The sequence below is a fragment of the Amnibacterium soli genome, from assembly GCF_039544415.1.
In the GTDB taxonomy this organism is placed as follows: Bacteria; Actinomycetota; Actinomycetes; order Actinomycetales; family Microbacteriaceae; genus Amnibacterium; species Amnibacterium soli.
Window position 1 is genome coordinate 1 of sequence record NZ_BAABLP010000006.1, and the last position, 226,138, is coordinate 226,138.

A 226,138-nucleotide genomic window follows, 5' to 3' on the forward strand; every position below is an offset into this window, starting at 1 on the left:
GGATTTGAACCCGCGTTACCGCCGTGAGAGGGCGACGTCCTAGGCCGCTAAACGATGGGACCGCGTGCTGCGCACCAGCGCAACGGTCGACAAGTATGCCACACCGCCGGGCCCCGATCGAACAGAGGCGGTCAGCGGCGGCGCAGCAGGTCCGCCGCGCGGGCTCGGAAGCGCCGAACGGTGCCGGCGTCCACGACCGCGCGGCGCACCGTCGTGGATCGCAGGAGCGGGGCGGCCGCATCGCGCTCGAGGTCGAGCTGGCCGAGCACGTGGTCCACGGAGGCGAGCACGGAGCCCTGCAGCATCCACAGGTCCGGGCGCTGCCGCGGGTCGAGGTCGAGCAGGGTGAGCTCGGTCAGCACGGCGCGCGCCTCCCGCACCGCGTCGAGCGTGCGCTCGCGGGCCGCGGTGCGCTCGGGTTCCGTGCCGTCGTACTCGGCGCCGACCAGGTCGCCGAACGCGCGCAGCCCGGTCGCGAGGTCGTCCAGCGCGACCGCGAAGGCGCGGCGCAGCTCAGTCGCGGCCGGGTCGTCGTCGCGCTCCCGGTCGGGCGCCTCCTTCGCGAGCACGACGAGCAGCGCCCGCTCGGCCGCGAGCGCGCGGTCGAGCCGGTCGAGCGCCGCCCGCAGCACGGGGTGCACGGTCGCCGTGGTGAGGGCGAGCGGGTTGAGCTTCCGCGTGCGCTCCACGGTCACGACGGCGTCGGAGGCGGCCGCCGTGTCCGACGTCAGGTGGTCGGTCCAGTCCAGCCAGGCCGCGACCTCCTCCGCCTCCGGCGGGCGGGAGCCGAGGGTCGCGGCGATCTCGGCGAGCAGCGCCGCCTGCGAGCGGGCGACGCGGCGCACCGCCTCCCCCGCCTCGGTGTTCGGGATCGTGACGGGCACGAGCAGCGAGAAGAGGATCCCCACGACGGTGCCGATGAGGGTGTTCACGATTCGCACCTCGGCGCCCGTGCCCGGCGACGACGCGGCGAGGATGAGCATCGCGCTGATCGGCGTCTCGAGGGACTGCTCCCCCAGGCGCAGCACCTTCGCGAGCACCAGCGACGCGGCGATGACCAGGGCGAGGCTCCACCACGACAGCCCGATCCACGTCGTGACCCCGACGGCCACGAGTACGCCGGTCAGCACCGCGCCGACGCGGACGAGCCCCATGACCAGCGTGCCGACGGTCGACGCCTGCACCACGAGCAGCGCCGTGAGCGGTGCGGTCAGGTCGTGGATGCCGGGCGACACCGCGTTGGCGACCAGGTACGCGACGACCGCGGCGACGGTCAGCCGCGAGATCTGCGTGCCGGCGGGTCGCAGCCTGGCCGGCACCTCCGACCAGGACGACGGCAGCGCCGGCCAGATCCAGTCGAGCACGCGTCGGCCCCGGAGCCGCGCCCGCAGGCGCCGCCCCTCGCTCCGCTGCGTCGTCGACCGAGCCGTCAGGCGCCCCCTCCCCGGATCCGGACGCGGCCCCCGCGCAGCGCACGCTCGGCGCGGCGGTGGTTGGCTCTCGCCATGCGCATCACCAAGCTCGAGCATGCCGCGCTGATCCTGGAGGAGGCGGGGCGTCGCCTCGTCGTCGATCCCGGCGGCCTCACCAACCCGATCCTCGGCCTGCAGGACGTCGACGCCGTCGTCATCACCCACGAGCACGCCGACCACTGGACCGGCGACCAGCTGCAGCGGATCCTCAGCTCCTCCCCGAAGGCCGTGGTGCTGGCGCCGTCCGGCGTCGCCCGCGCGGCGGAGGGGCTCGACGTCCGCGTCGTCGCGCCGGGCGAGACCGTCGAGGTCGGCCCGTGGAAGCTGCGCTTCTTCGGCGGCAACCACGCGGTCATCCACCCGACGCTGCCCGTCGTCGAGAACGTCGGCGTGCTGGTCGACGACCGCTTCTACTACCCGGGCGACTCCTTCTACATCCCGCTCGGCGTGCAGGTGGACGTGCTCGCCGCGCCCGCCGGCGCTCCGTGGCTGAAGATCAGCGAGGCGATGGACTTCGTGAGCATGGTCGCGCCCAAGCGCGCGTTCGGCACCCACGACGGCGTGCTGTCCGCCGCGGGGCAGGGCATCGTGCACGACCGCCTCAAGGCGGTCACGGAGGCCGCCGGCGGCGAGTACTTCGCGCTGAAGGCGGGCGACGTCCTGCAGGCCTGATCGCTCGGGCCCGGGACCTCCGGATCCGGGCCCCGCTCAGGACTGCTCGGCCAGCAGGCGGGTGACGATCGGCGCCGCAGGGTCCCGCCGCAGCGCCTCGAGCGAGCCGCGCTGCACCACGCGGCCCGCGTCGAGCACGACCACCTCGTCCGCGAGCGCCTCGGCGTCGCGGACGTCGTGCGTCACGAGCAGCGCGGAGCCCGCGAAGCCGACGAGCTGCGCGCGCACCGCGTCGCGCAGGGCGGGCCGCAGCTCCGCGTCGATCGCGGCGAGCGGCTCGTCGAGCAGCACGAGCGCGGGCTCCCGCGCGAGCGTACGGACGAGGGCGACCCGCGCCGCCTGACCGCCCGACAGCGCCGACGGCCGACGATCTGCGAACGCGGCGAGACCCGCTTCGGCGAGCAGGGCGTCGGCCCGCTCCCGCGCCGCCCTCCCCCGCATCCCGCGCGTGCGCAGCCCGAACGCGACGTTCGCGCGCACGTCGAGGTGCGGGAACAGCGCCGCCTGCTGCTGCACGACACCGACGGGCCTCCGCTCGGGCGGCACGGAGGCGCGCGCCGCCACGTCCTCCAGCACGGCGCCGTCGAGCACGACGCGACCGGCGTCCAGCGGCACGAGGCCCGCGACCGCCGCGACGGCCGTCGTCTTCCCCGCGCCGTTGCGGCCCATCAGCGCGACGACGGACCCGGGCGCCACGGCGAGCGCGGCGTCGAGCGCGAAGGCGCCCCGGTCGACGCGCAGCACCGCCTCCAGCGCCCCGCTCACCGCGCGAGCCCCTGCAGCCAGCGGTCGCGCAGCGCGACGAGCACGACCAGCGCGATCACCATCAGCACGACGGAGATCGCGATCGCCGCGTCCGGATCGCTGTTCAGTGCGAGGTAGGCGGCGACCGGGAGGGTCTGGGTCACCCCGGGGAGGCTGCCGGCGAAGGTCACCGTCGCGCCGAACTCGCCGATCGCACGGGCGAAGGCCAGCACGGCGCCCGCCGCGACACCCGGTGCGGCGAGCGGCAGCACGACCCGCGTGAAGCGGGTCCACGGTCCCGCGCCGAGCGTCGTCGCGGCGATCACGAACCGCCGGTCGACCCCCCGTAGCGCTCCCTCCACGCCGAGCACGAGGAACGGCAGCCCTACGAACGTCTGCGCGACGACCACGGCCGCCGTGGTGAACGGGATCTGCACCCCGAACGCCTGGAACAGCGGACCGCCGAGCAGGCCGACGCGGCCGAGCAGGAGCAGCAGCGCGACACCGCCGACGACGGGCGGCAGGACGAGCGGCGTGGTGACGAGCGCGCGCACGAGACGGCGCAGCGGCGCGGGCCAGGCGTCCGCGCCGGCGAGCACGACGGCGAGCGGCACCCCGAGCAGCACGCAGCACCCGGTCGACGCCGCAGCCGTGCCGAGGGACAGGCCGAGCGCCGGCAGCACCGTGCCGGCGAGCAGCGCGGGCAGCTGCGCCCACGGCGCGCGGACCAGCAGGGCGACGAGCGGTCCGACGAGCAGCAGGAACGCGATCGCGGCCGGGACCAGCACGGCGCGCGGGATGCGGGCCAGCGGGTCCCGCCTACTGCGGGGCAAGGAACCCGGCCGACCGCAGCTCGCGCTCGTGCGCCCGCACCCAGGCGACCCACGCCGCTGCGAGCGCCGCGTGCTCCGAGCCCTTCAGCGCGGCGATCGGGTAGTCGGTGATCGCCTGCTCCGCCTCCGGGAACGGGATCCCCTCGACCTTCGCGCCGGCCGCCCGCACATCGGTGACGTACACGAGGCCGGCGTCGGCGTCGTTCCCCGCCACCTTCGTGAGGACGCTCGTCACGTCGGGCTCGTAGCTGTCGGGCTTCGCCGTGACCCCTGCGAGCGCGAAGACCTGCTGCGCGGCGGCCCCGCACGGCACGGTCCTGTCGCAGACGACGATCGTCCTCCCGGCGTCGGCGAAGTCGCGGAGGCCGCTCACCTTTCCCGGGTTGCCCGGCGGCACCGCGATCTCGAGCCGGTTCCGCGCGATGACGACCGGAGCGCCCGCGGTCAGGTCGGCGGTCTGCACCGTGCGCATCGTCGTGGTGCTCGCCGCCGCGAAGACGTCGACCGGCGCACCCGAGACGATGGAGGCGGCGAGCGCCGAGCTGCCGCCGAAGTTGAAGGTCACCGTCGCCCCGGGGTGCCGCCGCTCGAACGACCGCGCCAGCGCGGGGAATACCTTGTCGAGGCTCGCCGCCGCGTCGACGGTGATGGCGCCCATGAGCCCGGACGAGGCGGAAGGGGTCGCGGCCGGTGCGCCCTGCGCGCACCCCGCGAGCGCTCCGGTCACGAGCACGGCCGCAGCGACCGCGAGCGGCAGGCGCCGCCTCATCGGGCGTCCCGCCGCAGGTCGGCGTGCTCGATCACCACGGTCGTCGCCTTCACCGAGGCGGTCGCGATCGCGCCGGGCTCGAGCCGCAGCTCGTCCGCCGCCTCGCGGCTCATCAGCGACACGAAGCGGAAGGGCCCGGCCTGCAGCTCGACCTGCGCCATCACGGTGTCCCGGACCACGCGGGTGACGATGCCCGTCACGCGGTTCCGCGCGGAGGAGGTGCCCTCCGCCGGCAGCAGGCGGGCGAGCGGCGACTCGGCGGCGATCTGCGCGGCGAGCGAGGCGAGCTCGGCGCCGTCGACGGTCGCCGGTCCGCGGCCGCGGTCCACGTCGATGCGACCGGCGTCGGCCCAGCGGCGCAGGGTGTCGTCGCTCACCCCGAGCAGGGCGGCCGCGTCCGCGAGCCTGATCCGATCGACCACGAACGCCTCCTCCACCGCATCCGCGGTACTGCTGCAGCTTATCGACCGCATCCGCGGCTCTCCGTCGCCGGTGGTTGGATCGGTCGGTGCCCGATCCGCGTTTCGCCAGGCAGGCCCTCCTCCCCGGGTTCGGGGCGCCGGGACAGCAGCGGCTGGAGGACGCCAGGGTCGCCGTGGTCGGCGCCGGCGGCCTCGGCTGCGCGGTCCTGCCGGTCCTTGCCGCGTCGGGCGTGGGCGAGGTGGTCGTGGTCGACGACGACGTCGTCGAGATCACGAACCTCCACCGGCAGACGCTCTACGGCCCCGGCGACGTCGGGTCCTCCAAGGCGGAGGTCGCTGCCGCGAGGCTGACCGCCCTCGGCGGCCGCGCGACAGCGGTCGTGCGGCGGATCACGGCGGCGGACGCGGGCGACCTCGTCGTCGGCGCGACCCTCGTCGTCGACGCCACGGACGACCTCGACGCGCGGTACGCGCTCGACGACGCGACCGAGGCGGCCGGGATCCCGCTGGTGTGGGGGTCCGCGATCGGGTTCACCGGCCAGGTCGGCGTCTCCTCCCCCGACGGCCCGCGCTGGCGCGACCTGTTCCCGGTGCGGCCCGCGGCGGACTCGGTCGCGACGTGCGAGATGGTCGGCGTGCTGCCCAGCCTCTGCACCACGGTCGGCGGAGCGATGGCCACGGAGGCGCTCAAGCTGCTCACGGGCGCCGGACGGCCGCTCGTGGGCCGGGTGCTCGTGTTCGACGCAGCAGCGGCGACCGTCCGAGCGATCGCGTACGGTGCAGCCGACGACCACCCCGCCGACCAGGATCAGGTGAAGATGCCGGACATCGAGGAGATCTCGCCCAGCGAGACCGAGCAGCTGCTGCAGTCGGGTGCCGACGTCACCCTGCTCGACGTGCGGGAGCCGTGGGAGGCGGAGATCGCGGCCCTGCCCGGCGCCGTGCTGATCCCCCTGGGCGAGCTGCCCGACCGCGTCGGCGAGCTCGACCCCGGCCGCGAGGTCGTCGCCTACTGCCACGGCGGGGTCCGCAGCCTCCGCGCTGCGGGCGTGCTGCAGGCCGCCGGTCTCCGCGTCCGCTCCATGGCGGGCGGCATCGACGGCTGGAGCCGCACCGTCGACCCCGACGTCCCGCGGTACTGAGCCGTGGCTCGCCGCCGGACCGTCGACGAGCACGCGGCGCGCATCGCCGCGCTCGTCGGCCCGACGCTCGCCCGCCGCGAGAGCGAGCAGGTCCCGCTCGCGGCGGCGCTCGGCCGGGTCGCCTCCGAGCCGGTCGTGACGAGCGGGCCGCTGCCCCCGTTCCGCAACGCGCAGATGGACGGCTACGCGGCCCGCGCGGACGACGTGCGCCGTGCGCCGGTCGTGCTGCCGGTCGACGGTGTCGTGCCGGCGGCGGCGTCGGAGGGGACCGTGCTGCAGCCGGGGCACCTGCTCAAGGTGATGACCGGCGCACCGGTGCCGGACGGCGCGGACTGCATCGTGCCCGTGGAGCAGACGGCGGAGGAGGACGGCGGCGTCCGCGTGCTGCGCACCGTCGAGCGCGGCGCGTTCGTCCGCGACGCGGGCAGCGACGCGCTGCCCGGCACCGTCGTCGTCCCGGCCCACACCCGCCTCGCACCGCGGCACCTCGCGGCCGCCGCGGCAGCGGGCGTCGCCGAGGTCGCGGTGCGCCGCCGACCGCGCGTCGCCGTGCTGGCCACCGGCGCGGAGGTCGTGCCACCCGGTGCCCCGCTCGCGCTCGGGCAGATCCACGACGTGAACGGCGTCGCGCTGTCGTCGCTCGCGGTGGAGGCGGGAGCGGAGGCGGTGCTCGTCGACCTCACGCCCGACGACCCGGCGGCGTTCGAGCAGGCGCTGCAGCGCGCCGTCGCCGTCGCGGACCTCGTGGTCACGGCGGGCGGCGTCTCGAAGGGCGACTTCGAGGTCGTCCGCCAGGTGCTCGAGCCGCTCGGCGCCGACGTCACCGAGATCGCGATGCAGCCCGGCGGCCCGCAGGGCACCGCCTCCGTGCGCGGCGTGCCGGTCGTCTGCCTGCCCGGCAACCCCGTCTCCGCGGCGGTGTCGTTCACCGTCTTCCTCCGCCCGCTGCTGCGCGCGGCCGTCGGTCTGCCGCCGGTCCTGCCGCAGTCGATGCCGCTGGCGGCGGCGCTGCACTCGCCGAAGGGCAAGCGCCAGTGGCTGCGGGGCGTCGTGAAGGACGGCACCGTGCACCCGGTCGGCGGACCCGGCTCGCACCTGATCGTCGCGATGGCCGGCGCGGACGCGCTCATCGACGTGCCCGAGGAGGTCGACTTCGTCGCCACCGGCGACACCGTCTCCGTCCTGCCTCTCTGACTCGGGCGGGGAGAATGGCCGCATGGCCGGCTCTCTGACGCACCTCGACGCCGAGGGGCGCGCCCGCATGATCGACGTCGGTGCGAAACCGGAGACCCGGCGGGAGGCGCTTGCCCGCGGGCGGATGGTGACGACGGCCGAGGTCGTGCGCCTGCTGCAGGCCGACGGGCTGCCGAAGGCGGACGCCCTCGCGACCGCGCGGATCGCGGGCATCGCGGGCGCCAAGCGCACGAGCGACCTGGTGCCGCTGTGCCACCCGCTGCCGATCGACGCGGTCACGGTCGACCTCCGCCCCGACGGGCACTCGGTCGTGATCGAGGCGCGGGTGTCGACGACGGGACGCACCGGCGTGGAGATGGAGGCGCTGACCGCGGTGACCATCGCCGGGCTGACGCTGCACGACATGGTGAAGGCGGTCGATCCGGCCGCCACGTTGACCGACGTGCAGCTGATCGAGAAGACCGGCGGCAAGCACGGTCGCTGGACCCGCGACCAGGTGCGCGCGGAGCCGGAGGCGGTGCGGACGGGAGGCGGGCGGGTCCTCGTCGTCTCCACGGGCGCCGCGGCGGGCACCCGCACGGACACGACCGGGTCGCGCATCGCCTCCTGGCTCCGCGAGCAGGGCCTCGAGACCCCCGAGCCGATGGTCGTCGCCGACGCGGACGTGGCGGCAGGCCTCCGCGCCGTGCTGCTCGACGGCCCCGACGTGCTCATCACCACCGGCGGCACCGGGCCCAGCCCCACCGACCGGACGCCCGAGGCGACGGCCGCGGTGCTCGATCGCCCGTTCCCCGGCATCGCGGAGGCGCTGCGCGTGCGGGCGGGCACGCCGACCGCGGCCCTCGGCCGCGGCGTCGCGGGCCTCGCGAACGGCACGGTCGTCGTCAACCTCCCCGGCTCGACCGGCGGCGTCGACGACGGGCTGACCGTGCTCGCGGACCTGCTGCCGCACCTCCGCCACCAGGTCCGCGGCGAGGCGGACCACGAGCACGGCGCCCACCAGTCGACGCCGCACCCCGCCTCATGAGCGTCGCGATCGCCGTCGTCACCGACGCGCCCATCGACGCCGACGAGGTCGAGGCCGCGGTGCTCACCCGGGCGGACGGCGCCCTCGTGACGTTCCGCGGGGTCATCCGCGACCACGACTCCGGGCACGCCGTGACCCGGCTCGAGTACTCCGCGCATCCGGACGCCGAGGCGTTCCTTCTTGCCGCCTGCGAGCGCGTGGCCGCGTCGACGGGACTCGTCGTCGGTGCCGTGCACCGCATCGGCCCACTGGGCATCGGCGACGTCGCGCTCGTCGCCGCCGTCGCGGCGCCGCACCGCGCGGAGGCGTTCGCCGCCTGCAGCGAGCTGGTCGACGTGATCAAGGCCGGGGTGCCGATCTGGAAGCGCCAGCACTCCCCCGACGGCACCACGGAGTGGGTCGGGCTGTAGTCCATGGTCTTCGATCCACGAGCGGATCGAAGCCTGTGCTGCTTCCTCGGCCGTGGACCGGCCTCGGGCGCGCAGCCTCGCGTCGTGCAGGAGGATCAGCGGCCGCAGCTCCTGCAGCAGGAGAAGGAGTCAGCCGCCGGCGAAGGGCGGGAGGACGTCGACCGCCGCCCGGAGGGGGCGGGCGGGGTCGCGGGTGACCGTGCCGTCGACGAGCAGCGAGCCCGCGTCGAGCACGCGCTGCATCGCCGGGCCGTAGCGGTCGGCGAGCCAGGTGCGCAGCGCACCGGCGGTCGCCTCGACGGTGACCTGCTCCTCGTCGCGGCCCGCCACCTCCGCCGCAGCCGCGAAGTAGCGCACCAGCACCGTCGCCTCAGCCACCGATGGCCCCCATCGATCGGATCGGCCGCTGGAACGACGCGCGGTCCATCCCGTGCCCGGCCTGCTTGCCCCACATCGCCGCGCGCCACAGGTCCGCGATCGCCTCGTCGTCCGCGCCGCCGCGCAGCAGCGGTGCGAGCGGGGTCTCCTCGTCGCCGAACAGGCACGACGCCACGGCGCCCTCGGCGGTCAGCCGGGTGCGGTCGCACTCGCGGCAGAACGAGCGGGTGACGGAGGCGATGATCCCGACGGTCGCGTCGGTGCCGACGACGCGCCACAGCTCCGCGGGCGCCGAGGGGTCGTCTCGGCCGATCGGCTCGAGCTCGAACCGCGTGCCGAGCGCCGCGAGCAGCTCCTCGGCGTCGATCAGCGCCTCCCGCGACCACACGCCGTCGGCGTCGAGCGGCATCTGCTCGATGAAGCGCAGGTGCACGCCCGCGTCGACGGACCAGGCGAGCAGGTCCGCGGCGCCGTCGAGCGTCTCGCGCATCAGCACGGCGTTCACCTTCACGGGGTCGAGCCCCGCCTCGCGCGCCGCGGCGATGCCGGCGAGCACCGCGGGCAGGCGGTCACGGCGGGTCAGGCGCGCGAAGTGCTCGCGGTCGACCGTGTCGAGCGAGATGTTCACGCGGCTGAGCCCTGCTGCGATCAGCGCGGGCAGCCGCTTGTCGAGGCCGATGCCGTTCGTGGTGAGCGCCATGGGCAGCCCGGGCGCCGCGGCCTGCGTGGCAGCGAGGATCTCCGCGAGATCGTGCCGCATCAGCGGCTCGCCGCCGGTGAACCGCACCTCGTGGACGCCGAGGTCGCGCGCGGCGATGCCGACGAGGCGCCCGATCTCGGCGGGCGTCAGCAGCGCGTGCCGCGGGATGGCGGGCAGCCCCTCCTCCGGCATGCAGTAGGTGCAGCGGAGGGAGCACTTCTCGGTGACCGAGACCCGCAGGTCGTGCGCGGTGCGGCCGTACCGGTCCAGCAGCCCCGCCACGGCCGGGCGGTCGCTCGTGTCCGGCGCCGCGGGAACGGCCCGGGGGATGCCGATGTTCACCGCGGTCACCGGTCCAATCTCGCACAACGCGGAGGGGCGTCCGCGTGGAAGCATGGTGCCGACAGGAAGGACACCGCTCATGGCGATCTTCTCCCCCGGCTTCCGAGGCCGCCGGCGCGACACCAACCCGGCGCTGCCGCCCGGTCAGTACGAGGAGCACGGCTTCCCGGTGCTGACCGCGGGCCCGACCCAGCGCGTCAAGACGGCCGACTGGTCGTTCACGCTGACCACCGAGTCCGGGGCGACGAAGTCCTGGTCCTGGGACGAGCTGATGGCGCTCGGCCCCGAGACGATCGCCACGGACATCCACTGCGTGACGAGCTGGTCGAAGTTCGGCACCTCCTGGCGCGGCGTCTCGGTCGACAAGCTGCTCGACGGCGTCGACACGTCGGCCGGCTTCGTGATGGCCGGCAGCTACGGCGGCTACACGACGAACCTGCCGATGGCGGACCTCGCCGGCGGCAAGGCCTGGATCGCGTTCGAGTTCGACGGCAAGCCGCTCGCGCCCGAGCACGGCGGCCCCGCCCGCCTGCTCGTGCCGCACCTGTACTTCTGGAAGAGCGCGAAGTGGGTGAACTCCCTCACGCTGATGGAGCGCGACAAGGCCGGGTTCTGGGAGAGCCTCGGCTACAGCATGCACGGGGACCCGTGGCTGGAGGAGCGCTATTCCTGACCCGAACCGCTGGGTGACGGCGACGGTCGTCGGCGAGCAGCGCGAGACCCCGACCGCCCGCAGCCTGCGGCTCTCCGCGACGGACCTCCGCCCGCCGCTCGCCGGGCAGCACATCGACGTCCGCCTGACGGCGGAGGACGGCTACACCGCGCAGCGCTCCTACTCGCTGTCGTCGGCGGCGGGCGCGGACCCGCTCGAGGTGACCGTCGAGCGGTTCGACGACGGCGAGGTCTCGCCGTACCTCGTCGACGGCATCGAGGTCGGCGACGCACTGGAGGTGCGGGGCCCCATCGGCGGCTGGCTGGTGTGGCGGCCGGAGTCGGGCGACCGACCGGTGCAGCTGATCGCCGGCGGCTCGGGCGTCGCGCCCCTGATGTCCATGCTGCGCACGCGGGAGGCGACCCGGTCGGCGACCCCGTTCCGCCTGCTCTACGGCGCGACCGACCCGGACCGCGTCTACTACCGGGACGAGCTGGCGCGGATCGCCGCCGACGGCGTGCAGGTCGACCTCCGCTACTCCCGCCGCGTGCCGAACGGCAGCGACCTGGTCCCCGGCCGCATCGGCCGGGCCGAGCTGGAGGCGTCGACCCTGCCGCCGGCGGACGAGCCGTCGATCTTCGTCTGCGGGCCGACGGGATTCGTGGAGGCCGTGTCCGACGGACTCCTCGCGATCGGGCACGCGGAGGAGCGCATCCGGACGGAGCGGTTCGGCCCGACCCGCTGAGAACTCCCTGAACTGGGGGTCCCCGCGATCCGTGCAGCTGCGCGTGTCCGGCCCGCGATCCGCCTGGTCGCCCCTCACTCTGGGGGCCGATCCCGCGGCTGGGACTGTGCTTATGGTCGCGCCGTCCACATCGCTCTGGGGGAACGACATGCGACCCGTCCACTCGTCCACGCGCCGAGGCGCGCACCGCCGCCGGATCAGAGCCGTGCTCGCAGCGCTGTCGCTCGGGGCCGTCGTCGCGGCGGGCGCCGTCGCGGTCGCACCGGCCGACGCCGCGCCGTCGGCACCCGCCGTGAAGGTCGTCGCCGGGAACCGCGCCATCACCGCGGCCTGGTCCGCGGTGTCCGGCGCGACGACGTACACGGTGCGGCTGTCGAAGAAGCGGTCGCTCAGCCACGCGCGCGTGATCACGACGACCAGCCGCACGGTCAAGCTCGGGAAGCTGAAGAACGGCACGCAATACTTCGTCGACGTCACCGCGGACGGGCCGCGGAGCGTCCGCAGCGCCGTCGTGAAGTCGGCCGCCGCGAGCGGCGTGCCCTTCGCCACGAAGAAGGTCACCGTCTCCGCCGGGCCGGCCGCGAACCAGGTGAAGGTCTCCTGGAGCGGCGGGGGCCGCGCGCTGAAGGTCGCGGTCGTCGCGGGCTCCAACGTGACGACCGACGTCCGCTCGTTCCACTCCGCCTGGTACCCGGCCACCACGCGCTCGATCGTGCTCACCGTGCCGGCGAAGTACCGCTCCACCCTCGGCGCGGGCAGCGGCAACCCCGTGTTCGTCAAGGTCGTGCAGTCGAACAGCTCCTCCGCGTCGTTCGGCCCGTCCTACTCGTACGCGCGCAAGTACCGGCCGTCGCCGGCCGGCTCGTGGGCGTTCGCGAAGGCCGTCGTCGCCTCCGCACTCGTCACGAGGCTGCGGGTCGCCGAGCTGAACGTCCAGAGCGTGGGCGCCACCGCCGGGTACTCGACGACGAACCGCTGGGCCGCGCGCGCGCAGCGGGCCGCCGACTACATCGACGAGGCCCACCCGGACCTGCTGATGACGGCGGAGCTGGCGACCAACAAGCTCGGCAGCTGCCGGAACCACCCGTACCTCGGCCAGCCCTACGCCTGCCGGAACACGACGCAGGTCGCCGACCTCGCGAAGCGCCTCACGCACCTGAAGGTCGCCGACGTCGACGCCTACGACCGGGTGCTCGACCAGATGAACTCGTCGAAGACGTGGAACGGCAACGTGACGAACGGCTCGCACGTGTTCTACGACCCGGCGAAGCTCACAGTGCTCGACTGGGGCTACATCTCCCCCGGGCTCGCGCCGGGGGTGCACTTCGGCAAAGTCACCGGCCTCGGCGTGCCGGGCTGGACGAACCCGGCCATCAAGGGCGACCGCTGGTTCACCTGGGCCAAGCTGCGGACGAACAGCAGCGGCCGTGAGTTCTTCGCGGTCGCCGGGCACCTGCCCGTCGGCAACGCCGCCGCGGTCGTCAAGGTGCGGTACGCGGAGAGCAAGCTGCTCGTCACCGTGCTCGACCGGCTGGCCGGGAACCTGCCGATGGTGCTCGGCGCCGACATGAACGGCGATGCGACCAGGGACCCGAAGCCGGCGCAGGTCTCCTTCATCGCGGACGGCTGGTTCGACGCGGCCGCGGTGCCGGCGAAGAAGCTCCGCTCGAACATGAAGGTCAGCACGGCCAACGGCTCCGGGAAGCAGATCGGCGCGAAGGACCCGGGCTACGGCTCGAAGCCCGTCCGCCACCCCTACGAGACCAGCCGCATCGACTACATCCTGCTGCGCAACAGCCCCCACACCTTCGGCTACGCGAACGTGCTGCACCTGCACCGGAACGGGACGTTCATCAAGTCCCTGCAGGGCACGGACCACAACATGCAGCTCGCCACGATCGGCATCGGCGACCCGGTCGGCTGATCCGGAGCGGTGGCAGGAGGGGGTCCGGACGAGCGTCCGGGCCCCCTCCTGCCGTCGCGTCGGGCTCCGCTCCCCCTCGCTCTGGGGGCCGGACGGATCTCCTCGGCGCTCGGCGTGGCGCCTAGCCTGGCGGTTCGCATCCGCTCTGGGGGGAACGTCTTGCGCTCGACCGCTCCGACCGCGCTGCCGCGCGCGTCCGCTCACCGCCTGCACCGCAGGCTCCGCACCGCGCTGACCGCGGTCGTCCTCGGCGCCGTCGCCGTCGGCGGCGCGGCCGTCGCGCCGGCGGAGGCCGCCACGGTCGCGCCGAAGGTGAAGCTCGTCGCCGGCGACGGCGCGATCACCGCGGCCTGGTCGGGCGTGCCCGGCGCGAAGACGTACAGCGTGCGCATCTCGACGAAGCGCTCCCTCAGCCACGCGCGCGTCCTGACGACGTCGAAGCGGGCGCTCAAGATCACGAAGCTCAGGAACGGGTCGGCCTACTACGTCGGCGTGACCGCCAACCGGCCCGTCGTCACGCCCGCCGCCGTGCGCAGCTCGGTCGTCAGCGCCAAGGCGTCGAAGGGGGTGCCCTACCCGGTCTCCTCCGTGTCGGTGGCGTCCGGCCCCGGCGTGAACCAGGTGACCGTGTCCTGGACGGGCGGCGGCCGCGCGCTCAAGGTCGGCGTGCTCGCCGGCTCCGACGTGACGACGGTGCAGCGCACCTTCCACTCGGCCTGGTACCCGGCGACCACCCGCTCGATCACCGTCGACGTGCCCGCGGCCTACCGGCAGTACATCGGCGCGGGCACCGGCAACCCGGTCTGGGTCAAGGTCGTCCAGTCGAACGGCTCGTCGACCGCCTTCGGCACGGGCTACGACTACGCCCGCAAGTACCGGCCGTCGCCGATCGGCACGTGGGCCTTCGCGAAGCAGGACGTGCCCGCCGCCGCCGTCGACCGGTTGACCGTCGCGGAGCTCAACACGCAGAGCGTCGGCGCGACGAAGTCCTACAGCCGGACGAACCAGTGGGACCAGCGCGTCGACCGCCTCGCGAAGCTGATCGACACGACCTCACCGCATCCCGACGTGCTGATGACCGCGGAGCTCGCGACGAACGTCACGGACGACTGCCGCAACACGTGGAAGCAGCCGTACCTCTGCGCCTCCCACACCCAGGTCGCCGACCTCGCGAAGCGGCTCGACGGCCTGAAGCTCGCCGACACGGACACCTACGCCCGCGCGCTCGACCGCATGGACGTGCCGGCCTGGGACGGCAAGGTCACGAACGGCGCCCACGTCTTCTACGACCCGGCGAAGCTGTCGCTGCTCGACCACGGCTACTACGCGCCGGCGATGAGCCCCTCCGACCGCTCCGTGCCGGGCGTCGAGGGCCTCGGCGTCTCGCCGTGGGACCAGAACGGCGCCGTCGGCGCCGACCGGTGGATCACCTGGGCGAAGCTGCAGGTGAAGACGAGCGGACGCCAGTTCTACGCGGTCGCCGCCCACTTCCCCGTCGGCGACGCGACCTCGGTCGTGAACGCCCGCGCGGAGGAGGTCACGAGGCTCCTCGCCGCGATCGACCGCCGCGCAGGCGGGACGCCCGTCGTCTTCGGCGGCGACCTGAACTCCGACGCGACGCGCAGCCCGAAGGCCGTGCAGCCGGCCTTCATCGCGGACGGCTGGTCCGACGCGGCCGCGGTCGCGAAGAAGTCGCTCCGCACCGGCATGAAGGTCAGCACCGCGAACAGCTCGGGCCCGCAGGACGGCGCCGACTCGGGCTACGGCTCGCGCCCGAACCTGCACCCGTACGAGACGAGCCGGATCGACTACATCCTGCTGAAGAACTCGCCGTACACGTTCCAGTACGCCAACGTGCTGCGCCTGAACGGCGACGGCTCCTTCGACAAGTCGGTGCAGGGCACGGACCACAACATGCAGCTGGCGACGATCGGCATCGGCGACCCCCGCTGATCCGCAGACCGACGCCCGGTCCGCAGGCCCTCGTGGACCCGCGGACCGGGCGCCGCCGCATCAGTCCTCGGACGTCGCCGACGCCATCCCGACGCGGATCGTGTCCATCACGGTGGTGTCCGCGAGCGTGGTGACGTCACCGACCGCGCGGTCCTCCGCGACGTCGCGCAGCAGGCGGCGCATGATCTTGCCGGAGCGCGTCTTCGGCAGCTCGGCGACCACCAGGATCTGGCGGGGCCGCGCGATCTTGCCGATCTGCTTCGCGACCCAGTCGCGCAGCTCCCGCGCGATCTCGGGTCCGCCGTCGCCGGCCTCGCCACGCAGGATCACGAAGGCGACCACGGCCTGGCCGGTGGTCTCGTCGGTGGCGCCCACCACGGCCGCCTCCGCCACCTTCGGGTTCGCGACGAGCGCGGACTCGATCTCGGTGGTGGACAGCCGGTGGCCGGCGACGTTCATCACGTCGTCGACGCGGCCGAGCAGCCACAGGTCGCCGTCCGCGTCCTTCTTGGCACCGTCGCCCGCGAAGTACTTGCCGGGGAAGCGCGACCAGTACGTCTCGCGGTAGCGCTCGTCGTCGCCCCAGATCCCCCGCAGCATGCTCGGCCACGGCTCGGTGAGCACCAGGTAGCCGCCGGAGCCGTCGGGCACCGGGTTCCCCGCGTCGTCCACGACGTCGGCTCCGATGCCGGGCAGCGCCCGCATGGCCGCACCCGGCTTGCCCGCGGTGACGCCCGGCAGCGGGCTGATCATCAGCGACCCGGTCTCGGTCTGCCACCAGGTGTCGACCACGGGGGTGCGCCCGCCGCCGATGTGCTCGCGGTACCAGACGTAGGCCTCCGGGTTGATCGGCTCCCCCACGGAGCCGATCAGCCGCAGCGACGACAGGTCGTACTTCGCCGGGATCTCCGCGCCCCACTTCATGAAGGTGCGGATCGCGGTAGGCGCGCAGTAGAGGATCGACACCTTGTAGCGCTCGACGATCTCCCACCAGCGACCGCGGTGCGGCGCGTCGGGCGCGCCCTCGTAGATCACGGAGGTGGTGGCGTTCGCGAGCGGGCCGTAGACGACGTAGCTGTGGCCCGTGACCCACCCGATGTCGGCGGCGGTCCAGTAGACGTCGGTCTCGGGCTTGAGGTCGAAGACCTCCCACTGCGACCAGGCGGCGCCGAGCAGGTAGCCGGCGGAGGTGTGCAGGATGCCCTTCGGCTTGCCGGTGGTGCCCGAGGTGTACATCACGTACAGCGGGTGCTCCGCGTCGAACGCCTGCGCCTCGTGCGTGCGCTCGGCGGCGTCGACGGTGTCGTGCCACCAGAGGTCGCGACCCTCGGTCATCGTCACGGCCGAGCCGGTGCGGCGCACGACGACCGTGCTCCGCACGTCGGGGCACTGCTCCAGGGCCTCGTCGACGACGGACTTCAGCGGGACCTCGGCGCCCTTGCGCCACCCGCCGTCGGCCGTGAGCACGACGCGGGCGTCGCAGTCGAGGATGCGGGTCGCGAGCGCGTCGGCGGAGAAGCCGCCGAACACGACCGTGTGCGGAGCCCCGATGCGCGCGCACGCGAGCATCGCTACGACCGTCTCGGGGACCATCGGCATGTAGATCGCGACCCGGTCGCCGGCGCGCACGCCGAGACCCTCGAGCACGTTCGCCGCCTGGCAGACCCGCTCGGTGAGCTCGCGGTAGGTGATCGAGCTGCGCTCCCCCTCCGGCTCGCCCTCGAAGTAGTAGGCGACGCGATCGCCCAGGCCCGCCTCCACGTGCCGGTCGAGGCAGTTCACCGCGACGTTGAGCTTCCCGCCGACGAACCACTTCGCGAAGGGCGCGTCCGACCAGTCGAGCACCTGCTCGAACGGCTCGGCCCAGGTCAGCCGGCGCGCGCGCTCGCCCCAGAACGCGACGCGGTCTGCATCCGCCTCCGCGTAGATGGAGGCGTCGACGTTCGCCTGCGCGGCGAACTCCGCGCTGGGCGGGAACGTGCGGTCCTCGGAGGCGAGGTTGGCCAGTGCGGAGGTCACGGTGTCGGTCACTGCGGCGGCGTCCTTCCGGGCGGCATCCACGGCGCCCGGAGCGAATCTACGCGTGCCGACGGCTCCGCGTCTCCGGCCCCCTTCCGCCTCGGAACGGCGGAGCCGACGACGCGAGGGGCGTCGGGGTGGCCGGCGACGGTGCGCCACCGGCCGCACGACGTGGACCGCACGATCGGCCAGGACCTCCGGAACACCCCGTCCCGGAACAACGTTGTTCCTGATGGCACCGCGAAAGCTGCGATGCCGGGACCGCTCGAGGAGGACGGGATGAAGGGTGATCGGGTCGAGGTCGTCGTCGATGTCGGCGACGGGACGAAGACGTACGAGGTGGCGGCGACGCGAGCGGGGCGCCGCGTCGACGTGCGGACCGGGCGGGGCCTGGTCGAGGTGGTGGAGGTGACCCGCGGCGGCACGCCGGTGCGCACGGCGCGCTTCATGGCGCAGCGCGTGGTCGCGATGGTGGAGCACCCGGCGTCGCCGGACGCCGGCTCGGAGGAGGTCGTGACGCTGCGTCGCGCGGCCTGACCCTCAGCTCGCCGCCGCGGCCGTCGTCCCGGCGGGCCGGCAACGCGGCAGGCCCGCTGCTCCGGAAGGAGGCGGGCCTGGGTGCGCTACTGCTGGGGTACCTGGACTCGAACCAAGAACAACTGAACCAGAATCAGCCGTGTTGCCAATTACACCATACCCCAAGGCGGTTCCCAGGAAGGGAACTCGCGGGCGACCCTCTTGGAGGGCCGGTCGAAGAGTCTAGCGGACGTCTGGAGTGCTCGCCTCCTCCGGCGCGCGGGCGCTCCCCCGCACCCGCCCGCTACCGCGCGGTCGGCGCGCGAGGCGCCTTCGGCGGACGGTGCAGGACGGTGCCCGTCAGCCCCGCGACGCGCCGGACCACCGCGGGCCGCAGCGCGAGCACCAGGGCGGCGGTGAGCACCAGGGACGCCACGAACACCGCGACGCCCGCCCAGCTCTGGTCGTCGCGCACCGCGTACATGTGGTTCAGGTTCCGGACCGCGCCGGTCGCCAGCACGAGGAACACGTGCACGGCGGTGAAGGCGACGAAGAACCACATGGTCCACCAGTGGATCGTCTTCACCGTGCGCAGGGGGAAGACGCGGTCGAGGAACCGGAGGCGGGCGGCGAACCCCGGTGCGGCGCGCAGACCGGTGAGCAGCGCGACCGGCCCGGCGATGTAGACGACGGCGAAGTAGCTCAGCTGCTGCAGAGCGTTGTAGTCGATCCACCCGTTCTCGGTGGGCCAGGCGAGGGACGCGTACTGCAGCGCAGCGGAGGCGGCCTGCGGCACCACGGCCCAGTCGGTGGGCACGATGCGCACCCAGTGGCCGCTCACCGCCGCGAGCACGACGAACAGCGCGCCGTTCAGCGCCCACAGCGTGTCCGCCACGAAGTGCGACCAGAGGTCGATCGCGATCCGCACTGGCGGGTTCGCGGTGCGGATGCGGCCGTCGTTGCGGCGGGTCCAGAACGTCGAGGGCCGCCCGGCGCGGTGGATCCGCCAGCCGGAGCGCACCGTGAACAGGAGGAAGAGCGCGTTGAGCCCGTGCTGCCAGGCGGTCCAGGCCGCGAAGCCGGGTCGGGTGCCGACCGGCTGCGGCGCGGCGCCGGACCAGGCGACGACGAACGCCTCCCCCGCCGCCGAGAACCGCAGCAGCCGGGCGACGACCACGACGAGGACGACCAGCACGACGGCGCTGGCGACGAGCCACGGCAGCCGCCGGCGGCCGGTCGCGGCCGGGGCCGCCCCTGCGCTCACGCCGAGGTGGCCAGCGTGCGGCGCAGCGTCCGGATCCGCGCGAGCGTCTCCTCCCGCCCGAGGATCGCCAGGGACTCGAACAGCGGCGGGGACACGCGGCGTCCGCTCGTCGCGACGCGGACCGGGCCGAAGGCGACGCGCGGCTTGAGGCCGAGCGAGTCGATCAGCGCGCCCTCGAGGGCCTGCTTCACGCTCGCGACGTCCCACTCCGCGCCGTCGACGGCCTCGAGGGCGGTCTCCGCCGCCTCGAGCACCTCGACCGCGTTCTTCGGCAGGCCCGACACCGCCCCGTCGTCGTACGAGACGCGGTCCGCCGTGGTGAAGAACGAGCCGAGCAGGTCGGGCGCCTGGCCGAGCAGCTGCATCCGCTCCTGGACCAGCGGCGTCAGCTGCCGCAGCAGCGCGAGCTGCTTCGCCGACGGCTCCGTCGGCAGCACGTCCTGCGCCTGCAGGTACGGCACCATGCGCGCTGTCAGGTCGTCGGGGTCGAGCAGCCGGATGTGGTCGCCGTTGATCGACTCGGCCTTCTTCAGGTCGAAGCGCGCGGGGTTCGGGTTGACGGCGGTCACGTCGAAGGCGGCCGTCATCTCCTCGCGCGAGAACACGTCGCGGTCGGGACCGATGGACCAGCCGAGCAGCGCGAGGTAGTTCAGCAGGCCCTCGGGGATGAACCCGCGGTCGCGGTGCAGGAACAGGTTCGACTCGGGGTCGCGCTTCGACAGCTTGCGGTTGCCCTCGCCCAGCACGAGCGGCAGGTGGCCGAAGCGGGGCACGTACCCGGTGATCCCGATGTCGATCAGCGCGTGGTACAGCGCGATTTGCCGCGGGGTGGAGGGCAGCAGGTCCTCGCCGCGCAGCACGTGCGTGATGCGCATCAGCGCGTCGTCGACGGGGTTGGTCAGCGTGTACAGCGGCTGACCGCCCGGGCGCACGAGCACGAAGTCGGGGAACGACCCGGCCGGGAAGGTGATGGGACCGCGCACGAGGTCGTCGAAGGACAGGTCCTCGTCGGGCACGCGGAGGCGCAGGGCGGGCTCGCGGCCCTCGGCGCGGTAGCGCTCCCGCTCCGCCTCCGGCAGGTCGCGCTCCCAGTTGCCGTAGCCGAGCTGCACGGCGCGGCCCTCGGCCCGGTTGCGCGCCTCGATCTCCTCGCCGGTCAGGAACGACTCGTACAGGTGGCCGGACGCGGTGAGGCGCGCGATGACGTCCTGGTAGACCGCGCTGCGCTGCGACTGGCGGTACGGGCCGTCGGGACCGCCGACGTCGATCCCCTCGTCCCAGTCGATGCCGAGCCACCGCAGCGCCTCGAGGATCTGGGCGTAGGACTGCTCGTTGTCCCGGGCGGCGTCGGTGTCCTCGATGCGGAACACGAAGGTGCCGCCGGTGTGCCGGGCCTGCGCCCAGTTGAAGAGGGCGGTGCGGACCAGGCCGACGTGCGGCAGTCCGGTGGGCGACGGGCAGAAGCGCACGCGGACGTCGGAGCCCGTGGCGTTCGTGAACGGATGGGCTGTCGACATGGCGATCGAGGAGTCTACCGAGGGCGGCCGACCGCGGGCAGGCGCGCCGCCGCCGGATCGCGCGGGTCAGGCCAGCACGACCGCGAAGGACACGACCGCGATGAGGGCCCAGGCGCCCAGCCCCGCGGCGGCCGTCGCGAGCCCGGTGCCCGCGAGGCGGCGGAAGCGGATGCCGCTGCCGAGGCCGAACAGGGCCATGCCGAGCAGGATCGTCTGCAGCAGCTGGGCGACGTCGAGCACGGGCTGCGGGATCGGGACGGCGCTGCGCAGCAGCACGGCGACGACGAACCCGGCGACGAACAGGGGCAGGATCGGCGCGCGGGTCCCCTCCTCCGCGCCCCGCAGCCGCAGCACGAGGCCGGCGCCGGCGACGAGCGGCGCCAGCAGCAGCACGCGCAGCAGCTTCACGACGATCGCGACGGCGAGCCCCGCCGCGCCCCACTGCTGCGCGGTGGCCACGACCTGGCCGACGTCGTGCACGCTCGCGCCGGTCCAGCGGCCGAACTGGTCGGTCGTCAGGTGCAGCGCGGTCGCGACGAGCGGCACCACGACGATCGCGAGCGTGCCGCACAGGGTCACGAGCGCGACGGGGCGCGACTGCTCCTCCGGCTCGCTGCGGGTGACCGCCGCCATCGCACCCACGGCGGAGGCGCCGCAGATCGAGAACCCGGCGGCGAGCAGCAGCGGCTCGCGCCCGGGGAGGCGCGCGGCGCGCGCGATCCCGTACGTGCCGGCGAAGGCGATCGCGGTCACGCCGAGGACGGCGAGCACGGTCGGCCAGCCGAGCCGCACCACGTCCGCGAGCGACAGCTGCAGCCCGAGCAGCACCACGCCGATGCGCAGGCAGCGCCGCGCAGCCGTCGCGATCCCCGGCCGCAGCGGCCCGTCGAGCAGCCGCACCGCCGCGGGCACCTGTCCCGCGATCACGCCGAGCACGACGCACACCGTCAGCTGGGGCACCCCCGGCAGCAGGAGGTGGACCAGGAAGCCCGCGGCGACCGCGAGCAGCGAGACCGCGAGGCCCGGGATCACCCGCGGTTGCGGACGGGGTTGACGAGCCGGCCGATGGTGCCGATCTCGACCTCCACGCGCTGCCCGTCCTCGATCTCGAGCCGCCCGAGGGGGCTGCCCGTCAGGATCAGGTCGCCCGGCAGCAGGGTCCACACGTCCGAGACGCGCGCGATGATCTCGGGGATCGACAGGATCAGGTCGCGGGTGTGGCCGGAGGAGCGCTCCTCGCCGTCGACGACGGTCCGGATCGGCACGCCGCGCGGGTCCAGGTCCGTCTCGATGAAGGGGCCGATCGGGCAGAAGGTGTCGTAGCCCTTGGCGCGGGCCCACTGGCCGTCGTCGAGCATCTGGTCGATCGCGGTCACGTCGTTCGCGATCGTGTAGCCGAAGACGACGTCGTCCGCGTCCTCCTCCCGCACCCGCTTCGCGACGGAGCCGATCACGATGGCCAGCTCGCCCTCGTGGAGCACCCGGCCCGGCACCGGCGGCAGCTGGATCGCGTCGCCGGGGCCGACGACGGACGTGTTCGGCTTGAGGAAGATGACCGGATCGGTCTTCGACCCGGCGGGCAGCAGCGCCTCGACGCCCGGGTAGTTCAGGCCGATGCCGACGACCTTCGAGCGCGGGATCACCGGGGCGAGCAGCTTCGCCTCCGCGAGCGGGACCCGCTCCCCCGTCGTCTCGAAGCCCTGGAACATCGGGTCGCCGGCGACGACGACCAGGTCCTCGTCGTCCACGATCCCGAACTGCGGGTCGCTGCCCCCTGAGGTGAACCGTGCGATCTTCACCCGCCGAGCCTACCGACGGGCGTCTCCCCGCCGCCGGGGTGCCGCCGGCGCCGTCCACTCCCGACCGGACGGCGCCCGGCGCTCCGATCCGGAGCGCACGAACAGCCTGATCGGAGCAGAATCAGCGCATGCCCGAGATGCCGGAGGTCCACGCCCTCGCCGACGACCTCGCCGACCGGCTCGCCGGTCGCACGATCGCCCGGTTCGAGATCGCGACCTTCTCGGCGCTCAAGACCTTCGACCCGCCCGCGACGGACGTGGTCGGGCACGAGGTCCAGGACGTGACCCACCACGGCAAGTTCCTCGACCTCGACCTCGGCGACCTCCACCTCGTGATGCACCTCGCGAAGGCGGGCTGGATCCGCTGGTACGACGTGCTGCCGACCGCGCGGAACCGCACGATCGCCGCGCGGGTCGGGCTCGACGACGGCCCCGGCATCTCCGTGACGGAGGCGGGGACGAAGAAGTCGCTCGCGATCTGGGTGGTCCGCGACCCCCTCGACGTCCCTCGCCTGGCGACCCTCGGGCCGGACCCGCTGTCGGACGCGTTCACGGAGGAGCGCTTCGCCGAGGTCCTCGCGGCCGCCGGCCGTGCGCAGATCAAGGGCGTGCTGCGCGACCAGGCGCGCATCGCCGGGATCGGCAACGCCTACTCCGACGAGATCCTGCACGCGGCGAAGATGTCGCCGTTCAAACCGGCCGCGATGCCGGAGGAGGACGTGCACCACCTCTATGAGGCGACGCGCTCCGTGCTCGCCGACGCGATCCGCCGGTCCGAGGGCCTACACATGGCCGACCTGAAGGGCGAGAAGAAGGCGGGCATGCGCGTGCACGGCCGCACCGGCGAGGCGTGCCCGGTCTGCGGCGACACGATCCGCCAGGTGCGGTTCGCCGACAACTCGCTGCAGTACTGCCCGACCTGCCAGACGGGCGGCAAGCCGCTCGCGGACCGCGCCCTGAGCCGCCTCGGCATCACCACCTGACCCCGCTCGCGCGTCGTGGCAAGCGCTGCGGCGGCACGACGCGTGAGCGAGTCGCTCCGGACTCCTGCCGCGTCGAGCACCGTGCAGCGGCACGCCTGCGGAGTGCGTTCCGCTGCTGACCCGGACCCGCACCTTGCTCACGCTTCTTGCCGCAGGACCAGCGTCGACGCGGCACGAAGCGTGAGCGAAGAGCCCGTGGCTCAGGCCAGGCGGCGCATCCAGCCGTGGTGATCCTCGACGCGGCCGTACTGGATGCCCGTGAGCTCGTCGCGGAGGCTCATGGTCAGCGCGCCGGGCTCGGCGTCGGGCGCCCCGATCTCGAAGTCGCGCGCCTTGAGGCGGCCGATCGGCGTGATGACCGCCGCGGTACCGCAGGCGAACGCCTCCACGATCTCGCCGGACTCGACGCCCTCGCGCCACTCGGCGATCGAGAAGCGCCGCTCCTCCACCCCGTGGCCGCGCTGCTCCGCGAGCCGGATGACCGACGACCGGGTGATGCCCTCGAGGATCGTGCCGAGCGCGGGGGTGACGATGCGGCCGTCGCGGTACACGAAGAACACGTTCATGCCGCCGAGCTCCTCGACCCAGGTGCGCTCCTCCGAGTCGAGGAACAGCACCTGCTGGCAGCCCTGCTCGTACGCCTCCGCCTGGGGCAGCAGGCTGGCGGCGTAGTTGCCGCCGGTCTTCGCGGCGCCCATGCCGCCGCGGCCGGCCCGCGACCAGTCCTCCGACAGCCAGATCGACACCGGCTCGATCCCGCCCGGGAAGTACGCGCCCGCGGGGGACGCGATGACGTGGAAGTCCACGCCCTGCGCGGGCCGGACGCCGAGGAACGCCTCCGACGCGATCATGAACGGACGGAGGTAGAGGCTCGTCTCGGGGGCGGTCGGCACCCACTCCTGATCGATCTTCACGAGGTGCTCGATCGCGGAGAGGAAGTCGGCCTCCGGCAGCTCGGGCAGCGACAGGCGGCGGGCCGAGCGCTGCAGCCGCTCCGCGTTCGCCTCCGGCCGGAAGGCCCACACGGAGCCGTCCGCCCAGCGGTACGCCTTCAGCCCCTCGAAGATCTCCTGCGCGTAGTGCAGCACGGAGGCGGCGGGGTCGAGCTGTAGCGGCCCGTAGGGCTTCACGACCGCGTCGTGCCAGCCCTGCTGCGCGGACCAGGGGATCGTGACCATGTGGTCGGTGAAGTGCTTGCCGAACCCGGGGTCGGCGAGGATCGCCTCCCGCTCGGCCTCGGCGCGGCGAGCGCTCGACGGCGTGGTGTCGAAGGCGAGGGGGAAGGCGGTCGTGGTGCTCATGAGGCTCCCTGCGGAACGGGCAGTGCGGCGCGGACGGCGGCACCGGTCTCGGCGGTGGTGCGCGGAGCGCCCGACCTGGCGGCGAGGTCGGCGGTCACGGCGGCCGTGACCCTGCCTGCCGCCTCGGGCAGGCCGAGGTGGTCGAGCAGCAGCGCGGTGGAGAGGATGGCCGCCGTCGGATCGGCCTTCCCGGTGCCGGCGATGTCCGGCGCCGAGCCGTGGACCGGCTCGAACATCGAGGGGAAGGCGCCGCTCGGGTTGATGTTCCCCGAGGCCGCGAGACCGATGCCGCCGCTGATCGCGCCGGCCAGATCGGTGAGGATGTCGCCGAAGAGGTTGTCCGTGACGACGACGTCGAACCTAGCAGGGTCGGTCACGAGGAAGATCGTCGCCGCGTCCACGTGGAGGTAGTCGACCGCGACGTCGGGGAACTCCGCCGCGACCGCGTCGACGGTGCGCTTCCAGAGCGATCCGGCGAAGGTGAGCACGTTCGTCTTGTGCACGAGGGTCAGCCGGTTGCGGCGCTCCCCCGCCTTCGCGAACGCGTAGCGGACGACGCGCTCGACGCCGTAGGCGGTGTTGACGCTCACCTCGGTCGCGATCTCCGCCGGGGTGCCGACGCGCAGCGCGCCGCCGTTGCCGACGTACGGCCCCTCGGTGCCCTCGCGGACGACCACGAAGTCGACGTCGCCCGGGTCCCGCAGCGGGCTCTCGACACCCGGCCACAGCACGGTCGGGCGCAGGTTGACGTAGTGGTCGAGCGCGAACCGCAGCTTCAGCAGCAGGCCGCGCTCGATGTTCGCGTCCTTCAGCCGCGGGTCGCCCGGGGTGCCGCCGACCGCGCCGAGCAGGATCGCGTCGTGCTGCGCGATCGCCGCGAGCTCGTCGTCGGGCAGCACGTCGCCGGTGGCGAGGTACCGGGCGGCGCCGAGCGAGAACGCCGTGGTCTCGATCGAGGCCTCGTCGCCGACCGCCGCGGTGAGCACGGACAGCGCCTCCGCGACGACCTCGGGTCCGATGCCGTCGCCGCCGATGACCGCCAGTCGGATGGTTCGCGTCACGGACGACTCCCTCTCGTGCTCGGACTCGTCAGGCTACCCGGGCGGTCGGCCCCGATCCCCCCGCGGGCGTCGCGCGGCCGTGCCCCGCCGGGCGCGGCCGCGCGGTCGCCGTCAGTCGAGGACGCGGTTCGGGTCGCGGATCACGTCGCCGTCGCGGAACGCCATGCGCGGGATGACCCGCCCGCGGAAGAAGGCGCTGCCGCGGCGCCACCAGAGCGCGATGAGCACGAAGCCGACGAGCAGGCCGAGCACGCCGACGACGGCGGTGGCGCCGAGTCCGAAGATCGTGACGGGCTTCCCGGCGTCGTCCGTCAGCCACTCCGGGGTCGCGTACTGCACCAGGCCGTACCCGAGGATCACGAAGAGGAACACGCCGCCGACGAAGGGGAACAGCCCGCGGAACACGAAGTTGCGGGCGCTGGAGCGCAGCGTGCGCCGGTAGAACCAGGCGCACGCGAGGCCGGTGAGCCCGTAGTAGAAGGCGATCATCACGCCGAGCGACTCGACGAGCGCGTTCAGCAGCAGCGGGCTGATCAGCGTGAACAGCAGGAAGAACACGACGGAGGCGATCCCCATCCCGATCGTCGACCACGTCGGCGTCATGAAGCGCGGGTGCATCCGCGCGAACTGCTCGGGCACCGCCTTGTGGACCGCCATCGAGAGGGTGGTGCGGGCCGTCGGCAGGATCGTGGTCTGCGTGCTCGCGGCCGCGGACGTGAGGATGGTGAGCGCGAACAGCACCTGCAGGACCTGCCCGACCGGGCCGCCGCCGAACACCGCGGGCGCCATCGCGCTGAAGACGTCCCCGGCGTTGTCGAGGTTGCCGAGCCCGAGCCCCTTCTCCCCGACGCCCGCGAAGGACACGGTCGCGATGGTGACGAGCAGGTAGGTGACCAGCAGGAGCACGGTCGAGAGCACGGCCGCGCGGCCCGGCGTCTTCTGCGGGTCCCGGGTCTCCTCGTTCACCGCGACCGCGCTGTCCCAGCCCCAGTAGATGAAGATCGCGACGAGCAGGGCGGGCGCGAGCGCCTGGCTGAAGTCGACCGTGAACGGGTTGAACCAGCTCCACGAGAACGGCACGGACGTCGCGACGCCGTCGCCGGTCGCCACGCGGGTCAGGGCGATGCCCGCGAACACGAAGAGCAGCACCATCTCGAACCCGAGCAGCGCGTACTGCAGGCGGGCCGAGATCTCGATGCCGCGGTAGCAGATCCAGGTCATCAGGGCGATCCAGAGCACCCCGAGGATCGTCGACGCCCAGATGTTGTCGCCCAGGGACGCCATGACCTCGGAGAAGCCGGGGATGTGGAAGCCCGCGAAGAAGACGAACGTGTACTGCCCGGCGATGTAGGCGAGGTTCGCCATCACGATGACGTCCGCGACGACGATCGCCCAGCCGCCCATCCAGCCCGCGATGGGCCCGAAGGCCCGGGTGGCCCAGGTGAAGGTCGTGCCGCAGTCCGGGTCGGTCGCGTTCAGCTCCTTGTACGCCTGCGCGATGAGGTACATCGGGATGAAGGCCAGCAGGATCACGCCGGGCGCCTGGGTGCCGACGAACGCGGTGCCGCCGACGACCACGAAGCCCAGGGTCGCAGCCAGGCTGTATGCCGGGGCGGTGGAGGCCGTGGCGACGACGACGCTGCCGAGGAGGCCGATCGCCCCCTTCTTCAGGCCCTTGTCGTTCGCGGCGGCATCCCGCGCGACGGTGGTGATGAGGGGTTCGGACACAGCGCCTCCATCCGGTTCCCGGGCGCGACGTCGAGCCCGGGTTCGATCTGGCGCGAGCCTAGTGCGGCGATGGTTTCCGCACGTTCACGACCTGCGACCGACGAGATCGTCGGTCGCAGACCTCATTCGGCGACGAGATCGATCGCGACGAGGCGCGAGGCGTCGATGCTCGCGCGGATGTCGTCGAGCACCTCCTCCGGCGCCTCCGAGTCGATCGTCAGCACGCTGAGCGCCGTGCCGCCCGCGACGTCGCGCGCGATCTGCATGGCGGCGATGTTCACGCCCGCCTCGCCGAAGGCGGCGCCGTACTGCGCGACGATTCCGGGCCGGTCCGTGTAGGTGAAGACGACGTGGTGGTCCGCCAGCGGCACCTCGACGTCGTAGCCCTCGACCTCGGTGAGCTTCGCGATCTGCTTCGGGCCAGTGAGCGTGCCCGACACGGAGTGGGTCGCGCCGGTGGTCGTCGTGCCCTTCAGGGTGATGACGTTGCGGAAGTCCGCGCTCACCGGGTCCGTGATGAGGCGCACCTGGATGCCCCGCTCCTCCGCGAACAGCGGCGCGTTCACGTAGGAGACGTTCTCGGTGAGCGTGCGCACGAAGAGGCCCTTGAGCGCCGCGAGCTTCAGCACGCTCACGTCGTACTCGGTGAGGTCGCCGCGGACCTCGACGTCGAGCGTCGCGATCGGTCCGGCGGCGAGGGCGGCGAACACCTGGCCGAGGCGCTCCACGAGCGGGATGCCCGGGCGCACGTACGGGTCGATGACGCCGCCGGCGACGTTCACCGCGTCGGGCACCAGCTCGCCGTCGAGGGCGAGGCGCACGCTGCGAGCAACCGCGACGCCGGCCTTCTCCTGCGCCTCGTCGGTGGAGGCGCCGAGGTGCGGCGTGACCTGCAGGTTCGGCTGCGCGATCAGCGCCGGGTTCCTCGGCGGCTCGGCCGTGAACACGTCGAGCGCGGCTCCGGCGATGAGGCCCGCCGCGAGCGCGCGGTCGAGCGCGTCCTCGTCGATGATGCCGCCGCGGCTGGCGTTGACGATCCGCAGCTCCGGCTTCGCGATCGCGAACTCCGGATCCCCGATCAGCCCGGTGGTCTCCGGCGTCTTCGGGATGTGCACCGTGATGAAGTCGGCGGCGCGCATCAGCTCGTCGAGGCTGAGCAGCTGCACGCCGAGCTGCTGGGCGCGGGCGGGCGTCACGTAGGGGTCGTAGGCGACGAGCGTCACGCCGAACGGCGCGAGGCGCTGTGCGACCAGGGTCCCGATGCGCCCCAGGCCGACGATGCCGACCGTCTTCTCGTACAGCTCGACGCCGGTGAAGCGCGACCGCTTCCACTCCCCCGCCTTCAGCGACGCGTGCGCCTCGGGCAGGTGCCGGGCGAGGCCCAGGAGGTGGGCGATCGCGAGCTCGGCGGCGGAGACGATGTTCGACGTCGGGGCGTTGACGACCATGACGCCGGCCTTGGTCGCGGTCGGGATGTCGACGTTGTCGAGGCCGACCCCGGCCCGCGCGACGACCTTCAGCCGGGACGCCGCGGCGATGGCCTCGGCGTCGACCTGCGTCGCGGAGCGCACGAGCAGCGCATCGGCCTCGGCGAGCGCCGCCAGCAGCGCCGCCCGATCGGTGCCGTCGACCTCGCGGACGTCGAAGTCGGGCCCGAGGGCGGCGACGGTGGCGGGCGAGAGCTGCTCGGCGATCAGGACGACGGGCTTGGTCACGGGACGGATCCTCCGGAGTTCATGGCTGCTCCGCCGCCGCTGCGGCGCAGCGGTGCGCTTCGCGGCCCTGAACGGACCGCGCTCCGCGCGCTGGCGCGGGGGCGGACAGCACCCAGGAGCCTATCCATGGGTGTGGACCGGGCGTCCTCGGCGCCGTCACACGGCGCCACGCGGGTCAGGAGGCGGACGCCGCGCGGAAGAGCGGGAGGAGGTCGGCGAACAGCGGGTGGTTCGGCTCGATGCCGGTGACGACCGTCACCGCGCCGTCCGGCTCCTCCTCGCGGAGGATGCGCTGCAGCTCGACGCTCTCCTGGTCCTCCGGCACGTCGAACCGCAGGGCGTCGGCGATGCTGCGCAGCAGGGCGTCGCGCGGCATGCCCCGCTCGGCGAGCTGTGCGGCCGGGCCGATGAAGCGCTCGTCGCGGCTGAGCTTGCGCAGCGGGCCGCGGCCCACGCGCTCGACGGTGTCGGGCAGCTCGGGGTTCGAGAGCCGCGTCACGATCTTCCGGCCGTACGCCGCCTGCTCGGCCTCGTCGAGTCCGAACTTCGCGACGAGCAGCGAGCGGGTCTCGCCGATCGCCGCCTCGACCTCGGCCCGGATGCCCGGGTCCGTGATCGCGTCGGTGATCGAGTGGATGCCCTTCGCGAAGCCGTGGTACGCCGCGGTCGCGTGCCCCGTGTTCACGGTGAAGAGCTTCCGCTCGATGAAGGGGGCGAGGTCGTCGACCCAGTGCACGCCCGTGATCGCGGGCGGCTCCTCGCCGAACGGCGTGCGGTCGATGACCCACTCGAAGAACGGCTCGAGCACGACGTCGAGGCCGGCGTCGGCCGCCTGCGCGGGCACGATGCGGTCGATGGCCGTGTTCGCGAAGGCCGCGACGGCGTCGAGGCGGTCCGCGTCGGCCTCCGGCAGCGCGGCGCGCACCTCCGCCTCGAGCAGGCTGGTCGCGTTGATCGCGTTCTCGCAGGCGAAGACCGCGATGCGGCCTCCGTCGATCGCGTCCTGCCCGATCTCGATGCGGCGCTCGATGCCGCGGGCGATCACCGGCGCGACGAAGGGCAGGATGCGCGGGCCGACCGCGGTGGTCACGACGTCCGCGGTCGAGATCTCGTCGACGAGGCGGGACTCGTCCGTGCGGCTGTTGATCGCACGGAAGTCGGTGACGACGGTGGTCTTCCCGCCCTCGCCGATCTCGGTCACGCGGTAGGAGTCCGCTGCGTCGAGCGCGTCGATCAGGGCGTCCGCCACGTCGGCGAACACCACCTCGTACCCGCTCTCGTGGAGCAGCTCCCCCACGAAGCCGCGACCGATGTTCCCCGCGCCGAAGTGCACCGCTTTCATGGCGCAGACGCTATCGCCTGCGCCGGGGAGAGCCTCGGGTCAGAGCGCGCCGACGACGGAGAGGAAGAAGGCGAGCTGGCTGAGCGACAGCGCCTGGGAGGCGCAGAGCGCGAGCAGCAGCACGAGCGCCAGCACCCCGGGCCGCCTGCGACGCCCGAGGAACACGCCGGCCGCGTACGCGACGACGGGGATCGCGATGCCGATGACCAGCACGATCCAGGCGGTCGCCGTCAGCTGGCGGCCGAGCGAGCCGGCGAACCCCAGCCACACGACGAGGTTGGACACCGCGCCGTAGACCTGCCAGAGGAAGGCGAGCAGGAAGGCGGCGGCGATCGCGATCCGCGCGCCGAGGCGACCGCGGCCCGGGACGACGGCGGCGGTCATGCGACCGCCAGGATCGCGGGCCACGGCACGAGCAGCAGCGCGCCGAGCACCAGGAGGGCGAGCCGGCGGGAGGGCACGCGGACCCGCCAGGCGACGACGGCGTACCAGACGAGGGGCGCGAGCACCGCGAGCACGCGACCGGCGAGGTTCAGCGCGAACGCGACCAGCTCGAGCGGGGTCCCCGCGCCGGTGGTGAGGGAGGCGGCGATCTGCAGCTCGAACGCGCTGCGGATCCAGAACGCCGTCTCGATCACGGCGACGCCGCCGAGCACCCCGAGCACGACGAGGGCGAACCCGCCGCCCGAGGCGCGACCGCCCTCGGTCCGCGCGCCGTCGTCGATCAGCGGCGCCGGCCGCTTCGGCGCCGCCAGGGCGGCGTCGCCGTCCCAGGACAGGGCGTCGTCGTCGCTCGTGTCGGTCATGGCGGACAAGATCCTGCCGTACCGGACGGCCCGCGGTGCGCGGGCTCAGGCGACGGCCGCTGCACGGCGGCCTCGGAGGCGCAGCCCGAGCGCGAAGACGCCGAGCCCGAGCAGCGCGGCCGCCGCCCCGGCGAGCGGCACCGCGGAGGAGCCGGCCGCGAGCGCGGCCCCGCCGACGACCGGTGCCAGGCCGATGCCGATGTACATGGCGGTCGAGTACCAGGACAGCACGATGCCGGCCGCCTCCGGATCGATCGCGACGAGGCGCGCCTGCACCGGCACGACCACGGCGAAGGCGGTCACGCCCCACAGGGCGAACACGGGCAGGTCCAGCAGGTAGGAGGCGGCGCCCGCGGCGAGCAGGAGGAGCACGACGACCTGGCCGACGAGCGCGCCGACGGCGACCGGCGTGCTGCCGCGGCGGTCGGTGAGGCGTCCCGCGAGGGTCGTGCCGACGATCCCGGCGAGCCCGTACACGAGCAGGAGACCGGCGAGCAGCACGCCGCTGCCGCCCGTCGCCGTCGCGGTGACCGCCGAGCTGTAGATGTAGACGATGTTGAAGCTCGCGGTCGCGAGGACCATCGCGATCAGCGCCAGCACGACGCGGCCGTCCGCCAGCGGTGCGAAGCGGGCGACGAGGCCGATCCGCGGCGGCTCGGGCAGGCCGCGCACGACGAGCGCGACGGCGGCGCCGAGCAGGATCGCCAGCGCGGCGAGCACCCCGAGCGCGAGCCGCCAGCCGCCGAGCGAGGCGAGCAGGGTGCCGAGCGGCGAGCCGACCGCGCTGGCCAGCGTGAAGCCGAGCCCGGCGATCGCGAGGGCGCGGCCGCGGAACGCGGTCGGCAGCACCGAGGGCGCGGCGGCGGTCGCGGCGGGGACGAGCACCGCTCCCCCGATGCCGGACACGACGCGGCCGAGCAGGAACGGGCCGAACGAGCCGGCCGTGACGGCGAGCACCGTGCCGAGCCCGACGAGGACGATGCCGCCGGTCAGCACCGCGACCCGCGGCGCCCGGGCCAGCACGATCGAGGCGGCGGGCGCCACGACGGCGACGACCACGGCGTAGGCGCTGATCGAGCCGCCCACGGTCTGCGGCGTGACGCCGAGGTCACGGGCCACCTCCGGCAGCAGCCCGGCGATCACGAAGCCGTTGGTCGCGACGACGAACAGGCAGGCGGCGAGCAGACCGAGCCGGAGGCGCAGGACGCCTGGGATGACGTATCGTTCGATTCCGGTCATACGAAGAGTATGAGGAACGGTTCGATCAATGTCAAACAATCAGCCGGAGTACCCGATCCCGGACCTCGCCGTGATCGAGCTCGTCGACGTGCTCCGCGCGCTCGCCGACCCCATCCGCCTCCAGATCCTCCGGGCGCTGGCCGACGGCGAGCCGCATCCGAAGAGCATGACCGAGTGGGGCTTCGACGTGCAGAAGTCCACGATGTCGCACCACTTCAAGACGATGCGGGAGGCGGGGCTGACGGAGACCCTCGTCGACGGCCGCACCCACGCCATCCGCCTGCGCCGCGCGGCGCTCGACGCGCGCTTCCCGGGCCTCATCGACTCGCTGCTCGCCGCCTGACACGGTCTCAGGATCCGGCGCTCAGGCGTCGGTGATCCGCAGGACGACCTCGCCCGGGCCGTCCTCGCCCCCGACCAGCCGCTCGATCGCCCGGTAGGCGCGGAACTGCAGGCCGTACTTGCGCCGGTGGCCCGCCAGCAGGCGCTCCTGCTCCTCCGGGTCGGTCACCAGCTCGGCGCGGGCGTGGACGACGGGTGCGCCGGGACGGACGCGCCCGCGCACCGAGCACTCGCGCAGCTCGAGCCGCGGGTCGTTCCGGAGCCGCTTCGCCTTGCCGGTCGCGGCGCCGGTGACCACCACCAGCGCGTCGCCGACCGGGGCGACCCACACCGCGGTCGACACCGGCACGCCGGTGCGGCGGAACGTGGTGAGGGAGACGTAGCGGCGGCGACCCGCCGCGAGCAGCCCGGGGCTCATCCCCACACGCTACGCGCGGGCCGCTGCGGTTGGCTGGTGCCGTGATGCAGCCGACCACCGCCGTCCGCGCCGTGATGGCGACCGCCCTCGCCGGGATGGGCGGCCTGCACTTCGTGCCCTCCGCCGGGCGCGGCATGGCGGCGATCGTGCCGCCCGCGATGCGCGACCGGCCGCTCTCGGCGCGACAGCTCGTCCTGCTCACCGGCGCGTGCGAGCTGGCCGGCGCGGCCGGTCTGCTCGTCCCGGCCACGCGCCGCGCGGCCGGGACCGCGCTGCTGGCGTTCTACGTCGCGGTGTTCCCCGCCAACGCGTACGCCGCCCGGCACCCCGACCGCTTCGGCCCGATCGCCGTGCCCTTCTGGCCGAGGCTCGCGGGCCAGGTCGGCATCGCCGCGCTCACCGCGTACGCGGCGTTCGGCGGTCGCGTCAGCCGGTGAAGCGGGCGACGACGGGCGCGAGGTCGCCGGTGCGGATCGCGATCTCCCGCACGTTCCGACCGGGCATCGGAGCCTCGATCATGTTGCCGCCGCCGGAGTAGATGGCCACGTGGTAGTGGTCGCCGCTGCCGTAGAAGAGGAGGTCGCCGGGCTTCGCGTCGCTGCGCGGCAGGAGCAGACCCTTGCGCTGGGCGAGCTGGTACTGCACGTTCACGCCGTGGCCGCCGATGTTCCGGCCGACCGACTGGAACGCGCCCATGGTGAGGCCCGAGCAGTCCCACGAGCTCGGACCGGCGGCGCCGAAGACGTAGGGCTCGCCGATCTGCGCGCGGGCGAAGGCGAGCACTCGAGCGGCGACGGAGGCGTCGGACGGGAGGTCCTCGTACGCCTGCACGTTCGTCGCGTTCGAGCCGGGCGACTGCTTCTCCTCCGCCTTGGCGACGAGCATGCGCGCGGCGTCGGAGGTCTTCTTCGCCTTCTCGTACAGGCGCTTGGCGTCCTGCGCCTCGCTCGCGACGCGGTCGGCGGCGAGCTTCGCCTGCTGCCGCAGGTCGTCGGCCTGGTCCTGGTCGCGCTTCGCGTCGTTCGCCAGCTGGCTGGTGTCCGAGGTGAGCTCGCTCATGCGGCTCAGGTGGTACAGGGTCTCGCTGGCGCCGTTGCCCGAGAGCAGCACGTCCGCGGTCTGGCCGACGGAGCCGCCGGTGCGGGCGAGGTGCGCGGCGACGACCGCGGCGCGGGTCCGCGAGCGGACGGCGATGACGGCGGCGCGATCGGCGGCCGAGTCGACCTCCTCGTACGCCTTCTCGGCCTGCTCGCTCTCGCGCTTCGCCTTCAGGTAGGCCTCATCCGCCTTCTCCGCGGTGCGGCCGGCGTCGTCCGCCTGGACGCGGAGGGTGTGCAGGCACGAGGTGAGGTGCTTGCCGGTCAGGCTGCTGATGTCGCGGCACGAGGCCGCCGACGCGGTCGACGTCGTCAAGCCGGAGGCGGCGACGACGCCGGCGACGGCGGCCGTGAGCGCGATTCCTGCGATGTTCCGGGCTCGAATGGGCACGGGTGCTCCTCCTGGTTCCGCATCGCGCTCACCGTGGGTACGGCGCCTGGACCCGACGGAGCGCACGGAGGACGGAGCCGACGGCGTGCGCAGCGGGAGGCGACGGGGTGGTCGCGATGTCGTGGCCGGCGGGGTGGGGTGGCCGACCGCGGGCGAAGGTAGCAGCGGACGGAACGGGTCGCACACCCTGGGCGTTATCGGAACGTGACGTGCACGCGGCGTGTCGGTCCGGAAAGCACGGGTCCGGATGGGGTAATGCCCAGGAAACCCCGGTCACGACGCGGATTCGAGGGATCCGTGCCGGCCGTGGAAACGGTTCGCGGACGAACCGTTCTCCTTCCGTCGATCGGAAGGGTGGTCAGCCGAAGTGCGCGACCCGTGACACGAGGTCGCCGGTGCGGATCGGCGCCTGGCGGACCGTCGAGCCCGGGTACGGCGCCTCGAGCATGTAGCCGTCGCCCGCGTAGATCGTGACGTGGTACATGTCGCCGCCGCCGTCCGTGTAGAACAGCAGGTCGCCGGGCTTCGCGTCCTTCAGCGGCACCAGGTCGCCCTGACGCGCGGCGAGGTTGTACTGCGCCGTCGCGGAGTGGATGCCGATCGAGACGCCCGCGGAGGCGTACGCGGCGAGCGTCAGCCCCGAGCAGTCGTAGGCGTTCGGCCCCGCGGCGGCGAACACGTACGGCTTGCCGATCTGCGACTGCGCGAAGCGGACCACCTCGGCGCCGACGGACCTGCCTGCGGGGCCGGGATCGGCGTCGGGCAGGCAGGCGGCGACGGGCGAGCTGCCCACGTCGCCGCAGACGCCTGCGGCGCCGCCGGTGCCGTCGCCACCGCCGCCGAGGAGGCCGCGCTGCTCGTCGAGCGCGGCCGTGACCGCCTTCTTGGCGGAGGCGGCCTCCTTCTTGGCCGCGGCGTACGCCTTCTTCGCCGCCTTCGCCTTGTCGGCGGCGTCGGCGGCGCGCGTGGTCGCGACGCCCTGCAGGCGCTCGGCCTCGAGCTGGTCGGCGCGCGCGGCGTCGAACAGCAGCTGGGACTGCACGGACAGCTGCCCCGTCGTCGAGAGGCCGCCGAGCACGCCCTGCGCCGAGCGGCCGTTGAGCAGCAGGTCGAGCGGGAGGGTGCCCATGTTCGTGCGGGCGAGCTGCGCGGCGACCGCGGAGGCGCGGGCGCGGGACGCCTCGGCCTTCTCCTCGGCGTCGTCGGCCGCGGTGCGCGCGTCCTCGAGCTGCTGGTCGGCCGTCTCGGACGCCGCCTGGGCGTCGTTCGACTTCTCGCCGGCCTTCTGGGCCTTCTCGCCCGCGCGCTCCGCGGTGCGCTGCAGCGCGACGATGCGGATCGCGAGGTCCCGCAGGATCTGCGCGGCCGCAGGATCGGTCGGCGTCGCGGTGGGACTCGGGGTGACGGCGGGCTCGTCCGCGAACGCCGCCGGGGACGCTCCTGCGATCAGGGCAGCGGCCAGGATCGCGGCGACCACGCCGCCTGCTCGGGTCCGTGCAGCCATCGCCGGCTCTCCCGCGGGCGCGCTCGGCAGGAGGGATCTGCTCGAGCCTTCGGGGAGCCCGCGTGTTCTCGTCGTCCGGCGGTCGGGTGGCCGCCGGTGCGGCGACCGTAGCAACCGCACCTGGAAACCGCGACACCCCGGGGTACATCCCGGCCCCCGGGGGCGCATCCGCTAGGCGCACCCGTACCCCGGTGCGCGCACACGGGCCCTGGAACGCCGGAAGGCAGGCTCCCCGGTCGGGGAGCCTGCCTTCCGCAGGGGTGGTGCCGGGTCAGCGGGCGACGTCGCCCTCGACGCGGACGGCGCCCGCGCCGGACGCCATCAGCACCGCGTCGTCGGAGACGACTGCGCCGAGGGCCCCGGTGCCGGGTCAGCGGGCGACGTTGCCCTCGGTGTAGTCGTCGTCGCTCTTGCGCCAGGCGAAGAGGGCGCGCAGCTCGCGGCCGGTCTCCTCGATCGGGTGCTGCTCGCCCTTCTTGCGGAGCGCGAGGAACTCCTCGCCGCCGTTGTCCTGGTCGTCGATGAACCGCTTGGCGAAGGCGCCGTTCTGGATGTCGGCGAGGACCGCCTTCATGTTGTCCTTCACGTGCGGGTCGATCACGCGCGGGCCGGAGACGTAGTCGCCGTACTCGGCCGTGTCGCTGACGCTCCAGCGCTGCTTGGCGATGCCGCCCTCCCACATGAGGTCGACGATGAGCTTCAGCTCGTGCAGCACCTCGAAGTAGGCGATCTGCGGCTGGTAGCCGGCCTCGACGAGGGTCTCGAAGCCGTACTGGACGAGCTGCGAGGTGCCGCCGCAGAGCACGGCCTGCTCGCCGAACAGGTCGGTCTCGGTCTCCTCCGTGAAGGTCGTCTTGATGCCGCCGGCGCGGAGGCCGCCGATCGCGCGGGCGTAGGACCAGGCGAGGTCCCAGGCCTTCCCGGTCGCGTCCTGCTCGACGGCGACGATCACGGGCACGCCGCGGCCGGCCTCGAACTCGCGGCGCACGGTGTGGCCCGGGCCCTTCGGGGCGACCATGACGACGTCGACGCCCTTCGGCGCGGTGATGTAGCCGAAGCGGATGTTGAAGCCGTGGCCGAAGAGGATCGCGTCGCCGTCCTGGAGGTTAGGCGCGATGTCGTCGGCGTAGAGGTGGCGCTGCACCTGGTCGGGCGCGAGGATCACGATCAGGTCGGCCCACTTGGCGGCGTCGGCCGGCGTGTGCACGCGGAAGCCCGCGTCCTCCGCCTTCTGGCGGCTCTTCGAGCCCTCCTTGAGGCCGATGACGACCTCGACGCCGGAGTCGCGGAGGTTCAGCGCGTGCGCGTGGCCCTGGCTGCCGTACCCGATGACGGCGACCTTCTTGCCCTGGACGATCGAGAGGTCGGCGTCGGTGTCGTAGACGATGTCGGTCATTGCTGTCTCCTTCTTGGGTGCGCTCAGGAGCGCGGGATGCGTTCGGTGATGGACTTCGGCCCGCGGCCCATGGCGAGCAGACCGGACTGGGCGAGCTCGCGGATGCCGTACTGCTCGAGCATCTTCAGCAGCCCGGCGGTGCGCTGCACGCCCGCGACGAGCTCGATGACGAGCGCCTCCGGGGTGACGTCGACGACCTGGGCGCGGAACAGCTCGACGATCTCGAGCACCTGCGGCCGGGTCGCGGCGTCGACCTTGACCTTCACGAGCACGTGCTCGTGCAGCACGGACTGCTCAGGCTCGAGCTCGACGATCTTGATCACGTTGATCAGCTTGTTGAGCTGCTTCGTGACCTGCTCGAGCGGCAGCTCCTCCACGTCGACGACCACCGTGATGCGGGACAGGCCCTGCACCTCGCTGGAGCCCACGGCGAGCGACTCGATGTTGAAGCCGCGGCGGGCGAACAGCCCGGCGACACGGGTGAGCAGTCCCGGCTTGTCTTCGACGAGCAGGGACAGGACGTGGCGGCTCACCGCTCCTCGGCCCCCGCGATCGCGTCGGCCTCGGACACCGGCTCCACGCCGCCCTCCGGGGCGGGCATCACGAAATCGGGGTCGACGCCGCTGTCCGGCGCCTCGTCGTCCCAGCTCGGCGCGTGGTCGCGGGCGTACTGGACGCCCGAGTTGCTGACGCCCTGCGGCACCATCGGCCACACCATCGCGTCGGCGGACACGACGAAGTCGATGACGACCGGGCGGTCGTTCGTCGCGAGCGCGAGCTCGATCGCCGCGTCGACCTCGTCCTCGCGCTCGACCCGGATGCCGAGGGCGCCGTACGCGTCCGCCAGCTTCACGAAGTCGGGCACGCGAGCGCTGCCGTGGCCGGTGTTCAGGTGCGTGTTCGAGTAGCGGCCGTCGTAGAACAGGGTCTGCCACTGGCGCACCATGCCGAGCGACGAGTTGTTGATCACCGCGACCTTGATCGGGATGTCGTTGATGACGCAGGTCGCGAGCTCCTGGTTCGTCATCTGGAAGCAGCCGTCGCCGTCGATCGCCCAGACCACGCGGTCGGGCTGCGACACCTTCGCGCCCATGGCCGCCGGCACCGCGTACCCCATCGTCCCGGCGCCGCCGGAGTTCAGCCAGGAGCCGGGTCGCTCGTACTTGATGAACTGCGCGGCCCACATCTGGTGCTGGCCGACGCCGGACGCGTAGACCGCCTCCGGACCGGAGATCTCGCCGATGCGCGTGATCACGTGCTGCGGCGAGAGCAGGCCGTCCTTCGTCGGCGTGTAGCCGAGCGGGTACTGCTGCTGGAGGCCGCGGAGCCGCTCCCACCACACCGCGTAGGGCTGAGCCGGCCGGGGGCCGGCGTCGCGGACGGCCGCGGCGAGGTCGGTCAGGACCTCCTTGGCGTCGCCGACGATCGGCACCTCGGCGGTGCGGATCTTGCCGATCTCCGCGGGGTCGATGTCGATGTGCACGACCTTGGCGTCGGGCGCGAACAGCGAGGCCTTGCCCGTGACGCGGTCGTCGAAGCGGGCGCCGACGGAGACGAGCAGGTCGGACTCCTGCAGCGCGAGCACCGCCGGCACCGTGCCGTGCATGCCCGGCATGCCGAGGTTCGACGGGTGGCTGTCGGGGAACGCGCCGCGGGCCATGAGCGTGGTCACGACGGGTGCGCCGGTCAGATCCGCGACGGCCAGCAGCTCGGCGCTCGCGCCGGAGCGCACGACGCCGCCGCCGACGTAGAGCACGGGGCGCTTCGCGGCCGCGAGCAGCTGTGCGGCGGCCTGCACCTGCTTGCCGTGCACCTTCGCGATCGGCCGGTAGCCGGGCAGGTCGAGCTTGACCGGCCAGACGAACGGCGCGGTCTCCTGCTGCGCGTCCTTCGTGATGTCGACGAGCACCGGGCCGGGGCGGCCGGTGGAGGCGATGTGGTACGCCGACGCGATGGCCGTCGGGATGTCCGCCGCCTGCTTCACGAGGAAGGAGTGCTTCGTGATCGGCATGGTGATGCCGACGATGTCCGCCTCCTGGAACGCGTCCGTGCCCATCAGCGTCGAGAACACCTGTCCGGTGATCGCGAGCATCGGCACGGAGTCCATGTAGGCGTCCGCGATCGCGGTCACGAGGTTCGTCGCACCGGGACCGGAGGTCGCGATCGCGACGCCGACCCGGCCGGACGCCGCGGCGTAGCCCTCGGCCGCGTGGCCGGCGCCCTGCTCGTGGCGGACCAGGATGTGGCGCAGCTTCTCGGCCGAGAGCAGGGGGTCGTAGACCGGCAGGATCGCGCCGCCCGGCAGGCCGAAGACGTCGGTGACGCCGAGCAGCTCGAGCGTGCGGACGACCGCCTCGGCGCCCGTGATCAGCTCGGGCTCAGGACCGCGGGTCGGGTGCTGGTCGCCGCCTGCGGCGCGTGCGGGCGGCCGCACGGCCGACGGCAGCGGGGTGGTCGGTGAGGACATCGGGTTCCCTTGACGAGAGTCGGTTCAGCCCGTGCGGCGCTCAGCCGGTGACGGCACCGACGGCGGCGGACTGCACGAGCTTCGAGTACTTGGCGAGCACGCCCCTGGTGTACCGGGGAGGCAGCGGCGCCCAGCCGGCTCGGCGGGCTTCGAGTTCTGCCGGATCGACGAGTACGTCGAGCGTGCGGGCCGCGATGTCGACCCGTATCGGGTCGCCGTCGCGCAGGAAGGCGATCGGACCTGCGTCCACCGCTTCCGGAGCGATGTGGCCGATGCACAGGCCGGTTGTGCCGCCCGAGAATCTGCCGTCGGTGAGCAACAGTACATCCTTGCCGAGCCCGGCCCCCTTGATGGCGGCGGTGATGGCCAGCATCTCGCGCATGCCGGGGCCGCCCTTGGGGCCCTCGTAGCGGATCACGACGACGTCGCCGGCGTGGATCTCCCCGTTCGTCAGCGCGTCCATGGCGCCGCGCTCGCGCTCGAACACGCGCGCGGGGCCCTCGAAGACGGCGGCGTCGAAGCCGGCCGTCTTGACGACCGCGCCCTCCGGGGCGAGCGAGCCCTGGAGGATCGTGAGGCCGCCGGTCTCGTGGATCGGGTTGTCCAGCGTGCGCAGCACGGTGCCGTCGAGCGGCGCGATGTCCATCTCGGCGAGGTTCTCCGCGACGGTCTTCCCGGTCACCGTCAACACGTCGCCGTGCAGCAGCCCCGCCTCGAGCAGCGCCTTCATCACGACGGGCACGCCGCCGACGCGGTCGACGTCGTTCATCACGAAGCGGCCGAACGGCTTGAGGTCGCCGATGTGCGGCACGCGCGAGCCGATGCGGTTGAAGTCGTCGAGGGAGAGCTCGACCTCCGCCTCGTGCGCGATCGCGAGCAGGTGCAGGACGACGTTCGTGGAGCCGCCGAACGCCATCGCGACGGCGATCGCGTTCTCGAACGCCTCCTTGGTCAGGATGTCTCGGGCCGTGATGCCGAGCCGGAGCAGATTCACGACGGCCTCGCCCGACCGGTGGGCGAGGTAGTCGCGGCGGCGGTCCGCGCTGGGCGGGGCGGCCGAGCCGGGCAGCGCCATGCCGAGCGCCTCGGCGACGGACGCCATCGTGTTCGCGGTGTACATGCCGCCGCAGGAGCCCTCGCCGGGCGCGAAGGCGCACTCGATGCGCTTCGCGTCGGCCTCGGACATCTTCCCGGCCTTGACCGCACCGACCGCCTCGAAGGAGTCGATGATCGTGATGTCCTTCTCCGTGCCGTCGGAGAGCTTCACCCAGCCCGGGGCGATCGAGCCGGAGTAGACGAAGACGCTGGCGAGGTCGAGTCGCGCGGCGGCCATGAGCATGCCGGGCAGCGACTTGTCGCAGCCGGCGAGCAGCACGGAGCCGTCGAGGCGCTCGGCCTGCATGACGGTCTCGACGCTGTCGGCGATGACCTCGCGGCTGACGAGGGAGAAGTGCATGCCCTCGTGGCCCATGGAGATGCCGTCCGAGACGCTGACCGTGCCGAACTGCAGCGGGTAGCCGCCGCCGGAGTGCACCCCCTCCTTCGCCGCCTGCGCGAGGCGGTCGAGGGACAGGTTGCAGGGCGTGATCTCGTTCCAGGACGAGGCGATGCCGATCTGCGGCTTGTGCCAGTCGGCGTCGCCCATGCCGACGGCGCGGAGCATGCCGCGCGAGGTCATGGCCTCGATGCCGTCGGTGACGACCCGCGAGCGAGGCTTCACGTCGATGTCGGCACCGGTTCCGGGCGTTTCCAGCATGGCTGAAGTTTATGGCCCGGGATCGGATCCTCCGCGGCCAGGAGGATCGACGCCGGTGCGGCCCGTCCAGGGCCGCACCGCATCACCGCTGCGCCGCAGAAGCGGCCGCGGAGCCGTCAGCGCTGCAGGTCGGCGCCGAAGTGGTTGGTCAGGTGGGCGCCGGTGCCGATCAGCTGCTCGCGGAGGGTGCCGGTCGAGGGCTCCTCCGGCAGGCGGCCGCGGCGTCGCAGCTCGGGGACGACCCAGCGGGCGAAGTCCTCGAGGTCCGTCGGGGCGAAGATCGGTTCGAGCAGGAAGCCGTCGAGGTCCGTCTCGTCCATCAGGTGCTCGAGCTCGTCGGCCACCTCGGCGACCGAGCCGGTGACCTGGAACCCGCGCGTGCCGCGGCCCTTCAGCTGATCGAGGATCTCGCGCACCGTCGGGGCGGGCGAGCCGTCCTTCGGCAGGAACCGGTCGATGTTGCTCTGGCCGAGCTGGCCGACCTTCCCGTCGTCGGCGAGCTGCTCGAGCGAGCGGTCCGGGTCGAGCGACAGCAGGTCGATGCCCGTGTTGCCGGAGTAGAGGACGTTCACGACCTCGTCGGTCTGCAGCGCGTCGAACTCCGCGCGCTGCGCGACCGCGGCCTCGTGCGTCTCCCCCACCGTGACGGTGACGCCGACCATGATGCGGATCGAGTCGGGGTCGCGGCCCTCCGCGGCGGCCCGCGCTCGGATGTCCGCCACGTTGGCCTTCGTCGCGGCGACGGTCGTGCCCTGCACGAACACGCACTCCGCGTTGTGCGCCGCGTACGCGCGGCCTCGGGCCGAGGTGCCGGCCTGGAACAGCACCGGGGTGCGCTGCGGGGAGGGGGTCGTGGCGTACCAGCCGCCGGACCGGTAGTACTCCCCCGAGTACTCGATCTCGTGGACCTTGTCCGGGTCCGCGTACCGGACCGCCTCGCGGTCCTCCTCCACGGCGTCCGCGTCCCACGCCGTCTGCCAGAAGCGGAGCGCGAGCTCGAGGTACTCGTCGGCCTGGTCGTAGCGGTCGTCGTGCTTGCGCATCTCGTCGTGGCCGAAGAGCCGCGCGATGGTGTCCTGCGACGAGCCGGTGACGATGTTCCAGCCGATGCGACCGCCGGTCAGGTGGTCGAGCGTCGAGAAGGTGCGGGCCGTCTGCACCGGGTGGTCGAGCCCGGTGCCCGAGGTGAAGACGAACCCGAGGCGCTTCGTCTCGTACGCGAGCACGGGGATGAGGTAGCTCGGGTCGATGCCCGGGAAGTTGATGCCGCCCGTGACCGACAGCGGGTGCAGCCTGCCCTGCACCGTCGGGTAGCCGTACCCGCCCGCGAAGAACAGGAAGTCGAACCCCGCGTCGTCGAGCAGCTTCGCCACCTCGACCCAGTACTTCGGGTCCCGGTACTCGATCGACCGGCTGCGCGGGTGCGGCCAGCTGAGCGTGCCGCCCACCTGCACGGCCGCCACCTCGAACACCCCGAGTCGCATGCGCTTCGTCATCGTTCCTCCTTCTCGTCGCGTCGCCGGTGCGCGGGGCATCGCCCGGTCCGCGGGCGGACCGGACGACGCCGTCGCTACCGGGCGACGTGGTCCTGGTGCTCGCCGAGCCCACGGGCGATGCGGTCGGCCAGCGCGGCTCGGGCGGCCTCGACGTCCACCCCGACCGCGATGCGCACGGCGCCCGCCCCGTCGACCCGGCGGACGGCGCCCTCCGGGCCGTCGGAGCCGTCCGACACCCGCACGGCGACCGGCGCCTCGAAGGCGAACAGGTCCGGCTCGAGCAGCGCGAGCGCCGTCAGCGGGTCGTGCGGCACCTCGAAGTCCTCGTCCCAGCGCCGCATCCAGGCGCGCATCTCCGTCGCGAGCACCGCGCCGAGGGCGCCGCACGCGGCGAACCGCGGGATCTCCGCCTCCCCGAACCGCACCTGCCGCGTCACGTCGACGCCGACCGCGGTGACCGGCAGCCCGGACTCGAGCACGCGCTTCGCCGCGACGGCGTCCGATGCGAGGTTGTGCTCCGCCGTCGTCGAATCCGTCCAGTCCCCGCCCATGAGCGTGATGCCGTCGAACCGGGCGCCGGCGTCGAGCGCCCCGGCGACCGAGGTGAGCGGACCGATCGCCAGCAGGTGGGCGCCCGCCGCGCGCTCGACGAGCAGCCGCACGCCGGGCGACGGCGCCTCCTCCTCCACCGTGCTCGGAAGGATCGGGAGGCGGTCGTAGGCGGCGCCCTCGATACCCGCCCACCACACGTCCCTGCCCGACGCGGTCTCCTGCTCGCCGGGCGCGACCTCGACCGCCCGGCCGGTCAGCTCCGCCATCCGCAGCACGATCCGCGCGCGCAGCGCCGTGTCGCCGTAGGTGGTGCAGACCCCGCGGAGCTCCACCTCCGGCGAGCCCCACAGCAGGGCGAGCGCGAGCTCGTCGTCGACGTCCGAACCGAGGTCGCTGTCGAGCAGGAGCGGCAGGGACACGGGGATGCGGATCAGCGCCCGACGGCCTTGCCGGCGTCGGGGCCCCACTCCGACAGCACGGCGGCCTCGATGATCGCGGTGATCGTGTAGAGCACCACCGAGACGATCGTGACGAACACCGTCGACGCCCAGATGAGCTGGTAGTCGAAGGCCGCCTTCGCCGCGGGCACCGCGGCGCCGAGGCCCGTCGTGGTGAAGAGGTACTCGTAGAGCATCGCGCCGGTGATCGCGCCCGGTACGGCGATGCGCATGGAGGCGAAGAAGTGGGGCAGGGCGGTCGGCACGGCGACCTTGCGCAGCACGGTGAAGCGGCTGCCGCCGTAGACGCGGACCAGGTCGACCGACTGCTGCGACACCGAGCGCAGCCCCACCGTCACGTTGACGAGCAGCGGGAAGAACACGACGACCGTGCCGATGAGCGCCGCGGTGATCGCCCCGTTGCCGAAGATGATGTAGATCACCGGCGCCATCGCGAGCAGCGGCACCGTGCGCAGCAGCATCGCGACCGGCATGAACATGAACTCGACGGGCCGGAACATCGTGAAGGCGACCGACACGAGCACCGACAGGGGCACGCCGACGAGGAAGCCGATGGACGCGTCCTGCAGCGTGACGCCGAGCAGCTTGAAGAGCGTCGCGCGGTGGGCCGCCGAGGTGCCGCCGTCGCCGTCCTGCGTGAAGTAGCGCCAGACGTCGGCCGGGCCCTTCGCGATGAAGGACGGGATCTGCGTCGTGCTGATGGCGAGCTGCCACAGGGCGAGCAGCACGACCAGCGACAGCAGGATCGTGCCGATCGTCACGCCCGTGCGGCGCGCGGTGTACGCGACGGCGGAGCGCGCGGAGGCGGAGACGACGGGGCCGCGGACGGCGGTGGCGGTCGCGGTCATCAGAAGGAGGCCTTCCCGGTCCGGTCGCCCGCGGACCACGGGGTCAGCAGCCGGCCGATGCGGTCGATGAGGAAGTAGGCGAGGCCGGCGACGGCCCCGGAGGTGAGCGCGAGCACCCAGACGCGGGTCGCGTCGTTGTAGAACTGCGCGTTCAGCAGCAGGATCCCGATGCCGGAGTCGACGCCGACGAGGAAGTACTCGCCGAGCACCGCGCCGAGGAACGCGGCGGGCGCGGCGATCTTCAGCGCCGCGAGCAGGCTCGGCAGCGCGGCGATGAGCCGCACCTTGCGGATCTGCGTGAAGCGGCTGCCGCCGTAGGCGCTGATCACGTCGAGCTGGGTGCGGTTGGCGGACTTCAGGCCGAGGATCGCGCCGATCACGGTGGTGAACACGACGCTGAGCGCCGCGAGGAACACGCTCGTGACACGGGTGCCGGCCTGCGACATGATCGCGACGAGCGGGCCGATCGCGGTCAGCGGCAGGCACGAGGTGACGACCGCGAGCTGCGTGGCGAATCCCTCCGTCCGCGGCAGCAGCAGCACGATCAGCGCGAGCACGATCGCGATCCCGTTGCCGATCAGGTAGCCCTCGCCGGCGGCGAGGCTGGTCGCGCCGATCGCCTGCCAGTAGGAGGAGTCGCCGAACGCCTTGCCGAACAGCTGCACGACCGCGAGCGGCGTCGGGATGGAGCCGTTGCGGCCGAACGGCGTCACGGCGATCAGGGCCCATGCGGCGACGATCAGCACGACGCCGAGCACGCCGCCCACCCAGGGCGGCATGTTCGAGAGCGACCGACCGCTCGAGCGGGACGGCCGGGCGCCGGCGGGCGTCCCGAGCACGACGCTCGGGGCGACCTCCGTGAGGGGCTCAGTCATCCGCGTCGCCCTTGCCGCCGAACAGGATCTCGGACAGGCGGTCGACGTACTCGTGGAACTCGGGCGTGCGCATCAGCTCCGGCACGCGCGGGCGCGGCAGGTCGATCTGCACGACCTCCGCGATGCGGCCCGGGCGGGCGCTCATCACGGCGACGACGTCGGAGAGGAAGACGGCCTCGCTGATGCCGTGGGTGACCATCAGCGTGGTCGCGGGGCGCTCGGTCCAGATGCGCAGCAGCTCGACGTTCATGCGCTGCCGGGTCATGTCGTCGAGCGCGCCGAACGGCTCGTCGAGCAGCATGATGCTCGGCTGCACCACGAGGCAGCGGGCGATGGAGACGCGCTGCCGCATGCCGCCGGAGAGCTGCGCCGGCTTGGCGTGCTCGAACCCGCGCAGGCCGACCAGGTCGATGAGGCCGTCGACGAGCGCGTCGTCGGCCTTCAGCCCGGCCACCTCGAGCGGCAGGCGGATGTTCTTCTCGACGGTGCGCCAGGGCAGCAGCGCCGAGTCCTGGAACGCGATGCCGATCGAGTGGTCGCGCTGGATCTCCGCAGCCGTGCGGCCGTTGACCCCGACCGTGCCGGTCGTCGGCGTCTCGAGCCCGGCGAGGATGCGCAGGATCGTCGACTTGCCGCAGCCGGACGGCCCGAGCAGCGAGAGGAACGAGTCCTTCTTCGTGCCCAGGTCGACCTGCGACAGCGCCTGCACGGACTTCCGCCCGAGGGAGAAGGTCTTCGTCAGCCCCTGGATGTTGATCCCGGAGGCCAGCTCCGGGTTCGCGACCGGGTCCGACGTCGCGACCGCGGTGCTCGTCACGATGTCCGTCATGGGACCTTCTCCCTCGTGCGTCGTTCTCGGTGGTGCGCCCGGCTCAGCTCGCGCTGGTCGGGATGGTGAAGGAGGTCTTGAGGTCCGGGTTCTCCTTGTAGACCTCCTCGAGCAGGCTCAGGTCGAACAGCTTGTCGGCGGTGATGTCGTAGCCCATCGCCTTCAGCGACTTGATGTTCTCGTCGATGAGGTCCTGCGTCATCGTGAACAGGCCGTTGGCGTTGACGTCCGCGGTGAGGATGAGCTCGTTCTGCGCCGTCGCCTCCTTCTCCTGCTCCCCGGTGTCGAGGTCCTTGCCGAAGTTCGCGCCCTTGCCGTACTTGTTCGCGGCCAGCTCGGCGGACTTCTTCGGGTCCTTGACCGCGTCGGTCCAGCCCTGGATCTCGGCCTTCAGGAACGCCTTGAGCAGGTCGCGCTTGCTCTCGATCGTGTCCTGCATGACCGTGAAGGTCTCCGCGACGAAAGGCAGGCCGTTGTCGGCGAAGCCGAGGACGACGGGCTTCTTGCCCTCCGCCTCCGCGAGGATCGGCTCGTTCGTGATGTAGGACATGTGCGCGTCGTACTTGCCCGAGATCAGCGGCGCGATGTCGAAGCCGGTGGTGACGATCGTCACGTCGCTCTTCGAGATCCCGTTGGCCTTCAGGAAGCCGTCGATGATCGTCTGGTTGGCGCCGGACTGCACGCCGAGCTTCTTGCCCTTGAGGTCGGCGACCGTGCGGATCGGCTTGCCGTCCTCGAGCGACATGAGGCAGAACGGGTTCTTCTGGTAGGTCGTGCCGATGATCTTCAGCGGCGCGCCCTTGATGATCGAGGGGGCGGTGGCGATCGGCGCCGACAGGCCGATGAGGGCCTTGCCCGAGATGATGATCTCCTCGGCGGTGGTGCTGCCGGAGCCGCCCGCGAGCAGCGTCACCTCGCTGAAGCCGGCGTCCGTGTAGTAGCCGTTCTCGGTCGCGAAGAACTCGCCCGCGAACTCGATGTTCTTGATCCAGGACAGCTGGAGGGCGATCTTCCCGAAGTCGGCCTTCGCGCCGCTGGAGCCGCTGCTGGACGAGCCGGGCGTCGTGCTGGACGAGTTGCCCGAGCACGCGGCGAGCAGCAGGCCGCCGCCGATCAGGCCGGCGCCGACACCGCCCGCGCGGAGGAAGGACCGACGGTCGAAGGCGGAGGGGATGAGCGAATCGGGCATGCGGGTCCTCGGATCTGCAGGGGACGGGTGCTGTGTCGCCGGGAACGGTACCCACGGCGCGTTTCCCCCACGTTTCGGGGCGGTCACGATCGCAGGCTGCCCGCTCGGGGCCTGCCGGCGCGCGCTGCGCTGCTCACAGCTCGAGCGCCACGGCGGTCTCGAGGGCCGCCTCGATGCTCGCCGCCCAGCCGGCCTGCAGCGCGTCCTTCGTGCCCGAGTAGAGGCTCGCGCCGTCGACCAGGTTGCTCGAGCAGGCGCACACCATGCCGGCGCGCACGCCGCGCAGCCGCGCGACGACGTAGAGGGCGCTCGACTCCATCTCGATGTTGAGGATCCCCTCCCGCCGCAGCCGCTCGATCCACTCCGGACCCTCGGCGTAGAAGGCGTCGTCGCTCGCGTTGAGGCCGTTCAGCGACGCGACCCCCTCCCGCGACGCGATGCGCGCCGCCTGCCGCTCGAGCTCCATCGTGATCGGCAGGTCGGGCACCGCCGGGTAGCCCGGGTGCACGTAGGCCGCGGTCGTGCCGTCGTTGCGCAGCGTGCCCTCGCTGACGAGCAGGTCGCCCGGGCGCACGCCCGGCTGCACCGCCGCCGAGCTGCCGACGCGGATCAGGCTGGTCACGCCCACGCGGATCAGCTCCTCCGCCGCGATCGCGGTCGACGGGCAGCCCATGCCCGTCGAGGTCGCCGTGATGCGGCGGCCCTTGTAGGTGCCGACCATCGTGCGGTGCTCGCGCTGGTGCGCGACCTCCTGCACGTCGGTCAGGAACTCCGCCACCAGCGGCACCCGGAACGGGTCGCCGGGCAGCAGCGCGACCGTGCTCACCTCGCCGGGCGCGACCCCGATGTGGTACTGCCGCTCCCCCACGCCCGCCACGCTCTTGTCCACCGTGCGCATCGCCGCTCCTCCGTCCGTGCCCTGAGGCCCGGGTAGCGTACGAACGGTGCGTTCCGGTCGTGTTTCGGGGGTGCGACGGATCGTCGTGCTCGACTTCGACGGCACCGTCGCGGTCGGCGACGAGCCCGTGCTCGCGTACTTCCGGGGCGTCGCGGGCCCCGAGGCGGACGACGTGCTCGCCCGGTGGGTGGTGACCGGCGGCGCCGGCTACCGGGACGGGTACGGGCTCGTCGCCGACTGGGCCGCCGCGCACGAGGTCGCGGAGGAGGTGCGCTCGGCCGCGTACGCCGCCAGCCGCGCCGCGCTGCACGACGGGACCGCGGCGGTGCGGGCTCCGGAGGGGCTGGCCGACCTGCTGCGCCGGCGCCCGGACGACGTGCGGTGCGTGCTCGTGACGAACGCGCCCGTCCAGGGCATCGAACCCGTGCTCGCCCGCCTCGGCCTCGATGGCCTGCTGGACGAGGTCGTCGGCGACGCGCGCAAGCCCGACGGGATGCCGGCGGTGCTCGAGCGGCTGCTCGGCGAGGCGGCGCTGCCCGCCGACGCTCTTCTCTCGGTCGGCGACGTGTGGCGCAACGACCTCGAGCCCGCCGCGGCGATCGGCGCCGCGACCGCCTTCATCGACCGCTTCGGCGCGGACGAGGGCGCCCCGACGTTCCGCGGCCGCACGCTCGAGGAGCTGCTGCCCGACCTCGAGCGCTGGTGGACCGCGTGACCCTGCTCGTCATCGGCGGGGTCGTGCTCGGCATCGCCCTCGCGACCTTCGTCGCGACCCGCATCGCCCGCCTGATCGCCTTCCTCCGCGGCTCCCGCCGCTGATCCGCGCCGGCGCGCTGCGATTGCGCGTCGCAGTCCCAGTCGCGCGCGAGCGCTCGCGCGCAACTGGGACAGGAGCGCGCAGCTGCGGAGGCGTCGAGCGGCGCGAGCCCCTTCGGATCCGGTCCTCCCCAGGCGCCGGGCGCACGGAGGCGGCCGGCGCACGTGATCATCCCCGCATGAGCGGCTGGGACCTGGGGCTGATCGTCGTGCGCGACGGCTCCCACTCGAGCGGGGAGCGCAGCGCGCTCAACCGGGACGTGGAACGCGGCGTCTCCGTGCGCCTGCGACGCGGCGTCTACGCCGACCGCCCCGGCTGGGATGCGCTGTCGCCCGAGCAGCGGCACATCGCGATGATCCGGGCGGTCGACGAGGTGTCCGACGGACCCCTGCTGTTCTCGCACGCGTCGGCGGCGGTGCTCCACGGGCTCCCCGTGCTGCGGAGGCATCTGACGCGCGTGCACACCACGGCGCCTCGGGCGTCGGAGCGCGGGCACGGCGACGTCGCAGGGCACCTCTTCGCGGTGCGGGACGAGGAGGTCGTCCGCATCGGCCCCGTGCGCGTCACCGCGATCGCTCGCACGGTCGTCGACATCGCAGGTGCCACGCCCTTCGGCGAGGGACTGATGGCCGCGGACGCCGCGCTGCTCGCGGGCGTGCCGCGCGTCGTGCTCGAGCAGGCGATGGACCTCGCGGGCCCGCGGCAGGCCGCCCGGCGCATCGCGGACGTCGTGGCGGTGGCGCACCCGGGCGCCGAATCGGCCGCGGAGTCGATGACGCGCTCGAACCTGATCCGGCTCGGCTACGAGCCGCCCGAGCTGCAGCACGCCCTCTGGGACGAGTGGGGCCTGGTCGCGTTCCTCGACTTCTTCTTCCGACGGTTCCGCGTCGGCGGCGAGGCGGACGGGCTGATGAAGTACCTCGATCCCGCGCTGGCTCCGAGCGGCGCCGGGCGAGCGGTGGTGCATGAGAAGCTCCGCGAGGACCGGGTGCTCCCGCTCGTGCACGGGCTGGCCCGCTGGGGCTGGCGGGAGGCGACGAACGCGACGCTGCTGCGCCAGAAGCTCGCCCGGTCCGGCGTCCACCCCGCCTCGCCGCGGGCCAGGATCGCCGACTACGCCGCCGCAGCACGCGACGCGCAGCCCCGGCGCCTCGTCAGCCCCCGCTAGTTGCGCGTCCCGGTCGCAGTTGCGACCGAGCGCTCGCGCGCAACTGGGACCAGGGCGCGCAAATGCGCGCCGGTCAGCGCGGGCGGGTCAGTTGGTCCCCGGGGCGTCGTGGGTCGCGGACTCGCGGAGGGCGGCCAGGAGGGTGAGCACCGCGGCCACCTCCGCCGGTCCGCCGACGCGGTGGTCGGCGGCCGTGGGGCCGTCGCCGCTCTTCAGGCCGAGGTCGTCGGCGGTCAGCGCGACGAAGGCGTCCTCGTCGGTGACGTCGTCGCCCGCGTAGAACACCGCGCTCGCCCGGGTGTAGCGGCGCAGGTGCTCGACCGCCTCCCCCTTGGTCGTCGAGCGCACGGAGAACTCGATCACGTTCTTGCCGAGCCGCACCTTCGCGTCCGGCGCCTCGGCCTTCAGCTCGTTCACCGCGACCAGGTGCGCGAAGCGGCTGTGGCGCTCGGTGGCGAGGCGGGTGTGCAGCGCGAAGCCCGCGGGCTTCTCCTCGATCCAGACGGAGTCGAGCGAGTCCGCGATCTGGTCGAGCACCTGGCCGAGCACGTCGAGCTGCTCGCGCTCGCTGTCGTCGAGGTCGAGCACGTCGTCCGGCTCGTCGAGGCGCAGCTCGATGCCGTGCGAACCGATGAGCAGCACCCGGTCGTCGAACGAGGCGACCTGCTCGAGGTCGCCGAGCGAGCGACCGGACACGAGCGCGACCCGCGTGCGCGGCAGCTCGATCAGCCGCTCGACGGCGGTACGCGCCTCCGGGGTCGCCCGCGCCTTCTCGGGATCGTCGACCTCGGGCGCGAGCGTGCCGTCGAAGTCGAGCGCGACCAGGAGGCGCGGGGTCGCGGCGAGCGTGCCGAGCGCGTCGCGGAGCCCGCGCCGCAGCCCGCTGCCGGAGGCGCCGAGGCGGTCGTCGAGCGCCATCACTCGACCGCCGCCGCGGCGCGGGCGGACGGCGTCGGCCGCAGGTCGGCGAGCGCGTCGAGGAAGTCCTTCGACCAGCGCTCCACGTCGTGGGTGAGCACGCGGTGCCGCAGCGAGCGCATCCGCGTGCGGCGCTCGGCGCGAGACATGTGCACCGCGCTGAGGATCGCCCGCTTCAGCCCCTCGATGTCGTGGGGGTTCACGAGCAGCGCCTGCTTCAGCTCGTCGGCGGCGCCGGCGAACTCGCTGAGCACGAGCACCCCGTCCTCGTCGGCACGGGTCGCGACGTACTCCTTCGCGACGAGGTTCATGCCGTCGCGCAGCGCGGTGACGAGCATCACGTCGGCGGCGAGGAACAGCGCCACCATCTCCTCCCGGGGGTACCCGTGGTGGAGGTAGTTGATCGCCGAGTGGGCGATGCTGCCGAACTCCCCGTTCACGCGCCCGACGGTCAGCTCGATGTCGTCGCGGAGCGCCTTGTAGGTCTCCACGCGCTCGCGGCTCGGGCTGGCGATCTGCACGAGGACGGTGTCGTCGACGTCGAGCTTGCCCTCCGCGAGCAGCTCGGCGTAGGCGGCGAAGCGGTGCTGGATGCCCTTCGTGTAGTCGAGCCGGTCGACGCCGAGCATGATCGTCGACGGGTTGCCGAGGTCGCTGCGGATCTGCGCGGCCCGCGCCCGCACCTCCGGGTCCTCGACCAGGTCGACGTAGGCCTTCGCGTCGATCGAGATCGGGAAGTGGCGCGCCACGACCGTGCGGGGCTGGTCCGAGGAGGAGTTCGGCCAGCTGCCCTCCCCCGCCGCCGGCAGCTCGATGCGCCCCTTGCCGGTCTGCACGTGGAAGATCCGGCGGATCGCCCGGAGGAAGTTGCCCGCGTCCGCGCGGCGCTGGAAGCCGATGAGGTCCGCGCCGAGCAGCCCCTCCGCGATCTCCCGCCGCCACGGCAGCTGCGAGAAGAGCCCGTACGCGGGGAACGGGATGTGGTTGAAGAAGCCGATCACGAGGTCCGGGCGCAGCTCGCGCAGCATCTTCGGCACGAGCTGCAGCTGGTAGTCCTGCACCCAGACCGTGCCGCCCTCGGCCGCGACGTCGGCCGCGGCCTCCGCGAACTGCTGGTTCACGGCGACGTACGCCTCCCAGAACCGGCGGCTGTAGGTGGGCTGCGCGATCACGTCGTGGTACAGCGGCCAGATGGTGTCGTTCGAGAAGCCCTCGTAGTAGAGCTCGACCGCGGTCGCCGACAGCCGCACCGGCACCAGGTGCAGGCCGTCCGCCTCGAACGGCCCCTGCTCGTCGTCGGCGACGCCGGTCCAGCCGACCCACGCGCCGTCGTTCGCCCGCATGACGGGTTCGAGCGCGGTCACGAGGCCGCCGGGCGACGGCTTCCAGGAGGGGCTGCCGTCGTGCGCGGTGACGCGGTCGACCGGCAGCCGGTTCGAGACGACCACGAAGTCGAACCGCTCTGCGGAGGTGTCGTCCTCGATGTCGTCCCCCTGTGCTCGTGTCGGGTCAGGCTACCCGGCGGCCCCTGCGGGCAGGTCGAGGACGCTCCTCGCCGCCGCGACGAGCGGCGCGGCGTAGGAGGGGCCGTGGCTCGCGGCGTGCACCGCGAGCGGGTGCAGCTGGTGCAGCCCGAGCCGGTCCTGCCACCCGGGTCGGAGGGGGTGGGCGGCGTCGTAGGCGGCGTAGACCTCGGCGAGGAACGGGCAGCCGAAGAGCGCGAGCATCGCGAGGTCCGTCTCGCGGTGCCCTCCGGAGGCGGCGGGGTCGATGAGCACCGCACCGCCGTCGGTCCACTGCAGGTTGCCGTTCCACAGATCGCCGTGGAGGCGGGCGGGCGGCTCGCCGTCGTCGAGGTCGCCGCCCGCGAGGCGCGCGCACGCCTCCTGCACGACCCGCAGGTCGGAACCGCCGATGGAGCCGCGCCGGGCCGCGCGCTCGGCGTACGGGAGCACCCGCTCGGCGGCGTAGAAGGCGCCCCACGCGGGCCAGCCCTCGGGCCGGGTGGACAGCGGCTGCTGCCCGATGAATGTCGGGCCGGTCCACTCCCCGGGCGGGACGCCGAAGGCGGCCGCTCCCGCGTCGTGCGTGGCGGCGAGCGCCGCGCCGAACCCGCGGGCGTGGGCGGCGGACGGGCGGCCGATGTCGAGCGCCTCCAGGTCGATGCGGCCGGGCTCGACCGCGAGGACGGCGACGACGGCCGCGCCGTCCGCCTCCGCGAGCCAGCGCAGCCCGGCCGCCTCCGCCTCGAAGAATCCGGGCGGGGCGTCCGGGCGGCGCTTGGTGTGCACGCGGGTCACGGGCGACGACGCTAGGTCGCGCGCCCTCGGATGAGGTGGGCGCCGATCAGGTGAGGGCGGGCGTCGCGCTGAACAGGTCGGTGGAGGTGCGCCGCCGCGCGACGACCGCGGTCGTGAGCACGAACGCGAGCACCGCCCACAGCAGGAGCGACAGCAGCGCGGTGCCGATCGCGCCGCCGGAGGCGCCGGTCAGCACCGCGGTGGTCGCGTTCACGGCCGCGGTCATCGGGAGGAACGGGCTGATCACCTGGAACGGCGAGGACACCAGCTCGATCGGGTAGATGCCGCCGACCGCCACGAGCTGCACGCCGAGCAGCACGATCGACAGCACCGTGCCGGCCCGCCCGAAGACGGCCTGCAGCAGCTGGTGGATCGCGAGGAACGCGATGCCGGCCACGACCGCGACGAGGAACAGCAGCGGCAGCGCCGACCACCCGACCCCGAGCGTGGAGGCGAGCAGCACCACGATCAGCACGGCCTGCGCGACCGCGACGACGACCCCGCGCAGCAGCGCGCTGCCGACGAGGCGGCCCGTGCCGACGCCGGTGGCGAGGAGGCGGCGGGAGACCGCGCCGAACAGCAGGACGAGCGCCGCGGCGCCGATCCAGAGCCCGACCGGCACGATCAGCGTGGAGACGATCTGGCCCGGGCCCGACAGGGAATTCTGCCGGGTCGCGCTGGCGTTCACCGGCGACGCGATGACCTTGCCCGCCTGCTTCTGCTGCGCCTTGGTCAGGTTCGGCACCTGCTGGGCACCGCTGGAGAGGCCCGACCCGATCTTGTTCGCACCCGACGCGAGCTGGTCCGCTCCGTCGGCGCTCTTGCGCACGCCGTCCGTCAGCTGCGACGCCCCGGTGGCGAGGCCGTCCGCGCCGGTGCCCAGCTGCGAGGCGCCGGAGGCGAGCTTGTCCGCCCCCGCTGCCGCCGAGCGGATGCCGCCCGGCAGCTTCGCGAGGCCGTTCGCGAGGCTCCGGGCGCCCGAGTCGAGCGAGGTGCCGCCCGACGCGAGCTGCGTGCCCGCGCCGCGGAGCTTCGCGATGCCGGGGTCGCCGGCGAGCTGCCGCGATCCCGCGGCGAGCTGCGACTGGCCGCCGGCGACGGTGTCGAGCTGCCCGGCGATCGCCGTGAGCGCGCCGCGCGTCTGCGCCGACAGGGTCGGGTCCGAGGCGACGACGCCGCGCACGCCGGCTGCGAGCTGCGCCGTGCCGCCCGCGAGCTTCGCCTGCGCCGCGGCCGACTTCTGCGACCCGGCGACGATGCCGCCGAGCGCCGAGTTCACGCCCTTCGTGTACGAGCTGACGCCGTCGGTGTACCGGTCGACGCCGCCCGAGAGCTTCTTCGCGCCTCCGGCCGCGCTCGCGGCGCCGTCCGCCGCGGTGTCGAGCCCGTTCCCGAGCGACGACGCGCCGCTCGACAGCTGCCGGGCGCCGTTCCCGAGGGAGCTCGCGCCGGTCGACAGCTGGGCGCCGCCGTCCGCCGCCTTGTCGAGCCCGTTCGAGAGCTTCGTGGCGCCGCCGCCGAGGCTCGTCGCCCCGTCCGCGGCCTTCAGCAGGGAGGTGCGCACCGAGGCGTAGCCGCCGTAGAGGCCGGAGACGACGCTCGTCGTGATCTGGCCGCCGACGGTCGAGGCGATGGTGTCGCCGACGATGCCGCCGACCTGGCTGACGATCGTGCCGTGCGCGTCGTCGGTGGTGATGCGGATGTCGGCCTGCTTCGGCGAGGTCGAGGAGACGGAGGCGATCGACTTCGAGAAGGTCTTCGGATCGTGACGATCGCGTAGACGTCGCCGTCGTCGAGCAGCTTCTGGGCGGCCTTCGTGTTCGTGAGGGTCCAGTCGATGCTCGCGCCGGAGCCGCTGCCGGCGGGCTTGGTCAGCCCGGTGACGACGAGGCGGCCCGCGGCGACCGTGGTCTTCGTGCCGTCGTCGTTCTTCTGCTGCACGAGCTGGTCGTCGTTCACGAGCGCCGCGGGAATCCTCGCGTCGCCGGAGTCGGCGGCGGCGAGGGCGGCGACGAACACGCCGAGGACCACGGCGGGGACGAGCGCGACGATGAGCAGCCGCACGAGCGGTGCCCTGAGGATGCGGCCGATCATGCGGTCACCTTTCTGCGGGTCGGGGCTGCGCCGAGACGGGTGGCGGCGCGGTCGAGCGGGGAGGTGACGATCACGGCGGTGCGTTCACCGTCGGCCACCAGGTCGAGGAGGGCCGCGAGGCGGTCGAGCGCCTCCGGCCCGAGGTCGCCGGCGTCGACGACGACGGCCACGGTGCCGCCGGCGGCGGCGGCGAGGGCGAGCACCGCGAGGCGCTCCTCCGGAGCGAGCAGCGCGATCGGGCGGTCGCGGACGACCGACTCCGGCAGCACCTGCAGCCAGGTGCGCACCGAGCCGGTGCGCCGCGAGCGCGGGGCGAAGCGGAGGCGCTCGGCGACGAGAGCGGCCGGCGTCGCGTCGGCTGCGGAGCCGTCGTCGATCACGGGTGCGGCGACCTGCCGCAGCTCGCGGGCGCCGCTCGGCGCCACGGCGCCGGCGACCTGCACGCGACCGGACACGGGCTCGAGGTGTCCCGTGAGCGTCGCCACGACGCCGCGGCGCGCGAGGGCGGGCACGGACACCGTGGTGGTCGTGCCCTGCTCGGCGTGCACCGTGAGCGGATCGGTGCGGAACGGCGCAGGAGGCACGAGGTCGGTGGAGGACAGCGCCCAGCGGGCCTCCCCCTGCGCCCAGGCGACGTCCTCCGCGTGCCGCACGATGCCCTCGCCCTCGATGTCCACGGTGGGCAGCAGCCGGTCGAGCCACGTCGGCAGGTACCAGGCGGCCCGGCGGAACAGGAACATCACCGCGGGCACGAGCGTCATGCGGATCAGGAACGCGTCGAGCAGGATGCCGACCGCCAGGGTGAACGCGATCGGCTTGATCGTGCCCGACCCCTCCGGGATGAAGGACGCGAAGACGAAGATCATGATCAGCGCGGCCGCGGTGACGACGCGGACGCCGCCCGCGAACCCGCGGCGCACGGCCTGGCGGTAGTCGCCCGTGTGCGCCCAGGTCTCGCGCATGCCCGAGACGATGAAGACCTCGTAGTCCATCGAGAGCCCGAACAGGATCGCGACGCCGAGGATCGGCAGGAAGCTCAGCAGCGGCCCCGGCTCGACGTGCAGCAGCGACGCGCCCCAGCCCCACTGGAACACGGCGACGGTCGCGCCGATGCTCGCCGCGAGCGACAGCAGGAACCCGACGGCGGCCTTCAGCGGCACGACGAGGGAGCGGAACACCGCCATGAGCAGGATCACCGAGAGCCCGACGACGACGAGCACGAACGGGATCAGCGCGTTGCCGAGCCGGGACGAGATGTCGATCTGCACGGCCGTCGAGCCGGTCACCGAGATCGGCATGTCGTACTGCCGGTCGAGACTCGCGGACAGGTCGCGGATGCGGTTCACCAGGGCGATCGTCTTGTCGGACGTGGGGCCGGAGGCGGGGATCACCTGCATGATCGCGGTGTCGAGCGTCTCGTTCGGCGTCGGCTTGCCCACGGCCTTCACGTCGGTCAGCGCCGCGATGCGGTCGCGCACCTCGTCGAGATCGTTGATGAAGTCGTTGTTCTGCGTGACGTCGATCAGCAGCACGAGCGGGCCGTTGCGCCCCTCGCCGAAGTACTTCGAGGTGAGGTCGTAGGCGACGCGGGGGCCGGAGCCCGGCGCCTCCGTGCCGTTCGTCGGCAGGCTCAGCTGCATCGAGCCGGCGGGGATCGCCAGCACGCCGAGGATCGCGACGACCACGACGAGGAAGAGGGCGGGCACCTTCTCGATGAGCGCGCCCCAGCGAGCGCCGACCGTGTGCGGGCGCCCCTCCGCCGCGGCGAGGGCGCGGGCGCGCACCCTCGAGCCGGTCTTCGGGACCAGCCGGTCGCCGGCGAGCGCGAGCACGGCCGGCAGCAGGGTCGTCGAGCCGCAGACGGCGAGGAACACGGCGAAGGCCGCGCCGACGCCCATCACGCTGAGGAACGGGATCTGCACGATCAGCAGGCCGACGAGGGCGATGATCACGGTCGTGCCGGCGAACACCACGGCGGTGCCGGCGGTGGCGACCGCCTTCGGCAGCGCGTCCTCGATCGGCACGTCGAGCGCCAGCTGCTCCCGGTAGCGGGAGATCACGAAGAGGCCGTAGTCGATGCCGACCGCGAGGCCGAGCATCAGCGCGAGCGTGAGGCTCGCGCTCGCGACGTCGGTGAAGTTCGCCGCGAACATGAGGCCCGCGACGGACAGCAGCACGCCGATGATCGCGCTGATCAGCGGCATCCCTGCGGCGAGCAGCGAGCCGAACGTGACGATCAGCACGATCGCGGCGAACGCGAGCCCGAACACCTCCGTGATGGAGGGGCCGAACGCCGTGTCCTGGAAGACCTGGCCGGTGAACGCGACCCGCATCCCGGCGTCCTCGCCGATCGAGGCCGTCTTCTGCAGCTCGGCGAGCGTCGTCTTCTTGACGCCGCCCTCGCCGCCGGAGAACTGGATGGACACGATCGCGGCGCGGTGGTCGGCGGACACGGCGTTCACCGCGTACTCGCTGAAGGGGCTCGACACCGTCTCGATGCCGTCGATCCTCTCGATCGCGTCGATCGTGTCGGTGATCGCGGTCCTGGTGCCGCCCTGGTCGACCCTGCTGCCCGCGGGGGCGACCATCACGGCCTGCGCGCTCGCCCCCGCGGCCTGCGGGAACACGGCGTCGAGGCGGTCGAGCGCGGTCTGCGACTCGGTGCCCGGGATCGTGAAGCCCTCGCTGAGCTTGCCGCCGAAGCCGAACCCGGCGCCCGCGACGGCCAGGATGATGACGAACCAGGCCGCGAGGACGCGCCACGGGTGGGCGTGGCTCAGGCGGCCGAGCCGGAACAGGAACGCGGTCATGGGTGCCGTCCTCGATGAATGGGTTCGGTGCGACGGCGGTGTCGCGCGGGTGGGTCGGGTCAGGCGGGCTGCGGCGGGGTGCGGTCGAGGACGAGCTGGCCGAGCACGTCCACGAGGGTCGCGCGCAGCTGCTCCTCCGGCACGTGGGACGGCGCCCAGCGGTCGGAGGCGACGAGCATGAACGCCGCCCCCGCGAGCGCGACGCCGAACCGGACGGTGCCGGGGTCGGCGGAGTCGGAGCCGCCGAGGCACTCCGACAGGCGGCGGACGAGCGCGTCGGCCTCGTCGACCACGGCGTGGCCCGCGAGGCCCTGGCCGTGGCTGATGAGGACCGCGATCGCGAGCCGGTGCTCGAAGAGGTAGTCGACGAACTCCGCGATGAACTCGGGCCGCGCGTCGTCCCGGTCGTGGTCGGCGAGGTGGGCGACGAGGACGGTCAGGTCCTCGACGGCGGGCCGCAGGGCGGCGTCCAGCAGCGCCTCCTTGCTGGCGAAGTGGTAGAGCACGCTCGATTTGGACAGGCCGGCGTCCGACGCGATCCGCTGGAGGGATGCGCCCTCGAATCCGACTGCGGCGAACTGGCGCAGTGCCGACTGCAGCAGCGGCGCGGAGCCGCGCAGTTCCCGGGTCCTGTCCTGCACGATCGGTCAGCGTACTGCACGATCGGTCAGTCGGCGTTTCCCGATCCGAGGATCTGCGGGCGGACCTTCAGCGGACGCACGCGGGAGGCCCAGTACGCTCCCGGACCCATGGGCACCCTGCGCAAGTACCTCATGAACGGCGCCATCATCTCCTCCGTCCTTTCGGGCGTCGCCGCGCTGCGGCAGGGCCGGAAGGCGCCGACGGACTGGCGCACCTACCTGACCTGGATCGCGTGGACGCTGACGTTCATCGTGGCGCTCGGCACCGTGCGCATGGACTCGGTCGACCCCGAGGCCCGCGGTCGCGCCGTCGGCCCGAAGCTCGGCAACCCGCGCAACGTGAAGGCCAAGAAGAACAAGAAGGCGAAGAAGGCCGCCGAGAAGGACTGACCTCGCGACCGGCCTTCTGACCGGATCCCGGTCCTCCGACCGGGATCCGGTCCGGACCCGCTTCGGCTCAGCGGGGGCGCTGGGTGCGGACGGGGCCCGTGAAGTCCTTGCTGCGCGCCTCCGCCTCCTTCGAGCCGCCGAACAGCTCGCGGTCGTCCCGGTCCGACCGGCGCACCGGATCCGGACCGCGTCCGAGGGTCGGCTCCACGAGCTGCACGCGGGTGCGCGGCAGGGCCTCCGGCTGGCGCTCGTGCAGCCAGCGGATCATCTCCTCGCGCACGAAGCAGCGCAGGTCGAACAGGGTCGGGGCGTCGACGGCGGTCACGAGGATCCGCACGTGGATCATGCCGCCGACCGCGTCCGTCACCTGCAGCACCGACACGCGCCCGTCCCACAGGTCGGTGCGGGCGAGGATCCGGTGCATCTCGTCCCGCATCGCGCCGGGGTCGACCCGCCAGTCGAGGTCGAAGTCCACCGACTGCATCAGCTGGCTGGAGGTGCGGGTCCAGTTCTCGAACGGCGTCGTCGTGAAGTAGGTGGAGGGCAGCACCATCCGTCGGTCGTCCCACACGTGCACGACGACGTAGGTGAGCGTGATCTCCTCGATGCGGCCCCACTCGTCGTTCGCGATCACGACGTCGTCCACGCGGATGGCGCCGGAGAACGCGAGCTGCATGCCGGCGATCACGTTGCCGAGGGTCGACTGCGCGGCGAGCCCCGCGATGATCGACACGACTCCGGCGGAGGCGAGCAGTGAGGCGCCCGCGGCCCGCGCCTCCGGGAACACGAGCAGCGACGACGCGAGCGCGACCACCACGATCGCCGCGACGGCGACGCGGCGGATGACGAGCACCTGCGTGCGGATGCGGCGGGCGGCGCGGTTGTCCGCGACGTCCGTGCGGTAGCGGACCAGCGCGACGTCGACGAGCAGCGAGACCACGGTCGCGACGAACCACGCCGCGAGCGCGATCACCGCGATGTTCAGGACCTGGTCGACGGGGGTCTTGTAGTCGAGGAGGTCGGAGCCGACGCCAGCGAACGACGCCTTCGCCGCGATCCACACGCCGATCGTCACGAGCAGCCAGCGGAACGGCCACCGGAGCCGGTCGACGGATCGCGCGGGCCAGCCGCGCCGGCGCGCGACCGCACGGAACACGAGGCCGGCCACGCCCGCCGCGACGACGCCGATCGCCGCGGCGATCAGCACGAACGCCAGCAGGCGCGTCCAGAACACGGCCACGACGTCGGCCCACACGGCAGCGAGGTCCACGGCTGCTCCTCCCTTTCCGGGAAGCGCCGATCGCACCCGGTCCGTCGGCGCTCCGTTGCGACCGACCATCGTGCCGGAGCCTCCTCGTCCCGCGCGAGGCGCAGCCCGGGATCGGGCACACGCTCAGGTTCGTGCGGCGGGAGCAGCCGCCGCTGACGCGCCGTCCATGCGACGTGCGGAATGCGCGGGCCAGGATGACGCCATGCCCCTGCCGATCGAGGACTACGCGATGATCAGCGACTGCCAGTCGGCGGCCCTCGTGGGCAGGAACGGCAGCATGGACTGGCTGTGCTTCCCGCGGTACGACTCCCCCAGCATGTTCGGCGCCCTGCTCGGCGACGAGTCGCACGGCTGCTGGCGGCTGGCCCCCGAGGACGAGGCCGCCACCTCCACGCGCGCCTACATCGAGAACACCTTCATGCTCGTCACCCGCTGGTCGACCTCCACCGGCGAGGTCGAGGTGACCGACTTCATGCCGCACGGCAACCGGTCGGCCGACATCGTGCGGCGGGTCCGCGGCGTCCGCGGCACGGTCACGATGCGGCAGAAGGTGGCGGTGCGCTTCGACTACGCCCGGGCGGTGCCGTGGGTGCGCCAGGTGCAGGGCGAGCCGGGGCACGGCATCATCGCGACCGCCGGCCCCGACGCGGTGATCATCCGCGGGCCCCGCCTCCGCGCGCGCGGCGAGGCGCACGAGGGCGTGTTCGACGTGCACGAGGGCGAGACGGTGGACGCCGTCCTCAACTGGTACCCCTCCTACCGCGACGCCCCGCCGGCGCTGGACGTGGACGCCCTCGCGGCGTCCACGCAGGCGTGGTGGGACGAGTGGACGAGCGGCATCTCGCACCAGGGCGCGTACCACGACCACGTCGTCCGGTCCCTCATCGTGCTGCGCGCGCTGACCCACGAGGACACCGGCGGCATCGCGGCCGCCGCCACCACGAGCCTGCCCGAGCAGTTCGGCGGCGAGCGCAACTGGGACTACCGCTACACGTGGCTGCGCGACGCCTCGCTGACCCTGTCGGTGCTGATCAACCACGGGTACCTGGAGGAGGCGACCGGCTGGCGCAGCTGGCTGCTCCGCGCCATCGCGGGCGACCCCGCGGACGTGCAGATCATGTACGGCCTCGCCGGCGAGCGCGACCTCATGGAGCGCGAGCTGCCGAACTTCCCCGGCTACGAGGGCTCCTCCCCCGTCCGGATCGGCAACGGCGCCGTCGACCAGTACCAGGCCGACGTGATCGGCGAGGTCATGGTGGCGCTGCAGGAGGCGCGCGAGAAGGGCATCCGCGACCAGCAGCACGCCTGGCCGGTGCAGCGGGCGCTCATGGCGTTCACCGAGCAGCACTGGCAGCGCAAGGACAGCGGCATCTGGGAGATGCGCGGCGCCGAGCGGTACTTCACGCACTCCCGCGTCATGGTCTGGGCCGCGTTCGACCGGGCGATCAAGGCGCACGAGCGCTTCGGCCTCGACGGCCCGGTGAAGCGCTGGCAGGAGCTGCGCAGCCGGATCGAGGAGGAGATCGAGGAGCAGGGCTTCGACGAGGAGCGCGGCACCTACGTGCAGGCGTACGGCTCGAAGGAGGTCGACGCCTCGCTGCTGATCCTGCCCCAGGTCGGCTACGTGAAGGCGACCGATCCGCGCATGCTCGGCACCGTGGCCGCGATCGAGCAGGACCTGATGCCCGACGGCCTGGTCATGCGGTACCGCACGGGGCAGAGCGACGACGGGCTGACCCCCGGCGAGTACCCGTTCCTCGCCTGCAGCTTCTGGCTCGTGGAGCAGTACGCGTCGAGCGGCAGGCACGAGGACGCCCGGCGGCTGATGGACCGTCTCGTCGGCCTGTCGAACGACGTCGGCCTGCTGTCGGAGGAGTACGACATCAAGGGCGGGAGGCAGGCGGGCAACACCCCTCAGGCGCTGTCCCACCTCGCGCTCGTCCGCGCCGCGGACGCGATCGAGTCCGGGCGCGACACGCGGCACCGCTGACGCCCCCGTCGTCTGGACGGCGCACCGCGGGCGCACAGAGCACTCCCGGACTGCACTCAGACCACATCCATACTCTGCGAGCCATGGCACAGATCATCGAGACCGTCGACGTCGATGTCCCCGTCGACAAGGCGTACAACCAGTGGACGCAGTTCGAGACGTTCCCAGTTCCTCAGCTTCGTGGAGTCGATCGACCAGATCGACGACACGCACAACCACTGGAAGGTCAAGATCGGCGGCGTCGAGCGCGAGTTCGACGCGGAGATCACCGAGCAGCACCCGGACGAGCGCGTCGCCTGGAAGAGCGTCGACGGCACGAGCCACGCCGGCGTCGTGACCTTCCACAAGCTCTCCGACACCTCGTCCCGCGTCGCCGTGCAGATCGACTGGGCCCCCGAGGGCCTCATCGAGAAGGCGGGCGACCTCCTGAACTTCGACCAGCGCAGCGTCAAGAAGGACCTCGCGCACTTCAAGGAGTTCATCGAGAGCCGGCCCAGCGAGACCGGCGCCTGGCGCGGCGACGTCCCGCGCGACTGAACCTCCCGCGATCGCGAGCCGATGAGCCCGCGTCGCTGATCGATCGCCCCGGTGCCCCTCGGCGCCGGGGCGATCGTCGTGTCCGGCCCCGGGCGCACGGTTCGGCGACACGCCGGTCGCGGTTCACCCCCCCGTTCGCCGCGCCTGCCTAGCGTCGCAGCGAGATGGATCCGCACCAGAGCGCCGCCCGGGCGGACGAGCAGCTGCGCCAGGCGCTGGCCGCGTTCGAGCAGTCGGTGCTGATCGCGCCGGACCGCCCCGCGCCCGCCCTGCGCGCCTTCGTCGGGCTGCTGCGCGCGGTCGGCGACCTGACCCGCTTCGCGGTCGGCCTGGCCCTCGACGGCGAGCGCGGCGACCCGATCCACCTGCAGCCGCGGATCCTGCGCGCGTCCTAGCCCGCCCCTCCGCCCACCAGCGGCGGCGTGCGCGGCGGCGCGTGCCGCTCGGTGACGCCCTCGCGCTCCATCGCCGCCGCGATGCGCAGCAGCCGGACGTCGTCGTACCCGCGACCGGCGATCGTCAGCCCGATCGGCATCCCGATGTCGGCCATCAGCCCCATCGGCACCGTGACGGTCGGGATGCCGAGGTGGCGGATCACCAGGTTGCCGTTGGCGACCCAGGTGCCGTCGCGCCACGCGAGGTCCGCGGAGGCGGGGTCCCGGTCCGCGTCCGCGGGCCCGACGTCCGCCACGGCGGGGAACACCACCGCGTCGAGCGCGAGCGCGTCGAGCTGCGACTCGAAGTCGCGCCGCCGGGCCTCCTCCAGCCCGCGCACCCCCGCCGGGATCGACGGGATGTCCAGCAGCCCGGGCACGCCGCGCCGCGCCCGCTCGACGTACTCGGCCAGGTCGACGTCGAGTTCTCCGTACCGGTCGGGCAGCGCGCCCTCGGGGCGCGGGAAGATCCGCGGGCCGTCGACGTCCGCGAGGCGATGCAGCGCGGGGTCCCCGTTGTCCGCGAGGAACCGGTCCCACGCCCAGATCGACAGGTCCCACAGCTCGCGGTCGAGGTAGTCCGGCGGTACCAGCCCGCGGTCGACGAGGCCCTGCTGGCCGCCGCGGACCCCCTGCTCGTACGCCGTCACCACGGGGAAAGGGATCTCCACGACCGCCGCGCCCCGCGCCTCCAGCCGCTGCCGGGTGATGCGCCAGCGGTCGAGCACCGCAGGGCGGACCGGGATGCGCGGCTCCTCGCCGAGGTACGTCCGCGGCACCCCGAGGCGGAGGCCGTGGAGCGTCGCGTCCTCGGCGAGCGCCGGGTAGGAGGCGGGCCGCAGCTCGTCGACGGGCGGGATCGGCACCCACGGCTGCAGGCGCCAGAAGTCGCCGGAGGCCTCCGGATCGGGTGCGACGACGACGTCGAGCACCTCGAGCAGATCCGCCACGGAACGCGTGTGCGGCACGACGACGTCCATCGTCGGCACCAGCGGCCAGTTGCCGCGCACCGAGATCACGCCGCGGGAGGGGGTGTAGGCGACGAGCCCGTTGTTGGAGGCCGGCGCGCGGCCGGACGACCACGTCTCCTCCCCCAGCCCGAAGGCGGCGAAGCTCGCGGCGGTCGCGGTGCCGGAGCCGTTCGAGGACCCGGAGGCGAACGCGGCCGTCAGGTACTCGCCGTTGTACGGGCTCTCGGCACGGCCGTAGAGCCCGCGCTGCATGCCGCCGTTGGCCATCGGCGGCATGTTCGTCAGCCCGAGGCAGATCGCGCCGCCGTCGCGGAGGCGGCCGATCGTGAAGGCGTCGCGCCGGGCGACGAGGTACTCGAACGCGGGCGACCCGGCCGCGACCGTGAGGCCGCGCACCGCGTAGCTGTCCTTCGCGGTGTACGGCACGCCGTCGAGCGGACCGAGCAGGCGGCCTGCGGCGCGGCGCTCGTCGCTCGCCCGCGCCTCCTCGAGCGCGTCGGGGTTCGGCACCGGCACGGCGTTCAGCCGCGGTCCGTGTCGGTCGTAGGCGTCGATGCGCGCGAGGAAGTGCCCCACGAGCCCCTCCGCCGTGACCTCGCCCCGCTCGAGCGCGTCCCGCAGTCGCGCGATCGCCGCCTCCACCACCTCGAACCCCGCCACCGCTCGATCCTGGCAGCACGCGGCTAGCCTGGGCACGGCGATGGAGCTCGCCTCGGCTGCGGCCGGAACCGCGTCGACGCTGATGGCCCCTGCCGTCCCCGTCCCGCCGCCGCCAGGAGCTGCTGTGACCGTCCCCGATCCCGTGCGCGCGGTGCACCTGCGCCCCGCGATGCTCGCCGTCGTCGCGGTCGGCGGCGCCGTGGGCACCGCCGCGCGGGAGGCGCTCGCCCTCGTCGTGCCGACGGTCGGCGGCCTGCCGCTCGCGATCCTGCTGATCAACCTGTCCGGCGCGTTCGCGCTCGGCCTGCTGCTCGAGGCGCTGCTGCGGCTCGGCCCCGACACGGGCGGGCGCCGGCTCGCCCGGCTCACGCTCGGCACGGGGTTCTGCGGCGGCTTCACCACCTACAGCACCCTGACGGTCGGGACCGCGGGGCTGCTGCAGGACGGATCGACCGGGCTCGGCATCGGCTACGCCGTCGGATCGGTGCTGCTCGGCGCCGTCGCCGCGTGGGCCGGGGTCCTGGTCGGCGCGCGCGGAGCCCGGCGGTGAACCCCGGGCTGTTCGTGCTGCTCGCGGTCGCGGGCGGGTTGGGCGCCGTGCTGCGCTTCGCGCTCGACGGCGCGGTGCGGCAGGCGGTCGGCAGCCGGTGGCCGTGGGGCACCGCCCTGATCAACGTGTCGGGGTCGTTCCTGCTCGGGCTGCTGACCGCGCTGGCGGGCCACGGGCTGCCGCCCGGACTGCTGCCCGTGCTCGGCACCGGCCTGCTCGGCGGCTACACGACGTTCAGCACCGCGAGCGTCGAGACCGTGCGGCTGATCCAGCAGGGCCGCGCCGCCGCGTCGCTGGTCTACGGCCTCGGCGTGCTCGTCGCCTCGGTCGCGGCCGCCCTGCTGGGCCTCGCGCTGGGCGCCTAGAGGGAGCGGAGCGCCGCCTCCGCGGCGACCCAGGCGAGCATCGCGCACTTCACGCGCGCGGTGTAGCGGGAGACGCCGCCGAGCACGACGGCGTCGCCGAGCAGGTCCTCGTCCGGCTCGATGCGCCCCTTCGAGCGCATCGCGGTGCGGAACGCGTCGATGCGGACCTGCAGGTCCTCGAGGCCGAGCCCGGGCGCGAGATCCGCCAGGATCGACGCGGACGACTGCGAGATCGCGCAGCCGTCGCCGTCCCAGCGGACGCGGTCGATCCGCCCGTCCGCGACGTGCAGCTGCAGGGTCACCTCGTCGCCGCAGGTCGGGTTGACCTGGTGCGACGACGCGGCCGCGCCGTCCTCGAGCCCCTTGGCGTGCGGGTGCCGGGCGAGGTCGAGGATGACCTCCTGGTACAGGCCGCCGAGCCCGCCGCTCGTGCCGCTCATGCCGCTACCCCGAAGAAGCGGACGGCGTCGCGGACCCCCTCGAGCAGGACGTCCACCTCCTGCCGCGTCGTGTACAGGGCGGTGCTGGCCCGCGTGGAGGCGGTCACGCCCAGCCGGCGGTGCAGCGGCTGCGCGCAGTGGTGGCCGACGCGCACGGCGATGCCGCGGTCGTCGAGGAACTGGCCCACGTCGTGCGCGTGCACCCCGGCGACGACGAAGCTCGCGAGCCCGACCCGAGGCGCGCCGGCAGCGGGACCGAGCAGCCGCACGCCGTCGATCGCCGCGAGGCCTTCGGCGAGGCGGGCGCCCAGCTCCGCCTCGTGCGCCGCGATCCGGTCCATGCCCACCGCGTCGAGGTACCGGGCGGCAGCGGCGAGTCCGATGGCCTGCGCGACCGGCTGCGTGCCGGCCTCGAAGCGCTGCGGGGCCGGCAGGTACTCCGCCGCCTCCATCGTCACCGTCGTGATCATCGAGCCGCCGGTGAGGAACGGCGGCAGCGCGTTCAGCAGCTCGCGGCGCCCGTAGAGCACCCCGATGCCCGTCGGACCGAGCATCTTGTGCCCCGAGAACGCGGCGAGGTCGACGCCGAGCGCTCGCACGTCGACGGGCAGGTGCGGCACGGACTGGCAGGCGTCGAGCACGGTCAGCGCGCCGACCCGCTGCGCGAGCCCGACCAGCTCGGCCACGGGCAGGGCGCCGCCGAGCACGTTCGAGACGTGGCTGAACGCGACGATGCGCGTCGCGGAGCCGATGACGCGCTCCGCCTCCTCCATCCGCAGGGCGCCGTCGTCGTCGATCGGCACGAAGCGGAGGGTCGCGCCGGTGCGCGCGGCGAGCTCCTGCCACGGGATCAGGTTCGCGTGGTGCTCCAGCTCGGTGACGACGATCTCGTCGCCGGCGCGCAGCCGGAAGCGGTCCGCCTCCGCGCCGCCGCGGCCCGCGGAGGCGTGCCCGATCGCTCCGGCGACCGTGTTCAGCGCAGCGGTCGCGTTGAGCGTCCAGGACACCTCGTCCTCGTCGGCACCGATGAACTCGGCGACCGTCGCGCGGGCGTCCTCGAACCGCTCGGTCGCCTCCGCGGCGAGGGTGTGCGCACCGCGGTGCACGGCCGCGTTCTCGTGCTCGAGGTAGGCGCGCTCCGCGTCGAGCACGGCACGCGGCTTCTGGCTGGTCGCGCCGGAGTCGAGGTAGACGAGCCGCTCGTCCGCGAGGATCGGGAAGTCGGCGCGCAGCGCTCGCACCTCGTCGTCCGACAGCGCGGTCTCGGCGGGGCGGGGGCGCGTCCCCTGTGCGACGGGCATCGCACCAGCGTACGGAGCCTGCGCCCGGACGCTGCGCATGCGTCAGGCGCAGCGGCCGGCGTCGCTCCTCGCGACGAGCAGCTGCTGCGTCGCCGTGCTCGTGCGGCCCAGCGCGTCGACGAGGGTGACGGTCGCCGTGTAGGCGCCCGGTGCGAAGCGGCCGGCGACGGTGCCGCGCCAGGGCGCCGAGAACAGCAGGCGCCGCTGCGCCGACGGCAGCGCGATCGTCGCGACCCGCTTCGCGCCGCGCCTGATGACCACGGCGCCGCGGGTGCGCAGCGGCTGGTCGAGCGAGTCGGTGATGACCGAGGGCCGCACGCTGCGGACGTACGCCGGGAAGGTGTCCGAGGCGGGCGTCCAGGCCGGGTAGCTGATCGGGCGACCGTTCAGCCGCACGACCTGCCAGGCCACCCTGGTGCGCTTGGGCGTGACGACGCCGCAGCCGAAGCCGCGCAGCTCCACGGTCGGCGGCACGTCCGCGATGCCGACCACGGAGCCGCGGAGGGTCCTGCCGCCCGCGCGCAGCACGGCGGTCGCCGTCGCGGATCCGCCAGCCAGCGCCGTCGTCGGCACCTCGATCTCCTCCTGCCCCGTGGCGCCGTTGACGGGCACCGTGGTGCTCGTGCGGCCGACGGACACGGTCACCCGCCCGGTGAACGGCGTCGCGAAGCCGTCTGCGTCGACGGCCGCGACCTGCAGCCGGATCGGGTCCGTCGACAGGGGGTCCGTGCGCTGCAGCCACACGCCGGCCGGGGCGGCCTCGGCGACGGGCGCCGGCAGTGCTGCCACGGCCGCGAGGACGAGCGCGGTCACCACCGCGCGCTGCCGCACCCCTGCTCGACCGCCGCGCATTCCGTCCTCCTCCGTCGCCGAGCATCGTGCGACGACGGAGCGCTCCGCACGACGAGCCGGAGCGCGGTGTGCACGGATCGTCGGCACCCCCGGTCCTGGGGACGCGGCGCGGGCCGCCTACCCGATCCCGCCGCTGGAACGTCCTCGGCGGCGTCACACGGCGTCGCACGGTGTCACGTTTCGTCGCCGACTTGGCCCGCTCGGGCGCCTCCCTCAGGCTCGAAGGACGCCGCCGGTCGCACGCCGTGCGGCGCAGCACCGGAAGCACGCCGAGCACCGAGAGCAGAGGCACACCATGAGCGCGACCCCTCCCGACGCCCCTCGACTGCCGCAGCGCGAGCGGCGCCGCGGTCCGATCATCACCACGATCGTGGTGGCGGCGGTCGTGGTGATCGCCGTGATCGCGACGCTGGTCCTCGTCAACCGCCCGAGCACCGGCGGCAGCCCGGCCGCGGCCGGCAGCAGCGCCGCGAGCGGCCGCACCGTGACGATCGGCATCGCGGACATCTCGCAGCCCTACTGGAAGACGTTCGCCGACCTGGCGCAGCAGCAGCTCGGCGTCACCGTGAAGTAGGTCAACTTCACCGACTACAGCCAGCCCAACCCGGCGCTGCGGCAGAAGCAGCTCGACCTCAACGAGTTCCAGCACCTGCAGTACCTCGCCAACTACAACGTGACGAGCGGCGACGACCTGCAGCCCATCGGTGCGACCGCGATCTACCCGCTGCCGCTCTACTCCGCGAAGTACGACGATCCGTCGAAGCTGCCCGCGAAGGCGAAGGTCGCGATCCCGAACGACGCCGTGAACGAGGCGCGGGGCCTGCTGGTGCTGCAGAGCGCGGGCCTGGTCACGCTGAAGAACGGCGGCACCGCCTTCTCGACCACGAAGGACATCGTGTCCGCGAAGATCGAGGTCCAGCCGGTCGACGCGTCGCAGACCGCGACCGCGGTGAAGAACGGCTCCGTCGCCGCCGCGATCGTGAACAAGAACTACGCGGTCGACGCGAAGCTGCCGAAGGACCAGATCATCGCCCAGGACGACCCGTCGTCCGCCGGCGCGGAGCCCTACGTGAACGCGTTCGTCGCCCGCAGGGCCGACGCGAAGGACCCGCTGCTGCTGAAGCTCGCGGCGCTGTACCACACCGCCGCCATCACGGACGAGGTCCAGCGGGAGAACGGCGGCTCGGCGGTCTTCGAGACCTGGAGCCCCGCCAAGCTGCAGCAGATCCTCGCGAAGGTCGAGACCGACGCGAAGGCCGCGGAGTAGCGCTCGAGCACTCGAGGTGGCCCGCCCCGCGATGGGCGGGCCACCCGCATGGAAGGAGGACCGGTGGTCGCCTCGGTCCGCATCGAATCGGTCTCGAAGACCTACGGCGCCGTCCGCGCCGTCGACGACGTGTCCCTGACGGTCGAGCGCGGCTCGATCGTCGGCGTCATCGGCTACTCGGGCGCCGGCAAGAGCACGCTCGTCCGCCTGATCAACGGGCTCGAGCGCCCCTCCGCCGGGCGCGTCTTCGTCGGCGACGACGAGATCACGGCGCTCACCGAGCGGCAGCTGCTGGCCGTGCGCCGCGGCGTCGGCATGATCTTCCAGCAGTTCAACCTGTTCCGATCCCGCACCGTCGCGGGCAACGTCGCCTACCCCCTCCGCGTCGCGGGCGTCGCGAAGTCCGAGCGGGACGCCCGGGTGGCGCGGCTGCTCGACTTCGTGGGCCTGCTCGACAAGGCGCACGCCTACCCGGAGCAGCTGTCCGGCGGCCAGAAGCAGCGGGTCGGCATCGCCCGCGCGCTCGCCACCGACCCGCACCTGCTGCTCGCCGACGAGGCCACGAGCGCCCTCGACCCGGAGACGACGGCCGACGTGCTCGCGCTGCTGCGCCGGGTCAACCAGGAGCTCGGGGTGACGATCGTGCTCATCACGCACGAGATGGAGGCGGTGCGCGCGATCGCCGACCGCGTGGTCGTGATGGACGGCGGCCGGGTCGTCGAGCAGGGACCGCTGTACGACGTGTTCGCGGCGCCCTCCTCCCCCGCCGCAGCGCGCTTCGTGCGCGGCGTGCTGCACGACCGGCCGAGCGCCGCGGTGCTGCAGCGCATCCGCGCGGCGCACGACGGCCGCATCATCACCGTGGCGGTGACCGACCGCCCGGGGCTCGTCGCCGCGGTCGCCCGCGCCCTCACCGGCAACGGCGTCGAGGCGGAGCTCGTGCACGGCGGCATCGGCGAGCTCGGCGGCCGCTCCATCGGTGCGCTCACCTACGCGCTCGCGGGCCCGGACGCGGCCGTCGACGCGGCGCTGACCGCCCTGCGCGACGCCGACCTCGCGTTCCAGGAGGAGGACTGAGACATGGACGGCTTCCTCGGCGACATCCCCGCCTACCTGACCGCGATCGGGCAGACCCTCTACATCGTCGTGATCTCGATGGTCGTCGCGGGCGTCCTCGGGCTGGTCCTCGGCGTCGCCCTCGCGGTCACGCGCCGAGGCGGTCTGCTCTCCAGCCCGACCGTCTACACGGTGCTGAACGTCGTCGTGAACATCGTGCGCCCGGTGCCGTTCGTGATCTTCGTGCTGGCGATCGCGCCGCTGACGATCGCGGTGCTCGGCACCTACCTCGGGCCGACCGGTGCGACCTTCGCGCTCTCGCTGTCGGCGGCGTTCGCCGTGTCGCGCATCGTGGAGCAGAACCTCGTCGCCGTGGAGCCGGGCGTGCTCGAGGCCGCCCGCGCGGCCGGCGCCTCCTCCCTCCGGATCATCGTCACGGTGCTGATCCCGGAGGGGCTCGGGCCGCTGATCCTCGGCTACACGTTCCTCTTCGTCGGCATCGTCGACATGTCGGCGCAGGTCGGCCTGATCGGCGGCGGCGGGCTCGGCGACTTCGCGATCACCTACGGGTCGCAGCGCTACGACTGGCCGGTCGTCTACATCACGGTCGCGACGATCATCGTCATCGTGCAGGTCGGCCAGTTCGCGGGGAACCGGCTCGCCCGGGTCGCGCTGCGCCGCTGACCTCGGATCAGGCGCCGAGCAGCAGGGACAGTCCGAGCGCGATCATGACGACGGCGATCAGGCCGTCGAGGACCCGCCAGGCGGCGGGGCGGGCGAGCAGCGGCGCGAGCAGGCGCCCGCCGAACCCGATGGCGGAGAACCAGAGGCAGCTCGCGGCGACCGCGCCGGCGACCCACCACCACCGCACGTCCGCCGGCTGCTGGGTGCCGACGGAGCCCAGGAACACGAGCGTGTCGAGGTACACGTGGGGGTTCGCCCACGTGAACACGGCGATCGTCAGCAGTGCGCGGACCGGGCGGACGGCGGTGCGCGGGCTCCGCTCGAGCACGCGGGTGCCGCCGGCTGCGAGCGACGGCGGCTCGCCCTCCTCCGCCTCCGCTCCCAGGCCGGCGCCGGTCGGCCGCAGCACGCGACGGACGGCGAACACGCCGTAGGTGAGCAGGAAGGCGGCGCCGGCCAGCCGCGCGATCAGCAGCGCGACCGGCACGTGCTGCACCACGACCCCGACGCCGAGCACGCCCGCGACGATGAGCACCGCGTCGGAGCCGGCGCAGACGAGCACCGCCGCGGCCGTCGTGCGGCGCGACGCCGTGGCGCTGAGCCGCAGGAGGTAGGCGTTCTGCGCACCGATCGCGACGATCAGGCCGAGCCCGGTCCCGAGACCGGCGAGGAGGGCGAGCAGCGGAGGCACGGCTCGACGGTACGGACGGTGCGTCCTGCAGTCGAGCTACAGCTTCTGAAGCTCCGTAAGCTGCGCTGATGCCGCGCTTCACATCGGACCACCTGGAGACGCTGCTCGCGGCGGTCGACACCGGCTCCTTCGACGGCGCCGCGAGGGCCCTGTCGATCACGCCGTCCGCGGTGTCGCAGCGCGTGAAGGCGATGGAGCAGCTGGCCGGCCGCGTGCTGCTGCAGCGCAGCGCGCCGATCCGCCCGACGGCCGCCGGCGAGACGGTGCTGCGGCTGGCGCGGCAGGTGCGCCTGCTCGACGACGAGGCGGCGCGGGAGCTCGACGGCGACGCCGCGACGGCCGTGCCCGTGCTCGCGCTCGCCGTGAACGCCGACTCGCTCGGCACCTGGTTCCTCGACGCCCTCGTCGCCGTCACGCAGCGGACGGAGGTGGTCTTCGACCTGCACCGCGAGGACCAGGACCGCACCGCGGTGCTGCTGCGCGACGGCACCGTGGTCGCGGCGGTGACGGCGGAGCGGAAGCCGGTGCAGGGCTGCCTCGCCGTGCCGCTCGGCGTCGACCGCTACCTCGCCGTCGCCTCCCCGGCGTTCGTGGCAGCCCGCCTGCCCGGCACCCGCTCCGACCGGGAGACCGTCGACCGCCTCGACCGCGTGCCGCTCGTCGACTTCGACCGCGCGGACGACCTGCAGCAGGGCTTCCTGCGGCGGGTGCTGGGCCACGCGCCGCGGTCCCCGCGCCACTTCGTGCCGTCGTCCGCGGACTTCGCACGGGCGGTCGAGCTCGGTCTCGGCTGGGGCCTGCTGCCGGAGGCCCAGGCGCTGCCCGCCCTGGCGGACGGGCGGCTCGTGGAGCTGACCCCGGGACGCCACGCGGACGTGACCCTGTGGTGGCAGCACTGGAACCTGGCGTCGCCGCTGCTGCAGACGGTCACGGCGGCGGTGCGCCGCACGGCCGGCGAGCGGCTGCGCCCCGTGCCCGGGACCTGAATCGCGTCGTTCCGCACCGTCGGCGCGTCGCTTCGCGCTGCGAGTCCGCAGGGTGTAGTGGCGTTCGCGAACCGATGTCGGTGGCATCGAACAGAATGACGAACATGCTCACCCACGCAGACATCCAGCTGCTCGAGTTCGAGGACACCCACCCTCGCCGGACCGGGCTCAAGAACGACGCGATCATCCACCGGCTCGGCATGAGCCCCGCCCGCTACTACCAGCGCCTCGAGCAGCTGGCCCGGCAGCAGACCGTCCAGGACCGCTGGCCGAGGCTCGCCGACCGGGTCGCCCGCACCGCGGACCGCAGGCGGCAGGAGCGCGCGCAGCTGCAGCGCTGGCTCTGATCGGCCCCGAAGCGACTCAGGTGCCGGTCGCCTCGACGGCCGTCCGCGGCCGGTCCACCGACTCGGGCAGCACGCGGCCCAGCACGAGCGCGCCCAGTGCTGCGACGACCATGCCGGCGGTCACGACGACGACCCAGAGCGTCGGCGTGCCGGTGCCGAGCAGCAGGCCCGCCATCGGCGGGCCGACGAAGCCGGCGACGGACCACGTCGCGGACCCGAGGGCGTTGTAGCGGGCGCGCAGGTCCTCGCTCGCGAGGTCGTTCGGCAGGCCGCCGGCCACCGGCGAGAACAGCGTCTCCCCCAGGCCGAACACCCCGAGCGACACCGCGAGGGCGACCGCCGCAGGCAGACCGCGCAGCGCCGGCGATGCGGCCAGCGCGGTGACGAGCCACGCGCAGGCCCAGAGCGCGGCAGCGGTGAGCAGCAGCCGGCTGCGCCGCCAGCGCCCCGTGAGCCGCACGACGCCGAGCTGGCACAGGACGATCGTCGCGGTGTTCACCGCGAAGGCGATGCCGACGGCCCGCGGCTCGGCCCCGGCGCTCGCGGTGGCGAACGCCGCCCAGGGCCCGTCGAGCTGCGCGTAGCCGAACAACGAGAACAGGAACGAGCAGAGCAGGAACCCGACGAAGGGCCGGTTCGCGAGCACGGTGCGGTACCCGCGCGACGGCGCGGGCGCCTCCCCCTCCGCTGCGGGCCGGCCGCGCACGCCGCGGAAGCCGGGGCTGTGCCGCATGCCGATGCCGACGAGCGCCGCGAACAGCAGGGTCGAGACCGCGTCCGCCAGGTAGACGAGCTGGAAGCTCGCGGGGTGCTGCAGCGACACGACCGAGCCCGACACGAGACCGCCGATCCCGATGCCCGCGTTCAGCACGCCGAACCGGAGGGCGTAGGCGCGCGTCCTGGCGACGGGCGGCAGCTGCGCCGCGACCAGGCCGTTCAGGGCGGGGAAGACGAGCGAGTTGCCGGCGGCCGTGCACGCGACGGCGACGAACGCCGCACCGGCACCGGCCGGCACGGCCAGCAGTGCCGTGCCGACGCCCTGCACCACGAGCCCGGTGACGAGCAGGCGGCCGAGGCCGACGCGGTCGCCGAACGCGCCGCTCAGCGGCGAGAGCGCGAACGCGGCCACCGCGCCGACCGCGACGACCGCGCCGGCGAGCGGCAGCGAGAGGTCTCGGACGCCGTGCAGGTAGACGAACAGGAAGGGCAGCGTCAGCCCGGTGCCGAGGGACGACACGAGCGTGCCGACCAGTGTCAGGCGCCAGGCGCGCCGCCCTGCCGCGAGGCGCGCGGGCTCCCACGTCTCGGTCACCACGGGAGGGTAGTCGGCCCGTCGGACGTGGATCCCGAGGCCGTCAGCCCCCCGCGTCCGCGGCGTCGAGCGGAGCGGGCGCCCGCCCGTCCTCGGCGAGCACCGCGTACTCCGCGATCGTCACGCCGAACCGCGCCTTGAACGACCGCGTCAGCTGGTCGCGGCTGGCGAACCCGAAGGTCTCCGCGAGGGCCCCGATGCGCGGCAGCCGGCGGCGCTCCCGCAGCTGCTCCGCGACGAGGTCCAGCCGGCGGTGCCGGATGTGCCGCGCGACCGAGGCGCCGTCGACGTCGAACACCGCGTGCACCCAGCGCAGGCTCACGCCGAACTCGGCGGCGATGGACCGGGGGCCGAGGTCCGGGTCGCTGATGCGCTGCTCGATGTGCTCGACCATGCGCCCGCGGAGGTCTTGCTCCGGCGTCGTCGGCACCGCCTCCTCGATCGCGGCGACGGCGAGCGGCCGGATCGCCGCGGCCGCTGCGGAGGTGGCGCCGCCCACCTCGGGGTCGAGGACCTGGTCGACGAGCGCGGTCAGCCCGACGGTGATGCGGTTCGGCGTCATCGGCCCGAACGCCGACGACGTCGCGTGCCGCACGTCCGCAGGCAGCAGTCCCGCCGGCACCACGACGCGGACGATCCGGGACGGTTCGGGCACGGAGAACCGGACCCCCTCCGCCGCGCTCATCAGGTGGATGGACCCGCACGGCGCGTCGATGACGGCGCCGCCGCTCCAGTACCGGGCCGAGCCCGATGCGACCCGCACCAGCACGACCGCGGGCGCGTCGTGCGCCGCGGGCTGCGCGCCGGAGATCGGGGACGTCGACCACTCCCCGAGCTGCACCCCGTCCACCGTGGTGTGCCGCCACGTGGCGGTGAACGCCGCTGCGTCGGGCACCGCGAACCGGCCTCCGCGGCTCAACCGCTGCAGCCCGGTCGCACCGTCCATCTGGACGACCGGCACCCTCGAATCCGTACTCGCGTCCATCGTCTCCCAGCTCCTGCGCCGACGACGCGTGGCGCCAAGCATGGCGGAGCGGAGGTTGCATCCGATGACGCGGTCGCGAAGCGGCCAGGATCGGCGCGCGGATCCGCCACCCGGAGTCGCGGTGGAGCGGGAGGGACGGAGCGGCTCCGCCGCGCCCCTCCCGCCCGGTCGACTACTTCGCGCCGGCCTTCGACAGATCGGCGAGGGCGACGGCCGCGGCGAAGTACTTGTTCTTGCCGAGGTCGCCGACGGTCTTGATGTTGAACGCGGACTTCAGCGCCTCCGCGTCGCTGTCGCTGACGCCGGCGAGCGCGGCCACCGGCGCGTCCAGGATCTCCTGCAGCGAGGACGACTCGTAGGCCTTGTCGAGCAGCGAGTCGAGGTTCACGGATACGGCCATGTGCGGCTTCCTTTCGTCGGACGTCACGCCTGTGACGCTGCCACCGTGGCCGCGGGCGATGGACGGCGACTGTGAGCGCGCCGACGACGATCGTCCGTCCCGGCCGCGGACTCCGGGAGGAACGACGAAGGGCCAGGGGAAGCCCCTGGCCCTTCGCACTGCGGTACACCCCCCGGGACTTGAACCCGGAACCCACTGATTAAGAGTCAGTTGCTCTGCCAATTGAGCTAGAGGTGCGCACGGCCGCTCAGCGACCGGAGACCAAGATTAGCAGACACGAGAGGATGCATCTCATGACGGACACGACAGCCCGCCTCGCCCCCGGCGACCAGGCACCCGACTTCACCCTTCCGGACTCCACCGGCGCCGCGACCTCCCTCGCGGACTACCGCGGCCGCAAGGTGGTCCTGTACTTCTACCCGGCCGCCATGACCCCGGGCTGCACCACCGAGGCGTGCGACTTCCGCGACAGCCTCAACTCGCTCGAGGGCGCCGGCTACCAGGTGCTCGGCATCTCCAAGGACCAGCCGGCGGAGAACGCCCGGTTCGCGGAGCAGGAGGCGCTGAACTTCCCGCTCCTGTCCGACCCGACGCTCGAGGTGCACCGCGCCTTCGCCGCGTTCGGCGAGAAGTCGCTCTACGGCAAGACGGTCGAGGGCACGATCCGCTCGACCTTCGTCATCGACGAGCAGGGCCGGGTCAGCCTGCCCCTCTACAACGTGAAGGCGACCGGCCACGTCGCGAGCCTCCGCAAGAAGCTCCACATCGACTGACCGGTCAGCGCCGGTTCGTCGCCTCGCGGACGGAGCGGGACAGCAGCAGCACGATGGCGAGCGCGGCCGGGACGATCGCGATGAAGGCGAGTCCCGGCTGCGCCCCGTCGCCCTGCAGCGCGTAGAGCCCGACCAGCAGCTGCACGACCTGCCACACGAGCCCCGACGTGCGCGACCACGGCCGGGCGCGGTACGTGCCCACCGCGACGAGCGCCAGCAGCGCCGCCGCGAGCAGCAGCGTCCCGGCCACGCCGTACGCCGTCTGGGGGTAGGCGCTGCCGGGTCCGGCCGCTGCGCCGAGGACCGCGAGGACCAGCAGGCCGAGCGCTTCGAGCCCCTCGACCACCGCCACGACGAGGAGGCCGACGGGACGGACGGGTGCGGACGGACCGGAAGTGCTCACAGACACATCAAACCGCGACACCCTTGATCCCGGTTCGGTGCTGTGTCACCATGTTTCCGGTTCGTTTCGATGCCCCCGAAGTCGTGGGCATACGGTGAGGCGGACAGGAGGAACGGGCGACCGTTCCTCTTGTGCTGTCCGGGGCTGTTCCAGCCTAGGCCTCCCTCCACCCGGAGAACATCGAGCGAACGCCGTCTGCCCGGCGCCGTCTGCTGCCACCGGGACAACTGAACCCATGAAGGAGCGCCCCGCGCATGGACTGGCGTGACCGATCTGCTTGCCTGACCGCCGACCCCGAGCTCTTCTTCCCGGTGGGGAACACCGGCCCCGCCGTGGACCAGATCGAGCGCGCGAAGTCGGTGTGCGGCCGCTGCACCGTGACCGAGTCGTGCCTGCAGTACGCGCTCGAGACCAGCCAGGACTCCGGCGTCTGGGGCGGCCTCTCCGAGGACGAGCGCCGTGCGCTGAAGCGCCGCGCCGCCCGCGCCCGCCGCTCCGCCTGACCCACCTCCGCAGCGTTCAGGGGGCCGGCGCACGGCTCGTGTCGGTTCCCTGAACGACGGGCGTCCCGCCGACGATCACTCGGTGAAGTTGAACGGGACCGCGATCGTCACCTCGGTGCCGCGACCGGACATCGTGTGCCAGTCGATCAGGCCGCCGAGCTCGCCCTCGATCAGCGTCCGCACGATCTGCGTGCCGAGGCCGGTGCCGACCTTGCCCTCCGGCAGACCGACCCCGTTGTCCCGCACCGAGACCGTGAGGCCCTCCTCCGCGCGGTGCGCGGTGATCACGACGTTGCCCTCGCGGCCGTCGAGCCCGTGCTCCACCGCGTTCGTCACGAGCTCGGTCAGCGCGAGCGCCAGCGGCGTCGCGTAGTCGCTCGGCAGCACCCCGAACGCCCCGCGCTTGATCGGGTGCACCCGCGTGTGGTGCGTCGAGGCGACCTCGGTGATCAGCATCAGCACCCGGTCGAACACGGCGTCGAAGTCGACCGTCTGGGCGAGGCCCTGGCTGAGGGTGTCGTGCACGACCGCGATCGCCGACACGCGCCGCGTCGCCTGCGCGAGCGACTCCCGCGCCTCCTCGGAGTTCGAGCGCCGCGCCTGGATGCGCAGCAGCGACGCCACCGTCTGCAGGTTGTTCTTCACCCGGTGGTGGATCTCGCGGATGGTCGCGTCCTTGGTGATGAGCTCCTGCTCCTGGTGACGCAGCTCGGTCACCTCGCGGCACAGCACGATCGCGCCGACGCGCTCGTCGTCGTGGCGCACGGGGATCGCGCGGATCGACAGCGTCGAGCCGCGGGCCTCGACCTCGGTGCGCCACGGCGCCTTGCCCGTGACGACGACCGGCAGCGTCTCGTCGACGCCGAAGCGGTCGGGCAGCAGCTCGGTGACGACCTCCGCGAGGTTCTGCCCCTCCAGCTCGCCGGAGAAGCCGATGCGGTTGAAGGCGGACAGCGCGTTCGGCTCGCGAACAGCACGGTGCCGTCGACGTCGAGGCGGATCAGGCCGTCGGAGGCGCGGGGCGCGCCGCGGCGGGGCGCGGTCGGCGACGCGAGGGTCGGGAAGTCGCCCGTCGCGATCATGCCGAACAGGTCGTTCGCGCAGTCGCCGAAGGTGAGCTCCTGCCGGCTCGGCATCCGCGCCTCGGAGAGGTTCGTGTGCCGCGACAGCACCGCGATCGGGCCGATCGTCTGCTGCGGGCCGGCCGACGGCGAGGTGCGCCGCAGCACCGGGACCGCCCGCACGCGCGTCGGCGTCTCCTCGAACCAGTCGGGCGCGGACGAGTCGAGGATCGTGCCGCGCTCGAAGGCGTCGGTGACGAGCCGCTTCCAGTCCGGCTTGATGACCTGGCCGACGAAGTCGCGGTAGAAGAGCGTCGCGGCGGACGACGGCCGGGCGTGCGCGACGGCGACGAACTCCCCCTCCGCCGACGGGGTCCACAGCACGATGTCCGCGAACGCGAGGTCCGCGAGCAGCTGCAGGTCGCCGAGCAGGGCGTGCAGCCAGTTGAGGTCGTCCTCGCTGGACCGGCCGTGCGCGCTGACCAGCTCGCTCATCGTGGGCATCGCTGGATTCTACGGACGCCGCTCCCCCGCTGCTCGCCCTCGCGGACGCGGCGGCCGAGGGCTCAGCGGGTGCGGCGCAGGCGGTACACGCCGTCGGCGTCCTCGACCTCGCCCGCGTTGACGAGCCGGGCGACGACCGCGCCGAACGGGTCCGGCTCCCCCATCGACGGCAGCGCCTTCCGGTCCAGGTCCTCGGCGGGCAGCGCGGCTCGCAGGTCCGCGAGCGTCGCCGGCCCGCGGGCGAGCCGGGCGCGGATCCGCTCCGCGACGTCCTCGTCCGCCACCGTCAGTCCCGGCGGGCGAGCAGGTGGGCGTTGAGCGCGGCGGTGAACTCGGCGTCGATCGCGCGCTCGACCCCGTCGATCGCGCGGATCGGCGCCGCGTTGCGCACGCTCGAGAGCAGCCAGAGCGCCTCGGCGGACTCGAGGGCGTCCTTCGGCAGCACCTCGTAGGAGGTGGTCATCCCCCGGCTGCGCGCGAACCGGAAGGCCTCCGCCTGCGTGGTGCCGGCCAGGATGCCGAGGCTGGTGGAGGGGGTGATCAGGCGGTCGCCCTGCTTGATCAGCAGGTTCGAGGTCGGTCCCTCGAGCAGGAAGCCGTCGGAGCTGACGAACAGCGCGTCGTCGGCGCCGCGGCGCTTCGCCTCCCGCAGCGCGGCCATGTTCACCGCGTAGGACAGCGTCTTCGCGCCCTGCAGCAGCCACGGCAGCTCGCCGACGCCGTCGTGCGGCAGCCCCCGGTCGAGCACCACGACGCGCACGCCGTTCGCGCGGGGGCCCGAGTTGTCCGGCGAGGGCGCGCCGAGCACCCACCCCGTCGGGTGATCCGTCCCCTCGACGCCGCGCGTGTAGACGAGCTTGACGAAGGCCTCGCGGTGCTCGGCGAGCCGCTCGGCCACGGCGACGACGGCAGCGCGCCAGGCGCTCCCGTCCGGCTCGGGCATGTCGAGCATCGCGGCCGACCGGGCGAGCCGCGCGAGGTGCGGGTCGAGCGCCTGCGCCCGGCCGGAGCCGACGCCGATCGTCTCGAAGACCCCGTCGCCGCGGGTCGCGCCGAGGTCGAGCACGTTCAGCAGCGGAGCGGCCGGGTCGGCGAAGCGGAACGGCTCCGCCGCCTCCCCACCGGTCTCGGGCGCGGTCAGGACGGCGAGCACTCTGTCGGGCACGGCTCCATTCTGGTCAGGGTGCGGCCGGACGGAGTCTGCGCAGCACGGCCGGCGTGCGTCGCGGGACCCGAGCCGGGCGGTCGATGAGGTGGTCCGCGGCGAACCGGCGCAGCGCGGCGGTGGCCGCGGAGCGGGGTGCCGCGTCGGGCAGCGTGCGGGCGGTGAGGAGCGCGGCGTCGCAGGCGGCCGCGTCGGCGGGCACCAGCGTCACCTCGTCGATGCCGCCGAACCGCTGCAGGCTCGCGCGGATCTGCCCGCCCGCGCCGAGCCCGACCGCGCTCTGCCGCACCTTGCCGATCACCGCGTGCACCCGGTGCGGGTCGACGAACTCGACCAGGTCGCCGAACGCGCGCACGTAGCGGGCCAGCCCGACGGGGTCGCCCGCGCCCACCGCCACCACGGTGTCCGCAGCCCGGACCGCCGCGATGGTGGCCGCGTTGCGACGCGGTGCGAAGAGGTCGCTGACGATCTCCTCGTCCGCCTCCAGGTTGAACCCGGTGTCGACCACCGTGTGATCGGCCCACGAGCGGCACTGCTCGAGGACCTTCGTGACGCGGTCCGCGGACAGCTCCGGCCAGCGGGCGGGACGGCCGATGCCGGTGAGCACGAGCAGCTCCCCGCGCGTGCACCGGTACCGCTGCGCGACGCGATCGAGCTCGGCCCCGGTGAGGGCGCCGGCCGCGGCGAGCCGGCAGGCGGCCGCGAGCCCGGGGGCCTCGTCGAGCAGCCCGAGGGACGGGGCGACCGCCGCACCGACCGTGTCGGCGTCCACCAGCGCGACCCGCAGCCCCGCGGCGGCGAGCTCGCTCGCGAGCGCGATCGCGGTCGTCGTCCTGCCCGGCGCGCCGGCCGGACCCCAGACCGCGGTCACCCTGCCGGGCGCCCGTGCGGCGTCCGGCGTCTCCTCCGGGGGCTGCGGCGCGGGCAGGCCCTGCTCGATCCGGGCGCGGATGTCGCCCGCGTCCACTGTCGCGTCGAGGGGCTCCCGCACGCCGAGGGAGGCGGCGTGCCGGCGGCCGCGCTCCCCCTCCGCGAGCACGACGACCGCGGCACCGGCGCCGGCGGCAGCGAGCAGCAGCGGGCTGTCGAGGTGCCGCGGCTCGGCGCTCGCGATGAGCACCGCCGGTCGGAGCCGGGTGAGCGCCTCCGCCGCGTCGCCCGCTGCGGGCGGCCGGGCCACGACCAGCAGTCCGGCGGCGCCGAGCTGCGGCAGGAGGCGGTCCTCGACGTGAGGTGCGAGGGACAGGACCGCGGGTTCCGCGGTCACGGCGCCTCCCCGCCGATCTCGACCGCGGCCAGCCGGGCGCCGCCGGCCTGCGCGGCGAGCACGGCGGCGACCTCGTCCCGCGGCACCTGCAGCTCGACCGAGTCCTCCTTCGCCCCGGCGATGAGGCCCGTCGGCGACACGACACGGGCGACCACGGCGTCGTCGACGAGCACGACGGGCGGGGCGTAGCGGTTCTCGTTCGGATCGCTCTTCGCCGCCGACCAGAGATCCACGGTCGAACCGACCGCGACGCCGGCCGCCAGCGGCGACGCGAGGTCGACGACCACGGTCGCCGATCGCACGGCGGTCGCCGTGCCCACGGCCGAGCGCGGCACCATCTCGCCGGCTGCGACCGCCCGGGTCGCCACGAGCCCGCCCTGCGGCAGCGCTCCCGAGAGGTAGAGCGCGGCCGCGTCGCCGAGTCGGACCGTGGCCGGTGCGAGACGCGCGGCGGTCACCTGCTCCCCCGCCAGGATCGGTCCCTCCGCCCGGTAGACGACGACGGTGCGGGTCAGCGCGCCGACGAGCGCGGTCGTGCCCAGCGCGGACGCGACGATCAGCGCGACGCCGATGAGCACGCGCCGATCGAGTGCGCGACGGCGGCGTGCAGCGAGTGGAAGGGCGACCATGGGAGCTCCTCGGCGGGTGTGGACGCGCCATGCTCGCGCGTCCAACGATGGCGCGTCCGCACTTATCCACAGCCCGCGATCGACCTCCTCCGGGGCCCGGACCCGGTGCCAGGATTGCCGACCATGACCGCAGCCGAGCCCTCCGACCTGGTCGGGCGCTTCCTCACCGTCGCCGAGACGGCGGAGGTGCTGCGCGTGTCCGCCACCCAGGCGTACGCGCTCGTCCGCTCGGGCGAGCTGCCGGCGATCCGGGTCGGCGCCGCGCGCATGTGGCGCGTGGAGCGCAGCGAGCTGGAGGCGTACATCCAGGCCCGCTACGAGGAGGAGCGGCGCGTGGCGAACTGGCGGCAGTCCGAGTTCGCCATCGTCCCCGAGCTGCGGCAGGGCCCGCTGCTCTGAGGCGCACGCGTCAGTCGACGCGGACGAGCAGGACCTGCGTCAGCGCGAGCACCTCGATGCGCGCGACGGCCGACGCCCGGCGCCAGCCGTCCGCCGGATGCACCGCGAGGTCGAGGTGGTCCCTGCCCACCCGGTCGATCGTCCCGGACAGCGCGCCGCCCGGGACCGTGAGCTGCACGGTGCGCCGGCGGCGGGCCAGGTCGCGCAGCACGAACGCGAGCCCGATGCGGTCGGTCACGGCACCGAGCGCGACGGGTTCGAGGCTGCGAGCGACCTGCGCGGCCGTCGGCAGCAGCGCGGCGACCGCGGACACGGGCAGCACGACCTGCGCCGCCGAGCCGACGAGGTCGCCCGACGCCCAGTCGCGGCCGACGGTCCGGGGCACGAGCTCGAGCGCGCTGCCGTCGAGCAGCCGCACCCGCAGCGCCTCGCCGGCGGCGGCGACCGCGGCGATGCGATCCCGGAGCGAGGTGCGGCCGACGCGCAGGCGCTCCTCCTCGAGCTCCGCCTCCCGCTCCTCCGCGCCGAGCCCGTGCTCGAGCTGACCTTCGAGGTCCGCGAACAGCTCGTCCCAGCGCATCGCCGGACCGTACCCGGAACCCAGGGCAGCAGCGGCGCACTTATCCACAGATCCGCGGGAGCGCTGGACGCGATGCGAAACGGTGCGCTTGGGTATGGCCACCGCCTGCCCCGGGCGGCCCCGCGAAGTCCCCGCTCGCATCGGAGTTCCCATGAGCGCCGTCCCACCGCCGACGTCCCCGTCCGGTCGTCGCCACCTGTCGGTCGTCCGCACCGACGAGTACTTCGACCGGCAGCGCACGCCGCGGTCGGAGCTGCCCGACCCGTCGATGCTCGTCGAGAACCTCGCCACGGGCGTCGTGGAGGTGCTGGGCGGCGTGCGGGACCTGGAGCAGCTCGGCCGATGGCTGTCGGAGGGCGTCTACCGCCACCTCCTCCGCCGTTCGATCATCGCGGCGCGCGGTCGTGCGGTGCGCGGGCAGATGCCGGCCCGCCCGGTGGCGGCGGTCGCCGCGAAGCGCATCACGTTCCCCGCCGACGACGTGGTCGAGGCCACGGTGCTGCTGCACGGCGCCGCCCGCACCCGAGCGGTCGCCATCCGCCTCGAGGGCATGGACCAGCGCTGGCGCGCAACGGCCCTCGCCGTCCTGTAGCCGAGCGCAGTCGCGCGCTGGTCCCGGTGCCCGCATGCGCGACTCCCGGTTCGGGAGCTGCCGCGCTCGCCCCCGCAGCTGTGCGCGCTGGTCCCAGATGCGCGCGAGCGCTCGGTCGCAACCGGGACTGCGGTGCGCAGCCGCGCGAGGACGCCGCGCGCGGAGATCCGGCGGGGCCGGATCTCCGCGTCAGGGGCTACTGGCCGCGCTCGGCGGCGCGGCGCTGCTGGCGGTTCTGCTGGCCGCCGTCGGACTGCTGCTGCTGACCGAAGGCACCGCGCGAGCCGCCCGGGCGCTGCGGCGCCGGACGCTGCGGGCCGCCGCGCTGGGGACCCCGCGGCGCCTGGGGCTGCTGCTCGATCTCCGGCAGCTCGCCGCCGAACTGCGTCGCCTGCTGCGCCGCCGCGAGCTGCGCCTTCGCCGTGGCCGCCCGCTCGAGCAGGCCACGCTGGTTGCGCACCTCGACGCCACCGTCGTCGGACGGGGCGGTGAACCGCAGCGTCTCCTGCGGCGCCGACGCCGCCTCCAGGCCGCGGGCCGCGACGCCGCCCGGCTGCACCTCGACCTCGAGGTTGAACAGGAACCCGACCGACTCCTCGCGGATCGCGCCCATCATCGTCTGGAACATGCTGTAGCCCTCGCGCTGGTACTCGACCAGCGGGTCGCGCTGCGCCATCGCCCGCAGGCCGATGCCGTCCTTCAGGTAGTCCATCTCGTACAGGTGGTCGCGCCACCGGCGGTCGATCACCGACAGCACGACGCGGCGCTCGAGCTCGCGCATCGCGTCGAAGCCGAGCTCGTCCTCGCGCTGCTGGTACGCGATGCGCGCGTCGGAGAGCACCTCGCGCTTCACGAACTCGCGGTTCACGCGGCCCTTGCTGCCGGCCTCCGCGAGCACCTCCTCGATCGTGATCGAGATCGGGTACAGCGTCTTCAGCTCGGCCCAGAGCGCGTCGAAGTCCCAGTCGTCGCCGGAGCCGTCGCCCGTGTGGGAGTCGATGACGTCGCCGATGACCGCCTCGAGGAAGGTCTGCACCCGCACGTGGATGTCGTCGCCCTCGAGGATGTGGTGCCGGTCGCCGTAGATCGCCTCGCGCTGGCGGTTCAGCACGTCGTCGTACTTCAGGACGTTCTTCCGGATCTCCGCGTTGCGCGCCTCGACCTGCGACTGCGCGGAACGGATCGCGCGGGACACGACCTTCGACTCGATCGCCAGGTCGTCCGGCACCCCGGAGCGGCCCATGAGCGCCTCCGCGGCGCCCGCGTTGAACAGGCGCATCAGGTCGTCGGTGAGCGACAGGTAGAAGCGGGACTCCCCCGGGTCGCCCTGGCGGCCGGAGCGGCCGCGAAGCTGGTTGTCGATGCGGCGCGACTCGTGACGCTCGGTGCCGAGCACGTAGAGGCCGCCGACCTCGACGACGCGCTGCGCCTCCTGCTCGACCTCGGCCTTCACGGCGCTGAACACGCCGTCCCACTGCGCCTCGTACTCGTCGGGCGTCTCGGAGGGGGACAGCCCGCGGGCGGTCATGGCGGACACCGCGAGGAACTCCGCATTGCCGCCGAGCATGATGTCGGTGCCGCGGCCGGCCATGTTCGTGGCGACGGTGACGGAGCCGAACCGGCCCGCCTGCGCGACGATCGCGGCCTCGCGGGCGTGGTTCTTCGCGTTCAGCACCTCGTGCTTGACGCCCTTGCGGGCCAGCAGCTTGGAGAGGTACTCGCTCTTCTCGACGCTCGTCGTGCCGACGAGGACCGGCTGGCCCTTGCGGCTGCGCTCGGCGATGTCCTCGACGACCTGCGCGAACTTCGACTGCTCGTTCTTGTAGATCAGGTCGGACTGGTCGATGCGCCGCATCGGCCGGTTCGTCGGGATCGGGACGACGCCGAGCTTGTACGTCGCCATGAACTCGGCGGCCTCGGTCTCGGCCGTGCCGGTCATGCCGGACAGCTTCTTGTAGAGGCGGAAGTAGTTCTGCAGCGTGACCGTGGCGTAGGTCTGGTTCTCCGCCTTGACCTGGACGTTCTCCTTGGCCTCGATCGCCTGGTGGATGCCCTCGTTGTAGCGACGGCCGACCAGGATGCGGCCGGTGTGCTCGTCGACGATCAGCACCTCGCCGTTCATCACGACGTAGTCCTTGTCGCGCTTGAACAGGGCCTTCGCCTTGATCGCGTTGTTCAGGAAGGAGATGAGCGGCGTGTTCGCCGACTCGTACAGGTTGTCGATGCCGAGGTAGTCCTCGACCTTCTCGATGCCGGGCTCGAGCACGCCGACCGTGCGCTTCTTCTCGTCGACCTCGAAGTCGGCGCCGGGCTTCAGCTGCTTCGCGAGCTGCGCGAACTCGGCGAACCACCGGTTCGCCTCGCCGCTCGCGGCGCCGGAGATGATCAGCGGGGTGCGGGCCTCGTCGATGAGGATCGAGTCGACCTCGTCGACGATCGCGAAGTAGTGGCCGCGCTGCACGAGCTCGGCGGGCTGCCACGCCATGTTGTCGCGCAGGTAGTCGAAGCCGAACTCGTTGTTCGTGCCGTAGGTGATGTCGGCCTGGTACTGCTCGCGGCGCTCCGCGGGCTCCTGGCCGGACAGGATCACGCCGGTCGTCATGCCCAGGGCGCGGAAGACGCGGCCCATGAGCTCCGACTGGTAGGACGCGAGGTAGTCGTTCACCGTGACGACGTGCACGCCGCGCGACGCGATCGCGTTCAGGTACGCGGGCATCGTGGCGACGAGCGTCTTGCCCTCGCCGGTCTTCATCTCCGCGATGTTGCCGAGGTGCAGCGCCGCGCCGCCCATGACCTGGACGTCGAAGGGGCGGAGGCCGATCGTGCGGCTGGCTGCCTCCCGCACCGCGGCGAACGCCTCGGGCAGCAGGTCGTCGAGGCTCTCGCCGTTGGCGTAGCGCTCGCGCAGCTCCGCGGTCTCGTTCCGCAGCTCGTCGTCGGAGAGGTGGCGGAAGTCCTCCTCCAGGTGGTTCACCTGGTCGACGATGCGCTGGAGCTTCCGGAGCACGCGCCCCTCGCCCATCCGCAGGGCTCGCTCGAGCACGTTCGCCATGTGGGATCTCCCTCCGGCCCGGCTGCCGCTGCCGGGATGGCGCTGCCGGATCGTCAGCCAGAAAGGTTACCAGCGGCCCCCCAAGCGGGGGCGCGACCCCGGACCTTCGGCGCGGCTCGCCGTTCGAGGGGCGCCCCCGATGCGTCGGAGGACGCTGGATCGGCCCGATTCTCCAGCGCCCGCGTGTCTGGATGGGCCGTCACAGAACGGAGGGTCCCCCGTGCCCGTCACCCGCCGCACCCTGCTCGCGACCGCAGGCGCCGCATCGCTCACCACGCTCCTCGCCTCCTGCGCCGGCTTCTCGGGCCAGCCCTCCGGAGGCTCCTCGAAGGGCTCGGGCACCCTCACCTTCACGACGTGGGCCTCCGACACGGAGAAGACCGCCTACACGAAGCTCATCAAGTCGTTCGAGGCGTCGCACAAGGGCATCACGGTGAAGCCGAACTTCGTCCCGTACGCCCAGATGTTCACGAACATCGACGCGCAGCTGTCCGCGGGCAACGCGCCCGACGTGTTCCGCGCCGGCTACGGCCAGATCGGCGGCTACGCGAAGCAGGGCCAGCTGCTCGACCTCACCCCCTCGCTGGGCAGCGAGAAGAGCCGCTTCATCCCGGCCTTCTGGGAGGCCGTCAGCTACGACGGCAAGCCGTACGGGGTGCCGCAGCAGACGGACACCTCCGCGATCGTCTACAACAAGTCGCTCATGGCGGAGGCGGGCTACACCTCCTTCCCCGACTCCCTCACCTCCGCGTGGTCCTTCGAGGAGTTCGCGGCGGTGATGACGAAGCTGCGCGCGAAGCTGCCCGCGTCGAAGTACCCGTTCGCCGACAACTGGCAGCTCGCCGGGTCGCCCCGGTGGCTCTCGTGGCTGTTCGCCGCCGGCGGACGCCTGCTGACCGAGGACCTGACGAAGGCCGCCGTCCCCTCCGCCGCCGGCACGAAGGCGCTCGACTACACGAAGGCCTTCTTCGAGAAGAAGTGGGTGCCGCAGAACTCGAGCACGAAGTCGAACACCTACGCGGACACGACGTGGCTCGCCGGCTCGACGGCGATGGTCTCCGCGGGCAACTTCCTGCTGCCGGAGTTCACGGGCGCGAAGTTCGACTGGGGCGTCACCTACCTGCCGAAGGACCAGCGCGGCGCCGACGACCTGGGCGGCAACGCGCTCGTCGCGACGAAGGGCGGCAACACCGAGCTCGCGACCGAGTTCCTGAAGTACATGGTCAGCGACGAGGCGATGAGCACCTTCTGCGGCGAGGCGCTCGAGCTGCCGACGCTCACGAGCCTCGTCGGCAAGGACCTGAGCTGGGACGCGCCGAAGGGCGTCATGCCCGTGTTCGTCGACCAGGCCACCACGATCACCGCGGCCGACGTCGCCCAGCTCACCGTGCCCGCGTCGGCCGGGATCACCACCGTGCTGACCGACCAGCTCGAGGCCGCGTTCCGGCAGGGCCAGTCGACCGCGACCACGCTGCAGAACATCGCGGCGGGCGTCGAGAAGGCCATCGCGTGATCCCCCTCCGGAGGAGGACCCGCCGGTGACGGGAGTCGCCGCCGGCGGTGCCGTCGCCGCCGCGACCGCCCGTCCGCCGCAGTCGCGGCGCTCGGGCCGCCGTCGTGCGCGCTGGCGGGAGACGCTGCTCGGGTACTCCTTCGCGGGGCCGAACCTGCTGCTGCTCGGGCTGTTCCTGCTCTACCCGCTCGGCCTCGCCGCGGTGCTGTCCTTCACCCGGTACACCGGCTTCGGCGCACCCGCGTGGATCGGCATCGGCAACTACGCGGACCTGCTCTCCGACGCCGTGTTCTGGCGGGCGCTGGCGAACACGACCGTCTTCACGGTCGCGACGCTCGCGCTCTCGCTCGGGCTCGGTCTTGCGATCGCCGTCCTGTTGAACAGGGCGCTGCCCGGCCGCGCGCTGTTCCGCACGATCGTCTACGCGCCGATGGTCGTGTCCGGCGTCGCCTCGGGCCTGATCGGCGTGCTGATGTTCGACGAGAACACCGGCGTCGTCGACAAGGCCCTGATCGCCGCCGGCCTGCCGCCGATCCCATGGCAGTCGAACGGCACGGCGGCGCTGATCGCGGTCATCCTCATGACCGTGTGGGGCCGGACCGGGTTCAACATGGTCATCTACCTCGCCGGCCTGCAGGGCATCGGGCAGGAGCTCTACGAGGCGGCCGAGCTGGAGGGGGCGAGCGCCTGGCAGCGCTTCCGCTCCATCACCGTGCCGCTGCTCGGGCCGTCGACGTTCTTCCTCCTGATCATGAACGTCATCTACTCGTTCCAGGTGTTCGACCTGGTGTTCGTGCTCACCGGCGGCGGACCCGGCAACGCGACGACCATGCTCACGACCTACGCGTACGCGAACGCCTTCACGACTCGTGCGCAGGGCTACGCGGCCGCGATCGGGATGGTGCTGCTGGTCCTGATGCTCGCCTTCGCGGCTGCGCAGTGGCGGCTGAACCGCGGACGGGACGTGACCGAGTGACCGCCGCGACCCAGCAGCGCGTCCGTGCGGGCAGCGGCGGCATCGCGACGACCCGCTCGGGCCACCTCCGGTCCCGCAAGCGCCGCGATCGCACCACGACGATCGTGCGGTTCGTGATCGCCCTGATCATCTGCGCGGTGATGGCCTTCCCCTTCTACTGGATGGTCGTCGTCGCGCTGTCCCCCAAGGACGACCTCTTCTCGAGCGTGTTCAAGCTGTGGCCCTCGCGGCTCACGCTCGACAACTTCACGGGCGTCTTCGCGTCGTACGACATCGTCACGTGGCTCGGGAACTCGCTGGTCATCACCGTGTTCGTGACGGTGCTCGGCGTCGTCGTGAACCTGCTCGCCGGGTACGCCTTCGCGAAGCTGCGGTTCCTCGGGCGCAACGCGATGTTCTTCGCGGCGCTCGCCACGCTCGTGCTGCCGGTGCAGGTCACGATGGTCGCCCAGTTCCGCCTCGTCACCGACCTCGGGTTCTACGGCACCTACTGGGCGGTGATCCTCCCCTCCGCCGCGACGGCGACCGGCGTGTTCCTGGCGCGCCAGTTCATCCTCGGGATCCCCGACGAGCTGCTGGAGGCGGCGAAGATCGACGGCGCCGGATCCTTCCGACTGTTCCGCTCGATCGTGCTGCCGCTGTGCCGCCCGCTGATCGCCGTGCTCGTGGTGCTGATCGCGATGGCCACCTGGAACGACTTCGCCTGGCCGCTGATCGCGCTGAAGCAGGACTACCTGTTCACGCTGCCGATCGGCCTGCTGTTCCTGCAGGGGCAGACGACGCCCGACTTCACGCAGGTGATGGCGCTGTCGCTGGTGACGGTGGTGCCGATGATCGTGCTGTTCCTCGCCACCCAGCGGTACTTCGTGCAGGGCATCGCCCGCAGCGGCATCCGCTGAGCGCCTCGCTCACGCTTCTCGCCGCGCGACGCGTGTCGGCGCGGCGAGAAGCGTGAGCGAGGTCCGGGTCAGACCGCGGCGCCCGCCGTCGCGAGGATCTGGTCGCTGACCTCGCGCTGGCCGTCGAGCGCGATGACGCCGTAGCTCCAGCCGACACGGCGGTAGACGACGCTCGGCTCCCCCGTGGACACGTCGATGAAGAGGAAGAAGTCGTGGCCGACCAGTTCCATGCGGTCGACCGCGTCCTCGACGGTGAGCGCCTCCGCCGGGAACTCCTTGCGGCGGATCACGACGGGGCTCTGCGACTCCTCCTGCTCGTCCCCGCCGAGCGACGCCTCCTGCGCGCCGCCCTCGGCGACCGGCCGCAGCAGGTCCGCGTCGGCCGGGACCACGCCGTGCGCGGCGAACTCCTGCGTGCTCGCATCGCGCAGGCTCTCGAGCCGGTTGCCGTGCCCGCGGTGCAGCTTCCTGCGGTCCTTGGCGCGGCGGATGCGCTCCATCAGCTTGTTGAGGGCTACGTCGAACGCCGCGAACTTGTCGGCGCCGGAGGCCTCGGCGCGCACGACCGGCCCCGGTCCGATGAGGGTCATCTCCACGCGATCGTCGCCCGCGGTGCCGTTCGTCTCGTGGTGCCGGCAGAGCCGCACCTCGAGCGCGAGCGCCCGATCAGCGAGGTGCTCGACCCGTTCCGACTTCTCCTCCACGTAGGAGCGGAAGCGGTCGGTGATCCCCACGTTGCGGCCGATGAGCGTGATGTCCATCAGGACCTCCCTCTGTCGCGGCGCGCCGCCCTGATCGGACCTCCTGGTCGCCTGACGGCGGCCCGCGGAGGGCCGGGCGGTCTTCTTCGACGCCGTTACCGAACGCTAGACCCGCTGCCCTGCGCGCGTCATCACCCCCGTCGGGACCCCCATCGGTCTCATGGCGCGCACGCCGGGGACTCACCGGAGGGGCGTGCTCGCGACCGTGGCCGCGCCGACCGGCGCACCGCCCGCTGCGCGCACCGCCCTGGCCGCCTCCGTCAGGGTCGCGCCGGTCGTGACGACGTCGTCGACGAGCAGCACTCGCCGCCCGTCGAGCCGCATCCGCGCCGCGGTGCCCCGCTCGACGTTGGCGAACCGCGCGTCCCGGCCCAGCCGGACCTGGTCGCCGGGACGGCGGACGAGCCGCAGCGCGTCCACGTGCGGCAGCCGCGCGCGGCACAGCAGGAGGCGGACCGGGTCGTAGCCCCGCTCGACCGCGGAGCGCCGCGTGCGGGGCATGGGCACGAGCAGCAGGCCGTCCCCGTCGACGCCTGCGACCGCCGCCTCGACGGCGGCCCGCAGCGCTTCGGCGAGCGGTGGAGCCAGGCCCGTGCGGCCCTCGTTCTTGAACGCCACGAGCACGGGCTGCACGACGCCGCGGTACGCGAGCGCGCTCGTGACCGGCAGCCGGTCGACCGTGCGCAGGGTCACCCGGGGTGCGAGCCGCGCGCGGCAGTCCCGGCAGAGCGCGGGCCCTGCGGCGCCGCAGCCGGCGCAGTCGACGGGCAGCACCAGCTCCTGCAGGAACCCCGCCAGCCGGGCCGCCGTCCGCTCCATCCGAGCAGCATGCGCGCGCCGGGAAGGCGCCGATGTGGGGAGGAGCGGCTCGGAGGGGGGTCTCAGCGCTGGACGGCGAGGACCGAGACGTCGACGGTGTTCGGGAACAGGTTCTGCCAGACGGTGACGCTGGCGCTCGGCTCGAGCACGTTCCCGGTGTTGTCCCGGGCTCGCAGGTCGCTCTTCGAGCTCGTGCCGACGATCGACTCGGCATTCGAGAGCCGCCCGGCGGGCGTCGTCAGACCGCCGAGCTGCTGGGTCGTGACCGAGTCCGTGCCGTCAGCGGCCCTCGCCAGGATCGCGACGTCCGCGTCGTCGACCCAGGTCGCGTCGATGGCGGTGCCGCTCGGCACGCCCAGCGGGTAGACGTCCGTCGTCAGCCCGGTGGGCGCGCCCCTGCCGTCGCGCACGATCCCCGCGACGTACGCCGTCTGGTCCCCGTTGGCCCGCTGGCCGAGCACGAGCATCCGCGTGCCGTCCGGCGACGCCTCGATGGCGGTCACCCGCGTCCCTCCGAGATCCGTCGTCGCCCCGAGGTCCACGATCTGCCGGGTCGGCGAGACCGAGATGGCGATGAGCCCGTTCGGATCCTCGGTCGGGACCGAATAGGTCCAGCCCCGCTGGTCCAGCGTCGGCGCCGACAGACCCGTGCGCGGGTCGAGCACTCGCGCCGACCCGGGCGTCACGACCGCCACCTGCCCCGCGCGCGTCCGCACCGCGGCGAGGCGCTGACGGGCGGACACGGTCACGGCCGTCGGCTTCTGCGACGCGACGCCCTTGCCCAGCACCGAGTCCTCCGAGACGGAGCCCGTGGACTGCGCGGTGCCGAACCGGCCGTCCGCGTAGACGACCGGGGCCTGCACGGCCCCCTGCACCTGCAGCAGGGGTGCGGTCGGCGCCACCTCGCCGTTCACGAGGAGGCGCAGCGAGCCGACGGTCTGCAGCTGCAGGGAGCGCAGCAGCTGCTGCTGCATGCGGTCCGTGACCTGCTTGGACGGCTGCCTCCCGGGCACGGTGACGGCGATCGTGACCGTGCCGTCGCTCGCCGTCCCGGCGCTCTCGAGCTTCGTCCCGTCCGGGAAGGCGGACGCGACGATCCCACCGGTCAGCGGACCCGCGGGCCCGGCGAGCAGCGCGCGGGCGACGGTCCGCGCGCTGTTCGCCCGGATCGCGAACCAGCGCACGTCGGGCACCAGCCGCCGGAACGCCGGGTCGAAGAAGTCCAGCGCCTGCGGCTTGTAGGTCCGCTCGAAGACGGTCTGCGCGAGCACGATGCCGGGCGGCGCGTCCGAGATGCGCCACTGTCCGCTCACCTGCTGCAGGCGGAAGCCCAGCGTCTGCGCCACGGCGGACGGCGTGTAGGCGCCGTTCGACTTCACGGTGGCCACGGTCGGCACGTCGACCTGCACGTCCTGCGCACCCTGCTGCACGACCTTCAGCGGCTTGTCGTGCACGATCACGCCGGCACCCGGGTTCCAGTCGGCCGCGAAGTCCTTCGTCAGGTACTGCCTCGCCACGGAGAAGTCGCTGCCGGCGCCCGCCTGCAGGAAGCCGCTGACGATGTCGGCGGGCTTCGCTCCGTTGGCGGGAGGGTTGGGGAGGAAGACGATCGCCGGTTCGTCCGGCACCTGCGTCGCCCCGTCGCGCACGGGGCCCGAGGTCGGGATCTCGGAGCACCCCGCGAGCAGCAGGAGGGCCGTGCCGGCTGCGAGCAGCGCCCCGCGCCACCTCACGAGCCGACCTCCACGCGCGTCTCCTGGTGACGCGGCTCCACGGCCCGCTCGGGAACGGCATCGACCGGTCGGAGCGGGACCGGCCGGTCGAGCTCGGTCGAGCCGCTGCGCCGGGGCAGCGTCAGCACGAAGTTCGTGCCGTCCGAGCCGCTCGTCCAGACCTCCAGGGCGCCGCCGTGCAGCTGCGCGTCCTCGAGGCTGATCGCGAGGCCGAGCCCGGTGCCGCCGATGCGGCGCTGCCGCGAGGGGTCGGCGCGCCAGAACCGGTCGAAGACGCGCTCGGCGTCCTGCTGCGACATGCCGATGCCGTGATCGCGCACACCGACCGCGACCGCGCGCTCGGAGCTGTCGACCGTGACGTCGACGGGCCGGCCCTCGCCGTGCTCCAGGGCGTTCGCGAGCAGGTTGCGCACGATGCGGGCGATGCGCCGGTTGTCGACGTCGACGAAGGCGTGTCCCCCCGGGGTGTGCACCCGGATCGTCGTGCCCGTCTCCTCCGCGAGGCCGCCGAGCGCATCGACGCCCTCGCGGACGAGGTCGACGAGGTTCGTCGGCTCGCCCGCGACCTCCGCCGCCCGAGCGTCCATCCGGCTGATCTCGAGCAGGTCCGCGAGCAGCGTCTCGAACCGTTCGACCTGCGTCTTCAGCAGCTCCGCCGACCGCGCGGTCGGCGCGTCGTAGCGCTCGCGCGCGTTGAAGAGCACGTCGGACGCGAGGCGGATGGTCGTGAGGGGCGTGCGCAGCTCGTGCGAGACGTCGGACACGAAGCGCTGCTGCACCTTCGACAGGTTGGCGAGCTGGGTGATCTGCCGCTGCAGGCTCTCCGCCATGCGGTTGAAGGATCGCGCGAGCGTGGCGACGACGTCCTCGCCGTGCTCGGGGATCCGCTCCTCCAGGTGTCCGGCGGCGAGCCGCTCGCTGACCGCCGCCGCCTGCCGCAGCGGCGCGACGACGAGGGTGACGACGGCGGTCGTCACCATGGCGATCAGGAGGAGCAGGGCGGCGCCGCCGATGAGCAGGCTGCGCTGCACGACGGTCAACGTGCCCTGCACGTCCGCGACGTCGTAGACGAGGTAGAGCTCGACGGTGCCGTCGCCGAACTGGATCGTGTTCGCGACGACGATGCCCGGCTTCACCTGCCCCTCGGCCACGGGGATGGAGACGGACTGCCAGTGCTGCAGCCCGTCCTTCTCGAGCGCGCGCCGCAGCTGCGTCGAGACCAGGTTCTTCACGTTCTCGGGCAGCTCGACGTCGCCGATCTGGGCGGCGCCGGCCGAGCTGTCGCTCCGCGCCCAGTACAGGCCGTAGGGCCGGGCCGCGGTCTGCACGCTGTCGAGCGCCGCGAATCTCGCGTTCTGCAGCGAGGTCGAGTCGGTCGCGTACCCGACGGCGACGTTCTGCGCAGCGCTCGTGGCGCGCGCGGACTCCGCCAGCACCTGCTCCAGCCGGTTGCCGAACAGCCCCTGCGCGATCGTGTACGACACGACCGTGCCCACCGCGAAGATCGCGACGGTCGCGAGCACCAGCGTGATCGCGACCGTGCGGACGCGCAGGGACCGTCGCAGCAGCCGGGCCGGCGCGAACACGGCCCGCCGCGCCTGCCTGGCCGTCACCGCGGCGCGCAGCGACGCGGGCGTGCGCGCCTGCTCCGCGGTCATGGGTCAGACGGCCGCGCCGGCGCGGTAGCCCACGCCGCGCACCGTGGTGACGATGCGGGGGTTCTCCGGGTCGACCTCGACCTTGGCCCGCAGCCGCTGCACGTGGACGTTCACCAGGCGGGTGTCCGCCTTGTAGTGGTAGCCCCACACCTGCTCGAGCAGCATCTCGCGGGTGAAGACCTGGTGCGGCTTCGAGGCGAGCGTGTGCAGCAGGTCGAACTCGAGCGGGGTGAGCGGGATCGCCGCGCCGGCCCGCAGCACCTCGTGTCCCGCGGCGTCGACGGTGAGGTCGCCGATCCGGAGGCGGTTGCCCAGCACGCTCGCGCTCGGCCGCAGCCGCGTCCGGATGCGGGCGACGAGCTCCTTCGGGTCGAACGGCTTGACGATGTAGTCGTCGGCACCCGACTCGAGGCCGTCGACCACGTCGGAGGTGTCCGACTTCGCGGTCAGCATGATGATCGGCACGCCGCTCTCGGTGCGGATCGCGCGGCACACCTCGATGCCGTCGAGGCCCGGCAGCATCAGGTCGAGCAGCACCAGATCGGGGCCCGTGGCACGGAACCGGCCCAACGCCTCCGCCCCGTCCGCGCAGAACACCGGCTCCCAGCCCTCGCTGGACAGGACGATGCCGATCATCTCCGCCAGGGCGGTGTCGTCGTCCACGACCAGGATCCGACCGCTCATGCCGCCTTCCGCACGCGTTGGAGCCCGTCGGCGACGACGGGCGAACCGGGTGGTGGTCAGCGTAATCGACGACGGCCCTGGGCGGGGCGCGGCCCTGCCGCCCGCGCAGCACCTGCGGATCGCCGCGCCGGCCGCGCGTCGCGCGCCAGGCGCGGCGGGAACCGCCGCCGTCGTGGAACCATGGCGGCATGGCTGATCAGAGCGACGACTGGACCTCCCCCGGAGGCGGTCCGCGTCGCGACGCGGACCCGCCCCGGTACGGCGAGCGGATCCCCGGCTGGACCGAGCCCGCGCAGGCGCCGGTCGCACCGGTCGCGCCCCAGGCGTACGCGCCGCCGCCCAAGCCCGGGCTGATCCCCCTCCACCCGCTGTCCTTCGGGCAGCTGCTCGGCGGCGCGTTCCAGGTGATCCGCTACAACCCGCGGGCGACCGTGGCGCCCGCGCTGATCATCAGCTTCATCCAGAACCTGCTCACCGTCGGGCTCACGTACGGCATCGGGCTCACGACGATCGACCGGGTGCAGCGCGCGACGAACGACGCCGACCGGGCGACGATCGCGCTGGGCGGGGCGTTCACCGGCGGCGCCGCGGCGCTCGGCGTTATCATCGCCTCCGTCGTCGGCACCGCGCTGCTGCAGGGCATACTCACCCGCGTCGTCGCCGACGGCGCGCTCGGGAAGCGGCCGACGGCCGGGGAGGCCCTCCGCGCGGCGGGCCGCCGGTTCTGGCCGCTCGTCGGCTTCTCCCTGCTGCTCGGCGTGCTCCAGCTCGTGCTGATCCTGGTGCTCGCGGCCGCGGTCGCCGGCTTGATCGTCGCCTTCTCCGGTGTCGCGAACTCGATCGGCGTGCTCTACGCCGTGCTGATCGCGCTGCCGATCGGGCTCGCGCTGGCGGTGGTCTACGGGTTCTTCGCGATCAAGCTCGCGCTCGCGCCGTCCGTCATCGTGCTCGAGCGCAGCCGCGTCTTCCCCGCCATCCGCCGCTCGTGGGGGCTGACCCGCCGTGCGTTCTGGCGCACCTTCGGCCTGATCGCGCTCGTCACCGTGATGGTGTCCCTCGCCGGCCAGATCGTGGCGCTGCCGTTCAGCATCCTCGGCAGCGCGCTGGGCGGCCTGCTCTTCCCGAACTCCGGCAACGACCTGCAGGCCAGCATCGTGCCGATCTTCGTGTCGACGATCCCCTCCCTGCTCGTCACGGTGATCGTGGCGGGCATCGGGCAGATCGCGCAGGTCGGCGCCCTCGTGCTCGTCTACCTCGACCGGCGCATGCGCACCGAGGGCCTCGACCTCGAGCTGCGGCGCTCGATCGAGCAGGGCGGCACCGACCCGTACGAGCCCGTCGGATGATCGTGCTGCCGGCCGCCGTGCCGGTCGAGCCCGACGCGGGCACCGCGCGCCGGTGGCTGCTCGACGAGCTCGCGAAGCCGGCCTACGCCGCCGCCGAGCCGACACCGTTCGACCGTGCGGTGCAGGCCTTCCTCACCTGGTTCAGCGGCCTGTTCGACGTGCGCGGCGCGAGCACGCCGCCGGTGCTGCTCGCCATCGCCATCGCACTGGTCGTCGCCGTGCTCGTGGTCGCCCTGCTGCTGTTCGGCCTGCCGCGGATCAACCGCCGCAGCGGCGTCGGCGCGCTGTTCGGCGACGACGACCGGCGGACCGCGGACGAGATGCGCCGCGCGGCGGAGGCGGCGCTCGCGCAGGGCGACTTCTCCCTCGCGGTGCTCGAGCGGTTCCGGGCGCTCGCGCGCGGACTCGACGAGCGGACGCTTGTCGCCGTCTTCCCCGGCACGACCGCCTCCGCCTTCGCCGCCGGCGCCGCACGTGCCTTCCCCGCGGAGCACGGCGAGCTGCGGGCCGCCGCGGAGCTGTTCGACGGTGTCCGGTACGCCGACGAGGCCGCCACCCGAGAGGACGCGCTGTCGGTGTTCGCGCTCGACGACCGGCTCGCGGCCGCCCGGCCGCAGGCGCTGGAGACCGTGTGAGCACCGCCGCCCGGCAGGAGGCCGTCACCCCGACCGCCGGCCGGCTGCTGCGCCGCGGCCGCTTCTGGATCCTGGCCGCCGTCGTCATCGTCGTCCTCGCGCTGGGCAGCGCGATCCTCAACGCCCGGACGGACCTCGGCGGCACCTTCGACCCCGCCAACCCCGGCCCCGAGGGCGCGCGGGCGCTTCGGTCGGTGCTGGAGCAGCAGGGCGTACGCGTCACCGAGACCACCACGGTGGACAGCACCGCCGCGACGCCCGGCACCCTGCTGGTGGACGACGCGGAGGCGACGATCACCGCGGACGGATGGGCGAAGCTGCTCGCCGGTCGCTCGCGCGTGGTCGTCCTCTCCCCCGGCCGCGCGGCGCTCGACGCCGTCCTCCCGATCGCGACCGCGGGCGGCACCCCCGGCGCGACGACGGCGAGCGCCGCGTGCGACGTGCCGCTCGCCCGCCGCGCCGGCACGATGTCGCTCACGGGCGTGAAGCTCAGCCTGCGCGCGACCTCCGCGACGGTCTGCTTCCCGAACGCCTCCGGCGCCGGTCAGCTCGTGTCCGGGTCCCGCGACGGCGCACGCGTCCTGCTGCTCGCGGACCGCACCGCCTTCACGAACGAGCACATCACGAGCGCCGGCAACGCCGCCGTCGCCCTCGGCGCCCTCGGCAGCGGGGCGGACCTCGTCTGGTTCCGGCAGTCGCCGCTCGACACCTCCGCCGCCGGGCGCCGCAGCCTGCAGGACCTCACGCCGCCGTGGGTCACGCCGCTGGTCGCGCTGCTGCTGCTGTCCGGCCTCGCCGCGGCGTTCTGGAAGGGGCGCCGGCTCGGCCCGCTCGTGGTCGAGGCGCTGCCCGTGGTCGTCCGCTCCCGGGAGACCGTGGAGGGGCGTGCACGCCTCTACAACCGCGGCCGCTCCCGCCTGCACGCGGTCGACGGCCTGCGCATCGGCGCCATCCGACGCATGGCGCCGAACCTCGGGCTTTCGCGCTCGGCCTCGGTCGACGAGGTCGTCGAAGCGGCCGTCCGGCTGACCGGGCGCTCGCGGGAGGCCGTCGCCGGCGTGCTGCTGACCGCGGAACCGACCGACGACCGCGCCTTCGTGCGGCTCTCCGACGACCTCGCCCGGCTGGAGGCGGCCGTGCGCGCCGCCGCCGTGCCCGGCGCCGCCTCCCCCACGACTGGAGCCTGATGACCGACGACCTCCGAGACCGACTCGCCGCCGTCCGCGCGGAGGTGGGCAAGGCCGTGGTGGGCCAGGAGGCCGCCGTCAGCGGCCTGATCGTGGCGCTGCTCGCGCGCGGCCACGTGCTGCTGGAGGGCGTGCCCGGCGTCGCCAAGACGCTGCTGGTGCGCTCGCTGTCCGCGTCCCTCGCCCTCGAGACGACCCGCGTGCAGTTCACGCCCGACCTGATGCCCGGCGACGTCACCGGCTCGACCGTGTTCGACGCGGGCACCGGCCGGTTCGACTTCCGGGCGGGCCCGGTGTTCACGAACCTGCTGCTCGCCGACGAGATCAACCGCACGCCGCCGAAGACGCAGAGCGCGCTGCTCGAGGCGATGGAGGAGCGGCAGGTGACGGTCGACGGGGTGTCGCGGCCGCTGCCCGACCCGTTCCTCGTCGCCGCGACGCAGAACCCCGTCGAGTACGAGGGCACGTACACGCTGCCCGAGGCGCAGCTCGACCGGTTCCTGATGAAGATCGTGCTCGACCTGCCGCCGCGCGACCAGGAGGTGGAGGTGCTCGTGCGCCACGCCGCCGGGTTCGACCCCCGCGACCTGCAGGCCGCCGGGCTGCGACCCGTGCTCACGCCCGAGCAGCTGCGGCAGGCGCGCGCGGAGGTGCAGCAGGTGCGGGTCAGCCCCGACGTGCTCGGCTACGCGGTCGACCTGGTCCGCGGCACCCGCTCCGCCCCCTCCGTGCAGCTCGGCGTCTCCCCGCGCGGCGCCACGGCGCTGCTCGCCGCCTCCCGCGCCTGGGCGTGGCTGCGGGGCGCGCCCGCGCTGACGCCCGATCACGTGCAGGACATGGCGCTGCCGGTGCTGCGGCACCGGATCCGCCTGCGCCCGGAGGCGGAGCTCGAGGGCGTCTCGGTCGACGCGGTGCTGCGCAGCATCATCGCGACCGTCCAGGTCCCCCTGTGATCCGGATCCGCTCCTCGGCGGAGGCGTTCCGGTGACGATCACGGGGCGGGTGCCGATTCTGCTGCTCATCGGCGTCGTCCCCGTCGTGCTGCTCGGCGCGTTCGGCACCGGCTGGGCGCTCGGCACGCTGGCCGCGTGGATCGGCGTGGTGGTGCTGCTGATCGTGCTCGACCTGGTCGCCGCTGCGAGCCCGCGGGAGGTCCGCATCGAGCGCGAGCTGCCGAACGCCGTGCGGCTCGGCGAGCCGACGAGCGCGTCGGTGCTGCTCACGAACACCGGTCAGCGGCGGATCCGGGGGGTCGTGCGCGACGCCTGGCAGCCGTCCGCGGGCGCGACGCCGAACCGCTGGCCGCTCGACCTGCCCGGTGGTGAGCGCCGAGCGTTCCGCTCGACGCTCGTGCCGGTGCGCCGCGGCGAGCGCCGGACCGAGCAGGTCACCGTGCGGTCCCTCGGTCCGCTGCGTCTCGCCGCCCGGCAGGTGACGCTGCGGGCGGAGGGCGCGGTCCGCGTGCTGCCGCCGTTCCGCTCGCGCCGGCACCTGCCGAGCCGCCTGGCCCGCCTCCGCGAGCTCGACGGGCGGACGCTGCTGCAGGTGCGCGGCCAGGGCACGGAGTTCGACTCCATCCGCGACTACGTGCGCGGCGACGACGTGCGCTCCATCGACTGGCGCGCGACCGCGCGCAACCCGGCGCTGCCGGGCGCGGGGCAGCACTTGATGGTGCGCACCTGGCGCCCGGAGCGCGACCGGCGCGTCGTGGTGGTGGTCGACTCCGGCCGCACGGCCGCCGCCCGCATCGCCGACGAGCCGCGCCTCGACACCGCGTTCGAGTCGACGCTGCTGCTGACCGCCCTCGCGACGCGCGCCGGCGACCGCGTCGACCTGCTCGTCTGGGACCGCCGCGTGCGGGCCCGCGTGCACGCCGCCGCGCCCGCCGAGGTGCTGCACCGGATGGTCGACGCGATGGCGCCCGTCGAGCCCGAGCTGCTCGAGACCGACTGGGCCGGCGTCCCCGCGCAGGTGCGGGCGCTGACGTCGCAGCGAGCGCTCGTCGTGCTCGTGACCTCGCTCGAGGGCGCCGGTACCGCGCGGGCCCTGCTGACGATGCTGCCGCAGCTCACGAGCCGGCACGTCGTGGTGATCGCCTCCGTGACCGACCCGGCGATCCTGCAGATGACCACGCAGCGCAGCGACCTCGACGAGACCTACCTGGCGGCGGCCGCCGAGCGCACGCTGCTCGACACCGACCGCATCGCCGCAGCGGCGCAGCGGCTCGGTGCGCAGGTCGTGACGGCGCCGCCCGCCGACCTGCCTCCCGCGCTCGCGGACCGCTACCTCGCGCTCAAGGCGGCGGGCCGCCTCTAGCACCAGCAGGCACCTGCACGGAAGCCTTTGACCGCGGGCTCAGGTCGTGCCTACGACCTGCCCAGGCTGATTGGTCACCATGGGACCTCGAACGGCTGGGGGCCCCATGATCACGACTGACGCCATCGATCGCATGATCGGCGCGGACGCGCTGGACACGCAGGACGACCGCATCGGTGAGGTCAGTCAGGTGTACGTGGACGAGCAGACGGAGCGCCCGACCTGGGCGAGCGTCCGGCTCGGCCTGCTGAGCGGGGCCGAGGTGCTGGTGCCCCTTCGCGACGCCGAGTGGGACGACCGCTCGCTGCACGTCACCGTCGACCGCCGCACCGCCCGTGACGCGCCCCGCAAGGAGATGGACGAGCCGCTGACCGTCGGCGAGGAGGAGCGGCTCTACACGCACTACGGCATCCCGACCGTGCGCCACTGCCGTTCCGAGCTCGGCCTGATGGAGGTCGCGCCGGAGGACGTCTGCTACAGCGTCCACGACGACGGCTTCGACGCGGTGAACGACGGAGCGACCGTGGACCGTCTCGTCCCGACGGCCGACAGCATGTACGCCGACCTGCAGGTCAAGCAGGCGTCGTGAGCGCCGTGCGCTCCACAACGACGAGCACCCGTTCGGGCGGAGCCGTGCCGCTGACCGCGCCCGCCACCCTGATCCAGCGCCCGCCGGCAACCCGGTACTGCGCGGAGTAGACGACCGTCACCCGCGCCTGCACATCACCTCGCGTCCAGTAGACGTGGCTCGTGGGGGTACCGGTGAGCTCCTCCTGGCCGAGCGCCGCCCATGAAGCACCCGCAGTCGCCGAGGTCTTCGAAGACCCATCGCCGTAGTCGAAGCGGTAGGCCTGCGGGGTGAACCGCACCTCCGCCGCCCGGTCGAGCAGCTCGCCCGCCACGGTCGCCGGCGATGCCTCCGCCCAGAAGTTGGCGGGCACTCCGACGACCGCCCATCCGTTCGGCTCGGCGTGCAGCGCGGCGGTGGCGGGGAGGAAACGCGCCAGGTCGTCGATCGTGACGACCGGCGCGGCGTCGTCCCCCTCCTCGGGTTCGGCTGCAGGCTGCGCCGGGATCAGCGGGTTGAGCGCCACCGATTCGCGGACGCCGCAGGCCCCGTCCCCGAAGCACACCGCGTCGAGCAGCGCCGCGAGCTCCGCGTCGGTCAGCGGGCGCGCCGGACCGCTGCTGCCAGCACCACTGCCACCCCTTCCAGCGCTCCCGTCCTGGCCGGGGCGGGTCGTGGTGCCGCGAACATCGACGCCCGTGCCGTCCGTCGAACCAGATGTGCAAAGGCCAGCGAGACGCCGGGTGAAGTCGCAAGCGGCAGAATCCGCGGCCGCAAGCGGGACACTTCCGGCCAGCACTAGGAGCAGTACAGCACTCGTCAACAGATAGATTCGCCGGACCATACGCCGTCCTTTGAAAGAACCAGCCGCCCGTTCTCCAGAACGAAGATCGGAACGGACGTCTGTCGATCTGGCCTGGAGACTGGCGTAACGTCCTTGCCCGAACTGGTCTTCACTCGAACGCGACTGAAGTCAACACAGGCGTAGGCGGACAGACCACCACTCGAAGCCTCTCTGGACTGAGCCTCAAAAGCGATCAACTCGGGGTCCCCGACTGTGCGAATATTCCGCTTCGCGACCGAGTCGACGGACGCCCGCTGCCGCTGGAAAGCATCCGCCGTCAGGTATGGCTTCAGCCGTTCGACACCACGACCGCTGTCTTGAGAAATCTTGCTGCTGACGTGGATGTAAGAGACATAGACCTTGCGAGCCGCGGCTAGTAGCGACGCGGAACTATCTACAGATTGCGACGAGGACGAACTTGCCCTGGTCGGCTGCACTGACTCTGATTGAGCCGAACAACTGCTCAATGTGGCGCAAAGCGCAACCCCAAGCACAGCCGCTATTGCAGTCGCCACGCTCCCCCGAATCACACGGTCACCGTAGAACAGGAGGCACTCGCGCGGGGAGGGTTCTCCACAGCCCGCGGTTCGACGTCAGTCGGCGATGATGCGCCGCGCGCCCGCGGCGAAGGGGTCGAGCTCGCCCGTCTCCCCCGCGCGGACCGCTCGGCCGCCGATGACGATCATGTAGAAGAGGAACGCCGCGAGCGCGAGGGCGCCGAGGCCGATCTTCACCGGCCAGGGCAGGTTCGACGGGGTGACGAACCCCTCGAGGATGCCGGAGACGAACAAGGAGATCGTCAGCCCGACGGCGATGATGAACATGGCGCGACCGTCCTCGGCGAGCGCCTGCCCCCGGGTGCGCGCGCCGGGCGAGATCCACGCCCAGAAGACGCGCATCCCGGCTGCTCCGGCGACGAAGACGCTCGTGAGCTCGAGCAGCCCGTGCGGCGCGATGTAGAGGAAGAACGTGTCGGCGCGTCCGTAGCCGATGAGGATGCCGCCGGTGAGGCCGACGTTCATCGCGTTCTGCAGCAGCACGTACGGCACGTAGAAGCCGAGGATGCCGAAGGCGATGCACTGCGCGGCGATGAAGGCGTTGTTGGTCCACACCTGGCTGGTGAACGACGCCGCGGGGTTCTCGCTGTAGTAACCGGTGAAGTCCCTGTCGACCAGCTGCTTCAGGTCGTTGCTGTTGCCGAGCGCCGCCTGCACCGCCGGGTCGTTCGCGGACCACGCCCCGTAGGCGGTCGCGACGACGGCGCTGCCGAGGGCGATCCAGAACGTCCACCACCGCACGCGGTACAGCGCGGCGGGCAGCTGCAGCAGGAAGAAGCCGGGCAGCTGGCTGACCACGTTGCGGCCGGTGCCGGTGAACCGCATCCGCGCGCGGGACAGCGACACGGAGAGGCGGTCGCCGAGCGGCACGGCTCCCGCGGTCGTCGTGATCGTCGACAGGTCCGCCGCGCCGTCCTGGTAGCGCAGGATCAGCTCGTCGCTGCCGCGGCCGTCCAGTCGGCGGTCTGCCGCGAGGGCGTCGAGCCGCTGCCACTCCTCCTCGCGAGCGGAGCGCAGGGCGTCGAGGTCCACGGCGCGAGCCTACGGGCTGGGCTGCGGACGACCGGGCAGCCGTGCGGCCCGCGAAGACGGGAGGCGGACCGCCGCGCCTGCCGGACCCGCGCGGGTAGGTTCGGGGCGTGGCTGATGCGGCACTCGACGACCTCGGCATCGTCACCGGCGAAGCGGTCGCCCTCGACGTGCGGCCGACGAGCTGGCCGCTGCGCGCGCTCGGTGCCCTGATCGACTGGCTGTGCGAGCTCGGGCTGTTCCTCGCCCTGATGTTCGGCGTGCTCGCCTTCGGGATCGTGTCCGGCGACGGCGCGATGTCGCGGGCGCTGCTGATCATCGACCTGGTGCTGTCCTTCGTCATCGTGCCCACCGTGCTCGAGACCGCGACCCGCGGCAGGTCGGTCGGCCGGTTCGCCATCGGGTCCCGCATCGTGCGCGACGACGGCGGCGCCATCGCCATGCGGCACGCGTTCATCCGGGCGCTGAGCGGCGTCGTCGAGATCGTCTTCACGCTCGGCGGCCTCGCGGCCGTCGTGGGTCTGCTGAACCGCCGCTCGAAGCGGGTCGGCGATCTGCTGGCGGGCACGGTCAGCCAGCACGAGCGCGTGCCGAGGCCGCCGTCGAACGCGATCGCCGTGCCGGAGTCGCTGACCGACTGGGCGGCGATCGCCGACGTCGGCCGGCTGCCCGACCCGCTGGCCCGACGCATCGCGGCGTTCCTCGCGCAGGCGCCGCGCATGGTGCCCGCCAGCCGGCAGCGGCTCGCGACCGCCCTCGCCGCGGAGGCGGCCCCCTACGTCGCCCCGCTCGTCGAGGCGCCGCCCGAGGAGCTGCTCGCCGCCGTCGCCGCCATCCGCCGCGACCGCGAGCTCACCGCGCTGATGCTCGAGCGGGAGCGGTTCCAGGACCTCGCCGCGACGCTGAACGCCACGCCGCACGGGTTCCCCGACCGCTAGGGCAGCGGCAGCTCCGCCTGCTGCTCGCCGCCGGCCGCGAGCCAGGTGACGTGCACGGACACCTTCCGGCCCTCGACCCGCAGGACCGAGAACGCGAGCGACTCCCCCGGCTGCACCGGCTTCGCGCGCGTCTCGACCGGCCGGACGAGGTGCCGGTCCTCGCCCGCGCCCTCGACGGCGGCCTGCTCGGCGGTCGCGCCGCCGACGTTGACCGCCTCGTACCGCTGGCGCCCGACCGCACGGACCTCGAACCGGGCCGTCTCCGGCTCCTTCCGCCTCGACTTCTCCGGCGCCGCATAGGTGCCGCGGGACCGCGACGGCAGCGGGATCGCGCCGGTCCGCAGCGCCTCCGCCCAGTCCATCGGCGGCGCCTCCTGCGTGCCGGCCGTCACCTGCCCGGTCGCCGACCGGACGGAGGCGGGCGGTTCGGGCGCCTCGACGGGAGGCTCGGGCTGCGACGGCTTCGGAGTCGCGGGCTCGTCCGCCGGAGCGGGCTCGGCGGCGGCCTCCGCAGCGGGCTGCAACCCGGGCTCGGGCTCCGGCTCCGGCTCCGGCTCCGGCTGAGCAACCGGCTCGGGCTCCGGCTCCAATTGAGCATCTGGCTCGGGCTCCGCCTCGGACTCGGGCTCCGCCTCGTGCTCGGTGGCGGGCTCCGCCTCCTGCTCGCGCCCGTGATCCCGCCCGGGTTCGGCGTCCTGCTCCGGCGGCTCCCGCACAGTCTCGGACTCCGGCAGCACCGGAGGAATCGGCTCGACGTCGGGCTCAGGCACGGCCGGCGGCTGCTCCTGTGCGGCAGCGGCGGAAGCGGGCGACAGCGACGAGAACGGCACGGGAGGGGCGTCGACCGTCGGCACAGACGGAACCGGCATCCGCGACGGCAGCATGAGCGGCCCGGTGGGCAGATCGGCGACGTCGCCGATGGAGCGCACCTGCAGGGCGTTCAGGCGGTCGAGCACGTTCTGCGCGGCCCGCGCCGCCTGCTCCGCCTGCGTCCTGGCCTGGAGCGCCGCCTCCTCGGCGGCCGACGCCCGCTGACGGATCAGCGTCGCGCGCCGGAGCGCGGCGGTGCCCTGCACGTACCCGATCACACCGCCGACCAGGCCGAGCACGCCGAGCACCACGGCGACGATCGACGCGATGAGCGCCGCCGACGCCGTCTGATCCACGGAGCAACGCTACCGAGCGGACGCGGGCGCTCGCAGTCCCCGCGGTCGGACGGGATGCTCCGGACCTGGACGCCAGCGGCGCCAGGTCCGGAGCGAGCCAGCGCTCAGTACCGGTAGGTGTCCGGCTTGAAGGGACCGTCCCGGTCGACGCCGAGGTAGGCGGCCTGCTTCTTCGACAGCCGGGTCAGCTTGGCGCCGAGGGCGTCGAGGTGCAGGCGGGCGACCTCCTCGTCGAGCGCGCGCGGCAGGGTCGCGACGGCGACGGGGTACGCCTCCGGGGTGGACCACAGCTCGATCTGCGCGAGCACCTGGTTGGTGAAGCTCATCGACATGACGAACGAGGGGTGCCCGGTCGCGTTGCCGAGGTTCATCAGGCGCCCCTCGGACAGCACGATGATGCTGCGGCCGGTGGGCAGCTCCCACTCGTCGACCTGCGGCTTGATGCGCACGCGGTTCGCGTCCTCGAGCGCCTCCAGGCCGGCGATGTCGATCTCGGTGTCGAAGTGCCCGACGTTCGCCACGATCGCGAGGTGCTTCAGCGACAGCAGGTCCTCGACCGTCACGACCTTGTCGTTGCCCGTCGCGGTGACGACGATGTCGACCTGGTCGGCGACGTCCTTGAGCGGCGCCACCTGGAACCCCTCCATCGCCGCCTGCAGCGCGAGGATGGGGTCGATCTCGCCGACGATGACGCGCGCGCCCTGGCCCTTCAAGGCCGCGGTCGCGCCCTTGCCCACGTCGCCGTAGCCGACGACGTAGGCCGTCTTGCCGCCGATCAGCACGTCGGTCCCGCGGTTCAGGCCGTCGACCAGCGAGTGGCGGATGCCGTAGATGTTGTCGAACTTGCTCTTGGTGACGGAGTCGTTCACCGAGATGGCCGGGAAGAGCAGGTCGCCCTCGCGGTCCCACTCGAGCAGGCGGTGCACGCCGGTGGTCGTCTCCTCCGAGACGCCTCGGATGTCGGAGGCGATGCGCTGCCAGCGCTCGGGGTCGCGGTCCAGCGACCGGCGCAGCACGTCGAGCAGCGCGCGCAGCTCGACCCCGGCGCCGTCCTTCGTCTCCGGCACCCTGCCGGCGCGCTCGTACTGCACGCCGCGGTGCACGAGGAGGGAGGCGTCACCGCCGTCGTCGAGGATCATCGTCGGGCCGATGTAGTCGCCGCCCTCGGCGACGGCCTCGTCGGACCAGTCGAAGATGCGGTCCGTGCAGTCCCAGTACTCCTCGACCGTCTCGCCCTTCCAGGCGAACACGGGCACGCCGCGCGGGTCCTGCACGGTGCCCTGCGGGCCGACGACGACCGCGGCGGCCGCCTCGTCCTGTGTGGAGAAGATGTTGCAGCTCGCCCAGCGGATCTGCGCACCCAGTGCGACCAGGGTCTCGATCAGCACCGCGGTCTGCACGGTCATGTGCAGCGACCCGGCGATGCGGGCTCCCGTGAGGGGCTTCGTCTCGGCGTACCGCTCGCGCAGGGCCATCAGGCCCGGCATCTCCTGCTCGGCGAGGCGGATCTGATGCCGACCCGCCTCCGCGAGGTCGAGATCGGCGACCTTGTACTCGAGGGTCGGACTGGGGGGCTCCGAATCGCGGGACGTGTCCAGAAGACTCATCCGAGCATCATCCCAGAGTCGGCGGGCCGCATGCGCGTCCGCTGCTCGGAGGCTCTGCGGATCCGCGAGCCTCAGGCGTGCAGCTGCTCGTCGGGCGCGCTGATGCGCAGCACCGACCAGCCCTGCGGGGCCGACAGCCGGTCGGCGTGGTGCTCGCACAGGTCGTAGCTGTGCGGCTCGGGCGAGCCGGACAGCGGACCGAGCACCGCCATCGAGTCGGCGTAGACGTAGGTGAGCGTCGCGATCGCCGGCTCGCGACAGGTCTGACGCGAGCAGGGGCGGATCGTCGGCACGGCCGCATGGTAGGCACACCCCTCGCCCGCGTTCTCGTCATGCCGCGGCGCGGCGCGTACCATCGCTCGGCATGGCCCGCTCCCGTCGCGTGTCCCACGCGCCGTCTCCACGAGGCGGGTTCCGGAACCGGCACGGCCGGGGCCTGCGCTCCTCGGTGACCGGGCCGCACCTGCCGGTGCTCCGCACGCGGGCCGAGACGTTCGAGGGCACGGTCGCCGAAACCGCCGACTACCTGCGCGGACTGTGGCCGGAGGACCTGGCGGACGTCTCGTTCGAGATCGCGGGCATCCCCCGTGTGGTCGGTCCGACCGGGCTCGACCGCTGGTGGGTCGACCAGCACGCCCGCCGCGTCGTGCTCTACCGCCTCCCGATCGAGCGCCTGTCGCACCTGCACGTCGACGACGACGCGCACCAGCGGATGTACGTGGAGAGCTGCGTGTTCCGAGCGGTCGCCGAGCTGCTCGGGCGCGACCCGTGGGACCTCGCACCGGACCGGTTCCGCCACTTCTGACGCCGCCCGGAAGCTGACGGTCGGCTGGGAATCGGCGATCGGAGGCCCTCCGAGCCGGATCCTGCTGCGGACTCCCGTCATCCCGCCGGGCCACCCACCCGGCGTCTGCGCCTCCCGATCGGAGCAGCCCGTGCCGACCTCCCGCCTCCGCGCCGCGTTCCTCGTCGTCGCGACCGCCGCCCTGGCCCTGGTGGTCGCGCCCGCGGCGCCGGCCCTCGCCGCGCCGTCCTCGACGGGGTGGGTGCGCGTCGCTCACCTCTCCCCCGACACCAAGTCCGTCGACGTGCGCCTCGTCGCGCTGTCGGGCGGCAGCAAGGTGCTGCGCATCGACGACGTCGCCTACGGCGCCGTCTCGAAGTACTGGTCCCTGCCGACCGGCAGCTACGCCGTCGCGATGCGTCCCGCGGGCGCCTCGCCGGACAGCACCCCCGTGGTGCAGACGTCCGTCGACGTGAAGGCCGGAGGCGCGTCCACGGTCGCGGTGTTCGGCCGGAACGCGGACCTGCGCACCCGCATCGTCCGCGACGCCCTGACCCTGCCGAAGTCCGGCGCCGCTCGCGTGCGCGTCGTCCAGGCCTCGACCGCGTCGACCCCGGTCTCGGTGACGACCGGCGGCTCGGCGATCGTCTCCGACGCCGCGACCACGACGGTGTCGCCGTACAAGGAGGTGCGCGCCGGCCGCTGGACCCTCGACGCCTCGCGCGGCTCGGACCGCACCACCAGCACGATCGACCTGAAGGCGGGGCAGATCGCGAGCGTCTTCGTGCTCGACGACGCCCAGGGCGGCATCGTGCTGCGCCGCGTCCTCGACTCCGCGAGCGTCGGCGGCGTGCCCTCCGGCTTCCTGGCGACCGGCGGCGGCTACCTGGCGCACGAGACGCAGCAGCAGGACGACCTGCTGCTGACGGCGGGCGCCGGTGGCGTGCTCGTCGCCGCGGCGGCCGGCACCGCCCTCGCGCTGCGGCGACGGACCCGTGCGCGCGCCTGAGCGCCGCGCGCTGCTCGCCGGCGCCGTCCTCGCCCTGACGGCGGCGCTCGCGGGCTGCGCGGCACCGTCACCCGCGGCTGCTCCCGCCGCGCGGCCCACGGCGTCCGCCTCCGCCCGACCCGACACGGCGAAGGCGGCCGCGTTCCAGGACCCCGCCGCCGACCCGCAGCAGGCTCGGAGCACGGCGCACCCGGTGCGGATCGTGATCCCGTCGATAAAGGTGGACGCGGGCCTCGTGGACCTGGCCCGGGGCGCCGACGGCGTGCTGGCGGCGCCGCCGTCGAACGAGCTCGACAAGGCCGGCTGGTACGCCAAGGGCACAGTGCCCGGGGACACGGGCCCCGCCGTGATCGCCGGTCACGTCGACTGGGTGGACCGCGTCGCCGTGTTCCACCGCCTCGACGAGCTGCGGGCCGGCGACGCCGTGCTGGTGCGGATGAGCGACGGCTCCACGGTCCGCTTCGCCGTCGACGGCGTCCGCACCGTCTCGAAGTTCCATTTCCCGACCGCATCGGTCTACGGGCCCACGCCCGATGCGCAGCTGCGAGTGATCACCTGCGGCGGCCCGTGGGACGACGCGCGCGACATCTACAGCGAGAACGTGATCGTCTCCGCCTCCGAAGTGGGGTGACCGCGCCCCCGCAGCGGGGGTCGGGGGCGTCCGCTGACGGGGATCCAGGACGTGGCAGGATGCCCAGCGTCATGGGAGAAGCACTGGTGGTCGTGCCCACGTACGACGAGCGGGAGAACCTGCCGATCGTGGTGGCGCGGACGCTCGCGGCGACGGATGACGGCGTGCACCTGCTCGTCGTCGACGACGCCTCGCCCGACGGCACCGGCGAGCTCGCGGACGCGTTGGCGGCGGAACATCCGCGGGTTCACGTGCTGCACCGGACGGGCAAGGAGGGGCTCGGTCCCGCCTACCTCGCCGGGTTCGGCTGGGGCCTCGAGCGCGGGTACGACGCGATCGTCGAGATGGACGCGGACGGCTCCCACCACCCCGAGGACCTGCCGCGCCTGCTCGCGCAGCTCGCGCACCATGACCTCGCACTCGGTTCCCGCTGGGTCCCGGGCGGCCGCGTCGAGAACTGGCCCCGCCGGCGCCTCCTCCTCAGCCGCGGCGGCAACTGGTACACGCGCATCGCCCTCGGCATCGACATCGCGGACGCGACCGGCGGCTTCCGCGCCTTCCGCGCGGACGCGCTGCGGCGGATCCACCTCGACGACGTCGCGTCGCACGGCTACTGCTTCCAGGTCGACCTCGTCTGGCGCGCCCTGCAGGCCGGGCTGCGCGTCATCGAGGTGCCGATCGTCTTCACCGAGCGCGTGCACGGCGTCTCGAAGATGGACGGAGCGATCGTGTCGGAGTCCCTGCGCCTCGTCGCTTGGTGGGGTCTGCGCCGCCGCGTGCAGGCGGCCTTCGAGCTGCTGGTGCACCACCGCCGGCTCCGCTCGGTGCGGGCGAACAGCTCGCGTGCCGACGCGGTCTGACCGCTCCGGATCAGGCTGCGCGGGAGGAGCGGATGTAGCGCTCGACCGCTCGGCTCGCCCCGCGCTTCGCCGAGCGCGCCACCTTGTGCAGCGGCTTCTCGACGAAGCGGAAGAACGCCCAGCCGGTGAGCAGCGCGAGCGGCAGCCCGACCGCGGCGACGATCGGCCAGTTCCAGTCGCCGAGCGCGAAGGCGAGCGTCGCGATCACCGGCAGGTGCACCAGGTAGAGGCTGAAGGAGATCCGGCCGAGGAACTGCGGCACCCGGTGCTCGAGGAACCGGCGCAGCCCGGTCGCGGCGCCCGCGCAGACGACGATCCCGGCCGCCCCGAGCGCCTCCAGGCCGATCAGCGCGTGGCTGCCGTCCGTGCCCATGCGCACGACGGGAGCGAGCAGGAACTCGCCGATCAGCACCAGCAGGCTCACGACGAGGACCACGACCAGCACGCGCTTGGCCCCGCGGGACTCGCTCCACCGCTCGATGGCCTGCAGCCGCACCGCGATCAGGGTGCCGAGGAAGAAGACGGGCAGGTACTCGAGCGGCTGGATGTGCCCGACCGTGCCCGCGACGCCGAGGCCGACCGCGAGCAGGCCGGTCGGCAGCCACCAGCGCCGCAGCACGACGGCGACGACGAGGAAGCCCGGCAGCAGGAGCGAGAAGAGGAACTCCCACTTCAGCGTCCAGAGCACGTTGTCGTACGGGACCACCTGCCCCATCAGGGAGAGCTGCACGACGAGCCGCGGCCAGCTCCAGTCGCTCTGCACCTGTCTCGCCAGCCAGCTGCCGCCCGTGACCTGTGCGGGCAGGCGCGGCACGATCACGAGCAGGATCGTCGCGAACGCGATCGCGGCCCAGGCGGGCAGCAGCAGACGGACGACGCGGCTGGCCACGAGTCCGGGCCAGGAGAAGTCGATGCGCCGCAGCGCCGGCAGCACGACGACCGCGCCGGACAGCACGAAGAACACGAGCACGGCCTCGTGGCCCGCGGTGAGCAGCTTCAGCGGCGTGCGCTCGAGCCACCACCAGACGCTCCAGAGCGCGGGCTCCCCCGACGGCTGGGCCACGGGCTGCGCGACGAGCAGCAGGTGGTGCAGCACGACGATGAAGGCGGCCACGCCGCGCAGCCCGTCGAGGGCGTGGAGCCGCTCGCGGTTCCGGCGCCGGGGCACGACCGGTGTCGCGGCGACCGCTTCGGGATCGCGTTCCGGACCCTGGGTCGACTCCTGCCGCAGCTCGACCGTCATCCGCGGCCGGTCGCCGCGGAGCAGGGGTGCGACGGCATGGGCGAACGGTACCCGACGGGCCCGGCGCGGCGGCCGTGGAGGCGCCGGGCGTCGCCGATGGGCGGTCGCTCCCGTGCAGCGGTCAGCGGGTGATCCGGACCGGCATCGCCTGCTGGTCCGACGCGGCGACCGGGTAGCCGGCGAGCGCGTCGGCGCCCGCATAGCCGACCGCGGCACGGATCCCCTCCGCGTTCCGCAGGACCACCACGCCGCGCTGCACGGGCACCGCGATCGAGCCCTTCGCCGGCACCTGCACGCTCGCGCTCGTGGCTCCGGACAGCCGGACGGTCCGCTTCTCACCGGTGCTCGCGAGCGTCAGCACCGGGGAGGGCGCGTCGACGACCGCGACGGCCACGGTGTCGGAGAGCTCGGGCGCCGCGGCGAACCAGGCGAAGTCGATGCCGCGGGCGGTGGAGGTGGCGGCGGTGCCCGACGGGCTCGAGGACGTGTCCGTCGAAGTGTCGGTCGGCCCATCGCCGCCGACGAGGCCGGCGTCGGTCCCGCCCGCCGAGCCGGCGTCGGAGGCGTCGCCCGAACCGTCGCTCGCGGCCGAGTCGTCCGGCGTCGTCGGCGCGTCCGCGTCGCCGACGACCGCGGTGCGCACGCCCGTGACGACGGGGCGCTCCGCCGCGACCCGGACCGTGTAGGTGCCGTCGGTGAGGCCGGAGACCGGGAAGTCCGTGACCACCCCGCCCGCGACGCGGCGGCCCAGGGTGACGGGACGGCCGCCGCTGTCGGACGTCGCCGTGATCGAGACCTCGGTCGCCTCCGACCCCGGGACGAGCACGCGCACCACGGTCTGCAGGTCGGCGTAGTCGTCGGCGCGCTGCGCCGCCGCGACCGCGGCGGCACCGGCGACCCGCACGCCCGGCACGACCTGCTCGAGCGCGGGCCCGGTCGTCGGTCCAGTCATGTCGAGGCCGCCGGATTCGAGGCCGCGGACGGTGCGCTGCTCGAGCGCGGCGCCGACCCGGCCGCCGGTCGAGGTGACGCGGACCACGGTGCCGCCGGCGGAGGTGGCGACCCCGGCGAGCGAGACGGCCTTGCGCCCCTTCGCCGGCACGACGAGGTCGCTGAAGGAGGCGGTGTCGACGGGCCCGTTCTCGCTCCACACCTTCACGCCGACCTGCGCGGCCACGGGCGACGGGTTCGCGAGCGTGAGCACGGTGGTGCGGCCGGTCGTCGTCGCGCCGGCGGCGAGCCAGAGGTCGCTCTGCGGCACGGTGCAGGAGGTCGCCACGAGTCCTGCGGCGTCGCCCGCGGTCACCTGCTCGACCTGCGCCGCGGCGAGGGCGCCCGCGGAGGTCGCGGCGGGAGCGGTCAGCGCGCGCGGCGCGGCGCCCCCCTCCACCTCGCCGCGGCCGAGGGAGGTCCCCTTCGCCTTGGTGCCGCCGACGGTGCCGCTGATGCGCGTCGGGGCGCCGGTCGCCGTGAGCGCGGCCGCGTCCGACGGGTCGGCGCCGACGGCGACGGCGGGACCCGGGCACACGAGGGACTGCGGCGCGGAGGAGGGCGTGACGACCTGCGCGCGGTCCGCGACGCCGAACGCGGGCAGCTGGCCCACGATCGCCGCGGCGAACACCCCGGCGGTCACGAGGGTCGTGGCACCGATGATGCGACGGTTCACCGCCATGAGCCCACCTCCTCCGGCTGCCGTGTGCCGACGGCCTGCAGCTCGCGGGCCATGGCCTGCTCCGGGGTGCGCACGACCGGCTCGACGCGGGGCTCGATCGAGCGCACGTCCACCCGGGGCGCTCGGACGGCCGCGACGGGGCGGAAGCGCTCGGTGATGCGGGAGGTGGGCAGCGCGAGCAGCCCGGTCACGAGGAACACCGCGGCCTGGATCAGCAGCACGGCGACGCCGAGCGGGCTGCCGGTGTTCGAGGGGCCCTGCAGCATCCGGACGGCACCGGTGGTCGTGAGCGCGCCGAAGCGGTAGAGCGTGCCGTCCGCCGTGGTCGAGACCACGGACAGGAGGGGGTTCGCGCCGAGCGCGCCCCGCGCCTCCGCGAGCGCCGCCGGGGCGCGCCCGCCGGAGCCGGGCTGCAGCAGCACGTACCCGATCCGGTAGGCGTTCAGGCTCGCCCGCAGGTCGTCGCCGGTGGGCTGCACGAGCCCAGCGGACAGGCGCGCGAGCCCGGCCGTCTCCCCGAAGCCCGCGGTGCTCTGCAGGGTGCTGAGCGTCTCGAGCGTCGCGCCCTCGCCGCGCGTGAGGCGGCTGCGGTAGCCGCCGTCCCGCTGCGGCGTGAGCGTGAGCATGCCCAGGTCGGGCGTCTCGTGGCCCTCGGCGGCGACGAGTGCGGGCACGGTCGCCGTGCTGCCGGCCCGCACGTCGGTGGAGCCGAGGAGCACGCCGATCAGGACGGGCGAGACCGCGGCGAGCATCGCGGCGACAGCGGTGAAGCCGACGAGCGCGGAGCCGCCGGCCCGCGCTCGGGCGACGGTGTGGCCCGAGCCTCGGACGGGCAGCCGGGCGGCGGCGGCGAGGCGGTCGAGCCCGGACACGGCGGCCTCGAGCGCGGCGAGCCAGGCGAGGCTGAGCCCCGCGCCCGACCAGGCGGCGACGGGCGTCGAGCCGTCGCTGACGACCTGCAGACGCGTCGCGAGGACGGCCATCAGCAGGCCGCCGACGCCGAAGACCCCGACGCGGACGGGCATGCTGCGCTTCGCCCAGAAGAGCCCGATCAGCGCGAGCAGCAGCAGGGGGCAGCCGAGCGCCCACACGAACGCGGCGGCGGCGCCCGAGCCGAGCCCGAGCGGCGCGGTGAGCGCCTCCCAGGCGTCGATCGCCCACGACGGCCAGCCCGCGGCGAGCTGCAGGGCGGTCGCGACGCCGTCGGGCAGCGCGGACAGGTGCGCCTGGGCAGCGGGAGCGGCGACGGGGCCGGGGTCCGCGAGCACGCCGAGGAGGCGGCCGTGCGTCGCCTGCTCGGCGACCAGAGGCAGGAACAGCACCAGGGTCGGCAGGGGCAGCGGCAGGAGGCGGACGATCCGGCTGCGCTCCCCCCTGCGCACGGCCAGGCCGAGCGCGACGGCGGCGACCCATGACGCGAACAGCAGCGGCAGCAGGCTCGGCGAGCAGGCCGCGATCAGCGCGCCGAGCAGGCCGAGCCACGCGGACGCGGTCCAGGAGGTGCGGACGCGGAAGGCGGCGAGCAGCACGAACGGCGCCGCGAGGTGGACGAGCACCCCGCCGATCCGGCCGGTGTCGAGCGCGACGACGAGCGTCGGCGCCGCGGCCCAGAGCAGTCCGCCGACGACGCGCAGGGGGCGACGGCGCGTGAAGCGGGCGGTCGCGAGCCAGCCGCCGGCGGCGGCGATCGGCAGCGCGAGCAGCCAGAGTCCCACCACGGCGGCCGACGGGTGCCAGAACGTGAGGGAGCCGAGCACGGCGAGCACGGCGGCGAACGGGTCCGCGGGGCCGACGAAGCCGCCGCCGAGCGGGTGGATGCCCCAGCCGACGTTCCGCCACAGCGAGTCGAAGCTCCCGAGCGGCAGCAGCTGCCCGCCGGTCAGCGCATCCGCACCGACGAGCGGCTGGAAGAGCACGGCCGAGAGCGCGAGCATCGCGAGCACCGTCGCCATCCCGCCGCTCGTGAAGAAGTGGAGGGACTCCTCCCGGTTCGCAGGGCGCCCGTTGTCCCGGGCGAGCGCGCGGCGGTGCCGCACCTCCCGCCAGGTCTGGCGGAGCGGCGCGATCGAGCTCCAGCCCGCCCGCCGGTCGCGTGCGATCCGGGCTCGCGAGCGCGCGATGGCGGCGAAACGGGTGCCGAACACGACGACGGCCGCGAGCAGCTCGGCCGGTGCGGAGCCGGGCGCCTTGCGCAGGATCTGGCCGACGGCCCGGACGACGCCGAGCGGCAGGATCGACAGCCAGTGCAGCGGGACGAGGGGCAGCGCGGCGTAGACGAGTCGACGGTGCAGCTGCGCCTCGCGCCGCAGGAGCACGCGCCGGGCCTCCGTCGTGGACGCGCCGAGCAGCCGGGTGCCGGGCGCGTCGGCGCCCGCGGACAGCACGCGGGCGTTGGGGACGAGCTGCACGCGGTGGCCGGCGAGGCGGACGCGGACGCAGAAGTCGAGCGCGTCGTCGATCGCCGGCAGCGCGCGGTCGAACCCGCCGAGCTGCTTCCAGACGTCGGAGCGCACGAGCATGCCGCCCGCCGCGACGGCGAGCACGTCGCTGTGCCGGTCGTACTGCGCCTGGTCGAGCTCGGGCTCCGCCATCTCGACCGCGGTGCCCCAGGGGGTCATCGTCTCGCCGAAGGCGTGGAGGTAGTCGGGCGCGTCCCACTGCATCTGCTTGGGACCGGCGACCGCCACGGAGGGGGCCGCCTCGACGGCGTGGAGCAGGCGCTCGAGCGCGGACGGCTCGGGGGCGTTGTCGCCGGCGAGCAGCCAGAGCCACTCCTGCTCGGACGGCTCGATGCCGGCGGACTTCACGCCGGTCTCGGCCGCGTGGCCGAAGGCGGCGCGCACCGCGACGCGGGCGTGCACGGTCGGCTCGACGCCGTCGATGATCGTGCTCGTGACCGGGCTGTTCCCGAGCTGCACGACGACGAGGCGGTCGGGCAGCCGCGTCTGCATCGTGATCGCATCGAGGGTGTCACGCAGATGGTCGGCCCCGTCCGCCGCGATGAGGATCGCGGTGACAGATCTCGGCACCGCATCACGCTAGGCGCCTGCCCACCTACCCCCGCTCCGCCGCGCCGTGCGCCCTGCCTATGAATAGGACTCTGCGGCGACGCCCCCTGCGCTGTCGGCCCGATCGCACCGGTCCGGCTGAAGCGGCGCGGCATCCTTATTCGCCTCTCGCGCCCGCCGGAGGCGCGAACCGCGGTCCGTTCAGGACCGCGAAGCGCCAGAGCTGCGCCGCAGCGGCGGCGGCGCAGCAATGAACACAGGCGCGGCCCGTTCAGGGTCGCGAAGCGTCACAGCCGCGCCGCAGCGGCGGCGGCGCGGCAATGAACAGCAGAGGCCACGGACCGTCATGGTCCGTGGCCTCCGCCGATGCGTGTGGGTGCCGCTCAGGCGATCTTGCGCAGCTTGCGGCGCTCGCGCTCCGACATGCCGCCCCAGATGCCGAAGCGCTCGTCGTTCTGCAGCGCGTACTCGAGGCACTGGTTCTTGACCTCGCAGGAGGAGCAGATCTTCTTCGCTTCGCGCGTCGATCCGCCCTTCTCCGGGAAGAACGCCTCAGGATCGGTCTGCGCGCACAGCGAGTCGGCCTGCCAGCTCAGCTGGTCGCTCTCGTCCTCGACGATGCGACGGACCTTCGGAACGCCGAGCTCGACCGGGTCGACGAACCAGTCGGTCGGAACGGAAGCCTGGAAGGGGGAAACGGTCATGAAAGATCGTCCTCTCGTTGCTTCCAGGGCCCCGCGCCCCGAAAGCGTGGGAGTAATTACACACAGGTCATTCGGAACGATGCAAGACCGAATGCGTGCATCGTCAAGGCCGGCTTGCACGCTGTGCTGAACCTGTGAGCGCCCCCGCCAACGGGGTGCGCCCGGCCCACGGAAGGCTTGGGATCACCTGGAACCCACCGCGCTGATCAGGTATTTCTGCCGAATGCGGTCCGTGGAACCTCGACTTCGGCACCAACCCTCAAGGCGGGCTCGAATGCTGGCGACACGCCGATAACGACAGTCGGCTTGTAACATGACCGTTACAAACGAGCATCGGCGAGTCGCACCGTGTTCGAATACGGATTCGATGGATGCCGAATGCGGAACCTTCGGGACCCCCCCGAACAGGGGGGATGAATCCCTTATCGGCGCGATATCACAGCCGAATAACGGGTGTCGAATCCGACACGCCGGTCAGGCGCCGCGGCGGGCTTCCCAGGCTGACGACACCATGTCGCGCAGCGAGTGCCGCATCGACCAGTCGAGGTCGCGCGCCGCGAGCTCGCCCGACGCGACGATGCGCGCGGGGTCCCCCGGCCGCCTCGCCGCCACCTCCGGCTCGAAGTCGATGCCCGTGACCTCGGCGACGGTGCGCATGATGTCGCCGACGCTGACGCCGTCCCCGGAGCCCAGGTTGTAGACCGGCTCGACCGGCTCGTCCGCCGCGAGTCGTCGTGCCGCCGCCACGTGCGAGAGCGCCAGGTCCGCGACGTGGATGTAGTCGCGCACGCAGGTGCCGTCGGGCGTCGGGTAGTCGTTCCCGTTGATCCTCGGCGTGCGGCCGTCCAGCAGCGCGTCGAACACGAGGGGGAAGAGGTTGTGGGGGCTGGTGTCGCGGATCTCTTCCGTCCCCGAGCCCACCACGTTGAAGTAGCGGAGGGACGTGTGCCGGAGCCCTGCCGCGCGGCCCTGATCGGCGAGCAGCCATTCGCCGATGAGCTTCGACTCGCCGTAGGGCGATTCGGGGTGCTTCGGCGTCGCCTCGGTGACGAGGTCGACGTCGGGGGTGCCGTAGACCGCGGCGGAGGAGGAGAACACGATCCGGCCGACGCCGGCGTCCGCCATCGCGGCCAGCAGCGTCGCGGTCGCGGTGACGTTCTGCGCGTAGGTGTGGAGCGGACGCTGCACGGAGACGCCCGCGTACTTGAAGCCGGCGACGTGGATGACGCCGTCCACGTCGTGCTCGGCGAAGGTCCGCTCGAGCAGCTCGCCGTCGAGGACGGAGCCGCGCACGAAGGTCACGCCCTCCGGCACGAACGCCCGGTGACCGCTGGACAGGTCGTCCACCACCACCGGCGTGATGTCGGCGTCGCGCAGGGCCCGCACGACGTGCGCTCCGATGTATCCGGCGCCTCCGGTGACCAACCACGTCATGTCGGCGACCCTAGCCTCGGCGCCCGCCCGAGCAGCGGGAGCCATGCCGTGCTCAGAGCAGGAGGGTCGACCAGACCCACGCACCGGCAGCCGCACCCGCGGCCAGCATCGACACGAGGACGAGCGCGGACGCGTCGAGCACCGAGCCGCGTGCCTCCGCCGGCCGGGCGCCGGGGCTCGCCACGGCGGCCTGCGCCTCCGCGAACGTGCGGAAGACGCCGATGGGCTCGCTGTCCGCGCCGGCGGCGAGCCAGCGCCGTCCGCGCTGGACGGTGCCGAGGTGGCGGCCCTCGCGTCGGGCCGCCCACAGATCGGCGCTGAGCGCCCGCCAGGACACGTCACCCCCGGCGGCGGGGTCGGAACGGGACGAGGACGTCTGCAGGGCGGGGACCTGCGTCGCGGTGATCGTCATGCGGCTCCTTCCACCTCCAGCACGCTATTGCGCACCTCCGACAGGGTGGATGAACAGGGGATGAAGGGAGGATCGGGAGCGTGTGCGGACGCTATGTCGTGACGAAGGCCGTGACGGACCTGCTGCCCGAGCTGCTGCACGGGCTCGGCGGGCTGCCCGACGACTACAACGTCGCGCCAACGACGATGGTCCCGGTCGTGCGAGACCGGCACGGCGACCGCGAGCTGCCCGCGGTGAGGTGGGGCTTCCTCCCCCCCTATGCGAAGGACGCGAAGCAGCGCCCGCAGCCCATCAACGCGCGGATCGAGACGGTCGCCACGTCCGGGATGTTCAAGCGCGCGTTCGCGCGCCAGCGCTGCATCGTGCCCGCCCTCGGCTACTACGAGTGGGTCGTGACGCCGACCGGCAAGCAGCCGCACTACATCCACGCCCCCGAGGCGGGCCTCGCCATGGCCGGCGTGCTGAGCGCGTGGGCCGACCGCAGCCGGTCCGAGGACGACCCGGACCGCTGGCTGATCTCGATGGCGCTCATCACCCGCGACGCCCACGTGGCGCCGGGCGAGGTGCACGACCGGATGCCGGCGTGCCTGTCGCCCGCGGGGTACGAGGCGTGGCTCAGCGAGGACGCCTCCTCCGCGGACCTGCTGGACCTGCTCGAGGACGAGTCCCTGGCGGTCGCGCGGACCCTGCAGCACCACGAGGTCAGCCGCGACGCCAACAGCGTGCGCAACAACGGCCCGGGCCTCATCCACCCGCTGCCGCCCGCCGCGTAGCGAGCGGGAGACGGGCAGGGCTCAGCGTGCGGTGATCGCCGCGATGACGTCGACCGTGTCCTCCCAGCCCTCCACCGCGATCGTGGGGACGCCGAGCGCCTTCACCGGGTAGTCGTTGCCGTCCGGGTCGAGGCGGTCGCCGACGAACAGCGTCTCCTCGAACGGGACGCCCGTCAGCTCCGCCAGGCGCCGCATGCCGTACGCCTTGTCGATCCCCCGCCGGGTGATGTCGACGGAGGTGGACCCGCCGCTCCGCACCTCCAGGTCGGGCAGCCGGTCCTGCACCGCCGCGCGGATGCGGTTCTTCTTCTCCCCGGTGGGGTCCCACGCCTTCTTGGCGTCGAGCGGCGCGCGCTGCCCGAGCGCGGAGTAGGTGATCTGCGACCCGCGGTCCTCGAGCGCGGGCCCCCAGGTCTCCTCGGCCCAGAGCCCGAGCCGCTTCGTCTCCTCCTCGACCGCGGCCGTGGCGCGCTGCTTCTCGTCGTCGGTGAGGTCCTCCGCGTACACGCAGGTGAGGCCGTCGGAGGTGACGCGCCAGTACTGGGTGCCGCAGGTCGGCATGAGGTGCAGGCGCACGGCGAGCTCGTCGGGCAGCTCCCCGAGCCGCTCGACGACCTGCGTCCGGAACTGCTCGATCTGCCCGCCGGAGATGACGCAGACGTCGGACACCGCGAGCAGGGTCAGCAGCGCCTCGCGCACGGGGTCGGGCAGCGGCGCCTTGGACGGCGCGAGCGTGTCGTCCAGGTCGAAGGCCGTCATCCTGGGGCGCGCGGGTACGGGATCCACCATGCGGCCACGGTAGGGCACGGGGTCCCGGACCTGACGGAACTGGGGACTGCCGTTTATCACGGCGATCGTGTAAGCGCCCCACCTCGAGGTCACGAATACGTAACGGCGCGCTGTAGGGTGACCCTGCGTAGTTGCGGTGGCCCCTCTTCGGGGGAAACCATGAGCACGTCCTGAGCCCACGGTAATGACGCCCGAGCTCACCGCCTTCGCCACGCCGCTCTCCCAGGCGGCCTCATGTGACAGAGGATTCATGGAATCAGGAGCCCTTGGCGACGCCGTGCCCGATGGCCGGTTGACCCTCACGCGACCGAGCGCCTTCGGCGCCTCCGCGTTCGCCACGCCGGACCTCACGGTGCCCGTGCAGCGCATCGGATGGCGCCGGGCCTACCGTCTCTCCCTCGCAGGGACCGACCTCGCTGCGATCGTCGCGTCTCTGCTCATCGCGCAGACGGTGAACGACCTGCGCATCCAGCCTCAGACGCAGTACACCGTCTGGGGCATCGCACTCGGGATCGTGTGGCTCGTGATGCTGGCGGCGATCCGATCTCGAGAGGTGCGCGTCCTCGGCGCCGGTACGACGGAGTACCAGCGGGTCGCGAAGGCCACCGGCATCGCTTTCAGCGCGTTCGCAGTGATCATGGTGCTGTTCAAGCTCGACGTCGGACGGGGCTATCTCCTCGTCGCCCTCCCCGTCGGCCTGGCGCTGCTGCTCGCCGAGCGGTTCCTCTGGCGGTCTTGGCTGATCGCGCGCCGCCGCGAAGGGCTCTGCCTGATCGGCGCGGTCGTCGTCGGCAACCACCAGGACGCGACCCGGATCACGAACGAGATGATCAAGCACCATCACGCCGGGTACCGACCGGTCGGGGTGGCCTACACCGATGGCACAGGGGGCAGCGAGTTCGCGGCGTTGGACGGCAGGAACCTGCCTCTCGTCGACTACGGCACCCTTTCGGACACCGTCCGCGCGACCCACACCCGCGCGGTCGTGGTGGCGGGCGAGCTGCCCGGTGGCCGTGAGGCGATTCAGGACCTCGGATGGAGGCTGGAGAACTCGAAGACGGAGCTGATCCTCACCTCCCAGCTGACGGATGTCGCCGGTCCGCGCATCCACATGCGCCCGGTCGACGGCCTGCCGATGCTGCACGTCGACCTGCCGCAGTACGCGGGGCTGAATCACACCGTCAAGCGGGGCATCGACCTGCTGCTCGCCGGGATCGCCGTCGTCCTGCTCTCCCCGGTCCTCGCGATCGTCGCGCTCGTCGTCTTCCTCGAGGACCGCGGGCCGGTGCTGTTCCGGCAGGAGCGCATCGGGATCGCCGGCGAGCGGTTCACGATGTTCAAGTTCCGCAGCATGGTGGTGGACGCGGAGGCGCGTCTCGCGCTGCTCGCGAAGCAGAACCAGGGCGCCGGTGTGCTGTTCAAGATGAAGGACGACCCGCGCGTCACCCGCGTCGGCGCGTTCATCCGGCGCTACTCGCTCGACGAGCTGCCGCAGCTGTTCAACGTGCTGAACGGCACCATGAGCCTGATCGGTCCCCGTCCGCCGCTGCCGCGCGAGGTCGCGGCCTACGAGGGCCGCGTGAACCGGCGCCTGCTCATCAAGCCGGGCATCACCGGGCTGTGGCAGGTCAGCGGACGTTCCAACCTCTCGTGGGAGGAGAGCGTGAAGCTCGACCTCTACTACGTGGAGAACTGGTCCGTCACGACCGACTTCATGATCCTGCTCAAGACCGTCCGAGCGGTCTTCGGCAGCGACGGCGCGTACTGAGGGCTGCCTCCGGATGAACCCTGCTGCCGTCTCAGAACGGCGGCAGGGCGGCGCTCGCGCGCGAAGACCCCATTGGCGGACGTCCTCGGCCGACGGGTCAGTACCAGCGCCCGGCCCCCGTCGATCCGACGAACCGCGAGGCACGACGTCGTCACGCCCGCCCGTGGCCGTCTGAGGCGCGAAGCCGGGAGACCCGGAGCGAGCCGACGGGTCGAGCGACCACCGTCGGTCGCGAACCATTTCGACGCCGCCGCCGAGCCGCGCCCTGGACACCGTCGACGCGCCCGCTACGCTGCTGGCCTAAGCCCCGCCACGGGCACTGGAAGACGGAGGCGAACCGAACGATGCCCTCGCCCGCGATCGCTCCCCTCCGCGTCGGTCTCGTCGACGACCACGAGGTCATCGCCGCCGCCGTGCACGCCGCGCTCCGACAGACCAGGGAGCTCGAGCTCGTCGCCTCCGCGCCGACCGTCGACGGCCTCTTCGCCCGCGCGGCCGGCCGCCTGCACCTCGTGGTGCTGGACCTCCGGCTCGCCGACGGCTCCTCCCCCGCGAACAACGTCGAGCGCCTCATCGGCGCCGGCTGCAACGTCATCGCCTTCACGAGCGGGGAGAGCCCGTACCTGCTGCGCGCCGTCGCCCGCACGCCGGTGCTCGGCATCGTGCGGAAGAGCGAGCCGCTGCACGCGCTGACGAACGCGCTCATGCGCGCCGCCTACGGGCAGCCCGTGGTCACCGCCGAGTGGGCCTCCACCCTCGAGAACGACCCCCTGATCACCGACGCCCGCCTGTCGCGCCAGGAGCAGCGGATGCTCGCGCTCTTCGCCGACGGCAACACCGCGCAGACGGTCGCCGACGAGGCGGGCATCGCCGTGTCCACGATCGAGGACTACGTCCGACGGATCCGGGCGAAGTACGCACGCGCCGGGCGCCCAGCGGTCACGAAGGTCGACCTCTACAAGCGCGCCGTCGAGGACGGATTCCTCCCCGCTCCGAACGAGCAGTGAACGCCGCGGCCGAGCCGCGCCTCCCGCGGACGACCCCGCCGGATCTGCCCGCGCCGACCACGCCCTCCCTCGTCCGGCGCATCGCCGGTGAGCGCGCGCAGGAGCGGGTGTACCGCTCGCTGTCCTTCGCCTTCCTGCCGGGCGGCGTGCTCTTCGGGGCGCTCGCCGCCCCCGGCGCGATGGATCAGCACGCGCTCTGGCCCCTCTGGTGGACGATCTCCGCCCTGGTCATCGGGCTGGTCCCGTCGCTCGCGATGGGCATCGGCGCCTTCCTCGTGCCGCTCAGGACGCTGCGCCTCCTCGCCCGCATCAACCTCGTCGGCACGCTCGCGGTGCTCGCGTCCATCCCGTTCGTGATCATGCCCGTGCACAGCCTCACCGTGCCCATCTGGTTCGCGGACATCTCCGGGCTGGGCCTGATCTCCGCGGCGCTCGCCGCCGAGCCGTGGATGGCGGTGCTCGGCGCCGCGGCGGGCGCCGTGCTCACCGTCGTCGACCGGCTCGCCCTCGACGGGCTGCCCGGGCTCGGGTCCGGACTGCAGACCGGGCTGTACGTGCTGCTGATCACGCTGACCTTCGTCGCCCTGGGCGTCTCCAGCCTCGCCGCGGCGCGCGCGGCCGACGTGGCGGAGGCGGCCGCGGAGGAGGCGACGGCGTCGGCCGCGTCGGACGCGGCTCGCGAGCGGGAGCGGTCCCGCATCAACGAGCTCGTGCACGACCGCGTGCTCGCCACGCTGCTGACCGCCGCCCGCGAAATCCCGGACAGCGGCGGCTTGGAGCGCCAGGACGCGCAGCGGGCGCTGGAGGGGCTGCAGGCGCTGCTCCGCGACGACCGCGAGCCCGCCGACATCTCCGGCGAGGACCTCCTCTGGAAGGCGCAGGCGGCGACGACGGCGCTGCTGCCCGAGGCGCTGTTCAACTACGAGCTCGACGACGACGCGGAGGACCTGCCCGGCGCCGTCGCCGACGCGCTCGTGGACGCGGCCGAGGAGGCCATGCGCAACTCCCGCCGCCACGCGGGCGAGGCCAATCGGACGGTGCACGTGCGCATCGGTCGCCGGTCGGCCGACATCGACGTGCTCGACGACGGCCGTGGCTTCGACCGGGTGACGGTGCCCCCGGGGCGCCTCGGGCTGAACGACAGCATCGAGGGGCGGATGCGGGCGCTGCCGGGCGGCTCGGCGGTCATCGTCTCGCAGCTGGGCGTCGGCACGCGGGTGTCCGTGCGGTGGGCTGCGCCGTGAGCGGCACCGACGTCGTGAGCGGCCGGGAGCGCGTCCTGCAGTCGCTGCTCGGCGGCGGCACGGCCTACTTCGCCCTCTTCGTGACCGTGCACGTCGTGCTCGCGCTCACGTCGAACGGCACCGACGCGTGGGACGTCGTCGCGCTGGCCCTGGTCGTCACGCCGCAGTGGATGCTGATCCGCCGCAGCACGTTGGCGCTGTCGCGCGGCCTCTCCGTCGGCATCGCCGTCCTCGCCTTCGGCGCGTCGATCGCGGGCCTGCTGTCGATCGCGACGATCGCGCGCCCCGACGGGTACGACGCCTGGTTCCTCGGCGGGGTCGCCTTCGACCTGCTGGGGCTGACGGTCGTCGGCCGCTTCGGCACCGCCTGGATCACCATGGCGGCGGTCGTCCTCGCCTGCGTCGGCTGGGCGGTGCTCGGCGACCGCCCCGTCGACGTGGGCGTCGCGCTGATCGTGCGGCACATCGCGACGCTCGCGGTCGGCACGGCGCTCGCCGTCAGCCTGCGCCGGTCGAACGCCGCCTCGATCGCGTTCCGAGCCGTGCAGCGGCGGCGGCGGATGGAGGAGGACGTCGCACGAGCCCGCGCTGGAGCCCGGCGCAGCGCGGTGGAGCAGGTGCTCGAGCAGGCGGGTCCGACCCTCCGCGCCATCGCGGGCGGGCGCCGGTTCACCTCGGAGGACCGCCGGCAGATGCTCGTGCTCGAGGGCGCCCTGCGGGACCAGATCCGCACGCCCCGCCTCAACGCCTCCGAGCTCCGCAGCGTCACGGACGCCGCGCGCCGTCGCGGCGTGAACGTGCTGCTGCTCGACGAGGCGGACCGGGCGAGCACCGCGTCGCGCGCCCGGGCCGTGCTGTGGCTGGCGGCCCGGCTCGAGCAGACGGCCGAGGGCAGATTCGTCGGCCGTCTCCGTGATCACGAGGACGGCGGGGTGCGCGTCAGCGCGGTCTGCGACGAGGCCGGGGAGGCCGCGGTCTTCGACTGACCGGCTGCCTGAGGCGTCAGCGGCGGACGCGCACCGGAGCCGTCGCGGCGGGCGCCGTCACCCGCTGCATCCCGAACCCGCCGTACGGCGCGTCCTCGTGGTCGCGGGCGTGGATGACGCCGCCCGCGAGGAACGCGACGGCGACCGCGGCGAGGGCCCAGACGGCGGCGATGCCGAGGACGACGAGTGCGACGAGTGCGACGGTGAACACGTGTGCTAGTCAGGCACGCCTGCCTGAACGACTCCTTCGCACACGGTGCGACTAGTGGGAGAAGAGGTGCAGCACGATCGGGCCCACGTCCGTGGTGGCGCCGTCGCTGAGGCTGAAGCTGCCGGTCGGCGGCGCGAAGTACCAGGGGCCGTCCAGCGCGGGCGCGGTGCCGCGGAAGGAGTCCGCGTCGTACTCGTAGGTGCCGGGCCGGAGGCCGTCGATCTCGACCCTGCCGCCCGACGTCCTCGGACCGAAGCGCACCTCGTCCCCCTCCGCGTCGACCGCGCTGCCGGTGATGGCGGGCACCCCTGCGCCGCTCGAGATGAACCAGCCCTTGAACACGGCGGGCCGAGGTCCGGGCTGGAGGTCGAGCAGCGGCTGGTCGGCGCTCACGACGACCCCGACCGGGGAGGACGCGGTCCGGTCGGTCGCACCGACCACCACCGGGTAGGCGCCCGGCACCAGCCCCTGCACGGCGTAGGCGCCGGAGGAGTCGATGCTGCCGGAGCGCTGCAGCAGCGCCGAGTCGCCGACCGTCACGCGGCCGCCGCTCGCGCCGGAGACCGTGCCGCTCAGCGTCAGGGCCGGCTCGTCGACCGCGACGTCGGCGACCGCGGCGGTCGTCTGCGCCGTCGCCGTCGTGCTGCCCATCTCGGCGAGCGTGGCGTCGTCGGGCTGCGTGACCGCCCAGATCCGGTAGCGGGTGCCGGGGACGAGCCCCGCGACGTCGTAGCGGCCGTCGGCGCCGGCGCTCGCGGTGCGGACGACGCGGCCCGTCGCCGCCTCCTCGACCACCACCCGGACCGGTGCCGCATCCGTGCCGGTGATGGGCGACGGGCGGGAGACGACGCCGGTGATGCGGCCCGCCTCCTGCACCTCGGTGGAGACGCTGACCTCGCCGAGCACCTGCGGCACGGTCGCCGTGAAGGTCTGCGGCAGCACCGAGTCCGCGGTGCGCTCGACCGGTTCGAGCGCGACCCCTGCCGGCGTCGAGGGGGTCGCGGAGGCGGTCGCGGTCGGGGTCGTCGGACCCGGGGTCGGCGTGCTGGTCGCCCCGGGGATCGGCACCTCCACGGCCGAGGCGGATGCGGAGCCGGCGTCGGGCAGGTCGAAGCGGCCGACCTCGACCGAGTAGTCCCCCGCGGCCACGCCTGCGAAGGACCAGTCCCCGCTCGCCGAGGTCCGGGTGGAGGCGAGGACCTCGCCCTGCCGCTCGAGCAGCACGGGCACGCCCTCGCCGACGGCGCCCGACGTCGCACGAGCCGTGCCGAGCACCGTGGCCCCCGGCTCCGGCGTCGGCAGGGTCACCGTCGTCGTCGCCCCGCCGCGCACGACCGCGTCGGCGACCGTGGGCAGGCCGGGCGACCTCGGCACGAGCACGACGCCGTACTGCCCCGGCGTGAGGAGCCGGGAGCGGAAGCGCGACCGGGAGTCGAGCCGCAGGGTCTCGACCACGGAGTTGTCGGCGCGCCGGATCTGGACGGCCCGCAGGCGGTCGGCCTTCACCGGGCTCGTCCCGCCGATGCGGCCCGCCCGCTGCAGCCGGAAGTGGACCTGCTCCGCGCCGTTCGCGAGGCTGCGTCCGGTCGCGGTGGGCCGCCCCTGGTACAGCGGCGACGCCGGCGAGCCGGCGGGCTCCGAGCTGACGATGCCGCGGACCACGTGCTCGCCGTCGATGTCGAGGATCGTGTGCTGCGAGTCGGGCGTCGTGCCGGCGTAGGCGTAGCCGTCGACGGTCGCGGGCACGTCGAAGGTGAAGCCGCCGTTCGCGTCGGTCCGGGTCGGGTTGACGGGCTTCCCGGCGGTGGTCCAGAACCCGACGGGGAAGAACGGGAGGGGCTTGCCGTTCAGCGTGACGTCGCCGCGCACGGTGACGGTCTCGCCGGAGTTCGCCGTGACGGCGGGCAGCAGGGCGGCCGCGACGATGACGACGCCGATCGCGAGCATGGCGAGCAGGTCGAAGCCCCGACCGCGCCGTGGTCGCGCGACGCGTGCCGCGACCTCGCTCATCGTGCCCCCGTCCGCCGCGCCGCCCCCGGAGCGCGTCGGGAAGCAGTCAAGCAGCCCGCGAGGCGGCCGTCGCGTGCCGGCCCGGCGATGGGCGGCAGGACCCCGGGTCGCGAGGAGACGATCGCGGTCCGCGGCCGCGTGGGCATCGCCGGTCCGTCGCTCGACGCGGGCGCCACGACGGGAGCGCCGAGGCGGACACGCCGACCGGGCGGACACGCGGTCGTGTCGCACCCCCGGACGGGGGCCCCGCTCCGATACACATGGAGCATGTGGATCGCGCTCGTCGTCGGCATCGTGGCCGGCTGGGCCCTGCTCGCCGTGCTCGTCGCGCTGGCCATGGGCCGCGCCGTCCGCGTCGCCGAGCAGCGGCGCCCCAGGGCCCGGCGCCCCGCGAGGACGGTGCTCGGCCGCACCGTGCAGCTGATGACCGGGCAGATCCCCGTGATGGGCGCCCGCACGCTGAAGGCCGTGACCGGCGCCGTCCCGATCATCCGGCCGCGCAACGGCTGACCGCTCACGCGGGGTCGACCGTCAGCCGCAGGCGCACCCCGCGCCCGAGCTCCACGCTGGCGCCGCCGGCGATCGGCGCCGGTGCCTCGAGCGGTGCGCCGTCGAGCAGCGTCCCGCCCGGTGAGGTGCCCGGCACCGCCCACCAGCCGTCGGCCCGCGCCTCGATCACGAGGTGGTCGCGGCCGACGCCCGGGCGGTCGAGCACCAGGTCGTTGTGCCGACCGCGGCCGATCCGGAGCACGCCCTCCGCTGGCGTGACCGCGCGCACGTCGGTGCCGTGCACGACGACCAGGTCGCCGAGCAGACCGGTTGCCGGGTAGACCGCCGTCGTCGACGCGTCCGCGTCGGCGAGCATCGCACGCGGCAGCACGTCCGTGACGGCCTCGTCGGGGCGCTCCGCCGCGGGCGGGCGGACCGGTGCAGGGCGGGTCGGCGCGCGTGGCGGCTCGGCCGTCACCGGGGCACGGGTGGTCGAGCGCACGAAGACCTGCCGAGGGCGCAGGCTGATGTCGCGCTCGATGCGCACCTGCGGGTCGGCGCCGACGATCCAGCCGCCGCGGCCGGTGAGGTCGCGGTAGTACTCCGCGAGGTCGCGCTCGGCGACGTCGATGCCGAGGGCGGCCCCGATCGCGTCGTGGTCCTCCGGGCTCACGTGCACCGTGAGCGCCTCGGCGGCGACCCGGCGCCCGGAGGCGGTGCGCTGCGACACGCGCTGCAGCCGGCGGGCGAGCGCGCGCTGGGCGTCGACCCCCTCCCGCCGTCTCCCGGGCGTCAGTCCGTCGACGACGAGCCGGCCCGCGCTGCGGAGGCCGGATCCCGTGATCCCGCCGACGGCGCGCAGGACCAGCGCGACGGCGCCCGCGCCCACGAGCAGGCCGAGCGCCAGGCCGAGCCAGAGCCACCCCATGGCCGCAGAGTATGCAGCGCCCGCTTATGCGCGCATCGGCCGAGCGGCGGAGATGCGGCCCTGAGCCGACGGACCCGATCCGCTACCGTCGCGGAGCGGGCGCCGATCCGGCCGCCGCACACGGGAGCGATCGAGGACGCCATGGCGAAGCTGACGATGCGGCTCCTCGACGGGCCGCTCGCGGACGGCGCGAAGGTCGTCACCTCGATGGACTCGAGGATCCGCCCGGTGCTCGCCGGCGGCGGCCGCACGACGCTGCGATGCGGCTCGTGCGCCTTCCCCGTCGCGCGGCGCATCGATCCCGAGTCGGTCCGCGGGCTCGTGCTGCGCTGCCCGCGCTGCCACCGCGACAACGCGCTGCCGGACTGACCCGGCCCCCTCGTCCCGCCGCCCCCCTGAGGGACGGCGGCCCTCGGCGTACCCGCCGATCCGCACGAAGAAATCAGTAACTTCGTAATCCCGATGTCATCTACGTATGCGAAGGTGGTGTCACCCGTTCGGAGGGGACCGAGCGGGGCCGACGGTCCGGTCATCCGGCCTCCGTCGGGTTCGGGGGAAGCCGGGAGGCGGGGACATGACGAACGGATCGACTGGCGAGGGCGCGGACCGGGTGGCCATCGGGGACATCTGCTGCGACGCCGTGGACTACCGCGGCGCCGTGCAGCAGATCGACGACTTCGTGCGATCGGGGCGGCCGCACCTGGTGCTGACCCCGAACATCGCGCAGGTCCGGCAGGCGAGCAGGCTGCCGGAGGTCGCGGAGGCGTACCGCTCCGCGAGCATGTCCACCCCGGACGGCTGGCCGATCGCCGCGGCGCTGCGCGTGCTCGCGCATCGGCGCCGCCAGGGCCGCGTGACGGGGTCCGACCTCACGCCGCTGCTCTGCCTCGGCGAGTACCGCGTCGGGCTGATCGGCGGTCGGGACGACTCCGCGGAGCGCGCGGCCGCGCGGCTGCAGCAGCGCAACGCCGACCTCGACGTCGGGCTGATCGAGCCGGCGGAGCCGGGCGAGCTGTCCGACCCCGCACGACGGGCCGACCTGATCCGCCGGATCGTGGCGGCGGACCTCGACCTCGTCTTCCTCGGCGTCGGCGTGCCGAAGCAGGAGCGCCTGGCGCTCGAGCTGCTGCAGGAGCTCGACCACGGCGTGGTCCTCTGCGTCGGCGCGACGATCGACTTCCTCGCCGGCGCGGTGCAGCGCAGCCCCGCCTGGGTGCAGCGCGCGGGGCTGGAGTGGGCCTACCGCATCGCGGTCGAGCCGAAGCGGATGTTCGGCCGGTACGCGTCAGCGCTGCCCTTCTTCGTCTGGCAGTTCGGGCGCGCCCTGCTGCACAGCCGCGTCGCGCGGCCGGCGCAGGTCGTCGCCCGATGAGCCGGGGCCTCCCCCGCTCCGCGTCAGCGGCGGGTGCCGAGGACGCGCGCGGGGTTGCCGCCGACGACGCTCCACGGCGGCACGTCCCGGGTGACGACCGAGCCGGCGCCCACGATGCTGCCGGTGCCGATCACCCGGCCGGGCAGCACGGTGACGTTCGCGCCGACCCAGACGTCGTCCTCGATCACGACGGCGCGGTCGGGCAGGAAGCCCTGCTGGTTCATCGGCACGTCCGTGCGGCCGGTCGCGTGACGGCTGGCGAGGATCGTGCAGCGCGGGCCCATCATGACGTCGCGCCCCACGCGCAGCGGGCCGATGACCAGGCAGTCCATGCCGAGGTCCGATCGGTCGCCGAGCTCGATGCCGCGACCCGAGCCGAACCAGGCGCCGTGCTCGACGTTCACACCGGCGCCGCACGCGTCGAGCATCCGGGCCGCGAGCGCCGCGCGGATGCGACGGGCCAGCGCGCCGCCCGGCCGCGGCGACCACGGCAGGTGGCGCGCGACGCCCCAGTAGAGCGCCGCCGCGACGTACCTGGTCGTCCCCCGACTCGTTCGAACCATCGCAGGCCCCCTTCGAACTGTGGTGCGGTCAGTAGCGACCGTAATGCACTACGTAATGCGCGCCCCTCGTTCGAGGGACGCGTCGCCGAAGCCGCATCCGCTCACCGGAAGGACCCCAGGGCATGACCGAGCTCGACGTCACCGTGGTGATCCCCGTGCACGACCGGGAGGCCGCGCTGCACGACGCCCTGCGCTCGGTGCTCGCGCAGACCCGCCCGCCGGCGCGCATCGTCGTGGTGGACGACGGCTCGTCCGACGGCAGCGCGGCCGTGGCGGAGGAGTACCCCGTCACGCTGGTGCGGCACGAGCGGGCCCGCGGCTCCGGCGCGGCCAGGAACAGCGGCATCGCCGAGGCGGACACGACGTGGATCGCCTTCCTCGACTCGGACGACGTGTGGCTGCCGGAGCACCTGGAGACCGTGGCGCCGGCGCTCGGCGACCACGCGTTCGTCACCACGCCGATGGTCGACTCGTTCGGGCGCGGACGCGGCAACGTGTCGGGGCGACCGCAGTCCGTGACGCCGTCGACCCTGTTCTTCCCGGAGAACATCGTCTGCACCAGCACGGTCGTCGCCCGCCGCAGCGCGATCGACGCGGTCGGCGGGTTCGGCGACCTGCCGCGCGCGCAGGACCTCGACCTCTTCCTGAAGCTGCTCGAGGCGGGCACGGCGCTCGCCCTGCCGGTCCCGACCGCGGTCTACACCGTGCCGGACGCGTACCAGGAGGCGGGGTTGCGCGCGCGCAGCACCGCGGGCGCCGACCAGGTGCGGGCCCGCTACGCCGACCGCCCCTGGATGACGCCGTCGCTCGTGCGCAGCATCGAGACGCAGCGCGCCTGGGACGACCTGCGCCACGCCCAGCACCGCGGCGACGCCCGGGCGGTCCTCCAGGGGCTCGGTCGGCTGGGCATGGGCCCGCGCACCGCCGCCGTGCTGCAGCAGACGCTGGTGCACCGGCGCCGCGCCCGCCGCTTCATCGCCCCGGACGCCGCGTGAGCCGCGGGCTCGACGGCGGACCGATCCGCGTCCTCGCCTCCCCCGGCGGCGGCACGGACGGCAACCCCTACATCGATCTGCTGCACCAGGGGCTGGCCGCCCTCGGGGTGGAGGTGACGCCGTTCGACCGCCGGCGCCTGCTCGACGCCCGCGGCGTGGTGCACGTGCACTGGCCGGCGGCGCTGGTGCGCTGGGACTCCGGCCCCCGTGCGGTGGCCGACGTCGTCAAGGTGCTCGCGGGGCTGGCGATCGCGCGCAGCCGCGGCGCTCGGCTGGTGTGGACCGGCCACGACCTGGAGCCGCACGAGCTGCGCCGCCCCCTCCTGCACCGGCTGTACTTCGCGGCGTTCAGCCGCATGGTCGACCTGTGGATCTCGCTGACGCCCGCCGGTGCCGCGGCGCTGCAGCAGCGGTACCCGGTGCTCGCGCGACGGCCGATGCGCGTCGTCCCGCACGGCTCCTACCGCGACGCCTACCGCGCCTCCGTCGAGCAGCAGGGCGACCGGCGGGCCGCCGACCGGGCGCTCGACCTGCCGCCCGCGCGCCGCTCGTACCTGCTGCTCGGCCAGATCCGGCCGTACAAGCACGTCCCCGCGCTGCTCCGCGCCTTCGCCGCCGACGCCGACCCGGACGCGCGGCTGCTCGTCGTCGGCGAGGTCCGGGGCGACCAGCACCTGGCGGACGCCGCGCGGGCGGCCGCGCCGAGCGGTGCGGTGCTGCGGCTCGAGCGCGTGCCCGGCGCGCAGATCCCGCTGTGGCACGCGGCGGCGGACGTCGTCGTGCTGCCCTACGACACCCGCAGCGCCCTGAACTCGGGTGCGCTGCTGCTCGCGCTGTCGCTCGACACCCCGGTGGTGGTCGCGGACTCCCCCATCAACCGGGAGCTGCGGCGGCAGGTCGGCGCCGACTGGGTGCACCTCTTCGACGGCGACCCCGCCGAGGCGCTCGCCGTGGCGAAGCGCGTGGCGCACGCGCGGCGAGCCGGCCGGCCCGACCTCGACGCGTTCGCGTGGCCGGCGATCGCCGAGGCGACCGTGCAGGCCTACCGCGACGTGCTCGGCCTCGTCCCCAGCCCCGACCACCAGGAGCAGCCCGCATGACCCGGTTCCCCCGAACGGCCTCCGGCGCGCTCGCCGTGCTGGTCGTGGCGCTCTGCGCCGCCTGCACCGCGCAGGGACCCGCGCCCTCCGCCTCCTCCGCGCCCGCGGCGCCGACCGCCGCTCCGGCGACGAGCGCGCCGCTGCAGGGGGCGACCGCCGACGCGAACCCCTTCGGCGCCGGCAGCTTCTGGCGCGCGAGCATCGCCTCGGCGCCGACCGCGCCCACGTCGCGGGCGATGGTCGACTACCTCGTCTCGACGATCACCGACCGCTACAACGGCATCGCCGCGTTCAACGCGCACAGCTACAACAGCCACCTCTACGTGGCGACCGCGTCGACGCCGAGACTCGACGTCGGGTTCACCAACTGCCAGGGCAAGAAGGCGACGCCCTCCGGCCTCAGCGGCGACGGCGGGCAGTTCGACGACGTGCCGATCCCGGTCGGCGCGGTCGCGGCCGTCGGCACGGACCAGGAGCTGTCCGTCTACTCCCCCGCGACCGACCAGCTCTGGGAGTTCTGGAAGGCGGTCCGCACCGCCGACGGCGGCTGGGCCGCCTGCTGGGGCGGACGGATGGACGGCGTCTCGACCAGCCCCGGCTACTTCCTCGGCGGCTTCGGCGCCACGGCGACCGGGCTGCCGAACGCCGGCGGTGCGGTCCGGCTCGCGGAGGTCCAGGCCGGTCGCATCGACCATGCGATCTCCATCGCGATCCCCGCACCGGCGGTGGACACGGTCTTCAGCTGGCCCGCGCAGCGCAGCGACGGGTTCGACGCCAACCCCGCGGCGCTGCCGGAGGGGTCGCGCCTGCGGCTGCCCGCCGGGCTCGACCTGACCGCCCTGAAGCTGACGCCCGCCGGGCTCGCGATCGCGAAGGCGGCGCAGCAGTACGGCTTCGTGGTCGTCGACAAGGCCGGCTCGGTCTCCGTCGTCGCCGAGGCGGTCGACAAGGTGGACGGCGTCGACCCGTGGAAGACCGCGCTGAACGGCGTGCCCGACTACGCGGTGCTGAAGAACTTCCCGTGGACGAGCCTGCAGGTGATCCAGCGTGACTACGGGAAGCCGGCGCAGTGAGCGGCGGTGGACCCGTCGCGGCGGAGCGCGTCGGCACCGTCGCGGTGCGCGGCGGGCTGGTCACCGTCGGAGGTCAGGCCGGGCGTGTGCTCGTGCAGCTCGTCTCCGTCGTCGTGCTGTCCCGGCTGCTCAGCCCCGGCGACTTCGGGCTGGTCGCGATGGTGACCGCGCTGGTCGGCCTGGCCGCGCTGCTCGGCGACTTCGGGCTGTCGCTCGCCGCGATCCAGGCGACGGAGGCGACCCACCAGCAGCGCACCAACCTGTTCTGGCTGAACGCGGCCATCGGCGCCGCGACCTCCCTGGTCGTGCTCGCGGTCTCGCCGCTCATCCAGGCGTTCTACGGCGTGGAGGAGGTGGGCGGCATCGCCCGCGCCCTCGCCGTCACCTTCCTCCTCAGCGCCCTGTCCGCGCAGTTCCGCGCCGAGGCCACCCGGCGGCTGCGGTTCACCGCGCTCGCGGTCGTCGACCTCGTCGCGCCCGCGCTCGGCCTGGTGGCCGCGGTCGTGCTGGCGCTCGCCGGCGCGGGCTTCGAGGCCCTGGTCGCGCAGCAGATCGCGGTGGTCGCGGCCCAGCTCGTGCTGCTCGTCGTGCTCGCCTCCTGGTCGCCCGGGCTGCCGCGGCGCACCCCGGGCATGGCCGGCTTCCTCCGCTTCGGCCGCGACAACCTGCTGCTGCAGGTGCTCACCTACGCCAGCTCGAACGTCGACGCGGTCGTCGTCGGCGTCGCGAACGGGCCCGCGGTGCTCGGCACCTACAACCGCGCCGTGCAGCTGTTCCGGCTGCCGGTGCAGCAGCTCGCGGCGCCGCTGACCCGGGTCGCGCTGCCGATGCTCGCCCGAGTGACCGACCACGACACCTACGTGCGCTACCTCAACCACGCCCAGCGCTACCTCGTCTACACGCTCGGCACCGCGTTCGCGCTGACGGCGGGGCTCGCGGCGCCGGTCGTGGCCCTGCTGCTCGGGCCGCAGTGGCGCGACGCGGCGCCGATCCTCACGGCGCTGGCCGTCGGCGGGATCTTCCAGGCGCTCAGCTACGCCTACTACTGGCACTTCCTCGCGAGCGCGCAGACCGCGCTGCAGCTGCGGTTCTCCGTCGTGTCGCGGGTGCTGACGGTCGTGCTGATCCTCGCCGCGAGCGGGGCTGGCCCCGTCGCGATCGCGTGGGCGTCGAGCCTCGGCCTGCTCGTGAACTGCGTGCTGCTCACCTGCCTCGCCCTGCCCAGGAGCGGCGTCGCCGTGCGCGAGGTCGCGGGCACCGCCCTGCGCGCGAGCATCGCGGTGCTCGCCGTCGCCGCCCTCTCCTGGCTCGGCGCGACGCTCGGCGATCGCATCGACGTCGCCGTCGGGCTGCTGCTCGGCCTGGGCGGGGCCGCGGTGGCGGCGGCCGCCTCCGCCGCGGCCCGACCGGTGCGGCGCGACCTCGCGCTGCTGCTGACCCTGACCAGGAAGGTGCGCTCCGCATGATCGACGAGCTCGTGGACGCGGAGGTGCCCGGCCCCGTCGCCGTGCTGCACTGGAACCCGCACCGCCCGCGCTTCCGCGGCCGCGTCGGGCGACGGCTGCCCCTCACCGCACCGGTCGGCAACTTCGGCGACCTGCTCGGGCCGGAGATCGTGCGGCGCATGCGCGTGCTCCACGGCGGCGCCGACGCGCCCGCCCGCCCGCAGGCGGCCCGTCTCCTGTCGGTCGGCTCGATCCTCCACTTCGCGCGCGACGGCGACGTGGTGTGGGGATCCGGCGTGAACGGCCGGATCCCGCTCGACCAGTACGAGGACGTGCGCCTCGACGTCCGCGCCGTCCGCGGCCCGCGCACGGCGGCGTTCCTCGCCGAGCGCGGCGCCGCGGTGCCGTCGGTGTTCGGGGACCCGGCCCTGCTCGTGCCGCGCCTGATGCCCGAGCTGGCGCCCGGTCCGGCGGCCGCACGCGACGACTACGTGATCGTGCCGAACCTGCACGACCACGCCGCCGTGGCGCGCGACCGGCGCACGATCGACCCGCGCTCGCCCTGGCGGCAGGTCGTCGGCCGCATCGCCCGGGCGCGCGCCGTCTACGCCTCCTCGCTGCACGGGCTCGTGATCGCGGAGGCGTTCGGGGTGCCGGCGGTGCGCATCGCCGCACGGCTCGAGCAGGACCTCAAGTACGAGGACTACGCGCTCGGCTCCGGCGGCGACCTGCTGCCGGTGTTCCCCGACCTGCCGACCGCCTTCGCGCACCCCCGCGCCGGGCGACGGGACTTCGCCCCCGACCTGGAGAAGCTGATGGAGGCGTTCCCGCATGACCTCTGGTGACCCGCGCGCCAGCATCATCATCCCCGCGCACGACGAGGGCACGATCCTCGGCCGCCTGCTCGACGGGATCGCCCCGCTCGCCGACGACCACGACGTGCTCGTGGTCGCGAACGGCTGCACCGACGACACCGCCGACGTCGCGCGCGCCCGGCCCTGGTGCCGGCTGATCGAGGTCGAGGAGGCCTCGAAGATCGCCGCGCTCAACGCCGGGGACGCTGCGGCGCGCACCTTCCCGCGCATCTACCTCGACGCCGACGTGACCGTCGGCGCCGACACGGTGCGGCGGCTGGTCGCCGCGCTCGAGGGGCCGGAGCCGCTCGTCGCGAGCCCGGCCGTCCGCATCGACGCGACCGGCGCCTCCGCGTTCGCCCGCGCGTACCAGCGCGTGTGGGCCCTCACCGACTACCGGCTCGAGAACCACACGGGCTCCGGGATCTACGGGCTGTCGGAGGCGGGCCGCCGCCGGTTCGGCGCGTTCCCCGACATCATCTCGGACGACCTCTACGTGCGGCTGCTGTTCGCGCCGCACGAGCGGAGGGTCTCCCCCGGCGCCCCTTTCACGGTCTACGCCCCGCGCACCGCCCGCGCGCAGGTGCGCCGGCTCAGCCGCGCGATGGCGGGCGAGCTGCAGCTCGCGAAGCGGTTCCCGGAGCTGCGGGAGGGCGCCCGATGAGCGGCGCGCAACGACGGCTGCTCGGCCGCGTCGCCCGGCGCCCCGCGCTCTGGCCGGACTTCGTCGTCTACGCCGCCGTGTACGCGGCGGGCCGGGTGTCGGCGCGCATCAAGCTCGCCCGCGGGCGCACCCACGTGTGGGAGCGCGACGAGTCGACCCGCTGAGACGGGCTCAGTCCGCGAGCACCAGCCGGCGCAGGCGCTGCGCGTTGTCGGCGGCGGCGTGCTGCTCCAGCACCGCGGTCCGGCCGCGCCGGCCGAGCGCGAGCCGCAGGTCCGGATCGGCGGCCAGCTCCTGCAGCGCGTCCGCCACGGCCACGGCGTCGCCCGGCTGCACGAGCACGCCGCTGTCCGGGTGCACGAGCTCGGGGATGCCGGCGATCGCCGTCGTGACCACGGGCAGCTCGGTGAGCATCGCCTCCATCAGCACGACGGGGATGCCCTCCGCGAAGCTCGGGAGGCAGAACACGTCGGCCGCCAGGTAGCGCGCGGGCAGGTCGTGCTGCCCGACCGGTCCGGCGATCTCGACGAGGTCGCCGAGCCCCTCGGCGGCCACCCTCGCCTCCAGCGCCGGGCGCAGCGGGCCGTCGCCGGCGATCACGGCGCGCACGGGCACGCCCCGCTCGCGCAGCAGGCGGACGGCGTCGAGCACCAGGCCGGGCGCCTTCTCCGGCACGAGCCGGCCGACGAACAGGACGGCGAGCGGACCGGCGGCGCGTGCACGGCGCTGCTCGCCGGCCGGCGCGTAGGCGGTCGCGGGCGCGCTCATCCGCACGATCCCGAAGCGGCCGGGATCGGCCGCGGGGGCCAGGTCGAGCGCGGTGCGGGTCGCGTACTCGCTGATGCAGGCGACCGCGTCGGCCGCCGCGAGCTTCGCGGGCAGGTCGTGGCCCGCGGGATCCAGGAACTCGGTCGGCCCGTGCATCGCGAGCGACCAGTGCCAGCGGGGCCCGCGGGGGTGCGCGCGGTCCCCCATCACGATCGTCAGCCGGGCGATGTCGGCAGCGTTGTTCGCGTGGTGCACGTGCACCCGGGTGAGGCCGTCGCGCTCGAGCAGCCGCAGCAGGTGGACCGCCTCGACGAGGTAGAGCAGCTGCCAGACCCGGCCCCTCGGGGTCCGCGGGCCGGAGCGGAGCGCGAGCCGCAGCCCGGCGGCGAGCGCGCGCGGCGACCGCACGGCGACGGTCGCGAGGTCCGCCAGGTATCGGGTCGCCGGTCGTCCCTGCAGCACCTCGGTGCCCGCGACCTCCGCTCGCGTTGCAGCAGGGAACGGTGCGGACGGGTCGGGGGGCCGCACGGAGTAGGTGCGCACGTGCACGCCGAGGTCCCGCAGCGCGGCGACCTCCCGCTCGACGAACGTGTGCGAGAGCGCGGGGTACTGGCTCACGAGGTAGGCGATGCGGTCAGCCACGGTGTGCTCCTCGGAGCGATCGGTGCGGCGAGGGCCGCCAGTCGTGCGCGGGCAGCCGGACGGCGGCGCCGGACGCGGTGATCCCGCCGACGAGGGCGAGCAGGTAGGCGGGCTGCGAGTAGTTGACGGGCCCGAAGTTCGCGACCACGACCCAGCAGACGGTGCAGGCGAGCAGCGCGACGCGCCACGGCGCGAAGCCGGGCCGCCCCCGGCGCAGCACCGGCACGACGTACGCCGCGATCGTGGCGGCGATCCAGAGGGAGCCGCCGAGGATCCCGAGCTCGGCGAAGCGTCCCAGGAAGACGTTGTGCGGGATCAGGGTCGCGGAGGCGGCGGTCACCGGGTAGTCGCCGCCGAGGCGGACGAACTCGCTCATCCGCTCGCCCGCCTGGTTCCAGCCGACGCCGAGCAGCGGGTCGTGCACGACCATGCGGGCCGCTGCGGCGTTCACGTTCAGGCGGTCCCAGATGGGCGACTCGTCGCCGCCGCGGGTGGTCGCGGCCTCCCCGAAGCCGGGGAACACGAGGGGGAACAGCGCCGCGACCGCGACGAGGCCGACGAGCACGACGGGAGCGCGGCGGCGCAGCGCGGGCGTGAGGAGCACGCCGACGAGCAGCGCCGCGGCGCCGCCGAACCAGATCGCGCGGGTGAGGGTCAGCGCGCAGCCCACGGCGGTGAGCAGCGTCGCCGCGATGCCGACGACGCGCCACGCTCGGCGCTCGGCGAGCGCCGCGGTCACGCCGCCGAGCGCGCCGCTGAAGACGAGCATGATCCCGTTGTTCACCGCCTCCGCGTAGGGACCGCGAGCGCGGTCGGCGTGGATGCCGACGGACGGATCGAGGATGTAGGCGGGGAAGACGAGCGCCGGCAGCGGCAGCGTCTGGGTGATGGCCGTCAGCCCGAGGTAGCAGCCGAACACGGCGAACGTCGCGGCGAAGGCGGATCGGCGCCGGGCGGTGTCGAGCACGAGCGGGGCGCTGAGGAAGAGCACGGCCGGGAGCACCGCGAGGTCGACCAGGAAGAAGAGGCCGTCCGAGGCGCGCACCGGGCTGCCGAGGAACGAGATCGCGGTCCACACGGCGAACGCCAGCAGCAGGACGGCCGCGGTGCCGAGCGGCGCCCGTCGCCCGTCGCGCCGCGCCCTGCCCCACTCGAGCGCGAGCCCGGCGAGCAGCAGCGCCCGGTCGATCGGCACCGGCACGTGGAGTGACGACCAGTGGCCGGCGAAGCAGTTCGCGAGCAGCCCGGCGACGAACAGCCAGAACCCGACGTCGTCGAACCGCGGGCGCACGCGGACCGCCTGCGGCCGTGCCTCCTCGAGCAGCGTCACCGCGCGCTGCGGGCGCGCCGCGGCCGCGAGCGCAGGAACGCGGCGACGGACCAGACGACGATCCCGGCGACGAGCCCGAGGGCTCCCCAGAGCTGGAAGCGCTGGGTGGAGGTGGAGGAGGTGACGTGCGCGGAGGTGAGGCGGCGCACGCCGTTCGACTGCACGCTGTTGCCGACCTGGTCGCTGAGCAGCTGGCGAGCGGCGCTCACCGTCGCCTGCGCGGCGCCGAGCCGGGCGGTCGCGGTCTCGTAGTCCCGCGAGGTGCGGGGCTCGTCGTTCTTGTCGAGCTGGTCGATCGCAGCCTGGGCCTGCGCCTGCTCCACGTAGGCGGCGCGCAGCGAGTCGCCCGACTTCACGATCGACGTCGAGTTGTCGAGCAGCGTCGAGACGGTGCTCGACAGCGCGTCGATGCCGGTGTCCGCCGCCCGCAGCGCCGCCTCGCGGGACGGCGCGGTGGACTCGATCAGGATCACGCTCGAGCTGGCGAGCGGCGACGCGGTCGCCGTGTCCTCGGCGCGGTCGAAGCCGCCCGCGACGAGCTTCTTCTGCACCTCGTCGCCGCTGAACACGCGGCTGTAGGTCTGCGCGAGCGCCTGCCCCGCCTGGGTGAACGACGGCACCGCGGCCGCGTTCACGCTGGTCGCGCCGGCGATCATCTGGCCCTGCGCCGTGTAGGTCACGGGCGACAGCGCCCCGGCGCCGAGCCCGGCGGCGGTGAACAGCAGCACGCAGAGGGCGAACGAGCGCCGGTGCCGGCTCACCAGTCCGAGGTAGGTGACGGGCGCGGTGTCGATCGGCGCGGTGTGCACGGGCACGGTGCGCTCGCCTGTGTGGTCGACGGAGGTGGTGATGATGTCCTCGGTTCCGGTGGGTCGCGGGCGGAAGTCAGGGGTCCTGCGGAGTGCGGAGGGCCGGCTACGAAGTCACCGGCGCCCTCCGCCTCCGGTCGGTCAGGGTCGTCCCATGCCGAGGTAGGTCCAGCCGGCGGCGCGCCACCGGTCGGGGTCGAGGATGTTGCGGCCGTCGATGATCAGCGGCGTGCGCACCAGCTCCTTGAGCGCGACGGGGTCGAGCTCGCGGTACTCCTGCCACTCGGTGACCAGCACCACGCAGTCCGATCCGTGTAACGCGTCGGCCGTGTCCGTAGCGAAGCCGAGCTGCGGCTGGAGGCGGATGGAGTTCGGGATCGCCTCCGGATCCGTGGCGATCACGTGCGCACCACGACCGTTCAGCTGCACCGCCACATCCAGCGCCGGGCTGTCGCGGACGTCGTCGGAATCGGGCTTGAACGCCAGGCCGAGGACGGTGACCTTCTTCTGGAACACCTGCCCACCGAGCGCCTCCACGACCATGTCCACCATCCGCTGGCGGCGACGCATGTTGATCGCATCGACCTCCTTCAGGAACGCCACGCTCTCGCCGCGGCCGAGCTCCTCCGCCCGAGCGGAGAACGCACGGATGTCCTTCGGCAGGCACCCCCCGCCGAACCCGATGCCCGCGTTCAGGAACCGGCGCCCGATCCTCGCGTCGTACCCGATCGCGTCCGCCAGCTTCGTCACATCCGCGTCCGCGACCTCCGCGATCTCGGCCATCGCGTTGATGAAGCTGATCTTCGTCGCCAGGAACGCGTTCGCCGCCACCTTCACCAGCTCCGCCGTCTGGTAGTCCGCCGTCACCAGCGGAGTCCCGTTCGACAGCGCCGTCGCGTACACCTCGTCCAGCAGCGCCTTCGCCGCCGCGGCGTCGTCGTCCTGCTCAGGCAGCCCGTACACGAGCCGATCCGGAGCGACGGTGTCCTTCACCGCGTACCCCTCGCGCAGGAACTCCGGGTTCCACGCCAGCAGCGCTCCGGAACCGGAGTCCTTCACCTTCTGCGCCAACCGCATCGCGGTCCCCACCGGCACGGTCGACTTCCCCACGATCAGGTCGCCGTCCGCCAGGTGCGGGATCAGCGCGTCCACCGCCGCGTCCACGTAGGTCAGGTCCGCGGAGTTGGACCCGCGCGACTGCGGGGTCCCCACCGCGATGAAGTGCACCCGAGCACCCCGCACCTGCGGCATCGCCGTCGTGAACGACAGCCGCCCCGTCGCACCGGCGGACTTCAGGATCTCCGGCAGCCCCGGCTCGAAGAACGGCGCCTCCCCCGCCGACAGCGCGCTCACCTTGGCCGGATCGACGTCCACGCCGACCACCTCGTGGCCCAGCTCCGCCATCGACGCCGCATGCACGGCCCCGAGGTAGCCGCACCCGATCACCGAGATCCTCATCGGTCCTCCTCCGTCGTCGTCATGCGCTCGCGCGCAGGGGGGCGTGCTGCGGCCCGGCGGCCGGCAGGCCGTCGAGGGCCGCGCGGGCGAGCGGGACCAGCTCGGGCAGGGCGTGCCGCACGGCCGCGGCCGCGTCGTCGGCGTCGAGCACCTGGTCGAGCAGTCGTCCGACGGCCGGCGCGAACCCCGGCCGGGGCTGCACGCAGCGCTCCGGATCGCCCGTGAGGCGCAGCACGCCGGCCACGGCGCGGTCCGCGGAGAGGCCCACGACCGGCACCGCGCACGTGGAGGCGAGCACGGCCACGGCGGCTCGACCGGTCACGACCACGCTCGCCCGGTCGGCGAGCGCCCGCAGCTCGGACGGGCGCAGCGCGCGACCCACGACCTGCACGCCGGTGCCGCCGAGCAGCTGGGCGACCCGCTCGCAGAGCGCCGGGTCGCCGCTCTCCTTCCGCAGGTCCTGGGGCAGCAGCAGCACGTGGATGCCGCGGCGCTGCAGATGGGCGACGACGCCCATCACGTCCGCGGTCGGGTCGACCCCGCCCAGGCCGCGGGCGCAGGCGTCGACGAGCGCGACGGGCCCGTCGCCGATCCCGAGGGCCGCGAGCACGCCGTCGTCGAGGCCGAAGCCCGCGAAGCGCAGGTCGACCGCCCGCCGCAGCCCGTCGACGCCGTCGTTCATGGCGCGGATCCGGTCCAGGTCGTCGTAGACGAAGAAGGTCGCGCCCGCCCGGGTGGCGGAGCGGAGGGCCCGCACGGCGCGCTGCCCGGCGGCGAGCGGCCAGGAGAAGCCGATGATGCGCGTGTCCAGTCCCCGCTCCGCGGCGGTGCGGGCGAGCACGGCGACCTCCCCCGGCGCGGCGCTCGACTCCTCCGACGCCAGCACCGTGCAGTGGGCGTTGCGCTCGAGCAGCCCGAGGAACGACGCCACCGCCGCGCGCCGGGGCCGCCCCTGCTCGCCGAGCAGCGCCGGCAGCGGGTGCACGGCGACCCGGCTCGCACGGTCGACGAGGGCGGGCCCCTCCGCTGCTCCCGTCACCAGGGCCACCGGGCCGGCCGTGAGCCCGAGGTAGCTGTCGAGCGCCGCCTGGTCGCCGACGCCCCAGGTGCGCGACGGCGCCAGCACCAGGTGGCTGTCCGCGCGCGGCACCGCCCGCGGCCCCACCGGCCCCCGCCGGCGCAGCGCATCGGACCTCGGCGGTCGTGGCGCCCGCTCCGCACGCGCGCTCATCGCCGCTCCCCCCGGGGCGCCCCGCACCCCTCCGTCGTCCTCCACCGCGGCCGATCCCCCATGGCGACTCCCCCTCCGTCTCCCCGCGCCGCACCCGGCCCGCTGCACCGTAGGCAGCCCCCGCGACCGGGTGCCAGCGCGTCGATCGAGCGTTAACACGATCTTCATACGTAAGCAGGATCGTAACTACGCAATATGACGCCTGTTCTGTGCGACCATGGAGGAGGTCGCCCAGGGGTGGGCGGCCGATCGGGAATGCGCATCGTGCGGAGACGGAGCAGAACGCCGTGGGGACGGCGTCCGCCTCCCGATGCGCGCAGTGGACGCGGGACCGCCTCGGGTGGCGGTCCCGCGCCCTTCGTCTCGCATCGGACGGACCGCGAAGCCGCGGCTACGTACTCCGCGGCACCCATCCGGAATCGACTTGGCACCGAACCATCGGAGATGCCACGCTCGGTCAGCACGTCCTCGCCGTCCTCCCCGCTCCCCCTCAGGTGATCCCCCGAATGCCTCCTACCGCGTTCTCGCCTGCCCGCACGCCGCACGTCACGGGCACGCCCGAGGGCCTCGTGCCCTTCATCGGCCGGCGGGCGCTGCTGCGCGCCGCGGGCCTCCGCGTCGACGCCGGCCGCGGCACGGTGCTGACCGGCCCGGCAGGCATCGGCAAGAGCCGCACGCTGCAGGCCATCGCCGACTCCGCCGAGCGCGGCGGTCTCCGGGTCGCGAAGCTGCTCGCCTCGCGCTCGAGCGCCGCCGTGCCGTTCGGCGCCTTCCTGGGGCTGCTGCCCGCGGAGGCGCTCGAGCGCGCCCACCGCGAGGAGCCGCTCGGCCGCGCCGCCGTCGTGCGGTCCGCGGTGCAGGGCCTCGGGCTCGAGGTCGTCGCGGTCGACGACGCGCACCTGCTCGACGATCACTCCGCCGCGCTGCTGCACGACCTCGCGCGCGCCGGGACGACCGTCGCCCTGGTGCTCGACCCCGCCTCGCCCGCGCCCGACGCGCTGCTGTCCGTGCCGGAGGCAGGGCGCGCGGAGGCGGTCGACCTGCCGCCGTTCTCGCAGGACGAGTCGGCGGAGTTCGCGGAGGCGGTGCTGCAGGGATCGGTCGACGGCGGCAGCGCGCTCGCGCTGCACGTCGCGTCGGGCGGCGTGCCGCTCGTGCTGCGGGAGCTGCTGGAGAACCAGGTGCGCGTCGGGGGCATCGACCGCAGCGGCGACGTGCTGTCGATGCGCGGGCCCGTGCGCGCCCCGACACCGGTCGACCTGCGCGTGCGCGAGGACCTGCAGTCCCTCGACGAGGCGGCCCGCAGCTGGGTGGAGCTCGTCGCGCTCGCCGACCGGGTGCCGCTCGACCTCGCCGTCGCGCTCGTCGACGACGGCGCGGCCGACCGTGCCGAGTCCGCCGGCTGGGTCCGCGTGAACGACGCGGGGCAGTACCGCATCGCGCAGCCCCTGCACCGCCAGCCGATCCTCGACGCGACCGGCTCGCGCGCGCGCAAGCGGGGGCTGGAGGCGCTCGTGGCCGCCGCGAGCGCGGCGACCCGGCCGCGCTCGGACTGCGAGGCGGTGCTGCTCGGCCGGTGGCGCCTCGACATCGGCGACACGCTCGACCGCGACGAGGCGCTGGAGCTGGCCGCCTCCACCTCCCCCTCGGAGCCCGAGCTCGCGGAGCGCTTCCTGCGCATGGCGGCCGCCGGCGGCGACGCCACCGCCCTGACGGCCCTGGCGCAGCACCTCGTGGCGAGCGGCCGCCTCGAGGAGGCGGAGGAGCTGCTCTGGCGCGCCGAGGCCGCCGGCGGCGCCGAGACCCGCGTCGCCGGGCTGCTCGCCCTCGCGACCGGGCTCGGCGCACGGCGGAGCGCGGAGGCGCTCGCGGACCTCGACCGCGCGCTCGCCGAGCACCCCGACTCCCTCGACCTGCTCGGCCCGCAGATCGCCCTGCTGCAGGCGGAGGCCCGCAGCAGCGAGGCCGCGGCGCTCGCGGAGCGCATCGCATCGATGCCCGAGCCCAGCGCCGGCACCGTGCTCGGGGAGGTCTACGGCGCCGTCGCGATGGCTGCCCGCGGCGACCGCGAGGCCGCGACCCGCATGGCGGAGGAGCTGCGGCCACTCGCGGAGCGCTCCGTGCGCCTGCTGCCCGAGGGCCCGATGCTGCAGGCGTGGCTCGAGGCCGCGGTGCCGTGGGTCACGACGCGCGACCCGGGCGCCGTCACCTCCATCGCCCAGGCCGGGTACGACTCGACGCTGCGCGAGGGGCTGCGCCCGGATCGAGCCCGCTTCGCGCACCTGCTCGCGGCGGCCCGCCTGCTCCAGGGTGACGCGCTGCTCGCGGTCCGGCTGCTGCGGGAGGCGGAGGCGGTGCCCTGCTTCTGGCGGGACAGCCAGCGGCCCGACATCGTGGCGAACCTCGTCGAGGCGCTGGTGCTGAGCGGCGACGTCGACGAGGCGGAGCGCACGCTCGCGCGGCTCGACGGCATGCGCCGGACGCCGGACCAGGAGGGCGCCCACCAGCTCGCGACCGCCGCCGTGCAGATGGCCCGCGGCGACCTCACCGGCGCTGCGCAGCGCACGCTCGACGCCGGGGACGCGGCCGCCGCCCGCGGCGACCGCTCCGCCGCCTCCGACGGGTGGACGGCGGCGCTGCGCTACGGCAGCACGGCCGCTGCGGAGCGCCTCATCGCTCAGGACGACGTGCGCGAGGGCTCGGTCCGCGCGCTCGTGCTCGCGCACGGCCGTGCCGTGCTGGCCCACGACCCGGCCGCCCTCGCCGAGGTCGCCGACGCCTACTGGCGCGCCGACGCCCGGCTGCTCGCGGTCGAGGCGGCCGCGCAGGCCGCCCGCTGGTGCGTGGAGGCGGAGGACACCGTCGCCGCCACCGCCGCGACCGAGCGCCTCCTCCGCTGGTCGGTCGCGACCCCGGGGCTCGTGGACCCGCTCGCCGACGCGCTGCCGCTCGCCGGCCTGACGGCGCGCGAGCAGGAGATCGTGCGGCTCGCAGCCGCGGGGCTGTCGGACAAGGAGGTCGCGGCGGAGCTGTCGATCTCCGTCCGCACCGCGCAGACGCACCTCGGCCGTGCGTTCAACAAGCTCGGCATCCACCGCCGGCAGCAGCTGAGCCGGCTGCTGCCCGCGGGCCAGGGCGGGTCATCGACCTCGTCCCGCTGACTCGGCGGAACCCTCCGGACGTGGGGCACGGCCGTTGCGCTTCCGTGCACGTCGGAGGGAGGGAGCCGGACCGCGTCCGGCTAGCCTGATCCGGTCGGGCGTGCTGCTGCGCATCGCGTCCGAAGCCGGTCGACGCCCGCACCCATGTGCGGAGGGCGGCGGATGCGAGCGCGACGGATCGTGCGCCGGACGGGCCTGGCGGCCCTCGGCGGCCTGGTCGTCTGGGCCCTGGTCGGCCTGCCGTTCTTCGTGTTCCCCGCGACCGATCCCGTGCCCGCGCACGCGGACGTGGTGCTCGTGCTCGGCCCGCCCGTGCAGGAGCGCGTCGCGGTCGCCGAGCGCCTGCTCGCCGAGCACCGCGTCGGCACCGCGCTCGTCTCCGTGCCCGGTCCGGAGACGCAGTGGGGCGTGACGGCGCTCTGCGCCCGGTCCGACGTGATCTGCTTCCGGCCGGATCCGAGCACGACCCGCGGGGAGGCGCGCGAGCTGCGGGCACAGGCGGCGGCGCACGGCTGGCGGAGCGCCGTGGTGACGTCGATGCCCGCGCACCTGGCCCGAGCGCGCTCGATCGTCGGCCGGTGCTTCAGCACGCTGTCGATGGTCCCCGACGCCGAGGGCCCGTTCCGCGGCTGGCCGTACCAGTACGCGTACCAGACCGCGGCGACCGTGAAGTCCTGGTTCCTCCCCGGCTGCTGACTCGGCCCGCGTTCGGGAAGGACTACTGCAGGAGGCGGCGCTTCGCGCCCTCGAACTCCGCGGGGGTCAGGGCGCCGGCGTCGCGGAGGCGGACCAGACGTTCGAGCTCGTCGGTGATCGACGCGTCGGCCGGCCGCTCTCCCACGGGCAGCGACTCCGCCAGGGTCTGCAGGTCCCTCGCCTTGCCCGTGAACCGCTCCGGCTCCCCCAGCACGCGCAGCACGAGCCCCGACTCGGTCGTCCGCACGTCGGAGAGGACGCCGAGCGGCCACGCCTCCTGGGACTGGGACACGAAGCCGAGCCCGCTGAACAGCAGCCGCCGGTCGGTCAGCAGCAGGGCGCCGGCGTGCGCCTGCGCGGCCCGCTCGGCGCAGATCCACAGACGTTCCGACTCCCCCGCCTGCAGCGAGGAGCGCAGGACCGCGAGATGCCGCTGGACCGAGACCACGGGTCAAGCATGGCGCGATCGTCACTCGCGCGCGCTGGGCGACTCCGATCCGGTGTCCCGCTGCACCGACCGCTGGATCCTGCGGGCGACTCGCCGCCCACCGAGTACCGCGGTTCCGAGTGCGCTCATCGGAACCAGCATCGGCTGTATCGGATGATCGATGCTCGGGAGCCGCTGCTTGTACTCCTGATCACCGGGCAGCAAGCGGAGCGCGCTCATGCCGTCCGCGATCGAGGCCTCCACGGTGTGGAACAGCATCTCGATGCCGACCTGGTGTTCACGCAGCTCGGGATCGGCGGCGCTCATGAAGGCGAACTCGGTGGTACCGACCCTGAAGCTCAACTGGGCCGCCGCCGCGCGGCCGTCCAACTCCAGGAACCGGAGGTACAGCCGATTCCGCGCGAAGGTCGCGGCAGCCAGACTCTGCAGGAGCGCCCGCCTCTCGGGAGTGAGGATGAGCACCTCATCACCCCACCGCTTCCAGTGCAGCTGCAGGAGGAGGTCGACGTCGTTCTCCAGCTGGTCCGCTCGCTCGGTCCGGCGGAAGCCGACCGCGAAGCTCTCACGCAGACGTCTCGACCGGCGCAGGAATGCGCGGCGGGAGTTCCGCCCGCTCGCGCTCAGCAGCTCGTCCCAGGTGCGACCGTCGTACTGGATCGACCGGTCGGAGATGGCGACACCGCGGTCTCCTCGCCATGCGTCGAATTGAGGCGCCTGGCTCGCCGGAACGACGAGTCGCAGCATGTCCACGCCTCTCCGCGCTTGCACTTGCCGGACGAGGTCCTCGGTGATCCAGCCTCGGTCCTCCTCTTTGCAGACGATCGAGGGAGCAGCAGCCGGCCAGGGCCCGAGCGGTCCGAGGACTCGGGGCACCGAACGCTCGACGGCGAGCGCGAGCACTCCTGCGACCGAGCCGTCACCTCGCCGCGACACGAGCACCTCCACGGGCCCGAGCCCCGGCTCGTGAAGCAGCCAGGTCGCGAACCACTCGCGGGTCGCGAAGATCGATCCGACGTCGAGGGCGAAATCAGTCCACTCCCGCTCGCTCAGCTCGTCGAGGCCACGGGGGGCAGCGTGCTGTTTCATCCGACTCCGCGGTGAGGTTCGACGGTCGTGCGCGAGATCCGAACCGTCACGTTACGCCTCGGCCACGATGGTGCAGAGATGCGACGGACGGATCGTCGCACCGAGGAGCCCCGCCCGGGTCGCCTCCGTCGGACGTCGTGCGTACGGTGGCGGTCCCCGGCACGAGGAGCGCCCATGCACTGCACCCTGGTCCCGCCCTACATCCTGCAGGCGCTCGCGCGGCAGGACGATCCCGTGGTCCGCGACGCCGCGATCGCGACGCTCGGCTACGACAAGACGTTCGCGGTCAGCCGGGTCATCCAGGACGCCGCACGCCGCCGATCCCCGCGCACGGCCGCGCCGATCGCACCGCGCCTGCAGCGTCTGATCCACGACGCCGAGCACGGGGAGGACCTGCCGGGAAGGCTCGTCCGTGCGGAGGGCGCGCCCGTGAGCACCGACGTCGCGGTGAACGAGGCGTACGACGGCCTCGGCGACACGTGGACGCTCTACGAGGACGTCTACGGCCGCAACTCGATCGACGACGCCGGCCTGGCGCTGTCGGGCACCGTCCACTTCTCCGAGCAGTACGACAACGCGTACTGGGACGGCGAGCAGATGGTCTTCGGCGACGGGGACGGCGTGCTGTTCAACCGCTTCACGATCTCCGTCGACGTGATCGGGCACGAGCTCACGCACGGCGTCACCGGCGCGACCGCGGACCTCGCGTACAAGAACCAGTCGGGCGCGCTCAACGAGTCGATCTCCGACGTGTTCGGGTCGCTGGTGAAGCAGTACGCGCTCAAGCAGAGCGCGGCGGAGGCGGATTGGCTGATCGGCGCCGGACTGCTCGCGGAGGGGGTGCAGGGCGTCGCGCTGCGCTCGATGAAGGCGCCCGGCACCGCCTACGACGACCCGCGGCTCGGCGGCAAGGACCCGCAGCCCGCCCACCTCCGCGACTACCTGCGCACCACGAGCGACAACGGCGGCGTGCACACCAACTCGGGCATCCCCAACCACGCCTTCTACCTGGCCGCCGTCGCGCTCGGCGGCAACGCCTGGGAGCAGGCGGGCCACGTCTGGTACGAGACGGTGACGGGCGGCGCCCTGCACGCCGACGCGACGTTCCCGCAGTTCGCCCAGCTGACCGTCGCCACGGCCGACCGCCTCTACGGCGCCGCGGCCCGGACGGCGGTCGCCGAGGCGTGGGTCGGGGTCGGGCTGGTGACCTCATGAGCGTGCAGCGGGTGGTGGTGACCCGCAGCGGCGGGTTCGCCGGCATCACGATCACCACCGAGGTCGACGACCCCGACGAGGCCGAGCGCCTGACGGAGGCGATCCGGGCGGCCGTGGACCACCCCTCCGGCAGCGCCCGGGACGACTTCGTCTACGAGTTCACGATCGTCACGTCGTCGACGACGGACCGCATCGAGATGACGGGCGCGCAGCTGCCGCCCGGTCTCCGCCCCGAGCTGCGCTCGCTGTTCCAGCGCCGGACGTGACCTTGCTCACGCTTCGTGCCGCCCATCAGGAGGTCGGGCGGCACGAAGCGTGAGCAGAAGGCCTCGCAGCCGTTCCCTTTCCGCGGCCGCAGGTCCACCATCGGAGCACCGCACGACTCAGCCGAGCGGACCGTGCGACGGAGCGCGGGAGGAGGACCGCATGTTCGAGACCGCGATCGAGGCGGGCGCGCGCGCCGCCGCGACCTGGACCCCCGAGCGCCCGGAGCCCGGAGCCGGCGGGTGCTGCCGCCTGTGCTTCGGCCGCTACCGGATGCTCGTGCTCGACGGGCCGCTGCTGGACCTCCCCCACGCCGTCGCGCACGCCGTCGTGCAGGGCGTCGACGAACGCATCCGTGCCCGGGTGCGCACCTCCTCCTCGCTCCGACAGGGCGACGCGGAGCGGGCACGACATGCGGAGGCGATGGGCGGGCTGCTCCTGGTGGCGCTCGAGGAGCTCGGCGATGCCGAGACGCGGCTGGCCGAGGTGCGGCGCCGCTGCACGGAGCCGGCGCTGGAGCGCTGGCTGAGGTCGCATCCCGTGGACGAGGTCCCGGACGCCTGGACCTGAGCCCCGGCGCCCGCGTCATGGTGCACTAACGGCGTGTCGCACGATTCTTCGCGCGCCACGCCGTGTCGGTTCCGGGCTGATACCACGTTCGGGTTCATCCTGAGGTCCAGACCCCCTCGTCCGGGGGCCGGGGAATCACCGGGAGAGACCGATGGGCACTGTGCTGATCGTCGATGGCAGCGACGTCTGCCGCGCTCCGATCATGGAGTTCGCGCTGCAGAAGCAGTTCGCCGGCGAGGGACCGCTCGCCGAGCAGACCGTGATCAGCCGCGGGCTCGAGACGCCGGGGCAGAACCTGATCTGCGACCTCGCCGCGGGTCGCCTCGGCGCCTCCATGCGCGCCGCGACCTTCTCGGTCAGCCACCGCAGCCGAAGCCTGACCGTCGAGGACGCCGAGCAGGCCGACCTGATCCTCACCGCCGAGCGCGTGCACCGCTCCGCCGTCGTCCGCACGTCCCCGATCGCCCGCGGTCGCACCTTCACGCTGAAGGAGGCGCTCGTGCTCACCTCCGTCCTGACCGACGAGGTCCGCACCGGCCGCTCGCCGCGCCCCACGAGCCTGGTCGAGACGGTCGCGCTGCTCGACGAGGTGCGCGGCTCCATTCCGCTGATCGAGCCGCCGATGCACACGAGCGTCTTCCACCGCGACCGCGCCCTCCCGTCGGCAGACCCGCTCGCGCTGGTCGACGGCCACGAGGACGCCGCCCTGCACCGCCACGCGACGGACGAGGCCTACCAGGTCGCGCTCACGCTCGGCTCGCGCCTGGTGGACCTCACCGAGGACCACGTCGCCCGCATCGGCTCGACGCCGAACGACTGGTGGTGGCGCCAGCACGCCTGAGCGCCTGTGAATTCCTCCGCTGGAGCTCCTGCAGCCTTCATGAACCTGCAGCGACGCGGTCCGTGGCGGGCGCGTCCGCCTGCTTGACTGGGCGAGCCGCACTGCCGAGGGGAGACGGCCATGCCCACCACCCGACGGGCGCGCCGCACGGCGATCGTGCTGGTGGCGGTCGCCGCCCTCGTGGCGCTCGCGTTCGGTGTCGCGTCCGCGGTTCCGCGCTCGATGCAGACCCGCGACCTGCGCACCTCCGACGCGGACTTCCCCAATCCGGAGCGGGGCTGGTTCGACAACGTCGACCTGCTCGATCCGGGATCGATCAGCTCCGCGGAGCACGACGGCATCACGACCGTGCACTCGTACCTGCGACTCGACGCCTACCGCGACAGCCGGCTGCCCGCGTCGTTCCTCCGATCGTTGAACACGGGCTTCGGCGCCCTGCGCACCGCGCACCTCAAGGTCGTGCTGCGGATCGCCTACAACTTCGATGGTGCCGGCCCGGACGCACCGCTCGACCGCGTGCAGGAGCACGCCGCGCAGCTCAAGCCGGTGCTGGCACGCAATGCCGACGTGGTCTTCGCCTTCGAAGCGGGCTTCATCGGGGCGTGGGGAGAGTGGCACGACTCGACCAACGGGCTCGACACCACCGGCGCGAAGGCGGCGGTTCTCGACGCCGTGCTCACCGCGTTCCCCCGGTCCCGTGATGTGGCGCTGCGCTACCCCGCCGACATCCGGGCGCTGCTGCCGCAGCAGGTCACGGCGGACACGGCGTACGACGGCTCCCCCGCCGCCCGGATCGGCAACCACGAGGACTGCTTCCTCAGCAGCGTGCCCGACGACCGCGGCACCTGGGGGCAGGCCGGCGGGTCGGTGGAGGCGGACAAGGCGCTGGTGGCGTCGCTCGGTCGCTACACGGTCGTCGGCGGCGAGACGTGCGGCGTCTCGGACCGGACGACGTGCCCGACGGCGCTGGGCGAGCTCGCCCGCCTCCACTTCTCCTACTTGAACCGCCAGTTCGACACCGCGGCCCTGGACCGGCTGAAGCAGGGCGGCTGCTCGGACGAGATCGGCCGACGGCTCGGCTACCGCCTGGCGGTGACGCATCTGGGGTGGACCGAGGACGTGCAGCCGGGAGGCGGCCTGGGACTCGAACTCGAGGTCCGCAACTTTGGATTCGCCCACGTGGTGAACGCCCGACCGGTCTACGTGGTGCTCACCAAGGGCGCCCACTCGGTCGCCCTGCCCCTCAAGACCGACATCCGCACCTGGGCCCCCGGCACGACGACGAAGATCGAGGAGGACCTCCGCCTCCCCGCCTCCGTCACGCCCGGCAGCTGGGCGCTGCACCTGTGGATGCCCGACGCCGCCAGCGATCTCCGATCGGTGCCCGCATATGCGATCCGCCTGGCGAACGAGGGCGCATGGGAAGCCGGCAGCGGCCGCAACGTCCTGTCCGCGCGGGTGCAGGTGGGCTGAGCACGTTCTTGGCTGCGCACAGCGGAACGGGGCCCGGCCGCGTGACGACCGGACCCCGTTCCGCTGCGGCCGCCTAAGCCGCGCGCCGCGTCGGGCCGTCCGGCGCGGAAGCGGGCTCCGCGGAGGGCGTGCGCACCGCCGGCAGCGGCTGCCCGCTGAGGGGCAGCGGCACGGGCAGGGTCTCGAGGAACTCGGCCTCGGGCACCGAGCCGAAGCGGCGGTAGACGGCCCGGTACAGGGCCATCGCCGTGTCGATGTGGAAGTAGTGGTCCACGCGGGCGCGGGCGTTCTCGCTCAGCCGATCGAACAGGAACTCGTCGGCCATGAGTCGCTTGATCGCCTGCGCCATGCCGTCCACATCGTGCGCATGCACCAGCAGCCCGCACGAGTCGACGACGCCGGTCGGCGCCGCGTGCGCGTCCTCGACCACGATCGGGTCCTCGACCAGCTGCTTCATGCCGCCGACGTAGGTGCCGATCGTCGGCAGGCCGATGGTCATCGCCTCGAGCACCACGATCGGCTGGCCCTCGTTGTGGCTCGGCAGCACGAGCGCGTCGTAGTTGCCGAACCGCTCCCGCAGGTTCACGCTGCCGAAGAACTTCACGTACCCGTCGAGGCCGAGCTCGTGGCAGGCCGAGCGGCACAGCGCCGCATACTCGGGCATCTCCTCGTCGGGCCCCATGACGTCGAGCTCCCAGTTCGTGACGCCCTCCGACACGAGCTGGGCGAGCGCAGTCAGCAGGTCGAGCAGCCCCTTGATCGGCACCACCCGCGCCGCGTAGGCGAGGCGCCAGATGCGGTCCTCCCCCGCCCCTCGGGTCTGCACGCGGCGCGCGTCGAACACCGCGCGGGCGTCGTCGAAGTCGGAGGGAGTCACCCCGTTCGCGAGCACGACCGACTTGTCGGGTGCACCGCCGAGGCCGACCGCCTCCTCGATGGCGTCCGGGTAGAGGTAGGTGATCAGGTCCGCGGAGCGGTAGGCGACGAGTCCGGTCTGCGCCCACCAGGCCATCCAGGCGCGCTGGCGCGGCGTCACCCGCGCGTCCTCGGGCACCATGGCGGAGGTGCGGTAGTGGTCGAGGGTCCGCCACTCGTCACGCGTCACCGGCGTGTCCATGCTCCGCTCGAGCAGGTGGTTGATCGTGTCCCGGGCGTAGAGGTTGTGCTCGGTGAGCAGGAAGTGCGTCCCGTGCTGCCTGGCCGCCGTGGCTGCGAGCAGCGCTGCGGCGCCCGTGGTGTGCGCGTGGTAGACCGTCGCCTTCGGCAGCACCAGATCGGTGACGGCGAACGCGAGCGAGAAGAACTCCCGCAGCTCCCAGAACATCGCGGTGAACGACAGCCCCGCCCGCGCGAAGTAGCCCCGCGCCCGCGTCATGAACGCCGCGGAGCTGATGACGGGCCAGAGGCGGAAGGAACGGGTCAGCGGGTTGATGCCGTCGTCGTACAGCGACCACAGCCCCGCGTCGTCGCCCGCGAGGTGCGCGTCGAGGGCGTCGAACAGCCGCTCCACGACCGCCGCAGTCGCCTTCCTGCCGAGGCGCGCGTCGCGCGGCCGCAGGTCGAGGAAGTCGCGGCGGTGCTCGCGCATGCTCTGGTACACGGGCATCACCCAGGCCACCTGCGGCGGCACGTCGTACTTCTCCACCATCGGCGAATCGCTGTCCCACGCGATGTGGATGATGCCGATGCGGCGGTTCGGGTTCGCCTCCGCGATCTGGTGCACCACGGCGGAGAGCCCGCCGGTGAGGTACGGGTACGTCGACTCGCAGACGATGGCGACGTCCACCGGCTCGTACGAGGCGCGGGCCGGGCGGGAGCGCTTCGGCCGCTTCGCCTCGCGGGCGTGGGCCGGGCTGCCGTAGGTCATCGGCTGGTCCTCCAGACGTTGAGGGGACGGTCGGCGTCCGTGGTGACGGTGTCGATCAGGCCGGCGAGCTCGGTCTGCACTCGCCGGTCGGCGGCGGTCCCGCCGGGACGCGGCTGGTCGGCGTACGACAGGGCGTGCACCCGCACGCCGCGTGCACGGACGCCGCGGACTGCAGCGAGCACCTCGTCCATCCAGCGCGACTCGTCGACGGATCGGAAGCCGACGACATCGGGGGCGAGGTCCTCGAGCAGCACGGCGTCCAGGGCCTCCACGAGGGGCCAGAGCGCGAAACCGCGGTTGAGGAACCAGCGCGGTTCGACGGGCGTCGCCTCCCCCACGCGGGCGAGGTACTCGATGGCGAGCTCGGGCCGCTCGGGCAGCAGCCGGTCGAGGTCGTCGACGAAGAGCCCGGTGCTGCGGCCCCCGTCGGCGGCGAAGGCGGCGACGGCCTGCTCGATCGCCCAGTCGAGCGCCTCGGGCCGATCGAGGTCGAGTCTCGGCAGGTCCCAGCGCTCGTCCCGCCCGGTGATCGGCGGCGGGTCGGTCATGCGGTCGTACAGCCAGGGGTCCACCGTCGTCGGGTTCACATAGACGTAGCGCCGGCAGTCCGGGAACACGTCGGCGAACCCGCCGTCGCGGACGAGCGGGTGGAACGGCTCGAGCACGACGTCGCCCCGATCGATGCGGGCGAGTACGGGCTCCCCCGGGTGCTCGACGCCGAAGTAGATGGAGACGCCGCTCACTGGGTCAGCGCCGATCGCCAGAACAGCGAATACTCCGGCAGACGCCATGCGCGTCGGTTGAGCACGTCGATGAGCACCGCGACCGCCAGGTAGGTGCTGCCGATCGTGAGCAGCATCTGCGCGGGGGTCAGCTGGATGGCCTCGCCGATCACGATCGCCGGCAGCAGCACGAGTCCGCTGACCGCGATCGGCACGTCGGGGCGCAGCATGCCGTACGTGTAGACCTGCGCCAGCATGATGACGCCGATTCCGGAGACGGCGAGCACGCCGAGGAACAGGGGCACCCCGTCCCATTTCGCAGCACCGACCAGCAGCACCGTCACCCCGGCGAGCAGTGCGGTGATGACCGTGACGCGGCGCAGCCCCCGGTGCGCGGCGTCGCCCATCTCGCGCAGGTCGCGCTCGAGGGCCGAGTAGGGCATCACGCCCATCGCTCGACGGAGGCGGTCGATTCGCCGCCACATCGGCTCCGCGCTCGTCTCGAAGAAGACGTGGTAGCTGACGAGGGCGGGCAGCATGCCCGCGAAGACCGGCCCGGCGAGGAACCGGGAGGGATCGGCGGCGAGCACCGCGAGCGGGATGGACCACAGGGGCAGCACGTCCGCCACGCCCCGGGTCACGGAGGTCGCGAGCACTCCTGCCGGCACCGGGCCGATCGGCTGCGGACGGACCCGGACGGCCGCGATGACGAGGATGGTGCCCTGCACGGCGATGGCCGCGGTCGCCGGGACCCAGACGGCGGTGGGCGCCGCGAGCAGCGCGGCGGCGTAGCTGCTCCACGTGAGCAGCAGCGACACCTTGCCTCCCGTGGCGTAGGACGCGACGAGCAGCGCGGAGAGCAGCAGGTGCAGCTCGACGACGCCCGCGAGGGCCGCGGTGGCCTCCGCGCGCCATGAGAGCGCGTGCGCGATCAGTAGGGAGGCGAGCAACGCGATCGGCACGCCGATGAGCAGCGCTCGAGGGATCGCACGGAGGCTCTGCGCGCCGACGCGCCAGCGGTCCTCCCGCTCGATGCCGTCGATCAGCCGGTAGACCGGCGCCGACACGGTCTGCGCGAGCAGCGGCGCGAGCGTCGCCGCGGTGACCATCACGGACGCGATCGTCTGCCCGCCGATCTGGAACCGGTGCAGCTCGACGGCGACAAGGGGGTACACGAGCGCCAGCGCGACGAGGGGGAACACCTGCACGGCGAGCAGCGCGACGAGGCGGGTGACCCGCACCCCCAACGTGCGCTCAGCAGAGATCGAATCGTTGGTCATGAGTTCCCTTGGAGCAGGGCACGACATCGGGCCGAAGAGCGGAGCAGGGCCCACGGTACGAACCCCCCTGAACTGGGCACAACCCGGGAAACATGATTGCGTATTATGTTTACCAGGTACGTATTTGCCTTCCGATGGACGCGCTACTCCTGCCGACTCGCCCGCTCATCAGGTATTCTTCGATTCCGTATCGGGAGTCTTGAGGTGAGGCGCGGCCGGAGCCATCGCCGAGTGGCCGAGGAGATGCTCAGGTTCGCGGTGGGAGCTCAGCCGGCCTCGAGCGCTTCGCGCGACTCGAACGCCTCACTCCTCCGAATCGTGACCCCGGCGTGATCCGCCGTTCGCAATGCTGTGGGCACCCCGTTCGTGGGGCCGCAACGGCGCGGCTCCACGGACCCCGGGGGCGTCTCGGGGGAGGTCGCGTGGGGTCGCTGGTCGTCGTCGACGGATCGGGCGTCTGCCGCGCGCCGATCGTGGCGTTCACGCTGCAGGAGCGGTTCCGGACGGCGGGATGGCTGTCCCGGGTACCGGTGCTGACCCGCGGACTGTTCGCGGCCGAGGGCCGGACCACGTGCGAGGCGGCGTCATCGCGCCTCGGGTTCAACGGTCCTGCCCTCGGGTTCTACGGCGCGCATCGCTCGGCACCCCTGATGGTGGCGGACATCGTGGAGGCGGACCTCGTGCTGACGGCGGAGCGCGCGCAGCGCTCCTCCGTGGTCCGCATGCTGCCGGGCACCCAGGAGGCGGTCTTCACGTGGAAGGAGGCGCTCGTGCTGTCGAGCGTCCTGGTGGAGCGCCGGCGGACGGGCGCCCCCGCAGCGCCGGCCGACCTGCCATCCCTTGCTCGCGCGCTGCACGGCGTCCGCGGCACCGTGCCCGTGGTGGAGCCCGTCGTGCGCACGGGGGGTGTTCCACTGGCGACGAGGCGACGAGGTCGATCCGCTGTCGATCGAGAGCGGGCACGTCGGCGCAGTGGAGCATCGCCGCGTCACCCAGGAGTCGGCGGACGTCGCCTCGGCGCTGAGCGCCCGGCTGGACCTCCTGGCGCACGATGTCGTGCAGGACGCCACGCTCGGGCTGCAGCCCGTTCGGAGCCGGCGCCTCCGTCGCACCGCTCGATGACGAGCGCGGCGCGGGAGCAGCGCCGGAGTTCGGACCTCAGTCCGCGAGCACCCGCACCCGCGACCGGACCGGTATCGCGAAGAGGCCGCGCGTCGCAGGCAGAGGCCGAGTGGACCCGGCGAAGAGCAGACGGGTGATGCGGTTGCGGCGCACGAGCGCGTAGAAGGCGAGCGCGCAGACGACGGCGCTGAGCAGCGTGATGGCGTACTCCAGCAGCAGCGGCAGACCCGTCGGCGCCAGCACGAGCTCGGTGACCACGATGACCGGCTGGTGGATCAGGTAGATCACGAGTGCGGCGCCGACCACCACCCGGATCCGGGCGCTCTCGCTGCTGGCGAAGCGTCGAGCCAGGGCGAGCAGCGCCAGCAGCATCATGCAGCTGAGCGCGATGCGGAAGAACGCGGTCACCGGGCGGATCTCGGCGTCGATCGACGAGGTGGTGAGGAGCCCGTAGGTGCCGGCGAGCGCCACCACACTGCCGAGCACAGGGACCAGCGGAGCGTGGGACAGCCGCTCGATGCCGTTGGACTTCAGCGCGACCACCGAGCCGAACAGGTAGAAGGCGGCGTACGCGCCGGCGTTGCCGAAGACGTCCTGCCGGGAGAATGTGGTCGGGACCGTGTCCCATGCTGCCGCCAGCACGAGCACGCACACGACCGCCGCGACCAGGATGCCGGCGTACAGCGCCGGCCGCACGCCGGAGGCGGCCTTGAACATCGTGCGCTTCCCGCGGACGAGCCCGGAGTGCACGGTGCCGACCACGGTGCGCCGCACGACTGCGCGGATGAGCACGTGCGCAGCCGAGAAGACGAGGAGCACGATCAGGAACCAGAGGTGCTGCACCAGGGGCGCCAGCGCGACGCCGTTCGCAAAGGTCGCGCCGGCGTCGAGGTAGGGCGAGTGGTCCGCCAGCCCGAGCAGCAGCGCCGTCGGCACGTTGATGAGCAACACGCCGGCCACGAGGGGCAGGCCCAGCCGCACCACCCGGAGGCGGAACCATGCCAGGGAACCGCGCCGTGCGAGCACCCAGGTGGCGAACAGGCCGGCGACGAAGAAGAAGCTCGGCATGCGCCAGAGGTGCAGGAACTCAGCGAACCACCAGAAGGGCGTCGCGGTCTGCGGCATGTTCATCACCCAGTGCGTGGGGCTGAACGCCAGGCTCGCGTGGAACGGGATGCCCAGGAGGATCAGCAGCGCTCGGAGCGCATCGAGGTGATGAAGTCGTGACGTGCTCGAACCTGGACTCATGGCTCCTGTGCTGTCGACGCTGGAGCCGAGGAAGGAACCGGTCCGGTGAGGAGCTGGAATCGTATCCCACCGCGCGAACAGCAGCCGAGGTCCTGGTGGCGCGGGCAGATCAGGCGTGAGCGCCTTCTGCTGCGGCGGAGTTCATCCCGTCACGAGACGCGTCCGTCTCGTGACGGGCGCGGTCCTGCCCGACCCTGTCAGCCGGACCCGCGAGACTCCTACCGTGGCGGACCGCATCTACGTGCTCATCGACGGCGAGAACCTCGATGTGACGCTCGGCACGTCGATCCTGCAGCGGGCCCCGCGGCCGGCCGACAGGCCGCGGTGGGAGCGGGTGCTCGAGTTCGCGCGTGATCTGCGCGGCAAGGAGGCCGTGGGGCTGTTCTTCATCAACGCGACCTCAGGGAACACCCCCTGGCCGTTCGTCGCGGCGCTGCAGAACGTGGGCTTCCGCGCGGTGCTGCTCAGCGGATCGTCCTCCGAGAAGGTGGTCGACCTCGGCATCCAGAGGACGCTCGAAGCGCTGCTCGAACGCGACGGCGACGTGCTCGTCGGATCCCACGATCGTGACTTCGCACCGCAGATCGAACGGCTGATCGACACGGGTCGGGACGTCGCCATGATCGGCTTCCCCGAGCTGATGAGCGGCGTCTACAGCGAGTTGGGCGTGCAGATCCACGACCTCGAGTTCGACGTGAAGGCGTTCAATCAGCGTCTCCCCCGGATCCGCGTCATCCCCATCGGAGACTTCGATCCCGCCGATTTCCTCGACTGACGGCTGGATCGCATCCCGAGCGAGCAGGATCCGCTGGGGTGCGACCCCGCTGCCACCCGGCCGTGCACGAATCGCTCGCCTCACGAGTGTCGCGCGGAGACCCGCGAGCACTTCCGCACCGACTGAGTGCCCGAAGAGGCTCTCTCAGTCGTGCGGCGCGCTGTGCACGGGATCGGATCCGCCGAGGCCCGACCGCTCCGCCTCCACGCGCTGTCCGTGGGTCCGGGAGAGGAAAGGCCGCTCTCCGATGAACCAGAAGCCCCAGGCCGCAAGCACGGAGAGCACGCCGGCGCTCGGCAGGAGGAGGGCCAGTCCAGCCGGCTGCTCGAGACGGAACCCCGTCGGGGAGAGCGCGTACTGCCAGACCGCCTGCACCACCAGCGCGTGGATCAGGTAGAGGCTGAACGAGATCGTGCCGAGCCAGACGAGTGGCCGGGATCCCAGGAGGCGTCGGAGCAGGACGAGCCGGTCGTTCTCCATCGCGACGAGCGCAGCAGCCGTCGCGAGCCCCACTGCGACCACCGCGAGCGTCGTGTTCTGCAGGACGATCAGCAGGATCCCCGCCGCGAGCAGCAGGCCGAAGGCGGCCATGCTCGACGTCCGGCCTGCGGATGCTCGCATCGCGAAGCGCGCATCCACCGTTCGACTCAGGGCGCCGACGGCGAACAGACCCAGGAAATCCAGGTACTGCAGCACCGGCACGTGGACGCCTTCTCGCCCAGCCACTCCCGAGATCCCGGTGGTGAGCACCAGAAGCCCCAGCGTCAGCCCGACGCGGCCGACCCGACTCCACACCCGGAGGAGCACAGGGAACACGAAGTAGATGTGCCACTCCAGCGCCACGCTCCAGAAGACGTGGTTGATGGACGCGCTGTACCACACGTCCTGAAGCACGAGGAGGTGAGCGAAGAAGGCCGGCCAGGTGACGGGGAGCGCGGCGTCCCAATGCGTCCCGGTCCTCGTCCCCAGCAGCGTGAGGGCGAGTACCAGTGACACGGCGAGTGCGATCCAGTAGGGCAGCACGATGCGGCGGAACCGACGGCGGATGAAGGACCAGTACGACTCACCCAGCCCGCCCTGACGAGCCGGGCGGATCATCAGGGAGTAGCCGGACAGCACGATGAAGACCGCCACTCCGAAGTTGCCGTAGCGCAGCCACGAGAATGCCGCGGCGGCTGCTCCGACGGGGTCGTCGTGCGGATAGACGGTCAAGTAGGCGTGATGCAGGACGACGTAGGACGCCGCGACCGCGCGGATGCCGTCCAGGTGTTCGAGCCGCGTCCGAGGGCGAGCCGAGCTCATTCCTCGGAAGGTAATACGACTCGAGAATTCCTCGAGGCGAGCTGCGTATCGCCCTGAGCCGTCGGCCGGAGCGAGTGCGCGGGCTCGCCACACGGCTGCAGCCCCGTCGTCGAGGCGGCTGCACGGACGCCTCCGTGTCGGCCGACACGGATGCGTCCGGTCACGACATGTCGGCGCTCCGTCCCGCGAGGAACGCGCGCAGCGACCGGCGCAGCTGCCGGTCGACCTGTCGTTGCTGACGGATCCTGAGTCTGACGGAGCGCGCATCCGTCGTCCGGAGGGGCAGGTGCAGGGTGAGGGCCATGGGCGGGTCCTTCGGATCGAACGCCTTGCGTCGTTGCAGGGCGACATCACCTCGTCGTGATCCGACAAGTAAACACCCACGGGGCGGGACGGTCCCGTCCCCCGAACGGGTTCCACCTCGGTCGGGGACGACGCGGGATCGAGCGCCTCGGGGGCGGGCGGCGATCAGTCGGCGGGCAGCGCCTGCGCGACGACCGTGCCGAAGCGGGCGGCCAGCACCTGCTGGTCGGCGGCGTTCAGCCGCGTACCCGAGGAGGGCGTGCTGTTCAGCCACGCCTGCTGCACCGGGTCGACGAAGCGGACCTGGAACGCGCCGGCGACGTTCTGCAGGTTCGTCCGCAGGCCGGCGACGGTGAGCGCGTCGGTCCCGCCGCTCAGTACCGGCCCGACGAGGACGATCACGGCCCGCGGCGCACGGGCCTGCACCGCCGACAGCGTCTGGCTCGCGGCACGGGAGACGCGCAGCGAGGAAGCGGTCGCGTCCCGGGCGCCGCCGAAGACGATGACCACCGCTGCGTTCGTCGGCACCCGTGCCGCCTGGGCTGCGAGCGTGCGCCCGTCCGCACCCTTCACCAGGAAGCTGGCGCCGGCCGAGGCGAAGGTCTGCACGTCGACGTCCTGCGTGGAGGCGACCCGCGAGGTCCAGCGCTGCGCCTGGGTCACGCCCGGTGCGGCGGCGCTGGTGCTGTCGTCACCGACCACGGCGACGATCGGTCGGGCCGCGGGCGTCGGATCGGTGAGCGCCGGCGGGGTGTACTGCGCGGCTGAGCGCTGCGCGGAACGGGCGTCCTCCCGGGTCTTCACGACCGCACCGGCGGCTGCCGCCACGGCGATGATGACGACGAGCGCCACGAGCAGGACGCGGGCGACACGTCGCCCGCTGCTGCGCACTCCTCCCCCGGCCATTCGAGTGAGCATAAGGGCGACGACCGCTCCGCCTCGCTGCCGCGCCACCGCTTCCACACCCTCGACCCGATCTGGGGGCGTGCTCTCCGTTGCCTCCGACCGCTCCGGCGACCGATACTCGGAACGCCGCACCCGACGGCAGCAGTGCACTCCCCCCGTTCCGCGCGTGACGACCCCACGCGCACCATCGAAGGAGTACGCATGGCTGAGTCGCACCGGGGTGCATCGGCGAAGCGGACGGCGTGGACGCCGGCGGGAGGCCCTCGCCCGTCCTACCGTGCCGCCGTGCCGCGCACCCGACTCTCGACCCGCCTCCTGGCCGGGTTGACCGTGGCCCTGACTCTCGCCGCCGCTCCGGTGTGGAGCGGCGTCGCGAGCGCCGCGCCGGGTACCGCAGCCGGCTACACCTGGCACGACCCGCGCCCCTACGGGCGCTTCGGGCGCCCGCTCGCCCTCGACCAGCACAACACCGCGATCCAGCAGCTGCAGGCCGCGGGCACGACGATGAGCCCCGCCGTCCGGTCCGCGGTGCAGCAGATCGCGAAGCGCCCCTCCGCCAACTGGATCGGTGGCCAGAGCCCCGCCGAGGCGCAGGATCTCGTGTCCCGCCTCATGGCGAGCGCCGCGTCCCAGGGCGGGCTCGCGCAGCTCGTCATGTTCAACCTGCCGAACCGCACGTGCGACCGCGACGACCACTTCGCCGTCACCACCGCGACCAGCTATCGCGCCTGGGTGCGGGGTTTCGTCCGAGGGCTCGGGAAGCAGCGCGCGATCGTGGTCGTCGAGCCCGACGCCGTCGCGATGGCCTCCTGCCTGCCGGCCGCCCAGCAGCGGGAGCGCTACGCCCTCGTGAAGTACGCCGTGAACCAGGTGCGGGCACAGGGCTCGTGGGCGTACATCGACATCGGCCACAGCAACTGGCTCAGCGTGAAGACCGCGGTCAACCGCCTCAAGGCGTCCGGCATCTCCCGCGCGTCCGGGTTCAGCCTGAACGTCTCGAACTTCCGTCCGAACGCGGAGCTGCTGAAGTACGGCACCGCGATCACCGCCAAGGTCCACCGGAACTTCGTGATCGACACCTCCCGCAACGGGAAGGCGCCGACGAACTCGCAGTGGTGCAACCCGATGAACAGAGGGCTGGGGCATGCGCCGACCCCGCGCACCGGCGTCAAGCACCTCGACGCGTATCTCTGGATCAAGAACCCGGGCGGCTCGGACGGCGCCTGCAACGGCGGCCCCGAGCCCGGGCACTGGTACCAGCAGTACGCGCTGATGCTCGTGCGGAACGCCCGACTGAAGTGACGCCCTGACCGCCGCGCACGGCCGCGGTACGCAGGGCCGGTCGGAGCCGTTCACGGGCTCCGGCGAGGATGGCCCCGTGGACCACGACCAGATCAGCGCTGCTGCGCCGGGGAAGGACGGTGCGCCGTGCCGGTGACCGCGACCCGCCGATTCGTGCTCGGCACCGCGCTGGCACTGGCCGGCGCGGCCAAGGTGAGCACGCTGGTCCCCTCCTCCGAGGCCGATCCCTACGCAGGCGCGACCGTGACGGGAGGGGCCGTGACCAGGACGGTCCTCGACGTCACCGATCCCGCCTACGGAGCGATGGGGGACGGCGTCCTGCTCGGGGACCTCGTCGTGCAGGCCGGGTCGCCCGTGGTCGACTCCGCCACCGGGCCCTTCACCTCCACGGAGAAGGACCGCGGGAAGACCGTGGTCTGGCGCACCGCGGCCGACGGCGTCGGTACGGGCGTGATCGCGACCGTCAGCTCCCGGACCCGGGCCGTGCTGCAGGCGCCCGCCTCCGCCGCCTCGCGATCGGACGGCGGTCCGAACACGAACGGCGCCGTCGGCACCGACAACACGAAGGCCCTGAACGCCGCGTTCGCCGCCGCGCAGGCCGCCGCGGCGGCCGTGGCGCCCGAACGGCGGCAGCAGGTGACGACCGTGCAGGTGCACGTGCCGCGGGGCGCGTTCCTGTTCACGACCCTGCAGCCCTTCACGCAGGCAGGGGTGTCGGTCACCGGCGAGGGGCGGTTCTCGTCGCTGCTCGTGTCCGCTGCGACCGGGCCGTGGCTGCAGCTCGCCGCGTTCCAGGCCGGGACGGACCTCTACGGCGGCACCGCCACGGACTGGACGTTCGAGGACCTGCACTTCATCAACCCCGCCTACCGGAACGGCTCCTCCGAGGGGCACCGCACCGGGCGGGCGATCCAGGACAACGGCAGCGGCGGGGTCCGCATCAGCGGCTGCACCTTCACCGGACTGGAGGCGGGGTTCTGCGGGGCGTACGGCTCCGACTTCACGACCATCCGCGACTCGTACTTCTACCTCTGCGACACCGGGTACTACCTCGGGCCCGGCAGCCAGCAGCTCGAGATCTCGAAGACCGACGCGTCGCAGTGCCGCGAGGGCGCCGTGTTCGAGGGCGCCCCGCAGTGGCACATCGGCGGCGCCTCGTCCTTCGAGGACCCGTCCGTCTCGGCCGTCACGATCGTGGGCCCGACCAGCGGGACGACGCGCTACGGCTTGCCGGTGGACGCACCCGGCGCCTTCTACTCGGGCACCTTCGTGATCGACGGCGGCACGTGGTTCGAGACGAACTCGGGCGGCAACGGGCGGCTCACGCCACGCCTGATGTGGATGCACGGCGACGGCCCGTTCGGCGTGCCGACCCAGGGGCTCGTCGTCCGCGACGCCTACGTGGTCGCCGGCGGCCAGCAGCAGCCGGACGGGCGCGCGACCTTCATCGAGTACGCCTCCGCCCGCACCTCCCCCGAGCCCGTGGTGGTCGACGGGCTCACCATCGGCGGCACCTTCCTGAACTCGGTGTTCCGGATGTCGGGCGAGGCCAGCACCTCCACCCCCCGCCTGATGGGCGTGCGACGGCCCGACGAGGTGGCGCTCACGCAGGGCCCCGCCGGCGGCGCCAAGGTGCTCGAGCCCGACGGCTCGACCGTGTGGCCCGCGAGGATCACCGCGCCGAGCCCCGAGGTGAGCGCGCTGCGGCTCATCCCCTCCCGCGGCTCCGGCACGCGCGCCCCGCTGCTCGCGGTGGGGCCGGGCACTGACGCGCGGTCGGGCATCGCCGCCGACGGCGCACTGCTGGAGGCGTTCGCGCAGGCCGATCCGGTGAACGGCGTCGTGACCGTCGACGCCGCGGCGTGCAACCACTGCACCAGTACGCTCTCGGGCGGCGACGTCGCGATCCGCATCACGAACCCGCCCTCGACCTCGAGCCAGCGCCTCACGGTCGAGCTCGTCGCGCCGGGCGGCGCACGGACCGTGCGGTGGCCCTCCGACTGCCGCTTCGCCGGCGGCACCGCGCCCCGTACGGTGGCCGGGAGCTCCCGGACCGCCGTCACCTTCGGCTGGAACCCGCGCGAGCGGCTGTGGATCGAGACCGCGCGGTCCGAAGCCGTCGGCATCTGAGACGTCGAGGAAGTGCACCAGTGATCCGTACCCGGGACGTCGTCGTCAACCGGCTGCTCGAAGCGCCGCGCGCGCGCCTCCGCCTCCGCCGTGCGGGCGTGGAGGTGGGCCCCGCGCCCGTCCTGCTCGGGGTGCCGCTCGTGTCCCGGGCGCCCGACTCGCGGATCGTGCTCGAGCGGGGCGTGACCCTGGTCTCATCGAGCCGCTGGACCGCGCTCGGCGTCTCCCGGCCCACCATCCTCCGCACGCTGCTGCCGGGCGCCGAGCTGGTCATCGGCGAGGAGAGCGGCCTGTCAGGTGGTGTGATCTGTGCCGCGCACTCCGTGCGGATCGGCGCCCGCGTCCTGTTCGGCGCCGACGTGATCGTCACCGACACGGACTTCCACCCGATCGACTCGATCCCCCGCCACCGGGCTCCGGTCCCGGAGCCGCGACCGCGCGACGCGGTCGTGATCGAGGACGACGTCTTCGTCGGCGCCCGCTCGATCGTGCTGAAGGGCGTCACGATCGGCGCCGGCAGCGTGGTCGGCGCCGGTAGCGTCGTCACCCGGTCCGTGCCGCCCGGCTCCGTGGTGGCCGGGAACCCGGCCCGAGTCCTCCGCCCGACCCGACCCGCAGAGGCCCCTGCCCCATGACCTCCTCCCCCGCCGCGCGCACCCGCCCGCAGTCCCTCCGCGTCGCGCTCGTGCACAAGATGCCGACGCCGTACCGCGTGCCCGTGTTCGACCTGATCGCCCGGCACCCGGGTGTCGCGCTGACCGTCGTCTACTCGAGCCGGCGCGAGCCGAACCGCAAGTGGGACGTCCCGGTGGGCACCGCCCGCTCCGTGTTCCTCAAGGAGCGGGTGCTGGACCTCGGCGAGAACAAGTACGTGCACGTCAACTGGGGCGTCGGTCGGGCGCTCGCCCGCATCCGGCCGCACGTCGTGGTCACGAACGGCTACAACGTCACCGACCTGCTCGTGCTCCTGTACGCCAAGCGCACCGGTGCGCGGGTCGTGTGCCAGATCGACGGCACGGTCGAGTCGGAGCGGGCGCTGACCGTCGTGCACCGGCTCGTCAGGCGCCTCGCGGACCGCTGGACGGACGCCTACGTCGGGCCCAGCGACTCATCGCTGCAGCTGTTCGAGACGTTCGGCGCGTCGAAGGACGAGGTGTTCTGGTCGCCGCTCGCGGTCGACAACGCCGCGTTCCAGGGCGGCGACCTCGAGTCCCGCCCCTACGACCTGCTGTTCTCCGGTCGGCTGACGGAGGTCAAGAACCCGTTGTTCGCAATCCGGGTCGCGGCCGGCGTCGCGGCCCGGCTCGGCCGGCGGGTGCGGCTGCTCGTCGTCGGCTCCGGCGACCTCGAGCAGGCGATGCGCGACGAGGCCGGACGGCACCCGCAGCTCGACGTCGAGTTCCGCGGCTTCGTGCAGCAGGCCGGTCTGCCGGCCCTGTACGCCTCGGCGAAGCTGTTCCTCTTCCCGACGCTCTGGGACCCGTGGGGCCTCGTCGCCAACGAGGCCGCGGCGTCCGGCACACCGACGGTCGTGTCGCCCCACGCCGGTGCCGCCGGCGACCTGATCCGCGACGGCCGGGAGGGCCTCGTGGTACCGCTCGACGAGGACCGCTGGGTCGGCGCCGTCGCGGGTCTGCTCGACGACGCGACCACCTGGCAGCGGCTGTCCGAGGGCGCCGTGCAGCGCGTGCAGCGGTACTCGTGGCAGGCCGCCGCCGACGGCTACGTCCACGGCATCGAACGGGCCGCGCAGGCCGCGACGGAGGCTTCGTGATCACCGCACTGCTCGCCTGCTACAACCGGCGGGAGCTCACCGAGCGCGCGCTGCGATCCCTGCTCGAAGCAGGCGCGGAAGCGGGCGTCGAGATCGACGTCGTCCTGTTCGACGACGGCTCCACGGACGGCACCGCCGACGCCGCGAGGGCGATCGTGCCGGAAGGGCGACTGGAGGTGCTGCAGGGCACCGGCGACGCCTTCTGGGCGCGGAGCATGGCGACCGCGGAGGCGCGAGCCCTGGCGAAGGCGTCCGACGGGGACCACGTGCTGTGGCTCAACGACGACGTCGCGCTCGCTCCGGGCGCGCTGCGGATGCTCGTCGACGTGCTCGGCGATCGCACCGACCGGCTCGTGGTCGGTGCGACGACCGACCCGGAGACCGGGCTCATCAACTACGGCGGGTACGTCCGCTCGGGCGTGCACCCCCTCCGCTTCCGCCACCTGCAGCCGAACGGCACCGCGCAGCCGATCGCGACGCTGAACGGCAACTGCGTGCTCGTACCCGTCGAGGCGGCGCGGCGCATCGGCGGCATCCAGGGCTCCTACTCGCACGGACTCGCCGACATCGACTACGGCCTCCGAGCGAACCGCGCCGGCGTCGTGCCGCTGCTGGCGCCCGCTCCGATCGGCACCTGCCCGTCCCACCCGCCGGAGGTCCGCAGGCCGCTCCGCGAGGAGTGGGCCCGCTTCCGCTCGGTCAAGGGCGGCGGCCACCCCGCCTCCATGCGCCGCGTGCTGCGCGAGGTCCGTCCGCGGACGTGGCCGGTGTTCTTCGCGTCGAGCTACGCGACCTGGTGGCTGCGCGCGCTGCGGAACGCCGCGCGGCGCAGCCCGACCGCCTAGCGGTCGGGCGCGTACCAGGCGGCGAGCAGGCCCGGCAGCCGGCCGGCGCTGAACCGGTCGGACGCGCCCGGGATCGGGTGCTCCAGCGCTTCGACGACGCCTGCGGCGAGCGCCGCGGCCTCGTCGGGGCCCTCCGGTGCGACGACGCCGCCGTTGTCGCACAGCCGCACGGTCGCCTCCGCACCGCTGCCGGGCATCACGACGGCGGCGAGGCCGCACGCGGCCGCTTCGCCGACCACCCACGGCGAGCCCTCGCGGGACGACGGGTGGACCAGCAGCCGAGCGCCGGACATCACCTCGAGCGCGGTGCTGCGGTCGACGGCACCGTGGAAGCGGACGCGGTCCGCGACGCCCTCCGTGACCGCGAGCCGCTCGAGCATCGGACGCAGCGGTCCGTCGCCGAGCACGGCAAGGCGGTGCTCGGCGAGGCGCGGGTCCCGCAGGGCGCTGATGGCGAGCCAGGGCCGCTTCCGCTCCACCAGGTGGCCGGCGAGGACGAGCAGCCGCTCGTCCCGGTCTGCCGACCCCGGCTGCCGCTCGACCACGATGTTCGGCTCGACGGCGACCGCGCGCCCGTGCTCCTCCGCGAAGGCGAGGGTGTGGTCGTTGTTCACGACCAGGAGGTCCGCGACCCGGAGGTTCCGCGCCGCGACCGCGGAGGCGATGCCCACCGCGGTCCGTCCGAGCAGGGCCACACGTCCCGCGCCGCCGGACGCGGATGCCGGGACGGAGAGCGGGCCCCAGACGATGCGGTCGGCGACGCCCCGACTCATCGCCGGAGGCAGCACTCCCGACGCGAAGGTCACCTGGTGCGCGACCGTCAGGCGCTCGGCTCGGCCGATGGCGCGGAGACGACGGCGGGCGCCCGGCAACCAGGCGAGGTAGCTCTGCCTCGTCCGGCGGTCGCCGTAGCGCCGCAGCACAGGAGCGGGCACGGGCACCGCGTGGACGACCACCCGCTCGGCGCCGGGCAGCCGCTCGAGCCCGAGGCGGACGGCCTGCTCGTCGCGCGCGTCGAACACGAGGTGCACGGTCGCGCTCGGCTGCAGCTCGAGAGCGGCCGTGAGGAAGGCCCATCCGACGCCCGCCTCGCTTCCGGCGGTGGGGTGGATGGTGAACGAGACCAGGGCGAGGGCAGGCATGCGCCTCGTATCCTGCCGTCCGGAGACACGTTCACGCATCCCGTCCGGGGCATGCACCCCCCGGACTGGCGGGGCCCCGTTGCGCATTCGATACGGCCGGACGACCCGCCGACGCGCTCCGGAAGCTGTATTCGCGGACGCCCATGCCGTTCCGCCGCCCAGCGGACGAGCCCGGTTCGAGGCGCCCGAACGCCCCGCGATCACGGAGGAACACCTTTTGGACCTGCACGAGTTCCTCCGCACCGTTCGACGGAGCTGGGCGGTGATCGTGAGCGTGCTCGCGCTGTTCATCATCGTCGGGGCGGCCTACACGATCGTCCAGAAGCCCTCGTACTCCGCGTCGTCGACGGCCTACGTCTCCGTCGCGACGAACTCGTCGGTCAACGACCTGTCGCAGGGCGCGGACTTCGTGCAGCAGGCCGTGAAGAGCTACGCCGGGGTGGCCACGAGCGCCTACGTGCTCGACCGGGTCGCGGACCGTCTGAACGTGCAGGGCGGCGTCGGCGCGCTGAAGCAGCAGGTCTCCGCATCGGCTCCGGTCGACACGACCCTGCTCGAGGTCACCGCGACGGCGTCCTCGCCGAGCGAGGCCGCGGAGATCGCGAACGCCGTCACCGCCGAGCTCTCCGACGCCGTCGACCGCCTGACCCCCGAGGCGCGGTCGTCCTCCTCCGCGGTCGCGCTCACGCGCATCGACCCCGCCACGGCGCCCTCCGGGCCCTCCAGCCCGAACGTGCCCCTGAACCTCGGCATCGCGGCGATCCTCGGCCTGGTCGTCGGGCTCGGCATCGCCGTGCTGCGCGAGCGCCTCGACACCCGCATCCGCGACCGGGACGAGGCGGGCGCCCTCGTGGGCGCTCCGGTGCTCGGCGAGATCCTCGACGACCCGCGCGCGGCGTCCCGCCCGATCATCGCGGTGGGCGGCGACGACAGCCGCGGCGCGGAGGCCTACCGCACCCTTCGGACGAACCTCGAGTTCCTCGACTTCGACGACAGCCCCCGCTCGATCGTCGTCACGTCGTCCGTGCCGCAGGAGGGGAAGACCCTCTCTGTCGTCAACCTCGCGGCCGTCACGGCCGAGACGGGCCGCAGCGTCGTCGTCGTCGATGCGGACCTCCGCCGCCCGCAGGTCGGCCGCTACTTCGGTCTCGAGGACCGGGTCGGCCTGACCGACGTCCTCCTCGGCACGGTCCGCCTGGACGACGCGCTGCAGCGCTGGGGCGGCCCGCAGGGGCCGATCGTGCTGCCCGCGGGTCGCATCCCCCCGAACCCGAGCGAGCTGCTGCAGTCGGAGGCGATGCGCGACCTCATCGAGCAGCTCGAGCGACGTTTCGACATGGTGCTGATCGACACGCCTCCCCTGATCCCGGTCTCGGACGCCGCGATCCTCACCCGCCGCACCGGCGGCGCCCTGCTGCTCGCCGCGTCGCGTCGCACTCGGAAGGCCGAGCTGCGCCGCGCCGCCGCGAACCTGCAGCAGGTCGACGGCCACGTGCTCGGACTCGTGCTCACCATGGTCGCCGGCCGCGACTCCTCCGCCTACAGCTACGAGCGCGCCCAGCGCCCCGAGGCGCAGGTGGCGCAGGAGCAGGCCGACACCAGGCGGGACCGCCCGCAGGCCCGGTCCCGGTCGTGATCCTGCTCGCCGCGGGCGCAGGCGTCGCGTTCGTGGTCTGGGCGCTCATCGCAGCGCCCGTGTGGGTCAGGCGGTGCCGCGAGACCGGCGGCCACTGGGCGCTCTCGGGCATCGTCTACCTGAGCGGGCCGATCAACGCCGTCATCCAGCTCACCTACCCGGGCGGGACGCCGGGCGGGTTCAGCCTGCTGCTGGCCCGCGGCAACACCATCGCCGCCTGGACGCTCGGCATCGTCGCGCTGCTCTCGGCGCTGCGGAACCCGCGGCGCGGTCCCGGCCTGGTCCTGCTGGTCGTCGCCGTCCTCGCGTTCTACGGCGCGCTGCTGCTCTCGAGCGTCGTCGGCTACCAGCCGGCGACACCGCCCGAGGAGTACTTCATCACGCCCGTGCTGGTGCTGCCGTTCCTGCTGCACGGCGGGTACGAGTGGCGATGGCTCGTGGTGGTCCTCCGCCGCGCGCTCCGCGCGATCGTGGTCCTCAGCCTCGTCTCCGTGCCGCTGCTTCCGGGGATCGCCTACGACCAGGAGTGCTGCCGCGAGCTGTTCGGCATCGAGCGGATCCAGGGCATCACCGGCCACCCGAACACCCTCGCGATCCTCGCCTGCTTCGCCGTGATCCTCGAGCTGCGCGGCGGCCGCCTGCGCTGGCTGGTCCCCGAGCTCGCCGCGATGCTCGTCGCGCAGTCCACGACCAGCTGGGTCGCCCTCGCGATCGGCCTGCTCGTCATCGCCGGCCGGCTCGGCCGCACGACCCGGATCGTCGCGATCACGGTCGGACTGTGCGCGATCGTCTTCGCTCTCACCGACCGGCAGCTCGTGAACGACTTCTTCCCGCCCGAGTTCTGGACGTTCACGGGCCGCACGACGATCTGGCAGGCGGCCCTCGCCGGCTTCTTCCTGTCGCCGTTCACCGGCTACGGCCCGAACCTGCTCGACGCGCAGTACCGGGCCCAGTACCTGGGCGTGTTCGACGCCGCAGGACAGGCGCACAACCAGATCGTCCAGACGCTCGGCGGCACAGGACTCATCGGCTTGGTGTGCCTCGTCGCGGTGCTGCTCGGGCTCGTCCGGGTCGCCTCCCGCGCTGCGGGCACGACCGCAGGGCTGTCCGTCGCCCTGGTGGTCGCGTTCGGCGCGCGCCTGCTGTCCGAGACGCCGCTCAATCCGCAGGGCAGCACCGCCACCCTGCTGCTGCTCGTCGCGGTGTTCGGGGTCGCGAGCTCCGGCGCCGCGCCGCGCACCGAGCCGCGTCCAGACCCGGAGACGTCCGCTGCCCCTCCGAAGGCCGTGGAGGTGCTGTCGTGACGCCGCCGCGCCGCGTGCTGTGGGTGCCCAACGAGATCGGCACCGCACTGCAGTCCGGGTACCGGCGCGCGTTCGCCGACCTGCTGGCGACTGGTGCCCTCGACGAGGTCGAGGTGTTCAGCCTCGAGCAGCGGATGCGGGCGGGAGGCGATGCCGCCGCGCACCGCGCCGACCTGCTCGCGGTCGCGGAGCGCTTCCGCCCCGACCTCGTGTTCATGCAGCACACCGGATTCACCGGCCTGACCGGCGGCGACGTCGACCGGATCCTGCGGCACGGGGCCCGGCTGCTCTACCAGGAGGCGGACCCGTACACGCGCTGGCTGCACCCCCTCCCCGCGTCGGCCCGCGCCGTCGGGCGGCGCGCGGACGTGGTGCACACCTGCGGCGCGGGCGTGTTCAGCGACAACTTCCGGCGAGCCGGCGCGCGCCGGGTCGAGTGGATGCCGCACGTCTTCGACCCGGCGAGGATCGACACCGCGCCGAAGCGCGCGGAACGCGAGCTCGACGTCGTCGTGGTGGGCAACCGCAGTCGGGCGCGCTTCCGCCCCCTGCCCTCCGCGGCCGACCGCCGGCGTTTCGTGGACCTGCTGCAGCAGCGACACGGGACCGCGCTCGGGCTCTACGGGAACGGCTGGAGCGGTCCCGCCGCTCGCGGCCCCATCCCCTACTCGCAGCAGTCCGAGGTCGTCCGCGGCGCGTGGCTCAGCGCGAACTGGGACCACTTCGCCGACGAGGCCTGCTACTTCAGCGACCGCCTGCCGATCGCGCTCGCATCGGGCTCCCTGCACGCCACGACCCTCCACCCCGGGTACTCGGCGGTCTTCCCGCCGGAGACCGCGCGGTTCCTCGTGACCGGCTCGACGCCTCAGGACCTGGTGGAGCGGATCGGCCGGTTCCTCGAGACGACGAGCGTCGATCAGCGCCTCGAGGCCGAGGAGGCGGCCAAGGAGTTCGCCTGGCGCCACTTCCGGCAGGACGACCAGCTGGTGACGATGCTGAACTCGGTCGGCACCGGCATCGACCCCGCAGCCGCCTCCGCGGCGTGGGACCTCACGACACCGCCCCTCACCGCCGGATGACCCGCTCCTCCCACCGATCGGAGCCGCCGTGCACATCGCGCTGACGGGTCCGATGACGCTCTCGATGCTCGAGCCGGAGCTCGGCGCCCCCGTGCCCTCGGAGGGCTTCCCCTTCCCGGGCACGGCGCAGCTGGTGCTCGACTACCTGCGTGCGGGGCACCGCGTGACAGCGATCACCACGGGCTTCGACGTCGCAGCCCCCGTGCGCCGTTCGTCCGGCGACCTCGACGTCGTGGTGCTGCCGTCCCGCGCCCGCGGCCGCGGCCGCGCGTTCGACTTCTTCCGGGAGGAGCGGCACGCCATCACGGCGGAGCTGGACGCCGCCGCGCCGGACGTGATCCACGCCCACTGGACGTACGAGTTCGGGCTCGCCGCCCGTGCGGCGTCAGCGGCCGCGCTGGTGAGCGTGCACGACTGGGCCCCCGCGATCGCGCGCTTGAACCGGCATCCGTACTGGTACTTCCGCTGGGTCATGCAGATCGCCTGCCTGCTGCGCCGCGGGGCGCTCGTGGCGCCGTCCTCGTACATCGCCGACCGCGTGCGGCGCTGGTACCGGCAGCCGTGCGCCGTGATCCCGAACGGCGTCGAGCTGTCCGCCTTCACCCCGGTCCGCCCGTCGGAGCAGCCCGTGGTCGCGATGCTCAACGTCGGGTTCACGGACCGCAAGAACGTGGGGACCGCGCTGCGCGCGTGGCCCGCCGTCCGCCGCGCGCACCCGGAGGCCGTGCTCACCCTGGCTGGCCCGGACTTCGAGCCGGGCGGCGTCGCGGAGGCGTGGGCCCGCGAGCACGACCTCACGTCCGGGGTGCGGTTCCTCGGCCCCCTCGAACCGGACGCCGTGCCGGCCTTCCTCGGCGGGGCCGCGCTCTTCCTGCACACCAGCCGCGAGGAGTCGTTCGGCATCGTGCTGGTCGAGGCGATGGCCGCGGGCCTGCCCGTGATCGTCGGCGCCGACTCGGGAGCCGCTCCTGATGTGGTGCGCCCCGCGGGCCTCGCCATCGACGTGGGCGACGTCGACGCCGTGGCACGGGCGGTCGACCAGCTGCTGTCGGATCCGGCCCGGCACGCCCGGATGTCCCGATCCGGCAGGGACGTCGCCGCCGAGTACACCGTGGAGCGCTCCTCGGCCGCGCATCTCGAACTCCTCCAGGAGCTGGCCGGCGCTCCGCGAACCAGGACGAAGGACGAGGCATGACGACCGGAAGCGAGGAGCCGCGCGTGGAGATCGGCGTCGGCACGTCCACCCTGCGATCGCTCGGCCGGCGAGCCCCGCTCGCCGCCGTCGTCCGCCTGCTCGAGACCGCCGACCGTGCCGGCGTCCGGTACATCGACACCGCGGACACCTACGGCGCCGGATCCGCCGAACGCGCCATCTCGGCGGCGGTGCGGCGCTCCCCCGCACTGCGCGCCTCCGCGACGCCGTTCCGCGTGATCACGAAGATCGGCTACCGCACCCCGGACCTCCCCGGTCCGCTGCGCGTGCTGAACCAGCCCGCGAAGAAACTCGTCCAACGCGGCGAGGAGCACCAGGCGTTCGACGCGAGGTCGCTGACCGCCGCGTGGGCCGGTTCGCAGCGTCGGCTCTCGCCCCTGCAGGTGCACGCCTGCTGCCTCCACAACCCGTCCCAGGAGGTCCTGGAGGGGGGCGAGGCCCTCGGGACGCTGCGCCGCCTGCAGACGCAGGGCGGGTTCGCGCTCGTCGGCGTCTCCATCGACGACGTCGACACCGTCGACCTCGTATCCCGGCTGGAGGGCGTGGGCCTGGTGGAGCTGCCCGCGGAGGCGTGGACCGGCATCGCTCCCGAGGTGCGCGACCGGTTCCTGGAACGCGGCACGGAGGTCGTCGTCAACCGCGTGACCGCGCTGGACCGCAACCCGGTGGCCGCGCTGCGCGGCCTCGCGCGGAGTCCCCACCCGCCCGCGGTCGCCGTGGTCGGCACGCGGGATCCCGACCACCTGGTCGCCGACGCCGAGGCGGTGCGCGCATGACCGATCCGACGACGCCGGACGCCGGCACCCCGACCGACGCGGTGGTCGTGCTCGGCACCGGTCCGGCCGGCATCGCGGTCGCGGAGGGGCTGCTCAAGCGCGGCCGCTCGGTGGTGCTGGTCGACGGCGGTGCGGCTCGGGAGCGCGACACCGACCGCGAGCTCAACGCGGGCGATGAGGCGCGCGGCGTCTGGGGCCACGAGCCTCTGCACGAGAACCGCCGCCGCGTGCTCGGCGGCACGAGCACGGCCTGGGGCGGGCGCTGCATCCCGCTCGACCCGGTGGACTTCGAGCAGCGCGACTGGATCCCCGACAGCGGGTGGCCGATCCCGTACGCGGAGTTCGCCCGCTGGCTCCCGGAGGCCGCGCGGCTGCTGGAGATCCCCGACACCCCGTTCCGCCGCTCCTCCCCGGACCCGATCTTCGCGACGGGCGAGGAGATCGACGGCGCCCCCATCGAGCTGTGGAGCCCGCCGACGGACGTGTCCCGGCTTCTCGCGCACCTGCAGAGCACCGAGCCCCGCCTGACCGTGCTCACCGACCACCACGTGACCGGTCTGGTGCTCGACGCCGACCAGCGGCTCGTGGCGCTGCGCGCCGTCACCGAGCGCGGCGAGGTCCTGCTGCGCGGCGAGCGGTTCGTGCTGGCCGCGGGCGCCCTCGAGAACGCGCGCCTGCTCCTCACCTCCGCCCTGGCGCAGCGCCTGCCCGCGCTCGGTCGGTACTACATGAGCCACGTCTTCGCGACGTACGTCGCGTACTCGGGGAAGCCGCTCCCCCGCGCCACCGGCTTCTTCCGCATCGGCCGGACCTACGCCCGCCACCGCTGGCAGCTGACCGCGGCGGCCCAGCGGGCCGCCCGGGTCGGCAACGTCATCGGCTTCATCGCGCGGCCGCCGGTGCAGCGCATGTCCGTGCACCTCGACCCGCTGTCGGCGACGATCGCAGCCGTCAAACTCGTGCGACGGCATCTCCGGTCGCCGCAGGAGCTGTGGCGGCAGCGCCGCCAGCTGGCCGTCTACGGTCGGGTCATCGCCGCCGCGCCGCCGTCGTTCTGGCCGCACGTCGTGGCCCAGTCCCTCCAGCGCGGGCGCCGGAACCGCCTGCCAATGCTGCTGCCGCCGCGGGAGGCGAGGACGCACCACCTGACGGTGCAGGCCGAGCACCTCCCGCACCGGGACAGCCGGGTCGCGCTGTCCGACCGGGTGGACCGCTACGGCGTGCCCCTGCTCGTGCCGGAGATCGACTTCCACCGCGCCGACTTCGAATCCGTGGAGGTGTTCCACCAGGCGATGGAGCGCTTCCTCGGCGGCCTCGGCTACCGACCGGACCAGGACCCCGCGACTGCGACCCGGTCCCTCGCGCGCGACATGTTCGGCGGGTTCAACTCGAACGCGCACCACATCGGCACGACGCGGATGGGCGCGGATCCCGCGACCAGCGTGGTGGACGCCGACTGCCGGGTCCACGGGGTGCAGAACCTCTTCGTCGCGGGAGCGTCGGTGTTCCCGACCAGCGGGCACGCGAACCCGACCCTGTCGATCGTCGCGCTGGCCTGCCGGCTCGCCGACCGCCTGGGGTCCGCATGAGCGGCGACCGGTCGCCGTCCGACGCGCCCGTGTCGGCACGCCGCCTCGCCAGCGGAGCGGCGTGGACCTACGGCAGCCAGCTCATCGGTGTCGTCGCGCAGTTCGGCTACGCGGCCGTCACCAGCCGGCTGGTGGGACCCGAGCAGTTCGGCATCTACGCGATCACGCTCGCGATCACCGCGCTCGTCACCCTCATCGCGACCGGTGGCCTCGGCCAGACGATCGGTCGCCTGCAGGAGGTGCTGCCCTCCACCGTGCACGCCCTCTGCACGCTGGCGCTGCTGCTCGGCCTCGTCTCGGCTGCCGTGCTCGGCCTCGCCGCGCCGCTGTGGGCCGGCCTCTGGTCCACGCCGGAGGCGACCCCGGCGGTCGCGGTCATGGCGATCAGCGCCTTCACCGCACCGTTCTACGGCCTCGTCACCGGTCTGGTCCGCCGCCTCGGCCACTTCCGCCTGCTGGCCGGACAGCAGCTGCTCGGCACCCTGCTCGGCATGGCCGCCGGCGTCGGCGCGGTGCTCATCAGCAGGACCGACATCAGCCTGCTCGTCTCGCCGATCGTCGCGCAGCTGCTGACGACGATCTTCTGCGCCTGGACGTCGCGACGCCACCTCGGCCTCGGCCGCCTCGGCGGGGCGATGGCCGAGCTCTCGTTCAGCGCGAAGCTGACGGTCGCGAGCGTGCTCTCCTACGGCGTCGGCAACGTGACGCGCATCGTCGCGACGGGCGCGCTGGGACCGTCCGCGATCGGGTACTGGAACCGCGCGGAGGTCATCTCGATCATCCCCTTCCAGCAGGTGCAGACCGCGCTGATCCAGACCATCTACCCCGAGTTCCGGCACGACCGGGAGGGGACGGAGCGGGCGCGCCGCGTCTGGACGGACCTGCTCGTCATCACGGGCTGGGGCCTCATGGTCGTGGCGGCGCTCGGCGCCCTCACGGTGCCGGCGCTCGTGACCGTGCTGCTCGGACCGCAGTGGTCGGCCGCGCGGGTGCTGGTGCCGATCCTGATGTTCGCGGGGGCGGTGCAGGCGGTCGGGACGATCCTCGCGGCCGCGATCGAGGCGATCGGGCGGTTCCGCTGGGTGTGGAGCACGCAGATCGCGCTGCTCGTGCTGCAGGGCGTGCTCGCCGCAGCGATCGTGATCACGCACTCGCTCGTCGTAGCGGTGTCCGCGATCCTGGTCACCAGCATCGTGCGCCAGGTGTGGCAGGGGGTGCTCTGCAGCCGCAAGGGCTACCTCGACGGCCGTCGGCTCCTCGCGAGCTCGCTGGCCGCCGCAGCCGTCTGCGTCGGCGGGTACGCCGTGCTCGCGCTGATCCTGCAGTGGGTCGGGACGACGCTGCTCAGCACGGCGATCATGCTGGTCGTGGTGCTCGGCATCGCAGTCCTGCTGCGCCGGCGGATCCTGCGTCTTCCCGTCGTCGCGCTGATGGGCGACTACGGCCTGGTCCCGGGCTCCCGATCGCGTAGAGCCGCAGACTGATCCGCAGGTCGGCGCGATCTCAGGCGGCCGACCAGTGCTGCACCGCTGCGCGCAGGAACCGGGCGTTCCCGAACACGTAGCGGCGCCACAGGCGACGCGGCTCGACGGCGAAGCGGAACGCCCACTCCAGCCCGACCTTGCTCATCCAGACGGGCGCCTCCTTGAGCGTCCCGGCCGCGTAGTCGAAGGCGGCGCCGACTGCGACCGCGGTCACGGGCAGCGACGCGGCGAGCCGCGCCACCTCGCGATCCTGCTTCGGCGTCCCGAGTCCGACCCAGACGATGTCGGCGCCGCTCGCACTGATGCGGGCGTCCCGCTCGACCAGCTCCGCGTCGGACGGCGTGCGGAACGGCGGCGAGTCGACGCCGACGATCTCGATGCCGGGGTAGCGCTGCTCCAGCGAGCGGCGCAGCGCCTCCAGCACCGACGGAGTCGCTCCGAGCAGGTAGTGCCGCACGCCGACCGCGACGCCCTGCTCGCAGACGTCGAGCATGAACTGCGGACCGCGGATCTGCCGCAGCGCGGGCCGATCACCTCGGATCCGGGAGACCCACGACACCGGGCGCCCGTCGGGCAGGTTCCAGCCGTCGCCGACGAACGCCTCGGCCGCGAGGTCCGGCTGCCGGTCGGCGAGCGCGATCGAGTACGCGTTCAGCAGGTGGACGTGCTCCCCGCGGTCGCTCTCGCGGGCGGCCTCCGCGAGGTCGCGCGCCGCTCGTCGAGGACTGGAGACGACGAAGGGCACGCCGCCGATCTGGCGCCGGTCCTGCCAGCGCGACGCCAGGCCACCGACGTGGGTCGCGGGCGCAGCGCGACTCGGTCGCGCACGTCCGTCCCTCGTCCCCGCGGGCCCGTGCCGGCCCGCGCTGCTGCCCTGCGGGGGCAGGGGCGCTCGGTCCGCCTGATCCATCACCATCTCGCTTCTTGACGTCGTCGTCGCGGAGACCGGACGAGGGCTGTGCAGCCCTGTCCGTGCTCCGCGCCGTTGCTGAGTGTTCCGCTTCTGTTCGGAACCGCGGGCGGTCTTCTGCCGACTCGTTGCCGAATCGAAAGCGACCTCGGAGCGCCCTCCCAGGCGCGATGCGCAAATGCTCGCGCGGGATCAGCCCCGGAGGGCGCCGGCGTGCTGCCGGTACCAGGCGACCGTCGACTCGAGGCCCTCGCGCAGCCCGATCCGCGACGTCCAGCCCGCTGCCGCGAGCTTCGTGACGTCGAGCAGCTTCTGCGGGGTGCCGTCCGGCTTGGTGGTGTCCCACTCGGTCCCGCCGTGGAAGCCCACGACCTCGGCGATCGTCTCCGCGATCTCGCGGATGGTCACGTCCGAACCGGTGCCGACGTTCACCTGGGCCGGGCCGTCGTAGTGCTCGAGCAGGTGGAGGCAGGCGTCCGCCATGTCGTCCACGTGCAGGAACTCGCGTCGAGGAGTGCCGGTCCCCCAGTTCGTCACCGAGGACGCACCGGCCGCCGCGGCCTCGTCGTACCGACGGATCAGCGCCGGCAGCACGTGGCTGCCCTTCGGCGAGAAGTTGTCGTTCGGCCCGTACAGGTTGGTCGGCATCGCGCTGATCCAGGGCAGCCCGTACTGGCGGCGCACCGCCTGCACGCCGAGGATGCCCGCGATCTTGGCGATCGCATAGGCGTCGTTCGTCTCCTCCAGGTGCCCGGTCAGGAGGGTGTCCTCCTGGATGGGCTGCGGCGCGAACTTCGGGTAGATGCACGAGGATCCGAGGAACAGGAGCCGCTCGACGCGCTGCTCGAGCGCCGCGTCCATCACGTTCGTCTGGATGCGCAGGTTGTCGGAGAGGAAGTCGACCGGGTAGGTGGAGTTCGCGAGGATCCCGCCGACCTTCGCCGCAGCCAGGACCACGACCTTCGGCTGCACCTCGCGGAAGGACGCGAAGACCGCATCACGGTCCTTCAGGTCCAGCTCCGCCGAGGTGCGCCCGACGACGTCGGTGAACCCCTCCGCCTCGAGCTTGCGCACGATCGCCGAGCCGACGAGGCCGCGATGACCGGCGACGTAGACGCGCGCCTCGCGGTCGAGGGCCTGCGGAGTGAAGGGCGTGCCGCCCTTGAGATCGGTGGCGGCGTCGGTCACTGCTGGACCTGCAGCGCCGCGTTCTTGCGGTTCGCCCAGGAGCCGAGCTGCACGCTGTCGATCCAGGGGCTGCCCTCGTGGGACAGCGCCTCGACGTCGGCCTCGACCATCAGCTTCGCCAGCTGCACGCCGTCGATCGTGGGCGTCCAGCCCAGCTCCGTCCGGGCCTTGGTGGCGTCGCCGATCAGCGCGTCGACCTCGGTGGGGCGGAGGTAGCGCTCATCGAACCGCACGTGGTCCTGCCAGTTCAGCCCGACGTGCGAGAACGACGCTTCGAGGAAGTCCTTGACCGTGTAGCCGACGTTCGTGGCGAGCACGTAGTCGTCGGGCTGGTCGGCCTGCAGCATCCGCCACATGCCCTCGACGTACTCCGCCGCGTAGCCCCAGTCGCGCACCGCGTCGAGGTTGCCCATGAACAGCTCGTGCTGCTTACCGGCCTTGATCCGCGCGACGGCGCGGGTGATCTTGCGGGTGACGAACGTCTCGCCGCGGCGCGGGGACTCGTGGTTGAAGAGGATGCCGTTCACCGCGTACATCCCGTAGCCCTCGCGGTAGTTCTTGGTGACCCAGTAGGCGTAGAGCTTCGCGGCGCCGTAGGGGCTGCGCGGGTAGAACGGGGTGTTCTCGTCCTGGGGTGGCGGCGTCGCGCCGAACATCTCGGAGGACGACGCCTGGTAGAACCGGCAGTGCAGGCCGGCGAGCCGCACGGCCTCCAGCAGCCGCATCGCGCCGACACCGGTGGTATCGCCCGTGTGCTCCGGCTCGTCGAACGACACCCGCACGTGCGACTGCGCGCCGAGGTTGTAGACCTCCTGCGGCTTGATCTCGCTCAGCAGGGTGACCAGACGCGCACCGTCGGACAGGTCGCCGTAGTGCAGGAACAGCCGGGCATCCGGGTTGTGCGGGTCCATGTAGAGGTGGTCGATCCGCGCCGTGTTGAAGGTGGACGCGCGACGGATCAGACCGTGGACCTCGTAGCCCTTCGAGAGCAGGAGCTCTGCGAGGTACGAGCCGTCCTGACCGGTGATACCGGTGATGAAGGCGACTTTCTGGAACGGCAAGGGGTACTCCGCAGGGGTGATCGGGGATGGGTGCATCCGAGCGCGGGCGGCACTCGGACCCTTCACTCTGCCACCGGATGCACGGTCGCGCATGTCCCTCATCCGAGGGACAACGGCCGCCGCGGAAGCCGCCATGCGGGCTCCACCACGGAGATCGACGGGGTCATGAGCCACGCCGCACGTCCGGTCGACCCGGACCGCATGCGCGGCTGATGTCCCGCCTCTCGGGAGCCGCGGGGAGTCGTGCGCAGGCAGCGACGGCACGGCGAGCTGCGCGATCGCTGGAGTCCCCCCGCCGATAGGCTCCGGAACTCGTCCGCACCCCCCTCGGCCGCGGACAGCGCCGTGCCCGACCGGACGACGGCGCGGAGCGAGGTCCGGACCGGTGTCGATGCCCCAGCCCTCGAGACGCAGAACGCACCGATCCCGGCTCCGCACGATCGGGATCGTCGCAGCGGCGACACCGGTGCTCTGGGTGGCAGCGAGTCTGCACTACTTCGTCCTTCCACCCGTCGACGACCTCCCTGCGCACGCCGATGTGATCTTCGAGCTCGGACCGCCGATCGCGGCACGCTCCGAGCTCGTGCGCCGGCTGCTGGCCGACGGCCGGGTCGACGCCGCACTCGTCTCCGTCCCCGAGTACGCGCGGACGCAGAACCCGGAGCTCGTCGACGAGCTCTGCTCCACCTCGAAGGTGACGTGCGCCGCGCCGGAACCGAGCACCACCCGCGGTGAGGCACGGCTGCTCGCCCGCTACGCCACACGCGAGCACTGGACGAGCGCGGTCGTCGTCACTCAGACCGCGCACGTCAGCAGGGCCCGCATGCTGATGCGGCGCTGCTTCACCGGCCGGCTCGCCGTGGTGGCCTCGGGCGAGGCCCCCGCCGACGGCTGGCTCTACCAAGCCGTCTACCAGACGGGGTCGACGATCAAAGCCTGGTCACTGCCTGGTTGCTGAGCGCCAGCGGTCAGCGGCCGAGCCCGGCTGCTTCCAGCGCGGCCTCGTACGCATCGAGCACCGCAGGCAGCCGGTACGGCCGCAGGTGCGCGTCGCGTCGCCCCTCCGGGTCCGGCCCGTCGTCGAGCGTGACACTGATCGCCGTCGCGAGCGCGGCGACGTCATCGACGGGGACGGTCCGCCCGCATGGACCGATCGCCTCTGGAAGTCCTCCCTCCGCCGTGCCGACGACCCGGCATCCGCAAGCGATCGCTTCGATCGCGACCAGACCGAACGCCTCGGGAGGAGTCGGCCGCGACGGGACCACGAGGACCCGGTGGCGGCGCATCGCATCCGCGACCTGCTCCGGCGGCAGCGCTCCGAGGAAGGCGACGTCCAGACCGGCGCTCCGGACCCGATCCTCGAGCTCCGTCCGCTGCTCCCCGTCGCCGACGACGGTGAGCGGCAGAGGACGGCCCTCGCTCGCGAGCCGTGACAGGGCGTCGATGAGCACGTCGACGCCCTTCGCAGGCGTCAGCCGCCCCACGAAGAGGAGCGGACGATCGCCCGTGCGCCCGTCCGTCCGGAAGACGTGGTGGTCGTACGGGTTGGGCATCACGCGCGCAGCCGGGGTGTCGAGGGCGCGCAGGAACTCGGAGACCGCGTAGGTGCTGCGCTTGGGCAGGCTCCCGACCTTGAGCAGATCGCGGCGCCTTCGCCGTCGGGTGGCCGGGTCGGCGATGGGGGTGTGGTTCACGACGATCCATGGTCGCCGGACGAGCCGGAGGGCGAGCGGCCAGGCGAGGCCGAGACTGACGTTCGACTGGACGACCGCATCGGCACCTCGGAGGGCGCGGATGAGCCGCCACGGCGATGGCCTCCGCAGGATGGTCGGATCGGCTCGCTGAGCCGCCGTGCTCGTGACGACCCGGACGTCCCAACCCCGCTCCCGGAACCCCTCCACGAGGAGCCCGCTCACCCGCTCGATGCCGCCGAGGCCGGGTGCGTACGCGTAGGAGAGCACGAGCAGGCGCTTCGCAGACACGGCCGGAGTGTAACCAGAGGCGGAAGCGGTGCCGGAGGCCGAAGGGCGCGCCGGGGCTCGTCCGGCACCACTTGTGGGTCTTCTGGGAAGCGACGACCACCGGTTAGATTCCTCCGGCCACTCGAGCACCTCTTCCCGACACCCGGCCCCGCGGAGCGCGACGGCCTAGGAGCACCATGACCTCCCTCATGAGCGCCGCAGACGCGGAGAGGGCGCTGAACGACTACTTCGAGAAGCGCGGCGGACACGGTCACGATGCGGTGAGGACCGCCGCGAGGCACCCGATCGACGCGATCCGAGCGCTGCGGTTCATCGCGCGTCTGAGCGTCATCGATGCGGAGCTGCGCACCGACGGCGATGCCGCCCTCGTGCGACGGGGACTCGAGCGCACCAACCCGTTGGCGCGTCGCCTGATCCGGGGCACGACCGCGGTGCTCGTGGTGCCCGACACCGTCGAGGAGTTCCTGGCAGGCTCCAGCGAGAGCAAGCGCAGCCTCCGCACCCGCTTCAACCGAGCCACCCGCCGCGGCTACCACGTGCACCGGACCGACGGCCACGAGGAGCGCAGAGCAGTGCTCGCGCTCGCGGACCGGTACGAGCGATCCCACCCGGACGAGCTCTACCGCAACCAGGCTCCGGACAACGACTACCTGCTCGGCGTCGGCACCTGGCTCGTCGCCCATGACGTCGACTGCAGACCCCTGATCCTCGCGGTACCGGCGATCTCCGGCGAGTGGGCCGTGCTGCAGCACTTCAAGACGCTCGAGTCCTCGGACGACGCACGGCTGGCCCGCTACTGGATGAGCGTGGAGCTCGTGCGCGAGCTCCACGCCCAAGGAGTCCGCTACCTCGCGGACGTGCTCAGCCCCATCGGGCTGCCGAACGGGCTGCGCGACTTCCAGCGCCGCCTCGGCTACCGCTTGCACCGCGTCCGGATCCGCCCGTGAGCGACGGGCGTCCGCGCGTCGCGATCGTGGGCGCCGGCGTCTCCGGCCTCGTGACCGCCCGGACGCTCCGAGCCGTCGGCTGCGCGGTCACCGTGTTCGAGAAGACGGCGGACCTCGGCGGGGTGTGGAGCGCCGAACGGGCCTATCCCGGCATATCCACGCAGGACGACCGGACCTCCTACGCCTTCTCCGACCACCCGATGCCGCCGGGCGTCGCCGACCATCCCACCGGCGCAGAAGTGCGCCGCTACCTCGAGGGATACGCGCTCGAGCACGATCTCGGCCCCGACATCCGCCTGTCCACCGAGGTGGTCCGCGCCTCTCTCTCCCCCGACGACGGCTGGCAGGTCGAGGCCGTCGGTGCGGACGGCCGCACGACCGGCCGATACGACTGGCTGGTCGCCGCGAACGGCGTCTTCTGCGCTGCGCACGTGCCGGCATGGCCCGGCCTGGATGCCTTCGAACGCGGAGGTGGTCGACTGCTCGGTCCCGCCGACGTCGGGATCGGCGAGCAGCTCCACGGGCGGCGGGTCGCTGTGATCGGGTGGGGTAAGACCGCCTGCGATCTCGCCGTCGCTGCAGCAGAACGGAGCGAGCACACCGACGTCGTGGTCCGCACGCTGACGTGGAAGTACCCGAGGCGGATCGGTGATCGCGGGCTCACCTTCCACCACATGGTCCTGACGCGCGCGGGGGAACGCATCCTGGGCACGCCCTACCGCAGCCGCGCCGGTCGCATCCTGCTCCGCAGGATCCCGGAACGCCTGCCTCGGCTGCTCATCGATCGCGTGCTCGCCGGCGTCGTCGACCGAGGGCTCGGGCTCAGCGCGCTCGGTCTGCGCCCGTCGGTGGAGTTCCGCGCGTCAACCAGCCTCGTGACCGACGGGTTCTTCGAGGCGGTCCGCACCGGCCGGATCCGGGTCCATCGCGACCGGACCGTCGCCGAGCTCGGCGCCGATCTGCAGGGTCCCCTCGTCCGTCTGTCCGACGGCACCGTCCTGCGCGACGACGTCGTGATCGCCGCCACGGGCTACGACCGCGACCTCGCCTTCCTCGATCCGAGCGCGCTCAGCGTCGCCACCGCCGACGACGGCTCGCTGCTGCTGCACCGCAACGTGCTCTCCGCGACGGTCCCGGGGCTCGCGTTCATCGGCTGGTTGCAGAACTACCGCAGCCCACTGACGTCCGAGCTGCTGGCGCTCTGGCTCGCGGGTGTGATCGTCGGCCGGGTCCGCCTGCCCGACGAGGTCACCCGCCGCAGCGCCGCGAGCAGGATCCACCTCGATCGGGACGCAGCGCGACGGAGCGCCGGCACTCCGCTGCCGAGCCTGACCCTCCGGCAGCTCGACCAGCTGCTCGGCGAGATCGGGCTGCGCCTCCCGCGCCGCGTCCGGCTGCGGCAGATGTGGCGCCCTCTCGACCCCGCGGACTACGCCGGACTGCTCGACGCGCTGCTCGACGTCCGTCCGTCAGGGGAACGGTCGCTCGACCGCACGTGACCGCGGGCATCGCTCGCGTCGTCCTACGCTCCTGACATGGCCGACGAAGCGCACCGAGTCCCCGTCATCGACCTCTCGAAGGCGCCCGGTGCCGGTGAGGCGTGGGATCGTCCCGCACCGGTCATCGCGTTGTGGATGCTGGCCGAGGCGCTCCTCGTGACCAACCCGCTGCAGGTCTCGTCGAGCGTCCGAGTCCAGGTGCTCCGCGCCTTCGGCGCGCGGATCGGCCGGGGCACCATCGTCCGGCCGCGCGTGCGGGTGAAATTCCCGTGGAAGCTCGAGATCGGCGACCGGTCCTGGATCGGCGAGGGGGTCTGGTTCCACAACCAGGACCGCATCGTCGTGGGCGCGGACGTCGTCATCAGTCAGGAGACCTTCCTCACGACGGGCAGTCACCGGGTCCGCCGCGACATGGGGCTGGTCACCCGGCCGATCCGCATCGAGGACGGGGCGTGGTTGACCTCTCGATGCATGGTTCTGGGCGGCAGCCGCATCGGCCGGTCCGCAGTGGCCCGTCCCATGACCGTGGTGCAGGGCGAGGTGGGCGCGAACGACGTCGTCTCGGGGCCGGACTGCACCGTCGTCGGCGTGCGCTTCACCGCGAGCCCGGAAGGACGAGGGAGGGCCTGAGTCGGTCACAAGCCCTCCCTCGTCAGCTGGTCATCGCACGACCTGCACCGGCTCCACGACGATCTCCCGAGCCGCAACCGCATCGATCGAGGCGGAGACGGACGCGGGGACCGGCAGCCGCTCGGCCGCCACGGGCAGGGCTGCGAGAACCCGCTCGAAGGAGCGCGCTGCGCCGTCGAGCGTGAGCGAGGAGCGGTAGTAGCGCCCCCCGGAGGCACCGAGCTCGCTCATCAGGTCCAGGTCGCGGACCAGGGCTCGGACGGCCGCGAGCAGCGAGCTCGGCACGCCGGCGTCGACCTGCACGCCGGCCATCGACCGCCGGATCTCGCCGGCCGTCGCGCTCTGGGCGTTCGTGGCCGCGACGATCGGCCGACCGCTCGTGAAGTAGCTGGTGAGCTTGCTCGGGAGGGCCATCCCCCGCAGTCCGGGGTGCTCGTTCACGAGCAGCACGTCGGCCGCCTGGAGCATCCTGTGGTACCGGTCGCTCGGAGCCGGCGGGAGCACCTCCAGGCGGGAGACCCCCTCGGCGAGCTGCTCGATGTGCTTGCGGTCCATCCCGTCGCCCATCAGCACGAAACGGACCGGTGCGGTCGCAGCGTCCGCCAGCCGAGCCGCCTCCACGACGTTGCCGAGGTCCTGCTTGGTCCCCATCGCGCCGGTGTGGAGGACGACGGTCTCGTCCTCACCCCAGCCGAGCGCGGCCCGGTAGCCCGCTCGGTCCGCGAGCGGCGTCGAGTCGATGTGCGTCCAGTTGCGAACGACGGAGATCCGATCCGGGTGGACGCCGAGCGACTGCGTGACCTGAGCCATGCCGTCGGAGATCACGACGACCTGATCCGCCCGCCGCAGCAGCCAGCTCTCGATGCGGCTCACGGACCTCGCGAGGCGCCCGTCGCCGCTCGTCTCCCGGATGCCGAGCCCGTAGAGGTCCTGCACCCACACCACGAACGGCGTGCGGGTCAGGAGGAGCCGCGGTGCGACGACGAGGCAGGCGAAGAGCGCCGGAGAGACCAGGACCACCGCGTCCGGGCGGCCCCATCGCGCCGTGAGCGCCCGCAGACCGAAGCTCAGCTCCGAGATCAGTCGCGACGCGGACGAGCCGCCGCGGGGCAGCCGGTGACGAAGGCGCCGCACGCGGACGCCGCGGACGACGAGTGAGGTCGACCGGGGCGGAGCGGCTTCGAATCGCCACTCCGGGTAGTGCGGGAACGCGGTCAGAACACGCACGTCCTCGCCGTCGGCGATGAGGCGCTCGGCCATCCCGGCCGTGTAGGGCGCGATCCCGGTGCGTTCGGGGGCGTAGTTGACGCCGATGATGAGGGTGACGATGACGTGCTCCTGGGGAGGGGATGCGACGCCGCGAGCCCGGAGGCTTCGGAGATCGGGTAGAGGGGGATGGGAGAACGCTGGGTGACGTTCGGTCCGGATTCTAGGACCGCCGACGCTTCACCCGGAAGGACCTTCTGCCCGAGCTGCCCCGGATTGGGGGCAGGCCCCACGAAGGCCTTGCCGTCCCTCCTTCGTCCGACCGCGGAAGCCGGGTCCAGCGAAGCGCGGCTCCGAGCAGGTCGAGCATCGCGATCAGCGCTCGCGACCCGCACCGGCCTCGTGATCGAAGGCGCTCATGACGGCCGATCCGCTCTCCGTCCCCGGAGGAGGGCTCCCCCGGCTGATCGAGCATCTGTCAACATGCACGGACCATGGAGACGCGCCCCCGCCGAGTCGCAGTCGTCGGAGCCGGCGCGTCGGGCATCGTGACCGCGCGCGCGATGCGCGACGCCGGTCATCACGTCGTGGTGCTCGAGGCGCTGCCCGAGCTCGGAGGCGTCTGGTCGAGCGCTCGGGACTACCCCGGGCTCGCGACCCAGAACGACAAGCCCTCCTACTCCTTCTCCGATCTCGAGATGCCGGCCGAGTGGCCGGACCAGCCGACGTCAGCGCACATGCGCGAGTACCTCCGGCGGTACGCCGTTCAGCACGACCTTCTGCAGCTCATCCGGTTCGAGACCGTGGTGGTCCACGCGGACCCGGAGGCGGACGGCAGCTGGAGGGTGCGGACCGAGCATCACGGCGAGACGGGCTCAGAGCGCTTCGACGTCGTCGTCGTGACCTCAGGAGCACTGTCCGACCCGGTCGAGCCGGACTGGCCCGGCCGTGACGAGTTCGAGCGTGCGGGCGGCCGGGTCGCGCTACCCGGCGACCTCCGAGTCGAACCGCACCGGGGCGGTCGCACGGTCGTGGTGGGTTGGGGCAAGACCGCCTGCGACCTCGCCGTCGCACTGCAGCCGATGAGCGCGTCGCTCACCGTCGTCGCTCGGAGCCTGCGTTGGAAGACCCCGCAGCGGATCGGCCGGATGCGCATCCACGAGCTGCTGATGCTCACGCGCAGCGGCGAATGGCTGCTCTACGGCCGCCAGCGTCTGCGGTCGCGGATCGTGCACAAGGCGCTCCGCATCGCACCGCACCTGCTCCGTGACGGGATGAGCCTCGTCATCGACCGGCATCTGGGCCTCTCCCGCATGGGGCTGCGCCCGTCAGGCGGGTTGACGAACGCGTCGAGCCAGGTCACGCCCGGACTGTACGAGGCGATCCGCGAGGGCCGCATCGTCGTCCGACGCGACCAGCAGGTCGTCCGACTCGCCGCCGACCCGGGACCGGTCGCCGTCCTCGACGACGGCGTCGAGCTGCCTGCAGACGACATCGTGCTCGGCACCGGGTACCGCATCCGCTTCCCGTTCCTTCCCGACGACGTGGTGTCCCGCCTGGTCGACGAGTCCGGTGGCCTCGCCTTCATCGCTTCGCCCTGCCCGTCGGTGTCCGAGGCCTCTACTTCGTCGGCTGGACCGGGAACATCTCGGGCCTCCTCACGGCCGAGATCGTCGCTCTCTGGGTCGCCGCCCACTCGCGAGGTCGGATCGGGTCCGGTTCTGGGCCCTCGCCGCGCGGCAACGGCAACCGCGACGGCCGACCCGAGATCCTCTCGATCCCGGGTAGCGACCTCCCGGACCTGGACCTCCTGCTGCAGGACCTCGGTCACCCGCTGCCCCGTCGGCTGCGTGTCGAGCAGTGGTTCCGGACGCTCCGCGCCGACCACTACGCTTCGGCGCTCGCCGCAGTACGCCGCGACCTGCGGCTCGGACCCGTGGACTCAGCAACCGACGACGGAGGGCGACGAGGCGACGACAGCTCGGGCTGAACATCGTCGGGCGCGATCGGGCCGGTCACCGCTCAGGTCGTCGTCACCTTCGCCGCGGTCCTCGACTCGGAGTCGTACCACCCTCCGCGGTCGGCGGCTCGAACACCGACCCCGTCGCCTGCGGCAGCGGACCACGGGCTCGCGCGGGAGCTCACTGCACACGGCCGCCCGGCCGCCTCCATGTGCTGCGCCGGCGCAGGACCGCGAGGCGGCGGGGCACGAGCGAGCTCCTCAAGGTCCAAAACGGCTGCTGCTCGGCACCGAAGGACGCTTTGAACCGGCCGACGCCCGCATCGACGTGGCCGTAGAAGTCGAAGGAAAGGACACCGTCGTGGAGTGCTCGCCGGATCACCGCGTCATAGGCCGCAGTGCTCGCCCCCGTCCGCAGCGACTCCGGCAGGGTGCCGCCGACCCATCCGTAGGCCCTGTCGCCATGACGTACGCCGACGAGGAGTCCCACGGGCTGCTCGTGCTCCAGGACGGTCTCGACGATGAGTCGCCCGTCGGAGCCCATGCGCTCGTCGAGGTACTCCGCGATCGCGGTCACGGAGCGAGGAGCCTCCGCATCGTGGCGTTCGAACGACCGTTGCATCACCTGTGGCAGGACGGCGAGCGCCTCGCCCGGCAGCGAGGGCCGCGTGGTGATGCCGGAGCGCGCGGCCCTCCGAAGCGCAGCACGGCGGTCGGAGTGCAGACCGCTCAGGTACGTCGATTCGTCGCCGTGCGAGAGGTCGAGCACGTACGTCGGCTCCACGTCCACCTCCAAGCCCGGATCCGACTCCGCGGGCGGCGGCGGCTGCTGAGGTGAGAACGCCGCCCGGAAGAGGAGATGCGCATGACGCACCTGCCACCGGCGGAGGACAGAGAGCGTTCCGCGCAGATGCTGGGAAGGAACGAGCGGTCCGAGGTAGGGGAACGGCAGAGGAGGAGTCATCGGAATCCGCCTCAGCGACAGCACGGGGACCACGCCCACCGGATGACCGTCCGCCACTGCGAGCAGGGGCCGGAACCGCCAGCCCGAACGAGCAGCGATGTCACGCAGGAACGACCAGTCATGGAAAGGCGTCGCCCGCGAGTCGGCGGCGACCAGTTCGTCCCAGACCCCGGACGCCCCGCACACCACGAGCCGCACGCCGTCCGTCGTCACCCTCGCCCCCGCCGAGCCGCCCGGCCCGAGGAGCCCTTCACGGACTGCCGGTTGGTCTGCACGCCTCACGAACCTAGAGCAGTCGTGGAGGCCGCGGAAGCCTGTCGGCGCCCCCAGAAGCGGGCCGCAGTGCCCGTGCGCACGCTCCCGCACAGGTGCTCACCCGCATCTCGAGCCTCCGCTCGTACCCACTTCTGGCGGAGTGCGCCGCAGCCGCTCTCCACTACCATCGGCCTCACCGGGAGACATCCGCGCTCGTGGTGGATCCTTGTCGACGAACACGGAGTCAGAGGTCATGCGAGCAGCCGATCGCATGACCGACGCCTCACCGCGGTCCGACTCCCCCGACTCGGGCGGCCCGTCGCTCCGCGTCTGCGCCGTGGTGACCCTGGCGAGCGCGACCAGCCGCTACGGGGGCCCGTTCGACGTCGTGCTGGACCAGCTCGAGCTGGCCGCCGCGTCCGGATACGACGTCGAGCTCACCGCCGGGCATCTCAGCGGCGACTCTCCGCCCGCTATGCGCAACGGCACCACCTCGTTCAGGCCCGTGCGCCGATGGCTCCCGACCCGCGACTTCACGACGCTCCTCTCCGTCGGGATGGTCCGCCAGCTGTGGGTGTCGATCGGCCGCGCCGACGTCGTGCACATCGCGCTCGCTCGGGAGGCGATCCCGGTGACGGCCCTCCTCATCGCACGGCTGCGTCGGAAGCGCGTCGTCGCCCAGCCGCACGGCATGCTGACCAGCCGCACCTCTGCGGCGCACGACGTGATCGATCGCATTCTGATCCCGCTGCTGACGAAGGTCGATCGCTGGGCCGCGCTCACCGAGGAGGAGCGGCGCGCTCTCCGCTCGCGTTTCGGTTCCAGCGTGCGGGACGTCACGGTGCTCGGGAACCCGGTCGCGGTCGATCGCGGAGACATCCGATCACTTCTGGACGCCGCGCCTCTCCCCCGCCGTGAGGCCGTCTTCATCGCCCGACTTCATCCACGGAAGCGGGTGCTCGACTTCGCGCGTGCGGCGCAGGTCTCGGCGGCCCGTTCGTGGCAGGACCGCTACCTCGCCTTCGGCCCCGATCAGGGCGATCTCGCGGCTTTCGCCGCCGTCGAGCAGCATGTGGAGTCGCTCTCCTACGGCGGCGTCCTGCCGGCCGACGGCGTCGTCGCCGCTCTGCTCGCCGCGGGGGTGTTCGTCCTCACCTCGTTCGAGGAGCCGTGGGGCAACGTCCTCGCGACCGCCGTGACGCTGGGCGTCCCGGTCGTGATCACCAGGAGCACGGCGCTGGCCCCGCAGCTCGTCGGCCGTCCCGGGGTGCACGTGGTGGATGACGGCGATGCCGACGCGATCGCCGCTGCCGTCCACGCGGCACTCGACGATGGCCGGGTCGACCCGCCCGGGCTGTTCGACCGTGACGCCTTCGCATCCCGTCTCACTCACCTCTACACGCTCCCGGTCGGCCCCGGCCCGGCGCTCGCTGCCGACTCCTCGCGGAGCGCGACGTGACCGCCGCCACTCGAGGCGAACGCAGCGTCACGGTGCTCGCCTCGCATCACGCGAGCGGCCCGAGCATGCGTCGTTACGGGGAGCTCCTCGCGGAGGCCTACCGGTCCGCGGGCTGGCGGGTCCGGGTCCTGAAGCCGCGGACCTGGGTCTCCGATCGCATCGGCGAGGACTCCGTCATGAGGAAGGGCGTCGTCTACCTCGAGAAGCTGATCCTGTTCCCGCTGACCCTGCCGGTGCTGACCCGGCACGACGCGCTCGTGCACGTCTCCGACCACAGCGATGCCCCGTGGCTTCGATTCGTGTCGCGCCGAGCGGAACGTCTCATCACCTGCCACGACCTCATCGCCATCCACGCCGCCGAAGGCAGGCTCGACGCGCACCGCCCCCGCTGGACCGGGAGGCTCTACCAGCGACTCATCAGCGACTCCCTCCGGGGCGCATCCGCGATCGCAGCCGTCAGTGAAGCGACCCTGAAGGACGTGAGGACCGCCTACCCGGCGACGCCGAGCCGGCTGCTGCACAACCCGCTGTCCCCCGCCGTCTCCTCCGCCACGGTCGGCCTCGTCGACGAAGGCGCGACACCGTATCTCCTCGTCGTCTCGTCCTCCAGCTGGCGGAAGCGGCGTCCGCTCGCAGTCGAGGCCTGGCAGCGACTCCGCGCAGCGGTGGAGCCCGAGCTCCGGCTCGTCGTCGTCGGCGATCCCTTCACCCCGGAGGAACGAGCGGTGATCGGTGGATCGCCGGAGGAGATGCCGGACGTCATCGTTCGGTCTGGGCTGACGGACGACGAGCTCGCCCACCTGTACGCCGGAGCGAGCGCGCTGCTGCAGCTCTCGGGCCAGGAGGGGTTCGGCTGGCCGATCGTCGAGGCCAACCACTGGGGAACCGCTGCGATCTGCTCGGAGCTCCCGGTCTTCCGCGAGGTAGGTCCGCACAACGTCTTCGTCCCCGACGACATGGCGGTCGTCGACTGGAACGCGACCTGGTCCGCGATCCGCGATCCGGATCGTGCGACGGCGGTCCAGGAGGACGCTCGGCGCTTCAGCCCCGATGCCTTCGCCGAGCAGCTGAACACCATCGCCCTCGACCTGGTCGACACCGAGCACGGTGCTCGACGGACATCGAGGCACTCGTGAGCGACGGAGCGCTCCAGACCGCCCATGGACGGACGGTCGGGCCGATCGTCGTGGGGTACGCGGCGCTCTGGATCATCGAGGGGGCGTTCCGGAAGTGGGTACCGGGGAGCAGCCTGCTGTTCTACGTCGCCCGCGACGGGTTCGCTGTGCTCTCCATCGTCTGGATGGCAGCAGGGCGGCGCACCGCGATCCGTGCGCTGCCCTGGTGGTCCGCTGCGGTCCTGCTGGTCGCAGGCGGCTGGCTCGCGCTCCAGTCGATCCAGCCGTCCGCGCCGCCGCCGCTCGTGCTGCTCTTCGGACTGCGGAGCTACCTCGCTCCCCTCCTCCTGCTCGCGATCTGCTGGCTGCACGGGACTCGCCGCGAGCTCGACCGCATCGCGCTGGTCCTCATCGCCGCGGCGCCCCTTCAGCTCGTCCTCACCGTCCTGCAGGTGCTCGCCTCTCCCAGCGCCTTCATCAACAGGCAGGTGGGCGGAGCTCCCAACATCTTCGTCAACAGCGGCGGCGTCGTGCGCGCGACCGGCACCTTCAGCGCGCCGTCAGGGCTGACGATCTATCTCCTGGTCGCACTCGCGGTCGCCCTCTCGTGGACGCTGACCCCCGGACGCCGGGCTGCCGGGTGGACCGCGGTCACCTGTGCACTTGCGACGACAGCGTTGTCGGGCGCCCGCGGCGCAGTGCTGAACGCAGCGCTGCTCCTCGCGGTCTACCTGCTGCAGCAGACCCTGAGCGGCCTCCCGGGTTCCGTCCGCCGCGTCGCAGGCCTCGCCGCCCTCCTCATGATCGCGCTCGCGGTGATCCAGATCGCTCTGCCGGAGGTGCTCACCTCCTTCGTCACACGCTTCGACCAGGCGAGCGAGAGCGAGGACAGCTCGAGCCGCCTCTTCGATCAGGTCACGCTCTACCTCGGCGAGCTGCCGACGATGCTCGGGGACGGGATGGGGGCGAGGTCCAACGCCGGCATCGCGTTGGGCTCGACAGCCGGCTGGATCGAGAACGACAGCCTCCGCTGGGTAGCGGAGCTCGGGGCGGTCGGCTACCTGCTGTCGCTGCTTCGTACCGCTGCTGCGGCGCTGCTGACGGTGCTGACCTTCGCCCGGCTGCGAAGCGCCCCGTCGGAGAGCACGCTGTTCCGCGCGGCACTCGCCACCCTGCTCCTGCTGTCGTCCGTGAACGGCACGCCGACGAACGAGGGCGCCTTCGCCGTGCTCCTGTCCCTGCTCGTCCTCTCGGTGACCGACCGCGACAGTCCGGCACCGAGGATCACGGTGCGGAGCACGGAGGGGGCGCTGCGGTGAACGAGCCGAGATCCGGTGGTGTCCTGCTCATGCACCCGACGCTGAACACGAACGTCCGGCAGGCCGCACTCGCACTCGCGGAAGGCGGGCTCCTCGAGGCGATGCACACCTCGTTCGCAGCCGGGCCCCGACTCAGCCGCATCGCCGCCCTGTCCGAACCCGTCGCCCGAGTCCTCGAGAAGCGTCGCGTACCCGATGCGGTGGCTCCCCTCACCCGTGTCCACCCGCTGCCGGAGCTGCGGCGACTCGCCGCCCGGCGCTCCTCACTCGCCGCGAAGCTGATCGGGCCGCCGGACCTGCACCGCATGTACGCGACGTTCGACCGGATCACCGCGCGTCAGATCTCGAGCCGGACGCGTGCGGTCCTCGGCTACGAGGACGGCGCGCTCGCCACCTTCATCGGTGCCGAGCAGCTCGGCCTGGCTCGGATCTACGACCTCCCCATCCCCTTCTGGCGCATGAAGCACGCGCTGCTCGAGGAAGAGGCCGAGACCAACCCGGAGTGGGCGCCGCTGCTCGGCGGGCTCGACGATCCTGCATGGGCGCTCGACAGGAAGTCGGCGGAGCTCGAGGCCGCGGACCTGGTCCTCACTGCGTCGTCCCTCTCGACAGCGAGCGTGCGTGAGGCCGCACCGGGCACCCGGGTCGTGCAGATCCCCTACGGCTGCCCCGAGCCGGCCGCGAGCATCCGACCATCGGCCCGTGGGCCGCTCCGCGCCTTGTACGTGGGTTCACTGACGCAGCGGAAGGGACTCTCGTACATCTTCGAGGCCGCGGAGGCGCTCGGCGCTCGGGTCGATCTGACCCTCGTCGGAGGCGGAGCGCCTTCCGGCGCGGACGTGCTGCACCGGGCGCTCGCGCGGCATCGACACATCCCGGCGGTCGCTCACCACGAGATGGCCGCCTTCATGCGAACCTTCGACGTCCTGCTCCTCCCTTCGATCGTGGAGGGCTTCGGGCTCGTGATCCTCGAGGCGCTGGCGCAGGGTCTGCCCGTCGTCGCGACGGATCGGACCGGGGCGATCGACCTGTACGACGACGAGACGCGGCACTGGATCGTCCCGGCGGCCGATTCGGCAGCCATCGCCGCGCTGCTCGAGCGGTGGGTACTGGATCGCGACCGGCTCGACGAAGCGAAGTCACAGGCGCTCGACATCGCCCGCCGCACCACCTGGGCCACCTACCGCGACGACCTGCGAACCGTGGTGGAGGGCGTGATCAGCGCCGGGACGCCGCCGCGATGAGGTCGAGGAGGCGCGCCGCGGCCGCCTCCGGAGCGAAGTGCCGCGCATACTCTGCGGCCGCTTCCGGACTCACGACGTCGGTCCTGGCGCCACGGCTCGTCACGCCTCCGAGCGCTTCGCGGAGCGCCGAACCGAATCCTGCGACTTCGTCGCCCGCGAGGTACACGCCGCGATGCGCTGCATGACGGAGGTGTCGGTCGGTGTCCGGTCCGATCGTGGTGACGACTCGTGCTCCATGCGCGAGAGCGGCGAGGAACGATCCCCTGCGGGCGCTCACCCCGTCGACGAAAGGAGCGACGCACACGTCGGCGGCACGCAGCCATGCGGATACGACTTCGGTGGTCGGCGTCGGAACGATCTCATAGCGGATGCCGCGTGCAGCCAGACGTCCGTCGACGACATCTCCGTCCTTGCCGACGTAGACAAAACGACTCCCCGGCCTCCCGCTGAGCACGCGGACGACCTCGTCCAGGAAGACTGCGCGGCGGGAGTCGACGTAGCCGAACCAGACGACGACCGCGTCGTCGCGATCCAGCGGCAGGCCGGCAGCGCCCTCGGGCGAGACGGGGATGTTCGAGAAGATGGGGACCTGCTCGGCGCTTCCGCCGACCCGTCGAACCCGCTCGAGCCACTGCTCCGCCGCCACCACGACGACGTCCGCCGAGCGCACGAGGGCGCGGAACTGCGCGCGCTGAGCGATCCACAGCGGGATCCATGCGAGCCGCTCCGGTGACGTCCACGTCTCGTGGGCGTAGAGCACCCGCACCGCGCCAGCATGTCGCGAACGCAGCATGCCGAAGGTTCGGGCGAAGTCCGGATTGATCCCCCGGTGCCCGTATGCGAACTGCTCGAACTGCAGCACGACCGCGTCGGCCTCGCCGCGGACGACCTCCTCGACGAGCGGCCCCGCAGTGACCCTGCCCGAACGGGGCCAGACCGCGACGACCTCCAAGCCGGTCGGCTGCGGCGAGTCCGACGCACGGGACAGCAGCCGCACGCGATGCCCGTCCTCGACGAGCGCGCGGGCGAGCAGGACCGTGTGATCCGCGATGCCGTCGACCACCGGCGGCAGCACGGGATAGACGAGATCGATCCTCATCGAGCCCTCCGTCTCCGCACGTTCAGGAGCGCGTCCGCAGCCGGCGGCTGTAGGCGCCGCGAGCGCGAGCGACGGAGTCCCCCCAGATCGCCGGGATGTCGTTCACCACGACCCGCGGAGCGGAGACCCCCATCTGCTCGAGCACGGCGAGTCCTCGTCGCACCTCGCGCTCGCGTGCATCGTTCGCGTCGATGACGAGGAGCACGGACTCCGCGTCCAGTGCGAGCACGCCGGCGTGCGACGTCGCGAGCAGCGGCGGCGTGTCGATGATCACGGTCCAGCCTCGCTGCTGCAGCGAGTCGAGCACCTGTCGCATCGCGTCGGACTCGACGAGGTCGACCGCAGCGGGATCATTCGCTCCCACCACCAGCACGTGGAGGCCTTCCCTCGACGTCGTCCGCAGTGCCGCGTCGAGCGTGCACTCACCGCTGAGGACCTGAACCAGCCCCGGCTCCGGCTCCATCGAGAGCTCACCGGCGTACTGCGCATGTGCGAGGTCGGTCTCGATCACGACCACGTCCCGACGGGCGACGGCGAGGGCCGATGCCAGGCCGAACGCGACGCTCGTCCTACCCTCGCGCGACGAGGCCGAGGTGACCGCGATGCTGGTCCCGACGTCGTCGCGGTTCGGGATCGCGCCGACGCCGATCAGCGCGGCACGCAAGGACCTGAACGCATCGGAGCGGGGCGGGCTGGACCGGATCAGATCACCTCTGCTCCGTCGACGATCGCGGGATACCGTGCCGACCACCGGACGCCCCGTGACGTCGACTATCTGCGACACGCTCTGGAACATCGGGTCCATCCGCTGCCTCAGGAGCACGAGGGCGAGCCCGACGATCGCGCCCACCACGCCCCCTATCAGCAGCTGCTGAGCCAGGCCGCTGTTGACGGCGACGGAAGGCCTGATGGCCGGCTGGACGACCGTGAGCACGAGTCGAGCCTGCGTCCGCGAGCTGCTGGAGGTCAGGTCCCGCGATTCCGCGATGAGACCTTCTGCGACGCCGTCCGCGATCGACGCCGCGCCGTCGGGGGTGCGCCACGACGCGGTCACGTCGAGGAACGAGGTGCCGTCCGGGACGGTCGCCGTCACGGCACTCGACAGCTGCGCTGCCTCCACTCGGAGGCCGGAGGCCGACGCCGCCCGCTCGAGCACCGGGGAGGTCTGCGCGAGCTGCGCGTAGTTGCCGATCACCTGCTGCGTGATCGAGTTCGCCTGCGCGAGGTCGTTGAGGTTCGCAGCGGACTGCACGTCGAGCAGAAGCCTTGTCGTCGCCTGGTAGGCGGGCGTCTGCCCGCGGGCCGCGATACCGGTGAGCAGCAGCCCGAGCACGACGCACGCCACGATGACGAGCCACCCGCGCACGACGGTCGAAAGGAAGAGCCTGAGATCCAAGTCCTGTTCCCTCGTCCCATGACCGGGAGGACGTGCTCGCTGTCCCGGGTTCACGACGAGGCTAGTCAGCGGGTGCGGTCTGCGAACTCCCCTGAACGAGCGACTCCCTCACCGGTGATGAACAGGGTCGATACCAGTTCCAGCAAGCGGAAGACCCCCGCGACACCCGTCCGCGCGGCGCGGTGCGACGCGGGATGCTGGCACCCTGTTGACGATGGGTCGGGTCCCCCGGCCCGGCGCACCGACACGGTCCGGGCTTCGGCCGACGCCGAGGAGGAACGATGGCAGCTCGACACCGCTACCGCCGCGGCGCTTCGCAGCGCCTCCGGCCCCACCCCCTGGCGCTGATGGCGCCCATCGCCGCCGTCGTCGCGGGGGTGCTGATCGCCGGTACCGTGGCCCAGGCGCAGGACGTCCTCAGCCTTCCGAGCACGCGATCGACCACCAGGCTCGCGCCAGACGCGGCACAGGCACCAGCCGCGCGCGACCTGCCGGTCTCGATCGCACCGTCGACCGGTTCGGCGACGCCCGCTGCTTCGGCGAACGCCTCCTCCTCCCCGGCCAGCGCCTCCAGCGGCAGCGTGCTCACGGCCTCCGGGAGGGTCGACCCCGCTGCCTACCGCCGCATGGCCGCACGTCTGGCCACCGCGGCCGGCATCACCTACCGCTTCGGTTCCCCGGCCTCGATCCGCACCGGCGCGCAGCAGTCGTCCCCGATCTGGCAGCCGCCCGCGAAGCGCTTCGCGGGGAACGGCACGAGCACCGACAGGACCTACCAGGTCGCAGGACCGCAGCGACTCGGACGGGACGACTACTCGAGCGACCAGGGTCAGGTCGGGTACGTGCCGACCAAGGGATCGCCGGCGGTCGGCGTCGACCACATCGAGACGCTCGCGATGAGCCAAAACACGTTCTCCTACGCCCCCCGACCCTCCTGGACCTACTACGGCAAGGGCCATCCCGACCCCGACCTGCTCGCAGGCAGCGACACCGTGCGGTGTCTCAACCGGATCGGAGCCGCACCGGGCCGCTTCGTCGCGCAAGCTCGCGCCTATGCGCACGGCGAAGCAACTGCGAACTCCCTCATCGCCTTCGACAACGGCGTCGTCGCAGCCGCCGGTACCAATACCGCGCGTGGCGCCGTGTGCGCGAAGCTGCCGGCAGGCCTTCGCCCGTCGGCGATCTCGGTCACGAACGGCAACGAGTTCGCGCTGGTCACCGCCTGGAACACGCGCACCCTGAAGTCGGAGCTGGTGGTCATCGCCCTGGGCGGTTCGCAGCGGAACGGCTCCTTCTGGAGCTTCGACTGGGCGGCGAGTTACCCCGGGCTCCGCAACTACGGCAGACCGACCTTCGCCAAGGTCCTCGGGACCGTGCCTCTGCCCGTGGCGGCGGCGACGAGCCTCTCCGCGGTGTCGGACAACTCCTTCCCCGTGCAGCTCTCGGGTCCAGGCGGCGGTAACGCTCAGCTCGGCGACCTCACCCTCGCCGATGAGAACAACCGCCAGTCCTTCATCCGTGGGACCAATCGCGGCAAGCTCGCTTCGGCCGGCTACGCCGTCGTGGCGTCCCGCGAGGAGAAGAAGGTCGTGTTCGTCGACCTCCAACCGCTCTTCCAGCAGATGACGCGCGCCTATCTCGGACCGCGCGCAGCATTCGATGCAGCGATCTCGACGATGGGCCAGCAGGCGCACCAGTTCCCGAAGAAGTTCTCCGCCCTCCCGGCTGGGAAGCCCCGGGTCGTCAAGACCGTCGTGCTGCGGAGAGCACCGGCCTCGGTCGCCGGGATGCTCTCGGGTGCGTCGACGCCGAGGGCCTACGTCGGGACGGTGGACGGCGTACTGCACGTCTTCGCAGTCGGAGGACTCACGTCAGCGAAGTCGGCGACCGCAGCGGGCGTCCGGGAGGTGGGCCGGATCAAGGTCGGCGCGAATCCCACCGGGATCACCTACGTGAAAGATCGCGCGACCGGCGACGCCGTCCGCCAGTCCCTCGACGACACCGTGATTGTGACCTCCCGCGGAACCAGGGCGGTGCAGTGGGTGCGCGTGAACGGCAGCAGCGGCTCGGTCGTCCGCACGCTTCGCGACACCCGCCTCCTGGACCCCGTGGCGGCCGAGGACAACAACACGCACGGCACGGAGTCCTACGTCGTGACCGTGGCCGACTACAGCGGCGCGAAGGTCGCCTCGTACCGCTACGGCCCCGTCATCTTCCGGACCGCGGGCGGGGCCCGCTTCGGCCTCGGCCCGGACGGCCACGCAGCGTTCGAGTTCGGCGGTTCCTACAGGCCCGGCGGTCGCCCCTTCTCCATCAGCATCACCAACGTGACTTGAGCCGAGGTGGGCGGGACGGCCCTGTCCCGCCCACCGCGAACGGGGACGTGCCGCGCCGTTCCGCTCCCCGCTACGATCGCCCGGTCGGACGCCCCGTCCGCTCAGTCGTGCAGCAGGCGAGGACGATCCATGGAGCCCCCCGTCTCCAGCAGCAGCGACCGCACTGAGGACCGCGGCGCCCCCGGAGCGGACCGCCCCCGTTCCCCTGTCGCGACGCTTCGCCGTCGAGCCGATCGGATCGCTCGCTCGTTCGCGTTGAGCATCTTCTCGCAGGCACTGGCTTTCGTCGCCGGCGTCCTGATCATCCGCTCCCTGGACAGGGTGGACTACGCCGCCTACTCGTTGAGCTCGACCATCCTCGGTGCCGTGGTGATCATCGCCGACGCGGGCATCAACAGCGCGATGATGGCAGCCGCCGCGCGTGCCGATCAGGCCGGACGGTTCGCTGCGCTCCTGGCCGCCGCCCTTCGATGGCGTCGCACCATCTGGGCGATCGCGATCGTGCCGACCCTCGGGCTGCTGCTCTTCCTGCTCGTGTCGTCGGGCACCTCCCTCGTCGCGGCCGTGCTCATCGCGGTGCTGACAGGGGCGCTGTCGTTCAACAGTCTCTCCATCGGGCTCCTCTCGATCGACTACCAGATCTCCGGTCGCTTCACGGCGCTGCAGGTGCTCGACATCGTGAACGCGGGCCTCCGCGTCGCCCTGATCGGGGTGGCGGCGATGATCGGTGTGGGAGGCGTGCTCATCTACCTGTCGCTGGGTCTCGTCATCGGCATCGCTCAGCGCGGTCTGATGGCTCGAGCGATCAGCTCCCGACATGCGGCGCTGCCGTTCACCCCTGAGGATCGAAGGATCTTCGGTGCTGCGATCCGCAGCACGCTCGCGGTCAGCGTCTTCCTGATCGTCGGCGATCAGCTGGTCAACGTGCTGCTCGTCCTTCGCGGAAATCCTCTTGCCATCGCCGACGTGGCGGCACTCGGCCGGTTCGCCGTGGCCTTCGGTCTCGTCAACGGCGTCATGGCGAACATCGCGGCGCCGTACATCGCGCGAGCCGGCGGTACGAGGAGGGACGTGCTCCGCGCCTCCTGCGCGGTCGTCTGCGCATACGGCCTGATCTGCGTCGCCTACGTCTTGGGCGTGGTGCTGTTCGAACCTCTGCTGCTTCAGGTCCTCGGACCTCGGTACGACCACCTGCGCAGCGAGCTGGTGGTGGTTGCCGCTGGTGCCGCGGTCTCCAACTTCGCCTCGTGGGGATTGGGTCTGGTGACGCACTCACGCGGCTGGTTGGCGCACAGCTGGCTCTACGGTCCGCTCCTCGCCCTCTGGGCGCTATGGGGCCTGCTCGTCCCAGACGTGTCCACGACGCTCGGTGCCTGCGCGCTGGCGGCCACCCTCGGCCTCCCCTTGCTGATCTCGCAGGCGATCAGGATCGTCGCAGGCGTGCGCGGCCTCGAGCCGAGAAAGGCCGAGGTGATCCCGTAGGAGCACCCCGGCCATCCCGAGCGCGAGATGCCGCTTCCCGCTCGGACCGACCTCGGGAGGAAGACCCTGACGGCGCGACGCCGCGTGACGCAGCGGCCGCCCATGAGCATCACGCATCACGACGCGACACCTGCGTCGACTATTCCCGTCTTCCCGAGCCGGGCTGCAGTTCGCGCACGATCTTCGCGGGATTGCCCACCACGACGGTCCAGGCGGGGACGTCCTTAGTCACGACTGCCCCTGCGCCGACGACCGCTCCGTCTCCGACCGTGACCCCTGGGAGCACGATCGCCGCTCGCCCGATCCAGACGCCGTTCCCGAGCACGACGGGCGCGTTGCGCACTCCCGCTCCGTGAACGACCTCGTGGCCATCCGAGTCGGAGATCGAAGCGAACGGGCCCATGAGCAGATCGTCCCCGATGGACACCTCAGTCGAGCTCTCGATGCTCGCTCCTGAGTTGATCAGCGCTCGGTCACCGATGCGGAGCGTCGCGCCCTCGTTCGCCCGCAGGGCCGCTCGAGCCTCGATGCCTCGGAACATGATGTGGTCGCCGATGACGATGGCCCCGCCGTAGGAGGTGACGCTCGGAAGCATCCCCTCGGTCCGAGGATGCCGACCGAAGCGGACACGTCGACGTCGGAGCCGTGCCGTCGTCGACAGCACGGCGGCGGCACGTCGGATCAGACTCATGACGATCAAGCGCGAGCGAGCCGCAGCGCCGCGCGGAGATCGTTCCGTGCCTGCGCGAGGCGGAGGCCGTGCCGACGCAGGGCGCCGACGATGAGGTGATGCGGCACGACGACCGCCACGAACGCCGCAGCACGAAGAGGACGGCCCTGGATGTGACGGTAGAAGTTCCAGGTGGAGTAGATGCGGGAGGCGTTCGTGTACTCGCGGTACCACTCCCCCGCCTGCTGCGGGAAGTGATCCACCACGAACGACCTGCGCAGGAGCACGGGATAGCCGAGGGCGGACGCACGACGAGAGATGTCGACCTCATCGAAGCCGTAGATGAGCTTGGGATCGAAGCGCGTTCGTTCGAAGAGGTCGGCGGGAAAGACCGTCGCGCTCATCGTGAGCATGTTGGACGTCCCGGCGTCCCATGGGACCACGGGGAAGCCGAGGAAGTTGACGCCCCCGGGCGTCTCGACGACAGTGCGCCCGTCAGGCAGGTGGTTGCGCACCAGCCCGCTCACCACGGCCCCCGGGGAATCCTCGAGTATCGCCGCGATCTCGTCGAAGTAATCCGGCGTGACCTGCGCATCGTCGTCCATGAAGGCGATGCCGGGTTGCGTGGCGACGTCGATGATCGCGTTCCTGTTGCCTGCGATGCCGCCCGCTCGAGGCCCGCGCACATATCGCACCCAGGGGAACCGCGTTCCGACCATCGCCTCCGTCGCGTCGTCCGCACTGTCGTCGCTGACCACGACCTCGGCCGGCCGGGTCGCACTGGCCGCGATGCTCTCGAGCGCATCGGCGAGGAGCTCCGGACGGTTCATCGTGCAGATGCACACGGAGACGGGCACGGTCCTCGGCACGGACGAAGCATTGCACACGGCTGGTACTCAGCCACGATCACCCGCACCCCCGATGGCGAGGACGCATGGTCCCGTTCCGGGGTCGCTCAGCGGGTGGACGCTCCCTGAGCAGGTAGCCGCTCGTCGGGGTGGTGCAACCGCAGGGCACGATCTTCCAGATCAACAGCGCCGGATCGACGCGAGGACCAGCCCGAGTCCCCTCCAACGCGAGAGTCGCGCTTCACCTCGCGCCGGACGACGTGCCGCTGCTGATGGTCTGCGAACCGCCCCTCGGCAACGCCACACGATCTTCGTCCGATGGCGCGCGCCCTCGATGACATCGTCTCGTCCTGCTGCATCGAGCCGCGCGGTCCAGCAGGGGTCTGGTCGCCGGCCGCCTTCCGAGGATCGCGCTGAGTCAGCGGCGGAGGTTCGTCGGCAGGTGCAGCGGGCGGCAGACGCTGGCGATCGCCGCGACCTGCTCGACCGCCCAATTGCGGACGACGCGGATCGGCTTGGTCACGACGGCTCCTTCGATGAGAGGACGTCGTCATCTTGTCGGCGTCACCCGTTCGGGGGGGTTCTGACACGCCGAGGCGCGCAGGAGATCTCGAAGTCCGGTTGCTCCGCAACTCGATCGGGGAAGCAGCGCCGGGGCGTCACTGAAGCCGCGCGTCAGCCGATCAAAGCTCGGTGAGGACGCGAAGGGCGTTCCTCGAGCGGTCCGTCAGGGACGCGGCGGACGGCAGACGAGCAGGACGCCCTCGCCCGATGCGGCCACCGCACCCGCTCCCTCAGGGATGAGCAGAGTGCTGCCTCGGCCCGCCCGGACGCTGCCGATCGCGAGGTCGCCGTCCTCCACGAGTACGACCGCGTATCCGATCGTGAGCCGGACCTCGCCGTCCACCGGCACCCGCTCCACTGAGAAGAACGGATCCGCAGCGGTTGGCAGCACCGAGCCGGAAGCGCTGCCGCGCGTCACGAGCGCCTCCAGCGCGGACTCGTCGAGAGGGTCGACGGTGACGGCCTGCAGGGCGGTGTCGAAGCCGAGGCCGAGGTGGCCCGCCTCCGTGCCGTCGATGTCGAAGCCGCTCCACTCGAGCAGGATCGAGAGGTCCTCGGGCTCCTGCACCTCGAGCACCAGGACGCCCTCGCCGATCGCGTGCAGCTGCCCCGCGGGCACCAGTACAGCATCGCCCGCCTCCACCTGCAGCGGATGCAGCAGCTCGAGCAGCTCCGCCGTCCGCTGGCCGTCGACGAGCTCGCGCAGCTCCGCCTCGCCGACCGCACGCTGCAGGCCGAGGTGGACGGTGCCGCCGCGGAGCACGACCCACGCCTCCGTCTTGCCGTGCCCATGACCCAGGTGCTGCTCCGCGAACGCCCCGTCCGGGTGCGCGTGCACAGGCAGCCGCTGGCCCGCATCGAGCAGCTTCGTCAGCAGCTTGGTGTCGCTGCCGAAAGCGGCGACGTGCTGCTGCCCCAGCCAGCCGACCGGGTCCGCCTCCACGGCGGTGCGCAGGGTCCTACCGTCGGCCAGCACCGTCTCGCCCACCCCGGCCTGCCCGAAGACGTGCACGGTACTGGCGATCCAGTCCTCCGGCTCGTGCTTCCCCGCGGGCGCGTCGCCCCGCAGATCGGTGATCCGCCGGCCGCCCCGGTAGAAGCGGCCCGCGGGGCGGTTGGACGGCAGGACGATCGGCCGGTCCGGCATGGGGCTCCTTCAGCAGGTCTCGCGACCCGACTGCAGCCGCACCCGCAACGACTACACCTCGCCCCTGCAGCCTCGCTCAGCGGGTCGAGCCACCCGCGTGCGCGGTGAGCCGGAATCGCTCTGGCGCGCTGCCGCCCGTCGCGACGTCGGCGATGAGGTCGCCGAGCACGGGTGCGAACTTCGCCCCGTGGCCCGAGCAGGGCGAGGCGATCACCACCGGCCCGATGCGGTCGATCACGAAGTCCTCGTTCCCGGTCGAGGTGTAGAGGCAGGTCGTCTCGGCGTACGGCGTCGCGTCGACCGCCGGAAGGAAGCGACGCACGAAGTCGACGATCCGGTCGCGCGAGGCCGGATCGACGACGCCGTCCCGGGTCGAGGCCGAGGTGCGGACGCCGCCGTCGTGCTCCGCGATCTTGAATCCGGTACCGCCCGCGTCGCGGCCGCCGGGCAACGAGTAGACCATGTGCTCGCCCCGGTGCACGAAGACCGGCCAGTCCGCGGGGCGCGCCGGCGGTGCGGGGAACGGGAAGTGGAACACCTGCTGCTGCGTCACCGTGAGCGGCGGGAGGCGTTCGGCGACCTCGACCGGCAGTGCGGCCGCGAGCTCCGGCAGCCACGCTCCGGCCGCGACGACGACGGTGGAGGCCGCGATCGCGCGCCCGTGCTCGAGGTGCACGAGCGCGCCGTCGCCGCGCTGCTCGACCGCGACGACGCGGTCGCCGAGCAGGACCTCCGCGCCGTGCCGCCGCGCCTCCGACACCATGGCGTCGACCGCGACCGCCGCATCGATCACGCCGGCGTCAGGCTGGTGGAGGACGGGACCATCGAACGCGAGCTGCGGCCACTGCTCGCGGGCGGCGTGGGAGTCGAGCAGGGCGGACTCCAGACCGTGGGCGGCAAGGGCCGCCGCGATGCCCTCCAACCCGCCGCGCGGCCCTGCGTCGAGTCCACCCGTGGTGGCGAGGATCGAGCGGGCGCTCTCCGCCTCCAGCTGCCGCCAGCCGCGCAGCGCGCGCACGGTCAGCCCGACGAAGAACGGGTCGTCGTACGCGTGACGGAAGATGCGAGCGCTGCCGTGCGAGCTGCCACCCGCGTGCGCCGGCGTCGCGGCCTCGACGAGGACGACCGCGCGGTCGCGCGCAGCGAGGCGCCACGCGGCCGCACCACCGGCGAGTCCGGCGCCAAACACGACGACCGGGCGCTCTCCGGGCGTCAGCGCAGCGCCTTCTCGACGGCGTCCCGCATCTTCGACGCGATCGCCTTCTCGTCCGACGCGGACAGGTCACCAGGGGACGCGGACCGCTTCGACGCCGGCAGCCAGTCCTTGTCGACCGGGTCGATCCACGTCGCCTGCACGAGGGCGGCCGCGCCGCGGAGCGTGTCGCGGATCGTGGCGAGATCGGTCGTGTCGACGCCCGAGGAGATGGCCGGACCGACCACGAGGATCTTCGCGTCCGGCGCCTGCTGCATCGCCGCGGCGTAGGCGTTGGTCGCCGCTTTCGCGAGGGAGAGCGGAGCGATGTTCGAGTCGGCCGCTCCCCCGAAGAACACGACGACCTTCGCGTTCGAGGGCACGTCGCCGGCGGCCTGCACGAAGGTGCCGCCCGACCTGCTCTTCGCGGCATAGCCCATGCCTCCGGCGGCATCGGCGTCCACCGTGCCGCCGAGGGACGACTCGAGCAGCGCGGTCCACCGCTGCGTCGCGGTGACCCCGGAACCCGCGGAGCTCGTCGAGCCGTCACCGATCACCGCGACGACCGGGCCGGTCGCCACGGGCTCGGGCGTCGCCAGCGGCGGCGGCGTGTAGTCCGCGGCCTCCCGCGCGGCGATCGCGGCGTCGTTCCGGGTCTTGACGACGACGGCGGTGATGAGGCCCGCGCAGACCAGCGCGAGAACGACGAGCACGACGATCCCGGTCGCCTCGCGCCCGAGGCGCGCACGGACGGGCGGATGCGGCCCGCTCGGCGTGCCGGAGGCCGAAGGCGTCGCGCGCGGAGGTCGAGGTGCGGCTGCCGCAGGAGCCTCGGCAGCCGCGACCGGCCGCTGCTCCGGGGCATCGGCATCGCCGTCGCGATCCGGCTCCTGCGCGAGGGCCAGATCGGCGACCGTCTCGAGTGCACGCTCGGCGCGCTCCGCGACCGATTTGGTCTCGAGCTCGGGCTGCTCCGCGCGCTCGGACTCGGCAGCCGACTCGGTCTCGAAGATCACGGCGTGCTCGACGGGTCGCTCCTCCGCCTCCTGATCGCCGATCGGCTCGGGCGATCCGGCGTCCGTCGGCTCCGCTGCATCGCGAACGTCCTGCCCCTCGTGCGGCTGGAGGCCGACGAGCGGCTCGGCGCTCGGCCGCGGACCATCATCGGCCGCAGGAGCAGGAGCAGGAGCAGGAGCTCCGGCTTCTGGCGTGACGTCCTGCATGACCGGACGGTCGCCGATTTCGTTCGTACCCTCGGGCGCCAGCTCAAAGCCTCCCTCCTGAGGACGCGCGCCCTCGGCGTCATCCCCCACGACGCTCTCGAGGTCGTTCTCCGCCGCTTCAGCGTCGGATCGGTCGGACTGCACCTGCTCCTGCGGTTCGTCGGTGCTGCCCACGGATGCGGGCGCGATCTCCGAGCCCCTCTTCGTCGACGACGCCTCCTCGGCCTCCGGCGGGATTCCCGGCACCGCTGGCTCGGCGGGAAGGTCCGTCACCGTCGCGACGTCGTCCAACGCCTCGTCGCCCGCCGCCGGGTCGGCAGGTGGGAGCCCAGCGTCCCGGCGGTCCTGCTCGGGTGCCGCGTCAGACTCAGCACCGGATTCGGGCCCGCGCTCCGACTCCAGCACCGCGGTGCGGTCCTCCGGCGCCGGCGGATCCTCCGTCAGGTGGGTCTCCGTGACTTCGCCGTGCCCGGACGCCATGGCGTCGTCGACCAGCTGGTCCCTGTGCGCGACCGGCGAAGCGTCGAACTCGTCGAACGCCGGCTCCTCCACCAACCGGTCCGGCCCGTCTGCCGGAAGCGACGCCATGGATCGGGACGACTCCTCCTCGAGGTCGTCCATCACGATCGGTGGCAGCGCCTCGAAGTCATCGAAAGCCGGGTCGTCGACCGCCGGCTCGAGGTCGTCCAAGCCCTCACCGTCGGCCGCGGAGCCATCGAGCGCTGGAGGCTCTCCCGCCGAGGGGGCAGCGCCGGGTGCTTCGGCGCCCGCTACCTCACCGGGCGCGACCGGCTCGTCGCCGACCGCGTGCTCGTCGGGGAGGACGGACGCGGGCGCCTCGCCCGCCTCCTGCGTACCGGCGTGCTCGGCGAGCGCCGACGGGCCGGCCGCGGGAACCGTCGACCCGGAGGCGAGCATCTGCTGCACGGGGGTCGGGTCGACGTACTGGTCCGAGTCGCCAGCGAACGCACGATGGCGGCTCGGGGCGCTGCGGACGAGCGCGTCCTTCACCCCGCGACCGAGGCCGCGAATCGCGATCGGCCCGGTCAGCAGCAGGTTCGGGGACTGCTCGTCGTCGACGGACTTGTCGTGCTTCCCGGTCACGGCCGCATCGCTCCGATTCGTCGCACGGGTCAGACGCCTCGCCTTCCGCGGCGCGGGCCGCCGCGTCCCCTTGCACCGCCGCAGCGCCCCGTCACGCCCGTCGGCTGAGGCCAGGGTAGCCAGACGGCCCCACCTCCGCGCGAGTCGGACCGGATCTCGTCCGGTCGCTCCGCGCAGCAGCGCTCCCGCTCGCGGTTAGCCTCGACGCGTGAGGACCGCCGCGGGGGTGGAGGCGTCCGGCGGTGCCGTCGGTCCGGCCGATTGTCCGCACGCCATCGCACCCGGCGTCGAGGTCACCCTCCGGCTCCCCTGGCATCTCCGGCGCACCCGAGCGATCGTCCGTCGCCGCGTGGGCCGCGGCTGGGAGGTCGAAGTCCGCACCGTGCTCGGGACGCCGCTGCACCTCGTACTGCCGGCCCGGGCCCTCCGCCGGGTCTGACCGCTACTCGGCCGGCGGGTCCTCGCGCAACGGCGCGAGACCGAAGAACCGCGCGACGCCGATGACGACGGCAGTGCCGATGAGCAGGATCAGCGGCAGCCACGCGATCGAGCTGACGAAGACGCCGCCGGGGATCGCGAGCGCGAACACGAAGAACGCGAGCGAGGTGATGACGAGGGCGGCTGCCAGCGGCCGCGTCTGCCGCACCGTCAGCTCACGTCGAGAGAAGTCCTTGAACTTGTCGCGGAACGCGAGCCACACGAAGGCGGCGTTCGCGACCAGCGCGATGACGAAGAGCACCCACGCCGCCGCGACCTTCTGGCCGCCGGTGTCCGGGGTCTGCACCAGGTTCACGCAGGCGATGCCCGCGAGGTAGATCGTGAGCGCCTCGCTCGGCACGTAGGAGACGAGGCTCGCGAGGCCTGCGCGCTCCCCCGCCCCGATGACCGCACCCGGTTCGACCTGCGGGATGAGCGGGCCGTCGGAACGCGACACGACGACGTCGCCGCTCGGCGCAGGAGCGGCGGTTCGCACCGGGACACCGAGTGACTTCCCGGTCGTGATGGCCGCGATCCGCCCGGCGGAGCGCGCGCTCATCGGATGCCGTCGAGTGCAGTCGTGGGCATGATGTCGGTCCCCGATCGATCGGTCGGCCGCCCCGTGGGTGGTGGAGGTGGGCGCCTGGTCAGGTCCTCTGCCTGTCGGTGAGCACTGCCCGCTGCTGCCTGCCATTACATCGGGAGAGCGTTGCGCGCGCACTGGGAATCCGCTGGCGGCGGGCGCGTGCTGCGCCGATCGCGGCCAGCCACGGTCCGTCCGCTCCTCGCTTCGACGCCGCGGATGCGCGCGCGGTCAACCGGTCGCCGGATCAGTCGTGCTCGTCCAGGAGGTCGTCGTCCCGGTACACGGCGTCGAGGTCGGCCGACGCGCGCTGCCTCGCTCGACGATCGTCGACGGCCGTGGACCGGGCACTGGGGCGCTCGGAGCGGTGGAGGTGCAGGGTGAGCGCCATGGGCGGGCTCGCTTTCATCCGATGACGCCTCGCGTGGGTACGCGCGCGCCGCTGCTCACGGCGGTGTGAGTAGGTGGATGGTCGCCCCGGACGGTGCGATCCGCAAGCCCCGTGCCCCCTCAAGCCAGGGCGACCAGCCCGCACTCCGTGCAGGCCCAGTAGGGATCACCGGCCGGTGACTCCTCCGCCTCCATGCGCATCAGGCAGTCGGGGCAGTTCGGGGTGTCGAGATCGCGGTCGTCGGCGAGGACGTGCGCCGCGGGCAGCGGCGAACCGCTCCGCCCCTCGTCCTCGCCGTCGCGCATGCCCCATGGTCCCGCATGCCGCCGACTCCCGGCAGCACCCGTTCAGGTCCGCTGCAGGCGTGCCAGCACGGAAAGCCTCCCCCGATCAGGGATCTGTGCGCCGAGCGACGGCGCGGGCACCATCACGGGATGGTCCTCCGGCGCCTGCGGCAGCTGGCTGCGGCCGCAGCCCTGCTCGGGCTCGCGGCGGCCGTGACCGCGCCCGCGGCGGTGCCCGCCGAGCTGGCTGCCCCGGCCTCGGCCGCGAGGACCGCGCCCGCGGGCGCTCCCGACGCGCGGTTCGAGATGGTGTCGACCACCGACCCGGCGAAGCCGATGCGCTGGCTCGCCTGCCGGCCGATCGAGTACCGCATCAACACGAAGGACATGCCGGCCGGGATGGTGGCGACCGTGCAGCACGCGATGGCGGTGCTCGCGCGGCAGACCGGCGCCCGCTTCCGCTACGCGGGGCGCACCTCGCACACGTTCACCTCCACCTCCCACGCCGCGACGCCGACCGTGTACATCGCCTTCACGAAGCGGGCGCAGGTGGCGGGCCAGACGTTCGGCGGCGCCGGGGGCGAGATCGGCGTCGGCGGCCCGGCCGCCGCCTGGTACCGCACGGGTGGGACGACGGTCGAGGCGATCACCTACGGGCGGGTGCTGCTGTCGTCGCGCTTCACGGGCCCGCGCACCGGCGGCGGCGTCAGCTGGCAGGCGCTGATCCTGCACGAGGTGGGGCACGCGCTGAACCTCGCCCACCGCGGCGGCGCGACCTCGATCATGCATCCGACGCTCACCGCGGCGACGCCCGCCCGGTACACGGCGGCGGAGGTGCGCGCGCTGCGCCGCGTGCTGCAGACGACCCGCTGCGACTACGCGGCGTGGTCCCACCTCTGACCCGTCCCACCGGGCCGCTCCGGAGCGGTCGCGTCGTGACACCCGCCGCTATCGAACCGTGATCGGGTGCCGCCCAGGAGAACCTGGGCATCGTCCCGTCGGGAGACCGCAGCACCTGCCACGCTTCGGCGACTCCCCTGCTTGACGTGTCCCCTTTCCCTCCTCGGAGCGCCCGATGCCCGTGAACCCGCCCCCGCTGGTCGGGCGCGCCTCGGTGCTCGCGGACGTGGTCCGACGCGCTCGCGCCGGGCAGGGCTCGGCGCTCACGGGCCCGCGCGGGCTCGGCGGCAGCCGGCTGCTCGTCGAGGCGTTCGCGGCGCTGCGGCGAGCGCGCGTCCGGGTCGCGCGCATCGCCCTCGCGCCGCCGGGCGAGACGCCGCGGCTCGACCCCTTCCTCGCGCTGCTCGACCGCGCGAGCGCCGGGCAGCTGCCTCCGGGCGACCGCGCTGCGCTGCGCACCGCCGTCCGACGCCTGCAGCTGCAGGCGCTGGTGGTCGACGACGCCCACCTGCTCGACGCCGCGACCGGGACGCTGCTGGTGGAGCTCGGGCGCGAGGGCGTCGCGGTGATCGCGAACACGACCGGGCCGGGCGGCATGCCCGACGTGCTGCAGCCGCTCGTGGACGAGGACCGGCTGCAGGCCGTTCCGCTCGAACCGCTCTCGCCGCAGGAGGTGGTCGAGCTCGCGGAGCAGCAGCTCGGCGACCCCGTCGAGACCGAGCTCGCGCAGGCGCTGCTCCGCGCCTCCGCCGGCCGGCCCGGCACGCTCGCGGAGCTGGTCGAGGACGCGGTGACGACGCACGCGATCGTCGACGGCGAGGGGCTGTGGCGCCTCGCCGGACCGCTGCCCCCGCCCCGCTCGGTGCGCACGGCGGTGCTCGGCGCCTTCTCGCTGCTGCCGCCGGACCAGCGGGGCTGGATCGCCGCGGTCGCGACCGCCGAGTCGGTCGCCGACGACGTCGCCCGCCGCATCGCCGCGCCGACCACGATCACCGCGGTCGACGAGACGGGGTGGACGCTGCGGGAGGAGCCGGGCGCGACCCGCCTGCGCTCGTCCCCGCTCGCCGCAGCGGTCCTCGGCACGCTCGACCCGCGCGCCCGGCTCGCCGTGGTGCAGCGCCTCGCCCGCGCGGCTCGATCGGTCGCGCGGCCGCTCACGGAGCGCGAGCGCGTGCAGCTGCTGCGGTGGCACGTCGAGCTCGGCGAACCGGTCGACGGGGGCGAGGCCTTCCGCCTGGCGATGCTGCCGAGCACGGACCCCGAGTCGCGGGAGGCGCTGCTCCGCGCCGCCGTCGACGCCGGAGCCCCCGCCGGCGCCGCGCTCGCGGAGCACCTGCGCCGCTCGCGCCGAGCGACCGAGGCGCTCGACCTGATCCGCACCGCGCTGCCCGACGCCGAGTCCGACGCCGAACGCATCTCCCTGATCCGCGTGGCCGCGATGACGACCGGCGTCGTCGAGCGCCGCTCCGCCGACGCCCTCGCCGCGCTCGACCTGCGGATCGCGGAGGCGGGACCGCACCGCGACCTGCTGGCCGTGCGGGCGGCCCTGCTGCTCCTCGAGGCGCGCCCCCGCGAGGCGGTGGAGACCGCCGAGGTGGTGCTGCACGCCGGCGACGACCCCGGCTTCGCCACCGCGCTCGCCCTGCTGCAGCGCGCGCTCGGGCTGCGCGAGCTGGGGCTGCTCGACCGCAGCGTCACCGCCGCACGCCGTTTCGCCGCCGTCGCCGAGCGGGCGACCGCCATGCCGCCGATCGCGGTGCTCGCGCACTGGGCGGGCGCGGAGGTCGCCGTCGCGGTCGGAGCCGAGCTCGACGGGCCCGAGGACGTGCTCCTCACCCGGTACGCCGCCGCCGCGGAGGAGCACGGGCCGGCGGGCCGCGCCCCGCTCGCCTACACGCTCGCCTCCATCCGCCTGCACCGGGGCGACCCGGTCGCCGCCGTGCGGCTGCTGCGCGAGGCGGATGCCGGCTCCGGGTCGTGGCGGGAGGGCTGGCAGCCGCGCGTCCTCTCGGAGCTGACGATCGCGCACGCGCTGTCGGGCTCCCTCGACGAGGCGAGGGCGACGCACGAGCGGCTGCAGCGCATCGCGTGTCCGCCGATCCAGCACGCCCGGGTCGACCTCGCGGCCGCGCAGCTCGCCGCCGCGGCCGGCCGGCGCGAGGAGGCCGCGGTCCTGGCGACCGAGGCGGCGGAGCAGGGGCGACGGCGCGACCTGGTGCTCGACGCCTTCGACGCCGGCTTCGCGGCGATCCGCTACGGGGCCGAGGGCGCTCCGGAGCGCCTCCTCGCCCTCGGCGCGCTGCCGGCCGGCACCGGGCGGGAGGCGCAGCGCGGATACGCCGCCGCGCTCGTCGCGGAGGACCCGCAGGGCGTGGACGCCGCCGCGATCGGGCTGTGGCGGGCGGATCTGCGCCTGCACGCCGTCGAGGCCGCCGCGCGCGCCGCCGAGCTCGGCGCCTCCGACGCTCAGCCGCGGCTCGTCGCCTGGCTCGCCCGCACCCCCGGCCTGCGGCTGCCGGGCATCACGGACCGCGGCGCGGCGGGCCTGACGCAGCGCGAGCGGGAGGTGGCGATCCTCGCCGCGGGAGGCGCCTCCGACCGCGCGATCGCGACCGAGCTCGGCATCACCCTCCGCACCGCGCAGACGCACCTCGGCCGGGCGTTCGCGAAGCTCGGCGTGCACCGCCGGGCGGATCTGCGGGAGCTCGTCGGCGAGCCCTGAAGCGCACGGCCGGGCCGCCACGCGCGCACCGCCGCTGCTCGCGGGCTGAGCGCCTCCCGCAAGATGGCTGACGGCGACAGAGTGAGGCCGTACCGAAGGTGCGCGCGGAGACCTTCGGTGCGACGCTACGCAGACCGATCCACCCTCACCCCCTCCCCACTCCTTCCATGACGGCAGGCACATGTCCCTGAGCACCACCGCGCTCGTGGGCCGGACGTCCGTCCTCGACGCCGTCGTCAACCGCGCCGCGGAGGGGCGCAGCACGGTGCTCAGCGGCCCGACCGGCGTCGGCCGCACCCGCCTGCTCGGAGAGGCGGCCGCGCGCCTCGAGCGCTCGGGCGTGCGCGTGGTCCGCCTCACCGCGACCGCGTCCGCGTCGTCCGTGCCGTTCGGCGTGTTCCTCGGTCTGCTCGACCACGCGACGATCGTCCGCATCGGCGCGGAGGAGGCGCTCGGTCGTGCCGCGCTCGTGCGCGCTGGGGTCCTCGCGCTCGAGCCGAGGGCCCTGCTGATCGACGAGGCCTCCCTGCTCGACCCCGGGTCCGCGGCCTTCCTGCTGGAGCTGGCGCGCGGGTCGACGGCGGTCGTGCTGACGGTCACGACCGGCCGGCGGGTCCCGGACGCGATCCGCACACTCGTCGACGAGGGCCTGGCCGCCGCGATCCGGCTCGAGGCGCTCGATACCGCAGGGGTCGCCGGGCTCGCCGCCGGAGTGCTCGGCGGTCCGGTCGACGCCGCGCTCACCGCGGCGCTGATCGAGGTGGCCGAGGGCTCGCCGTCGGCCACGCAGGAGGTGCTGCGGGCCGCGCAGCGGGCGGACGCGGTCCGGCACACGGACGGGCTCTGGCGGCTGCACGGCGACCTGCCCGCGCCCGTCGCCGCTCGCCGGCGAGCCGCCGCCGAGTTCCTGGAGGCCCCGCCCGAGGAGCAGGACTGGCTCTGCGCGGTCGCGGTGGCCGACGAGATCGCCGACGACCTGGGCGAGCTGCTCTGCACCGATGCGGTCGCCGACCGCCTGACCCGCGCCGGCTGGACGGTCCACGACGACCGCGTGCGCGCGACGCGCATGCGCCGTGCGGCGCAGACGGAGGGGGTGCTCGAGGCAGCGGGCCCGCGGCAGCGGCGGTCCACCGTGCGCCGGCTCCTCACCGCCTCCGCGCGGCTCGGCCGGCCGCTCACCGACCGCGAGCGCATCGCACACGGCGCCTGGCGGCTCGAGCTCGGCGAGGAGCTGCCCGCCGCGACCGCGCTGGAGCTCGGCGCCCTCACCTCCCTCGCCGACCCCGCCCTCGCCGAGCGGTTCCTGCGGCACGCGGTGGCGACCGGGGGCGGCGCGCCGGCCGAGGTCGCGCTGGCGGAGCACCTGAAGCGGACGAACCGGCTCGACGAGGCCGAGCAGCTGCTGGGCACGACCGCGACCGTCGACGGGGACCGGCACAGCGCCGACGACGTCGCCCGGGTGCTCGCCTACGTGTCCGGCTTCGGCGCCCGCCGAGGGGCGCAGGCGCTCGCCGCGCTCGACGCCCACATGCTCGCGAACGGCGAGCACCCCGACCTGCTCGCGGTCCGCGGCGGACTGCTCTGGTACGAGATGCGGTACGTCGAGGCGCTGCCCGCGCTCGAGCAGCTGCGCCGCGGCCCCGCCGGATTCGCGGCCGTGTTCGCCGCGATGCAGGAGGTGCTCGTCCGCATCGAGCTGGGCGACGCGGTCGGCGCGCAGCAGGTGGTCGAGCAGATGCGCGGGCCCTCGCTGCAGACGGTCGGCGCCATCCCGGAGGGGCCGGTGATGTTCGACTGGATGTCGGCGCGGGTGCCGGCGGTGGTCGCGCTGGACCTGCCGGCCGCGGAACCGATCGCGGTGCGGAATTACGCTCGCATGCTCGAGACCGGCATGCACGCCGTGCGCACGCCCTTCGCGCACCTGCTCGGCGTGATCCGCACCCTGCAGGGCGAGGTCGACACCGCGGTGCACCTGCTGCGGGAGGCGGAGGGGCTGCCCGGCATCTGGCGCGACAGCTTCCTGCCGGTGATCCTGGCCGACCTGGCGGTCGCCCTGGTCCGGGCCGGCGACCTCGCGGGCGCCGCGGCCGCGCTCGAGCGGGCGTCGTCGGGCGCGGTCAGCACCTCGCAGCAGGGCCGGCTGCGCCTCGCGGAGGCGGAGCTGCAGGAGGCGCGCGGCGACGCCGACGGCGCGATCGCGCTGGCCCGCGGCGTCGCGGATCGCGCGCGCGACGCCGGCGCGCTCGTCGAGCAGTGGGAGGCGCTGTTCGCCGCGATGCGCTTCGGTGACGAGGGCGCGGCGGAGGCGCTGCTCGACCTGCAGCCGCTGCCCGGCATCGCGCGCGGCCTGCAGCAGGAGCACGCGCGGGCCCTGCCCGCCCTCGACCTGCTCGAGCTCGACGCGGTCGCCCGCCGCTACTGGGCGCTCGGCCTGCGCTGCTGCGCGATCGAGACGCTGACGAGCACGATCCGGCTGCGCGTCGAGCGAGAGCTGCCCACGACAGCGGCCGCCGAGCGGCTCGCGCAGTGGACGGCGGAGGTGCCGGCGCTGCGGCACCGGAGGACGGGCATCGACGCCTCCACGACGCTGACGTCGCGGGAGCGGGAGGTCGTGGCGCTCGCGGCGCGCGGGCTGCCCGACCGCGGGGTGGCGGAGGCGCTGGGGATCTCGGTGCGGACGGCGCAGACGCACCTGGCGCGCGCGTTCACGAAGCTCGGCGTGCACCGCCGCTCGGAGCTGGCGGCGCTGCTCGACGACGGGGCCTGAGCGGCCCTCGGATCAGGAGGCGGCGCGGGCCTGGGTGCGGACGGGCGTCGCGGCGGCGCGGTAGGCCACCTTGCCGCGGTGGTCGCGGTCGGCCAGCTTCACCGCTCGGCCGATGAACAGCGCGAGCAGCACGGAGACGAGCAGCCACGCGCCGAGGACGGCGAGCACGATCGTGAGAACCATTCGGAACCTCCCCCAAGGTCGGATCCGATCCTTTCGAACGCGCGTTCCCAGGGGCATCCCCAGAACGGGGTGCGCCCGTCCCCATTCATGTTTACGGAGATCTGGCTCTGCCAGATCTCCGTGGACATGAAGAACTAGAGCGCGAGGAAGTCGAGGGAGCGCGCGATCTCGGGCAGGGCATCGACCGGCGGGATGTTGAGGTGCCCGTGCAGCATCCCCTCCGCCACCGTCAGCTCGACGGGCACGCCGCGGGAGGCCAGCTGCTGGGCGAACAGCTCCCCCGAGCCGCGCAGGTCGTCGAGCTCGGACACCACGATGCGCGTCGGCGGATAGCCGGTGAGGTCCGCGAGACCGGGGCTTTCCGCCGCCGGCAGGTCCGTGATCCGGCCGAGGTAGGTGCCGAAGATCGCGGTCACGACCTGGGGGAAGAAGCGCAGCACGGGCGGCAGGGCGCGCAGCTCCGCGGCGGTGGCGTCGTCGACCGCGGGGTTCGGGAAGTGGAGGGCCGGGTAGGCGAGCAGCGCGGACGCCGGCTCCACCTCGGGCCGCAGCGCGGCGGCCGCCGCGAGGAACGCCCCGGCGCTCGCCCCGCCGATGGACGCGCGAACGGGGTCGATGCCGAGCGTCTCCGCCGAGGCGATCAGCCAACCCCATGACGCCACCACGTCGTCGACCGGGATCGGGTGGTGCACCGACTCGCTCGCGAGGCGGTAGCCGACGCTGACCACGACGCCGCGGAGGCGGGCGGCGAGCTCGAGGGAGACGACGTGCGCCTCCGGCATGTCGAGGTCGCCGCTGGTGAAGCCGCCGCCGTGCGCCCACAGCAGCGAGCGGGCGCCGGGCTGCGCCTCGGCCGCCCGGTAGACCCGCACCGGCACCGGCCCGTGCGGGCCGTCGACGACCGCTTCCTCGACCCGGACGTCGGGGGCCGTGTACTCGCCGTAGGGCGCGCCGAAGGCGAGCGCCGACTCCGGCATGAGCTCGGCCGGGGTGCCGGGCGCGATGCCCTCGATCAGCGGGAGGCGGGCGGCGATCAGCGGATGCACGGGCACCCCTTCATCCTCGCCGCACCGCCTCCGAGCGGCGAACCGGGAGACTGGGGGCATGCGGAGGACGATCGGCGGGGCGCTCGTCACGCTGGCAGCACTGCTCGGCTGCGTCGCCTGCACCGCGCCGGCCGGACCCGCGCCCGCCTCCTCCGCCGCGTCCGCACCCGTCGCGGCGCCGTCCTCGCCGCAGGCGGCACCGTCCCCGCCCGGCCGCTCGATGACGGTGGCGGTGCTCGGGGACTCGCTCTCCCGCGGCTACAACGCCTGCTCGCACTTCGGCGACTGCCCGTCGGTGTCCTGGTCGGGCGGTACCGACGACCGCGTCGACAGCGTCGCGACCCGGCTCGGCGCCGCCGCCGGTGCGCGGGTGACCGTGCGGAACCTCGCGAGGTCCGGCGCCACGGTGTCCGACCTCGCGCGGCAGGCGACCGAGGCCGTGACGCTGCAGCCGGACCTCGTCACCCTGCTGATCGGCGCGAACGACGTCTGCCGCGCCACGGTCGCCGACATGACCTCGACCGAGGACTACACGACCGCCGTCAGCGCCGCGCTGCAGCAGATCGCGCAGTACTCCCCCGACACCGTCGTGCTGGTGGCGTCGATCCCGGACGTGACCGCGCTGCTGCCCGTCGCGGCCGGCAACCCGACCGCACGGTTCCTGTGGGCGCAGGGCGGGTGCGCGACGGCGCTGCAGGACCCGCAGTCGACGGCTCCCGACGCCGTGGAGCGCCGCGCCGCCGTCTCGGCGCGCATCCGCGAGTACGACGCGGCGCTCGCCGGCGCCTGCGGCGTGCTGCCCCGCTGCGTCACCGACGGCGGCGCGCTGCACCGGTACACGCCCACGCTGCAGCAGCTGTCGGCGTTCGACCGCTTCCACCCGTCGGTCGCCGGCCTGCGCGAGCTCGCGCAGCTGGAATGGCGAGCGCTGAGCCGCTCCCCGCGCGCCGCCGCGCTGCTGGAGCCGGCGGGCTGATCGCGGGTCAGCCGCGCGGTGTGCCGGCCGTCAGGCTCGACCGCGAAGGGCGACGCCGATCCGACCCGTGAGCTCGCGGACCGTCGCCACGGTGCGCTCGTGCGCCTCATGATCGATGTTGTGGCCGTCCTCGACGGACAGGCCGTCGTCCTGCGACTCCGGCACCGGTCTGCGCAGCAACGCGAAGCGCCGGCGCGGTGCGGGCTCCGGCTCAGGGGGACGGACGATCCCGCGCAGCAGGCGCATCCGCTCGACCAGCTCCGGAACGGTGCCCGGCAGCTCACCCTCCCGCGCGATCGCCTCGAGGATCGGCACCGCCTCGCGCAGGGTGAACAGCTTTCCCTGATGCCCCGGCGCCAGCCGCGCGAGCGCGCCGCGATGCTCCCGCTCCATCGCGATGACGAGGTCCGCCTCCTCGACGAGCTCACGGGTGACCTCCCGGGCCACGTGTCCTGCCCCGTGCTCCGGATCGTCGAGCACCCGGCGAGCCGTCGAGCACATCGCGGCGCCAGCGACGCCGCGCGTACCGGCGCTGGTCACGACGACGTCGTGGAACGGCCCGGCCGAGAGCGCTTCCCGCAGGTGCAGCTCCGCGAGCGGGCTCCGGCAGACGTTCGCGGTGCAGACGGCGAGGATGCCGCGCGTCGTCGGGGCGTGGTCCGTCACCGCTCGATCCTGCCACGCAGGCACCCGCCTGCTGGCAGGATGGCGCGCCGGGGGAAGGAGCCGTCGTGGTCGAGACGCCGTCACTCGTGGTCGCCGTGCTCACGTTCCGCAGACCGCAGGATCTGGCAGCGCTGCTGCCCCTGCTCACCGCGCAGCTCGTCGCCGTCGGCGACCTGCATCCGCTGGCCCGCGTCCTGGTCGTGGACAACTCCCCCGAGGCCGGCGCGCGGGACCTCGTCGCGCGGACGCCCGGGCCGGTCGACTACGCGCACGAGCCTGTCGCCGGCATCGCTGCTGCCCGCAACCGGGCGCTCGACGAGGCGCGGAGCGACGATCTGCTCGTCTTCATCGACGACGACGAGCGGCCGACCGAGGGCTGGCTGCGCGCGCTGCTGGGCGAGCGGAGCCGCAGCGATGCCGTCGTGGTCGCGGGACCGGTCGTCTCGAGCTTCGCGGTGCCGCCAGGCCCATTCGTGGCCGCGGGACGGTTCTTCGATCGCCGACGGCTGCCGACCGGCTCGCCGATCGACGTGGCCGCGACGAACAACCTGCTGCTCGACCTCCGAAAGGTGCGCGGTCTCGGCCTGCGCTTCGACCCCGCGACCGGTGCGACCGGTGGTGAGGACACGCTCTTCACGCGGAGCGTCCACGCGCGCGGCGGTCGCATGACATGGTGCGACGAGGCCGTCGTGCACGACATCGTGCCCGCCGCGCGCATCACGCCGCGCTGGGTCCTGCTGCGCGCGCTGTCGAGCGGGAACAGCTGGAGCCTGACGTCGCTGCAGCTGGCGGAGGGCCTCCCGGCTCAGCTGCGAACCCGCCTCGCCCTGCACGCTCTGGGACTCATCAGGATCGCCGGAGGGACGGCGCAGGCCGCCGTCGGCGCGCTGCTAGGCCGCCCGTACCACCGCGCCCGCGGAGTGCGCACCGCCGCCCGCGGGGCGGGGATGCTGCTCGGCGCGTGGAACGTGCGCTACCGCGAGTACCGGCGGCCGAGCGCCAACCGGTAGGCCCGCACGTGACCGTCCACCCCGGCGGGCCACGACCGCGCGTCCAGATCGGGTCGCATCCCTCGCGAGATGGTCGCGGTCGCGGCGAGTGCCGCGTCGAGCGCCTCTGAGGAGAGTTCGCCCTCGTACCGCTGGACCCAGACCTCGCCCACCTCGGCGGCGAGCGCGTCGTTCGCAGCGTTCCGCGGTACGAGGACGGGCCGGTCGAGCGACAGCGCTGCGAGTACACCGCCGGAGTTGTGCATGTGCAGGTACGGCAGCACGACGAGCTGTCCGCGCCCGCACGTCTCGACCAGCTCGGCGTCGGTCAGGTACGCGAACCGCAGGTGGACGCGACCGTCGTCTCCGGCGGCCGCCCGGATGCCCCGCTCGAGCTCCGCCGAGGACGGCGAGCCCGCGACCTCCAGGGACACGCGACCAGGCAGCGACCGGAACGCGTGGACGAGCGCCTCGACGTTCTTGTACCGCCGGATCAGCCCGAAGTACGTCACCCTCCCGGGGATCGTCTCCGGCTCGGGGTACCGCTCGAACCAGTGACGGTAGTGCCCGTGCAGGACGACGACGGTGCCGTCGTCCGCGGGGGTGTCCGCGTTCAATGCGATGCGCGCGGTGGTCCGGCGCTCGAAGGCCAGCAGCAGGTGGCGCTGCACCGGGCTGATGCCGCTCGGCAGCTCGAGATTGTGCACGGTGCGCACGACCGGCGTGCGGGTGACGGTCAGCCGCACCAGCAGCAGAGCGAACAGCGCCTGCCGCACGGCGGTCCGCAGCCGCCCGCGCCCGGACACGAGGATCTCGGGCCAATGGGCGTGGAAGAGGTCGTACCGGCCGAGCAGGGCGGAGCGCCAGGAGAAGGTGCGCAGCGCGATCCGCGAATCTCCGGCGAGCGCGTCGCGGAGCATGACGATGTACGGGTTGGTGGTCGGACGGGGCGGCGGGAACGACTGCTGCACCACGATCCGACCGCTCTGGCGCTGAACCATCCGCCCTCCGTCCGCAGCCCAGGAGTCTAGGGGCCGGTCGCAGCGCCGCGTCGGGCTACACCAGGACTGCTCGATCACCGGGAGGACACGCGGTCGACCCGCCGACGTCGCGCCCTTCTTCCTCTCCCTGGAACGGCCCTTCCCTGCCGCTTTGCCGAGCACCGGCGCGTCGTTATCGTCGACCGATCTTCGACCCCGAAGCCCGCCCCTCCCCCGTTGGATCGAGGCCCCATGACCACGCGCACCCGGTCGCCGCACCGCTCCACCTCTCGATCGCGGGCTGCGGCGTGAGCACGACGGCACCCGCACGGCCCGGTCGGCACCGCGCGACGGAGGAGCCCGCGGCCTTCGATCCGTCGTCCTGCGTGACGGATCCCCGACTGTTCGACGCGCCGCTGGACGCCCCTCCCGCCCGGCGCGAGACGAGCCCCGAGACGGACCGCGCGCTTCCGTCGCGGCCCCGATCCGCCACGCCGACGGCTGCGGTCGTTCCGACCGGCGCAGACCGGACGCGCCTTCCCGTTCTCCGGCCCGCCGCTGGGCAGCTCCCCGTGTCCCGGCCGGTCCCTCCGCGTCCGTCGGTCGCTCTGGACCCCCGGGCCCGCACGCGTGAACCGGTCGAGTCCGTCGCCACCCCGGTCGCCGCGAGGATCTCGTCGCACGGCGAGGTCCTGCCCGAAGGCGCGGTGCGCAGGCTCGGCGGGCTCGGGCTGCAGACCGGACCCGTGACCATCGTCTCCGAGGTCGGACCGCGCGCAGCGACGGAGCGGACGAGTCCGTGGCTGTTGCAGCGGGCGAACTTCGTCGCCGTCGCAGCGGTGGCCGTGCTCGGCGCGGTGACCACCGGCGCCGTCGTGCTGCCCGCCAATGCGGAGGAGACGCACACGACGCCCTCACCGCGCTCCTCGAGCGTCGCATCGACCGTCGACCTCACACCGTCGCGGGCGTC

Annotated in this window: 209 protein-coding genes, 2 tRNA genes, 4 pseudogenes and 1 riboswitch (1 of these 216 cut by a window edge); of the genes and pseudogenes, 100 read left to right on the forward strand and 115 right to left on the reverse strand. The window is 73.3% G+C overall.

The window, feature by feature from the left end:
- Positions 1-131: 131 nt before the first annotated feature.
- Positions 132-1,364 carry an FUSC family protein gene (locus ABEA53_RS13190; RefSeq protein ID WP_345481707.1) on the reverse strand — a complete coding sequence of 411 codons (1,233 nt, stop codon included), beginning with the start codon at positions 1,362-1,364 and terminating at the stop codon, positions 132-134.
- A gap of 141 nt (positions 1,365-1,505) precedes the next feature.
- Between ABEA53_RS13190 and ABEA53_RS13195 the strand changes: the two genes are divergently transcribed.
- Positions 1,506-2,144, forward strand: a complete 639-nt coding sequence (locus ABEA53_RS13195) for an MBL fold metallo-hydrolase (RefSeq protein WP_345481708.1) — start codon at positions 1,506-1,508, stop codon at positions 2,142-2,144.
- A 36-nt stretch (positions 2,145-2,180) separates the two neighbouring features.
- On the opposite strand, the gene ABEA53_RS13200 is transcribed toward ABEA53_RS13195, so the two are convergent.
- Genes ABEA53_RS13200 through ABEA53_RS13215 form a run of 4 tightly spaced genes read right to left on the reverse strand, consistent with a single transcriptional unit; the run spans position 2,181 to position 4,912 of the window.
- Positions 2,181-2,909 carry an ABC transporter ATP-binding protein gene (locus ABEA53_RS13200; RefSeq protein WP_345481709.1) on the reverse strand — a complete coding sequence of 243 codons (729 nt, stop codon included), beginning with the start codon at positions 2,907-2,909 and terminating at the stop codon, positions 2,181-2,183.
- Positions 2,906-3,721: a molybdate ABC transporter permease subunit gene (gene modB, locus ABEA53_RS13205; protein ID WP_345481710.1), complete on the reverse strand. Its 816-nt coding sequence runs from the start codon at positions 3,719-3,721 to the stop codon at positions 2,906-2,908. Before modB ends, ABEA53_RS13200 begins: the two co-directional genes overlap by 4 nt.
- Entirely contained in the window at positions 3,708-4,490 is a 783-nt protein-coding gene (modA, locus tag ABEA53_RS13210) for a molybdate ABC transporter substrate-binding protein (RefSeq protein WP_345481711.1), read from the reverse strand. The genes modB and modA overlap by 14 nt, the downstream gene beginning before the upstream one ends.
- Positions 4,487-4,912: a TOBE domain-containing protein gene (locus ABEA53_RS13215; RefSeq protein WP_345481712.1), complete on the reverse strand. Its 426-nt coding sequence runs from the start codon at positions 4,910-4,912 to the stop codon at positions 4,487-4,489. Before ABEA53_RS13215 ends, modA begins: the two co-directional genes overlap by 4 nt.
- A gap of 86 nt (positions 4,913-4,998) precedes the next feature.
- On the opposite strand from ABEA53_RS13215, the gene ABEA53_RS13220 reads away from it, so the two are divergent.
- From ABEA53_RS13220 to ABEA53_RS13235, 4 genes are read left to right on the forward strand one after another with little or no spacing between them, the layout of a single operon-like run.
- Positions 4,999-6,054 carry a ThiF family adenylyltransferase gene (locus ABEA53_RS13220; protein WP_345481714.1) on the forward strand — a complete coding sequence of 352 codons (1,056 nt, stop codon included), beginning with the start codon at positions 4,999-5,001 and terminating at the stop codon, positions 6,052-6,054.
- A 3-nt stretch (positions 6,055-6,057) separates the two neighbouring features.
- Positions 6,058-7,248 carry a molybdopterin molybdotransferase MoeA gene (locus ABEA53_RS13225; RefSeq protein ID WP_345481715.1) on the forward strand — a complete coding sequence of 397 codons (1,191 nt, stop codon included), beginning with the start codon at positions 6,058-6,060 and terminating at the stop codon, positions 7,246-7,248.
- 22 nt (positions 7,249-7,270) lie between these two features.
- Positions 7,271-8,275, forward strand: a complete 1,005-nt coding sequence (gene moaCB / locus ABEA53_RS13230; protein WP_345481716.1) for a bifunctional molybdenum cofactor biosynthesis protein MoaC/MoaB — start codon at positions 7,271-7,273, stop codon at positions 8,273-8,275.
- A complete protein-coding gene (locus tag ABEA53_RS13235) occupies positions 8,272-8,685 on the forward strand; it encodes a molybdenum cofactor biosynthesis protein MoaE (RefSeq protein WP_345481717.1) in 414 nt (137 codons plus the stop codon). Before moaCB ends, ABEA53_RS13235 begins: the two co-directional genes overlap by 4 nt.
- Positions 8,686-8,814: 129 nt before the next feature.
- Here the strand turns inward: ABEA53_RS13235 and ABEA53_RS13240 are convergent, their stop codons facing one another.
- Together ABEA53_RS13240 and moaA are read right to left on the reverse strand one after the other, a co-directional pair.
- Positions 8,815-9,063 (reverse strand): MoaD/ThiS family protein, encoded by a 249-nt coding sequence (locus tag ABEA53_RS13240; protein WP_345481718.1) that lies wholly within the window; start codon positions 9,061-9,063, stop codon positions 8,815-8,817.
- Positions 9,056-10,114: a GTP 3',8-cyclase MoaA gene (gene moaA, locus ABEA53_RS13245; RefSeq protein WP_345481719.1), complete on the reverse strand. Its 1,059-nt coding sequence runs from the start codon at positions 10,112-10,114 to the stop codon at positions 9,056-9,058. The genes ABEA53_RS13240 and moaA overlap by 8 nt, the downstream gene beginning before the upstream one ends.
- 70 nt (positions 10,115-10,184) lie before the next feature.
- Here moaA and ABEA53_RS13250 point away from each other — a divergent pair, with 70 nt between their 5' ends.
- The 4 genes from ABEA53_RS13250 (at position 10,185) to ABEA53_RS13265 (ending at position 15,379) form a co-directional block, all read left to right on the forward strand.
- On the forward strand, positions 10,185-10,778 hold the full coding sequence (locus ABEA53_RS13250) for a sulfite oxidase-like oxidoreductase (RefSeq protein ID WP_345481720.1): 594 nt from the start codon (positions 10,185-10,187) through the stop codon (positions 10,776-10,778).
- A 13-nt stretch (positions 10,779-10,791) separates the two neighbouring features.
- A complete protein-coding gene (locus ABEA53_RS13255) occupies positions 10,792-11,502 on the forward strand; it encodes a ferredoxin reductase (RefSeq protein WP_345481721.1) in 711 nt (236 codons plus the stop codon).
- Positions 11,503-11,707: 205 nt separating this feature from the next.
- Positions 11,708-13,426: an exonuclease/endonuclease/phosphatase family protein gene (locus tag ABEA53_RS13260; protein ID WP_345481722.1), complete on the forward strand. Its 1,719-nt coding sequence runs from the start codon at positions 11,708-11,710 to the stop codon at positions 13,424-13,426.
- A gap of 159 nt (positions 13,427-13,585) precedes the next feature.
- On the forward strand, positions 13,586-15,379 hold the full coding sequence (locus ABEA53_RS13265) for an exonuclease/endonuclease/phosphatase family protein (RefSeq protein ID WP_345481723.1): 1,794 nt from the start codon (positions 13,586-13,588) through the stop codon (positions 15,377-15,379).
- A gap of 60 nt (positions 15,380-15,439) precedes the next feature.
- Here ABEA53_RS13265 and acs read toward each other — a convergent pair whose 3' ends face one another.
- Positions 15,440-17,410 (reverse strand): acetate--CoA ligase, encoded by a 1,971-nt coding sequence (acs, locus tag ABEA53_RS13270; RefSeq protein WP_345481724.1) that lies wholly within the window; start codon positions 17,408-17,410, stop codon positions 15,440-15,442.
- 267 nt (positions 17,411-17,677) lie between these two features.
- On the opposite strand from acs, the gene ABEA53_RS13275 reads away from it, so the two are divergent.
- Positions 17,678-17,935, forward strand: a complete 258-nt coding sequence (locus ABEA53_RS13275) for a hypothetical protein (protein WP_345481725.1) — start codon at positions 17,678-17,680, stop codon at positions 17,933-17,935.
- Positions 17,936-18,027: 92 nt separating this feature from the next.
- Here the strand turns inward: ABEA53_RS13275 and ABEA53_RS13280 are convergent.
- The 5 genes from ABEA53_RS13280 to ABEA53_RS13300 form a co-directional block, all read right to left on the reverse strand.
- Positions 18,028-18,099: transfer RNA gene (locus ABEA53_RS13280), tRNA-Gln, on the reverse strand.
- A gap of 119 nt (positions 18,100-18,218) precedes the next feature.
- Positions 18,219-19,178, reverse strand: a complete 960-nt coding sequence (locus ABEA53_RS13285) for a cytochrome b/b6 domain-containing protein (RefSeq protein ID WP_345481726.1) — start codon at positions 19,176-19,178, stop codon at positions 18,219-18,221.
- Positions 19,175-20,695: a glutamate--tRNA ligase gene (gene gltX, locus ABEA53_RS13290; RefSeq protein ID WP_345481727.1), complete on the reverse strand. Its 1,521-nt coding sequence runs from the start codon at positions 20,693-20,695 to the stop codon at positions 19,175-19,177. The genes ABEA53_RS13285 and gltX overlap by 4 nt, the downstream gene beginning before the upstream one ends.
- Before the next feature lie 66 nt (positions 20,696-20,761).
- The gene (locus ABEA53_RS13295; RefSeq protein ID WP_345481728.1) at positions 20,762-21,727 is read right to left on the reverse strand and encodes a YeiH family protein; all 966 of its coding nucleotides are present in this window, start codon (positions 21,725-21,727) and stop codon (positions 20,762-20,764) included.
- The gene (locus ABEA53_RS13300; RefSeq protein WP_345481729.1) at positions 21,724-22,494 is read right to left on the reverse strand and encodes a fumarylacetoacetate hydrolase family protein; all 771 of its coding nucleotides are present in this window, start codon (positions 22,492-22,494) and stop codon (positions 21,724-21,726) included. The genes ABEA53_RS13295 and ABEA53_RS13300 overlap by 4 nt, the downstream gene beginning before the upstream one ends.
- Positions 22,495-22,622: 128 nt before the next feature.
- Between ABEA53_RS13300 and ABEA53_RS13305 the strand changes: the two genes are divergently transcribed.
- Positions 22,623-23,477, forward strand: a complete 855-nt coding sequence (locus tag ABEA53_RS13305; protein WP_345481730.1) for a DNA-formamidopyrimidine glycosylase family protein — start codon at positions 22,623-22,625, stop codon at positions 23,475-23,477.
- 200 nt (positions 23,478-23,677) lie between these two features.
- Here the strand turns inward: ABEA53_RS13305 and ABEA53_RS13310 are convergent, their stop codons facing one another.
- From ABEA53_RS13310 to ABEA53_RS13345, 8 genes are all read right to left on the reverse strand, one after another.
- Positions 23,678-24,778, reverse strand: a complete 1,101-nt coding sequence (locus tag ABEA53_RS13310; RefSeq protein ID WP_345481731.1) for a branched-chain amino acid aminotransferase — start codon at positions 24,776-24,778, stop codon at positions 23,678-23,680.
- Positions 24,775-25,839 carry a 3-isopropylmalate dehydrogenase gene (locus ABEA53_RS13315; RefSeq protein ID WP_345481732.1) on the reverse strand — a complete coding sequence of 355 codons (1,065 nt, stop codon included), beginning with the start codon at positions 25,837-25,839 and terminating at the stop codon, positions 24,775-24,777. The genes ABEA53_RS13310 and ABEA53_RS13315 overlap by 4 nt, the downstream gene beginning before the upstream one ends.
- Positions 25,840-25,950: 111 nt before the next feature.
- Positions 25,951-27,567, reverse strand: a complete 1,617-nt coding sequence (locus ABEA53_RS13320) for an APC family permease (RefSeq protein ID WP_345481733.1) — start codon at positions 27,565-27,567, stop codon at positions 25,951-25,953.
- A gap of 122 nt (positions 27,568-27,689) precedes the next feature.
- Complete coding sequence (gene serA / locus ABEA53_RS13325) at positions 27,690-29,282, reverse strand: phosphoglycerate dehydrogenase (protein WP_345481734.1); 1,593 nt, start codon at positions 29,280-29,282, stop codon at positions 27,690-27,692.
- Between the two features lie 175 nt (positions 29,283-29,457).
- Positions 29,458-30,624: a mannitol-1-phosphate 5-dehydrogenase gene (locus ABEA53_RS13330; protein WP_345481735.1), complete on the reverse strand. Its 1,167-nt coding sequence runs from the start codon at positions 30,622-30,624 to the stop codon at positions 29,458-29,460.
- A 39-nt stretch (positions 30,625-30,663) separates the two neighbouring features.
- Positions 30,664-31,008, reverse strand: a complete 345-nt coding sequence (locus ABEA53_RS13335) for a hypothetical protein (protein WP_345481736.1) — start codon at positions 31,006-31,008, stop codon at positions 30,664-30,666.
- Positions 31,005-31,430 carry a hypothetical protein gene (locus tag ABEA53_RS13340; RefSeq protein WP_345481737.1) on the reverse strand — a complete coding sequence of 142 codons (426 nt, stop codon included), beginning with the start codon at positions 31,428-31,430 and terminating at the stop codon, positions 31,005-31,007. Before ABEA53_RS13340 ends, ABEA53_RS13335 begins: the two co-directional genes overlap by 4 nt.
- A gap of 45 nt (positions 31,431-31,475) precedes the next feature.
- Positions 31,476-32,669 carry an MFS transporter gene (locus ABEA53_RS13345; protein ID WP_345481739.1) on the reverse strand — a complete coding sequence of 398 codons (1,194 nt, stop codon included), beginning with the start codon at positions 32,667-32,669 and terminating at the stop codon, positions 31,476-31,478.
- Between the two features lie 28 nt (positions 32,670-32,697).
- On the opposite strand from ABEA53_RS13345, the gene ABEA53_RS13350 reads away from it, so the two are divergent.
- Positions 32,698-33,012 carry an ArsR/SmtB family transcription factor gene (locus ABEA53_RS13350; RefSeq protein ID WP_345481740.1) on the forward strand — a complete coding sequence of 105 codons (315 nt, stop codon included), beginning with the start codon at positions 32,698-32,700 and terminating at the stop codon, positions 33,010-33,012.
- Positions 33,013-33,033: 21 nt separating this feature from the next.
- Here the strand turns inward: ABEA53_RS13350 and ABEA53_RS13355 are convergent, their stop codons facing one another.
- Positions 33,034-33,429, reverse strand: a complete 396-nt coding sequence (locus tag ABEA53_RS13355) for a PPOX class F420-dependent oxidoreductase (protein ID WP_345481741.1) — start codon at positions 33,427-33,429, stop codon at positions 33,034-33,036.
- Positions 33,430-33,473: 44 nt separating this feature from the next.
- On the opposite strand from ABEA53_RS13355, the gene ABEA53_RS13360 reads away from it, so the two are divergent.
- Complete coding sequence (locus tag ABEA53_RS13360) at positions 33,474-33,866, forward strand: DoxX family protein (RefSeq protein ID WP_345482095.1); 393 nt, start codon at positions 33,474-33,476, stop codon at positions 33,864-33,866.
- Here ABEA53_RS13360 and ABEA53_RS13365 read toward each other — a convergent pair.
- The 13 genes from ABEA53_RS13365 to ABEA53_RS13425 all read right to left on the reverse strand — a co-directional run bounded on the left by ABEA53_RS13365 (position 33,856) and on the right by ABEA53_RS13425 (position 49,185).
- Positions 33,856-34,917, reverse strand: a complete 1,062-nt coding sequence (locus ABEA53_RS13365; RefSeq protein WP_345481742.1) for a C40 family peptidase — start codon at positions 34,915-34,917, stop codon at positions 33,856-33,858. The two genes, ABEA53_RS13360 and ABEA53_RS13365, sit on opposite strands and share 11 nt — an antisense overlap.
- Before the next feature lie 358 nt (positions 34,918-35,275).
- Positions 35,276-36,394: a C40 family peptidase gene (locus tag ABEA53_RS13370; protein ID WP_345481743.1), complete on the reverse strand. Its 1,119-nt coding sequence runs from the start codon at positions 36,392-36,394 to the stop codon at positions 35,276-35,278.
- Positions 36,395-36,791: 397 nt separating this feature from the next.
- Positions 36,792-37,817: a ketol-acid reductoisomerase gene (gene ilvC / locus ABEA53_RS13375; protein WP_345481745.1), complete on the reverse strand. Its 1,026-nt coding sequence runs from the start codon at positions 37,815-37,817 to the stop codon at positions 36,792-36,794.
- Positions 37,818-37,840: 23 nt separating this feature from the next.
- Positions 37,841-38,350: an acetolactate synthase small subunit gene (ilvN, locus tag ABEA53_RS13380; RefSeq protein ID WP_345481746.1), complete on the reverse strand. Its 510-nt coding sequence runs from the start codon at positions 38,348-38,350 to the stop codon at positions 37,841-37,843.
- On the reverse strand, positions 38,347-40,284 hold the full coding sequence (locus ABEA53_RS13385; protein WP_345481747.1) for an acetolactate synthase large subunit: 1,938 nt from the start codon (positions 40,282-40,284) through the stop codon (positions 38,347-38,349). Before ABEA53_RS13385 ends, ilvN begins: the two co-directional genes overlap by 4 nt.
- Positions 40,285-40,324: 40 nt before the next feature.
- Complete coding sequence (ilvD, locus tag ABEA53_RS13390) at positions 40,325-42,040, reverse strand: dihydroxy-acid dehydratase (RefSeq protein WP_345481748.1); 1,716 nt, start codon at positions 42,038-42,040, stop codon at positions 40,325-40,327.
- 116 nt (positions 42,041-42,156) lie between these two features.
- On the reverse strand, positions 42,157-43,536 hold the full coding sequence (locus tag ABEA53_RS13395) for an NtaA/DmoA family FMN-dependent monooxygenase (protein ID WP_345481749.1): 1,380 nt from the start codon (positions 43,534-43,536) through the stop codon (positions 42,157-42,159).
- Positions 43,537-43,610: 74 nt separating this feature from the next.
- On the reverse strand, positions 43,611-44,507 hold the full coding sequence (locus tag ABEA53_RS13400; RefSeq protein WP_345481750.1) for a nucleoside hydrolase: 897 nt from the start codon (positions 44,505-44,507) through the stop codon (positions 43,611-43,613).
- 11 nt (positions 44,508-44,518) lie between these two features.
- A complete protein-coding gene (locus ABEA53_RS13405) occupies positions 44,519-45,394 on the reverse strand; it encodes an ABC transporter permease (RefSeq protein ID WP_345481751.1) in 876 nt (291 codons plus the stop codon).
- A complete protein-coding gene (locus ABEA53_RS13410) occupies positions 45,394-46,269 on the reverse strand; it encodes an ABC transporter permease (RefSeq protein WP_345481752.1) in 876 nt (291 codons plus the stop codon). Before ABEA53_RS13410 ends, ABEA53_RS13405 begins: the two co-directional genes overlap by 1 nt.
- Positions 46,262-47,098 carry an ABC transporter ATP-binding protein gene (locus tag ABEA53_RS13415; protein WP_345481753.1) on the reverse strand — a complete coding sequence of 279 codons (837 nt, stop codon included), beginning with the start codon at positions 47,096-47,098 and terminating at the stop codon, positions 46,262-46,264. Before ABEA53_RS13415 ends, ABEA53_RS13410 begins: the two co-directional genes overlap by 8 nt.
- Before the next feature lie 43 nt (positions 47,099-47,141).
- Complete coding sequence (locus ABEA53_RS13420; RefSeq protein WP_345481755.1) at positions 47,142-48,287, reverse strand: ABC transporter substrate-binding protein; 1,146 nt, start codon at positions 48,285-48,287, stop codon at positions 47,142-47,144.
- A gap of 133 nt (positions 48,288-48,420) precedes the next feature.
- On the reverse strand, positions 48,421-49,185 hold the full coding sequence (locus ABEA53_RS13425) for a nucleoside phosphorylase (protein WP_345481756.1): 765 nt from the start codon (positions 49,183-49,185) through the stop codon (positions 48,421-48,423).
- A gap of 70 nt (positions 49,186-49,255) precedes the next feature.
- Between ABEA53_RS13425 and ABEA53_RS13430 the strand changes: the two genes are divergently transcribed.
- Together ABEA53_RS13430 and ABEA53_RS13435 are read left to right on the forward strand one after the other, a co-directional pair.
- Entirely contained in the window at positions 49,256-49,900 is a 645-nt protein-coding gene (locus tag ABEA53_RS13430) for an HAD family hydrolase (RefSeq protein WP_345481757.1), read from the forward strand.
- Positions 49,901-50,180: 280 nt separating this feature from the next.
- Complete coding sequence (locus tag ABEA53_RS13435) at positions 50,181-51,170, forward strand: hypothetical protein (protein WP_345481759.1); 990 nt, start codon at positions 50,181-50,183, stop codon at positions 51,168-51,170.
- An 87-nt stretch (positions 51,171-51,257) separates the two neighbouring features.
- Here the strand turns inward: ABEA53_RS13435 and otsB are convergent, their stop codons facing one another.
- The 4 genes from otsB to ABEA53_RS13455 all read right to left on the reverse strand — a co-directional run bounded on the left by otsB (position 51,258) and on the right by ABEA53_RS13455 (position 55,952).
- Positions 51,258-52,088, reverse strand: coding sequence for a trehalose-phosphatase (gene otsB / locus ABEA53_RS13440; RefSeq protein ID WP_345481760.1), 831 nt, complete (start codon positions 52,086-52,088; stop codon positions 51,258-51,260).
- A complete protein-coding gene (locus tag ABEA53_RS13445) occupies positions 52,088-53,536 on the reverse strand; it encodes an alpha,alpha-trehalose-phosphate synthase (UDP-forming) (protein WP_425550634.1) in 1,449 nt (482 codons plus the stop codon). The genes otsB and ABEA53_RS13445 overlap by 1 nt, the downstream gene beginning before the upstream one ends.
- A gap of 66 nt (positions 53,537-53,602) precedes the next feature.
- On the reverse strand, positions 53,603-54,388 hold the full coding sequence (locus ABEA53_RS13450; RefSeq protein WP_345481761.1) for a fructosamine kinase family protein: 786 nt from the start codon (positions 54,386-54,388) through the stop codon (positions 53,603-53,605).
- A 46-nt stretch (positions 54,389-54,434) separates the two neighbouring features.
- Complete coding sequence (locus tag ABEA53_RS13455) at positions 54,435-55,952, reverse strand: YhgE/Pip family protein (protein ID WP_345481762.1); 1,518 nt, start codon at positions 55,950-55,952, stop codon at positions 54,435-54,437.
- Between the two features lie 40 nt (positions 55,953-55,992).
- On the opposite strand from ABEA53_RS13455, the gene ABEA53_RS13460 reads away from it, so the two are divergent.
- Entirely contained in the window at positions 55,993-56,157 is a 165-nt protein-coding gene (locus ABEA53_RS13460) for a hypothetical protein (protein WP_345481763.1), read from the forward strand.
- 321 nt (positions 56,158-56,478) lie between these two features.
- Here the strand turns inward: ABEA53_RS13460 and ABEA53_RS13465 are convergent, their stop codons facing one another.
- Both ABEA53_RS13465 and ABEA53_RS13470 read right to left on the reverse strand, forming a co-directional pair.
- On the reverse strand, positions 56,479-59,292 hold the full coding sequence (locus ABEA53_RS13465) for an MMPL family transporter (protein WP_345481765.1): 2,814 nt from the start codon (positions 59,290-59,292) through the stop codon (positions 56,479-56,481).
- 59 nt (positions 59,293-59,351) lie between these two features.
- Positions 59,352-59,933 carry a TetR/AcrR family transcriptional regulator gene (locus ABEA53_RS13470; protein ID WP_345481766.1) on the reverse strand — a complete coding sequence of 194 codons (582 nt, stop codon included), beginning with the start codon at positions 59,931-59,933 and terminating at the stop codon, positions 59,352-59,354.
- Positions 59,934-60,041: 108 nt separating this feature from the next.
- Between ABEA53_RS13470 and ABEA53_RS13475 the strand changes: the two genes are divergently transcribed.
- A complete protein-coding gene (locus ABEA53_RS13475) occupies positions 60,042-60,323 on the forward strand; it encodes a hypothetical protein (protein WP_345481767.1) in 282 nt (93 codons plus the stop codon).
- A 67-nt stretch (positions 60,324-60,390) separates the two neighbouring features.
- Here ABEA53_RS13475 and ABEA53_RS13480 read toward each other — a convergent pair whose 3' ends face one another.
- On the reverse strand, positions 60,391-61,593 hold the full coding sequence (locus tag ABEA53_RS13480; RefSeq protein ID WP_345481768.1) for a mechanosensitive ion channel family protein: 1,203 nt from the start codon (positions 61,591-61,593) through the stop codon (positions 60,391-60,393).
- A 202-nt stretch (positions 61,594-61,795) separates the two neighbouring features.
- On the opposite strand from ABEA53_RS13480, the gene ABEA53_RS13485 reads away from it, so the two are divergent.
- From ABEA53_RS13485 to ABEA53_RS13495, 3 genes and pseudogenes are all read left to right on the forward strand, one after another.
- Positions 61,796-63,583 (forward strand): glycoside hydrolase family 15 protein, encoded by a 1,788-nt coding sequence (locus tag ABEA53_RS13485; RefSeq protein WP_345481769.1) that lies wholly within the window; start codon positions 61,796-61,798, stop codon positions 63,581-63,583.
- Between the two features lie 83 nt (positions 63,584-63,666).
- Positions 63,667-64,120: pseudogene (locus ABEA53_RS13490) on the forward strand (SRPBCC family protein).
- A gap of 164 nt (positions 64,121-64,284) precedes the next feature.
- Entirely contained in the window at positions 64,285-64,515 is a 231-nt protein-coding gene (locus ABEA53_RS13495) for a hypothetical protein (RefSeq protein ID WP_345481770.1), read from the forward strand.
- Here ABEA53_RS13495 and ABEA53_RS13500 read toward each other — a convergent pair.
- A complete protein-coding gene (locus ABEA53_RS13500; protein WP_345481771.1) occupies positions 64,512-66,185 on the reverse strand; it encodes an amidase in 1,674 nt (557 codons plus the stop codon). The two genes, ABEA53_RS13495 and ABEA53_RS13500, sit on opposite strands and share 4 nt — an antisense overlap.
- A 27-nt stretch (positions 66,186-66,212) precedes the next feature.
- Positions 66,213-66,284: riboswitch (Fluoride riboswitch) on the forward strand.
- A gap of 25 nt (positions 66,285-66,309) precedes the next feature.
- Between ABEA53_RS13500 and ABEA53_RS13505 the strand changes: the two genes are divergently transcribed.
- Positions 66,310-66,735 (forward strand): fluoride efflux transporter FluC, encoded by a 426-nt coding sequence (locus ABEA53_RS13505; RefSeq protein WP_345481772.1) that lies wholly within the window; start codon positions 66,310-66,312, stop codon positions 66,733-66,735.
- Positions 66,732-67,100: a fluoride efflux transporter FluC gene (locus ABEA53_RS13510; RefSeq protein WP_345481774.1), complete on the forward strand. Its 369-nt coding sequence runs from the start codon at positions 66,732-66,734 to the stop codon at positions 67,098-67,100. The genes ABEA53_RS13505 and ABEA53_RS13510 overlap by 4 nt, the downstream gene beginning before the upstream one ends.
- On the opposite strand, the gene sufU is transcribed toward ABEA53_RS13510, so the two are convergent.
- From sufU to ABEA53_RS13525, 3 genes are read right to left on the reverse strand one after another with little or no spacing between them, the layout of a single operon-like run.
- A complete protein-coding gene (gene sufU, locus ABEA53_RS13515; protein WP_345481776.1) occupies positions 67,097-67,540 on the reverse strand; it encodes a Fe-S cluster assembly sulfur transfer protein SufU in 444 nt (147 codons plus the stop codon). The genes ABEA53_RS13510 and sufU overlap by 4 nt on opposite strands.
- A complete protein-coding gene (locus tag ABEA53_RS13520) occupies positions 67,537-68,841 on the reverse strand; it encodes an aminotransferase class V-fold PLP-dependent enzyme (RefSeq protein WP_345481777.1) in 1,305 nt (434 codons plus the stop codon). Before ABEA53_RS13520 ends, sufU begins: the two co-directional genes overlap by 4 nt.
- 42 nt (positions 68,842-68,883) lie before the next feature.
- Positions 68,884-69,693 (reverse strand): hypothetical protein, encoded by an 810-nt coding sequence (locus tag ABEA53_RS13525; protein ID WP_345481778.1) that lies wholly within the window; start codon positions 69,691-69,693, stop codon positions 68,884-68,886.
- Positions 69,694-69,988: 295 nt separating this feature from the next.
- Between ABEA53_RS13525 and ABEA53_RS13530 the strand changes: the two genes are divergently transcribed.
- The 4 genes and pseudogenes from ABEA53_RS13530 (at position 69,989) to ABEA53_RS13545 (ending at position 72,700) form a co-directional block, all read left to right on the forward strand.
- Entirely contained in the window at positions 69,989-70,267 is a 279-nt protein-coding gene (locus ABEA53_RS13530; RefSeq protein ID WP_345481779.1) for a hypothetical protein, read from the forward strand.
- Between the two features lie 12 nt (positions 70,268-70,279).
- Positions 70,280-70,960: pseudogene (locus tag ABEA53_RS13535) on the forward strand (MetQ/NlpA family ABC transporter substrate-binding protein); the annotation flags it as partial.
- Positions 70,961-71,023: 63 nt separating this feature from the next.
- Positions 71,024-72,037 carry a methionine ABC transporter ATP-binding protein gene (locus ABEA53_RS13540; RefSeq protein ID WP_345481780.1) on the forward strand — a complete coding sequence of 338 codons (1,014 nt, stop codon included), beginning with the start codon at positions 71,024-71,026 and terminating at the stop codon, positions 72,035-72,037.
- 3 nt (positions 72,038-72,040) lie between these two features.
- On the forward strand, positions 72,041-72,700 hold the full coding sequence (locus ABEA53_RS13545) for a methionine ABC transporter permease (RefSeq protein WP_345481781.1): 660 nt from the start codon (positions 72,041-72,043) through the stop codon (positions 72,698-72,700).
- 7 nt (positions 72,701-72,707) lie between these two features.
- Here the strand turns inward: ABEA53_RS13545 and ABEA53_RS13550 are convergent, their stop codons facing one another.
- Positions 72,708-73,391: a LysE/ArgO family amino acid transporter gene (locus ABEA53_RS13550; protein WP_345481782.1), complete on the reverse strand. Its 684-nt coding sequence runs from the start codon at positions 73,389-73,391 to the stop codon at positions 72,708-72,710.
- 68 nt (positions 73,392-73,459) lie between these two features.
- On the opposite strand from ABEA53_RS13550, the gene ABEA53_RS13555 reads away from it, so the two are divergent.
- Both ABEA53_RS13555 and ABEA53_RS13560 read left to right on the forward strand, forming a co-directional pair.
- The gene (locus ABEA53_RS13555) at positions 73,460-74,377 is read left to right on the forward strand and encodes a LysR family transcriptional regulator ArgP (RefSeq protein WP_345481784.1); all 918 of its coding nucleotides are present in this window, start codon (positions 73,460-73,462) and stop codon (positions 74,375-74,377) included.
- A gap of 104 nt (positions 74,378-74,481) precedes the next feature.
- Positions 74,482-74,724, forward strand: a complete 243-nt coding sequence (locus ABEA53_RS13560) for a DUF3263 domain-containing protein (protein WP_345481786.1) — start codon at positions 74,482-74,484, stop codon at positions 74,722-74,724.
- Positions 74,725-74,740: 16 nt separating this feature from the next.
- Here the strand turns inward: ABEA53_RS13560 and ABEA53_RS13565 are convergent, their stop codons facing one another.
- The 4 genes from ABEA53_RS13565 to ABEA53_RS13580 all read right to left on the reverse strand — a co-directional run bounded on the left by ABEA53_RS13565 (position 74,741) and on the right by ABEA53_RS13580 (position 77,658).
- A complete protein-coding gene (locus ABEA53_RS13565; protein WP_345481787.1) occupies positions 74,741-76,036 on the reverse strand; it encodes an MFS transporter in 1,296 nt (431 codons plus the stop codon).
- Positions 76,037-76,079: 43 nt separating this feature from the next.
- The gene (locus tag ABEA53_RS13570) at positions 76,080-76,997 is read right to left on the reverse strand and encodes a helix-turn-helix domain-containing protein (protein WP_345481788.1); all 918 of its coding nucleotides are present in this window, start codon (positions 76,995-76,997) and stop codon (positions 76,080-76,082) included.
- A 196-nt stretch (positions 76,998-77,193) separates the two neighbouring features.
- Positions 77,194-77,421, reverse strand: coding sequence for a hypothetical protein (locus ABEA53_RS13575; RefSeq protein WP_345481789.1), 228 nt, complete (start codon positions 77,419-77,421; stop codon positions 77,194-77,196).
- Positions 77,422-77,585: 164 nt separating this feature from the next.
- Positions 77,586-77,658, reverse strand: a tRNA-Lys gene (locus ABEA53_RS13580).
- Between the two features lie 56 nt (positions 77,659-77,714).
- Between ABEA53_RS13580 and bcp the strand changes: the two genes are divergently transcribed.
- Entirely contained in the window at positions 77,715-78,194 is a 480-nt protein-coding gene (gene bcp / locus ABEA53_RS13585) for a thioredoxin-dependent thiol peroxidase (protein ID WP_345481790.1), read from the forward strand.
- Positions 78,195-78,198: 4 nt separating this feature from the next.
- Here bcp and ABEA53_RS13590 read toward each other — a convergent pair whose 3' ends face one another.
- Positions 78,199-78,597 (reverse strand): hypothetical protein, encoded by a 399-nt coding sequence (locus tag ABEA53_RS13590; protein ID WP_345481792.1) that lies wholly within the window; start codon positions 78,595-78,597, stop codon positions 78,199-78,201.
- 254 nt (positions 78,598-78,851) lie between these two features.
- Here ABEA53_RS13590 and ABEA53_RS13595 point away from each other — a divergent pair, with 254 nt between their 5' ends.
- A complete protein-coding gene (locus tag ABEA53_RS13595) occupies positions 78,852-79,100 on the forward strand; it encodes a WhiB family transcriptional regulator (RefSeq protein WP_345481793.1) in 249 nt (82 codons plus the stop codon).
- Between the two features lie 75 nt (positions 79,101-79,175).
- On the opposite strand, the pseudogene ABEA53_RS13600 reads toward ABEA53_RS13595, so the two are convergent.
- The 5 genes and pseudogenes from ABEA53_RS13600 to ABEA53_RS13620 form a co-directional block, all read right to left on the reverse strand.
- Positions 79,176-80,665: pseudogene (locus tag ABEA53_RS13600) on the reverse strand (sensor histidine kinase).
- A 62-nt stretch (positions 80,666-80,727) separates the two neighbouring features.
- Positions 80,728-80,949 (reverse strand): hypothetical protein, encoded by a 222-nt coding sequence (locus ABEA53_RS13605; protein WP_345481794.1) that lies wholly within the window; start codon positions 80,947-80,949, stop codon positions 80,728-80,730.
- Between the two features lie 2 nt (positions 80,950-80,951).
- Positions 80,952-81,830, reverse strand: coding sequence for an aminodeoxychorismate lyase (locus tag ABEA53_RS13610; protein ID WP_345481795.1), 879 nt, complete (start codon positions 81,828-81,830; stop codon positions 80,952-80,954).
- Between the two features lie 13 nt (positions 81,831-81,843).
- Positions 81,844-83,097, reverse strand: a complete 1,254-nt coding sequence (locus ABEA53_RS13615; protein WP_345481796.1) for a nucleotide-binding protein — start codon at positions 83,095-83,097, stop codon at positions 81,844-81,846.
- Positions 83,094-83,726: a hypothetical protein gene (locus tag ABEA53_RS13620; RefSeq protein ID WP_345481797.1), complete on the reverse strand. Its 633-nt coding sequence runs from the start codon at positions 83,724-83,726 to the stop codon at positions 83,094-83,096. The genes ABEA53_RS13615 and ABEA53_RS13620 overlap by 4 nt, the downstream gene beginning before the upstream one ends.
- A 123-nt stretch (positions 83,727-83,849) precedes the next feature.
- On the opposite strand from ABEA53_RS13620, the gene ABEA53_RS13625 reads away from it, so the two are divergent.
- On the forward strand, positions 83,850-84,125 hold the full coding sequence (locus tag ABEA53_RS13625; RefSeq protein WP_345481798.1) for a helix-turn-helix domain-containing protein: 276 nt from the start codon (positions 83,850-83,852) through the stop codon (positions 84,123-84,125).
- A gap of 10 nt (positions 84,126-84,135) precedes the next feature.
- Here the strand turns inward: ABEA53_RS13625 and ABEA53_RS13630 are convergent, their stop codons facing one another.
- Positions 84,136-84,705, reverse strand: coding sequence for a hypothetical protein (locus ABEA53_RS13630; protein ID WP_345481800.1), 570 nt, complete (start codon positions 84,703-84,705; stop codon positions 84,136-84,138).
- A gap of 151 nt (positions 84,706-84,856) precedes the next feature.
- On the opposite strand from ABEA53_RS13630, the gene ABEA53_RS13635 reads away from it, so the two are divergent.
- The gene (locus ABEA53_RS13635) at positions 84,857-85,297 is read left to right on the forward strand and encodes an Rv3235 family protein (RefSeq protein ID WP_345481801.1); all 441 of its coding nucleotides are present in this window, start codon (positions 84,857-84,859) and stop codon (positions 85,295-85,297) included.
- A 196-nt stretch (positions 85,298-85,493) separates the two neighbouring features.
- On the opposite strand, the gene secA is transcribed toward ABEA53_RS13635, so the two are convergent.
- The gene (gene secA, locus ABEA53_RS13640; protein WP_345481802.1) at positions 85,494-88,349 is read right to left on the reverse strand and encodes a preprotein translocase subunit SecA; all 2,856 of its coding nucleotides are present in this window, start codon (positions 88,347-88,349) and stop codon (positions 85,494-85,496) included.
- A 220-nt stretch (positions 88,350-88,569) separates the two neighbouring features.
- Here secA and ABEA53_RS13645 point away from each other — a divergent pair, with 220 nt between their 5' ends.
- The 3 genes from ABEA53_RS13645 to ABEA53_RS13655 are packed head-to-tail and all read left to right on the forward strand — an operon-like array spanning position 88,570 to position 91,737.
- A complete protein-coding gene (locus ABEA53_RS13645) occupies positions 88,570-89,862 on the forward strand; it encodes an ABC transporter substrate-binding protein (protein WP_345481803.1) in 1,293 nt (430 codons plus the stop codon).
- A 25-nt stretch (positions 89,863-89,887) separates the two neighbouring features.
- Positions 89,888-90,838, forward strand: a complete 951-nt coding sequence (locus tag ABEA53_RS13650; protein WP_345481804.1) for a carbohydrate ABC transporter permease — start codon at positions 89,888-89,890, stop codon at positions 90,836-90,838.
- Entirely contained in the window at positions 90,835-91,737 is a 903-nt protein-coding gene (locus ABEA53_RS13655) for a carbohydrate ABC transporter permease (protein ID WP_345481805.1), read from the forward strand. The genes ABEA53_RS13650 and ABEA53_RS13655 overlap by 4 nt, the downstream gene beginning before the upstream one ends.
- A 68-nt stretch (positions 91,738-91,805) precedes the next feature.
- On the opposite strand, the gene hpf is transcribed toward ABEA53_RS13655, so the two are convergent.
- The 5 genes from hpf to mtrA all read right to left on the reverse strand — a co-directional run bounded on the left by hpf (position 91,806) and on the right by mtrA (position 97,392).
- Positions 91,806-92,498, reverse strand: coding sequence for a ribosome hibernation-promoting factor, HPF/YfiA family (gene hpf / locus ABEA53_RS13660; RefSeq protein ID WP_345481806.1), 693 nt, complete (start codon positions 92,496-92,498; stop codon positions 91,806-91,808).
- Between the two features lie 180 nt (positions 92,499-92,678).
- On the reverse strand, positions 92,679-93,317 hold the full coding sequence (locus tag ABEA53_RS13665; RefSeq protein ID WP_345481808.1) for a ComF family protein: 639 nt from the start codon (positions 93,315-93,317) through the stop codon (positions 92,679-92,681).
- 62 nt (positions 93,318-93,379) lie between these two features.
- Positions 93,380-95,050: an LpqB family beta-propeller domain-containing protein gene (locus ABEA53_RS13670; protein ID WP_345481809.1), complete on the reverse strand. Its 1,671-nt coding sequence runs from the start codon at positions 95,048-95,050 to the stop codon at positions 93,380-93,382.
- Positions 95,047-96,708, reverse strand: coding sequence for an MtrAB system histidine kinase MtrB (gene mtrB, locus ABEA53_RS13675; protein ID WP_345481810.1), 1,662 nt, complete (start codon positions 96,706-96,708; stop codon positions 95,047-95,049). Before mtrB ends, ABEA53_RS13670 begins: the two co-directional genes overlap by 4 nt.
- A 3-nt stretch (positions 96,709-96,711) precedes the next feature.
- Positions 96,712-97,392 carry an MtrAB system response regulator MtrA gene (gene mtrA / locus ABEA53_RS13680; RefSeq protein WP_345481811.1) on the reverse strand — a complete coding sequence of 227 codons (681 nt, stop codon included), beginning with the start codon at positions 97,390-97,392 and terminating at the stop codon, positions 96,712-96,714.
- Between the two features lie 188 nt (positions 97,393-97,580).
- Between mtrA and ABEA53_RS13685 the strand changes: the two genes are divergently transcribed.
- The 6 genes from ABEA53_RS13685 (at position 97,581) to ABEA53_RS13710 (ending at position 103,465) form a co-directional block, all read left to right on the forward strand.
- Positions 97,581-98,738, forward strand: a complete 1,158-nt coding sequence (locus ABEA53_RS13685; RefSeq protein ID WP_345481812.1) for a DUF7847 domain-containing protein — start codon at positions 97,581-97,583, stop codon at positions 98,736-98,738.
- Positions 98,735-99,373, forward strand: coding sequence for a DUF4129 domain-containing protein (locus ABEA53_RS13690; RefSeq protein WP_345481813.1), 639 nt, complete (start codon positions 98,735-98,737; stop codon positions 99,371-99,373). The genes ABEA53_RS13685 and ABEA53_RS13690 overlap by 4 nt, the downstream gene beginning before the upstream one ends.
- Positions 99,370-100,560: a DUF4350 domain-containing protein gene (locus tag ABEA53_RS13695; protein WP_345481815.1), complete on the forward strand. Its 1,191-nt coding sequence runs from the start codon at positions 99,370-99,372 to the stop codon at positions 100,558-100,560. Before ABEA53_RS13690 ends, ABEA53_RS13695 begins: the two co-directional genes overlap by 4 nt.
- Positions 100,560-101,513 (forward strand): AAA family ATPase, encoded by a 954-nt coding sequence (locus ABEA53_RS13700; RefSeq protein WP_345481816.1) that lies wholly within the window; start codon positions 100,560-100,562, stop codon positions 101,511-101,513. The genes ABEA53_RS13695 and ABEA53_RS13700 overlap by 1 nt, the downstream gene beginning before the upstream one ends.
- 31 nt (positions 101,514-101,544) lie before the next feature.
- Positions 101,545-102,876 (forward strand): DUF58 domain-containing protein, encoded by a 1,332-nt coding sequence (locus ABEA53_RS13705; protein WP_345481817.1) that lies wholly within the window; start codon positions 101,545-101,547, stop codon positions 102,874-102,876.
- Between the two features lie 106 nt (positions 102,877-102,982).
- On the forward strand, positions 102,983-103,465 hold the full coding sequence (locus ABEA53_RS13710) for a PRC-barrel domain-containing protein (RefSeq protein ID WP_345481818.1): 483 nt from the start codon (positions 102,983-102,985) through the stop codon (positions 103,463-103,465).
- Here ABEA53_RS13710 and ABEA53_RS13715 read toward each other — a convergent pair.
- Together ABEA53_RS13715 and ABEA53_RS13720 are read right to left on the reverse strand one after the other, a co-directional pair.
- Positions 103,449-104,288 carry a hypothetical protein gene (locus tag ABEA53_RS13715; protein ID WP_345481820.1) on the reverse strand — a complete coding sequence of 280 codons (840 nt, stop codon included), beginning with the start codon at positions 104,286-104,288 and terminating at the stop codon, positions 103,449-103,451. The two genes, ABEA53_RS13710 and ABEA53_RS13715, sit on opposite strands and share 17 nt — an antisense overlap.
- Positions 104,289-104,881: 593 nt before the next feature.
- Positions 104,882-105,877 carry a stage II sporulation protein M gene (locus tag ABEA53_RS13720; RefSeq protein WP_345481822.1) on the reverse strand — a complete coding sequence of 332 codons (996 nt, stop codon included), beginning with the start codon at positions 105,875-105,877 and terminating at the stop codon, positions 104,882-104,884.
- 107 nt (positions 105,878-105,984) lie between these two features.
- On the opposite strand from ABEA53_RS13720, the gene ABEA53_RS13725 reads away from it, so the two are divergent.
- Positions 105,985-106,812 (forward strand): RDD family protein, encoded by an 828-nt coding sequence (locus tag ABEA53_RS13725; RefSeq protein ID WP_345481823.1) that lies wholly within the window; start codon positions 105,985-105,987, stop codon positions 106,810-106,812.
- Here ABEA53_RS13725 and ABEA53_RS13730 read toward each other — a convergent pair.
- The 3 genes from ABEA53_RS13730 to ABEA53_RS13740 form a co-directional block, all read right to left on the reverse strand.
- Positions 106,809-107,978, reverse strand: coding sequence for a hypothetical protein (locus ABEA53_RS13730; RefSeq protein WP_345481825.1), 1,170 nt, complete (start codon positions 107,976-107,978; stop codon positions 106,809-106,811). The two genes, ABEA53_RS13725 and ABEA53_RS13730, sit on opposite strands and share 4 nt — an antisense overlap.
- A gap of 104 nt (positions 107,979-108,082) precedes the next feature.
- A complete protein-coding gene (ahcY, locus tag ABEA53_RS13735) occupies positions 108,083-109,585 on the reverse strand; it encodes an adenosylhomocysteinase (RefSeq protein WP_345481826.1) in 1,503 nt (500 codons plus the stop codon).
- Positions 109,586-109,656: 71 nt separating this feature from the next.
- Positions 109,657-109,878, reverse strand: coding sequence for a DUF3499 family protein (locus ABEA53_RS13740; RefSeq protein WP_345481827.1), 222 nt, complete (start codon positions 109,876-109,878; stop codon positions 109,657-109,659).
- A gap of 71 nt (positions 109,879-109,949) precedes the next feature.
- Between ABEA53_RS13740 and ABEA53_RS13745 the strand changes: the two genes are divergently transcribed.
- The 4 genes from ABEA53_RS13745 (at position 109,950) to ABEA53_RS13760 (ending at position 112,869) form a co-directional block, all read left to right on the forward strand.
- Complete coding sequence (locus ABEA53_RS13745) at positions 109,950-110,390, forward strand: metallopeptidase family protein (protein ID WP_345481828.1); 441 nt, start codon at positions 109,950-109,952, stop codon at positions 110,388-110,390.
- Positions 110,391-110,520: 130 nt separating this feature from the next.
- Positions 110,521-111,378, forward strand: coding sequence for a DUF4397 domain-containing protein (locus ABEA53_RS13750; protein ID WP_345481829.1), 858 nt, complete (start codon positions 110,521-110,523; stop codon positions 111,376-111,378).
- Complete coding sequence (locus tag ABEA53_RS13755) at positions 111,365-112,009, forward strand: class F sortase (RefSeq protein WP_345481830.1); 645 nt, start codon at positions 111,365-111,367, stop codon at positions 112,007-112,009. The genes ABEA53_RS13750 and ABEA53_RS13755 overlap by 14 nt, the downstream gene beginning before the upstream one ends.
- 71 nt (positions 112,010-112,080) lie before the next feature.
- Positions 112,081-112,869, forward strand: a complete 789-nt coding sequence (locus ABEA53_RS13760) for a polyprenol monophosphomannose synthase (RefSeq protein WP_345481831.1) — start codon at positions 112,081-112,083, stop codon at positions 112,867-112,869.
- A 10-nt stretch (positions 112,870-112,879) separates the two neighbouring features.
- On the opposite strand, the gene ABEA53_RS13765 is transcribed toward ABEA53_RS13760, so the two are convergent.
- From ABEA53_RS13765 to ABEA53_RS13790, 6 genes are all read right to left on the reverse strand, one after another.
- Complete coding sequence (locus tag ABEA53_RS13765) at positions 112,880-114,112, reverse strand: acyltransferase family protein (RefSeq protein WP_345481832.1); 1,233 nt, start codon at positions 114,110-114,112, stop codon at positions 112,880-112,882.
- Between the two features lie 121 nt (positions 114,113-114,233).
- On the reverse strand, positions 114,234-115,784 hold the full coding sequence (locus tag ABEA53_RS13770) for a DUF5719 family protein (protein ID WP_345481834.1): 1,551 nt from the start codon (positions 115,782-115,784) through the stop codon (positions 114,234-114,236).
- On the reverse strand, positions 115,775-118,813 hold the full coding sequence (locus tag ABEA53_RS13775; protein ID WP_345481835.1) for a glycosyltransferase: 3,039 nt from the start codon (positions 118,811-118,813) through the stop codon (positions 115,775-115,777). Before ABEA53_RS13775 ends, ABEA53_RS13770 begins: the two co-directional genes overlap by 10 nt.
- Before the next feature lie 362 nt (positions 118,814-119,175).
- A complete protein-coding gene (locus tag ABEA53_RS13780) occupies positions 119,176-119,496 on the reverse strand; it encodes a WhiB family transcriptional regulator (protein WP_345481836.1) in 321 nt (106 codons plus the stop codon).
- Between the two features lie 474 nt (positions 119,497-119,970).
- Entirely contained in the window at positions 119,971-120,930 is a 960-nt protein-coding gene (gene galE / locus ABEA53_RS13785; RefSeq protein ID WP_345481837.1) for a UDP-glucose 4-epimerase GalE, read from the reverse strand.
- Between the two features lie 52 nt (positions 120,931-120,982).
- On the reverse strand, positions 120,983-121,342 hold the full coding sequence (locus ABEA53_RS13790; protein WP_345481838.1) for a hypothetical protein: 360 nt from the start codon (positions 121,340-121,342) through the stop codon (positions 120,983-120,985).
- Between the two features lie 80 nt (positions 121,343-121,422).
- Between ABEA53_RS13790 and ABEA53_RS13795 the strand changes: the two genes are divergently transcribed.
- Entirely contained in the window at positions 121,423-122,115 is a 693-nt protein-coding gene (locus ABEA53_RS13795; RefSeq protein WP_345481839.1) for an SOS response-associated peptidase, read from the forward strand.
- Between the two features lie 21 nt (positions 122,116-122,136).
- Here ABEA53_RS13795 and ABEA53_RS13800 read toward each other — a convergent pair whose 3' ends face one another.
- A complete protein-coding gene (locus tag ABEA53_RS13800) occupies positions 122,137-122,904 on the reverse strand; it encodes an HAD-IIB family hydrolase (protein ID WP_345481840.1) in 768 nt (255 codons plus the stop codon).
- A gap of 292 nt (positions 122,905-123,196) precedes the next feature.
- On the opposite strand from ABEA53_RS13800, the gene ABEA53_RS13805 reads away from it, so the two are divergent.
- The 4 genes from ABEA53_RS13805 to ABEA53_RS13820 all read left to right on the forward strand — a co-directional run bounded on the left by ABEA53_RS13805 (position 123,197) and on the right by ABEA53_RS13820 (position 127,909).
- Entirely contained in the window at positions 123,197-124,672 is a 1,476-nt protein-coding gene (locus ABEA53_RS13805) for a sugar transferase (RefSeq protein ID WP_345481842.1), read from the forward strand.
- A gap of 344 nt (positions 124,673-125,016) precedes the next feature.
- Entirely contained in the window at positions 125,017-125,679 is a 663-nt protein-coding gene (locus tag ABEA53_RS13810; protein WP_345481843.1) for a response regulator transcription factor, read from the forward strand.
- On the forward strand, positions 125,676-126,923 hold the full coding sequence (locus ABEA53_RS13815; RefSeq protein ID WP_345481844.1) for a sensor histidine kinase: 1,248 nt from the start codon (positions 125,676-125,678) through the stop codon (positions 126,921-126,923). Before ABEA53_RS13810 ends, ABEA53_RS13815 begins: the two co-directional genes overlap by 4 nt.
- Positions 126,920-127,909, forward strand: coding sequence for a hypothetical protein (locus tag ABEA53_RS13820; protein ID WP_345481845.1), 990 nt, complete (start codon positions 126,920-126,922; stop codon positions 127,907-127,909). Before ABEA53_RS13815 ends, ABEA53_RS13820 begins: the two co-directional genes overlap by 4 nt.
- Positions 127,910-127,925: 16 nt before the next feature.
- Here ABEA53_RS13820 and ABEA53_RS13825 read toward each other — a convergent pair whose 3' ends face one another.
- Together ABEA53_RS13825 and ABEA53_RS13830 are read right to left on the reverse strand one after the other, a co-directional pair.
- Complete coding sequence (locus tag ABEA53_RS13825; protein ID WP_345481846.1) at positions 127,926-128,120, reverse strand: hypothetical protein; 195 nt, start codon at positions 128,118-128,120, stop codon at positions 127,926-127,928.
- Between the two features lie 51 nt (positions 128,121-128,171).
- Positions 128,172-130,130: a carboxypeptidase-like regulatory domain-containing protein gene (locus ABEA53_RS13830; protein ID WP_345481847.1), complete on the reverse strand. Its 1,959-nt coding sequence runs from the start codon at positions 130,128-130,130 to the stop codon at positions 128,172-128,174.
- Positions 130,131-130,397: 267 nt separating this feature from the next.
- Between ABEA53_RS13830 and ABEA53_RS13835 the strand changes: the two genes are divergently transcribed.
- Positions 130,398-130,640, forward strand: a complete 243-nt coding sequence (locus ABEA53_RS13835) for a hypothetical protein (RefSeq protein ID WP_345481848.1) — start codon at positions 130,398-130,400, stop codon at positions 130,638-130,640.
- Positions 130,641-130,644: 4 nt separating this feature from the next.
- On the opposite strand, the gene ABEA53_RS13840 is transcribed toward ABEA53_RS13835, so the two are convergent.
- Entirely contained in the window at positions 130,645-131,547 is a 903-nt protein-coding gene (locus ABEA53_RS13840; RefSeq protein WP_345481849.1) for an FhaA domain-containing protein, read from the reverse strand.
- A gap of 141 nt (positions 131,548-131,688) precedes the next feature.
- Between ABEA53_RS13840 and ABEA53_RS13845 the strand changes: the two genes are divergently transcribed.
- Both ABEA53_RS13845 and ABEA53_RS13850 read left to right on the forward strand, forming a co-directional pair.
- Entirely contained in the window at positions 131,689-131,916 is a 228-nt protein-coding gene (locus ABEA53_RS13845) for a hypothetical protein (protein WP_345481850.1), read from the forward strand.
- A 205-nt stretch (positions 131,917-132,121) separates the two neighbouring features.
- Positions 132,122-132,919 carry a WecB/TagA/CpsF family glycosyltransferase gene (locus tag ABEA53_RS13850; RefSeq protein WP_345481851.1) on the forward strand — a complete coding sequence of 266 codons (798 nt, stop codon included), beginning with the start codon at positions 132,122-132,124 and terminating at the stop codon, positions 132,917-132,919.
- A 23-nt stretch (positions 132,920-132,942) separates the two neighbouring features.
- On the opposite strand, the gene ABEA53_RS13855 is transcribed toward ABEA53_RS13850, so the two are convergent.
- Complete coding sequence (locus ABEA53_RS13855; RefSeq protein ID WP_345481852.1) at positions 132,943-133,482, reverse strand: acyltransferase; 540 nt, start codon at positions 133,480-133,482, stop codon at positions 132,943-132,945.
- 122 nt (positions 133,483-133,604) lie between these two features.
- On the opposite strand from ABEA53_RS13855, the gene ABEA53_RS13860 reads away from it, so the two are divergent.
- Genes ABEA53_RS13860 through ABEA53_RS13890 form a run of 7 tightly spaced genes read left to right on the forward strand, consistent with a single transcriptional unit; the run spans position 133,605 to position 139,777 of the window.
- The gene (locus tag ABEA53_RS13860; protein ID WP_345481853.1) at positions 133,605-134,477 is read left to right on the forward strand and encodes a glycosyltransferase family 2 protein; all 873 of its coding nucleotides are present in this window, start codon (positions 133,605-133,607) and stop codon (positions 134,475-134,477) included.
- Positions 134,474-135,577 (forward strand): glycosyltransferase, encoded by a 1,104-nt coding sequence (locus tag ABEA53_RS13865; RefSeq protein WP_345481854.1) that lies wholly within the window; start codon positions 134,474-134,476, stop codon positions 135,575-135,577. The genes ABEA53_RS13860 and ABEA53_RS13865 overlap by 4 nt, the downstream gene beginning before the upstream one ends.
- Entirely contained in the window at positions 135,574-136,650 is a 1,077-nt protein-coding gene (locus tag ABEA53_RS13870; protein WP_345481855.1) for a hypothetical protein, read from the forward strand. Before ABEA53_RS13865 ends, ABEA53_RS13870 begins: the two co-directional genes overlap by 4 nt.
- Positions 136,647-138,116 carry a lipopolysaccharide biosynthesis protein gene (locus ABEA53_RS13875; RefSeq protein WP_345481856.1) on the forward strand — a complete coding sequence of 490 codons (1,470 nt, stop codon included), beginning with the start codon at positions 136,647-136,649 and terminating at the stop codon, positions 138,114-138,116. The genes ABEA53_RS13870 and ABEA53_RS13875 overlap by 4 nt, the downstream gene beginning before the upstream one ends.
- Complete coding sequence (locus tag ABEA53_RS13880) at positions 138,113-138,940, forward strand: polysaccharide pyruvyl transferase family protein (protein ID WP_345481857.1); 828 nt, start codon at positions 138,113-138,115, stop codon at positions 138,938-138,940. Before ABEA53_RS13875 ends, ABEA53_RS13880 begins: the two co-directional genes overlap by 4 nt.
- Positions 138,927-139,613, forward strand: coding sequence for a glycosyltransferase family 2 protein (locus tag ABEA53_RS13885; RefSeq protein ID WP_345481858.1), 687 nt, complete (start codon positions 138,927-138,929; stop codon positions 139,611-139,613). Before ABEA53_RS13880 ends, ABEA53_RS13885 begins: the two co-directional genes overlap by 14 nt.
- Positions 139,610-139,777, forward strand: a complete 168-nt coding sequence (locus tag ABEA53_RS13890) for a hypothetical protein (RefSeq protein WP_345481859.1) — start codon at positions 139,610-139,612, stop codon at positions 139,775-139,777. The genes ABEA53_RS13885 and ABEA53_RS13890 overlap by 4 nt, the downstream gene beginning before the upstream one ends.
- A gap of 7 nt (positions 139,778-139,784) precedes the next feature.
- On the opposite strand, the gene ABEA53_RS13895 is transcribed toward ABEA53_RS13890, so the two are convergent.
- The 5 genes from ABEA53_RS13895 to ABEA53_RS13915 all read right to left on the reverse strand — a co-directional run bounded on the left by ABEA53_RS13895 (position 139,785) and on the right by ABEA53_RS13915 (position 145,770).
- Positions 139,785-141,023, reverse strand: coding sequence for a glycosyltransferase family 4 protein (locus ABEA53_RS13895; protein ID WP_345481860.1), 1,239 nt, complete (start codon positions 141,021-141,023; stop codon positions 139,785-139,787).
- A complete protein-coding gene (locus ABEA53_RS13900) occupies positions 141,016-142,353 on the reverse strand; it encodes an O-antigen ligase family protein (RefSeq protein ID WP_345481861.1) in 1,338 nt (445 codons plus the stop codon). The genes ABEA53_RS13895 and ABEA53_RS13900 overlap by 8 nt, the downstream gene beginning before the upstream one ends.
- Positions 142,350-143,168, reverse strand: a complete 819-nt coding sequence (locus ABEA53_RS13905) for a hypothetical protein (RefSeq protein ID WP_345481863.1) — start codon at positions 143,166-143,168, stop codon at positions 142,350-142,352. The genes ABEA53_RS13900 and ABEA53_RS13905 overlap by 4 nt, the downstream gene beginning before the upstream one ends.
- Positions 143,169-143,303: 135 nt before the next feature.
- The gene (locus tag ABEA53_RS13910) at positions 143,304-144,620 is read right to left on the reverse strand and encodes a UDP-glucose dehydrogenase family protein (RefSeq protein ID WP_345481864.1); all 1,317 of its coding nucleotides are present in this window, start codon (positions 144,618-144,620) and stop codon (positions 143,304-143,306) included.
- 19 nt (positions 144,621-144,639) lie between these two features.
- Entirely contained in the window at positions 144,640-145,770 is a 1,131-nt protein-coding gene (locus ABEA53_RS13915; protein ID WP_345481866.1) for a hypothetical protein, read from the reverse strand.
- A gap of 587 nt (positions 145,771-146,357) precedes the next feature.
- On the opposite strand from ABEA53_RS13915, the gene ABEA53_RS13920 reads away from it, so the two are divergent.
- A complete protein-coding gene (locus ABEA53_RS13920) occupies positions 146,358-149,012 on the forward strand; it encodes a LuxR C-terminal-related transcriptional regulator (RefSeq protein ID WP_345481867.1) in 2,655 nt (884 codons plus the stop codon).
- Between the two features lie 162 nt (positions 149,013-149,174).
- Positions 149,175-149,708, forward strand: coding sequence for a YdcF family protein (locus tag ABEA53_RS13925; RefSeq protein ID WP_345481868.1), 534 nt, complete (start codon positions 149,175-149,177; stop codon positions 149,706-149,708).
- A gap of 22 nt (positions 149,709-149,730) precedes the next feature.
- On the opposite strand, the gene ABEA53_RS13930 is transcribed toward ABEA53_RS13925, so the two are convergent.
- A complete protein-coding gene (locus tag ABEA53_RS13930) occupies positions 149,731-150,156 on the reverse strand; it encodes an SHOCT domain-containing protein (RefSeq protein ID WP_345481869.1) in 426 nt (141 codons plus the stop codon).
- A 21-nt stretch (positions 150,157-150,177) separates the two neighbouring features.
- Positions 150,178-151,242, reverse strand: a complete 1,065-nt coding sequence (locus ABEA53_RS13935; RefSeq protein WP_345481870.1) for a GNAT family N-acetyltransferase — start codon at positions 151,240-151,242, stop codon at positions 150,178-150,180.
- Positions 151,243-151,416: 174 nt separating this feature from the next.
- Between ABEA53_RS13935 and ABEA53_RS13940 the strand changes: the two genes are divergently transcribed.
- The 5 genes from ABEA53_RS13940 (at position 151,417) to ABEA53_RS13960 (ending at position 155,605) form a co-directional block, all read left to right on the forward strand.
- On the forward strand, positions 151,417-152,457 hold the full coding sequence (locus ABEA53_RS13940) for a M4 family metallopeptidase (RefSeq protein WP_345481871.1): 1,041 nt from the start codon (positions 151,417-151,419) through the stop codon (positions 152,455-152,457).
- Positions 152,454-152,723 carry a protealysin inhibitor emfourin gene (locus ABEA53_RS13945; RefSeq protein ID WP_345481872.1) on the forward strand — a complete coding sequence of 90 codons (270 nt, stop codon included), beginning with the start codon at positions 152,454-152,456 and terminating at the stop codon, positions 152,721-152,723. The genes ABEA53_RS13940 and ABEA53_RS13945 overlap by 4 nt, the downstream gene beginning before the upstream one ends.
- Before the next feature lie 160 nt (positions 152,724-152,883).
- Positions 152,884-153,291 carry a hypothetical protein gene (locus ABEA53_RS13950; RefSeq protein ID WP_345481873.1) on the forward strand — a complete coding sequence of 136 codons (408 nt, stop codon included), beginning with the start codon at positions 152,884-152,886 and terminating at the stop codon, positions 153,289-153,291.
- A 151-nt stretch (positions 153,292-153,442) separates the two neighbouring features.
- Positions 153,443-154,132: an arsenate reductase/protein-tyrosine-phosphatase family protein gene (locus ABEA53_RS13955; RefSeq protein WP_345481874.1), complete on the forward strand. Its 690-nt coding sequence runs from the start codon at positions 153,443-153,445 to the stop codon at positions 154,130-154,132.
- Between the two features lie 120 nt (positions 154,133-154,252).
- A complete protein-coding gene (locus ABEA53_RS13960) occupies positions 154,253-155,605 on the forward strand; it encodes a DUF4832 domain-containing protein (RefSeq protein WP_345481875.1) in 1,353 nt (450 codons plus the stop codon).
- A 73-nt stretch (positions 155,606-155,678) separates the two neighbouring features.
- On the opposite strand, the gene pelF is transcribed toward ABEA53_RS13960, so the two are convergent.
- The 4 genes from pelF to ABEA53_RS13980 all read right to left on the reverse strand — a co-directional run bounded on the left by pelF (position 155,679) and on the right by ABEA53_RS13980 (position 161,844).
- Positions 155,679-157,472: a GT4 family glycosyltransferase PelF gene (pelF, locus tag ABEA53_RS13965; protein WP_345481876.1), complete on the reverse strand. Its 1,794-nt coding sequence runs from the start codon at positions 157,470-157,472 to the stop codon at positions 155,679-155,681.
- Entirely contained in the window at positions 157,469-158,215 is a 747-nt protein-coding gene (locus ABEA53_RS13970; RefSeq protein WP_345481877.1) for a hypothetical protein, read from the reverse strand. Before ABEA53_RS13970 ends, pelF begins: the two co-directional genes overlap by 4 nt.
- Positions 158,212-159,474, reverse strand: coding sequence for a hypothetical protein (locus ABEA53_RS13975; RefSeq protein ID WP_345481878.1), 1,263 nt, complete (start codon positions 159,472-159,474; stop codon positions 158,212-158,214). The genes ABEA53_RS13970 and ABEA53_RS13975 overlap by 4 nt, the downstream gene beginning before the upstream one ends.
- A 1,158-nt stretch (positions 159,475-160,632) precedes the next feature.
- The gene (locus ABEA53_RS13980) at positions 160,633-161,844 is read right to left on the reverse strand and encodes an acyltransferase family protein (RefSeq protein WP_345481879.1); all 1,212 of its coding nucleotides are present in this window, start codon (positions 161,842-161,844) and stop codon (positions 160,633-160,635) included.
- A 223-nt stretch (positions 161,845-162,067) separates the two neighbouring features.
- Between ABEA53_RS13980 and ABEA53_RS13985 the strand changes: the two genes are divergently transcribed.
- Positions 162,068-162,619 carry an NYN domain-containing protein gene (locus tag ABEA53_RS13985; protein WP_345481880.1) on the forward strand — a complete coding sequence of 184 codons (552 nt, stop codon included), beginning with the start codon at positions 162,068-162,070 and terminating at the stop codon, positions 162,617-162,619.
- Between the two features lie 144 nt (positions 162,620-162,763).
- On the opposite strand, the gene ABEA53_RS13990 is transcribed toward ABEA53_RS13985, so the two are convergent.
- The 3 genes from ABEA53_RS13990 to ABEA53_RS14000 all read right to left on the reverse strand — a co-directional run bounded on the left by ABEA53_RS13990 (position 162,764) and on the right by ABEA53_RS14000 (position 165,130).
- Entirely contained in the window at positions 162,764-164,014 is a 1,251-nt protein-coding gene (locus ABEA53_RS13990; protein WP_345481881.1) for an acyltransferase family protein, read from the reverse strand.
- A gap of 67 nt (positions 164,015-164,081) precedes the next feature.
- Complete coding sequence (locus ABEA53_RS13995) at positions 164,082-164,225, reverse strand: hypothetical protein (RefSeq protein ID WP_345481882.1); 144 nt, start codon at positions 164,223-164,225, stop codon at positions 164,082-164,084.
- A gap of 164 nt (positions 164,226-164,389) precedes the next feature.
- Entirely contained in the window at positions 164,390-165,130 is a 741-nt protein-coding gene (locus tag ABEA53_RS14000) for an SGNH/GDSL hydrolase family protein (protein ID WP_345481883.1), read from the reverse strand.
- 285 nt (positions 165,131-165,415) lie between these two features.
- Here ABEA53_RS14000 and ABEA53_RS14005 point away from each other — a divergent pair, with 285 nt between their 5' ends.
- The 5 genes from ABEA53_RS14005 (at position 165,416) to ABEA53_RS14025 (ending at position 171,181) form a co-directional block, all read left to right on the forward strand.
- Positions 165,416-166,432 carry a glycoside hydrolase family 6 protein gene (locus ABEA53_RS14005; protein ID WP_345481885.1) on the forward strand — a complete coding sequence of 339 codons (1,017 nt, stop codon included), beginning with the start codon at positions 165,416-165,418 and terminating at the stop codon, positions 166,430-166,432.
- A gap of 126 nt (positions 166,433-166,558) precedes the next feature.
- Positions 166,559-168,562 (forward strand): hypothetical protein, encoded by a 2,004-nt coding sequence (locus ABEA53_RS14010; protein WP_345481886.1) that lies wholly within the window; start codon positions 166,559-166,561, stop codon positions 168,560-168,562.
- Positions 168,563-168,582: 20 nt separating this feature from the next.
- Positions 168,583-169,197 (forward strand): acyltransferase, encoded by a 615-nt coding sequence (locus tag ABEA53_RS14015; protein ID WP_345481887.1) that lies wholly within the window; start codon positions 168,583-168,585, stop codon positions 169,195-169,197.
- Complete coding sequence (locus ABEA53_RS14020; RefSeq protein WP_345481888.1) at positions 169,194-170,336, forward strand: glycosyltransferase family 4 protein; 1,143 nt, start codon at positions 169,194-169,196, stop codon at positions 170,334-170,336. Before ABEA53_RS14015 ends, ABEA53_RS14020 begins: the two co-directional genes overlap by 4 nt.
- Complete coding sequence (locus tag ABEA53_RS14025; protein ID WP_345481889.1) at positions 170,333-171,181, forward strand: glycosyltransferase family 2 protein; 849 nt, start codon at positions 170,333-170,335, stop codon at positions 171,179-171,181. The genes ABEA53_RS14020 and ABEA53_RS14025 overlap by 4 nt, the downstream gene beginning before the upstream one ends.
- Here ABEA53_RS14025 and ABEA53_RS14030 read toward each other — a convergent pair.
- Positions 171,178-172,323: a glycosyltransferase gene (locus tag ABEA53_RS14030; RefSeq protein WP_345481890.1), complete on the reverse strand. Its 1,146-nt coding sequence runs from the start codon at positions 172,321-172,323 to the stop codon at positions 171,178-171,180. The genes ABEA53_RS14025 and ABEA53_RS14030 overlap by 4 nt on opposite strands.
- Before the next feature lie 217 nt (positions 172,324-172,540).
- On the opposite strand from ABEA53_RS14030, the gene ABEA53_RS14035 reads away from it, so the two are divergent.
- From ABEA53_RS14035 to ABEA53_RS14065, 7 genes are read left to right on the forward strand one after another with little or no spacing between them, the layout of a single operon-like run.
- Positions 172,541-173,959, forward strand: coding sequence for a tyrosine-protein kinase domain-containing protein (locus tag ABEA53_RS14035; RefSeq protein ID WP_345481892.1), 1,419 nt, complete (start codon positions 172,541-172,543; stop codon positions 173,957-173,959).
- Positions 173,956-175,263, forward strand: coding sequence for an O-antigen ligase family protein (locus tag ABEA53_RS14040; protein ID WP_345481893.1), 1,308 nt, complete (start codon positions 173,956-173,958; stop codon positions 175,261-175,263). The genes ABEA53_RS14035 and ABEA53_RS14040 overlap by 4 nt, the downstream gene beginning before the upstream one ends.
- Complete coding sequence (locus ABEA53_RS14045) at positions 175,260-176,342, forward strand: glycosyltransferase family protein (RefSeq protein ID WP_345481894.1); 1,083 nt, start codon at positions 175,260-175,262, stop codon at positions 176,340-176,342. Before ABEA53_RS14040 ends, ABEA53_RS14045 begins: the two co-directional genes overlap by 4 nt.
- A 28-nt stretch (positions 176,343-176,370) precedes the next feature.
- Complete coding sequence (locus ABEA53_RS14050; RefSeq protein WP_345481895.1) at positions 176,371-177,537, forward strand: glycosyltransferase family 4 protein; 1,167 nt, start codon at positions 176,371-176,373, stop codon at positions 177,535-177,537.
- Positions 177,534-178,331 carry an aldo/keto reductase gene (locus tag ABEA53_RS14055; protein WP_345481896.1) on the forward strand — a complete coding sequence of 266 codons (798 nt, stop codon included), beginning with the start codon at positions 177,534-177,536 and terminating at the stop codon, positions 178,329-178,331. The genes ABEA53_RS14050 and ABEA53_RS14055 overlap by 4 nt, the downstream gene beginning before the upstream one ends.
- Complete coding sequence (locus tag ABEA53_RS14060; protein ID WP_345481897.1) at positions 178,328-179,920, forward strand: GMC oxidoreductase; 1,593 nt, start codon at positions 178,328-178,330, stop codon at positions 179,918-179,920. The genes ABEA53_RS14055 and ABEA53_RS14060 overlap by 4 nt, the downstream gene beginning before the upstream one ends.
- Positions 179,917-181,404 carry an oligosaccharide flippase family protein gene (locus tag ABEA53_RS14065; protein ID WP_345481898.1) on the forward strand — a complete coding sequence of 496 codons (1,488 nt, stop codon included), beginning with the start codon at positions 179,917-179,919 and terminating at the stop codon, positions 181,402-181,404. Before ABEA53_RS14060 ends, ABEA53_RS14065 begins: the two co-directional genes overlap by 4 nt.
- Before the next feature lie 19 nt (positions 181,405-181,423).
- On the opposite strand, the gene ABEA53_RS14070 is transcribed toward ABEA53_RS14065, so the two are convergent.
- The 3 genes from ABEA53_RS14070 to gmd all read right to left on the reverse strand — a co-directional run bounded on the left by ABEA53_RS14070 (position 181,424) and on the right by gmd (position 184,563).
- On the reverse strand, positions 181,424-182,149 hold the full coding sequence (locus tag ABEA53_RS14070; protein ID WP_345481899.1) for a WecB/TagA/CpsF family glycosyltransferase: 726 nt from the start codon (positions 182,147-182,149) through the stop codon (positions 181,424-181,426).
- Between the two features lie 357 nt (positions 182,150-182,506).
- Complete coding sequence (locus ABEA53_RS14075; RefSeq protein ID WP_345481900.1) at positions 182,507-183,502, reverse strand: GDP-L-fucose synthase family protein; 996 nt, start codon at positions 183,500-183,502, stop codon at positions 182,507-182,509.
- Entirely contained in the window at positions 183,499-184,563 is a 1,065-nt protein-coding gene (gene gmd, locus ABEA53_RS14080; protein ID WP_345481901.1) for a GDP-mannose 4,6-dehydratase, read from the reverse strand. The genes ABEA53_RS14075 and gmd overlap by 4 nt, the downstream gene beginning before the upstream one ends.
- Positions 184,564-185,038: 475 nt before the next feature.
- Here gmd and ABEA53_RS14085 point away from each other — a divergent pair, with 475 nt between their 5' ends.
- Positions 185,039-185,521: a YdcF family protein gene (locus ABEA53_RS14085; RefSeq protein WP_345481902.1), complete on the forward strand. Its 483-nt coding sequence runs from the start codon at positions 185,039-185,041 to the stop codon at positions 185,519-185,521.
- Positions 185,522-185,531: 10 nt separating this feature from the next.
- Here the strand turns inward: ABEA53_RS14085 and ABEA53_RS14090 are convergent, their stop codons facing one another.
- Complete coding sequence (locus tag ABEA53_RS14090) at positions 185,532-186,545, reverse strand: glycosyltransferase family 4 protein (RefSeq protein ID WP_345481903.1); 1,014 nt, start codon at positions 186,543-186,545, stop codon at positions 185,532-185,534.
- 188 nt (positions 186,546-186,733) lie between these two features.
- Here ABEA53_RS14090 and ABEA53_RS14095 point away from each other — a divergent pair, with 188 nt between their 5' ends.
- From ABEA53_RS14095 to ABEA53_RS14105, 3 genes are read left to right on the forward strand one after another with little or no spacing between them, the layout of a single operon-like run.
- The gene (locus ABEA53_RS14095; RefSeq protein ID WP_345481904.1) at positions 186,734-187,492 is read left to right on the forward strand and encodes a hypothetical protein; all 759 of its coding nucleotides are present in this window, start codon (positions 186,734-186,736) and stop codon (positions 187,490-187,492) included.
- Positions 187,489-188,991 (forward strand): flavin-containing monooxygenase, encoded by a 1,503-nt coding sequence (locus ABEA53_RS14100; protein ID WP_345481906.1) that lies wholly within the window; start codon positions 187,489-187,491, stop codon positions 188,989-188,991. Before ABEA53_RS14095 ends, ABEA53_RS14100 begins: the two co-directional genes overlap by 4 nt.
- 36 nt (positions 188,992-189,027) lie before the next feature.
- Positions 189,028-189,621 (forward strand): LbetaH domain-containing protein, encoded by a 594-nt coding sequence (locus tag ABEA53_RS14105; protein WP_345481907.1) that lies wholly within the window; start codon positions 189,028-189,030, stop codon positions 189,619-189,621.
- 30 nt (positions 189,622-189,651) lie between these two features.
- Here ABEA53_RS14105 and ABEA53_RS14110 read toward each other — a convergent pair whose 3' ends face one another.
- The gene (locus ABEA53_RS14110; protein ID WP_345482097.1) at positions 189,652-191,049 is read right to left on the reverse strand and encodes a glycosyltransferase family 4 protein; all 1,398 of its coding nucleotides are present in this window, start codon (positions 191,047-191,049) and stop codon (positions 189,652-189,654) included.
- 272 nt (positions 191,050-191,321) lie between these two features.
- Here ABEA53_RS14110 and ABEA53_RS16950 point away from each other — a divergent pair.
- Positions 191,322-192,368 (forward strand): annotated as a pseudogene (locus ABEA53_RS16950) (flavin-containing monooxygenase); the annotation flags it as partial.
- 600 nt (positions 192,369-192,968) lie between these two features.
- Here the strand turns inward: ABEA53_RS16950 and ABEA53_RS14115 are convergent.
- On the reverse strand, positions 192,969-193,964 hold the full coding sequence (locus tag ABEA53_RS14115) for a GNAT family N-acetyltransferase (RefSeq protein WP_345481908.1): 996 nt from the start codon (positions 193,962-193,964) through the stop codon (positions 192,969-192,971).
- Positions 193,965-194,277: 313 nt separating this feature from the next.
- On the opposite strand from ABEA53_RS14115, the gene ABEA53_RS14120 reads away from it, so the two are divergent.
- From ABEA53_RS14120 to ABEA53_RS14135, 4 genes are read left to right on the forward strand one after another with little or no spacing between them, the layout of a single operon-like run.
- A complete protein-coding gene (locus tag ABEA53_RS14120) occupies positions 194,278-195,465 on the forward strand; it encodes a glycosyltransferase (RefSeq protein WP_345481909.1) in 1,188 nt (395 codons plus the stop codon).
- Positions 195,462-196,601, forward strand: coding sequence for a glycosyltransferase (locus tag ABEA53_RS14125; protein WP_345481910.1), 1,140 nt, complete (start codon positions 195,462-195,464; stop codon positions 196,599-196,601). The genes ABEA53_RS14120 and ABEA53_RS14125 overlap by 4 nt, the downstream gene beginning before the upstream one ends.
- On the forward strand, positions 196,598-197,899 hold the full coding sequence (locus tag ABEA53_RS14130) for a hypothetical protein (protein WP_345481911.1): 1,302 nt from the start codon (positions 196,598-196,600) through the stop codon (positions 197,897-197,899). The genes ABEA53_RS14125 and ABEA53_RS14130 overlap by 4 nt, the downstream gene beginning before the upstream one ends.
- On the forward strand, positions 197,896-199,143 hold the full coding sequence (locus ABEA53_RS14135; protein WP_345481912.1) for a glycosyltransferase family 4 protein: 1,248 nt from the start codon (positions 197,896-197,898) through the stop codon (positions 199,141-199,143). Before ABEA53_RS14130 ends, ABEA53_RS14135 begins: the two co-directional genes overlap by 4 nt.
- Here ABEA53_RS14135 and ABEA53_RS14140 read toward each other — a convergent pair.
- On the reverse strand, positions 199,118-200,242 hold the full coding sequence (locus ABEA53_RS14140) for a glycosyltransferase family 4 protein (RefSeq protein WP_345481913.1): 1,125 nt from the start codon (positions 200,240-200,242) through the stop codon (positions 199,118-199,120). The two genes, ABEA53_RS14135 and ABEA53_RS14140, sit on opposite strands and share 26 nt — an antisense overlap.
- A 22-nt stretch (positions 200,243-200,264) precedes the next feature.
- Positions 200,265-201,638, reverse strand: a complete 1,374-nt coding sequence (locus ABEA53_RS14145) for a tyrosine-protein kinase domain-containing protein (RefSeq protein ID WP_345481914.1) — start codon at positions 201,636-201,638, stop codon at positions 200,265-200,267.
- A 281-nt stretch (positions 201,639-201,919) separates the two neighbouring features.
- On the opposite strand from ABEA53_RS14145, the gene ABEA53_RS14150 reads away from it, so the two are divergent.
- Positions 201,920-203,974, forward strand: coding sequence for a hypothetical protein (locus ABEA53_RS14150; protein WP_345481915.1), 2,055 nt, complete (start codon positions 201,920-201,922; stop codon positions 203,972-203,974).
- Positions 203,975-203,980: 6 nt separating this feature from the next.
- Positions 203,981-205,456: an MATE family efflux transporter gene (locus tag ABEA53_RS14155; protein ID WP_345481917.1), complete on the forward strand. Its 1,476-nt coding sequence runs from the start codon at positions 203,981-203,983 to the stop codon at positions 205,454-205,456.
- Between the two features lie 139 nt (positions 205,457-205,595).
- On the opposite strand, the gene ABEA53_RS14160 is transcribed toward ABEA53_RS14155, so the two are convergent.
- The 5 genes from ABEA53_RS14160 to ABEA53_RS14180 all read right to left on the reverse strand — a co-directional run bounded on the left by ABEA53_RS14160 (position 205,596) and on the right by ABEA53_RS14180 (position 210,893).
- Positions 205,596-206,147: an acyltransferase gene (locus ABEA53_RS14160; RefSeq protein WP_345481918.1), complete on the reverse strand. Its 552-nt coding sequence runs from the start codon at positions 206,145-206,147 to the stop codon at positions 205,596-205,598.
- Between the two features lie 5 nt (positions 206,148-206,152).
- The gene (locus ABEA53_RS14165) at positions 206,153-206,995 is read right to left on the reverse strand and encodes a glycosyltransferase family 2 protein (RefSeq protein WP_345481919.1); all 843 of its coding nucleotides are present in this window, start codon (positions 206,993-206,995) and stop codon (positions 206,153-206,155) included.
- Positions 206,996-207,701: 706 nt separating this feature from the next.
- Complete coding sequence (locus ABEA53_RS14170; protein WP_345481920.1) at positions 207,702-208,685, reverse strand: class I mannose-6-phosphate isomerase; 984 nt, start codon at positions 208,683-208,685, stop codon at positions 207,702-207,704.
- 76 nt (positions 208,686-208,761) lie between these two features.
- Positions 208,762-209,874 (reverse strand): FAD-dependent oxidoreductase, encoded by a 1,113-nt coding sequence (locus ABEA53_RS14175; RefSeq protein WP_345481921.1) that lies wholly within the window; start codon positions 209,872-209,874, stop codon positions 208,762-208,764.
- Between the two features lie 23 nt (positions 209,875-209,897).
- The gene (locus tag ABEA53_RS14180; protein ID WP_345481922.1) at positions 209,898-210,893 is read right to left on the reverse strand and encodes a hypothetical protein; all 996 of its coding nucleotides are present in this window, start codon (positions 210,891-210,893) and stop codon (positions 209,898-209,900) included.
- 3 nt (positions 210,894-210,896) lie between these two features.
- Between ABEA53_RS14180 and ABEA53_RS14185 the strand changes: the two genes are divergently transcribed.
- Complete coding sequence (locus tag ABEA53_RS14185; RefSeq protein ID WP_345481923.1) at positions 210,897-212,312, forward strand: hypothetical protein; 1,416 nt, start codon at positions 210,897-210,899, stop codon at positions 212,310-212,312.
- Positions 212,313-212,412: 100 nt separating this feature from the next.
- Entirely contained in the window at positions 212,413-212,643 is a 231-nt protein-coding gene (locus ABEA53_RS14190) for a hypothetical protein (protein WP_345481924.1), read from the forward strand.
- A 3-nt stretch (positions 212,644-212,646) separates the two neighbouring features.
- Here ABEA53_RS14190 and ABEA53_RS14195 read toward each other — a convergent pair whose 3' ends face one another.
- The 3 genes from ABEA53_RS14195 to ABEA53_RS14205 form a co-directional block, all read right to left on the reverse strand.
- The gene (locus ABEA53_RS14195) at positions 212,647-213,240 is read right to left on the reverse strand and encodes a hypothetical protein (protein WP_345481925.1); all 594 of its coding nucleotides are present in this window, start codon (positions 213,238-213,240) and stop codon (positions 212,647-212,649) included.
- Positions 213,241-213,511: 271 nt separating this feature from the next.
- A complete protein-coding gene (locus ABEA53_RS14200) occupies positions 213,512-213,673 on the reverse strand; it encodes a hypothetical protein (RefSeq protein WP_345481926.1) in 162 nt (53 codons plus the stop codon).
- A gap of 101 nt (positions 213,674-213,774) precedes the next feature.
- Positions 213,775-213,960, reverse strand: coding sequence for a hypothetical protein (locus tag ABEA53_RS14205; protein WP_345481927.1), 186 nt, complete (start codon positions 213,958-213,960; stop codon positions 213,775-213,777).
- Positions 213,961-214,089: 129 nt separating this feature from the next.
- Here ABEA53_RS14205 and ABEA53_RS14210 point away from each other — a divergent pair, with 129 nt between their 5' ends.
- From ABEA53_RS14210 to ABEA53_RS14220, 3 genes are all read left to right on the forward strand, one after another.
- Positions 214,090-214,839 (forward strand): matrixin family metalloprotease, encoded by a 750-nt coding sequence (locus ABEA53_RS14210; protein WP_345481928.1) that lies wholly within the window; start codon positions 214,090-214,092, stop codon positions 214,837-214,839.
- Positions 214,840-215,014: 175 nt separating this feature from the next.
- Positions 215,015-217,561 carry a helix-turn-helix transcriptional regulator gene (locus tag ABEA53_RS14215; protein WP_345481930.1) on the forward strand — a complete coding sequence of 849 codons (2,547 nt, stop codon included), beginning with the start codon at positions 215,015-215,017 and terminating at the stop codon, positions 217,559-217,561.
- Between the two features lie 181 nt (positions 217,562-217,742).
- Positions 217,743-220,328 carry a LuxR C-terminal-related transcriptional regulator gene (locus ABEA53_RS14220; RefSeq protein ID WP_345481931.1) on the forward strand — a complete coding sequence of 862 codons (2,586 nt, stop codon included), beginning with the start codon at positions 217,743-217,745 and terminating at the stop codon, positions 220,326-220,328.
- A 12-nt stretch (positions 220,329-220,340) separates the two neighbouring features.
- Here the strand turns inward: ABEA53_RS14220 and ABEA53_RS14225 are convergent, their stop codons facing one another.
- A complete protein-coding gene (locus ABEA53_RS14225; protein ID WP_345481932.1) occupies positions 220,341-220,511 on the reverse strand; it encodes a hypothetical protein in 171 nt (56 codons plus the stop codon).
- A gap of 134 nt (positions 220,512-220,645) precedes the next feature.
- The gene (locus ABEA53_RS14230; protein WP_345481933.1) at positions 220,646-221,563 is read right to left on the reverse strand and encodes an alpha/beta hydrolase; all 918 of its coding nucleotides are present in this window, start codon (positions 221,561-221,563) and stop codon (positions 220,646-220,648) included.
- Positions 221,564-221,615: 52 nt separating this feature from the next.
- On the opposite strand from ABEA53_RS14230, the gene ABEA53_RS14235 reads away from it, so the two are divergent.
- Positions 221,616-222,533, forward strand: coding sequence for an SGNH/GDSL hydrolase family protein (locus ABEA53_RS14235; RefSeq protein WP_345481934.1), 918 nt, complete (start codon positions 221,616-221,618; stop codon positions 222,531-222,533).
- Positions 222,534-222,563: 30 nt separating this feature from the next.
- Here ABEA53_RS14235 and ABEA53_RS14240 read toward each other — a convergent pair whose 3' ends face one another.
- Positions 222,564-223,199 carry an arsenate reductase/protein-tyrosine-phosphatase family protein gene (locus ABEA53_RS14240; protein WP_345481935.1) on the reverse strand — a complete coding sequence of 212 codons (636 nt, stop codon included), beginning with the start codon at positions 223,197-223,199 and terminating at the stop codon, positions 222,564-222,566.
- 65 nt (positions 223,200-223,264) lie between these two features.
- On the opposite strand from ABEA53_RS14240, the gene ABEA53_RS14245 reads away from it, so the two are divergent.
- The gene (locus tag ABEA53_RS14245; protein WP_345481936.1) at positions 223,265-224,209 is read left to right on the forward strand and encodes a glycosyltransferase family 2 protein; all 945 of its coding nucleotides are present in this window, start codon (positions 223,265-223,267) and stop codon (positions 224,207-224,209) included.
- Here ABEA53_RS14245 and ABEA53_RS14250 read toward each other — a convergent pair.
- Complete coding sequence (locus ABEA53_RS14250) at positions 224,173-225,189, reverse strand: glycosyltransferase family protein (RefSeq protein ID WP_345481937.1); 1,017 nt, start codon at positions 225,187-225,189, stop codon at positions 224,173-224,175. The genes ABEA53_RS14245 and ABEA53_RS14250 overlap by 37 nt on opposite strands.
- A gap of 725 nt (positions 225,190-225,914) precedes the next feature.
- Between ABEA53_RS14250 and ABEA53_RS14255 the strand changes: the two genes are divergently transcribed.
- A protein-coding gene (locus ABEA53_RS14255) for a right-handed parallel beta-helix repeat-containing protein (RefSeq protein ID WP_345481938.1) crosses the window boundary here: on the forward strand, positions 225,915-226,138 show its start. Its footprint extends 1,180 nt past the window's final position; only the first 224 of its 1,404 coding nucleotides appear in the window; it begins with the start codon at positions 225,915-225,917; its stop codon lies off the right edge, out of view.

Bases quoted from the DNA above. Each gene is read 5' to 3' on its own strand.
- ABEA53_RS13545 (WP_345481781.1), top strand. From the start codon at position 72,041: ATGGACGGCTTCCTCGGCGACATCCCCGCCTACCTGACCGCGATCGGG.
- ABEA53_RS13830 (WP_345481847.1), bottom strand. From the start codon at position 130,130: ATGAGCGAGGTCGCGGCACGCGTCGCGCGACCACGGCGCGGTCGGGGC.
- gltX (WP_345481727.1), bottom strand. From the start codon at position 20,695: ATGTCGACAGCCCATCCGTTCACGAACGCCACGGGCTCCGACGTCCGC.
- ABEA53_RS13405 (WP_345481751.1), bottom strand. From the start codon at position 45,394: ATGACCGCGACCGCCACCGCCGTCCGCGGCCCCGTCGTCTCCGCCTCC.
- ABEA53_RS13870 (WP_345481855.1), top strand. From the start codon at position 135,574: ATGACCCGGTTCCCCCGAACGGCCTCCGGCGCGCTCGCCGTGCTGGTC.
- ABEA53_RS13710 (WP_345481818.1), top strand. From the start codon at position 102,983: ATGATCACGACTGACGCCATCGATCGCATGATCGGCGCGGACGCGCTG.
- ABEA53_RS13625 (WP_345481798.1), top strand. From the start codon at position 83,850: ATGACCGCAGCCGAGCCCTCCGACCTGGTCGGGCGCTTCCTCACCGTC.
- ABEA53_RS14235 (WP_345481934.1), top strand. From the start codon at position 221,616: ATGCGGAGGACGATCGGCGGGGCGCTCGTCACGCTGGCAGCACTGCTC.
- ABEA53_RS13840 (WP_345481849.1), bottom strand. From the start codon at position 131,547: ATGGGGTGGCTCTGGCTCGGCCTGGCGCTCGGCCTGCTCGTGGGCGCG.
- ABEA53_RS13855 (WP_345481852.1), bottom strand. From the start codon at position 133,482: ATGGTTCGAACGAGTCGGGGGACGACCAGGTACGTCGCGGCGGCGCTC.
- ABEA53_RS13685 (WP_345481812.1), top strand. From the start codon at position 97,581: ATGGCTGATCAGAGCGACGACTGGACCTCCCCCGGAGGCGGTCCGCGT.
- ABEA53_RS13770 (WP_345481834.1), bottom strand. From the start codon at position 115,784: ATGGCGGTGAACCGTCGCATCATCGGTGCCACGACCCTCGTGACCGCC.
- ABEA53_RS13635 (WP_345481801.1), top strand. From the start codon at position 84,857: ATGAGCGCCGTCCCACCGCCGACGTCCCCGTCCGGTCGTCGCCACCTG.
- ABEA53_RS13520 (WP_345481777.1), bottom strand. From the start codon at position 68,841: ATGCCCGTCGCACAGGGGACGCGCCCCCGCCCCGCCGAGACCGCGCTG.
- mtrA (WP_345481811.1), bottom strand. From the start codon at position 97,392: ATGAGCGGTCGGATCCTGGTCGTGGACGACGACACCGCCCTGGCGGAG.
- ABEA53_RS13945 (WP_345481872.1), top strand. From the start codon at position 152,454: ATGAGCGTGCAGCGGGTGGTGGTGACCCGCAGCGGCGGGTTCGCCGGC.
- ABEA53_RS13980 (WP_345481879.1), bottom strand. From the start codon at position 161,844: ATGAGTCCAGGTTCGAGCACGTCACGACTTCATCACCTCGATGCGCTC.
- ABEA53_RS13935 (WP_345481870.1), bottom strand. From the start codon at position 151,242: ATGAAACAGCACGCTGCCCCCCGTGGCCTCGACGAGCTGAGCGAGCGG.
- ABEA53_RS13385 (WP_345481747.1), bottom strand. From the start codon at position 40,284: ATGTCCTCACCGACCACCCCGCTGCCGTCGGCCGTGCGGCCGCCCGCA.
- ABEA53_RS13630 (WP_345481800.1), bottom strand. From the start codon at position 84,705: ATGCGCTGGGACGAGCTGTTCGCGGACCTCGAAGGTCAGCTCGAGCAC.
- ABEA53_RS14150 (WP_345481915.1), top strand. From the start codon at position 201,920: ATGGCAGCTCGACACCGCTACCGCCGCGGCGCTTCGCAGCGCCTCCGG.
- ABEA53_RS13350 (WP_345481740.1), top strand. From the start codon at position 32,698: ATGTCAAACAATCAGCCGGAGTACCCGATCCCGGACCTCGCCGTGATC.
- ABEA53_RS13415 (WP_345481753.1), bottom strand. From the start codon at position 47,098: ATGACGGACATCGTGACGAGCACCGCGGTCGCGACGTCGGACCCGGTC.
- ABEA53_RS13495 (WP_345481770.1), top strand. From the start codon at position 64,285: ATGGATCCGCACCAGAGCGCCGCCCGGGCGGACGAGCAGCTGCGCCAG.
- ABEA53_RS14120 (WP_345481909.1), top strand. From the start codon at position 194,278: ATGACCGACGCCTCACCGCGGTCCGACTCCCCCGACTCGGGCGGCCCG.
- ABEA53_RS13355 (WP_345481741.1), bottom strand. From the start codon at position 33,429: ATGAGCCCCGGGCTGCTCGCGGCGGGTCGCCGCCGCTACGTCTCCCTC.
- ABEA53_RS13745 (WP_345481828.1), top strand. From the start codon at position 109,950: ATGGCCCGCTCCCGTCGCGTGTCCCACGCGCCGTCTCCACGAGGCGGG.
- ABEA53_RS13940 (WP_345481871.1), top strand. From the start codon at position 151,417: ATGCACTGCACCCTGGTCCCGCCCTACATCCTGCAGGCGCTCGCGCGG.
- ABEA53_RS13960 (WP_345481875.1), top strand. From the start codon at position 154,253: ATGCCCACCACCCGACGGGCGCGCCGCACGGCGATCGTGCTGGTGGCG.
- ABEA53_RS13340 (WP_345481737.1), bottom strand. From the start codon at position 31,430: ATGACCGACACGAGCGACGACGACGCCCTGTCCTGGGACGGCGACGCC.
- ABEA53_RS13335 (WP_345481736.1), bottom strand. From the start codon at position 31,008: ATGACCGCCGCCGTCGTCCCGGGCCGCGGTCGCCTCGGCGCGCGGATC.
- ABEA53_RS13715 (WP_345481820.1), bottom strand. From the start codon at position 104,288: ATGGTCCGGCGAATCTATCTGTTGACGAGTGCTGTACTGCTCCTAGTG.
- hpf (WP_345481806.1), bottom strand. From the start codon at position 92,498: ATGGACATCACGCTCATCGGCCGCAACGTGGGGATCACCGACCGCTTC.
- galE (WP_345481837.1), bottom strand. From the start codon at position 120,930: ATGACGTGGTTGGTCACCGGAGGCGCCGGATACATCGGAGCGCACGTC.
- ABEA53_RS13560 (WP_345481786.1), top strand. From the start codon at position 74,482: ATGCTCACCCACGCAGACATCCAGCTGCTCGAGTTCGAGGACACCCAC.
- ABEA53_RS13235 (WP_345481717.1), top strand. From the start codon at position 8,272: ATGAGCGTCGCGATCGCCGTCGTCACCGACGCGCCCATCGACGCCGAC.
- ABEA53_RS13950 (WP_345481873.1), top strand. From the start codon at position 152,884: ATGTTCGAGACCGCGATCGAGGCGGGCGCGCGCGCCGCCGCGACCTGG.
- ABEA53_RS13530 (WP_345481779.1), top strand. From the start codon at position 69,989: ATGAGCGCGACCCCTCCCGACGCCCCTCGACTGCCGCAGCGCGAGCGG.
- ahcY (WP_345481826.1), bottom strand. From the start codon at position 109,585: ATGAGTCTTCTGGACACGTCCCGCGATTCGGAGCCCCCCAGTCCGACC.
- ABEA53_RS13360 (WP_345482095.1), top strand. From the start codon at position 33,474: ATGCAGCCGACCACCGCCGTCCGCGCCGTGATGGCGACCGCCCTCGCC.
- ABEA53_RS13885 (WP_345481858.1), top strand. From the start codon at position 138,927: ATGACCTCTGGTGACCCGCGCGCCAGCATCATCATCCCCGCGCACGAC.
- ilvC (WP_345481745.1), bottom strand. From the start codon at position 37,817: ATGACCGACATCGTCTACGACACCGACGCCGACCTCTCGATCGTCCAG.
- ABEA53_RS13665 (WP_345481808.1), bottom strand. From the start codon at position 93,317: ATGGAGCGGACGGCGGCCCGGCTGGCGGGGTTCCTGCAGGAGCTGGTG.
- ABEA53_RS13890 (WP_345481859.1), top strand. From the start codon at position 139,610: ATGAGCGGCGCGCAACGACGGCTGCTCGGCCGCGTCGCCCGGCGCCCC.
- ABEA53_RS13845 (WP_345481850.1), top strand. From the start codon at position 131,689: ATGGCGAAGCTGACGATGCGGCTCCTCGACGGGCCGCTCGCGGACGGC.
- ABEA53_RS13410 (WP_345481752.1), bottom strand. From the start codon at position 46,269: ATGACTGAGCCCCTCACGGAGGTCGCCCCGAGCGTCGTGCTCGGGACG.
- ABEA53_RS14250 (WP_345481937.1), bottom strand. From the start codon at position 225,189: ATGGTTCAGCGCCAGAGCGGTCGGATCGTGGTGCAGCAGTCGTTCCCG.
- ABEA53_RS13925 (WP_345481868.1), top strand. From the start codon at position 149,175: ATGCGAGCGCGACGGATCGTGCGCCGGACGGGCCTGGCGGCCCTCGGC.
- pelF (WP_345481876.1), bottom strand. From the start codon at position 157,472: ATGACCTACGGCAGCCCGGCCCACGCCCGCGAGGCGAAGCGGCCGAAG.
- ABEA53_RS13305 (WP_345481730.1), top strand. From the start codon at position 22,623: ATGCCCGAGATGCCGGAGGTCCACGCCCTCGCCGACGACCTCGCCGAC.
- ABEA53_RS13195 (WP_345481708.1), top strand. From the start codon at position 1,506: ATGCGCATCACCAAGCTCGAGCATGCCGCGCTGATCCTGGAGGAGGCG.
- ABEA53_RS13690 (WP_345481813.1), top strand. From the start codon at position 98,735: ATGATCGTGCTGCCGGCCGCCGTGCCGGTCGAGCCCGACGCGGGCACC.
- ABEA53_RS13345 (WP_345481739.1), bottom strand. From the start codon at position 32,669: ATGACCGGAATCGAACGATACGTCATCCCAGGCGTCCTGCGCCTCCGG.
- ABEA53_RS13475 (WP_345481767.1), top strand. From the start codon at position 60,042: ATGGGCACCCTGCGCAAGTACCTCATGAACGGCGCCATCATCTCCTCC.
- ABEA53_RS13910 (WP_345481864.1), bottom strand. From the start codon at position 144,620: ATGAGGATCTCGGTGATCGGGTGCGGCTACCTCGGGGCCGTGCATGCG.
- otsB (WP_345481760.1), bottom strand. From the start codon at position 52,088: ATGGCGCTCGACGACCGCCTCGGCGCCTCCGGCAGCGGGCTGCGGCGC.
- ABEA53_RS14170 (WP_345481920.1), bottom strand. From the start codon at position 208,685: ATGCCGGACCGGCCGATCGTCCTGCCGTCCAACCGCCCCGCGGGCCGC.
- ABEA53_RS14095 (WP_345481904.1), top strand. From the start codon at position 186,734: ATGAGCGCCGCAGACGCGGAGAGGGCGCTGAACGACTACTTCGAGAAG.
- ABEA53_RS13465 (WP_345481765.1), bottom strand. From the start codon at position 59,292: ATGACCGCGTTCCTGTTCCGGCTCGGCCGCCTGAGCCACGCCCACCCG.
- ABEA53_RS13780 (WP_345481836.1), bottom strand. From the start codon at position 119,496: ATGACCGTTTCCCCCTTCCAGGCTTCCGTTCCGACCGACTGGTTCGTC.
- ABEA53_RS14225 (WP_345481932.1), bottom strand. From the start codon at position 220,511: ATGGTTCTCACGATCGTGCTCGCCGTCCTCGGCGCGTGGCTGCTCGTC.
- ABEA53_RS13760 (WP_345481831.1), top strand. From the start codon at position 112,081: ATGGGAGAAGCACTGGTGGTCGTGCCCACGTACGACGAGCGGGAGAAC.
- ABEA53_RS13995 (WP_345481882.1), bottom strand. From the start codon at position 164,225: ATGGCCCTCACCCTGCACCTGCCCCTCCGGACGACGGATGCGCGCTCC.
- ABEA53_RS13275 (WP_345481725.1), top strand. From the start codon at position 17,678: ATGAAGGGTGATCGGGTCGAGGTCGTCGTCGATGTCGGCGACGGGACG.
- ABEA53_RS14160 (WP_345481918.1), bottom strand. From the start codon at position 206,147: ATGAGTCTGATCCGACGTGCCGCCGCCGTGCTGTCGACGACGGCACGG.
- ABEA53_RS13765 (WP_345481832.1), bottom strand. From the start codon at position 114,112: ATGACGGTCGAGCTGCGGCAGGAGTCGACCCAGGGTCCGGAACGCGAT.
- ABEA53_RS13790 (WP_345481838.1), bottom strand. From the start codon at position 121,342: ATGACGATCACCGCGACGCAGGTCCCCGCCCTGCAGACGTCCTCGTCC.
- ABEA53_RS13920 (WP_345481867.1), top strand. From the start codon at position 146,358: ATGCCTCCTACCGCGTTCTCGCCTGCCCGCACGCCGCACGTCACGGGC.
- sufU (WP_345481776.1), bottom strand. From the start codon at position 67,540: ATGAGCGGCACGAGCGGCGGGCTCGGCGGCCTGTACCAGGAGGTCATC.
- ABEA53_RS13850 (WP_345481851.1), top strand. From the start codon at position 132,122: ATGACGAACGGATCGACTGGCGAGGGCGCGGACCGGGTGGCCATCGGG.
- ABEA53_RS14055 (WP_345481896.1), top strand. From the start codon at position 177,534: ATGACGACCGGAAGCGAGGAGCCGCGCGTGGAGATCGGCGTCGGCACG.
- ABEA53_RS13525 (WP_345481778.1), bottom strand. From the start codon at position 69,693: ATGCGCGGCGGTCGAGCAGGGGTGCGGCAGCGCGCGGTGGTGACCGCG.
- ABEA53_RS13435 (WP_345481759.1), top strand. From the start codon at position 50,181: ATGAGCGGCTGGGACCTGGGGCTGATCGTCGTGCGCGACGGCTCCCAC.
- ABEA53_RS13700 (WP_345481816.1), top strand. From the start codon at position 100,560: ATGACCGACGACCTCCGAGACCGACTCGCCGCCGTCCGCGCGGAGGTG.
- ABEA53_RS13310 (WP_345481731.1), bottom strand. From the start codon at position 24,778: ATGAGCACCACGACCGCCTTCCCCCTCGCCTTCGACACCACGCCGTCG.
- ABEA53_RS14065 (WP_345481898.1), top strand. From the start codon at position 179,917: ATGAGCGGCGACCGGTCGCCGTCCGACGCGCCCGTGTCGGCACGCCGC.
- ABEA53_RS13395 (WP_345481749.1), bottom strand. From the start codon at position 43,536: ATGACGAAGCGCATGCGACTCGGGGTGTTCGAGGTGGCGGCCGTGCAG.
- ABEA53_RS13420 (WP_345481755.1), bottom strand. From the start codon at position 48,287: ATGCCCGATTCGCTCATCCCCTCCGCCTTCGACCGTCGGTCCTTCCTC.
- ABEA53_RS13250 (WP_345481720.1), top strand. From the start codon at position 10,185: ATGGCGATCTTCTCCCCCGGCTTCCGAGGCCGCCGGCGCGACACCAAC.
- bcp (WP_345481790.1), top strand. From the start codon at position 77,715: ATGACGGACACGACAGCCCGCCTCGCCCCCGGCGACCAGGCACCCGAC.
- ABEA53_RS13860 (WP_345481853.1), top strand. From the start codon at position 133,605: ATGACCGAGCTCGACGTCACCGTGGTGATCCCCGTGCACGACCGGGAG.
- ABEA53_RS13425 (WP_345481756.1), bottom strand. From the start codon at position 49,185: ATGCGCACGGTGGACAAGAGCGTGGCGGGCGTGGGGGAGCGGCAGTAC.
- ABEA53_RS14105 (WP_345481907.1), top strand. From the start codon at position 189,028: ATGGCCGACGAAGCGCACCGAGTCCCCGTCATCGACCTCTCGAAGGCG.
- ABEA53_RS13975 (WP_345481878.1), bottom strand. From the start codon at position 159,474: ATGACCAACGATTCGATCTCTGCTGAGCGCACGTTGGGGGTGCGGGTC.
- ABEA53_RS14205 (WP_345481927.1), bottom strand. From the start codon at position 213,960: ATGCGCGACGGCGAGGACGAGGGGCGGAGCGGTTCGCCGCTGCCCGCG.
- ABEA53_RS14215 (WP_345481930.1), top strand. From the start codon at position 215,015: ATGCCCGTGAACCCGCCCCCGCTGGTCGGGCGCGCCTCGGTGCTCGCG.
- ABEA53_RS13575 (WP_345481789.1), bottom strand. From the start codon at position 77,421: ATGGCCGTATCCGTGAACCTCGACTCGCTGCTCGACAAGGCCTACGAG.
- ABEA53_RS13330 (WP_345481735.1), bottom strand. From the start codon at position 30,624: ATGAAAGCGGTGCACTTCGGCGCGGGGAACATCGGTCGCGGCTTCGTG.
- moaCB (WP_345481716.1), top strand. From the start codon at position 7,271: ATGGCCGGCTCTCTGACGCACCTCGACGCCGAGGGGCGCGCCCGCATG.
- ABEA53_RS14200 (WP_345481926.1), bottom strand. From the start codon at position 213,673: ATGAAAGCGAGCCCGCCCATGGCGCTCACCCTGCACCTCCACCGCTCC.
- ABEA53_RS13810 (WP_345481843.1), top strand. From the start codon at position 125,017: ATGCCCTCGCCCGCGATCGCTCCCCTCCGCGTCGGTCTCGTCGACGAC.
- ABEA53_RS13555 (WP_345481784.1), top strand. From the start codon at position 73,460: ATGCCGCGCTTCACATCGGACCACCTGGAGACGCTGCTCGCGGCGGTC.
- ABEA53_RS13800 (WP_345481840.1), bottom strand. From the start codon at position 122,904: ATGGTGGATCCCGTACCCGCGCGCCCCAGGATGACGGCCTTCGACCTG.
- ABEA53_RS13595 (WP_345481793.1), top strand. From the start codon at position 78,852: ATGGACTGGCGTGACCGATCTGCTTGCCTGACCGCCGACCCCGAGCTC.
- ABEA53_RS14140 (WP_345481913.1), bottom strand. From the start codon at position 200,242: ATGAGGATCGATCTCGTCTATCCCGTGCTGCCGCCGGTGGTCGACGGC.
- ABEA53_RS13835 (WP_345481848.1), top strand. From the start codon at position 130,398: ATGTGGATCGCGCTCGTCGTCGGCATCGTGGCCGGCTGGGCCCTGCTC.
- ABEA53_RS14020 (WP_345481888.1), top strand. From the start codon at position 169,194: ATGACCTCCTCCCCCGCCGCGCGCACCCGCCCGCAGTCCCTCCGCGTC.
- ABEA53_RS14195 (WP_345481925.1), bottom strand. From the start codon at position 213,240: ATGAGCGCGCGCTCCGCCGGGCGGATCGCGGCCATCACGACCGGGAAG.
- ABEA53_RS14210 (WP_345481928.1), top strand. From the start codon at position 214,090: ATGGTCCTCCGGCGCCTGCGGCAGCTGGCTGCGGCCGCAGCCCTGCTC.
- modA (WP_345481711.1), bottom strand. From the start codon at position 4,490: ATGAGGCGGCGCCTGCCGCTCGCGGTCGCTGCGGCCGTGCTCGTGACC.
- ABEA53_RS13955 (WP_345481874.1), top strand. From the start codon at position 153,443: ATGGGCACTGTGCTGATCGTCGATGGCAGCGACGTCTGCCGCGCTCCG.
- ABEA53_RS14060 (WP_345481897.1), top strand. From the start codon at position 178,328: ATGACCGATCCGACGACGCCGGACGCCGGCACCCCGACCGACGCGGTG.
- ABEA53_RS13485 (WP_345481769.1), top strand. From the start codon at position 61,796: ATGCCCCTGCCGATCGAGGACTACGCGATGATCAGCGACTGCCAGTCG.
- secA (WP_345481802.1), bottom strand. From the start codon at position 88,349: ATGGCGAACGTGCTCGAGCGAGCCCTGCGGATGGGCGAGGGGCGCGTG.
- ABEA53_RS13880 (WP_345481857.1), top strand. From the start codon at position 138,113: ATGATCGACGAGCTCGTGGACGCGGAGGTGCCCGGCCCCGTCGCCGTG.
- ABEA53_RS13620 (WP_345481797.1), bottom strand. From the start codon at position 83,726: ATGGTCGCCCTTCCACTCGCTGCACGCCGCCGTCGCGCACTCGATCGG.
- ABEA53_RS14220 (WP_345481931.1), top strand. From the start codon at position 217,743: ATGTCCCTGAGCACCACCGCGCTCGTGGGCCGGACGTCCGTCCTCGAC.
- mtrB (WP_345481810.1), bottom strand. From the start codon at position 96,708: ATGACCGCGGAGCAGGCGCGCACGCCCGCGTCGCTGCGCGCCGCGGTG.
- ilvD (WP_345481748.1), bottom strand. From the start codon at position 42,040: ATGCTGGAAACGCCCGGAACCGGTGCCGACATCGACGTGAAGCCTCGC.
- ABEA53_RS14030 (WP_345481890.1), bottom strand. From the start codon at position 172,323: ATGCCTGCCCTCGCCCTGGTCTCGTTCACCATCCACCCCACCGCCGGA.
- ABEA53_RS14000 (WP_345481883.1), bottom strand. From the start codon at position 165,130: ATGGCCGGGGGAGGAGTGCGCAGCAGCGGGCGACGTGTCGCCCGCGTC.